The organism is Leptospira andrefontaineae (assembly GCF_004770105.1).
Taxonomy (GTDB): Bacteria; Spirochaetota; Leptospiria; order Leptospirales; family Leptospiraceae; genus Leptospira_B; species Leptospira_B andrefontaineae.
Map to the genome: position 1 here is coordinate 344963 of NZ_RQEY01000018.1, position 183205 is coordinate 528167.

The window sequence follows — 183205 nt, forward strand, 5'->3', positions numbered from 1 at the left end:
ACACTTCCCGGCGATGTTTCTAAATATTCTTTTTCTAAAAATATCCATGATCCTAGAAAAGTTCCTCCATTTAGAAGGTTGGAGCTCCTACAAACTGCGGACACGGTCGCTAGAAAAGTTTCCTCCAAGATCATACAAGTAGGAGTAAGCGCTTCCGATATAGTTACGAATGTTCTGATCGCAAACTCGGAAGGACTTTGGGTAGAAGATCTTAGGGTCAGAAGTAGATTTTTCCTTTCTGTGACTGCGGAAAATAAGGGAGAAAGATTCGTAGCGAGTGAATCACCAGGTGCTTTAAAAGGATTCGAATTTTTTGAAGGTTTAGCCGTAGAAGATATAGCGCAAAAGGCTGGAGAGAGAGCTCTTTTCATGTTGGATGCTGGTTATATAGAAGGTAAAAAAATGCCTGTGGTCATGGGTAATGGTTTTGGTGGAGTAATTTTCCACGAAGCATGTGGCCATCCTTTGGAAACTGAGGCAATCCGCAAAAAATCTTCTCCTTTTGTAGGAAAACTGGGAGAGTCAATCGCTCAGTCCTGTCTTACCGCTTACGACGACGGGACGATCGAAGAACAATACGGTTCCTTGAAAGTGGATGATGAGGGTATGCCTACACAAAAAACACTTCTGATAGAAAACGGAATTTTAAAAGCATATCTTGCTGATAGGATCGGATCTATGGAAACAGGATCCGCTAGAACTGGAAGTGGAAGAAGAGAATCTTACCAATACGCGCCGGTTTCCAGAATGAGGAACACATATATAGAAGCTGGGAAAGATTCTTTGGATGAGATGTTTGCTTCCGTAGATTTTGGACTGTATGCAAAAAGAATGGGTGGTGGTTCAGTAAATCCAGCTACTGGAGAATTCAATTTTGCGGTAGAAGAAGGTTACGTGATCCGAAATGGAAAAATTTCCGAGCCGGTGAGGGGAGCTACTCTGATCGGCAAAGGTCATGAAATTCTCCCTAAAATTTCCATGGTTGGAAAAGACTTGGAACTGGCTGCTGGAACCTGCGGGGCTTCTTCCGGTTCTATCCCTGTAACTGTAGGACAACCTTCACTTAAAGTGGATGAGATCCTAGTAGGGGGAAGATAATGGATTTGGAACAAGCCGCCGGATTCGTATTAGAAGAAGGAAAACGATATGGGATCGATTCTTTCGATCTGATCGCTACTGACTCAGAAGATATTGGAATAGAAGTATTTAAAGGCAGGATTGTTTCTACGGAAACGTCTCGCTCCAGAGGAGTTGGTATCCGCGTTCTGAATAATTCTCGCCCAGGATATTCTTATAGCGAACGTTTTAGTAAAGAAGCTCTTTCCCAAATGGTTAGAGATGCAATGGACCAAACAGAGATCACTGATCCTTTGGACATGGAACTTCCCGGACCAAAACCTTTGGCAGAAGTGGATCTAAAACATTATAACCCTGCATTAGAAAAATTGGATTTTGCATGGATGAGAGAGCAGGGATTAGCATTAGACCATGCCTCTTGGGAATCGGATAAAAGAGTAGAGAATGTTCCCCATGTAGGCGTAGGAAAAAGTTCCACCCAAAGTTTGGTCGCAAACTCAAAAGGTGTATTTGTTAAAAAAGAATCCAATGTTGCTTATCTTGGAACAGGACTTGTGGTCGCCGAAGGTGATATCAAGAAGATGGGAAGTTATTACCGCTCAGGGAGAGATATTTCCCAATTCGATCCATCTTATATAGCAAAAGAAGCAGCTTATAGAGGAACAGAACTTTTAGGAGCAAAACCTCTTCCAAGCGGTGTGTATACAATCGTTTTAGGAAATCGTATTAGCCCTCAGATTTTCGGAATGTTCTCTTCTCCTTATTTCGCCGATGCTGTCCAAAAAGGATCTTCTCGTTTAGTTGGAAAATTAGGGAACGAGGTCGCATCTCCTATATTAAGTATTTATTGTGAAGCTCATACTCCGGATTATCCAGGTTCACGACTAGTGGATGCGGAAGGAATTCCTACATCTGCACGCACCAAAGTTTTGGAGAATGGGATCCTTAAATCATATCTGTATAATTTAGAATCCGCCAAAAAGGATAATGTATTGCCGACCGGTCATGGAGTTCGTTCTTATTCAGGAAGAGCAGGTACTTCTTTTGCCAATATGATCGTTCCTTTGGGTGATAAGACCAGAGATGAACTATTGGCAACGGATTCTCATTGTATTCTCGTGACTAAGCTTGAAGGTGGGGCAGGTTGTAGCGCGGTTTCCGGAGAAATTTCAATAGGTATCCAAGGGATCTATTATAAAAACGGAAAACCGGAACATGCAGTGGATCGTATTACAATGAACACGAATTATTTCGACCTACTTCATAAGATAAAAGGGATCTCCAACGAATATTCAGACAGTTATTCTTCCATCAAGGTCCCCGATATTTTGATCTCAGAAATTCACGTAGCAGGTTGATAATGTCGGAAGAAAGAAACAAGCCCGAAACATACTTACTTTCCAAAGAACTAGAAGAAGCAGTGCAAGTTGCAGAGATTACCGCAAGACCTTTACTTCTAAAGGGAGAACCTGGAACCGGAAAATCACTTTTAGCGGATTATCTTTCCTTCAAGACAAAGAAAACACTTTATTCATGGCATGTTAAATCCACCTCTCTTGCAAAAGAAGGTTTATACTTTTATGATGCGGTTTCCAGACTAAACGATTCTAGATTTACTGAAGATAAGGAGAAGGTCCGCAATATCGAGAATTATATCCGCCTGGGTGCTCTTGGGGAAGCGTTCTCTGCGACTGAACCTTCCGTAGTATTAATAGATGAGATAGATAAAGCGGATATAGAATTTCCTAACGATCTACTTTTAGAATTGGATAGAATGGAATTTGTGATCCAGGAAACCGGGCGCAAGATCAAGGCTATTAATAGGCCATTAACTTTAATCACTTCTAATAATGAAAAAGAACTTCCGGCTGCATTTTTAAGAAGATGTATCTTTCATTACATAGATTTTCCGGAACCAGCGTTTATGGCGGATATAGTATCTTCTCATTTTCCAAAAATTGAATCTTCACTTTTGAAAAGAGCACTCGAGTCCTTCTACGTGATCCGAACCATGGATGATATGAAAAAAAAGCCGGGCACTAGTGAACTATTAGATTGGATCCAAATTCTAATCCATATGGGTGCAAAACTTCCGGAAGACGGAAGGACTCCGTATATAGGCGCTCTTGTTAAGAATGAAGAGGATCTGAAATTGTTCAGATAAAGAACTTGTTTTTCCCTTTTTTCTACAGGCTAAAATCATCAGGAGTTCCAATCTCCACTGTGGAACTCTTGGATTTCCTAAAAGCAACGGATGCTCTTACCAGGGATAAAACGTTTCTTTCTATAAATGAATTCTACAGAGTTTCCAGGCTTTGTCTCGTAAAAGATGTAAAATATTACGATGCATTCGATCTTGTATTCACTGAACTATTCGGAGAAAGAGGAGTGCTGAAAGAATCTTTCCGTAAGGAAATGATGGATTGGCTTTCTAATATATTCGAAAATCCGAATAAACTACCACCTAGTATGATCCCTCCTGAAGAACTTTGGAAAGAGTTTCTGGATAGGCTCCAAAATCAAAAAGGGGAACATCATGGTGGGAACAAATGGATCGGCACTGGAGGTAGCTCTCCTTTCGGACATTCCGGAGTAAATCCTGGAGGAGTCCGCATCGGCGGAGAAGGTGGTGGAAAGTCCGCTATTTTCCAAGCCATGGAAAGAAAGTATAAGGACTACAGAACGGATGAGCAGTTGGATGTTCGGCAGATCAAGATTGCGCTTAAAAAACTCAGGAATTTAAGAAAGGAAGGGATCCCTGAATTCCATCTTCCTAAAACTGTGGATGCCACCTGTAGAAATGCAGGAGATCCCGAACTTATATTTGATCGAACTAGAAAAAACGGGATCAAAGTATTACTTTTAATGGATACCGGCGGGAGTATGACTCCCTATGCAGAAAGGGTAAGTAAACTTTTTTCGGCTGCCCACCAGATGAACCATTTTAAGGAATTCGGGCATTATTATTTTCATAACTCTGTTTATGATTCTGTATATCCTAAGGGAGATTTGAGATACCCGATTCCTTTAAAGAATCTTTTTCGAAAGCATAAGGACGATACAAAGTTGATCATAGTAGGAGACGCATATATGGCTCCTTATGAACTTTTAGATCCTGCTTATGGATTCTATCATTCCAGGTTTAGACAGGAATCTAAACTCCCGGAACATCCTGAATCAGGACTAGACAGTTTTAAAAGGATCAAGTCCCATTTTGGGGACACGATCTGGATGAATCCGGAACCAAAAAGATATTGGGATGCTCCCACCATCTACGAACTTAAAAAAGTATTTCCGATGTTTTTTTTAAGTGTAGATGGATTAGAAGACGGGATACGAGAGCTTTTAGGAAAAAGATAATTAAGGTTTTAGAAGAAATTTATATTCTATACTAACTTCGTCTTTTGCAGTCGCAAATAACAGACTCGGTCTTTCCACATCAAAATCACTCATTAGAACCTGGAATTTTCCGGAAAGAATTGTTTCTTGTCCTTCTTTCTGAATAGTAGCAACCGATTTAACTAATTTAGTTTTGCCCTTAATCGTTAAGTTTCCGGTGATTGTCCATTCATTATCTTTTGCGATAATGGATATGCTAGAAAAGCTGATATTGGTTATTGTAGGATATCCTAAAGATTCTATAATATGTTCGTCCCTATTCTCATCCCCGGATTTGATCTCCGAAATCGGGATCTCAATTTTTACGAGTTTAGGGATTTGTAAACCACTCGCAGCTTGGCTTAATACTGTAGGGGTCACAGTAACTACGGAACATTTTCCATAGACCGTTTTGAAAGGATGGGTGGCTATAAAATTGACCTGGGCTTCCTGTAATTTTAATTCTTCCGAAAAAGCCGAAGAAACACTTAATAAAAACAAGATCAAAAAACGTAAAAGATAAGACACGTTACATACTCCTTAAAAATAAAAAACTGCTATTGAAACGCTAAATGCTCCGAAACCTGCCCAGCCGACTGCTCTCATTTCATTTGCCGCACTTGGACCTTCTTTAGAGATCCTTTCTCCTATAAATGGAAGTGCTAGCATCGCAGGTAGATGAATCCAGATCATTGCCTTATGAGTGAATATTGTGTTAAGTCCAGGTTCTCTTTCTAAACTTTTAGAAGGAGAGAAGAAGGCTAGGCCTGCAGTTACCGCATATAAAGTAAAAGTAGTTCCTGCTAATGCAGAATGTATACTCCCGGAAGATTCCGAATCCCATGGAGAAGATCCTATGAGTGCAGTATATAGAAATAGATTTTTTTGAGGATCAGAGATGAGTAAATAATTTGCGTACGGTTCATATTCTCTTTTAAGACTGGAGAGTGCTTGTTCCCCTACCAAATTAGTAGCAAGCCAGAATCCCCAGGTCAAAAGACCGAGACCCTGGTGCCAATCTAACATAGAACGACGTAATTCCACACGTTCCTTTTCTTTTTGCAAATCCTTTGGCTCAAGTGTATTTAAAGTAGAATTTTCCTGGTTATAAAATCTGGGAGAATACCTGGAATAATCTGGAGTTAAAGGATGAACCTCCGTCCATCCTGAAAAATCGTTATAAACGTATGGAGAAGAATACAAAATCGTATTTGAGCAAAAAAGAAAAATAGAAATTAGAAGTACTTTCTTTGCGAAAGACATATCCGATCTATAAAACAAATTTCAAAAAAGAAAATCATTATTTGGACAAAATGACAAAAAGCAATGAGCAGCAGAAAATTCGGAATAAACGAAAGACTGGAAACTGAAGCGAGTTGATCCAGGATTTTGAGACTGCGGATCTGTATTATCTTTTGTTTTGTATTTTTCTTAATACTTCTGTAACAGCCTGTGTATATCCGTCATAGACTCCCTTATCGTAATCGGATAAGTTCTTGTAGTTCAAACCGGAGAATTCTTTTAGAAGTTTGGAAAGTTCTTCTTCTATTATATTTTTGCGAATATATACTGTTTCGAAATGGTTCGGATGCATAAAGTTTATCCGTAAAATTCTGATCTAAGCCTATGGCCGATTTCTCTTTGGTGTTTCATTAGAAACTTAGGATATTCCATTTTCAACCAATTTATGGCCTCTCTGTATCTAACGTATTCTTTTTCCTTACGTTTAAATTCAGGACTATGGATTGAGTTATGGCCGTTTTTCACACTGCTCGGAAGAATATGATGTAAAATTTCGTGATGTACCACATGTTCCAGAACGTAAAGAGGAACCTCTTTATGGTCCAGGATGGGGCTGATACGTATATTCATATTCCGTTTTTCGTAACTACCCAATCTTCTTTTTCCGAGGCGATCTGCCCAGCCTATGGAAAGAAGTTTTGCATCCATTTTAGGAAAATAGAAAGTAGAAATTTTTTCCAGAATCGACTTAAGATCGTAAGCGGCTCCATTTTCTTTCAATTTTTTGAAATTAGTAGATCCGAACTCGGGGAGTGAATTTAGGAATTCGGCAACTTCTTCTTTCCAGGCCTGTTTCGGTTTGAGCCCCAACAATTTAGAAATGAGTAATGAAACAAACGAGAATATGATCTCTTCTCTTGCCTCCATTAAAGAAGTGTGAAATTTTGCTGATAGGGTCCCGTTATGAAAGGATATAGAATGGTTTCCGTTTCTATAAGGATAAAATTTGAGTTCAACGGAACGGACCTGGCTTTCTTTAAAACGCCTTGATCTGATCTTCAAAGAATCCCAAATAGAGATCAGATATTCCTCCCAATCTCTGGCTGGAATTGGATCAGGAACCGAAAAACTCTCTAATTCTCTTTCTGGCATCTGAATCGTTTTGATTTTGAGTTGTTTGGGAAGATGATTGGGTCGAGGATTCTTCCTTTTTATTGATAAAACTTTTATCTAATACTTTTTCAGGTTCTCTGATCTCTTCTATAAATCTGGAAACTCGATTGAAGTATTGTGAATTTTTTTGTTGGGAGATTTGAGGGTAGGTGAGGACCAATTTTTTTTTGGCTCTTGTGATCCCCACATAGAATAATCTTCTTTCTTCCTCTAAATTTTTTTCTCCTCTTCCGGAAGGAAAAGAACCCTCTGATACATTTAATAGAACAACAGTATCAAATTCTAATCCTTTGGAAGAATGAACAGTGGATAAAACTAGTCTTTCATCCTCTTCCTCTGGAGAAATTTTGTCCAGACTGCGGCTAGGACCTTCTAAACTCATATCTACTAAAAACTCATGTAATGTTTCGTATTTTTGAGAAAGAGTCAAAAATGCATTCAGATCTTCTAATCTTCTTTTGAAATCATCATATTTCTTTTCAAGCAGGGGAGAATAATAGTCTATAAAGTTTCCTAAAAGTTTTCTTAAGTCTTTTTCAGAATCGTTGATTAGATGATTTAATTCTTTTAAATGAGAAGCTGTAGATCCTTTGGATTCGGAAACGATCCTTTCCAAATTTCCTCCCGACCTTTCTAAGTCGGTCAAAATGGATCTTGCTTTTGCGGCTCCAATTCCTGGAAGAAGTAGTAAAACTCTTAACCAGGAAACTGAGTCTGTCTTATTCTCTTTGATTTTTAGTAGGGAAAGATAGTCCTTTGCATGTGCACTTTCTACGAACTTTTTTCCGCCAAATTTTAAGAATGGGATATTTCTCTGAGAAAGAACCAATTCTAATTGGTTAGAATTCCATCCGGATCGAAATAGAACGGCAATATCTTTTAGAGGAACACCATCCTCTCTTCTTTCTAAGATAAGGTCTGCAATTCCTTCTGCTTCTTCTAGTTCGTCCGCATAACCGACGAGTGCGGGTTTTTGGAAGTCTTCATTTTTAGTATATAGATACTTCTCGTATTTTTCCCTAAAATTAGCCAGGACCACATTCGCCAAATTCAGGATCGATGGAGTACTTCTGTAATTTCTTTCCAGATAGATTGTTTTTGTCTTAGGGAATAGTTTCGGAAAATTGAATATTCCATTAACGTCTGCTCCACGGAAAGAATAAACACTTTGTGCATCATCTCCTACCACCAGAATATTTTCATGATCTAATGCGAGTAGGCAAGCGATATGAGCTTGGATCTGATTTGTATCCTGGAATTCATCCACCATGATGTATTTGTATTGTTCTGAAACCTTTTTGCGAACGGTTTCATTCTTATTCAAAAGGTCTCTTGTATAAGTCAGTAGATCATCATAATCCAATAAAGATCTTTGTTTTTTATAATCCGTATACTCCTGGAAGATTTTACGAATAGCTGACTCTTGGTCTAAAAATTTAGGATATTCTGCTTCTAATAATTCTTCTAGAGATTTTCCACGATTGATAATAGAGGAGTGCAAAGAGATCAATGTATCGTTAGAAGGAAACCTAGACTTCTGCTTTGCATATTCTCCTTCTGTTCTTAAAAGTTGGAATATATCGGAAGTATCCGATTCATCCAGAACGGAAAACTGAGAGGAGAATCCAAGAACTGGTGCATATTTTCTAAGTATATGACTTCCGAAAGAATGGAATGTTCCCCCATGAACTCGAGCACAACGTTTGTCTAAGAGAGAAACTGCTCTAGAAAGCATCTCTTTCGAAGCTTTTCGAGTGAATGTGAGAAGTAAGATATTTTCGGCAGGGATGCCGGACTCGACTAATTTAGAAAGTCTGTGGACGATTGTTTTTGTTTTTCCAGTTCCGGCACCGGCGATCACTAAAACCGGGCCGTTTAGGGTCTCGATAGCTTCCTTTTGTTTTTCGTTAAGTGACTCTAAGGAGGCTGTCATTTGAGATCAATGGTGGTGATGTCCCCCCTCACCGTGAACATGTCCATGACTCACTTCCTCGTCGGTTGCTGTTCTGATATTTACTATCTGAACATCGAAAATCAGATCCACCCCAGCTAGAGGATGGTTTCCGTCCACGATGACAGATTCTCCCTTGATATCAGTAATCGTATAAACAGTATCCGGCTCGTCAGTTTGGAACATCATTCCAATACTCAATTCTTCCCCTTCTGGGAATTGGCTTTTAGGCACATCGAAGACTAATTCGGGATTTTTTTGGCCATAAGCCTTATCAGCATTAACGGAGATTACTTTTTTATCTCCAGCAGTCATACTTTTGATTTCGTCTTCAAGACCGGCAATGATCTGTCCGGTCCCTTCCAGATAAGAAAGAGGGTGGCTTCCTTGAGAAGAATCGATTTCGTTTCCTTCTTTATCTGTTAATTTATAGTGAAAAGTCACTACTCTTGGGTTCATTTATTGCTCCAACCGGGTAGGCCCTTGATGGGCAAGGGAGGGAAGTTCCGGCACGTGATTTAAGTTAGTATATTCTTGGAAGATCCTAGGACAATCAGATTTTTGAGGCTAAGTCAAAAGTCGTAGGAAATTTCGACTCCGAAATTCTCTACATCCTTAATAAACTGTTCAACTCGATTGGCCAGAAAGAACCAAGAATCACGATGAACAATATCATTTAGAAAATTCAGGAATCGATTTGTATTCCTAAGAGCGAATTCTCTGTCTTGGGTATAGTTTAGAAGAACTGTATATGCCAAAGACTTTAGAATTTTATCATTTTCTGCTAATTCGAAATACCCAGGGAGATCAGGCTCGAATAAACTAAGTCTGGTTTTGGCGCTCCCTTCGGTTACGTATAAATTATAATCTGCTGAGTTCGGCACTCTGTCTGCTGAGTATACTTTCATTATGGATAAACTCCTCTAGAAACCAGAGGAAAATGTGGTTTCCATTAAGAAACATACCCGCAAAAAGTCAACGGGAAAGAATAGTTTTGGCATTTCTGAGTCACAAAACGGACCTTAGTTTAGAGAATGTTTTAGGAAACCTTTCTCAAATAATCTGTTGGACGGAACAATCTTTGCACGTCCAATCCGCTGCCCTCCAGTAAGCCTATAAGTATAACATCCGATATCCCTAATTGAAAATAAATTTTTGCTAATAGTATGAGATTTTGGTGATTTTTAAGATCTCGATACAACAGTTTTTCGGAATATGTTTTAGCCTTTTCCCATTCTCCCGTTTTCCAATGGGCCCAGGCAGTAATATACGCCAAATCCTTGTCAGTCGGATATTCATTGCATAATTTTGAGAAAAAGGAGCACGCAATTTTTTTATCTCCCTTCTTCCATAGATGAATACCTTTTTGTAGGTTTTTTCTTTTAGAAGTTTCTCTCCAGATCTCCCTGGATTTACTTTGAGGATTTATATTTCTAAAAATACGTACTAAACTTAGATCATCTATATAATCCCCGTATTCATACATTCTGTTTTTTAGAAGGATAAGATCCGCATTTGTATTCGAAACTTCTAATAAGAATGGTTCGGAGAAGGAATTTACTTCTCTGGTTATAGTTCTCGATCTAAGATCTTCTCTTCCGTCCGAACCGAAAATAAGTGAATCATTCTCCTTTAGAGAAATACAATATACTTTAGGAATTTCCTTTAAAAGAGGAATTCCCATTTTGTAAGATATTTCATTTTCTATAAACCCTGAGATATTCTTTCGAAGGAAAATAGAGGGTGGATGCCCGGCATTCAAAAAGAAGACAGAAGAATTTTCCGGATCTAAAACTGCCAATACCCCGGTCGCAAATAGATTTCCGTCAAAACTTTCGAATAGTCCATGGATTTTTCGATATAAGGAAACAATCCAAGTCTCGGGCGTGTATAATCCGGAGGAAGAAGAATCGATATGAGACTTAAACATGGAGGAGGCGAGTAATGCCCCTGTGGCTCCTTGGATAGATTTTCCCATCGCATCCGCATTTAGGATTGCCAGGAGCTTTCTAGCTCCAATCCGGATTTCTTCTACACAAACTAAGTCTCCTCCGATCTCTCCTGGTTTGGATTTGAATTCGAACGTCTTATATTGGGAAACCAAGGTTTCAATTTTGAAATCTCTGAAAGCCCTGATCTTATTTTGAAAACAGGATTGAAGGACACTCATTAAGAAATAGTCCCCATCTTGTTTTTCCTTTAAGTTACTTACATTTACCAAACTTTCTGAAAGTTCTTTTGTTTTTAGAGTAACTTCCTCCTGTAGTTTTTCATTCCAAAGGTTTAGTCGATTTTTCATTTCTACAAATCTGCCTGAAATCCTAAAAGAGCAGAATAGTATAAATCCCAAGATAGAATATTCAGAAGATCTTGGAAATATGATCCACGCTCTAGCAGAACCAATATCTAAAAGTATAGAAAACACTAAAAAACAGATGGAACCTAAAAATCCGGACCCATCTTTCTCCGGTAACCTGGTTTTAAGACATTTAAAAAGGATCCAGAGATATACAATCCAAGAAGGTTGTAGAAGGGTTCGATTTAGTTTATCCAGTTCTAATGGACTGGAGGAGTGGATATATAAAAAGGATACAAATCCTGCCCATAAGAAGAGAGGAAATTCAAAAGGATCATGTTTATCTCTGCAAAATTTAGAAAAGAAGAATGTAAAAAATGGGAATAGAAAACTGAGCGAAATATACTCTGCTTTTTTGCAAAATAGAAAGTCCCAGTCCAATTCGTATTTCCATTCAGAACCAAAAAGTGAAAATAGAAAGAATAGGATTAGGAATACCCCAAAATGAAAATGGGATTCTATCTTTCCTTCCTGTAGGGAAAGGAATACCAAGTAGATCCCTAATAATAGAAATGTAGAAATTAGGATTAGATAATAGATCTGGAATTTATAATGTTTATGCAGAATTTCTTTAGAATCTCCGAGGCTGACAATCCCTTCTAAAATCCCTAGTTCATTCTCAAAATATTCGGAAACTAGAATTTCGATCCTGTTCTCCGTTAGGATAGGTATCGAATCGTAAACCTTCCTCTTATCATAACTGAAATTGTCGCGTGTGTAGAATTCCGATCTTTCGGAAAGAAGTATTCCATTCCAAAATACTTTTGTACCTTCTGAGGTTTTTCCAATATGAAGTGAGAGTTCACAATCCGGGAGTTCTGAAAAATGAATGGAGTTAGAAATTAGAAGATTAGAATGACCTAAATTAGAAAAATTTTTAGGTAAAGAAAAAATTCCAACCTTCTTACCGGAAAGTTCGGAAACTTCCCACCCGTGTTCCAGTAAGACTAAAGATTTACACGGATCGTTTTGATCTGCTGTTGGAAATAATTTTGAATAAATCCATTCTCGATATTCTAAAGAATGGAAGAATGTATTCGTTCCGATACTTAGTAGAACGGAAAATATGCAGATCCCTAATTTTGATTTCATACCTGCCTCCGAAAAAACGGGTATGAAATCGATTCAATTGGTTGTACTTTTTTAGTTTTGTTCTGTTCCTATCTTGGAAGCAGCCAAATAACCTTCTAACATAGCGCGTTTAGCATCTATTCCAGAAGCATCTTTTGCTCCACCGATCAGATAAGAAGGAATATTACTTCTTTCTTTACTAAAAGTCTCATATAAAGAAGCATCACTTGTTTGCCCCGCGCAAAGGATGATGGAATCACATTCTAAAGTTTTTGCGCCTTCTTTTTTGGTCTCAATCACAAGACCCTCATCTGTTACTTCTTTATAAGTGAGAGAAGAAAGGAAATCCACCCCTTTGGATTGTAATTCTTGTAGAAGTGCCCAAGAGGTTGTAGCGCCGAGGCCTGCTCCTACTTTTCCATTTCTTCTTAGGATAGAAACTTTTCTATGAGCAGTTTCCGGTTGGATCACAGCTTGTGTATAAGAGTTCACATTATACTTTTCGAAGTAGGTAGGGATATCCGGGTCCTTTTCTTCGGTAAGTTTGTGAGCCACGTCCACACCAATTCCACCACCTCCGATAATGGCAACATTGGAACCCGGTTTGAATGTTCCATTTAGGAACTCAACATAACTTGCATGTGGTTTTTTGTCTAAGCCAGGAAGATTTAAGTTTCTAGGAAGAACCCCGGTTGCGAAGATCACTGCATCCGGTTTTAGATCATCCAACATTTTCAGGTCCGCTTTTGTATTCAGACGAATATCCACTTTTAAACGAGGAAGTTCGTTTTTGAAATAACGAATCGTTTCAAAAAATTCGAATTTGCCAGGAATAGCAGCAGCCAAATTTAATTGGCCTCCTAGTTTTCCAGAAGTTTCTAAAAGAATTACTTCGTGCCCACGTAAAGCGGCTACTCTTGCGGATTCCATTCCTCCTGGACCGGAACCAACTACTACAACTCTTTGTTTTTTGGCCTGAGGAAGAGATTTCCAATCTAGCTCTCTGTTTGCAGAAGGGTTTACTAAACAAGAAACCATTTCTTCTTTGAAAGTATGATCTAGGCAAGCTTGGTTACAAGCCACACAGGTATTCACTCTTTCCGTTTGGTTTTCTTTGATCTTATTTACGATCTCTGCATCTGCTAAGAATGGCCTTGCCATACTTACTATATCAGCTTCTCCAGCATTCAATACTTGGATGATTGTTTCCGGCATATTGATCCTGTTAGAAGCGATGATTGGAATTCCTGGAACTGCAGACTTTATTTTTCCTGCAATCTTCGCCCAAGCTCCTCTTGGAACCAACTGGGATATCGTAGGGATTCTAGATTCATGCCAACCAATCCCTATATTAAGTGCATCTGCTCCTGCTTCTTTTAGTTCAGTTGCAAGTGCGATTACTTCTTCGAAGGTAGGGTTGCCCGGGATCAAATCGATTCCCGACATTCTTACGATGACAGGGAAACCCGGTCCGACTTGTTTACGGACTTCTTTCATTGTTTCGATCGCAAATCTTCTACGGTTTTCTGGAGAACCGCCAAATTCGTCGGACCTTTTGTTGGTTACTTCTGAGAAGAATTGATTTACTAAATATCCTTCGGAAGCCATAACTTCTACTGCTCTAAAACCTACTTGTTTAGCACGTAATGCAGAAGATCCAAAATCACGGATGGTTCTCCATGCATCTTCCGTTGAGAGTTCTTTCGGTATAAATCTATTGATAGGTGCGCGTAGCGCAGAAGGTCCTACAAGTTCTCTGTGATAGGCGTATCTTCCCGCATGGAATAATTGAGCGCAAAAAATTCCCATTGGTTTGAGAACGGAAGCGACTTTCTCAAGTTCTTGGCAGTCTTCTTCCTTTTGGAAATCGAAAAATATATTGGAGCCTTTTCCTTCTGCGTTGACCGAAATCCCTCCGGTAGTAATGAGTCCGACTCCTCCTTCGAATCTTTTACCATAGAATGCGGCCATTCTATCCGCAGTTTTGGGCATTCCTTCCAAACCTAAGTGCATGGATCCCATGATAATACGATTCGAAATAGTTTCGGCTCCGATATCTATCGGGCGGAAGATTGGGGAAATATCTAAAGAAGACACACAATTCACCTTTCTTTTTATTTGAGTAGAACAGTCGTTCTACTGAGAAAGGATTTTACCTGAATTTGGAAAAGGCAACGGTTTTTCTAGGAATTTTAAAAATAGATGCCGAACATGATTCGGCAAAACCATTTCAATTCATAGAAAAACGATTTAATGCGGAGATATATGCTTGAGAACAAGCCTCAATAATATCAGTAGAGCTTGCTTTTCCTACGACTCTTTCACCATGTTTTTCTAAAGTAACGGATGCTTCTGCCAAAGCGTCTTGTCCTTCTGTTACTGGAGAGATTACTAACTTGATGAGTTCTACATCACCACTTATCGTCGCTTTTTGGATTGCCTTAAAGATAGAATCTACTGGGCCGTCTCCGGTTGCTGATTCTTCTTTCAGATTCCCTTCTATGGAAAGTCGGATACTTGCAGTTGGAGTACTTTTAGTTCCGGTAGTTACATGAAAACTTTCTAATACATATTTATCGTTGGAAGATTTTCTGGACTCATCTGCAAATAGTGCACGAATGTCCTCATCGAAAATTTCTTTTTTACGATCAGCGATCTCTAAAAATCTTTGGTAAGCCGCTTCTAATTCTTCCGGATGAGGGCTGAATCCTAAACGAACAATTCTATCTTTGAATCCGGCTCTTCCGCTATGTCTTCCTAGTACCATTCGGTTGGATTGGATCCCAACACTTTCTGGAGTCATGATCTCATAGGTTTCCCTATTTTTCAGAACACCGTCTTGGTGAATTCCTGATTCATGTGCGAATGCGTTTGCACCGACAACCGCCTTATTCGGTTGCACCACCATTCCAGTGATTGTTTTAACTAAATAGGAAGCCTTTGCGATCTCTTCTGTTTGGATCCTGGTTTGTATCCCGAATTTATCCTTACGTGTGCGAAGGGCCATTACCACTTCTTCCATCGCAGTATTTCCGGCTCTTTCCCCGATTCCATTTACGGTACATTCTACCTGTCTTGCTCCGTTTAGAATGGCAGCCAAACTATTAGAAGTAGCAAGTCCTAGATCATTATGGCAATGTGCGGAGAAGATTGCCTTCTCGCTTCCTTTCACATTCTGGATGAGAAACTTAAATAATTCTCCATACTCGTATGGTGTTGTATATCCAACGGTGTCCGGGATATTGATTGTAGTTGCACCGGCTTCAATCACTGCTTCACAAAGTTCTCTTAAGAACTCTGGTTCGGAACGAGTCGCGTCTTCCGGAGAAAATTCCACATCGTCTACATGGTCCCTACAGATCTTGACTGCTTCCACAGCCATTTTCAAAACTTCGGCAGGGTCCTTGCCTAGTTTGAATTTCATATGAATGGGAGAAGATGCGATAAAAGTATGAATTCTTCTTTTTTTAGCGGGAATGATTGCTTTTGCTGCTGCTTCTAAATCTGGACGAACTGCTCTTGCGAGGGCTGCAATGATCGGACCTTCTATCTCTCTGGAAATCCTTTGGACTGCTTGGAATTGGACTGGAGAAGAAACCGGGAAACCTGCTTCGATCACATCCACGTTCATTTTGGCGAGTTGGAGTGCTATCTCTATCTTCTCATTCTCACTCATTGCCGCACCTGGGCATTGTTCTCCATCACGGAGAGTGGTATCGAAAATCCGAACAAAATCCAAATTTGAGTTCATATGCTTGGAAAACTTCCCTAACTCCAAAATTATAGTCTGAATCGGGCCGTAAACCTAATAAATACCGGGTTTAGAGCTTTCGGAGATTAGACCAGATTATGGATAGGGACACTCTCAGTTTCTTTGGCGCTAGTTTAAAATCAGAAGATTGTTCTCTGTCAGCAAAACTTTACTCGAACCTTTTTGGTGGAGAAGTCCAGGTCTCCAGCCTAGGTCATGCCGAAATTCTTTTTTCAGAAAACCAAAGAGTGATCTTTAGTAAGGAAGCGGAAGAATGTCCCGTAACTCCAGGCACCCTAGTCTGGAAGATAGCAAAAGCCCAGGCCGCATCTTTCGAAACCAAACTGTTAGGTTCCGGATTCCAAAAAGAATCCACATCCGAGAAATACGCATCGTACTTAGATCCATGGAAAAACCGGATCTGGTTGTACTGGTAATAAAACTCTTAGCGGCCTTAGCGCCTTTGCGTGAACCCAAATCTTTTACCATTTTCACGCGAAGCCGCAAAGAGGAGAAGGTCTCTATTGATTTTTGATCTTAAATTCTCCGTGCCTCGGTGATCTCCGTGAGAACCCTTAGCCAGGATAAGGCTGGACTTCTTCTTTTCCTTCTTTGAGAGCTGCTTCTGCCATTTTATGAGCATCTTCCCCTAGATATTTTTCGATCCAGTAATGGGCTAGATAGATCAAAGGAGTGATCCCGATCGCAATAAAGATCTTATAGAAGAAGTTCGTGTAAGAGATGGAATTCAGTGTTTGGAAATCGTAAGTTCCCCAGTAAGCCACAAAGATAACGACATAAGAATCCAAAAGTTGAGAGAATATGGTGGAACCGGTCGCTCTCAGCCATAGAAGTTTGTTTTTGGTCTTTTTACGGATCAAATGAAAGACTTGGATGTCCACAAGCTGCCCGATCAGGTAAGCCACAATAGAGCCTGTGATCACTTGCCCAGTATTAAAGAATACAACCTGAAAGGAATGATCGTCTACAGGTGAATTTCCGGCGGCTGGAATAGCCATATCCAATTGAAGAAGGAAGAATGCTAATACGATCATTACCATTCCGACTAGGGTTAGGTATCGAACTCCTCTTCTTCCATAATACTCGTTCAAAAGGTCCGTTACGATAAATGTGATCGGGAAGGGAATCACTCCCAAGGTCATGGTTAAGGCCTTATTTCCGATCACAACTTGGAACCACTTAGAGCCAGTCACCTCTGCCATCAAAAGGAAAGTTATGAAGATGGAACCTAAAACGAAAAATAGTTTGAAAGGCCGGTGAAACTGCATCTGAGGAAAAATCTTGCGAATTAAGTCTCTGTCAATCAAAGAACAGATGGGAATCCCACAAACGTTTGACAGGCAGGCCAACTATAAATCACTGGAAGACAGTCGGTGCTTTACTTTTGGCCCCCGCGATTCGATAAATATATAGAGCTCAAATGAATCCAAACGATGAACCTTACACCCCAGAGGACTTGATCCGCCCAGTCCCATACCAAGCTAAAAAGCAGCCTCTCTGGCAAACAAGCCTAGTGAGCCTGACTTGGTTTTTACTTTCCGGAATTTCTTTTTACCTAGGACTCCAAGCCTTAAAGGCAGATCCTAAAACTGCTTCTATCCAAACTGGAACAGAGCAGGTAACATTCCAAAATACTACTCTTAAATCTGACCTTGCTCCTACAGAGGGAGCCTGGGAATCTTGGAAGAAATGGTGGAATTCCAATACTACTTCTTCCGAGTCTGATGGAACTCCGGGTTCTGTAAGTTCTTCCGAGTCTGAAATAGAAGACGATCCTGCTTTTAGAGCTTCTACTTGGTTCTCCGACTATGAGGCGATGAAACGTACTGTTCATCTATACAATGAGATCCATCCATTTATCTACGGATTCAAAGGTAGAGAGACGAATAACGGAGATCTTTATTCTCTTTGGGGATCTGCTCAAAAGCATGCGCGTGTTGCCGAACTTAGATCTTTAAATCCGAAAGTTAAGATCATTCCTACAATTTTTCGTTGGGAAAATAAGAATGAGAAGATTTCTGAGAATATCGGTCTGAATGGACGTAACGATGTCAGAGACAAACATATCCAGAACATTCTATACGAAGTAGATACTTACGGTTTCGATGGAATTGATATTGATTACGAAGGAATGAGCTGTGAGAAAAAGGAGAAGTTTGAAGAATTCATCGTTATTCTTTCCAAAGAGATCCATAAACGTGGCAAACTTCTTTCTGTAGCTGTTCACCCAAAAACTGCAGCTAAAAAATCCGGCCTAAAAGCATGTAAGGGTTTAAAAGAAAAAATTAATATGGATTTTGCTGAGAATTGGAGAGGTCCAATGACCCACGATTACGCTTTCTTAGCAAAACATGCGGACCGTGTAAAGGTGATGGCTTATGAACTTCATCCTCGTAAGTATAGAAATCCAGGACCTGGACCTCAGGCTCCAAACGTTTGGATCAGAAATATCATCACTTACGCAAAAGAAAGAGTTCCTGCTAAAAAATTATATATGGCAATCCCAACTTACGGATATGATTGGGCTCTAAATTGTAATGCGAAGATCAAGGCTGTATATTGGTCAGATGCATTAAAACGCCAACAATTAGGTGTGACTAAACAACCTACAAATATCACCCAAGTTTTAGCGGATAATAAGAACTCGGATTCATGGACAAATCTTTCTAAGTTTAGCTGGGTTCACCAAGGTAAAACTTACGAAGATCCAAGTATCTGGTATAAATCAGAAGGTTGTGACAGAGTTGCATTTTTCATGAACAGAAAAGCTTTCGAAGAGAAAATGACTCTATTAAGATCTTATGATATTGGTGGATTCTCTTTCTGGCAGTTATTATCTGATAATGATCCAGGTATCAATGATTATTTGGAGTTGCTTGTGACCAATAAACTGCCTCCTGTTCCTAAGGCTAAAAAACTTCCTGAAACCCCGAATCCTGACGTAAAACAGGCTCCTCCGGAAGAAGGTCAGGAAGAAGCCAAGAACACACAGGATCTTGTCAAAAAATAAAGTCACAATCATCACAGAAGATCCTTCTCTCGCAGCAAAAGTTCTGAAAGAGGGAGGGATCGTTCTATTTCCCACTGAGACTGTTTACGGTATAGGTGCGGATTCCAGAAATCTTTCCTCTTGTTTAGAAATTTATAAAATTAAAAACCGCCCTGCGGATAATCCTCTTATTGTTCATATTGGAAATCCTGCTCTCATTCCAGATATTGGAGAGGTTCCGGAAAGCGCAAAGATCCTCATTAGACAATTTATGCCGGGTCCTTTGAGTTTAGTTTTGAAGAAGATAGATAAGTCAGTTTTTTCTACAGGATTGACTACAATTGCGGTAAGAGTTCCTTCTCATCCGAAAACTTTAGAAATGCTTTCTTATTTCGGAGGACCGGTTTCGGCTCCTTCTGCAAATCTTTCCGGCCAACCTTCTATTACAAGATTGGACGATGCAATCTCTGAGTTTGATGGACTCGTGGATCTGATCTTGAAAGGATCAGAACCTGAGATAGGTTTAGAATCTACTGTAGTGGATTTTTCAATTTCTCCGCCTAAACTACTTCGGCCTGGATATTTTGGATGGGAAGAATTACAAAAACATGTTCCCGATCTAGAAGATTATAGTGATTTGAAGGATGGGGAAACTCCATCAAGTCCAGGAGTGAAATATAAACATTATGCTCCTAAGGCAAAGGTGATCTTTACAGAAAACCAAACTCCAGATAGAGAGTCGGCTGCCATCGGTATAAGTCTGACCAGAGGCTGGAAATTTGCTTTGGACCTTCGTAATAACTCCGAGTATATGAAAAATTTATACTCCTTCTTTAGAGATTGTGATCGATTGGGGATCTCTAAAATTTATTGTTTTCCTCCTGCAAACGCTTCCGGTAAAGAAGCGCTCTTAAATCGTATTTTAAAGGCGCAAGAGTAGGGCGGGTTCGCACGAAGGGCACAAAGTTCACGGAGAGATTATCCGAATTTTTAACTCTGTGATCTCCGTGTTCTCTGTGCGAAACAAATCAAATATTCGAAAGTTCGTTTGCAATCTCGGAAAGATGTAGGACTTCTAACGGATTTTGTTTCTTCTCTGCGTTTAATTTAGAAAAGAAAGAAAATTTAGAAAACTGCACTCCAGGTTTTAAGTCCTGGACTAGATCCTTCCAACTATAGGTTCCCGGAAGATAGCGCACATCTATCTTCTTAGATTTGAGTTCTGTTTTTAGATTTTGTAATATATCTAGGAAGGAATCACATGAATCTAAAAATCCGGATTTGCGGAAAGTTTCTCCTGAAAAGATACGACCTTCTCCATAATTTTTTTCTAATTCTTGGAAACTTGTTTTTCTGGATTCGATTACACGATTATAGAATAAATCCCTGGATCTAAGGACTTCTTTTCTTAGGAACTGCTCCGACTTAGGGGAAAGTTTTCCATATTCGGATAAAATATCTCTATGAGGATAAAATCCGATCCTTTCTTTTTGGACACCGAATTTGTCGTATAATTTTTTCAATTCGAATCTCATCATCACGGCGCCAATGGAGCCAACGATAGAATATGGTGTTCCATGGATTTTCTGAGTAGCACAAGATAGATAATAACCGCCGGAAGCCGCTACGTTCAATACGTAAGTGATAACTGGTTTTTTCTCCGACAGTTTTTTGATCTCTCTATACAAAAGTTCGGAAACAAGTGCGCTTCCTCCGGGGGAGTTCATTTCTAAAACGACTGCTGCCACCTTAGGATCTTCTTTTAGATCTTTAAAAATTTCTTGGTAGTATCTAAAAGAGACCTGTCTGGATCTGAAATCTTCTTCTCTTCCTAGATCGGGCAGAATATTTCCTTGGATTGGTAAAACTGCAACGATCGGAACGGATTTGGAGATGATGGAAAAATTGGATTTTTTATGATATAGCCGGAAACCTTTAGGGCTTAGTTTTTTATATTTTGGTTTATCCGTTTCCTTCTCTTTTTTATAATTTTCGAATAGATAATTTTCTTCGAATTCATCTTCTTCTACAAATTCAGTGATAAACCCGATCTTCTTTAATTTCTCAGAGCTGAGTATCGGTTCTTCTAAAACTTTCAGATCTAAATTTGAGGAGTTCTTAAAACCTTTAGAAAGTAGTTCTTTATAGTCTGTCAGTAACGCTTCTAAATTTTTTCGAGCGGGACCAGAGAAAGAGGTTCTTTGGAATGTTTCTCCGAATGATTTGAATGCACCGCTTGCGTATGCTTCTACACTCACGCCGAATTTTTTAGCAGTACCTCCGAAAAAATAAGGTTCTGCAGAAGGAAGTATAGGGAAGAATTCGGAAGCAGAAGAAGAGTATCTGTATTTACACTGAGAAAGTAGTAATAATGCTTTCGTTCCTCCTCCTAAACAAAATCCTGATGTCTCAATTCCTTTTTCATTCAGTGTTTGGATCGTTTCACAGATATTCCAAACTTCTCCAAATCCGTATTCAGGATTGGAAATATGGAAAGAAACTTTTTTTAAACCTGGGACCTTAGTTAAGGCCTTTAATCCCAATAAAAAATCTACCAAGAAAGGATCTTCTTCTTTCGGAACCAATAGTCTGACGAAAAAAGATTTTTTATCAAAGGAGAATGAAGAAGGAATTTCCAGATAGAAATGATCTCCCTTGCGAATGATCCAGGACAAGATCCGAAATCCTTGGAACAAAATCCGGATCGGTAAAAATACAAGAGAGAACAGAATTCTAAACATTGGAAATTCCTTTTGGCGACCAAAGTAAAACGGACATTTATTCCGGAAAACGTAAAATTACAGAAGGAAAACCGCTTTTCAGCCTGGCTTTCCAGAATTTATCTGAAACCTAAGAGAGGGTTATTCGTTTGGATCATATCCGCATCCGAGGAGCTCGGGAGCATAATCTAAAAAATATCAATGTGGATATTCCACGGGATAAACTCGTGGTGATTACTGGACTTTCCGGTTCAGGTAAATCTTCTCTTGCCTTTGATACGATCTATGCAGAAGGACAGAGAAGATATGTGGAAAGCCTCTCTGCGTATGCTAGACAATTTTTGGGTCAGATGGAAAAACCTGATCTGGATCTCATCGAAGGACTTTCTCCTGCAATTTCTATAGAACAAAAAACCACACATCGTAACCCTAGATCCACTGTTGGAACTGTGACGGAGATCTATGATTATCTCCGTCTTCTTTATGCGAGAGTGGGAAAACCTCATTGTCCAATTTGTGGAACTCCAATCCAATCTCTTTCAATCGATCAAATTACAGAAAGGATCTTGAATTTTCCGGAAGGAACTAAGATCCAAATTTTAGCTCCTATTGTTTCCGGTAAGAAGGGAGAACATAAGGATGTTCTGGAGAAGATCAGAAAGGACGGATTTAACAGAATTCGCCTGAACGGTGAGATCAAAACTTTAGACGAAGAGATCGTTCTCAAAAAAAGTTTTAAGGCAACGATTGAGATCGTAGTCGATCGTCTTGTGATTAAAGACGGTATCCGTTCTCGTTTGACTGACTCTGTTGAAACCGCTCTTAAACAATCAGAAGGAATCCTTCTTATGGATGATGGAAAGAAGGACCATACATTCTCTCAAAAACTTTCCTGCCCGAATCATCCGGAAGAATCTTTACCGGAACTTTCTCCTAGATTATTTTCATTTAACTCTCCATTTGGTGCTTGTGAAACCTGCGATGGACTTGGAAGTCTTTTAGAATTCGATGAGGATCTTTTAATTACAGATTCGGAACTTTCTTTGGTAGAAGGTTGTATCGAGGCATGGGCAGGAGCTAAGAGTAATAGTTATTGGTTTTTAACAACCGTTCACTCTTTGGCTAAAAAATTAAAATTCGATTATAATATTCCATGGAAGGATCTTCCTAAAAAAGTACGAGATACGATCCTTTACGGAGATAAAAATCTCAAAATAGATTACGATTTCCGAAATGAAAAATCTCACTATGAGTTCAGTAGAGAATTCGAAGGTGTGATCCCTAACTTAAAAAGAAGATATAAAGAAGGTTCGGAAGCAAGACGCCAGCAGTTAGAAGGGTATATGACCAATCATCATTGTCCTGCCTGCGAAGGAAAACGTCTGAAACCGGTCAGCCTTCATGTAGAAGTGAACGGTCTTACTATCGATAAATTCTCTGCGTTTAGTGTGGAGAAGGGCCTAGACTTCGTAAAATCGATGAAACCTAAAGGTAGCGAGGAAATTATCGCAAGACCTATCCTGAAGGAAATCCAACAAAGACTTACATTCTTGAATGATGTTGGTGTTGGTTACTTAAGTTTAGAACGGGCCGCAGGAACTCTTTCCGGTGGGGAAGCTCAAAGGATCAGACTCGCCACTCAAATCGGATCAAGGCTTCAGGGTGTATTATATATTTTAGATGAACCTTCTATCGGTCTTCACCAAAGAGATAATACTAAATTAGTGAATACTCTCAAGGATCTAAGAGATCTAGGAAACACGGTTTTAGTTGTAGAACATGACCAGGAAACTATGGAAGAAGCCGATTGGCTTATTGATATGGGGCCAGGTGCAGGTGTACATGGTGGAACAATCGTATGTTCCGGAACTCCCGAAGAAGTTTCTAAAAACAAAAACTCACTTACAGGTAAGTTTTTATCAGGCAAAGAATTTATTCCAGTTCCTAAAACCGTAAGACCAGGGAATGGGAAAAAGCTCAAGATCGTAAACGCAAAAGAGAATAATCTAAAAAACGTAAGTGTGGAGATCCCACTCGGAAAATTGATCGTGATAACTGGCGTTTCCGGATCCGGAAAATCCACTCTGATCAATGATATCTTATACAATGCGGCTGCTCATAAAGTAATGAAGATGAGAACCGTCTGGGGAAAACATGAGAAGATCACCGGTCTGGAAGAAATAGATAAGATTATCAATATAGACCAATCTCCAATCGGTAGAACTCCTAGATCCAATCCTGCGACTTATACAGGACTTTTCACAGTTGTACGAGATATGTTTGCTCAGTTAGAAGAATCCAAACTCAGAGGATATTCTCCAGGAAGATTTAGTTTTAACGTAAGCGGAGGAAGATGTGAAACCTGCGAGGGTGACGGTATACTAAAAATTGAGATGCACTTCCTTCCGGATGTATATGTCACCTGTGATGTTTGTAAAGGGAAACGATATAATCAGGAAACATTAGAAGTTCGTTATAAAGGTAAGAACATCTACGAAATCCTGGAGATGACCGTAGAAGATTCGGTTCCATTCTTTGAGAATATTCCTGCATTAAAAAGAAAATTGGAAACCTTAGGCGAAGTCGGTCTCGGCTATATTAAATTAGGCCAGCCTGCTACAACATTCTCAGGCGGAGAGGCCCAAAGGATCAAACTCGCCACTGAATTATCCAAAAGACCTACAGGAAAAACATTATATATCCTGGATGAACCTACAACTGGACTCCATTTTGAAGATGTTAGACATTTGATGACTGTTTTACACACACTTGTAGATCGCGGGAATTCTATGATAGTTATAGAGCATAATCTGGATGTGATCAAACAAGCGGATTGGATCATAGATCTCGGACCGGAAGGCGGAGAAGGAGGCGGAAAAATTATCGCTGAAGGAACTCCTACAGAAGTTGCTAAGGTCAAAGAATCTTTTACAGGCCAATACTTGAAAAAAGTTTTAGGAAATCCAGGGAAGAAGGCGGGTTAACATCCTCCAATGATGAAAGAATTAAGAGATAAACTTTCTTCCTTTCCTCCGGGAGAATTCAGATCCGTTTATAAGTCCACATTGCCCGATATCGCAAAGGCAGGATTATTGAACGCCCTAAAAGATGGCGGGTTCAGATCATTTCATGAAAAGTTAATATTGATCCCTTCTTTTCCTCATGGAATAGGAGTGGGTGTCGGGCTAATGGCCCAAACGAATGTGGCAGGAAAGATCCTGAAACTTGTAATCGGTTCAGAAGAAGGTGCTTCTATTAGGGAAGAAGCAAAAAGCCTCGCACTCGAACTTCAAGATCGATTAGTGAATGGATTAGGGATTTTAGGGCTGGGAGTGAGTGAACCAGGATGGATGGGAAAACTCACCAATCTAAAATCTACTGCAAAAGTACTTCCGAGTGGGGAAATAGAATTAAATTTTCATAAAGGATTCGTAACCAATGGAGCAGACGCCGAAGGTTACCTAGTCGTAGCCAAGGAAGAAGAGCTAAATCGTTTTGGAGTATTCTTTATACCCCGAGATTTTCCCGGTTTAAAAATTGAGGAAGTATATCTGGATGTTGCGAGAGAAGCCACTCATTGTAAGATCACGGGTGAAAATTTCAAACTACCTTCTCATTATCATTTTATAGAAGATTATACGAAACTAGGTGCTGATATACATCTTTCCGAAATGTTATCCGCTGCTGTTTTATTCTGCGGAGCGATTCGTAAAATTGTTTCCGACTTAAGCCAAGGAAGTGAATCCAGAGAAAGATTTTCCGTTTTAGGAAAACTCTGGGATCTAAGTGGACTTCTTTACGGAAAATGTTTAGAGATCTCTGATAAAAAAGACAAGGATCCAACTTATAAAATAGAAGAAGATCATCCTTACGGGTACGAGGCAATTTTGGACGAATGTATCTCCATCTTGGAATCTATTCCGAACTTCGACTATAAGAAAGAATATCCGGACCTGAGATTATTCTGCACAATCCATCCTGCAAGAAGTCCCGTTTATATTAAGAACAGACTAAAACAGTCCAAAAGTTGGAGAAAATTCGGAACTCTTTAGTGATGATGATGCGCTGGATGATCGTGAGTATGGTGATGATGTCCCCATTCTTCCGAATCAATATCATGCAGGGTTTTTGCGATAATCCCATCGATTACATGAGTGGTAGAAGGATCTTCTAATTGTAGATAGATCTGTTCAAACTTCCATTCACCCCTTAATAGTTCATAAGCTTCTTTTAAGATTTTTTTAGGATCGGATTCTTTTGTGATCTGGACTCTAAACGCACATGCGTGGATCCCTTTTGTTAAGGTCCATGTATGAGCAGAAAGAAGAGAATCTACACCTTTGATATGCAATAGATCTTTTTTTAAATGATCCCATTCATCAAAAGTAGGAGAAGATTCCAGAAGGATCAAAAGACTTTCCTTCAAGATAACAGCCGCTGCTCTTAAGATAAAGATAGAAAGAATTAAACTGAGTAATGGATCAATCCAGGTCCATGCAAATAGACGAATAAGAATTGCACCGATTAAAACTGCAATTGTCCCAAATAGATCATTCAGAACGTGAAGATAAGCAGTCCTAAGATTGATATTGTCTGCCGAAATCCTTTTTAAAAGCCAAACAGAAATTAGATTTAATCCTATAGTTCCCAAACTGAAAACTAACATGGATTCCGTAACAATCTCTTCCTGATGGCGAAATCTTTGCACAGCTTCGTATATGATAAAAATGGAGATTCCTGAGATCAGGATCGAATTTAAAAACGCTGCAAATACTTCTACCCGGAAGAATCCGAAATTCATTTTAGCATTCGGTTTTTTATCAGAAACTAAAACTGCAAATATACTTAATAAAAATGCAAAGGAGTCAGAGATTACATGTCCCGCATCAGCTAGAAGTGCCAAACTTTTACTTTGGGCAGAACCGAATATTTCCCAGGAGAAGATCCCAATGGAAAGAAAGAATGCAAAAATCAAACTGCGTAATGCATCCTTTCTTTTGGGGCGAAGGATCGCTTGCCTCGCAAAAGGTTCTAAATTAGAAGAGGAGTGAGTATCTTTTTTCAAAGGTGAAAGAAGCCTTAGTGACTCTTGCCGCTTTGTGGTTCTAAAACAATATCCACTCTTCTATTTAAAGAACGATTTTCGGGAGTTTCGTTTGAAACAATAGGTTGGTGTTCTCCATAACCAGCCACGGAGAAGTTCCTCGCGTCTAGGTTTTTACTTTCTAACAAGAAACGAACCACGGAAAGCGCTCTCTCTGTAGAAAGCTGCCAGTTATCATTAAACTTTTTATTGCGTATTGGAATATTATCCGTATGACCTTCTACAATGATCAGGTTGCCCGGATATTTGACCAAAATTTCTTTAATTTTGTCGAGCGCAGGGAAGATCTGTTTTTTCAATTCTGCAGAACCAGAATCAAAAGAGATCTGATCATCTATATTGATTACTAATCTATTATGAAAACGTTTTACACGGATCTGTCCTTTAGCAATCTCACCTGAAAGTTTGGATTCTAATTCGTTTGCTTGTTCAGCTAAACGATTTAATTCTCTTTTTTGGTCCTCGTTCAAATTTTTGAGTTTGGAAAGATTATCTTCTAACTCTTTGATCCTTGCTTCCAGGCTTGCAATTTTGGACTCATATTCTCTTTTGAGCTCGTCCATTTTGCGAATGCAGTTAAGCCTTTCTTTTTCCAGCTCGGATTTTAATTCGGAGATCAGGTCCTGGTATTTTTTGGACTGTTTCTCGTTTTCTTCGATCAGTTCTTTTTCTTTATTGCCACTTTTGGTTTTTAGAAGTGCGATCTGATTTTCTAGGGCGCGGATCAGTTCTGCCGCAAGTTCCCTGTCCTTTTCTCGGAAGGATTTTTCGCCTGCGAGCTGTTCTTCTAGGTTCTGGATCCTTGCATCCAAACTGAGTTTTTCTTTTTTAGCGTTATCGGTCTCGTTTCTGTAACGCAGTCTGAGAGAATCTAACTCAATTCTGAGAGTTGCATTCTCATTATAGAGTTTATTGTATTCCCAAGGGAAATAAAATGCGTCCGAAAATATCGGCAAAGAAAATAGGAATAGAAGAACGGGAGTAAGTCGGAAAAGAAAAGGTTTCATAGTCTGATATTGGAAACTAGGTTCTATTCTAAGGCTGCAAGCCCCCAGTCAAATGAAAAACTCTTGTACCAAAAAGCAGGAAATTCATTGAACCGATAAATTCCATCAGGATTCTGTCATAGGGGGAGGGACGCCAAATGGACGAAACAAATAGCACTAAGGAAACTTCTTCCCTGAAGGCGAATCCGCAATCTGCAGATTGGATGGATTCCTTCCTTGAAAAGATAGAAAATAAGGACAATAAGTTCCTACTCAGTTTCACTTCTTCCAATCACCCAGCGGATATCGCAGAGGTCCTGGAAAAGCTGGATATTGACGATGCATTCTACGTATTTAAACTCTGCGATTCTGAACAGCAGTCCGAAATCTTAGTAGAGTTCGACGAGGATCTGCAGGCGGACCTGATCTCCCGTCTGAATATGAAGGAGATCTCTCCTATCGTCGAAAATCTGGAACCAGACGACGTTACAAATCTAATCTCAGAGATCCCGAAGGCAAAGGCTGAGGAAATTCTGAATTCCTTAGATCGGGAAGATTCTTCTCAGATCCGAAAACAGCTGAATTTCAGGGAATACACCGCTGGTCGTTTGATGACGACTGAGTTCGCCTCCGCTTATGAGACTGACACTGTCAGAAAAGCGATCATCAAATTGAGAAGGGTCGCAAAAGAGACGGATGATATTTACCTTCTTTATGTAACGGACGCTGAGAATCATCTAAAAGGATTTATCAAACTCAAGGATCTGTTTCTTGCACCTCTCAACCAGAAGGCGAGTAGACTCGTTAAGGAAGAAGTATTTTCCATTCATTATGATACGGACCAGGAAGAAGTAGCACGGATTTTCAGAAAATACGACTTAGTTTCCGCCGCGGTAGTAGATGATCTGGATCGGATCATTGGCAGGATCACGGTAGATGATATCTTGGATATCGTTCAGGAAGAAGCATCCGAAGATATCTTGAGAATGGGGGGAGTTTCAGAAGAGGAAAGATTAAACACCTCTATTTGGGACTCGATTCGAAGAAGATTGACCTGGCTTGTGATCAACCTGGGAACTGCGGTGGTAGCTGCCTCTACGGTTGCACTTTTCCAAGATACGATCCAGTCTTTTGTATTACTTGCTAGCCTTATGCCAATAGTCGCCGGTATGGGGGGAAATGCAGGAACCCAATCCATCACTGTGGTGGTCCGTAATATTGCCACGGGAGATTTGAGCCAATCAAACTGGACAGTCGGTTTTAGGAAAGAAGGGATCATCGGCCTAATCAACGGACTTACAATCGGTGCAATCACAGGCCTCGCCGTATTTTTTTATACGGGAAAACTTGCACTGGCGATTGTTATATTTTTTGCGATGCTTGCAAACCTAATCGTAGCAGCCATCGTAGGGGCTTGTATTCCTATGCTATTAAAAGTAGTTGGGATCGATCCTGCAATTGCGTCTTCCATATTTGTAACAACTACCACAGACGTGTTCGGTTTCTTTTGCTTTTTAGGGCTTGCCACACTGTTCTTGCAATATTTGGTATAGTTGGAATATTTCGCATATATTTATAAATTTCCTTGGATAGGAGAGGCCAATGTTTCGCGTTTCGGTTTTCCGAACTATTTTAGCCGGTTTTGCGGTTCTATATTGTTTATCATTTATTTCTTGCGTTAGCTCCGGTGGACCAACCCAGACTCCGGAAACTCCTAAAGGTGAGATTCTTCCAAATCCCGCAGGAGACAATGAAACCATCGTAGATGAAGAAGGCAGGGAAGTGAAGATCAGCACAACTGATCCGATTTCTTTCCAAAGTCAGTCCAAAGATACTTCCGAATATTTCAGGGTCCACATTACAAGTGAGTCCTACCAAGTCCGTCAGATCAGAGGATCCAAATACATTCGCAGAAAAGTAGATAAGGGTGGAGACGCACTCATCAGCGAAGAATTAGTAAAGTATAATAGAATTAATTTTAACGACGATGGAATCATTTTAGTGATCCTAAACGGAAATACCGGCGCTGTGGAAACAATTCGTTTTAATACTAGAGTTCCGCGAATCAATAACTTGGCTAAGATCATCCAGAATGATGTAACTCGCTGGTCTATGGAACATTCTGAAGAAAAGCCCGTAGTTACTAAATATCAAATTCACTATACTATCAAATTGGAAAATAAATCCAATACGACTAGAGATACAGTTAAAGAAGAGCTAAAGGGTGAAGTGAAGAAGAGATAATTTATTCTTTACAATCCCCGCATATGAAGAGAAAAACGAAATTGGTTGCTTCGATGTAATGATGTTATCAATTTCGTATTTCAAATCAGATTATTTCACTTTCTTCATAAACCTTAACTTCAACAATTTCAATCTCCCCACGTCATTGAAGTAATCTGCTATCAAGTCCAAAATACTTTTAGATTCTCTGGTCGTTTCGAGCGTTCCAATTTTAGGGGAATGTTTAGATAACGTGCTTGGAATAATGGCGTATGCAGCCCTATGGTTAATTACGAATATTACAGGTGTGGGCCCTGCAAAAGGAACATAATGGATCGTCTTTTAATAATATTTATATTTTTGTCGTTATTACGCTGTTCTGGCGGAAGAGATGGTGTTTTTAGTAATAGATATTTCTCCAAAAGAAATATTTCGCATAGTGACAATACATTCGTAAAATTTACTTATAAGGATGATATTTCAAATAAGGAAAAAACGAAAAGGGAATATTCCTTATATGTTTTTTTCAGCGACGAATTATCTCTTCTCGGATTCCCATCCAGTATTAATCCTGATAAGGATTATTGGTTAGCCTACTACGCAAATTATCAAACTATTCCCAGTAATTTAGATAATATCCGCTTTGATTTCTTGGAAAATTGCGAGTATAGAATGCCAGTAAATGCAGGTAAATATTCCTACAGTTTTTCTTTTCAAAACCATAGCACAGAAAAGTCAGGGGTATTAACGAAATCCTTCGACCTTCCGCCAAATCATTCAATACGCTTAAGCTTCAAAGAAAAAGGAATTCCTTATCCAGATGCAAAGACGGTAGGCGAAAGGTTAGCAAACGAAACAAGTCGACATTCTTGGTATGAAATAATAGTTACTATTGAACCAAATCCTAACGTTGATTCTTTAAAACCTTGCGAAATTAAATAATGAGAGATGAACAAATGAAAATTCCATTAACACTTTTCTTCTAACTCTAAATTGTTATGGGAATGTGCTATATTGGCGACATTTGCCATATTATCCAATTCGAAATTCTGAGAGAAACTATTTGAAATTATATTTGCCGTCGGAGATAGCAAGTTCGAAAGACAGGATTCAAATAGAAAGTTATTTGATCTCAGTTTTCCAAGAAGAGAAGGATACATTTTTAAAAAGACAATTGCTCATCAATTATGACAGGAAACTAGGATTCTATACCCTGCAGAGTGGCTTGAGGCAATTTCATTTTAGATCTGGTTGTCAGTTGGTTATGCCAATTTCAAAAGGAGAATATACATATGAAATCAAAGTAAATAAATACCCAGATGGATTTTTTTCAAATACACTAATAACCGAAAACTTATTGGATAACTATTCAATCGTTTTGGCTATTGAAATGATTGAACCACCATATTCTTCTCCGACCAGCTTCTCACAAGAGCTTGCTAATCGTGTTAACAATAGGATAAAGTTAAAATATCGCATTGAGCCGACTTTAAAAGATGATCAATTTCATGATTGTCCCGTTGAAGTTGATTAGACTATCAACAAGATTTTAGAGAAATCAAAATCATTATTCATGCAAACTTATCTTGCTTTTAGTCTCGGGAAGAAACCATATTCAGCTTGCGGAGGATTATTGTGAAGAAGCAAATAAAGCTCAATAAGCTGATTCTATTACTGAATTGTACATACCTAATGAATTGTCTTCATTGGGGTCCAATTGGCCCAAATTATAATTACCAAGAAGTTGGGAATTTTTCAAATACTTATATAATTTTTAAATTACCAAGTTTGGAAAACGGATTAAAAAATGGAGATGATTTCTTCGGCTCGGCGACAGATAAGAAAACATATTTCGTTTCAGTTTTTATAGACAATGAAGAATTGCTTCCCTCTGCCTGTGTTAATCCGGAATACGGGTATTGGCGAAATTTTTATAAAGATTTTAATTCTTTGCCACAAATTATTAGAAATGAACCGAGATTTAACTTTTTACCGGATTGCGAATATTTTTTACCTATTCCAAAAGGGAAGAATCACTTTAAAGTAAAAGTTTACAACAGGAATAAATCACCTGTCGGCGGCGGTGAAATTTCTCGATCCATTGACGTACCTGCAAATTTTTCCATTAGGATTAATTTAAAGGATCCTCGCGGTAATAAGATAGAAGGTATGGAAAATCGTTTTGCACTTGACGCAGGAATTTCTCTAGATTTGGAACCAAGCATAAACCATGCAAGTTTTCCTCTTTGTCGCTAAGTTTATTCTCAGAAACCTTTGATAAAATACTATAGGATAAATAGATGAAAAAGATTAAGATATTTATACTTACGTTATTATATGGTTTTTTATTAAATTGCATAATCGTTGACAATTTAGGTCTTACTGACACTTACAAAGGTGACGTTGCTAAGAAAAGACTCTTAGATGCGGCGATGATCGGGGATTCTCTTACAGCTCGGGCTGCTTTTACGGCACAAGGCTATACCGGACCTGAATTAGAATCATATATAATTCTAGATGTGATATACGTATCTTTAATCGACGAAACGGTTTTCAAAATTGATAAGTCGAAATATTATAAAAAAGATGATATTGATGATTGTGCTAAAGCACTTCAAATTATTGGAGTTATTGCAGACTTTGATTCATTTACAACTTACATGAGCAATTTTAATTGTAATTTAAGTGCCAACGATTTGTTAATCGATAAAAATATGGGTAAAAGTTCTAATAATCCTTCGAAGAACAATAAGTAAATACTGAACTCTATAAGTTGTTTTTCTTAGTATTGTTCTCACTATCTATTCCATCGAACAAGCAATTCACTATGCTATAGAGGGTGATCAATTTCATGCTGCTGTTTCCACTATCAATATTTTCTTTCCGGTTTCAACTGCAGTTAAATATGGCGAAGCAACTACAAGAACTTGTGAGGCGAATTTTTAAATGAAAATGGTTTTTAGTTTAAATTTGTTCTCTCTATTAGTCCTTATCGGTATAGTAAATTGCTCACCTATCCAAGAGCTGTATTGGAGAAGACTTCCGCATAAAATAGAAGGTTTAAAAGGAACCTTTCTGAAATTGGCTCTCCCAAAAGAAATTTCCGATGGAATTGAAAAGATAGAAATTAGCGAATTTTACGTTTCAATTTTAAAAGAAGATAAGGAATCTTTGATAAAGAAAAGGATCTTAATTAATCCTAATCGAAATTTAAGCTTTTGGAATCTTTGGTTTTCTAATTTGCACTATATATTTCCTGCAGGTTGCGAATTGGATATTCCAATTCCAGAAGGAGAAAATTTATATGAGATTCATTTAGGAGCTTATAGGGTGCCTGGCGGATATTATACTTATTTGGAAACTAGTGTTAATTTGAAACCAAATGAATCTCTTCGGTTGACACTTTATGTCAAAGGGCGATCTCTAAATCCAACTGCTGACGGAATACGAGGAAGTGAAAATTTATTAAAGAATAGGATTGGACTGAAAGTTACCATTGAGCAAAATCCTTCTACTGAAGAGCTGAATGTTTGCAAATTTGAATAGTTATACTTATTTCTAAGTATTCTGTATTTCAGAAGCATGTGGAACATAAATCTAAAAACGAATGAATTTTGACTTTGGTTCCACTAAGTATTTTACAAAGAAGTTATTCCAGAATAGGCCCATCTGGAGAAAGTTTACAAGACGTCGCTACCGTAATTGTTGATCCTAATAGAAATCCTTTAAACCCACGACTGTCATTTATACAATCATCTAGTTCTGATTTTTTATAATACTTTTTGACATCAATTCCAGCAATTACTGAAGAAAAGATTGCGGTTATTGATATTTGGGGTTGGCCGATGAGAATCGTTGAATTCACCAAATCGGTCGTTAAAGCCGCATCTGCCATTTTAGCTGCAACTTCGTCGCCTTTAATCCTATCGTAAGATAAACCTAACGTGTCCAAAGCGATACAATTTGATACTACCAAAAAAGGGAGAATAGCAAATCTTAGAAATTTATACTTAGGCATGCGTAAAAATTTCTACCCACCATAAAGATGACAAGCTATATTGCAATTTTTTCATATAATTATTTATCAGTGCCAGGATTTAGTGGACCTTGAAGAGCATTTCCAATAAAAAATTCGAAAAGACATCGCAAAGGGAAGCAAATCCTATCTGCTCAAAATCTAAAAAACGATGAAAGAAAAAGTGATAGATTCCCTCAGTAATTTATTTCCTGATGAATGTCTGAGTCTTTAGATATATGGTATAGAAGTACAAATGAAAGCAATTGTATATGAGAACTACGGATCAACCGACGTTCTTAAGTTGAAAGAAATACAAAAGCCTGTTCCAAAGGATAATGAGGTCCTTATAAAGGTTCAGGCTTCTTCAGTAAATGCTGCCGATTGGCGAATGATGAAGGCGGATCCATTTCTTGTCCGTTTTTACGCAGGTCTTTTTAAACCTAAAAAATTTTCGATCTTAGGTGCAGATGTTGCCGGAACCGTAGAAGCTATTGGACCCACTGTAACTAAATTCCGCCCTGGTGATGAAGTATTCGGCGATGTATTTGCAAGTGGCTTTGGTGGATTTGCAGAATATAAATGCGGGAAAGAAGATGAATTCGTTTTAAAACCTTCTAATATCTCTTTCGAGGACGCAGCTGCTTTACCATTGGCCGGAATGACTGCTCTACATTCCTTAAGAGATTTCGGTAAAATAGAAGCAGGACAAAAAGTCCTCATCAACGGAGCTTCCGGAGGAGTAGGCACATTTGCTTTACAACTTGCAAAATATTTTGGAGCCGAAGTAACCGCAGTTTGTAGCACTTCCAAAAAGGAAATATCAAGGTCGCTCGGAGCCGACCACATTATCGATTATACGAAGGAAGATTTCACTAAGAGCGGAATAAAATACGATCTCATAGTCGGTGTAAATGGATATCGTTCTCTCTCCGAATACAAAAATGCATTAAATCCGAAAGGAAGATATGTTATGGCAGGAGGTGGAACAGCCCAGTTGTTCCAGGCTTTACTTTTAGGACCGTTCATTTCGTTAACAGATAGTCGAAAGATTATCGCAGCATCTTCAGAGCCGAATCAAAAGGACCTTCTTTTTTTATCAGAGCTAATACAATCAGGAAAGATTAAGTCTGTAATTGATAGAAAATACAAATTGGAAGAAGTGCCGCAAGCGGTTCATTATGTTGAACAAGGCCATGCAAGCGGTAAGGTAATAATAACAGTAAACACCCCGACCAAATAATTTTATGGCCGGGGTAGATTTTTACTCGGAAAAATGTCTCAATATTGATCAGTGAAATCTTACAAACAAGTTACTTCTTCTTCAAAAACTCTCAAGTAAAAAATCGGATCTTTCTTATATCCCAAATAAGACCTGAAATAAGTCCTAACAAAATAGAGAAAAGTACCAAATCTATCGGAATTCTTTGAAAACCAAATAACCTAAGGCTGAATTCAAATTGGAAACTTGCGATCAATGCAGAGGCCGCTAAAGAAAAAATCCAGAAAACGCTGTAATGCAAAGATCTTAATATAGAAACAAATCCGCCTTTATGAGTTAAATTAGTAAGCATCAAACTGAAATTGGATACAACAAGAAAGATAAAACCGAAAGATCTGATCTGATTTTCCTGAATCCCTTTTTCTTTCATCCAAAAATACATAACTAATAATAGAACCAGGACACTTGCACCTTGGAAAAACGATAGAGTAAATCGAGAAAATGTAATTAGGCTGGAATTCTTTCTTCTTGGACTGGAATAACGATCTCCTTTTTCTAAATCCAAAGATTCAAAAACGATGGAGCAGGTTGGATCTATTATTAACTCTAATACTAAAATATGTGCAGGGAAGAAGAAGATTGGATCTCCTGTAAAAGCGGGGAGCAAAGACATTCCTATAATCGGTATATGAACTGCTATAATATAAGAAATACTCTTTTGGATATTCTCATAGATCCTTCTTCCTAAAAACACGGACTTTACTATAGAGGAAAAATTATCGTCGAGTAATACAAGATCGGAAGCTTCTCTTGCAACATCTGTTCCTCTTTTTCCCATGGAGATCCCGATATGAGCGGCTTGTAAAGCGAGAGCATCGTTCACTCCATCTCCAGTCATTGCGACTATTTCTCCTTTTTTCTGGAATGCTCTGACTATCTTTAATTTCTGTGCAGGTTTGATCCTGGAAAAAATTCCGACCGTATTTAATTTTGAATCCAATTCTTCTTCGCTGAGCTTTTCCAGTTCATCTCCGGTGATACTCTCTTTATGATCTTGTAAGCCTATTTTAGAAGCTACAGCTTTTGCTGTTCCTGCATGGTCTCCAGTGATGATTATAACTCTGATCCCTGCTTGTATACATTCCGAAACGGATGAGGGTACTGTTTCTCTAATAGGATCTTCTAATAAGATCAAACCTAAAAATTCGAATGTAAGATCATGTTGGTTTTCAGGAAGATAAGAATTTACGATCCTGGATCTTGCGACTCCTATCGCTCTATATCCTTGTAAAGAATAGGTTTCGGTAATTTTCTCCCAATATGTGGTTCTTTCTTCTGAAAAATGACAAAGATCGAATATTGCTTCTGGAGCACCTTTCGTACCGATTACAAATGTTCCGGGTTCTTCAGAATTCCAGGCGTAACTAAGTGCAAGTAGTTTAGGAGAAAGTGGATATTCTTTTTCTAAAGTCCAGTCCGCATGAAGATGTTCCGTATCGTATAAAAGATTTATCCCTAATTCTCGGATGGCTTTTTCCATCGGATCAAAAGGATCTTTCTTAGAGGCAAGAATTGAGAATTCTAATAGTAAGTGGAATTCTTCCTCAACCTCCGGAGTTTTAAATTCGAATAAACTATTCTCCGAAGAAGAAACTAAACCTCTAACTTTCATTTGGTTTTCGGTTAAGGTTCCTGTTTTATCGACGCATAATACCGTTGCAGCTCCTAATGACTCGATGGAGTTTAGTTTTCTTGTCAAAACTCCACTTTTAGAAATTCTCCAAGCTCCTAAGGAAAAGAAGATACTTAGAACTACTGGTATTTCTTCCGGCAATACTGCCATTAGGAATGTAAGTGCAGCGAGGACCGCGTTCATCCAATTGCCGTTTCGAATTCCAAGACCATAGATTAAAAAAACAGAAATTACTAAAGCGCCTAAAAAGAAGAATGTAGTGAATCTTTTGGCCTCTTTCTGGAGAGGGCTTTCCGATTCCGAAATTTCTCCCATCTCTTTTCCGATTGAACCTATAGAAGTGGAATCTCCGGTGAATAATACTTTAAAGATACCTTCTCCGGAAACGATCTTTGTTCCGGAAAATACTTTTTGCGTCTCAGAATAGGGCCCTTGGTTGTTTAGATCTGTTTCTTCTTTTAAAACGGGGATGGATTCTCCAGTTAAAAGAGATTCATCCGAATGCAAATTTAATCCATCAACCAAGTATCCGTCAGCGGGGACTTTATCCCCTTCAGATAAGAATACCAGATCTCCAGGCACAATGAACGCGGAATCTATCTCAATTTTTTTTCCCGCTCTGATTACCTTGGCCCGTAAAGGAGAAAGTTTTCTAAGGGATTCTAATGCTTTTTCAGATTTGTTCTTTTGGTAGATAGTTAGGGAAATGACAGCAATCACTGCGATAGAAAGTGTGATCGCTTCTTCTAAATCTCCTAGTAATGCGTAGATAAAACCGCAGGCCAATAATAATGCGAGCATTGGCTCTGCGAGAATGGAAAGACTGATCCTCCAAAAGGATGTTTTCTTAAGTTTGGATTCGTTTGGTCCAAACTTTTGAAGAAGTTCGGATGCTTCTGAAAAACTTAAACCTTGCAATGAAGAATAACGGGTACCTTATGATTTTTTAGAATGAGTGCGAGTGTTCCAACCAAACAATGTATAAATTGGACACCAACCTATAATTCCAGTAGCAAGTATCACAAAGCCTACAGCAAAAATTGCAAGCTTATAAAGATCTTCTATATAAAATGCCCAAGTAATTAATGAGGTTCCCAATATCACTCTAAATGCTCTGTCCCAAAAATTTGAATTTATGAATTTCATAATAACACCTACCCATTTAAACTTTCTTAGAAATATCTTCCAACTTAAGTCTTTGTCAATAATTGGACGAAAAGGTAGTCTATCCGAGAGTGATGATAAATATCAGGTCCAAATTCCCTTTTACAATTTCGATCCTTCTGAAATACATGTAAAAGCTTTATGAAAAAAATCCTGATCACCGGTGGAGCCGGATATATTGGCTCCCATATGAATAAATATCTCCACAAATTGGGTGTGGAAACTGTAGTATTCGATAATCTTTCCAACGGTCATGAGAAAGCAGTTAAGTGGGGAAAGTTTTTCAAAGGAGATCTATTAAATAAGGCAGACCTAGATCGTGTATTTTCAGAGCACGAATTCGAAGCAGTCATTCATTTTGCAGCATTAGCATATGTAGGAGAATCGGTTACTGATCCCCAAAAATATTATATTAATAATGTGATGGGCACTCTCCAACTTTTGGAAGCAATGAAAAATCACGGGGTTAAATATTTCATCTTTTCTTCTACCTGCGCTACTTACGGTGCTGTTACTGAAGTTCCAATTTTGGAAACCACTCCTCAAGATCCGATCAATCCGTATGGACAATCCAAATTGATGATCGAAAAAATTTTGACGGACTATTCACATGCATACGATCTAAAGTTTGTGGCACTTCGTTATTTTAATGCTTCCGGTTCCGATTTAGATATTGGAGAAGAGCATGATCCGGAGACACATCTTCTTCCTATTGTGATCGAAAAAGCATTGGGAAAAAGAGATTCACTTACAGTAAACGGAAACGACTACGATACCCAGGACGGGACCGCTGTAAGAGATTATATCCATGTAATGGATCTTGCTCAGGCTCATCATCTAGGATTGGAATATCTGAAAAAAGGCGGTAGATCCGACTTTTTCAATTTAGGAACAGGACAAGGGTTTTCTATTTTAGAAATTATCAAAACAGTGGAGAAGGTCTCGGGGGTCCAGATCCCTTACAAAATCGGTCCCAGAAGAGAAGGGGATCCTGCTAAATTGATCGCTGACAATACGAAAGCCAAAAAGGTCTTAGGTTGGGATCCTAAATTTGCAAAGATAGAGGATATAGTTTCCAGCGCCTGGGAATTTCATAAAAACCATTCTCATTAAAAAGAAAAGGCTTCTTCCCTGAGTAGAGAAGAAGCCTGAAAGATCGGTAATAGTGATTACATTTCTGCCGTTTCGTTTTCTTCTATAATGGACCAAGCACCGGTAATCTTATTCAATTTATATTTATAAGTTAACTGCTTTCCGCAGGTGCTTATACTTCTGTTTAGATTACGTGTTCTTAATACGGTTCCATTTAACTTCAGTTCTAGATCCAAAGCAGTTCCGAAACAATTCGAGTTATACATTTCCACAGTGAATTCATGTTCTGAGCCAACACTCATCGCATTATTCAGATTGATCTCAGGTCCTGTATAAACATCCGCCTCAGGATTTGTGGAGAAGAACTCTTGTCCGTCCATTAGGAAACGAACCCTATCGTCCACCTTTCCAAGTTTCGCAGTGAATACCTGAGGATTTTCAGAATAAGTAGCCTCACAATCTCTTTGGTCATACACAGTGGTATAGCTCATCTTAGCAACAGATCTGTCTTTCAGATAGTTTAATGTATAAGCGATAGGGACTCCAGGATTTCCGGCGGAGTAGTTTGCAGCTTCCGGATTTGCTAAGAAATTGCGGATAGCTTGGTACATACTTCCCGGAGTAGCGGAATCAGCTGCGCTAATTGGAGCAAGAGCCAGGCCTGCATTTCCACCTCTTACGAAATAAGTAATTCTAGTTCTGTCCAATACTTGCTCATGAGTAACGGAAACTTCTCCTCCGATCGGAGGAACTGGAGAAACTGCGGAAAGAATTCCCGGATCCCAGGCAACTTCTAATGCTGTTTTAACTTGTAGAGCTGTATATTCGGACTCCAAAAGGAAATAAACCACTCTTCCATAGGAAACTTTAGAAACATATAATGGAGGGTTATTCGCCGCTATTTGGCCTTCCGGATCTTGGAAGTTAGCCCCATCTCTAAATACAGAGGTAGAAAGAGTAGGATCTTCGAAGTTTACATCATAGAACTTTTGGGTGAACTTCATCAGAATATAGTTCTTTTTGCCAAGATTGTCTATTCCCGAGCTGACTTTTAGCCCAACGTCTGAGAAACGAGCATCTAATCCAAGATTGAATAAAAGATGATTTTCGTTATAAATTTGCTCTACGCTGAAGGAAGCATCCGCTGCAGTTCCTACAACATCTGTGGATAGAATATCCTGAATACCTTGCTGGATATTAGAAGCGCTGACCTGAGGCAATTCCTTAGAGTAGATCGCGTTCGGAGAAAGTTTCAAACCGGTAAGGAAAATTTTACCACCGGATCTTGGAATAGTAACTGGAGTATAACCTCCCGCTTCCAAAAACTTACCTTGTAGTAAAGCACCTGGATAAAGCACTTCAGGCCCTTGGTTCAGAATTGCACGATCCACAAGGCTTCTTATTTCAGAAGCGCCCCATTTAGTAGTGGTGCAAGAGTAATGACCGGTCTTAGAATCCGGAACCGGGATACCCGCAGGAAAAGGAGTAATCGCTTCCTTGCTGGAAGAGGAAAGAGCCTGCCCGTAAGAAGGTTCCGTATATAATGAGCCTGCATCTGCGATTTTAACCGCACCTGGGCCTGTTTCTTCCACATGTTTAGAAGAGCCTGAGCCTCCTAAAAGACCGAGTAAGCCGCTTAAGTTGGATTTATTTGGGGAACAACTCATTAAGTATCCTGCGGTTAAAGCCACAGCAACTGAAGGTTTGATCCAATTTTTCACTATCTTCATTTCTTTCAAAATACCTTGTTTCTATTTCAGTGCCCACAGAATTATCTGCCCAAATTTTTGTAGCAAGCGCTAAAATAAAATCATGAGATTTTTATTTATTATTAAAACATAATATATAAGAAGAATGCAAAATGATATGTAAGTCTTCTTGGTGTGAAGTAAGAGAAGGGTTTAAATATAAGTAGGATTTAAGTGCTTATTTTTCGGGTCGTTTTTAGAGGAAATCTGGAGAAAAAGAGAAGTGAGATAAGAAGAAGGTTAACTGGCAGCGGATCTTCTTTCTGCGGGACAGATAAAAAGATCCGCGAATGTATATTATTTTTTTATAAAGGTGAGAAAATGTTCCACTTCATTTTTGGAACCGACTACGAATGTTGTTCTTTCGTGCAGCTCTTCTGGCTCTAGATCAAGGATCCTTTTGCCTTCTACAGTTACTGCCATCCCACCTGCTTGTTCGGCAATAAGCGCCATAGGAGCAACTTCGTATAAAAGTCTTAGTTTACCTTTTGGATATTTAGAAGATTTAGTATCGTTCGGATATAAGAAGATCCCACCTTTTAATAGGTTTCTGTGGAAGTCTGCAACAAGAGATCCTATATATCGAAGAGATTGAGGTTTGCGTCCTCCTTCGATAGACTTGATGTTTCGGATATAGTTTTTCACTTCATCCGACCAATAATCGTAGTTACCTTCGTTGATGGAATAGATCCCGCCAGATTCAGGCATTTTCATTTCCGGATGAGAAAGTATAAATTCTCCGCAAGATGGATCTAATGTAAATCCGGAGACTCCTTTTCCAACACAAAGGACAAGCATCGTAGAAGATCCGTAGACGATATATCCTGCTGCTCTTTGTTTAGATCCTTTTTGTAAAAGATCCTCTTTGGTTCCGGGAGTTCCTTGGGGAGAAGTCCTTAAATGGACTGAAAAAATAGTACCGATAGAAACGTTTGCATCAATATTAGAAGAACCATCCAAAGGATCTATAGCGATCGTATATTTTCCTACCTTATAACCTGTAGGAATCGTGATAATATCTTCTTGTTCTTCACTTCCCATTACACATAGGTGTCCGCAGCGGGTGAGGGTATGAGTAAAAATTTTATCCGCATACTCATCCAGTTTCATGACTGTTTCGCCCTGGACGTTGGTTTGCTCTGTTGCTCCTAAGATATTTTCTAAAAGGCCTGCTTTTCTTACTTCTCTGGAAACAACTTTTGCGGCGTATACAAGATGGCTCATGAGTGCCGTAAAATCCCCGGTTGCTTGCGGAAGTTTGAGTTGTTCCTCGATCAAATATTGGGAAAGACTCATTAATTGGGTAGGGTGGGCGCTCACGACTTGTTCTCCTTTTAGCTTTTAAGCTATACCGGATATAAAATCGCTCCTGGGCAGGTTGACAAGTCTGATTTCTCGGATCTTTCGGACCATATTTTGTAACGATTTATATAAAGAGAAGGTTTCCTACTTTCGAAAAAGTTAGACTTTTGCCGGCTTTCTATGTCGATATTGCTAAAAGAGATGGAAACAACGAATCAGAAGCAGCCTATCCCGGATGTATTCGAAGAATTTACGAATCAATTCTTACGTGACGTTAAAAATTCACTCAGTACTGAAATGGTTCTGACCCATTTTTATTTCCAGGACCTTTCCCAGTATTTCAAATTACTCGGTGAGCAAAAGTCGGGTGAAATTTTAGAAGAATTAAAATCAGTTATCCAGGCCCATCTTCGCCCATATGATAAACTATATGTTTTGAATTCCAGATCCTTCTTAACTTTTTGCCCTGATTGCAGATTAGATATAGTAAAAAGCAGATTCGATGAAGTTATCTTCCAAGTGAACCATCTCATTATAGACTACGAGATTAAATTTCTCGAATTCACAGAACCTTTAGATTCCTTCCAACCTGTTTACGAAAAACTTCTAAAAGCTCATTTCTAAAAAAAAAACTCTATCGAGAAAATGAACGGTTGTACCGTAAATTAAAACGTATTGGGGGAGAAGATGAAAGATAGAGCGAAACAATTTAAGGCGACCTTGGAACGTTATATCAACTATCGTGGAATTGATATCATTTTAACCCTAAAAGACGGAACCGTGATAGAGCTGGATAAAAATAGAAAAATGAACGGTGACGTGGTTATTAAAAACGGTGACTTCGGAATCGAAGCAGAAATCGAGATTTCCTCCATCCAAAAAGCGGATTTTTTTGCAGCATAAGCCATTCTTTAGTTCTTGTCCGACCTAAATTTCTAGACTACAATTCTTCCCCGCGAGCGGAGGAATTATGGAAGCAATAGGATTGATCTTCGTGGCCGGTTTTGTCGGAACCATTTGTATGTCCCTTTCCATGTGGTCCATTCATTACGCAGGATCTGTAAATGCAGATATGATCCGAGCAGTAGGAAGTTTTTTCACAAAGGATATGAGTAAAGCGCTAGTTCCTGGTATACTAACTCATATTATCGTTGGGCTCATCTTTGCATTTCCATATGCATTTCTGATCGGTCTAGCGCCTCATATTTTGATCGCTTCTATTGTAACGGGCGGAGCGGTGGGATTCTTCCATGGATATTTGGTAGGATTCCTTTTAGTAGTACTCGTAGCCAGAAATCACCCCTTAGAACAGTTTAGAGAAGCGGGGATCAGTGTTGCTGCAGCTCACGTATTCGGACATTTGATTTACGGAGTTGGAATTGGAGTCATACTTGGCTTATACGGGTATAACTGGACCTCTATTTTGGCCATATAAGGTCATTTTGGGGTTTTATAGGTTCCGGGCCAGAAAATCGGCCAAATGACCTTGACTTCCAACCCAGTCAACAGAAATTAGTAAATACGGGGTACTTTGTCCCCAGACTCCGGACCTCTGTTTATTTCAGTGGTCGGTATCGTTTTTTTGCGATATTGTTTATCCGGTCCTAAAACAATCCAAACAGGAGAACTCCACCGAATGGTAGGAATCATTGTAAAGGAAGGCGAGTCCATCGAATCCGCTCTCAAACGTTTTAAGAGAGATTGCGCTAACGCCGGAATCATGAGCGAGATCAAAAGACGTGAATTCTACGAAAAGCCTAGCATCAAAAAGAAAAAGGCTTTAGAATCCGCAAAACGCAAATTAGAAAAGAAAAAACGTCTCTTCTCCCGTAAAGACCGCGGTTAATCCCCGGTCTTAGGTTCCTAAAGAGATAGGGGAACGGGCATGTCCCTGCAATTAAAAATTAATACCGACCTGAAAGAGGCCATGAAAGCAAAACAGGAGCCTCTTCTCTCCACCTTACGCCTACTCAAGGCGGATATCCAATACGAGCTTACGAAAAACGGAGCCCAAGAATTAAGCGATGAACAAGTCATCGTTTTGATCAAACGTGGCTATGTAAAACGTACTGATGCAATCCAGATGTACGAAAAAGCAAATCGTAATGATCTCGCGGAAAAAGAAAAGGGTGAAGCCGAAGTCTTAAAATCATATCTTCCACCTGATGTGCCTGAAGATCAAATCATCGCAGCTGTAGAAAAATTCGTCATAGAACTCGGAGCTTCCGGGCCCAAAGACATAGGAAAGGTTATGGGAAAAGTTATGGCTGAATTTAAAGGCGCGAACATAGACGGATCGAAGGTTTCTGCGATCGTAAAATCTAAACTTTCCTAAGCTGGTATACCTTGCAGTTCCAAAGGGAATTTATCGACCGTATTCGTAGGGAAGTTCCCATCGAAAGTTTTATCAGTCGATTTGTACCCTTGCAAAAAAGAGGGAGAAACATGGTGGGCCTATGTCCATTCCACCAAGAAAAATCTCCTTCATTTAATGTTTCCATAGATAAACAATTCTATCATTGTTTCGGATGTAAGGCATCCGGAGATCTATTCCAATTCGTAATGAGTTACGAAAGAGTGGATTTCCAAAGAGCGAAAGAAATTCTTTCCGAATATTCCGGAATCCCAATCCAAGAAAAAGCAAAAGAAGAAGTAGAAAGAACTGAACTTCTTTATAAAGTAAATAAGAAGGTTTTACTTTACTTCCAGGAAAATTTACGCGGTCCGCAAGGACTCGCAGCAAGAGAATATTTGAATTCTCGAGGTCTTGGAGAAGAGATCCAAAGATCCTTCCAACTTGGGTATGCTCCAGGTGGATTTAATCATTTAGCCGGAAAAGTTTTTAATACTAAAGAAGAAATTAAGGCCGCTCTAGAAGTGGGCCTAATCCGTGAATCCGAAAAGGGAAAAGAACCTTATGATTTTTTCAGGGATCGGATCATGTTCCCAGTTTTTGATCTTTCTGGGAGAGTAATCGCATTTTCAGGGAGAATTTTAGGCCCGGGAAAAGAGTCTAAATATGTGAATAGTCCTGCTTCTTCCATATTTGATAAGGGAAGAACATTTTATCATCTTCATCAGGCAAAAGAATCCATCCAAAAGTCCAGAACCTCAATTTTAGTGGAGGGATATTTGGATGTGATCGGTCTCGTAGATAAGGGTCTGGAAAATACAGTTGCTTGTATGGGAACGGCTGTGACTGAAAATCATATACGGACCATGAAGAAATTCTCGGATAAATTCCTTCTGGTTTTGGACGGGGACTCCGCAGGTAGAAAGGGCGCTTTACATGCAGCGGAACTTTGCCTGAAAGAGGGCCTGGATTGTTTTGTTATATTATTACCTGAAGGAAAGGATCCTTTCGATCTTTCTAAGGAATTGAACCGCCAAGAATTGCATAAACTTTTGGAAAACCAAATCCCGGCTTCTTCTTTTGTGGTTGAGGAACTTTTGGATAAGGCGGATTCTCGCGCTCTTCCTGAAAAGAAAAGAAGGGCCCTGGATAATTTATACCAATTTCTGAAAGGGTTCAATCGGGACTCTGACCGGGAGTTTTTCTTAAGTCTCGGAGCAAGAAGGCTCGGGATCAGTATGGATGCAGTTTTACGAGATTATAAGGGTGGAGGAGCCAAGTTTGCCTCTCCAGGGTCCGATAATAATAAGGATAAATCCGCCAAACGTGTATCAGGCCCGAATCCTGCCGAAAAATGCGAAAGAGAGATCATTGCCTTACTCGTGAAGGCTAATCATTTATTCCGTTTTTCCGAAGAATTATCCGGGTTGGAATTCTTGGATTCTAAAAGTGCGTTTTTATGGGACTTTATATATACGAGATACGCAAGCGAAGAAGAAGTTTCTCCCGCTTCCGTTATTTCTTCAGAGATCCCAAACGAATTTAAGGAATCCATAGCTCCTTTTCTGATCTCAGAAGCGGATATGAGTCCTGAAGATTCCGTGAAGGTGTTTAAAGGACTATTAAATCAACAGAAACTTTTCGTGATCGATAAGAGAATGGAAGAGTTGGATTCAGGTTCACCTATGGATGATCCTGAACATTTTACAAAACTGGCATATTATAAGACCGAGAAAGCAAAATTATTGGAATTTATCCGTAATGAAAACTCGGGCGTAAGATAGATAGGGGACCGCAGAATGGAAAATCTACAAAGCATGCCGGAAGTGCAGAAGATCATTGCGATAGGAAAAGCAAATAGCGAAATTTCCTACGATGAGATCAATGAGATACTTCCGGATAAGATCTTAAACTCCGAGAAGATTGACGATGTATTCACTCTTCTTCATGAAATGGGAATAGAGATCGTAGAAGAATATACTAGAAAATCTTTGGAGCCGGCTACTTCTATCCTGCCTAAAGACGATCCGGCTCTTCCGGTAAAACCTGCACGCAAAAAGAAAGAGACTGCTTCTTCTGCCGGTGGTTCCGAAGATCCGATCCGTTTGTATTTGAAAGAGATCGGAAAAGTAAATTTGATCTCCGGTGAAACGGAAGTATTCCTCGCTAAAAAAATAGAAAAAGGCGAGAAGATCATAGAAGAAACAATCTTAGGTTCTTCTATCCTTAGAGCGAACTTCATCAAACTTCTTCCTAAGATCCGCAGTAAAAAGACTAAGGTGTATGATCTTGTTCGAGTAGACAAGATGTACGCGATGAACGCGGAAGAAGCGAAGAAGTTAGAAGAACTTTTCTTCAAGAACATCTCCGTTATCCAAGAACAGGAAAAAGTTTTACAAGAAGCTCAATCCAGGATCCGCAAATATTCGGAGAACTCTAAAAAGTTCAAAGAGTTCAAAGAGAAAATAGATATCTCCAAAGGTATCATAGATACAGCCGTAAGGGAATTAGGAGTCTCTCAAAAAGAGATCCAGAAAATTTCCCAAAAGATCAAATCAATGGTCTTTAGGATCAAGGAGATAGATCGTCATTTCTTAAAGATCAAAGCTCAGTACGGTTATGATGTTAAGGATATCAAAGCATTCAACCGTTTCATCGAAAAGAATGAGAAGTTAGAAGATATCGAAAAGATGATGGGAGTCTCTATAGACGAGGTTCGCGAGGTCATCAAAGATATCCGTAATAATGAGCGTAAACTTCGCCGCATGGAACAGGAAGCCGGTTCTTCTGTCCAAGAGATCAAAGACTGGGGCGAAAAGATCATCAAAGGTGAAAGAGAGATCGCTCAAGCCAAAAAGGAACTTGTAAAAGCAAACCTAAGACTTGTGGTTTCCATCGCAAAACGTTATGCAAACCGAGGAATGCATTTCTTCGATTTGATCCAAGAAGGAAACATCGGTCTAATCAAGGCAGTAGACAAATTCGAGTATAAGAAGGGATATAAATTCTCCACTTATGCTACTTGGTGGATCCGTCAAGCTATCACCCGTGCGATTTCCGACCAAGCAAGAACCATCCGTGTTCCGGTTCACATGATCGAACAAGTGAACAAGGTCATTCGTGAAACTCGTTTATTCGTTCAAGAATTCGGTCGTGATCCTTCCAATGAAGAAATTGCAGAACGTTTAGGCTGGCCTGTTCAAAAAGTAAAAGCAGTTAAGAACGTTGCAAGAGAGCCGATCTCTCTCGAGATCCCAGTTGGTTCAGAAGAAGATTCGGAATTGGGAGACTTTATCGAGGACAAGGATGTGGAATCTCCAGTGAATTCTGCAGCTTCCAGTATCTTAGCGGAACAGATCAGACAAGTGCTTCATACTCTTCCTGCAAGGGAACAGAAAGTAATCCGTATGCGTTTCGGTCTGGATGATGGTTATCCTCAAACCTTGGAAGAGGTTGGTTATCAGTTCAAGGTAACCAGGGAAAGGATCCGTCAGATCGAAGCAAAAGCACTTCGAAGACTACGTCACCCATCTCGTTCTAAAAAACTGAGAGATTATATCGATTAAGATCGGTTCCTCTTTCAAGAATTTCGGAGTTTTGCACGCAAAGGCGCAAAGAAAAGAAGGTACTGTTTCAAGTTTTCTGAAATACACTTCTAAACTTAGCGGCTTCGCGTGAAAAACCTCGGCGTTTCTTGAAAGTCTCTGCCTTATTTACCGTCGTAGGTGCTTCTGAGTGACTCAATAAGCTCGAGTGCTTCTGATTCTTTTTCCTTTCTTTGTGCTTCTTTCCAGCCTAATTGTTTAGCTAAGATTTGTGAAACCGGTGTTGCTAGTTTTGCTGAAAGTTTCAGATCTAAGAATTGGATCCTGAATCTTCTTGCAAGAACGTCCGTGACAGTGAGTGCGAATTCTTCTTTTGCGAACCATTCCACTTCTTCTTGGAAATATTCTACACCTTTTAAGAGAGGGGTTGGTTTTTTGCCAAGGATGATGAAAACTTCTCCGCCGTAAAAGTTTTGGAGGCGTTTTGCGGAGGTTTCGCTGACCTTATACATTTTCTGGATCTCTTTGTATAAGTTTTCTGAATATCCTACTTTTCCTGGGAAAGCGTATTTCGCAGTTCTGCTTGGACCGAATTCTTCTAAGGAAGCTTCCTTCAAGACTCGGTCGATCAGGTCCTCTGACATTTTTCTGTAAGTGGACCATTTTCCTCCTCCCATAGTGATCAGCCCGGAAGAAGAAACTAAGATCACTTCTTCTCTTGAAATACTTTTCGTGTCTTGGTTTCCTTCCGGTGAGATGAGAGGTCTGATCCCTGAGAAGACTGAAATGATATCTTTTCTTTGCAGTGGTGAGGCTAAATACTCGGAACCTGTTTGTAGCAGGAATTCCACCTCCGATTCCAAAGGAAGTGGATCTTGGCTGACTTCATGTATAGGTGTGTCAGTGGTCCCTAAGATGACATGATCTTCCCAAGGAATAATGAATACTACTCGTCCGTCTTTTGTTTTAGGAATGATGAGTGCAGTATTACAAGGGATGGTTTCTTTTTTGAAAACCAAATGGATACCCTGGCTTGGAGAAAGCACACGATATGTTCTTGGATCGTCCTTTAAACGGATATCGTCCACCCAAGGTCCAGTTGCGTTCACTACAACTTTCGCTTTTACATTATAAGTTTCTCCGCTGAGTAGATCTTTTACTTTTCCACCTATAATTTTGCCGTCCTTCTTCTGGAAGGATAGAAGTTCTGTTTGGTTCAGTACAAGAGCACCTTCTTTGGATGCTGCACGTGCCAGGTTTACATTCAGTCTGGCATCATTGAATTGAGAATCGTAATATAAGATACCGCCTGTTAGGCCTTTGGTTTGGAGAGCCGGAAAATCTTTTTCTACTTCTTCCTTAGAAACTCTTTTGTGAGAAGGTAGATTTCCTTTCCAAGCGAGGATATCGTACATAGTCATTCCGATACTATAATACGGTTTTTCGTATAGTTTGTATGTGGGAAGAATGAATGGAAGCGGTTTGACCAGGTGAGGTGCGTTTTCCAAAAGTCTTTGTCTTTCGGTGAGAGCCTCATGTATTAGTTTGAAATGGAATTGGGCGAGGTAACGGACGCCTCCGTGTATTAGTTTTGTGGAACGAGAAGAAGTTCCGGAAGCAAAATCCGATTTTTCCAAAAGTGCAACTTTGAGTCCGCGAAGGCTCGCGTCCAGGGCTGCCCCAGCTCCAGTGGCTCCGCCCCCCAAAATCAGGAGGTCGAATTGTTCTTCTTTTAATTTTTCAAACCGGCTTTTGCGATCGTGTTTTTGCATGTACAAGGTCTTCCTGCTTTACAGGCTGATTTCGCCGGGTGAAATTGCAATAAAAGAGCCAAATGGAACCTAAAAAACAAATCGAATTGATACGACGTGGGACAGTCGACCTGATCAGCGAAGAGGAACTTACCTCTAAACTTACTAAAAAAAAGTCCTTAAAAATCAAAGCCGGTTTCGACCCGACAGCTCCCGACCTTCATCTGGGGCATTTCGTTTTACTTAGAAAATTAAGGCATTTCCAAGATTTGGGTCATGAGGTGAATTTCCTACTGGGGGATTTTACCGCGATGATCGGAGATCCTACAGGAAAATCCGAAACCAGAAAAAGACTTTCTAAAGAAGAAGTTTTGAAAAACTCAGAAACCTACCAAAACCAAGTTTTCAAGGTTTTGGATAAGGAGAAAACTAAGATCGTCTATAATTCCCGTTGGTGTTCCGGGATGAATTTCGAAGACGTTCTGGTGCTGACCTCAAAATATAGTGTGGCCCAAATTTTAGAAAGGGACGATTTCAGTAAGCGTTATAAGGGCGGACAACCCATCTCTCTCATAGAATTTTTATACCCTCTCGTCCAAGGTTACGACTCCGTAGAAATGGAGGCCGACGTGGAATTGGGAGGAACGGACCAAAAATTCAACCTTCTTGTCGGTAGAGAATTACAGAGAGAATACGGAAAAGAGGCTCAATGTGTGATCACTCTGCCACTTCTCGTTGGTTTGGACGGGGTCAAAAAAATGTCCAAGTCCCTCGGAAATTACGTAGGGATTACGGAAGAACCGATAGATATGTTCGGAAAACTAATGTCCATTTCAGACGAACTGATGTGGAATTATTTCGAATTGCTTACAGATCTTCCTATGGAATCCGTTTCTGAGCGCAAAAAGGGTATCGAATCCGGAGGACTTCACCCTAAAGAGGTCAAAACAGAACTTGCGAAATTAATAATGGACCAATTCTCTTCTTCCGATGCAAATTTGGAAGCGATTGAAGAATGGAATAAGGTTCATAATCCGAAAGCAAGGGCCATTCCTGGGAATATTCCGGAAACAAAATTAGGGCCCGAATTTTTCCAAGAATCCGAAACCCCACAGCTGATCTGGGTCCTCGCCAAACTGGGATTTGTTCCTTCTACCTCAGAGGCAAGAAGGCTCATCAAGTCCGGGGGGATTTATGTCGACGAAGAGAAACTTTCGGATGAAAAATTTACTGTAAGTAAAAACGCAGAATACTTGATTCGCCAAGGCAAAAAAGGAAAATTCATCCGTCTGGTCAGTTGACCAAAATCAGAACATGCTCAGCGAAGAAGAATCCACAGTACTTTCCAAGACGATTAAGGAAATCCAGGACAACGAAGTAGAATCCGAGGTCCTGGAAAAAAAATTTCGTCAGATCCGTATCGGTTCTTCCGTATTCTTTTTCCTGATCTTAAGTATCACCACTGTTTTTGCTTTAGCAAGAAGATTGGATTCTCTCCAAAACACTGTCCAAAAACAAAACGAAGTTATCTCTGTTCTTTCGGAAGATATCACAAGTTTAAGATTAGAAGAACAACAAAGGGAAGAAGAAGTACTTCGTTTCAAGTCTTCTATCTTGGATGATGTGCCTGATGGAGATTTAAGTGAAGAAGTTAATAAAAACTTAGGTTCTTTACAAGCAGTTATTCCTAAACCGGGAACCGGTAAAAATATCAGTAGGGGAAATCCAAATTTTAAGGAAATCTCTCTTACATTCGATTTAGGTACCGGAGAAGATCTACAAATACTTTATGAATTTATGATGAGGTTCCCGATCAAGGTGACCTTATTTGTTTCAAACGAGAATCCTGCTAAAAAAGGAGGATCTTTATTCTCCAAAACAAATCTGGTCTATCTCAAAAAATTAGCTGCTTTGGATGGAAGGGTAGTTTTCGGGAACCATACCTGGAGTCATTTCAATTTACCTAGAAGTTTGAAAGAACCTTCTCTCAGAAAAAGAGCACTTCTAAGTTATGTGGCGGATGAGATCCCGGATTTTAATATTCTTTTAGAAGAATTAACTTCCGTAGAGGATAAATTTAAAACAATTACCGGGCTTACTCTTACCAAGTATTATAGATTACCTTACGGTGCGGTGGACCAGATCATTTTGGATGTATATGCAACACAAGGTTATGAAAACCATATCTTCTGGAGTAATAATACTGTAGGTTCTCTAGATGTTCCCGACTTCGTTTATAAGAAATATATAACCAAAAAGGATCCTGGGACCGGAAAAACAAAACTAGTACAGAACCCTCATTATAAAACCAAAGAAGAGATGTTGGACTTTTTATATCGTTGGGAAGCGGCAGACAAAAATGGGATGAACGGTGCTATTATTTTAATGCACCTTGGTTCACCTAGACAATCCGAAAAGCTGATCTATATTCTTCCTGATTTTATCCAAGCAATGTTAAACAAAGGTTATAAATTTACTACCGTTCCGGAAGTGTTGAACGAAAAGCAGGACTGATCCTGCTTTTCGTTTTAACTTATCTACTTCTTCTTTTTACCTTTATTATTAGATGAAACCTGTTCAGGCTCACTTGAAAATTCAGAGCTTGGAAAATATACAGTTCCTCTATGCGATCTTTTTTTATTGTTAAAAACTCGATCTAACCATGCTTGAAATTGTTCTATTTTCAATGAGAACCAATTCTGGAAATTGTATAGATGAAGATAAAACACAGGCACCATAAGAAGTGTGATGATACTTGCAAATGCAAGTCCCCAACCGAATGCTAATGCCATTGGAACTAGGAACGGATCATATCCTCCGATACCATATGCAGTAGGTAAAAGTCCCAATACTGTAGTTACAGTTGTCAAGGTCACAGCCCTGAGCCTTAAATTTCCTGTATCTATTAGGATTTCCTTAATGTTCTTATTCGGATTTTCTCTACGTAAGGTATTTGCAAAATCTACAAGTACAATTGAGTCGTTTACTACAACTCCTGCGAGGCCCACAATCCCAAGCATTGCTAAGAATCCGAAAGATTCGCCGTGACTCACAAATGCTAAGATCACACCAATAAAAGAGAAGGGGATAGCACTTCCAATCACGAGTGGTTGCATCAAAGATCCAAATTGAGAAGCGATGATGATATACATAATGAGTAAGGCCATTAAGAATAAAAATCCTAAGGAACCCATGGATTCTTCCGTATCTTTATTCTCACCACCGAAACGGACAATATAGCCAGGATACTTATCTATGATCTTTTCTTCGTCCGCTATTCTTTTTGCAAAAGCATTTGCTTGGCTTGAGTTTGCTTGTTTTCCACCTGCAAGATTCGCAGAGACAGTTATGAGACGTTTTCCATCCAAGTGATTGATATTGGAAACACCCGGAAGTCTTTGCATTGTCACAAGCCTAGATACTGGGATCATCTTGCCGATGGAATTGGAAACATATACATGGTTCAAACTATCTACTGACTTTCTGTAAGATTCAGGAAAGCGGACCTTTACTTCTACTTCTTCGTCCGTTCTTTTGATCTTAGTTGCTACAGTTCCTTGGAATGCAGTGTTGATCGCTTGAGCAACTCTAAATACTGAGACTCCGGCGGTTGAAGCTAATGATTCGCTGACCCTAATTCTGACCTCATCTTTACCTTCGTTGAAGTCGTCAGCGATATCAGTAACTCCGTATACTCTTTGTAATACACCTTTGTATTCTGACGCTATTTTTAGAAGAGTATCATAATTATCTCCTCTGATCTCTATCGCAACAGGTTTTCCTACAGGAGGGCCTCCAGAAACTTTTTCATATTCTAAAGTGGTAAGTTTCCCTCTAAGAGATTCAAATTCTTCTGGGATCACAACAGGTTCGGGAATATCACAAGGATTTTTGGTTTCCGCTGCTTCTTTTTGGATTTTCTCTTCTTCTATTTTGCGAGAAGTTTCGTTGAGTAACCAAAGAGTTTTTCTTCTGAGTTTTTGGATGATATCGTCTGTCTTATGACATTTTTTACGGTTCTCTTCCGCAGTTAAATAAGCCATTACCATTCCGTAATGTTTTCCCCTTTTGGTAAAAGGATCATTCGGATTAGCTTGGATAATCCCCACTCGAGTCGCATAATTTTCCAAATCTTCCTGAGGGACTTTTGCGATCTCTTTTTCGATTACTTCTAAATATCGATAAGTTTCATTCAAACTTGCTCCCGTTTTTGCAGTAACCTTTACGTAGAACTGGTCCACGGAACCTGGGAATAGTTTAAATTTGGAAAATAATACCTGAATGATAAAACTTGCGATCAGTAAGGAAACGATCCCGATCGTCATCTTCCATGGATTGTTCAATGCGAATCTAAGTGCAGGAACATATTTAGTATTCCTGAATTTAGAGAACCATCCGGATTCTTCTTTGATCTCTCCAGCTTTTACTCCACCCTTATTGATATCATATAAGTGGTTTGGAAGTATGAAGAATGCTTCCGCAAGAGAAGCACAAAGCGCAATGATCACCACAAGAGGAATACTAAATACGAACTTGCCGAAAATTCCAGGCATGAATAGAAGAGGAGCAAATGCGGCAATCGTAGTAGTAACAGTTGCAGTCACTGGAGAAACGACTTCTAAAGTTCCCTTTAAAGTGGCCTCATAAGGAGGAAGCCCTTCTTCAATATATCGATAAACGTTCTCACAGATAATGATCGCATCATCTACAAGGATACCGACCACCAAAACTAGACCGAACATAGAGATCAGATTTAAGGTCAGTCCAAACTGATCCATGATGAAAAATGTTGCACCGAATGACACAGGAATACCGAGAGCGGTCATAAGAGCCACTCTCCAACCTAAGAAGAAGAAAAGAGATCCTGTGACTAAGATCATCCCGAAAGCAGCATTAGAAATTAGAACATTTAATCTGCGTCGGATATACTTAGAAAGATCGTTTACGAATGCATATTGGAACTCAGGAGAATTTTGACGGAATTTTTCTACAGCGGATTTTACGTTGTCCACCACCTTGATCGCATCCGCACTCCGCCTTTTTAGAACCGTAAGCGCGACAGTTTTGGTCCCGTTTACATTCTCAATATAGTCCGCTTCTCTTAAACCTTCAGTAACTCTTGCTACATCTTGGATTCGGATCGCATTTCCTATCTCGTTTCCTCTGACATGAACTTTAGAAATTTCTTCGGGAGTGTCAAACTCCCCGATTGTCCTAAGAATGATTTCCTTATCCAGACCTGTGATATTTCCACCCGGAACGTTTACGTTACGATTTCTTAATGCGCCTATCACATCCTGACCGGTTAGATAGAAACCGAATAGACGATTTGGAAGGATATCCACTTGCATTTCTGTCTCTCTCCATCCTCTGCGAGAAACCTTTGCAACACCTGAAATATCTAAAAGTGCTTGTTCAACTATCTTTGCTTGGGCCCTAAGTTTTTTCTCTGCTTCTACCGATCCATCATCTTCTTTTAATGTGATAGAAACTTCGATAACAGGGGTTCTTGCAGTTGTAATCTCCGTTACGATCGGATCTTCAACTTCTTCTGGAAGATCTTCTACCCGGTCTATGGCAGATTTAATATCATCCACCACCTTTTGGGTATCCTTTGTATCTGGATCCAATGTGATCACTATACCGGATCTACCTTCGATAGAAGCAGATCTATATTCTTTGATCCCATCCACTTCCTTAATTGCTTTTTCGAGAGGATTCGTGACTAATTTTTCCACCTCTTGCGGAGAAGCGCCCAGATACAAAGTGGAGATAGAAACTATATCAAAGTTGATATTTGGGAAGGCTTCTCTGTTCATCTTAACGGCAAGAAAACTTCCGGCAAGAATGATCAGGACTGTGAGTAGGTTTACGAAGATACTTTTCGAGAGGAAATATTCGATGATACTTTTCATAAGTGTATTCCGCTTAAGAGTTTAGGGGAGAAGTTTTTTTAGTCCAGTATAGGACCGCTTAGTTCCATGGAATCGTTGAACCCGAACATTTTTGTACTCTTTAATCTATCTACGTACAAAACTCCGTTTAGGTGATCGCATTCATGCTGGTATACGATTGCAGAATATCCCTCGATTGTTTCCTCGTGAGTGTTTCCTTTTTCATCCATCCATTTCATTTGGATCTTATTGGGTCTTTCTACATAACCCCTCATACCCGGAACGGAAAGACAACCTTCCCAGTTACCGTCTACTGAATCAGTGATCGGTTTGATCTCTGGATTGATTAGGATCCTTTCTGGAACTCTTGATGGACTGTCATCCTCTGGGTCGGAACCGACTACCACAATCTTCTTCATGATACCGATCTGAGGAGCGGCAAGTCCAACTCCATCTGCATGTCTCATTGTATCGAACATGTCACGGATCAATTTTTTGAACTCTTTGGTTCCCAGCTCGTCCGGATGTACAGTTTCACTGGTCTTTCTTAGAAGTGGATCGCCGATTTTGAGAATTTTACGTACTGACATTTTTTCAGAACCTTGTCCTAGAGCTATCCTTCACCGGTTTTTGCCCACCAGATTTTAGGAATGGTTCTAGGATTTTAGACAGCATTCCAGCGGTCGGTTCTAAAAATCTTGGATTTTGAGCTTCCCATCTAAACACCGAAGTTCCGACAGAAATGTTCTGTAATATTTCGGCTTGGCTTTCCAATGGTCCAACAGTTCTAGGAAGAAGTATACCAACAGGACATTCTGCCTTTTGGGAATATAGATCCTCCTTCTCCAATCCATTCCAAAGCTTTTCTAAACCGAATGGATCGAAAAAGAACTTAGGGATCTGGGTCAAATTCCGCAAAAACCAATCCGTTTTTTCTAAAATGGAACTATAGTATCCGGATACCGGCAGAGGATTTGGGAAAATCAGAAATACGGAAAGTATTTTAGGGTTAGGTTGAGTGAGAAGTGGCCAGATCAGTCTCGCTGAAAATCCTTCCGCAATTAGAATTTGTTTCTTCTTTCTTTTCTCAAGAAATTCCAAAATATCTTCATTTGAAAATCCTGAGAATTTTTCAGGACCTTCCGCTACCGTGAGATAATATTCGGAAGAAAGTTCCGGGCTAAAAGATCGGTCAAAAGAATGTAAGGGGTCCCGAAGCCAAAGCACTTCGTCTTTTTTGGGATTTCCCCGGCTCGTAAAAGTCCAATGATTCTCTCGCATTAGTCTTGACAGTGATTAGGAAAGGAAACTATCTATTAGGTTCGGCGTTGGTGTGTGGAGACGAGGGGAATCGAACCCCCGACCTTTTGAATGCCATTCAAATGCTCTCCCAACTGAGCTACATCCCCTCTGATTCCAATATGGTCTCCTTGGGTGCACTGTCAATATATATTATTTTAGGAGCAATCGGATGAGCGATTCCGTCGAGGAACTACAGAAAAAAATAAAAATCCAAAACGATATCATCAAAGGTTATGAGAAAGTTTTGAGATTGAACGAGCAGGAATTGGAAAATGCGGATGAGATCATTCGTATGTACGAAACGATCATCCAATACTCCGGACAAGAATTAAAAGATGTTAAAGAAGCTTTTGATGCCACTTCAATCGTGACTAACTTATCCAGAGACGAATTGATTTCTGCAATGAATCGTATCAAAGAACTTGAACACGCTAATAAAAGATTAAGGGAAGAATCCCTAAAATTCCAATCCTAATTTCCGACCTTGACCCAGATAAAAAAACAGGAGACCCTACTCAGAAGTCGAAGTGACGGTTCCTTCTTTTTAGAAGAAGGTTTAGGGGTCTCCTCTATCTTCGATAGTTTTTTGAGAGAGGCGATTGGACTCACTCATGCAGATCTAGGCGGAATATTTTCCACAACGGAATCCGCTAATATACGACAGATATCCGGGCGTAATGAAAGAGAACTCATAGAAGCTGCACACTGGGCATTCTCACAATCCGGAAAAGATCTACTTTTAGAAAGGGGTAAAACTCCTCCCTGGGCAAAATCTCCGAGTAGTTATCCACTTTTAGTTGTCCGATTGAAAGTAGACGATCTGGATTCCAGCCTAAAAGCAAATCGAGCAAGTTATGCAGTTTTAGTTTTACAGGGAAAAACAACTGCGGATCGTTTTTCTAAAACCGATTTTGAACTTCTTCGTACTACATGCAAGACAGTTGGAAGATTATTAAAAGAATCTCATGTATCCGGAGATGCTTCCTTAGTTACACTTTCCTTACTGGCAACAACTCAGCTTGTATTGGAGGCCGCACAAGCTAAAAGACAATCAGAACGTTTCGACTTCTTACTTACGGAAGTAATTCGTGTTTCCGGATTAATTAATTCCTCCTTAGATCTTTCTCAACTTTTGGAAGCGATCATGCTTTCTTCTAAGACTGTATTCAGAACGGAAGCGTGTAGTGTTCTTCTTTTAGATGAATCAAAGGAATATTTATATTTCCATACGGTTCTTGGTGAAAAAAGTGAAGCAGTCACAAAGATGCAGGTCCCTGTTGGAAAAGGTGTGGCGGGACTTGTAGTTCGAGAGCGTAAGCCAATGATCATCAACGACGCCCAGAATGATGATCGGGTTTATAAAGAGGTGGATAAGGCTTCTCAATTCACTACTCGAAATATTATGGCGGCTCCTTTAGTTGCAAACGACGAAGTAATCGGCGTAATTGAAGCAATCAACACAGTTGATAGAGAGAAGTTTACTGGAGAAGATCTTGAACTTTTCTTAAGCTTTTCAGGAACTTCTGCGTTAGCTATACAGAAAACCGGACTTCTTCAAAACTTAGAGAATGCAAACAAGGATCTCCGCAAAAAAGTCTCCGAGTTAGAATCCTTATTCGATCTATCCCAAGCGGTTAGTCTTTCTACAAATAGACTGGGACTTGTCCGAAAATCCATCCGATTGATCATCAGAGAGTTGGACGCAAGTGTTGCCGGGATCTTCTTATACAGCCTTTCTAAAGAGAATTTTATTAACTGCGCTTATTTTGACGGAAAATCAGAAAAGATCGATAGGTTTTTAGAAGAAGAAATCATCGGAACCCAAGTTTTATCCAGTGTAAAGGAAGGTCTCCCTGTATTAAAAAGGGATATTTTGGACCAGCCATTCCCTCATGAGCTAGATAGAAGATATTTAAAAGGTTCTTATATTATTGTTCCATTATTCTTATCCAGTGGAGAACCTTACGGGGCCTTGACTGTTGCGGATAGAAAGGATAAACTTTCTTATCAGGATTCGGATTTCCGATTATTGCAAACAATGGCTTCCCAGTTCACAAAGGGATTTGAAGCTTTCCGTTTAAGAAATGAGATGTTGGAAAAAAAAGCGATCCAACAGGAGATGGAAATTACTCGGAAGATCCAACAGAATATTCTTCCGTCTGAAAAAGTATTTCATTCCAATTTTGATCTGGGAATTCTTTCGGTTCCTGCTAAGGATGTGTCCGGAGATTTTTACGATTATTACCAATACAGTGACGGTCAGTATTCATTTTTGATCGCGGATGTTTCCGGAAAAAGTTTGCCTGCAGCTCTTTTTATGGCTATGAGTTCTTCTATCATTCGGACTCTTGCCAGAAATCATGACTTGAGTCCGGAAGAAATTTTAAAACAAGGAAATGAGTTAATTTTCGAAGATTCTCATTTCGGAATGTTCGTAACTGCATTCTTCATTCATTATAATCCTTCTTTGTTTACGATAGAATATGCGTCTGCGGGTCATAATGATCAGGTCTGGATCAAAGAAGATGGTTCTTACGAATTATTAAAAGGGCAGGGACCTCCACTTGGTGTGATCCCGACTGCAAAATACAAGGGTGGAAATTTTACGGTTAAGCCGGGAGATATTTTTGTTCTATATACCGACGGAGCTGTAGAAGAAAAAGATGCCCAAGGAAATGAATTCGGTCTGGAAAGAATGATCGAGGAAATCAAATCCAGAAGACATCTTCCTGCGCAAAAAATTGTGGAAGAATTATACGCTACCATTCGTTCCTTCTCCTCCGGAAAAGAACCTTTCGACGATTTCACTGTACTCCTATTGAAGTACAATAATGATTTCCAATTTTTCAGGACTTTCGATGCGAATACCGGTCAAATTCCGATCTTCCGAGAATTTATTTATGATGCTATCAAAGTCAGAAATCTGCCTGACTTCTTAAGAGATGATATTCTTTTGGCGGGAGACGAGGCAGCTACGAATATCGTAATGCACGGTTATAAAGATACTCTGCTCAGAAATCCGAAATTCGATTGTAAAATTCGGTTCACTGAAGATTCTATCACGATCGTGCTGACTGATTCCGGAAAAGGATTCGACAGAACGAATGTGAAAGACCCGTCCATAGAGGAAAACCTCACCGGAAAAAGAAAAGGCGGATTCGGTGTGTATCTGATAGAGACATTGATGGACGTGGTGGATTATAAAATGGAAGAGGGAAGAAACATACTCACTCTCCAAAAATTTTTCCGCTGACGATGGGGGCAAAATGGAACTGACGGTAGAAATAAAAGGGAACTCTAGAGTGATCCATCTGATTGGGAATATGGACGTTCATAATACCCATAGGATAGAACAGGCGTTCATGGATCATATCCGAAAGGCAACAGAGTCCAATATCGTCTTGGATATGTCCAACGTAGAGTTCGTTTCTTCCGCAGGTTTAAGAGTAATCGTAGGTTCTTTAAGAGTTTGTAAGGAAAGAGAGATCCAACTCAAACTTGCGGCTTTACGTCCAGCAGTTCGTAAGGTTTTCGAGATCATAGATATGGATTCCCTTTTTAAGATCTATGATACGGTAGATTCTAGCCTCCAATAATTCCTTTTACCAAACCACGGTTTTTGGCTTTCCTCCCTGGCCTTTCTTTAAAAACTGTGTACCGTATGTCGGAACAAGCGTACTCTATAAATAATCCGTTTCAATCTTCTGGTCCATCGGAATCTCAACCCGTTTCCAGTATTTACGACGATGCCAATGCAATGGGCAAAGAGTTATTGGAGAAACCTCTACAAGGTGGAGGAACGGATAGGATCCTAGTACAACATTCTAAAGGAAGAATGACTGTTTGGGAAAGAATCAAAGTCCTTACCAATTCAGAACCCAATATTCTCTACCAAAACTGGGGAAAAAATTTAGATGGGGCTTCCTTAATTACAGGTATTTTAAATATTAACGGAAGGGACGTAGCGATTTACGGACATGACTTCACTCTCAGAGCGGGGTCCATGGATGCTACGAACGGAAACAAACTCGCAAGACTTATCTATATGGCTGGCGAGCACGGTATTCCTCTGATCGGAATGAATGACTCTGCAGGTGCATATGTTCCTGCTGGAGTGGGTGGTCTCGACGGATATTCCGAAGCATTTACAGCACTCAGAAAGATCAGCGGCGTGGTCCCAAGCTTAATGCTTATGTTTGGATTTAACGCGGGTGGTGGAGCATATCTTCCAAGACAAGGTTCCTTCATGATCCAACCGGAGAATACATTCTTCGGTCTGACGGGACCCGGAGTTGTTAAATCGGTTTTAGGTGAAGATATAAGCGCTGACGATCTGGGAGGACCAAAAGTCCACGGACAGAGCGGGGTAGTTGACTTAGTCACTAATGATGAGTTGGGAGCCTTAAGAACGGCACTCAGACTTCTATCTTATCTTCCTGATAATAGTTCAAGTGCTGCACCTTTCCATCCAACTTCTGATCCTACAGATAGATTCATCTACGAAGAAGAGATCTTATTCAAAAAGACATTCAATTCTCCTACAGGGATGAATACACCTTTCGATATCACATTATATATCCAGAATATTTGTGATCATGGGCAATACTTCGAGATCCAGCCTCAAAGATCCAGAAACTTAGTCACCGCTTTCGGTAGATTGGGCGGACATGTGGTAGGATTTGTTGCGAATAACTCTGCAGTTTCTTCCGGTCAGATCGATATCGGTGCCGCAAGAAAAGGAACAAGATTTATTCGTTTCTGTAACGTTTATAATATTCCTTTAATCTTCTTAGAAGATACCACTGGATTCTTGCCTGGAAAAGAGCAGGAACAAAACGGTATCGTTTTAGAAGGAAGAAAACTTCTGGATTCGATCATCGATATTCGCACTCCAAGATTAACACTCATTATCAGAAACGCATTCGGTGGAGCTTACGCAAGTTTCAACTCCTACCATACAGGTGCGGACATGGTATTTGCACTTCCTACAGCAAGGATTGCAGTAATGGGACCTGCAGGTAAGGATTACGTTTACAAAGACGAGATCACCGCCATCCAAAAAGAATATAAGGAAAATCTGAAGAATGGTGTGTCTGAAAAGGACGCCGCTGCGACCAGGGACAAAAAACTGCAACTTCTATCTCAGAAATATGAGAAAGATCTAATGAACCCTAAGGAAGCGTTATCTTTAGGATCCGTTTCCAGGATCGTTCTTCCGGGAACTACCAGAAACATCCTATTCAAAAATTTAGATTATTTAATCCGACACTACAAACCTGGACCGATGTCCGGACCTCAAAGGGAATTCGAGTAAACACAGATGATCGACTACCAAAATCGGCGCATTACATTTCGCGAATCTACTTCTCCTTGGATCCATTCTTTTTCCTTAGAGACGATCAAATGTTTGATCGTTTGCCGAGGACCAGTTCGAAAAGAGGCAATGGAAATTTTCGACCAGATCGGGATCAGAGAATACGGTATTTTACTTTCTGAAAAAGATTCAGTAGTTTATTCAATGGCACTGGCTCCGGAACTAAGAGATTTTAGATTTCCTTCTAATATCCACCGAGTTCCTGATTATATGGGAGCAGGTGCAGAAGAAAAAGCATCAAGAATTAAACAAATCATCCAAATCGCAAAAGATAACGGATACACTCATATCTTTGCCGGTTACGGATTTATGGCAGAAGATTCCGAGTTCATCGAGGCAATCGAAGAGAGCGGAATTACATTCATGGGACCTTCTTCCCATGTGGCTCACCAAGCAGGTTCTAAAGACGAGGCAAAAAAACTCGCTCGAAAACTGAATGTTTCCGTGACCCCGGGTGTGGATACAATCTCCGCAACTTGTCTTCTCAAAAAAGCAAAAGATGAAAAGGCGTTAACTGCTCTTGCAAAAGAAAAAGGTCTAAACTACACTTATAATTCTTCCATCTCTTTGGAAGAAAACGCAGAAGCATTATTATATGCCGGTTACGAAAAGATCGTAGAATTAGTAACTATTCCTGAATTACAGGCTCAGGCAGAGATTGAAACTGCAGAGATCTGGAAAAAATACCCAAGTAATCGTATTCGTTTCAAATACGTTGGCGGTGGCGGTGGAAAAGGCCAAAGGGTAGTTTCCAAACCGGAAGAAGTCAAAACCGCAGTACAGGAAATATTATCAGAATCTAAAGTAACTGCTCCAGGTTCTAATAGAAACTTTTTGATAGAATTAAATATCGAAAAGACCAGACACAATGAGATCCAGTTGATCGGAAACGGAGAATGGTGTTTGGCTTTAGGTGGAAGGGACTGTTCCGTTCAGATGCACGAGCAGAAACTTCTGGAAATCTCCCTTACTCAGGAACTTCTACAAAACGAGATCGCAGTTTTGGAAAAAACCTCTCCTAAAAAAGCGGAGATCATGAAGGCAGACCTTCAAGTTCTGAAAGAAATGGAAGAACAATCCGAAAGATTCGGACAAGCAGTCGCTCTAAATAGTGTTTCCACTTTCGAGTTGATTGTAGAAGGAACCAACCACTTCTTCATGGAGATGAACACCAGGATCCAGGTAGAGCATAGAGTTACCGAGATGGTTTACTCCTTGAAGTTCACCAATCCTGAAAACAAATCCGAATTTTTTATCGTAGATAGTTTAATCGAGGCAATGGCACTTATTGCTCTTCACGGTAAAAGACTTCCTAAGCCGGAACGTATCGTTAGAAATATTTCCGGGGCAGAAGTTCGTATCAACGCTACTAATAAAGCCATCCAACCACATGCAGGTGGGATTATTTTAAGTTGGTCCAAACCTTTACCTGAAGAGATTAGAGACGACCAAGGAATTTCAGTTAGAAATCCGGATACTGATCTATTCGTACATTATAAAGTAGCTGGTGCTTATGATTCAAACATAGCACTTTTGATCACTTATGGAACCAGCAGAGAAGATAATCTTCGTAAACTTGGAAATATCCTAAGAAAGACAGAGCTTAGAGGTCAGGATCTACAAACGAACTTACTTGTTCATTACGGTCTGATCCATTGGATCTTAGGAAAAGATCCTTTATTTAAACCTTCTACAGCATTTATGATCTCCTATCTTGCCGCAGTGGGTGCTCTCGAAAGCCTAGGCAAGGATATAGATCTCGAAGTTGCTTGGACAAAAGTTCTTTCTAATGCTCCGGCAGAGGGGAAGAAGGTTCTTTCTCGCAAACTTACATTGATCACAAGACCTTTGGGAGAATTACTTGCAGACGCTCACGTTCTAGCAGGATTCTTAGGTTATCATGAAAATGTTTCCTGGAAGATCGAAAAAGACCAAGTAGTTTGGGTCCGAAACCCGATCCATATTCTTTCAGACCTTTATTATTATCTGCATATGGAGGGCGAATTACATCAATCTCCTTCCGAACAGATCTGGGACCATGACCAACAAGTTTTACAATCTGCATTAGCATTTTATAAAGAACTAGAAAAACTGACCGGCAAAAAAGCCGATTCAGCGGATTGGGATTCTGTATTTGCTGGAAAAGCTCCTGCGGGTGTGGATGCTGCTGTTTGGACAAACGCTATTTCTTCTCATAAAGGATTCCAAATCGGATTAGAATTGCTTAAAATTATTCCTAACCTTGGAAACAAATCCGGTTTTTATAAACTGGGCGTAGATGAGAACTTAGAGCCGGTAATCCCTGAAGAATTTAAGAAAGCCGACACAAGAGACGCATTCATTAAATTTTTAGCACCTGCTCCTAAGGCAAGTTCTGACGAGATCGTTTCTCCAATGGGTGGAATGTTCTATTCCAAGGAAGCTCCTGATCTTCCTCCTATGGTAAAAGAAGGTGAACATTTCAAAGCGGGCCAACCTTTATTCATCGTGGAAGTAATGAAGATGTTCAATAAGATCACTGCTCCATTCTCAGGAACCATCAAAGATGTGATCCTGACAGACAGTGATGGAAAGATCATCCAAAAAGGACAAACTATCTTCAAGATCGTTCCGGACGAGGTCGTTAAGATCGAAACTCCAGAAGAGATCCAAGATAGAAAGAATAAGGTAACTTTCTCTCTTCTTTAACACAAACCTCTGAGATTCTCGTCTGAATTAGCTGGCGAGAATCTCGGCAGGAACATCTTCTAAGGAAAGAATTTTTTCCGCAGCTCCTCTCTCTATCGCCTCTCTTGGCATTCCAAATACAACAGAGCTTGCCTCATCTTGAGCTATTGTCCTTCCGCCTGCTTGTCTGATCTCTAAAAGTCCTGCTGCCCCATCTGCTCCCATACCGGTTAGCAAAAACGCTTTTGCATTACGTCCCACATGTTTTGCAACCGAGTGAAATAATACATCAACCGAAGGTCTATGACGATTTACGAGTGGTCCATCCGTGATCCTTACAATAAATTGAGCTCCACTTCCTACTACTTCCATATGTTTATTTCCTGGAGCAATGAGCGCTATCCCTTCTTGTATTCGATCTCCGTCTTTTGCTTCCCTTACGGTAATTTTGCAGATCTTATCTAGACGATTTGCAAATGCTTCCGTAAATTTTTCAGGCATATGTTGCACGATCACTATACCAGGACTATTTGCAGGAAGGGAAGTAAGAATATCCTCGAGCGCTATCGTTCCACCGGTAGAAGTCCCGATCGCCACGATCCTATCAGTAGTTGCAATTTTTGTAAAATCAAGTCCGTTCGTTTTGGGAGAAGGAGCTAAAATTTGATGTTTCAGTTTTGAAATGGATGCCGAGCGAATACATTCTCCTAAATAAATTGCTGAATCTTCTAAAAAATCCTTTAAACCGATTTTAGGCTTAGTTACAATTCCTACCGCACCTTCTTTCAAAGCAACCCAAGCTGTTTCTGATGATTCTTCCGCGAGAGAGGAACAGATTAAAACTGGAGTAGGGTGGGTATGCATGATCTTTTTTAAAAAGCTAATCCCATCCATTCTAGGCATTTCAATATCCAGAACAATTACGTCGGGCCATCTTTCAGATTTTCCCAGTTTTTCCAAAGCGAATACCGGGTCGGGAGAGGAACCGATCACTTTAATATCCGTATTCATTTCCAGGACTTGTTTGAGTACGGATCGGACTACTGCGGAATCGTCTATAATATATACGTATATCATGTTTTACTGATTTTTAGGATTTTCCATATACACTTCTCCGTCCCAAAGGGAGAAATATATTTTTCGATGGAATTTACCTCCGGTATTGGAAGCGGTTAAATCAATATTCGCTTTACGGACCAAATCTAGGACCGACTCGACATTCTTTTCGCCGATTTCTATAATCTTTTTCACTTCTTCCAATTTATCTTCTTCCGGAGAAAACATAGAAGCTCCGCCAAAAATTTTGCATACGAATCTTCCCGGTCTTTCTCCCAATTTCTGAAATTGTTTTAGGAAAGATTCCAAGGCATCGTCAGCATACTTTGGATGAGGATCTTGGACATTGGAAGGTCTTTTAGGAAGCATGATATGAGCCATTCCTCCCACCTTTGAATTAGGATGCCAAAAACATAATGCAACGCAGGAGCCTAAGAGAGTGCGGATCCTCGTTCCATTCTCCCCCCAATAAAAACCTCCCGGCTGTAGAAAAATGTCCCGAACAATATCCGGTTCCATCTTCAACCCGCAGGAACTACGTTAGCCGCTTCTTCCTTGGTTTCCTCCAATGCGGTCAATTCTTCTACAGTCAATAAGCGGAGAAGGTTGAGTAAAAGAATAAACCCACTGGCTTGTCTTGCCATACCTGCTAGAAAATCCACGCGTATCCTGGAGCCAAATGTAGGAGGAGGTTCAATTTCAGAAGAAGGAATACTCAATACTTCATATACTGCTTCTACGATAAGACCTATGTCCATCCTGGCTCCATTTATTGATTCAGGAACTTCTACGATCACTATACAGGTTCTTTTGTCCGGAGAATGTTTCTTTCTGAAAAACTTATCGCATACATCCAAAACTGGGACCACATTTCCTCTTAGATTGATTACCCCTGGAATAAAAGTGGGCATCATGGGAACTGTAGTCACATGAGTGTATTCCAAAATTTCTTTTACGTTCAGAAGTCCTATTCCGAACGTTTCCTCTCCGATCTTGAAAGTTAAATACTGATTGTCCTCGAAAGTGCTCACGATCACACCTCAGTATTTTTCAAATTTAGGTTTATCTGGAATACTTACGGTTCTAACAGCTGCTAAACTTTTGGCTCCGTTCCCTGTTGTTTCCCTTCCCTGAGATTCCTTGCTTAATCGGAAGAATAAGACGGATTCTCTTAAGGATTCCGCTTGGCTATTCATCTCTTCCGCAATCGCAGCTAACTCCTCGGAAGCAGAAGCATTCTGCTGAGAAACCTGATCCAACTGTCCCATAGCTTTATTGATCTCAACTACACCCGAAGCCTGTTCTTCACTAGAAGCTGTGATCTCCTGCACTAAATCTGCAGTTTTTCTAATATTCGGAACAATCTCGTTAATGAGTTTGCCTGCTTTTTCTGCGATCGCCACTGAAGACACAGCAAGTCCTGAAATCTCATTTGCTGATTTTTGGCTTCTTTCTGCTAACTTCCTAACCTCGGATGCTACTACAGCAAATCCTCTTCCATGTTCTCCCGCTCTTGCGGCTTCAATTGCTGCGTTCAGAGCGAGTAGGTTCGTTTGATAAGCAATATCCTCGATGATTGAAATTTTTTCTGCAATCTGTTTCATTGCAGCTACAGTTTCAGTTACCGATTTACCCCCATCTTCTGCATCTTTAGAAGACTGGCTTGCGATCTGTTCTGTCTGTTTGGAATTGCTTGCGTTTTGATCGATAGAGGCTGTCATTTCTTCCAAAGAAGAAGTAGTCTGTTCCACGGAAGCAGCTTGTTCGGACGCACCTTGGCTAAGTGAATTTGCGGTAGAAGAAACTTCTCCGGCTGACCCAACCAAACTTCCTGCTTTCATGACGATATCTCCCATGATCTCATTCAGTTTATCTACTGTAGTATTTCCATACTCTTTCAATTTTCCGAATGTTCCGAAGTATTCATTCTCTATCTTAGAAGTAAGATCTCCATTCGCTAATCTTTCAAGAGCATCTACGACCTCTGTAAGTCCGGTTTCACTAACCTGTAAGAAAGAATTGATACCTTCTCCCAAACTTCTAAAGAAACCTTCTTTTCCTTCTAATCTTACCCTAGTTTTGAAATCACCTTTTGCCGCGGCACCTACTATCTCTTCGATTTCTTTTTGAACAGCAAGTTCAGTTGTGATATCAGACCATTCTACTACTGCTCCTAATCTTTGTCCTTCTGAACTTAAGATAGGATTTGCGATTAGATTAAATGTTCTGCCACTGATCACGATCGAAGATTCATAGGTGGTATTCAAATTACCTACAAGGTTTCTTTGATGGGCAGGGTTTTTATGGAAAGTATCGATATTAGTTCCAAGTAAACTTTGCAAATTGAAAGATGCTAATTGTTTTCTAATATCTCCTTCGCTGTTTTGGAACATCTTGTATACTGCCTTATTCATATACTTGATATTAAAATCGTTATCAGCGATCATCACGTTGGTAGATGCATTATCTAACGCAACCTTGATACGTGTTAATTCGTCATTTTCCAATTTGCGAGCTGCTGCGACTTTTTTCTGCTCGGTCACATCAGACCATTCTACTACTGCTCCTAATCTATCTCCATTGTCAGTGAGAATCGGATTCGCAATTAGGTCGAAACTTCTTCCTCCGATTTCTATACTTGATTTGAAAGTATTCGTAAAGGAAGCGAGTATTCCTCTTTGGTGAGCAGGATTTTTATGATAAGAATCTATATTCGATCCAAGCAGTTTGTTTAAATGGAAGTTGGTAAGTTGTTTTCTAATATCAGTTTCACCAATCTCAAACATCTTCACGATTGCTTTGTTCATATATTTGATATTCAGATGGGTATCAGCAATCATGATGTTTGTGCTCGTATTATCCAAGGCAACTTTGATACGAGTTAGCTCCTCATTCTCTTGGCGTCGGACCTCCAATAATTTCTTTTGTTCGGTAACATCTGCCCATTCTACCACCGCGCCTAGTCTATCTCCGGATTCTGTTAGGATTGGATTCGCAATCAGATCGAAACTTCTTCCACCAATATCAATATTAGAACGGAATGTTTGGTTCAGATCTTTTAGGATATTCCGTTGGTGGGCAGGGTTCTTATGATAGCTATCAATATTAGAACCCATTAAAGACTCCATTCTGAATTGGCTAAGTTGTTTTTTAATATCTTCTTCAGCATTTCCGAACATCTTGCGGATGGACTTGTTCATGTAAGTGACCTTTAAATTTTGGTCCGCCATCATGATATTTGTAGTCACATTGTCCAAAGCAGTCTTGATCCGAATGAATTCCTCAGAATCAAAACTTCCAGTACTAACAATACTTCCGGAAGAGAAAGGTTTTAGGTAAATCACAAGAGCAGGCAAGAGAAGGGTCCCAAATATAGCGAACAGGAAATGATAATATACAGGGGCTTCTTTCTGGACAGGAACAGAAAGAGAAGACTTATTCTTTTCCCAATCGGATTTTAATTTTTCTAATTTAGGAAGTGAATTTTCAGAAACCAGATTTAGGAAATTTTCTCTAGCATCTTTTGCTTGAATCCCCAAAATACCTTTTGCAGCCAGAATACTTTCTTGTAATGCTTCCAAATCCTTTTGTAATTGTTGCAAATCATTCGGATCCTTCAATTCGGATGAAAATCCTTTTAGATCAGTTGAAAGAGAACTTTGGATTGTTTTTAGATTTTCCAATCGAGAAGAAATAGATTCTTTGCTTAAACCGGGAATAAATAATGAATACAGTCCGGATTCATAATCCTTTAGTTCTGAATGTATCGTTTCAGAGGAGACCGAATTTTTACCTGAGGATCCAGATTCGAATCCATGATCATACAAATAACTCCAACCTGCTGATCCGAATGTAAGAACTATTCCTAACAATAAAGACCAAACAAGTACGCTTAATTTTAATTTACCCTGTCCCATAAAATTTACCTTTATAAATTAATTATTTCCTTTGTTATTATAATATTCGCTCAACGTGCGAATGTTCTATCTCTCAGATTGGTTCTTTGGATTTTCAGTAGGGAATGAAGTCCAGGCACGTCCAAAATGAACGCAATCTTTCCTGTCCCTAAAACGGAGGTACCACTAATACATTGGATCCCCTTGAATATTTCATTCAAAGGTTTGATTACAGATTGGATCTCGCCTAATAGATCATTTACTAGGATCCCAAAATTTCTACCGTCATGTTCTAAAACGAGAACGTTCTTTCTTCCTTCATCCGGATCTGGCAGACCTAAAAATCTTCCTAAATGAAGAATTGGGAGGACTTCTCCCCTTAAATTGATGGAACCTGCAATTTCTTCAGGAAGAAGTTGCAATTCAGACTCCATTGTTTCTCTTACCCAGTCCATTGGTACTACGAAGTAAGAATCGCAAGACCTAACCAAGAATCCGTCTATGATAGCGAGCGTAAGAGGAAGTCGGATGGAGAACACAGAACCTTTTCCGAATTCGGATTGTACATTCACTGATCCCCTAAGAGATTCTATATTGCGAAGTACTACATCCATTCCAACACCTCTGCCGGAAAGGCTAGTAACGGATTCTGCAGTGGAAAATCCCGGCTGGAAAATAAGATTAAATATTTCTTGTTCGTTTAATACTTGGGCAGGATCGATCAGGCCTTTTTCGATTGCCTTCTGTCTGATTTTTTCATGGTTGATCCCTTTGCCATCGTCCGAGATCTCAATCGAAATACTTCCTGTGGAATGAGAGGCTTGGATCTTTAATTTTCCTCTTTGCGATTTTCCAAGATTTGCTCTTTCTTGGCTGGGTTCTATTCCATGATCTAAAGCATTTCTTAATATATGAACGATTGGATCATTTATTTTTTCGATTACTGAACGATCTAGTTCCGTTTCTCCGCCTAAAATTTCGAAATCCACTTCCTTTCCAAGTTCCAAGGAAATATCTCTCACTGTTCTTCTATACTTTTCAAACAGTTCTCCGATAGGCACCATTCTAAGTGCCATTGCAGTTTCTCTGATCTCTCCAACGAGTCTGGATAATATTTCAGCGGATTCGTTTAAGTCTGAATCTTCCTTATCTGCAAGTAAACGTCCTAAACTTGCCTCAGAGATAATCAATTCTCCTACAAGATTTACGAGTTGATCTACTTTCGCAGAGTCGATACGTATCAGTTTAGGAACAATTTGAGTTGTTTGTGTTTTTTCTAATTCCGACTTTTTGGAAGGTGTTTGTTCTTTAGAGGTTTCTGAAGAAGGGATCGAATTTGACGTTTGAAAACGTAAGCCCTGTAATTCCAAAACCTTGAAATATTCTTCTCTTTTACAAGGGATCTCGTTTGCAATTGTATGAAATAATTCTTCGGAAGAATTTGGAGGAATAATTCTTAAAAACGAAGAATCCTTTACAAAAGAGAAAACGGATTCCAAGTCCTTTTTTTCCGAACTTGACTTGAGTTGGACCTCATAACCTAAATAACAATTTTCTGAGTCCCAATTATTCCAATCCGGTAGTTTTGTCTTATATACATATAAGTATTGGATCTCTCCGACTGTTCTAAGATATTTCAAAAATGAAAATGGATCCATTCCATCTTTAAATATATTTTCTCCCGGAAAGAATGTGATTTGCCAGTAAGAGTTAACTGACCCCGGTTTTTCGGACTTATCAGTAGCCACATCACTTGCCGGATTTTTAATTTCTTTTTTTTCAGAAGTTTTGCCTGTAAATGCTTGGGCCTCCCTTATGATCTTTACATGTTCAGCTTCCAGTGCTGCGCTTAATTCTTTTCCTGGGATTGGATCTTCTACAATTCGTTTTAAATGATCTATCGCTCTCAGCAGAAAATCTATCTTGGCTGGATCTAATTCCGTTTTTCCGGATCTAGCCAAATCAAGTAATGTTTCTAACTCGTGAGAACATTCTTCTATGGATTCATAGCCGAACATTCCTGCGGTTCCTTTTACAGTATGGACAGAGCGGAACATGGAGTGAATTGCTTCTCCATCAATTTCTCCTTTTTCCATCCGAAGAAGATACAATTCTGCTCCGGATAATAATTCCAGGGATTCTTGTATGAATGCTTCTTTGATCTCTGAAAGATCCATCACACCTTCTCCAATCCGTAAGCAAATTTAAAGGAAGAAGAATCTTTTTTGGAAATTCGGATACGGTCCTGAAAAAATCCGACCAACCCATATAAATCAAAATATTCTAATAAACAGTTTGGATGATTTAAAATAGCAAGGTCCCAGGATGTATGTAAGGAATTTTTTTTGAGTAAAATTAAGGACTGAACAAAACTTGAATCAACTTTTTCCAAAGCAGAGGTATCTATCTCGATTCGGATCGGATTTTTATCCAAAAGAGATTGAAGTTTTAACTTCCAATCAGAAGCATAATAAATAGAAGCTTCTCCAGAAAGATCCAAATGAAAGATCGGTCTGGAATTCTTTTGTCCGAGTTCAGATACTTTAATTTCCAAAGACATAAAATTTCCCGACTATACGAGTAAAACCTGGATCGTTTTCAAAAGTTCTTCCGGAGAAAAAGGTTTAGTAAGCCAAGCTTTTGCCCCTGCTTTTAAACCTTCGTTTTTCAATTCGTCTTGGGATTCAGTTGTAAGCATGATGATCGGAACAAATTTATGATTCGAATCTTCTTTGATCGCCTTTACAAAAGATATACCGTTCATGTTCGGCATATTCATGTCGCTTACCACTAGATCCACTTTTCCTTCCTTCAATTTCTCCAGACCTTGTAGTCCGTCTTCTGCTTCTATAACGGAAAAAGAAGCCTGAGAAAGATGGAGGGTAAGTATCTTTCGGAACACGGCTGAATCATCCACGATTAAGATTTTTTTCATATTCTCCTTCTTGTCATTCTCATTGAATTGGTAATAATAATTCGCTCATTACACAGAGTCGCACCTGTTCGCCGGTATGATCCTTTGCATTATGAATAAAGAATAAACCGTTATGCTTTCTGAGTATCTGGTCTACTGCAGTGAGCCCTAGACCAAGACCGAATTTTTCTAAATGGGATACACTTTCTACCGGTGGATGTATACGGAAGAATGGTTGCAAAACAAGGCTCTCATGTTTTTCGTCCACACCTCCATAGGGTCTTTCATCTACTATATTCTTTACGACTACGCAGAAATAACCTTGGTTAATACTGGTAAATACTTCTAAGGAAGTTTTGGAGGCGCAGTATTTGTATGCATTTAAGATCACTTCCTCCAAAGCGAGAAGGAAGAGATCTACTTCAATATCCAACTCCACTTCTTTTTTCAGAACAGGCAAAGCAAGTCTCAGACCTTTCTTCTCCAGATAAGGGATGATGAATTCAGCGGAGTGTTTGATTTTCTCCACTAATTCGGATGCTTTGATCTTCTTCTTTTCCAGATTTTGATTAATGATCTCTAGTAACTGAGTAAGACCTTTGAGCAGATTTTTGGTAATTTCTTGGTTTTCGATAACCAAGTTCATCATACTTTTATTAATTAGATAATTATCACCATCTTCTTTCATTTCAGTCTTGATCATGTCCAAAAGACTGATGATCGCACCTATCCCCGATCCTTGGGAAAGCGAAGTCTGCAAAGAATGTATGGAAGATTTTTCCCAGGATTCGTCTCCCGCTTTTCTTCTTGTTTCCTTATAAGTCAGCCATTCTAGTTGGTTTCTGAGTTTTAGACTTTCCGCTTCTAAAATTGCCGCTTCGCTTGCCTTTAGAAAACGGTAATCCACAGCCTTACTCAAAGCTTTATGAAATTGGTCTGGAAGGATAGGCTTGATGATATAATCGAATACACCCAACTTCATCACTTCAATCACGGTCTCAGTGGAATCGATTGCGGTTTGGACAAGTATGGTGGCGTCCGGTTGGAATTCCTTCAATCTTTGGATGAAAGTAGGGCCATCCATAACAGGCATCATAAGATCGACTATATAAAAAGAATATTTATTTGCTTTCGCCATCTCCAATGCTTCTTCTCCATTAGAAGCGGATTGGTATTGTATCCCGAACTCATCGCAAAGCGCCTCGAGCATCAGCGTATTCTCTAACTTATCCTCGACTATAAGTATTGGATCGCGGACTATACTTTTTCTCTCCAGTTTACTTTTGGATAATGAACTCGTAGAGTTAGTCATGGATTTGGTCCGCCAATTCTTCTAATACTAATTTTAATTCGTCCAAGGAGATTGGTTGGGATAAAACGAAGTCAAAATTCTCCTTGGAATATTTTTTTTCAAAATCTTGAGTTTCTTCCGGAAGAATAAGAATTGTTTTCCAAATTTCCGATATTCTTTCCTGTAGAGGTAAATTAGAATCTTGGAATAGAACGATCTTCTTATCTTTTCGAAGTTCTTTAAACAGTAATGGTTGATTTTGTTTTTTAAAAAAATGGGTGAGAAGTTCTGCGTTTTTCTGATTGGATAATTCCAATTGAATAAAACAGAAATTTTTTAATTTGTCAGGATAAGCTCCTGCAAAGTTTTTCCTCGGTTTAAATTGTTTGGGAGTTTGCTCTAGTATGGGAAGATTCAAATAGAAAGTCGTTCCGATACCTTGTTGGCTTTTGACGGAAATACTTCCCCCATGTGCCTCCACTAACTTTAGAACGATAGAAAGTCCAAGTCCGGTTCCTTCTGTATCTCTGGATTTTGAATTTCTGACCTGATAGAATGCATCGAAAATCTTTTTCTGGTCCGCTTCCGGTATACCAATACCAGTGTCTGTGATCTCTATTAACCAATCTTTTCCATCTCTCTTGATTGAAAGATAGATGGAACCTTGTTCTGTTGTGAATTTAACTGCGTTTCCAACCAAATTCAAAAAGATCTGTCGAATTCGTTTTGGGTCTCCCCAGATCATAGAAACAAGTTCTTCAGTATCATTCCAAACTAAATGGATATGTTTTCTTATAAGTTCAGGCTCTAAGAACTCTACTACCTGTTCCAATTCCTTTCTAAGATCCATTTCAGAAAAGTAGAAGGAGGATTTTCCGGCATTCAGTTTTGAAAGTTCTAGAATATCATTAATTAAACCTAATAGATGTAATCCTGATTTATGGATCAGATCCAAATATCTTCTATCGTTAGAACTTTCATCTTCGATTTTGATTAATTTTGAAAGTCCGATGATCGCATTTAGGGGAGTACGAAGTTCATGGCTCATATTGGCGAGAAAATCACTTTTAGCTGTACTTGCAGCTTCCGCCTTTTCTTTTTGAACAGAAAGTTCTTTGGTCCTCTTGATTACTGTTTCTTCTAGATTTTCTTTATGGATCTTTAGCTCTTCTAAGATGGACATTCTTTCCAGATAGAAACCTAGAAGGTCTACGAATGTGCGAAAGGTAAATTTTTCCTCTGGACCTAATTCATGTTGGAAGAATTCCATTCCCAGAAATCCGAACCAATCTCCGGACATCCTGATAGGAAATAGAAAGAAAGTATCAGTCCTTCTTCCTTGGTAGAAGGATTTTTCAGAATCAAGAAGATCGGCAGCACGAAATTCTATTATATCATTTCTGAGAAGGTATGGTTTCCATCTGGCAAACTTTGTAGAGAGTGAAATTTCAGGATAAGTTTCAGCAAGAGTTGCGCTTGAATACGGACTTTTGATCTCCGCTTGTAAAGCAAGTACATCCGGGTTTGCTGTTTTCTTATATAAGTAGATCCTTTCAGCCTCTACCAATACTAAAAAATGTTCGATAGCCCTTTCTATAGTAAAACTTTCATGGGTTGTGTTCAATAAGATCTGAGAAGCCGCGGTAAGGCCCATTTCGGACCTGAGCCTTTTCGCGGTTAATTCTTCTCTTCTGATTTTCTCGCTAATATCTCTCTGGATAGATAATAAATTCGTAATATTTCCATCTTGGTCCTTTACCGGAGAAACTTTCCATTCTGAATGATATTTGGTACCGTCTTTTTTATAATTAATCGTGGAAGAAGAGTAGGAGTCTCCACGCAATAAGCAATTTTTAAGATTTTGTAATATTCTTCTGTCGGTTTCTTTGCCAAATAAAATTTTAGGAGAACCTCCTATCAACTCCTCGGCTCTATAACCAGTTAGCTCGCAGAATGCTGGATTTACGAAGACAATAGATGGTCCGGTCTCATCTAGAACAGCGTCTGTAACGAGAATTGCGTCCGAAGTTTGGGAAACGATAATTTGAAAAAGTCCGATTTCTGTGTCGAACCGTAGATCTTCCCCGACCATATAGGCCAGAGAATTTAAGCGAAAATAAACTTAATTCAACCATTTTAGCGGAAAATTCCACAAAAATGACTTATTATGGCGCAAATTATTCAAATTCGTGAGATCTGAGACATAATCAACTTGTCGAAGTGACTACATCAAAAGATTCGCAGGTAATTTGAAGCTCATAGAATCCTCTCTTGAGCCAGGGAAAAGATCCAAAATTGCCTGCGGGTAAAATTGTATAAGTTTAGAAATTATCTCATCCACCAATATCTGAGGCGTGGAAGCTCCAGCAGTGATACCCAGGATCTTGATCCCTGAATTTGCTATATAATCTTTATTTAATTCTTCGAGAGAACTGACTTTGAAAGAGGAAGGTTTGGACTTTTGGGCTAATTGTAAAAGCCTAAGCGAATTGGAACTATTATCTGCTCCGATCACCATCATTGCATCAATCGCTTCCATCATGGAAGAAACTGCTTCTTGTCTTTCTGTGGTTGCGTAGCAGATATCGTCTTTGGCTGGGTGTTCTACGCTTGGGAATAATTCTGCAATCTTCTCCACCACTAGTTTGGTGTCTGCCACTGATAAGGTGGTCTGCATAAGATAGGTGATTGGTTTATTAACGTCCAATCTTCCGACCAATTTTTGGACATCTTCAGGGGATTCTACTAAGAACATCCGGGCTTCTCCCATAGTTCCTATCGCTTCGTCATGTCCTTGGTGACCAATATAGATGATTTGGTGAGAGTCTTTATATCTGCGCGCTTTTCTGTGAACTCTGGTGACCAAAGGGCAGGTCGCATCCCCGATCTTCATACCTCTACGTTTTGCTTCTTCTACCACTTCCGGAGAAACTCCATGAGCTGAGAAAACGACTGTAGAACCGTCCGGTGCTTCGCCTAATTCGTTAATAAATTTGATGCCTCTTTTTTTCATATCTTCCACGACTCTTCGGTTATGAACGATCTCTTTGCGGACATAGATCTGTTCCTCGGAATTCGACTGGACCTGTTCCACGTAGGAAATTGCGTATTTGACCCCCGCACAGAAACCGCGGGGATTCGCTAGATAGATTTTTTCAAGCATCTGCTTTCAGACTCTGGTGCCTCCCGAAAGAGGCAAGCATTTTCGTGCGAAAACCTTCTCCAATAGGGCAAAAGCGACATATACACTATCAGGAGGAAGGGATCTTTTATCTATTCGGGGAAGAAAAAAGTATCTCTTCCAATTTCAGGATCTTCCCGATTTTCAAGGGGAAGAGGTCAAGGAAGACCTCTAGGAAAATCAAATTCTCTCTTAGGAGAGATTCGGATTCAAGGAGGAACCGAATGATTATTAACCACAATATCAGTGCCATCTTCGCTCACAGAACTTTGAAGTTCAATAGCGAAAGCATGAACAAAGACATCGAAAAGTTGTCTTCCGGTATGAGAATCAACCGTGCAGGTGATGATGCATCCGGTTTGGCCGTGTCTGAAAAAATGAGGACACAGGTTGGAGGTTTGCGCAGGGCGGAACAAAACACTGAAGACGGTATGTCTTTGATCCAAACAGCAGAAGGGTATCTGCAAGAAACCCATGAAGTTGTTCAAAGGATCCGTGTGCTTGCTGTGCAAGCTGCGAACGGTATTTATACCGAAGAAGACCGTCAACAAATACAAGTAGAAGTATCTCAGTTGGTCGACGAGATCGACAGGATTGCTTCTCAGGCCGAGTTCAACAAAATGAAACTCCTTACTGGAGCTTTTGCTCGTTTGAACCCGACCGCAAGTATGTGGTTCCACATGGGTGCTAACATGCACCAAAGAGAAAGAGTGTATATCGAAACGATGAACACTGCGGCTCTGGGCTTAAGAAACCCGACCGTTCTGACTTTCATCTCTCTTTCTACGGCGGGAAAAGCGAACTCCGTAATCGGACTTGCTGACGATGCTCTTAGATTAATTTCTAAACAAAGAGCTGACTTGGGAGCTTATTACAACCGTCTGGAACATGCTGCTAAGGGACTCATGAACGCTTATGAGAACATCCAAGCGGCTGAATCGAGAATTCGTGACACTGATATGGCTGAGCAAATGACCAGCTTTACCAGATATCAAATTCTGACTCAAGCTGCTACTGCGATGCTCGCTCAGGCGAACATGAAACCGCAAACCGTGCTCCAGCTATTGAAGTAATTCAATAGCTAACCTGCCGGTTTGACTAGGTAGTATTCCGGCAGGGGAGCTGGCTTTAAGCTAATGTTGGTTCTTTCGACGGGACCACGGATTTATATTTATTATAAATCGCCGTACGACTCTGAAGCCTAACTTCTCGTAAGCGAAAGTTAGGCTTTTTTTTATCCTCATTGTATAAGCTGTAATATAACCCGCAAGATCCAAACCAAGCCTGAATTTTTATCCGATTTGTAACTGAACGCGAATCCTGATTTTTAGTTTTAGAATGCAGAGGTGCTTTCGTTTCTTTTTCTGGAATAGGGAAGTTACCACTTCCAAGGAAGATTCGTTTGTTAATGCGAAATTGGTTTTTACCTCTTACAATTCTTGTTTATCTGAGTTTGTTACTATTTGGCTTAGGAAGTTTTTCTCTTATCGATTGGGATGAGAATATTTACGGTGCAGCGTCGAAATCTATGCTGGAGACGGGAGAATATTTTAAGATCCAAGTAAACGGGCAAACGTTCAGTGAAAAACCTCCATTCTTCTTTTGGCTAACGAATCTATTTTATAAAATTTTTGGACTTTCGGAATTTTCAACAAGACTTCCTTCCGTTTTTAGCGGAATACTTTCCTTTTTAATCTTAGTCCGGTTTGGAACTCTTTTACATTCAAAAAAGTTCGGATATGTTTGGGCATTATTATATTCAGCTTCTCTTTTGCCTCTTTTACTTTCCAGAACTGCCTATATAGATCATCTATTCAATACATTCATTTTAGCTTCTGTCCTTTCTTTGTATATATATGAAACAAAGGAGAAGGGGGATTTTCGTTCAAGAGCGATCTGGATCATCTCGGCAGCATTCTTTGGCGGAGTCGCTGTTTTGACAAAAGGTCCTTTAGGTTTAGCCATTCCACTTTTTATATTTGGTGTAAATAGGCTCTTAGATAGAAACTTTAAGATCAGGGTCTTCGATTTTGTTTTGTTCGGCTTAGTTTCTATAGCTGTATTAAGTTTTTATTATCTCACAAACTATATATTATACGGAAATGAATTCCTGGTCCAATTTTTCGATTTCCAAAAGAAACTACTGACCAAGTCTTTAGAATCGCATACCGGGCCTTGGTTTTATCATTTTATCGTAATGTTTATTGGATTTTTCCCATGGACAGTGCTGCTCTTCCCGGCAGCAAAGAACTGGAGAATGTTTGCTGATCCTAAAATTTCCAGAATTTCCCGGTATTTTGTAGTTTGGTTGGGAGTTGTTCTACTTATCTTTTCGATTGTACAGACCAAATTACCTCATTATTCTTCTTCCATTTATTTTCCTTTATCCTTCTTTTCTGCATCCCTGATCTTAGAAAAACCTGGGATCTTGAGATCGAGTACATTCTCATTTTCCTTTTTGGGAATTGGTTTGGTTGTAGGTGTTATCTTTCTACTTCTACCTCAGATTTCGGAATATTCTAGTTCATCCATGGGGATCGGAAAAGAGCTAATACCATCTTTCAATTTATGGGATTCGTCTGCTGGATTCGTTCTACTATTAGGAATTCTGGCCGGATTTGTTGGCCTACAATTATTCAGAAAAGGAAAGGAAGAAGGAAAAAATCTTTTCCTTGTTTCTTCCTGGGTTTCCATGTTGCTCTTTATTGGAGCTTTATCATCTACGATCACTCCTAAGATCATTTCATTTCTGCAAGATGGAAATCTCCGTCTTTATGATAAAGCGGAGAAGTCGGGAAATCCAATCGTATATTATAAATATCTTTCCTTCTATCCTATGTTCTATAGGGAAAAGAAAATCCATATGATGGGAAGTTATAAATTCAAAGACGAAACATTACTATTGGATTCCAAGGAAAAACTTTCTATTATATGCAATCGAAATAGTATATTTGAGTTAGTGTTAACATATCCAGAGAGAAGTTTCCGGGAAATTTCTGCTGAAAGTGGAATTGTGCTTTTGGACTCTTCTCCCAAGTAACGAATGAATGTCTGCATGAAATGGACAGAGGAATACGGAATCTACGTTCCAAATTTTTAAGTGTAAGATTTAGATTGCGAAAGAGGCCATTATGTGATATATAGGATGGCGGTTCTCCCACTGGCCACTCCCCACCACCCAAGATTCAGGGTGGGGGCGATCCATCCCCCGTTGGAGTTCCTACAGAAATTTAAATCTTCCCGCTCGCAATCGTCTTCTTATTTTCATCATTTCTCGGTAGAACACTAGGAATGATCATCTGTTTTCGAGATGAGGCTTCCATTTCGAAACGGATCAATCTCAATTCAAAATTCGTTCTTTGGATTTTAGATACCGTATGTAAAACGAGTCCGATCGCTATTTGTATCCAAGAAAATAACATCAAGCCTGTTGCGAGCACAGCCAGAGGAACATGATACACATATTTGTATTCAATATAATCTATAACCGGAGGAGTTCCTGCAATTAGGGATAAAATCCCCGAAATCACTGAAAAAAACCCAAAAAAATGCATCGGTTTATAATCTTTAAAGATCCATAATATATTCTTCACTACCTTATATCCATCTCGAATGGTATTCAATTTGGAAAAACTTCCAGCAGGTCTATCTTTATAAGGAATGGAAATTTCTTCGAATCTAAACCTTTTATCCAAAGCATGTAAGGTCATTTCGATTTCAATTTCGAAACCGGATGTTAAGATTGGATAATTTTTTACAAATCTTCGAGAGAATACTCTGTAACCGCTCATCGGATCTTTAAGTTTTGTTCCGAATAAAAAGTTGATCAATGTAAGAACGAGTTTGTTTCCAGTAGAATGAAATCTTCTCTTATTCTCCCTTCCGTAATCTCCTTCACTCAAACGATCTCCCACGAGCATGTCCAAATCTTTTTCCTTTAAAGTTTGTAACATAGAATGAATTTTGGAAGCAGGGTATGTCAGGTCCGCATCGCACATGATATAAATTTCCGCATCAACCTTTGTGAATGCAGTTCTAATAGCATTTGCTTTTCCTTGCCTTCTTTCGAAGATTACTTCCCCCGAGATCGAATGTTCCGCTAAAACGTTCTTAGAAATCTCAGAGGTCCGATCCTTGGAGTTATTATCTACGATAACAAAATATGCATTTGGAATCTCCTTATAAAATTCCAAAATGGTTTTTTCTATTGTAAGTTCTTCATTATATGCGGGAAGGACCAGTACGAGACGAAAAAGTTTCATTCTAAAAGAGAGTTCGTATATGTTTACTTGTAGAAGCATCCAGAATTTGCTTCCTCTCTGTTACAGATCGATGAATCCAAAACAATCCGTATTTGAAATCGTATACAAGTTGTAACATTCTAAATGCAGAATTCTAGTTTTCGCTGGGAGCCTAATTTATGTACTAGCGATAGAATGAAAAGAAGTAGGATAATCTTCTTAGTTTCTATCTTTCTCGGGGTTTTATTACTCGGAAATTTGCTCACCTGGGCGATTTTCAGAAGTGAGACTTTTAGGTCGTCTGTCAATTGGGAGAAATATTCCAATCCATACAAAAGAAATACCAATCTTAAATTTCAAAAGACTGGGATACATTTACATACCAATCGTACTTGGTTCACTCCTGGCAGAAATTCTCCGGAAGAGATCGAAACAGTCTACGCAGCAAATGGTTATAAAATTTTAGGCTTCACCGATTATGAAAGGGTTACCAGTCCAGATTCTCCAAAACTTGCTCAGATCAAAGGATTTGAGTGGGGAACTAATCTTAGAAAAAGACATTTCAGTGTGTTAGGGTTAGAAGACGCAAGTTACGATCTATTTCCTCTTTACGCAGATCCGGAAAACCTACAATGGGTGATCGATAAACTCGAATCTAAAAACGGTTTCGTAGTGATCAATCATCCACTCTTGAATGAATCATTTCCTTTAAAACTTTTAACTCAATTAAAAGAATACGATGCGTTAGAAGTGATGAGCCCTTTTGGTGATATTCCTAAATTTTGGGATAAATTATTAAGTGAAAAACATCCTTCTTTCTGCATGGCTTCCGACGATTTACATTATCTTCCGAGAGAAGAATACTTAAGAGTTAAAACTTCCGGAATTCCAAACTGGAGAGACCTAAGTTCTGAAATTTATAAACAGGAAGGGGAATCTTTAATGAGATACCTTCTTGTAAATACGGATAGCCTGGACGAAAAAGAAATTCTTCGTTCCCTGAAAGAAGGAAATTATCTCTGTGTTCGCAAGATGGAAAGAAGTTTAGCGGAACCTAAACTAGGTCCTTTAGGACTTAATTCGGAAAATGAGATCCATTTTGATTTCGAGGATACTCCTATCAGCGTTGACTTCATTGGACAAAATTCAGAAATCCTTTCTCATACTTCTTATCAAAATAAGGGTTCTTATAGACTGAAACCTACGGATCTATATGTGAGAGTGCAGGTGATCTATCCAACTGCAATCATTCTGAGTAATCCGTTTTTTCAGAAACATTAGAATTTCCTTGACTTTTTCAGAAATTATACAGTCAGATAGAGAAAGGCCATGCGTTTAGTATCTAAAAAGGCAATCGGGTCAATATTAGCGATTGGGTTTCTTCTCCAAATCGCTTGTATATCCGTTTATAGCCTGACTGGAAATTGTCCGGTCAGTATGTCCTATCTCGGAAAACAAAAGGAAACTTCTAAAGTTCCTCCCTGCCATAAATCCGAAAAATCAGAACAAAAGAGTGAATCCTCTTCCAAGGAATGTTGTCCTAAAGAGAATACTATTGCTTCTTTGGATCTTTCTAAACTTTTGAATTGGGAAAAATTAGGATTAAATAAAGTCCTAATCTTTTTGTTTATTTCGGAACTGAATTCTCCGCAGATCGTATTAGAAAACGTCATCCTGGACGATTCTTATATTCCAATCCCGTCTTCTCATTCTTTTAGCTTAAGCACTCTTCAAGTTTTCCTTATTTAATCCATATTTTCTCCCTTTAATCTTTAGGAGGAAATATGAACGCAAGACTTATTGTCTTAATATCAATTTATACATTATTTTCATCCGCTATAAATGCGGAAAAAAAGAGTCTGGAAGAAATATTGGATGTATTAGTAAAAGAACATCCTGAATCCAAATCATTAGCTGGACTTACCCAGGCTCATAAATCCCATTCCGATGCAACCGGTATATTACCGGATCCTAAAATAGGAGTCGCATTCAGGAATTATCCTACTCGAGGAGGTTATTCTACTTCAGACCGAGCTTTGGATACACCTACAATGACTGGGATAGAATTATCCGTATCCCAAGAGTTTCCTTTCCCGGGAAAATTGAGTACCGAAAAAAGAATCTCAAAACTTATGCAAACTGAGTCAAACTTTGCTTATCAAGCAGGAGTGAATCGGATCTTGGGAGATTTTTTTAGTCGATTGAACAAATATAAATATTCTGAAAAGAAGAAGGCAATCAACGAGAGAATATTGACCCTACTTGGTGCCCAAAAGTCCATTAGTGAAAACTCATATTCGTATGGGGAAAACACTTTATCGGGAGTATTAAAGGCTACTGTTGCCAAAACGGAAGCAATTGAAAAAGAAACAGAATATACGACCCAATTGAAAGACCTGAAGTCTCAGCTCGAATACTATCAGATTTCTGATAAAATTACCTTCTCCGATCTATATTCTATAGATTTGGATTCATTTTTAGAAAATAAAAATGACGAATTAGAAGCGCTGATTGTTGCTCAAACTTCGTTGATCGAAGATTCACCAGAATATAAGATCCAAGCAGAAGAAGAAAAACGTTTAAAGGAACAGGCAAAACTTACTAAGTATTCTCTTGCCCCCCAAACAGAAGTTTTTTTCTCCTACATGAAACGTAGATCCCAAACCTTCGCATTGGACCAAGGGCCTTTAAATTACGGGCTTATGGATACAACCGAATATAGAGGAGATCTTTTTAGTTTTGGAATGAATATGAAAGTTCCGGTTTGGTCCGCTCTCAAGTGGAACTCGATCACTGGGGAAACGGAACATCTTGCAGAAGTAGGTAAAGACTCCGTAGAAAAAACAAGAGTGCAAATGCTTTCCGAATTGAACAGAAATCTGGCTTTTATCAAAGGAGTTTCTAACCAAATTCGTTTGGTAGAAAAAAGACTGATCCCGGAACTGGAAAAATCTGCGAGAGCAGGTTCATTTCAATATGCCTCAGGAAAGGTAAACGTTCAGGATACACTTCTTGCTCAAACAGAGATCCTAAACACGAAAATACGTTTAGAAGATCTAAAAGAACGTAAGAACGAATCTATTTTGAATACATTGAAACTTCTAAGTTTTATCTATAAAGATAACAAAACTCCGGAACATGATAAACATAACTAAGGTTAAACAAATGAAGAAACTACATTATCTATTTTTAATTCTCATCCTGACCACAGGAGATCTATTTTCTCATGAAGGAAAGGAAACGTTCGTTCTGAGAGAAGTTGCCAAGATCCATTCTTCAATCTATTCCGAAACTGCAGGGAATATAGATGTACAAAAACTGGTACAATTTTTGAAAGAAGATGCGGATCATAAGAAGGATACTGAAAAATTTAGGAAAGCTTTACCGATTGCAGAAGAATTGGGTAAAACTACGGAACTTTCTAAAAAGAGGGAATTATTCGAACGATTATCTAAAGAATTGGAATCGATTGTTGGCCATCACGATAAATCCGGAGTTTCCGTTTTTTATTGTCCAATGCTTAAAAAGAAATGGCTGGCTTCCGGTAAAGAGATCAAAAATCCATACGATTCTAAAATGAAAAATTGCGGAGAGATCGTCAATGAAGCCAAATGATCTTTCTACTTATTTTTCTGCAGGATTACTCGGAAAACTTTTAGCCGTTTTGATAGTCGCGGCTTTTATAGCAGACTGTTCTTCTAAAAAGGACATCTACTATTGTCCGATGCATCCCCATTACACTTCTGATCGTCCCGGGAACTGTCCGATCTGCAATATGGATTTGGTTAAAAAACAAGATCCTTCCGAACATAAGGACCACACAAATGTAAACAATTCTTTGCAGCTATCGGAATCTAAATCTGCCGAAGAGGATCATTCTTCTCATCAGTCTGAAACTTCTTCCGAAAACAATTCCAAAGAGTTAATTCTTTCTTTCGAAAAACAACAGTCAATTGGTATTAAAACGGAATTAGTGGGCAGAAGGAACCTGGTCAAAAAGATCAGCGCCTATTCTAGCGTTGCATATGATCCAGAATTATATTCCGCATTAAGCGAATATAAAGAAGCGGTTCGTTCTTCTGAATTTCTTTCTCCTGAGATCATTCGAAATCTGCAACTAAGGCTAAGGCAATTAGGTTTAAGTCAGGATCAGATCCGAGTCTGGACTTCCGGCGCAAGAGATCCGTCCGAGCTGATCTTAGGAGGAAAATCGGGTAGAGCACATATTTATTCTCAGATATATGAATCTGATTTTACTACGGCTAAAGTAGGGCTTCCTATTAAATTCAAAACGGATGTATATCCTGAGAAAGAATTCAGCGGAAAGATCAAAAGTATAGATGTGATTTTGGATAAGAATAACCGCACACTTAGGCTTCGTAGCGAAGTTTCAGATCCAGGCCAACTTCTAAAACCTCAAATGTTCGGGGATGCAATGATAGAAGTTTCACTTCCGAAAGTATTGTCTGTTCCAACTTCTGCGATTTTGGATACTGGAAAACAAAAGATCGCTTATGTGCAAACTGCACCCGATAGATTTCAAGCGGTTTCCGTCCAAACGGGTAAGAATATAGAACCTTGGGTAGAAATTTTATCCGGGCTAAAAGAAGAACAAAGAGTTGTGACTGAGTCCACCTTTCTGATCGATTCGGAAGCAAAGATCAGATTCAGCTCCGATTCTCATGCTCATTAAGGAAAACTGAATATGATACAATCCATTATTCGCTTTTCTGCAGAAAACAAGTTTTTGGTTCTTCTGGTCACTTTAGCAATACTTGTCGCATCTTATGTGTCCATGAAAACGATTCCTTTGGATGCAATCCCGGATCTTTCAGATACTCAGGTAATTGTATATTCTCGTTGGGATAGAAGTCCAGATATCATGGAAGACCAGGTAACGTATCCGATCATTACTTCTCTTTTAGGTGCGCCTAAGATCAAGGTAGTTCGTGGGTTTTCAGATTTCGGTTTTTCTTATGTATATGTCATTTTCCAAGATGGAACTGATATCTATTGGGCCCGATCTAGGGTCTTAGAGTATCTTTCTAGGATACAACCTTTACTGCCCGCAGGAGTAAAGACAGAATTGGGTCCGGATGCGAGTGCTGTCGGATGGGTATACCAGTATGCATTGATCGACCAAACAGGGAATAATTCACTCGTAGATCTAAGGACCTACCAGGATTTCCATCTACGTTACCTGTTAAATTCTGTTCCGGGAGTTTCGGAAGTAGCCGGGATCGGTGGGTTTAAAAAACAATACCAAATAACTATTCATCCAAATGCATTAAGATCTTATAATGTGGATTTCGAAACTGTGATCCAGAAGGTTCGAGAAAGTAATCAAGAAACCGGAGGTCGACTATTAGAAATCTCCGGTGCCGAATATATGGTCAGAGGAAGAGGATATCTTTCTTCCTTAACTGATATAGAGAATATCCCACTCTCTACGGATGCAAATGGAACTCCTGTACTTTTGAAAAACGTGGCTTCAGTCCAATTCGGTCCGGATATTCGAAGAGGGATCGCTGATTTAGATGGAGAAGGGGATGTGGTCGCCGGCACCATAGTCATGCGTCATGGGGAAAATGCACTTTCTGTAATCGAAAGGGTGAAAACCAAATTGGAAGAAATTAAAAAGAATCTTCCAAAAGGAGCAGAATTAATCACCACTTACGATAGATCTGAATTGATAGAACATGCGATCAGCAATCTGAAATTCAAATTAATAGAAGAGATGATCATTGTTTCGATCGTGATACTCATCTTTTTATGGCATTTTCCTTCTGCCATTATCCCAATTCTTACGATCCCGATTTCGGTGATCATTGCATTCATTCCAATGAACCTGTTGGATATCAATGCGAATATCATGTCTTTAGCTGGAATGGCTATCTCAATCGGTGTACTCGTGGATGGAGCAATTGTAGAAGTAGAGAATGCTTATAAAAAATTAGAAGAATGGGAAGCAGGGGGGAGGATTGGAGATTACCATGCAGTCCGTCTAGAAGCCCTGCTCGAAGTAGGACCTTCCGTTTTCTTCTCTTTGCTTGTGATCGCTGTGGCCTTCTTTCCTATATTCACACTTGTCGACCAAGAGGGAAGATTATTTCGACCGCTAGCTTATTCTAAAAATATCGCGATGGCGGTTGCCGCATTCTTGGCCATCACTTTAGATCCGGCTGTTAGAATGTTATTCACAAGAATGGAGCCTTTCCAATTCAAGAATGCTCTTTTCTCCAAAATAGCTACTACAATGTTCGTAGGAAAATATTATCCGGAAGAGAAACATCCGGTCAGTAAGATATTATTCAGATTTTATGAACCCGCTTGTCGCTATGTTCTTCATAGACCGAAAACGATTATAGCTTCTGCATTTACCTTAGTAATTCTGACTGTTCCCGTGTATTTCAGTTTAGGTTCTGAGTTCATGCCTCAACTTTATGAAGAATCTTTTCTCTACATGCCAACTACCTTACCCGGTATCTCTGTAGCGGAAGCTGAAAAACTAATGATCGCGATGGATAAAAAACTGAAAAGTTTTCCCGAAGTGAAACGTGTTTTTGGAAAAGCAGGACGTTCGGATACTGCTACGGATCCGGCGCCATTCTCTATGATGGAAACTGTGATACTTCTCAAACCTCAGGATGAATGGAGGAAGGCGGATAGGTTCTATTCAAATTTACCAAGGATCTTCCAATACCCGTTTCTTCCATTTATATCGGAAAGACTAACCAAAGACGAATTAGTGGAGAAGATGAACAAGGAAATGCAATTTCCTGGAGCCACAAACGCCTGGACCATGCCGATTAAAACTCGTATCGATATGCTTAGCACCGGTATGAGGACTCCTATCGGAATTAAGATCTTAGGCTCTTCTTTAGAAGAAATAGAATCTATTGGGATCAAAATAGAAGCACTTCTTAAAACGGACAAAAATGTTCGAAGCGTATTTGCGGAAAGAACAGCCGGCGGTTATTTTTTAGATCTGAATTTAAGAAGGGAAAAATTAGCAAGATATAATATATCAGTGGAGACCGCTCAGCAAATCATTGTGGCAGCCATCGGAGGAGAACCGATCACTCAAACCATAGAAGGTAGAGAACGTTTTTCAGTAAATGTGCGCTATCCTCGTGAGCTACGTGATTCCTTGGAAAAGATCAAAACGATTTTGGTTCCTACAAAAGAATTCGGACATATTCCAATCTCAGAAATTGCAAGTATAGGAGCAAAAACCGGTCCCTCTATGATCCGTGATGAGAATGGATTTTTGGCAGGTTATGTGTATGTGGATCCTTCTACCTCGGATATTGGAGGTTTTGTAGATAAGGCAAAAAAGAAGGTCTCAGAATCGATCCTTCTTCCTCCTGGATATTCGATAGTTTGGAGCGGTCAATATGAGAATATGATACGTGTCCGGGAAAGAATGATGTACATTCTACCTTTGACAATCTTCATCATATTTTTATTATTATACTTCAATACAAAATCGTATATTAAAACTTCGATCGTACTTCTGGCGGTTCCATTCTCACTGATTGGAGCGGTTGGACTTCTTTATATTCTGGACTACCAAATCTCAGTAGCAGTATGGGTTGGAATGATCGCTCTCATGGGATTGGATGCAGAAACGGGAGTGTTTATGCTTTTATATCTGGACCTTTCCTATGAAGACGCAAAGAAAAAAGGAAGATTAAGAACCAAGGAAGAGTTAATAGAAGCGATCATACACGGTGCTGTGCATAGGATACGACCTAAGATCATGACTGTTCTTGCTGCAATGATGGGACTTCTACCAATCATGTGGTCTGCAAGCACAGGTTCGGATGTGATGAAAAGGATCGCCGCTCCTATGGTAGGGGGACTAGTAACCAGTTTTATCCTGGAACTTCTAGTATATCCTCCAATATACATGCTTTGGAAAGAGGGAAAGCTGGGAGATATTTTACCTGTCCTTCCTTTAACCAAGAAAAGAAGAGCGAAATCAATTTAAAATTTGAGGGAACAAATAATGAACAATACTACAAAAAAACTGATCATTGGAGCTGCACTCTCCGGACTATTTTTATCCGGAGAAGTATATTCGGAAAAACAGGACACCGGTTCAGATAACACAAAAGGAGAATGTCATGGGGTCAATTCCTGCAAGGGAAAAAGTGACTGTCATACAAACGGAAACTCTTGCTCTGGACAAAACTCTTGCAAAGGGAAGGGCTGGATCTCCTTAACGAAAAAAGAATGCGATGCAAAAAAAGGAACTTTCAAAAAGTCTTAAATTTTACGACATATATCAATTCGCATTTCACTTAATGTTAATATAAATTCTATCAATTTAATATTGACGATCAAACAAGAAACCCGTAAAATTAGCGGGCATATATTTAGGAGTTTTTATGAAAAAAACCTTAGCAACCATTCTGTTTTCCCTGATCTTGGCAGGTAATATTTCTGCATTTACCGATCTGGACAATCTTCTCATCGCGGAAGCAACCACTCCGGATCTAAAAAAGATCGCAAAAGATTATTTTAACAAAAAAGCTAAAGACCATAAGGAATTGGCAGAAAAGTATAAATCTTTAGCTGGTCAATCCCACGGTGGGAAAGCTACCGCTGATGCAGCAGAGAAGGATAAATATAAAAAACTAGCCGATCATTGTGACAAAGAAGCAGCAGCTTACAAAGCACAAGCGGATAAATTCTAAATTAACGAATTTACACTCTTGTAATAAAAAACCCGTCCTTCTCGGACGGGTCTCTTCGAATTTTCAGAAAATCTATTCTAAATTATCCGAATCTTTCACTCAGAAGTTTTACCACTTGTTCAGGTCTCATGTTTGCTTGCGCAAGCATTGCAACCCCACTTTTGGTTAAAATCTGATTCTTGGTATAGTCCACGATATGTTCCGCCATATCCGCGTCCCTTACTCGGCTTTCAGCGGAAACCATATTGATATAGTTTGACTGCAGGCCTTCTGCTGTAATTTCCAAACGGTTATAATAAGCTCCTAAATCGGATCTTTGTTTATTCACCTTTTGGATCGCGTTATCCAGAATACCGATCATCGCATTGGAAGAAGCGGGAGTAGACAAAGTCTGCTTTTTACCGTTTGTCTCCAATTGAAGAGCACCTGCATTCATAGCATCCACGAAAATTTCCAGCTTCTCGTTTTGATTCGGTCCAACATGCAACTGGATCGGATTTTTAGAATCCTTAGAGTAGGCTCCACTCAATGGGCGAATTTTATTGAACTCGGCAGATTTACCCAGCCTGTCCACTTCTTCGATGAGTTGGTCTACTTCCAGTTGAACGAGTTTACGATCATCATCCGAGTAAATCCCGTTGGAAGTTTGGATGGATAATTCTCTCAATCTTTGGAGAATATTATTCACTTGTTCCAGATTACCTTCGGTAACCTGAATGAATGAAACTCCATCCATTACGTTTCTTTCTGCCTGGGCAAGACCACGAATTTGGGTGCGCATCCTTTCGGAAACTGCAAATCCCAATGCATCATCACCGGCACGATTGATCCTCATACCGGTTGATAATTTTTCTGTGGTTTTGTCCAGGTCGTGATTAACTGTCTTCAGTACATTATTTGCACGAAGAGCGCTGATGTTGTGATTGATAATCATCAACAACCTCCCTGTAGCTAGAGTTTGGATCCGTCCAAACCATGAGCCGGGCTTTTAGGAGGAGAGAGCCTCCCGGGCAACCCGGATATCCACTGCGAATTTCACTCCCTTATTTTTGTGGGGAGATTTTTTTTACGATTTTTCCTAAAGACTAAAGTCGCAATCGACGATAATCCAAAAGAGGAAAAATCTGCTCTCATTCTACCATTCACTTTAGCTATTTCGCAACTTTTTTTCCGTTAAAACTGCTTTTCTTGCGGGAATTTTCAGAAGTTTTTCGGATTCTGTCCCCTAAATTCAGGCCAAATCATGAAAATTTATACCAAAAAGGGAGACTCTGGAACCACATCCTTAGCTTCCGGAACCAGGGTCTCTAAATCGGATCCCAGGGTAGAATTATACGGAACCGCAGACGAATTGAACTCTGCTATAGGAGTCGCAATTTCTTTCCTAACAAAAGATTCCAAATTAAAAGATTCATTGGAGAGGATCCAAAATTTACTATTTGAATTGGGATCAGAACTTGCGGGATATAAGAAGAAGGATGATTCTTCCTGTATCCTAGAAGAGGATATTTCCGAATTAGAGAAGGAGATAGATCTTTGGCAAGATTCGCTTCTTCCTTTGAAAAATTTTATCCTTCCTGGCGGATCGTCTGCCTCTTCTTTTTTGCATGTTTCCAGGACCTTGGCTAGACGATTAGAAAGAGACCTAGTACATTATAAAGAAGAAGGTCACGAGGTCTTTGCAGAAAATCTTAGATTCCTGAACAGACTTTCTGATCATCTATTCGTAGCCGCACGATATGCAAATTTTGAATCTAAAATCCCGGAACCAGAATGGAAATCCAGAGCCAAAGGCAAATAACTCATCCCAAAGGTTTATATGTTCTCTTCTTCGTGGAAATGTGGGAGAGATTTTCTTTTTACGGAATGAGAGCACTTCTCGTTCTATTTTTGACCAAAGAACTTTTAATGCAAGACGCCCAAGCGGGTAGAATATACGGATTTTATAATGGATTCGTATATCTTACCCCGATTTTAGGAGGTTTACTTGCGGACCGATTTTTAGGATATAAACGTTCCATCTTCCTGGGCGGAGTCCTCATGATGTTCGGTCATCTTTCCTTGGCATTCAATGGCCTTTGGACTTTTTATCTGGGTTTAGGACTTTTAATCGCAGGAAACGGTTTTTTCAAACCTTGTATCTCCACTGTTGTAGGAAGAATTTACGAATTAGAAGGTAAGCCTGAACTGAAAGATTCTGGATTTACTATATTCTATTTTGGGATCAACCTAGGAGCTATCTTAGGAACCTGGGCCTGTGCAAATCTTGCAGAATACAAAGGTTGGCATTATGGATTCGGGATTGCAGCAGTCGGAATGCTCATCGGTCTTATTATTTTTGGGTTTTTAGGAAGAAGAGTGAATCCTGACGCATTCTTGACAAATGGAAATCAAGGGCCATCGGATTCGAAAGAAGAAGATCCTAAACAAAACAGAGAAAGGATTTTTGCGATCCTGGTTTTCTCCGCAGTTACCATAACATTCTGGGCTTCTTACGAACAGATCGGTTCTTCTTTGAGCCTGATCATCGATAGATACGTGGACAGAAATATTCTAGGCTGGGAAATCCCTGCGGCAAATTACCAATCTTTGAATCCACTTTTTGTAGTGAGTTTGGCATTGGTAGTTTCATGGATCTGGAAAAAATTCGAAGAATCAGGAAGGCATATTTCCACAGTGACTAAGTTCTGCTTAGGACTGATAATCTTAGGATTAGGGTATCTTCTTCTTTCCTTGGTAACTTTTGGATCTACTGAAAAGTTTTCCTCTATTTGGATCATTCTTTCCATTTTACTTTTAACAATCGGAGAATTGTTTTTATCTCCGGTTGGTCTATCCTTAGTTACAAAATTGGCTCCAGTAAAAGTCGCCTCTATGATGATGGGATTTTGGTTTTTAGCAAACTTCTTCGCTCATGTGCTTGCTGGAGAACTGACTAGGTTCATGGGAGGAAGAGAATCTTTGTCGGGATTTTTCTTGATCTTCTTCTTTCTTCCTATAATCACCGCGATCGGTCTATTTTCGTTCCGTAAAAAATTAGAATCTTGGATGCATGGCGTAAAATGAAAGCTCGGATCTTAGTAGTTTCACTTCTTTTTTTATTCTCCGTTTCAATATTTGCAGATCCTTTTGAGGATTTGCTTAAAAGCGATTGGGACAAATCTCAAACACTTCTGATCAAAAACTCTGTTTTCCAAAAATTAGGACAAAGAGCTGGAAGTAAGGAAGTCCTAAAGATCACTAAAAATGTAATCCCTTGGGCAATCTTAGAAGGTGTGACCCCGGAAAAAACGGCAGAACTCATTGTAAATCTGGATTTCGCAGTCAAAGAGGGACTCACTTTCGAAGAGGCAGAAGACGCAATCCCAGTTGTTTCTAAAAGAGAAATATCGAAAGAAGATTTTAGCTATATAGGTTTGTACTTTAAAGAAACCAAAAAAGCAGGAATTAGAGAAGAAGTCCGAAATCGTTTTGTAGAAGCCGCCATGGAAAAAAAATGGGACGGATTTTCAGTACTCGCAGGTGGAAGAGCGCTCATCGCAGGTAAATTAGTAGATTTCCCTGAAAACCGTTTAGCTTCTAAGATCCTGAATCAATTCCCTGCAAAGGGTAGAAGTATTCCTTTTGCAAAAACGGAAACTACTTTCAAAGCAGTGCTTGATTCAAAGTTGGATGGAGCTTCCACTATTCTCCTTTCTAATTTAAAAAAATTGCATGAAGGAGAGAAGGTCACCTCTTCGCAAAAATTTGCTTCTGCTCGCGCAGTAGAAACTTCTTTAGAAGAAGTTGGCGGGATCGTAATAGGTGACAGACCAAGAATTGAACCGTTGCCTGATCCTCCTTTAGTTCCAAATTTACCTGAACCAGGAGAACCGACAGAACCGGAAAAACCTGCAAAAGAAACTTGGGAAACTTTATCTGCACCAATCCTACAAAAGGTTGCGAAAGAATGGGTAGGAACTCCTTACAAATGGGCGAATGCTGCAAAAACCGGAACTGATTGTTCAGGTTTCACTTTTAGAGTTTTGACGGATGGTCGTATCGGTGTTCCTGAAAGAATGGTTTCTCGTGCTTCCAGTGCTCAAACTAAAATGGGAACCGGAGTTTCTCATAATGAGATGAGATCCGGAGATTTAATCTTTTTTTCTGCTTCTCCCAACCAATCCAAAGTGACTCATGTGGGAATGGTCCTAAATGGAGAAGAATTTGCGCATGCTTCTTCCACCCGCGGAGTGGTGATCGATAAGATCAGAATGAAATGGTGGTTGGATCGTTTCGTTCTTTCGCGCAGAGTATTTAAGAAAGTTGTGAATTAAGGCACGGAGTTTAGGAGAGACACAGCGCTTTCGCACAGAGCCCACGGAGATCACAGAGGCGGGTTTCACGCGAAGCCACGAAGTTTAGAAGAGATTTTTAGGGATTTCAAAACCTATACCTTCTTTTCTTAGCGCCTTGGCGTGCAGAAAACTCCGAGTCCTCTGTGAACTCGGTGCGAAACTATTCTCCGAGGTTCATTTCTTCTACAATGTCTACAAGTAGTTGTGCTTTAAGAATCTGATCTGTACTGGAAAGGATTTCCTGTTTCTTTTTAAAATTGAAATTTAGGATCGAAGAAATAAAATCAACGGGGAAAGGATGAGACCAGAGGTCGTTCATTCGGAGGATCAATTCTTCTTTGGCACCTTCTGAAAGCAAAATTCGTTTAGTGAGATATAAGATCCTATCAAAGATCTCTACAAATATTTTATCTTCTATATATTTGGAATCAGGTTCTAATTTTTCTACAATTCCGATACGGAAGGGTTCCATCGTGTCGTACGATTCTAATTTTGCGATACCTTTGCCTTCGAGTAGAATATTAGATCTTCCATCAGGAAGCGGATCTCTTCGAACGATTGTACCCCAACCAAAAATAGTTTCGATTTCGGGCTGAGGATTTTTTAAATTACCTGGCTCCATTTTAATAGGAGCGATAGCCATTTCTTCGCCGGACTCGGAACAATAATCCAACATCATCCTGTATCTAGGCTCGAAAATATGAAGAGGAAGAAATGTGCCTGGAAATAAGATGACTTCAGGAAGAGGAAAGATCGGAATTGTAGTTCTTGACACCTAGGATTTATCCTAACCTGTTGAAGTGAAAACGCAAATCAAATTGTAAGACCGGTTTAAAATTGTACTACTTAGATAAAAAGCGATATTTGGAAGCGGCTTCTAAATTAAAAACCACTAAAATTGTAGTCATCGGAGATCTCATCTTAGATGAGTATCTGATCGGAGAAGTGAATCGAATTTCTCCGGAGGCACCCGTTCCTGTGGTCTGGGTGAGGAATGAAAAAACAACTTTGGGTGGAGCGGGGAACGTAGTAAAAAATCTTTCCCGTCTAGGAGTTCAATCTTTTGTGCTTGGTAGAGCGGGAAACGATTCTGCTGCTAAAACTCTGGATGATCTTCTTTCCACAGAAAATACAATCTCTTCTAAAAACACAATTATACGTTCTGAAAAAGTTCCTACGATCCTAAAAACAAGGGTCATCGCCGGTCACCAACAAGTTTGTCGTATAGATAGAGAAGAGACATTTCCTCTGACTGACTCGGAAGAAAAACATTTATTAGAAAGTTTTTCTAAGATCATTCAAGAAGCAGATGCGGTTGTTCTTTCCGATTATGATAAAGGAACTTTGACAGCAAGTCTCATCCGCAAATCAATCGATATCGCTGTTCAACATAAAAAGATCGTAACCGTGGATCCACAAGTTTCCCATTTTTTCCAATACGAAAAAGCAACAGTGATGACCCCAAATCATCATGAGGCAGGAAAGGCTCTCGGTAAAAAATTAGAAACAAATGCGGAAGTAGAAGAAGCTGCTAAAAAGATCGCAGAAAATCTAAATTCTCCTTCTATGATGATCACTCGTGGAGAAAAAGGAATGAGCCTTTATATTTCTTCTGAATCCAAAACCTATCATATCCCTACAGTTGCTAAAGAAGTTTTCGATGTGACTGGAGCAGGGGATACTGTGATCTCAGTCTATACTTCTTTCTTGGCAGCAGGTTTAGGAGAATTGGAAGCAGCAATTGTTTCCAATGCGGCAGCAGGAGTAGTCGTAGGTAAGCTTGGTGCAGAAACTGTTTCTTTAGAGGAACTTTTAGAAGCTCTTGAGAAAAGAGGAAGTTTTCAGTGAAATCTTCTTTCTCTTCTTGTATAGAGAAAATTATTCCTTTTCACGAAGCTAAGAATGTATCGGAGAAGGTTCGTTCTAATCAAAAGATCGTTTTTACTAACGGAGTATTCGATCTAGTTCATAAAGGACATCTTACTTACCTTTCCCAAGCAAGAGATTTGGGTGATGTTCTTTGGGTAGGGATCAATTCAGATTCTTCTGTCAAAAGACTAAAAGGTCCGGAACGTCCCGTAAATCCAGAAGAGGATCGAGCACTTCTTCTTTCCTGTCTTTCCTTTATAGATTACATTAGCGTGTTTTCGGAAGATACTCCTTTGGAACTTATCTCCCAAATAGCACCTCATATTCACGTAAAAGGGGGAGATTATGATCTGGAAGCACTTCCTGAGACTCCTCTTGTTCGCAAATTAGGCGGAGAAGTTAGAATTCTACCCTTTGTTCCTGGATTTTCCAGCACGGATCTGATCCGACGTATTCGCCAAAAACCCTAGATTTACTTCCCAATTCTTCGAAATTCCGAGTTGGATTTTCCGAGACTGAAGAAAACTCTGTTCAGCAGGTAGGAGTTCGGTTTGTCCAAAACTAAATTTATTTTCGTGACCGGAGGTGTTTGTTCCTCCCTTGGAAAGGGTGTATCCGCTGCAGCCCTTGGATGCCTTTTGGAAAGTAGGGGATATTCCGTTTCTCTTCAAAAAATGGATCCTTACATCAATATTGATCCTGGAACTATGAGCCCTTACCAACACGGGGAAGTTTATGTGACCGAAGACGGCGCAGAAACTGATTTGGATCTAGGTTATTATGAAAGATTTACCAAATCCAAGTTCACTCGTAAGAACTCTGTTTCTACAGGACAAATTTATAATACTGTAATCCAAAGAGAAAGAAAAGGGGATTATCTGGGAAGAACAGTCCAGGTTGTTCCTCATATCACAAACGAGATCCGAAATAGGATCTATACTCTCGCAAGAGAAAATGCAACTGATTTCGTGATCGTAGAGATCGGTGGAACAGTGGGAGACATCGAGTCCATTCCATTCTTAGAAGCGATTCGTCAGATGCGATATGAGCATGGGCCTACTCAAGTTTTGTTCATTCATGTTACTTTAGTTCCTACCATCACAGTAGCAGGTGAAGCAAAAACAAAACCTACCCAACACTCAGTGAAAGAACTTTTGGCACTCGGGATCCAACCGGATATTTTGATCTGCCGCGTGAACCAACCTATGCCTAAAGAAATGAAAGGCAAAATCTCCTCCTTCTGTAACGTGAAAGAAGAGAATGTGATTTCCGCCTCCGACATTAGCACTTCCATTTACGAAATTCCTAAAATGTATAAGGAAGAAAAATTGGATCAAGTGGTTCTAAAAACATTAGGACTCGAACTTGGAAAATCCAATTTTACGGAATGGGAGAAGATCATAAAAAGTCTTCACTCCGCAAAACAAACCGTACAAATAGCAGTGGTTGGAAAGTATATTTCTCTTCATGATGCATATCGTTCCGTTTACGAAAGTTTATCTCATGGCGGAATTGCAAACGAAGCAAACGTAGAATTTATCAAAGTAGATCCTGAGAAGCTGGATAAAACAAATGTGAAGGATGTTTTAAAATCCGCACATGGTGTTTTAGTTCCAGGTGGATTCGGAGATAGAGGAATAGAAGGTAAGATCGCAGCGATCCAATACGCAAGAACTAAAGGAATTCCATTCTTCGGGATTTGTTTAGGTATGCAATGTGCTGTAATTGAATACGCAAGAAATGTATTGGGTCTAAAAGATGCGAACTCCACTGAGTTCAGACCGGATTCTCCAGATCCGGTAATATCTCTGATTGAAGAGCAGATGGATATTGATCAAATGGGTGGAACGATGCGTTTAGGATCTTATCCTTGTAAGATCAAAAAGAATACGTTAGCATTCAATGAATATAAACAAGAGCTGATCTATGAGAGACATAGACATAGATTCGAGTTTACCAACAAATACAAACAACGATTTGAAGAGAAAGGAATGATCCTTTCAGGCATTTCTCCAGATGAAAACCTGATTGAAATCGTAGAAATTCCGGAACACCCTTGGTTTATAGGAGTTCAGTTCCATCCTGAATTTACCGGAAAACCTACAAAACCGCATCCGTTATTTGCCGGATTCATCCGTGCCGCGGTCAAATTTGCAAGGAAGGCATAATGAGCGATAAAACAGCCCAAGAAAGGGATTTTTTAAGCGGTAAAAAGATAGGAGGAAAGAATCCATTCTTCCTCATCGCCGGTCCTTGCGTGATGGAAAACAGGGACTTACTCGAAAAAGTCTGTGCGGAAATGTTAGAGATCACTACGGAACTTGGGATCCCTTACGTTTTTAAAAGTAGTTTCGACAAAGCAAATCGTTCTTCTGTTACTTCTTATAGAGGTCCGGGACTTACGGAAGGGATCAAACACTTAGAGCATATTAAGAAAAAATTTAATGTTCCAGTGTTAACCGATATCCATGAGACAACTCAAGTGGGGCCTCTTGCGGATGTAATCGATATGTACCAGATCCCTGCTTTCCTCAGTAGACAAACAGACCTGATTGCAGAATCCGCTAAAACAGGAAAATGGGTGAATGTCAAAAAAGGACAATTCTTAGCTCCTTCTGACTGTAGACATATCAAAACGAAAATCCAAGAATCCGGTTCCGAAAAATATATGGTCACCGAAAGGGGGACCACGTTTGGATATGGGAACTTAGTCTTCGACGGAAGAACCGTTCCTATATTACATAGTTATGATATTCCTGTGGTATTCGATGCAACTCACTCCGCACAATTGCCTGGAGCTGCCGGAAATATCACAGGAGGACAAAGAGAATATATCCCTAGTATGACAAGAAGTGCCGTGGCACTTGGGATAGAAGGTATCTTTATGGAAGTGCACCCTGATCCTGCAAAGGCACTTTCGGATGCGACCACACAGTATCCTCTTTCTGAAATTAAATCCTTATTAAAGGAATTGGTCGGTTTAGATCGTTACGTTAAACAGGAAATCCTAAACCGCTAATCGATATATCCTTGTATTCCCGCATACTCACTCTACTCAAAATAGACCCGGAAACCGCTAGGAAATACGGTCCGGGCTTAGGAGTAGGACTCGGAATTTTTTTCCTAGTTCTTTTCTTCTATTCCGGTGGAAAATCGGACGCTAAGTATACCCGCGTAGAAGAAGAAAAAGAAAAAGGCTCCACTGTTTCTTTCAAAAATTTCGCAAAAGACCAGTATGATGGGAACGGAACCATATTATGGAAATTGAAAGCGGAAGAAGCATATCTTTACGCAGACGAAAAAAGATATGTTCTATATGGGATCAATTTCGACCAATATGAGAATGGAAAGTTTAAGTCCAGACTCACAGGTGAAAAGGGAGAGATCAATCAGACCACAAAGCTGATGAAACTGACAGGGAATATTCTTCTTAAAACGGAAGAACATAGGACCCTGAGGGCAAAATCATTGGATTATAATGATGAGACCAAAGAACTCAGTTCTAACGAAGAAGTTGTAATAGATGCAAACGGAACTCATATTAGAGGAGTGGGCTTAAGGGCAGACAAGGATCTGAACAAGTTTACAATTTTAAGACCGAGCGCGATTACACAAGGTGGCTCTAATCCGCTCAACTCTTCTTCCCCTAAAGAAAAATGAAACGTATCATAGTATTATTTTTTTTATTATTTTTGCTTCCCGGGCATTTGGGATCTCACTCTAGGCCTCCGCTTCTATTTTCTGCAGAAACATTAGATCCAAAAAGTTTCCAAGGAATTGGAGAAGCAGATCCGAAACGTAAAGAAAGTTTTCCTACTTTCTGGGGAGCAAATGCACTTACCCAAGAAGACAGAGAAGTTCAGGGACTCAAAGTAACGATCTTCAGTTTAGAAGGCGGAGCCTGGATCCAACATAAAAAAGTAAAATTGGGCGCAAACAGGATCGAGGTTTTCGGAAAAGAAGCATATAAAGCTTTTTTAAAGAACGGAGTACATATAGAAGACCAGGAAAACGGAACTGTGATGAGAGCAGGCGTTGGAGAATATGATAAATACTCCGAAATGGTCTATATCAAAGAAAGGCCTAGGCTTAGTTTCCGGGACAAAACTGGCAAAACTACGGTCATTTCTGCAAAACAGATAGATAGGGAATTAAACACTAAGATCACAAAATTACATGGTGGAGTGATCGTAAATCATCCGGAAGTTACCATCTTTTGTGCAGAAGCGGTTTTTAAAGAATCAGAACATCTGATCACTACTGATCCAGATCCTATCCTAATCTCTAAGAACAGATATTTGAGCGGTAAAAAGTTATCCTTCTACACAAATGAAAGCAGGATTCTTTTAGAAGAAAACACAGTATTATTCCAATCCTCCGAAGAAACTAAAAAGGATCCGGAAGGAAATGAGAAAAAACAAAACATTCTCACCATCCTAAAAGGGGATAAGATAGAAAGTCGCCCAAATGAGGAAAATGATCGAACGGTTCTTATCAGCGGAAATGCAACCGTTCTTAGAAAGGATCTGAAAATTACTTCGGATACTATTGAGTCCGTTGGAAAAGATTCCCATACAATCAAGGCTAGAAAGAATATCAAAGTTCATGATAGAGAGAATAATCTTATTCTTTCGGGTAACGTATTCGATTATTTTAGAAATGAAAACTATCTTCACCTGACAGACGAAGGTAAAATGGAATTTTTAGAAAAAAATTCGGATCAGGTAACGAGCACGATCACGGCTCAAGAATTCGAACGTTTCTTGGATCAAAAAGAAACAGTGATCAGAGGAAATATTTGGATCAAATCCAAGTCCACAGAGGCGCAAGGAGAGTACGCCACATATTTTGAAAACGAGGAATCCGTAATTTTAGAGGGAAATCCTAGGATTAATCGAAGTGGTAAGATCCTAAGAGCGGGAAAAATCGTCTTTTATCCAAGAGAAGGAAGATCAATTCTGACAGAAGGAGTCCATTTAGGAAATTAGGCTTGCATAATGGGACAAAGGATCCGGTGCCAAAACTTAATCAAAATTTATAATAAGCGCAAGGTTGTAGACGGAGTTAGCTTCGATGTTCGCAAAGGAGAAGTAGTAGGTCTACTAGGTCCGAATGGTGCCGGAAAAACTACTTCTTTCTACATGTCCGTTGGTTTCGTAAAACCAGATTCGGGTCATGTATTCATAGACGACCAAGACGTAACAGAAGCTCCCATGCATACTAGAGCAAAACTAGGAGTAGGTTATCTTGCACAAGAAGCTTCCATTTTTAGAAAACTGACTGTAGCAGAAAACCTAGAAGCTATCTTAGAAACTCTAAACATTCCTAGATCAGAAATCATTCGCAGAAGAGACGAATTACTGTTAGAATTACAAATTATGCGAGTCGCTAACCAAAAAGGTTTTACTCTTTCGGGCGGGGAAAGAAGAAGATGCGAAATTGCTAGAGCCTTAGTCACAAATCCGGATTTTATCCTTCTTGACGAGCCTTTCGCAGGGGTTGACCCTATAGCTGTTAAAGATATTCAAACTGTTATAAATAGTTTAAAGAAGAAGGGACTGGGCATCTTAATCACCGACCATAATGTTCGAGAAACATTAAAGATCACGGATAGGGCATATATCATGCATAGCGGTCGGATCTTAATTGCGGGAACTCCTAAAGAACTCGTGAACGATAAAGAAGCAAAGAGAATGTATCTAGGAGAGGACTTCAAGCTGTGAATCTGAACCATCAGTTAGTACAGAAGCAGACACAGAAGCTTGTCATGACGCAGGATTTGCGTCAATCGATAGAGCTTTTGCCTTTGTCTACTCTGGAACTCGCTGATAGGATTAGCGCCGAACTGATCGAAAATCCGATGCTCGAGGAAGAGCCAGGCTCGGAAAGAAGCAAAAGCCCCGAACTATACTCCGTAGATGATCTAAAAAGAAAAGAGAAGAATGATTTTCTAAAAAACTCGGATCAGGGTTGGCAGGATTCTTTCAGTTTAGACAAACCTCAGTATAGAGGCACAGACGCTTCTGACAGAAACCAAAAATATATTGAATCATCGCCTAACGCACAATCCCTTTCAGAACATTTACTTTGGCAACTTAGGATCTCTTCCTTAAAAGGAAAAGAAATGGAGATCGCAGAAATTTTGATCTCTATGCTGGACGATAGAGGATTTATTTCTCAGACCCAAGCAGAACTTGCAACTGAAATAGGGGTTTCCGCCAAAACGATCAAAAAAGTTCTAGAGCAGATCCATCAATTAGACCCCCTTGGAATCGGCGCCGGAAGCATTCAAGAAACATTATATATCCAAGCAAAAATCCTAAAACCGGAAGATAAAAACTTACACGATCTTATCCAAAAATACTTAAAAGACCTGGAAAAGCTGGATTATAAGGGAATTTCCAAGAAGATGGGGCTCCCGGTAGAGGCCATAGAAGCAATGGCAGCCGAAATCAAGAAGCTTGAGCCATTTCCCGCAACATTATACACTCCCCAAAAGCCGGATTATATCGTCCCGGATGTGATCATTCGAGAAATAGAAGGTGAGTTCAGCATACTATTGAACGACGAATGGCTTCCTAAATTAAAAATAAATAAAGAATACAAAGGAATGCTCAAAAAAGGAGCCGGTGCTAAGGATTCTGATAAGGAATATATTTCCACAAAACTAAACTCCGCAGAATGGCTGATCCGATCCGTAAACCAAAGAAGACAAACCTTGTATAGAGTTGTTTCTGCAATCATCGAACTACAAACTGAATTTTTCCGCAAGGGAGTGAGATTTTTAAAACCTCTTACTTTAAAAGATATCGCAGAAAGATTGGACCTTCACGAATCCACAGTTTCTCGAATCACTTCCAATAAGTATGTTCAAACTTCTTGGGGAATTTTAGAATTAAAATGGTTCTTCTCTTCCGGATTAAAATCCAAAAGTTCCGAAGGTGGAATGGAATCCTCTAAAACCATTCATGATATTATACGTAATCTAGTAAAAGAAGAAGATCCCGAAAGTCCACTCTCAGATCAGGACATAGTGGAAAAAATAGAAAGTAAAGGGATAGAGATCGCCAGAAGGACTGTGGCGAAATATCGTAAAATCCTGAAAATTTTACCATCTAACCAAAGAAAAAAAGTAAAATCTCTGGAAGCAAGGTAACTCATGTCCGTTCCTGGAATCAATGTATCTAATATTCTAAAAGACCATCCTGAGTTAGGTTTAAAACTAATCGCAGGAGAGGATGGACTCCAAAATCGGATCCATAGTTCCGAGATCAATAGACCAGGTCTCTCACTCACAGGGTTTTACGAAAGTTTTGCTCATGATCGTATCCAAATTTTTGGAAAAGGAGAATGGGCATATATCACCTCTAAGGAAGGTGAGGACTTAGAAAAACTCGCTGCGGATTTTTTCCATTTTCATTTGAATTGTATTATATTCACTCACGGGAATGTTCCTCCTCCTATCTTCGTAGAATATTGTGATCGTCTGAATATTCCTCTTTTGGGTTCGGATGTTTCTACTCATAAATTTATCACTCTAATTTCTCAAATTTTGGACAGAAGTCTTGCACCTAGAACTATGCGACATGGGGTTCTAATCGAAGTATTCGGGATTGGGATACTTCTGTCCGGTAAAAGTGGTGTGGGTAAAAGTGAAACCGCACTCGAACTCATAGAAAGAGGTCACCGTTTAGTCGCGGACGATATGGTTGAGATCAGAAGACTTTCCGAAAGTTATTTGATCGGGACTTGTTCCGATCTTCTTCGCCACCATATGGAGATCAGAGGATTAGGAATTCTGAATATAAAGGATATATTCGGAATTGGATCGGTGCGAGATCATAAACTCATAGAATTAATCATCCATTTGGAAGAATGGACAGAAGAAAAAGAATTCGATCGAACTGGACTCGAAAACAGAACGGAAGAAGTTCTCGGAGTGAATATTCCTTTGATAAAACTTCCGGTTCGACCTGGACGAAATATTCCAATCATAGTAGAAACTGCTGCAATGAACCAAAGATTAAAAAAACTAGGGAAGAATGCGGCGGCGGAATTCAGCCAAAAATTAAATATCTATCTACAGCAAGGAAAAGTTGAAAGAAATCCACCTCAAAATTAACGAAAACGGCGCAGGGATGCATGCTCGTCCCGCCTCTGTCTTTGTGAATTGCGCGGCAAAATACTCCTGCGAAGTTCTGGTCTCTAAAGACGGAGTAGAAGTGAACGGCAAAAGTATCATGGGACTCATGATGTTAGCCTTAGCACCCGGTGCAGAATTTTCCATAAAAACAGAAGGCGTAGGGGAAGAAGAAGCGGCAGATGCATTGGCCAAACTAGTGGAAGGCGATTTTGCGCTATGAAATGGCTTCCATTCCGAATAGAAGAGGAGAATCGATACTATCTTCGAGATCTTCTGATTTTATCTGGGGTGATCTCTTTATCAGTTCTCGCAGCTGAGCTTATCCATTTTAGAAATTCAGAAAATATAGATATAGTAGATCGGATACTGATCTATGTATATTATACGGTTCCATTAGTCGTACTATTCCTGGTCGTTTCTTATTTTTATAGAAATCGTAGGAATTTAGAAACAGGAAGGCTGAAAAGTTCCATTCGTTATAGACTTTCTCTTTCATTTTTGTTCATCGCAATGCTTCCTTCTTTTCCAGTATTTTTACTCACTTCTAATGTGATAGGAAGAGTATTCGAAGGATTTTACGGCTTGGACATCGCTCAGGCCCTGGAGGCAGGCGATCATTTTGTCAGAAAGGAACTGGATCTTGAAAAGAATAATCTATTAGAAAAAGCTAAACTATTCAGAAACCTCGTCCAAAGACAAAATCCAAACCCGAATCTACTTACCAATCGAGCCAACGAATTAGATTTAATCTCTAATCCAAATTATTATGTGGGATGGTATGAAAATAATCTTCCGATCCTTGAAAATAGAGCCTTAAAGTTAGCAATTTTTTCAGAAGAATTTATAAATCTTGGAACGGAAGAAGGAATTTCCGAAAAACTAGCTTTAAGTCAAAATTTAGGATTTTACCTACTCAAAATAGATTCTCCAAGTCCTACAAAATTTCTCATATTAGGAAAGCGTGTTTTTCAGGGGGAAGAATCCAAAGCCTATTCTTTTATCAATACCAGAAAGAATTATATCACTGCTGACTTAGCAAAAGAAAAACTTCCTTATGAAGTCAGACTTACGATTACTCTGCTGACCGTATTCGCATTTTTACTTTCTATCTTCTTCTCTCTTGTATTCGCTCGGAAAATTTCAAGGCCTATCATAGATCTTGCTAACGCCACACAAAAGGTTTCCTTAGGAGATACTGATATCAATCTTCCACTTACAGAAGGAGGTGAGATCGGCGCATTAGTAGAATCTTTTAACCAAATGGTGAAAGACCTAAAATCCAAAAATGAAGAACTGATGCATACCCAAAGGATTGCAGCCTGGAAAGAAGTGGCGCAGAGAATGGCTCACGAAATTAAAAATCCACTGACTCCGATCCAACTTTCCGCTGAAAGAATTCGCAGAAAACTAAACTCAGAAGTCCCCGAAGAATTCCAAGAGATCGTAACCAAAGGAAGTGAAACCATAGTCGGTCAGGTAAAAATTTTAGAACATCTAGTAAACGAATTCTCTGAGTTTGCTAGAATGCCTGCTCCTAGGCTTATCAACCAACATCTGGAGCCGGTAGTTTTAGAAAGTGCGAAACTTTTCGAACATACACCTGGGATCCAAATTGAACTCAACTTCGCCAAAAATTTGCCTGAAATCTTTTTGGACAAAAAATTGTTTTTAGGAATTATGAACAATCTTTTCAAAAATGCAGTGGAAGCGATAGAAAAGAGAAGGCAAAAAGGGGACTTAAGTGTCGCTCAAGGAAAAGTTCGTATTTCTACCGTATTAGAAAAAAGGATCATGAGACGTTCAGTGGTTTTATTTGTAGAAGATAATGGGATCGGAGTTTCGCCAGAATATAGATCTAAGGTTTTCGAACCTTATTATTCCACCAAGGACGAACATGTTTCCGGGATAGGACTTGCAATCGTTCAAAAAACAGTGATCGATCATAACGGTCATATTTCTGTGGATTCTTCCGAATTAGGCGGCTGTAAATTTAGGATAGAACTTCCGGTAGCTTAAGATGAGAATATTCATAGTTGATGACGAACCGGAAATCCGTAAATCTCTCCAAGATATTTTGGAGGATGAGAACTACGAAGCGGAACAATTTTCATCCGGCAAAAACTTCTTAAAACATCTAAAGATAGAAAGACCTAGCCTTGTTTTACTGGATGTATGGCTCGGAAAGGAAGACGGACTCAGCATCTTAGATGAAATCAAAAAAATCTATCCAACCGTTCCGGTAGTAATGATCTCAGGGCATGGAACAATTGAACTTGCAGTACAAGCTACAAAAAAGGGCGCTCTAAACTTTTTAGAAAAACCTTTGTCCATAGCAAAAGTTCTAGAAGCGGTAGAAGAAGCATTAGTATATTCAGAAAGATCCGAATCTCCTGAAATCAAACTGGAATCGGATGAAATTTTGGGGAATTCTCCTGCAATCCAAAAGGTAAAATTCTCGATTGCTCAAGCAGCAGCCACAAACGCCAGAGTTTTTATTTACGGAGAGAATGGGACAGGAAAGGAATTAGTCGCTAAAACTATATTCAAAAATTCTAAAAGAAAAGACCAACCATTCGTAGAAGTAAACTGCGCCGCTCTTCCAGAAGAATTGATAGAATCTGAATTATTCGGTTATGTAAAAGGAGCATTTACAGGAGCCACAGACACAAGGATCGGAAAATTCGAAGCTGCCAATGGAGGCACATTATTCCTGGACGAGATCTGTGACATGTCCTTATCCACTCAGGCAAAAGTACTTCGTATTCTACAAGAACAAAGATTCGAAAAGTTGGGAAGCACGGAACAAGTCTCAGTAGATGTTAGAATTATCGCTGCTACGAATATCCCTGTGGAAGAAGCGATCAAAGAAGGAAAGTTCAGAGAAGATCTATATTATAGATTAAACGTGATCCCGATCACCATTCCTCCGTTAAGAGATCGCAAATCCGACATTCCACTTTTAGTGGACCATTATGTCAGACAAACAATCGCAGAAAATAATCTTACTCCTAAAATTATAGAGAAAGAAGCGGTTTCTATCCTAGAAAGCCATTTCTGGCCAGGGAATATAAGAGAATTAAAGAATGTGATCGAAAGACTTTGTATCATGACAGTAAGCGATATTATCCGCGCCCAAGATGTGAAAGACTCCATGACCGGTTTCGTAAAAGCGAATGATCTGGTGGAAAAAGGGGATTTCAAAAAGGCTAAGGAAGAATTCGAAAAGCAGTATATTCTTAAAACATTACAGACGAACGAAGGAAACGTTTCCAAAACTTCCAAGGCTCTCGGAATAGAAAGATCTCACTTATATAGAAAAATGAAATCCTTAGGAATACAGGCGGAGGATATCCATGACTAAGCCTGGAATTTTTCAGGAATTGAAAGGAATACTTCAGGACTTCAAATTTTTGGTCCAAAACGGGGAATTCCCAATCGTCCGAAGACAGGGAGAAAAAGATCCTGGGGATCTGGACCTGGAATGGAAAGATTCTTGGGATTGGTCTTCTATTGGATCAAAAAAAGAAAAGGAAACTTCTGTGCCTGGGATTCAAATGAGGATCCCTCCTAAAAAAGAGGACAGAAACTTCTCATGTAAACTTTGCTCGGATAGATTGAGCGCAGTGCGTCATTTTATCATCAGAGGAAGGAAGAAAATATTAGTTCTTCATTATACTGGTGAAACAATTTCCGGAAAAGAATCGTACGTAAAAACTTCTCCTTTGAAAATTTTCAGAACGAGCGAAGCGGAGAATCTATTCGATAGAATGATCCAAAAAGTATTCGGATTCACTATGAAGGAGTTCTATTTCCAAGAATTCCCAGGATGTTTATTTTCCCAAGACAGATCTAACGAAGAAGATTGGAAAAGAAGAACTCAAAACTGCAAGGTCCAAGTGCAAGAAACCATCCAAGAAGAAGGTATCCAGGGAATTATACTCTTAGGCGCCGCTGCTACTTTATATTTCGGAAAAGATGAAGCGCTTAAACAAATGGGTAAAACTTTAGAATTCCAACCTGGGACTCCTATGGTAGTACTTCGTTCTCCGGAGGCGATCTTGGCAGCGGAACAAAAAAGAAAATCCAGCAAGCCTGATTCTCCGGAATTCCAAGAAGCCAAGAAGAAGGAAATAGAAGTCAAAGAAAGTATCCTATCTCAATTAGGGATCTTTCATCAGGAGATTAAAGAAAAAATTTGATCCAATACGCGGAATTAGCCTTCGATCTTCCTATCTTAGAAGATACATTCACCTACGAGGTTCCTCCAGGCGCACAAGTCGGAATGAGGGTAGAAGCCAAACTTAGAGGAAGAAAAGAAGAAGGGATCATATTATCCTTACATCATAATGAACCCAGCTACGAGGTTTTACAAGTAGATCGGGTCATAGATAAAACTCCGGTTATCAATGAAGAACAGATCCAACTTGCATATTGGGTAAAAGAACAGTATCTGGCATCTCTTGGGGAATGTATCCACAAGATGATCCCTTCCGGAAGAAGACATTCTAAAGTAAAACTTACAGAAGATATCATCGCTTCCGAACCATTAAAACTAAACGAAGAACAAGAAAGGGCTTACCAAAATATAAAAGCGGATTTCGGAAAAGATTCTATCCATCTTCTATTCGGGATCACTGGAAGCGGAAAAACAGAAGTTTATCTGCATTTGATCCGTGATATCCTGCAAAACTCAAACAAAGGAGTTTTACTTTTAGTTCCAGAGATCGGTTTGACCTATCATATTATACGCAAATTAGAAGCAGTGTTTCCGGGAGAGATCGCATTATTACATTCCGCTTTAAAAGTTTCGGAAAGATTCAAAGCATATACGGACCTTCTACAAGGTAAAAAAAGAATAGCAGTAGGCACAAGATCCGCAGTATTCGCGCCCGTCTCAAATTTGGGCCTTGTCATCATAGACGAAGAGCATGACGGTTCTTTTAAAGAACATTCTACACCAAGATACCATGCAAGGCAGGTTGCATTACAAAGATGCAGACAAAATAAAGCAGTATTAGTCTTAGGATCAGCAACTCCTTCTTTAGAAGTATACCATCTTGCTAAAACAGGTAAAATTGGTCTGCAAATCCTTACAAAAAGACCGGGAACTGCAAAACCACCTACAGTTCGGATCGAAGAAAATAAAAAAGATGCAAGGCTAATCGGTTCGGAGCTTACATTTGCGATCAAACAAAGGTTGGATAAAAAAGAACAGGTCATTCTACTTCTAAACAGAAGAGGTTACAGTCCTCTTATCTATTCAGAAAAGGAAAAAACATATATCCCTTGTCCGAATTGTACATCTCATCTATGTTATCACAAAAAAGGTACCGTTATCTGTCACCTCTGCGGTTTTTCTGATTCTCTCCAAAGATTAGAATCCAAACTGGGAGAAAAACTGGTCATGATGGGAACAGGCACCCAAAAACTAGAAGAATTCCTTTTAGAAACTTTTCCAGGTGCAAAAGTAGAACGTCTAGATCAGGATTCTATCCAAGACAAAAGTGTTCTTACGGATGTGATCGGAAGACTCGTAGACGGAGAGATAGATATTCTAACCGGAACACAAATGATCTCCAAAGGTTTAGATGCCGCTCGAGTCACTCTAGTAGGTGTTTTGAATGCAGGAATCGGTCTAGGACTTCCCGATTTCAGAGCAGGAGAAAGAGTATTTTCTCTTTTAACACAAGTAGCAGGAAGAGCGGGGCGATCAGATCTTGCAGGAGAAGTTTTGATCGAAACTAATACGGTAGATCATCCGATTATTCGAATGGCATTAGACCAAGATTATATTCGATTTTATGATTCAGAGATAAAAACAAGAGAAGAACTTTTTTATCCTCCATTCTCTCGTTTAGTACGTATCTTATCCAGATCCAAAGACGAAAGTCTTTCTCTCAAAACAATTGAAGAAGTTCATCAAGTCCTTAAAAAATATCTGCCCGAACCAAACACAGTTGTTTTAGGTCCTGCTCCTTGTCCTTTTTATAAAATAGATGCAAATTTCAGAAATCATATACTGATCAAAACAACTGTGCAGAGTAAATGGAGAGAGATCCTAAAAAAAGAGATCAGACCTCTTAAAATTTCTAAAAACGTTTACCTGGAATTGGATTTTGATCCATTGGATCTTGTCTGATGAAAATTGCATTTTTTGGAACCCCGGAACCTTCTGCCAAACTTTTGCAGGCGCTATTACAAGAGCCTGATATCCAAGTACAATTTGTAGTTACAAACCCGGATCGTCCTAAAGGAAGAAGTAAAACGCTCGTCCCAAGTCCTGTGAAAGAAGTCGCACTTGCTGCAAATCTTCCTGTATTCCAATACGAGTCCATAAAGAAGGAAAAGGAAGAAGCACTACAAAATTTTTCCAAGTTCGATGCGGAACTGTACGTAGTGTTTGCTTACGGTTCTATTCTTCCTATAGAAATTTTTTCTTATCCTAAATTCGGTTCTATCAATCTTCATGGTTCCATTCTTCCGGATCTGAGAGGCGCTTCCCCCGTCCAAACTTCTCTTTGGAAAGGTTATACTAAATCTGGCATCAGCATCCAGTATTTGGGAGAAAAAATGGATGAGGGGGATATTATCTCCATCCAAGAAGTGGATATAGATTTAGAAGATGATACCGGATCCCTTATGGAAAAAATTACCCAAGCAGGGATCCAAAGTCTCATCCCACTTTTAAAAGGGCCTATAACTTCATCTTTTGAGGCGAGTCCGCAGGACCATTCCAAGGCAACTTATTGTACTAAAATTCAGGCAGAAGATAGAGTCCTAGATCTAAAACTTTCCGCTATGGAAATCCATAATCGTATTCGTGCCTTAAGCCCTGATCTGGGCGGGTATTGCCGTTTTAGAGATAAACGGTTGGTTTTATGGAAAACAAGACCTGCCGATTTTTCTGAAACGTCTATCCAGCCTGGCAAATTGAAACGAATGGACAAAAAGGCCCTTCTTTTACAGTGTGGAGATGGCCGTTTCTTAGAGATCCTTTCCCTTCAACCGGAAAATAAAAACAGAATGACTGTTGCAGATTTCATGAACGGTTTCCGTATTTCGGACGAGGATCGTTTCGAGTGACCAAGGAAGAACTCCGCTCTAAATATCTCCCTATCGGGGGTTACTTTTTTTTCATCGCATTCGGCTTAGTAGTCTTTTTCATAGCCGCCTTCTTAGTTGTATTCGTTCGTACTAAAAGCTCCACAATGGTAGTAATGCCTGATGTGGTAGGCAAACCATACAACGAAGTTCATAACGAGTTAATGCGTCTCCAATTGAAAGTCAGATTGGAGTCCAAACGTTATCCGGACAAAACAGATGGAATTATCATCTACCAATCCATTCGCCCAGGAAGAGAAGTGGAAGCAGGTTCCAAAGTTTCTCTTACTGTTAATATTGGTTTAGATCGAATCGATATGCCTAACTTAAAAGGGCAAAGTTTGGTCTCCGCTAAAAACTCCATGGAAAAAGTTCTCTCCGGAGAAACTTACGTTTCTTTAACTCTTGGTGGGATCACCTATGTGGAAGTGAAAGAAGGAGAACAACCCGACACTGTAGTGGACCAAATCCCGGAAGCCGGTAAAAATATCACCGCAGGTGAAAAAGTATTCTTACTGGTTACCAAACCTTCTACCAAGAAAAAAGAAGGGGAGCCTCAAGCAGGATTAGATTTTAAGCCGGGAGATTCTTTTGCATTCGCTCAAAGAGCATTGGTAAGAGCAAAAATTTCTTCCAAAGCAGAAGTGGTTATTACTAAATTTCGTCCCGACAACGGAAAGATTGAATCCGTACAAAAATTAGGGAATGAATACAAGTTTAAGGTATTTTATTTCGAGCCGGAAGATAGGGTAGAAAGCGGATACGAAAGTTTCGTATATGAAGCTCCTGAAAACGGGACTTATTCTTTGATCGTAAAAGACCAAAACGACGAAACCAAACAAATGGAAATTAGCGCTCCTACTACTTACCAAGAGGGAGAAAAAATCCAGACCGTCTTTTACAGAACGGGAGACGTGACACTGGTTCTTTTGGACGAAAAAGGTTCGAAAGTAAAATCCAAAGATTACGAGAACGAATTTTGAAAATCTCCGCTTCTATTTTAGCCACCCAACTTACCGCACTTGCTAATACAGTTCCTAATTTTAAAAAAGAAGGAATCGACCTAGTCCATATGGACGTGATGGACGGAAACTTTGTGCCTCAGATCAGCTTCGGAGAAGCGGTCAATAAAGAGATCAAAGCCATGACCCAAATCCCTCTGGACGTTCACCTAATGGTGGAGAAGCCGGAAAATCATGTTCCGAAATACTATGAACTAAATCCTTACTGCATTACTTTCCATGCGGAAACTACTCGTTTTCCAATTCGTTTGGCCCAGGAAATAAAGAAGAATGGACCAAAAGTGGGAGTTTCTCTTAACCCAGGAACTCCGGTTTCTGCATTAGAAACACTTCTACCTTATATTGATCTAGTACTCATAATGACTGTGGAGCCAGGATTCTACGGACAGAAATTCGTGGATGGGGGAATGGATAAGATCAGAAAGGTCAAGTCCCTGATCTCTAATTATCCGATCGAACTCGAAGTAGACGGTGGAGTCAATGATACAAATATCAAAGAACTCTCTCAAGCTGGTGTGGATATCTGTGTAGTTGGAGCTGGATTATTCAAATCCGGTGACCCAAGCGAGAACGGTATTCGCTTAAAAGGCCTAACAAAGTAAGTCTTTTATTAAATATTGACAGCCGGGCTTTCCGGGAAATTATGGCGTATTAGAGCAAACCGTACGGTGAGCCATCCTTATTTATTCGAAGGAATTTTACTTTGGTTAAGATCAGACTACAAAGAACCGGAGCCAAAAACAACCCTCACTATCGGGTAGTGGCTGCAGATGCCCGTTCCCCTAGAGACGGTAAATTTATTGATATTCTCGGACACTATCACCCAGCAGAGGTGAAAGGCCAAACAACCCTGAATAAAGAGAAAATTTTAGGCTGGCTCACAAAAGGTGCTCAACCTACCGGAACCGTTCTGAACCTCATTAAACACGAGGGGATCTGGGCGGAATATAAACAATCCCTGAAGAAGTAATGGAAGAGCTGATCCGCTATATCGTTACTTCTTTGGTAGATCATCCGGAGGAGATTTCAGTACGTGAAATCGAGGGCGACGAACAAACCGTCCTAGAACTCCGGGTTTCCCCGAAGGATGTGGGGAAAGTGATCGGCAAGAATGGTAGGATCGCAAAGTCCTTAAGAGCGATCTTAACCGCAGCATCCATTAAAGCCGGAAAAAATTTCTCCTTAGAAATTATTGACTGAGACTCGAATCCTAACCGGACATTTAGGAAAACCCTTCGGACTGAAGGGTTTTGTCCGACTGGTTGCAGAAGACAGTTCTGTTCCGGAACTCAAATTTCCCCTCCAAGCCACTCTAGAATTTTCCTCTAGAGAACCGGTTCCCATCACGATCCTTAAATCCACTATACAATCAGGAAAGATACTCTTACAATTAGAAGGTATCAATTCCCCGGAAGAAGTTTCTTCCTTAACTGGTGGAAAACTTTATATAGATCGTTCTCATTTTCCAAAATCCAAAAACGAAGAATATTATCTATTCGAACTCAAAGGTCTTAAAGCTATCTCAGAAGATGGAAAAGAACTTGGTTGGGAATTGGTAGACATTCTTGAAAATCCGGCACATTCTATCCTAGTCTTTCAAACAGAAGATTCAGAGATCTTAGTCCCATACGTGGAAAAACATGTAGGGAAAGTAATCTTAGAAGAAGGCAAGATCGTTTTGAAAAGTCCTGAGGATTGGAATGAAATTTAATTTTATTACCTTATTCCCCGCGAAAGTCCAGGCTTACTTTTCAGAAGGGCTCCAGGAGAAGGCGATCCAAAAGGGAGTATTCTCCGTTAATATTGTACATCTTAGAGACTTCTCCAATAATAAACATCTAAAGGTAGATGACACTCCCTATGGGGGAGGTCCAGGAATGCTCTTAAAAGTAGAACCAATTGATCTGGCATTAAAGTCATTGGGAGAGGATAGAGGACTCGTAATTCTTACAACTCCGTCTGGAATTCCATTCGATCAGAACGTTGCAGAGAAATTAGCAAAGCTTGAAAAACCGATCACTCTTATATCAGGATATTATGAAGGAGTGGATCATAGGGTAACAGAGCATCTTGTTGACATAGAACTGTCCCTTGGAAATTATGTAATTTCAGCCGGAGATTTGGCTAGCCTCTGTATTACAGATGCTGTGTCCAGGCTTTTGCCCGGCTTTTTAGGCGACCGAGAGAGCCTGGAAGAAGAATCTCATAACGAAAGGGATGTTTTAGAATATCCACAATATACGAAACCTTCCGATTACAATGGCTGGAAGGTTCCTGAAATTCTCTTGGGCGGAAACCACGCGGCGATCGAATCTTGGCGCAATGCCAATCGAAAGAAAGTCGACCCTGATATTACGAGGAATTTATGAAAGAACTTTTAAAAGGCGGACTTCCTACAGAAGCAAATCGTACCCTGAATTTCAATGTTGGGGATACTGTTAAGGTCCATTATAAAATCCAAGAATCCGGTAAGGAAAGGGTCCAGGTTTACGAAGGAGTTGTGATCTCTATCTCCAACGGCGGAAACGGAAAATCATTCACTGTTCGCAGGATTTCCTACGATGTAGGTGTTGAAAGAGTGTTCCCACTTTATTCTCCTCGTATCGCTAAAATTGAACTAGTACGTAAAGGTAAGGTTCGTCGTTCTAAACTATTCTTCTTAAGAGAACGTTCCGGAAAATCTGCTCGTATTCGCGAGTTGAAAGGCGGAAAAATTCTGGTGGCAGAAGACAGAAAGCGCCAAACTGCAGAAGAAGCAAAAGCTGCTTCTCCTGCTGAAACCGCTGCTGCAGAATAAGAATCTTCTTTAGTTGCGGCAGAATTCTCTGCCGCGATGTTCTTCCTTCTTCTCCTTTTTACTTCTCCCTAAAACCAATGCCTCTCGCAAATTTCGAACCGGAAGAATTGAAATTTTTTCCAGATCATCTCCCTTGCGGGATAGACGAAGCAGGCCGAGGTCCGTACGCGGGCCCTCTATCTGTGGCAATGGTTTCTTTTACACCTGAGGTTTTGGAACAAATCTATTCGGGACAGATCTTAAAAGGACTGAACGATTCTAAAAAACTCACAGAGTCCAAACGTGAATCTTTGTTTCAAGAGATCCAAGAAACTGCCCATAAAACCGCCCACGCATTCTTATCCCATACCTATATAGATCATTACGGGATCAATAGAGCAGTATTAGAAGGTATACTGAAATGTTATAGAAAGGGGTCCCAAGGTCCGATAGAAAGTACCGGAAGAAAACTTCTGCTCTTAATCGACGGAAACTATAATTTTTCCAAATACAAGGAATCGGAAGAGGTAAAACGCCAGTCTTACTATTATAAAAAAGGGGATTCCAGGATCGCGAGTATCGCGGCCGCATCCATAATTGCAAAAGTAAAACGTGATCGTTTTATGAAAGCAATCGCTTCTAAGTTTCCGGGTTATGGATTCGAGGCGCATAAAGGATACGGAAGCGCAGGACATGAACAAGCAATTCGGGATCTTGGACTAGCAAGAATCCACAGAAGGTCATTCACTAAAAAATTCCATGTTTCCGATCCCGCCTCCCAATCCGATTGATAAAAACCAAAGTCCTCAAGTTCGAAAAACGGACAGAGTGCCGGAATCTCATCAGATCTCATTCATTGTCGGATCTTCTACCAAACTCCAAAATCCTGAATTATTCGAAGGCGAATCCAAAGAGGCTCCATTTTTCAGAGTGTGGGTGAAAGAGGGCACCAAGGATGGAAAGGCAAAACTTCTCTGGAAAGGAGAAACATTAGAAGCCGAAACTAAAACAAGTCTTCTGACTGGAGAACAATTACTTTTATCTCGAACCATATCAGGTAATAGTTCAGAATGGAAAATACAGGAAAGGAAACTAACGTTAGAAACGGATGATTCCAAAATATTTTCTCCTTTAGAAAAAGGACTCACCGGAGTTTTGGAGAAGGTACTACATAAGGAAGAAGGTCCCATCTCCGAAGACAGCATTTTGGCCTTCCTCAAAAGCTATTTTCCTCATTTCGAATGGAAATCGGAGACTCCCTATTTCGAGTGGGAATGGGAAGGCGGAAATGCAGAAGGATATTTAGGTGGAACCGATCCAGGTCGTATATTTGTTCTCTTTATGGAGACCAAAGAGGATGGCCCAAGTCTCTACAGATTCCATTGGAAAAAAGAAGATGCATCGGACCTGGTTCTAACCGCTATTTATACTAGTTCTAAATTGTACTTGCATATAGGTCGGAATCGTAAAAAATTTATGCAGTTCTTGGAAGAATCGGGAGTTAGATTCCAGGAACTCAGGATACAATATAAGCCCTCTTTACAGAGAAGGGAATGGACTGCGTGAAATTCGGAATCGCCCTAAAGTTTACACCGGACGAAAATAAAGGCCCCAAAATCCTAGCCAAGGGAGAAGGTCTATTAGGTGAAAAGATCAAGGGTGTGGCTAAGAGACACGGAGTTCCTATAGTGGAGGATGCTCCTTTGGCCGAGGCACTTTCTCCGATACCGGTTGGGCAAGAAATTCCGGAAAATTTATACAGAGCGGTTGCGGGTGTTTTTGCTTTCGTACTCAGCCAAAAAGCGGAAGCAAATTAAGGGAATTTGAAAAAATGAAAAAATTGAACGTGTCCGAATTGAAGCCGGGTATGAGATTTACAAAGCCCGTATATCTGGACAAAGAAAATCTGTTCATCACCTCCAATACTCCGATCACTGATTCGGATCTGGAACGTTTGAAAAGATTCGGGATCACAGAGGTTTTAACCCACGGTGATATCCTAGTGATAGATGTGGATCCTGAAAGATTGGAGACCCAATTAGAGGATTTTATCATCAGCACGATCGTAGACGAGGACCTTCTTCCTTTGAAGGGAATCTACGATAACCTGAACCGCATTAAGGTACAATTTTCCAATCTATATAAAAACACTTTCGCATTAGTACAAGATGTTTATAGAAAAGTTGCAGACGATAAGGTATTTGATTTTGGCCCAGTGAGAGAACAAGGGGAAGCATTAACTGATTTTGTAAGAACCCATAATAATCTTTCCTATCTGATCCTTGGGATGAATAATCCAGGGTATTATTTATATAACCAGATCACTACTTCTTCGTTCTATGCTCTCATCATAGGGAAACTTTTGGACTTCTCTCGCCCTAAGATGGTGGATCTTGCAATTTCTTGCTTGGTGGCAGATGTGGGAATGACAAAGGTCCCCGCGACCATTTCCGAAAAGACGGACCAACTCACTGACGAAGAATACAAATCCATCCTAAAGCATACGATCATAGGTTATCAGGTACTCACCCAAAAGATCAAAATAAAGAATAGTTTGGCAGTCGTGGCTCTACAACACCATGAACGTTTTGATGGAAAAGGTTATCCTCAAAAGATCGCAGCCACTGCAATCGAAGAGAATGCAAGGATCTACGCAATTGCAGATAATTTTTCCGCACTTATCACAAATAGGCCTCATAGACAGAGAGTACTTCCTCATGAGGCAATCAAGTCCATGATCAGTATGGATGTCGGTAAGTTTGATCTAAAAATCGTGCGCACATTCTTGAACCAAGTCTCCTTATATCCTGTGGGTTCTTGCGTGGAACTTTCAGACAAAAGAGTGGGGATCGTTCTGGCGGCAAATGCAGATAAACCTTTAAGACCTTCTATTCGTATTATAAAAGACGAATATGGGACTTTCGTTAGAAATCTGGTTTTGGTGGATCTGGTGAAAGAAAATCATCTCTTCATCGTCAAGGCCCTCGACCTTCAGGAAGCAACAGCAAACTCTTAAAATTTTTTCGGATTTCTTATATTAGGTCCGAAATATTCTCTCCATTTTCCTTTTCCGGGACAGGTCTTTATATGGGACCTGGCTCTAAACGAAAAACACTGAAAGGAAAAGAAGGAGAGAATATTGCAGCAGAACTTCTTAGAGAGCAAGGTCATAGAATTTTAGAAAGGAATTTTAGGATCCAAAAGGGAGAAATCGACATAATCAGCGAGAAAGAAAACGGCAGCTCAGTATTATTTGAGCAGAAACGTTTCCTTTAGAGATCATTTTGTCTCCTTCTCTCTGGCCCTAATTACTGAAAAAAGGGAACTGAAATATTATCTTCATCTATTCTAAAACAATCGTTAAGCGATTTGAAAAACGAGTCGATTTTCGAATTGTCTGCGGGTTCTCAAGGATGAGGACCTTAAATCGTTACAAGGAAGTAACTATGAAAAGCATCCAAATTCTCGGCAACTTGGCCGGGTCCGACCCGTTCGGACCGGACCCAGTGATTCTGAGAAAACGAGGAGTTCCAATCAAGAAGCGGAAATTCGAGGACTATAAGAAGAAGATCGAGGACGAAAACTACATTGATTTCGCAATCGATAAGATCGCTATGGAACTCTCGCATTTCCTGTCAAAGTAACCACAAAAATAAAACCGTCGAAAGAACAAGCTAGGTTACGGCCCTGTTTTCCGGAGACCATCCGGAATTCAGGAAAACAAGGGCCTCCTCCAAATTCCTCAAAAGAACATCCTCCGAACCTTCCAGATCTGCAATCGTTCTCGCTACCTTTCTAAAATGAGCCACTTTACGAATGCTGAACTTTTGATCATGAATTGCTTTCCAAAAGTATATTTCACACTCCTTGGAGAGAGGGATCATTCTTTCTACTTCTTCTCCTCTTAATCTTCCGTTATAGAGTTTTCCAGTTTCTCTAAATAATCTTCTTCGCTGAATATCTGCCGCAGATTGGATGGAGTCTCGGATGGATTTTAGATTTATAGAGACTTTCTCTCCATCCGCATTTCTATAAAAACCTATATGATAGAATATCTCGATCCGATCCAAAAAAGGGCCGTTAAAAGTAGATTGATAGTTTCTAATACTTGCCACGCTGCAGTTACATTCTTTGATTAAGGTTTGGTAATATCCACAGGGACAAGGATTAGTCGCTCCTATAAACAAAAAAGAGGCAGGGTAGGTAATAGAACCCCTGATCCTTGAGATCGTAATTCTACCTTCTTCCATCGGTTCCCGTAATGCTTGTAAATTCCTAGAATGGAATTCTGCAAGTTCATCTAAGAATAATATTCCATTTCCAGCCAGGGAAACTTCTCCCATTTTTAAACTACTAGAACCTCCCACCAGTGAAATATCGGATATAGTGTGATGGGGACTTCTAAATGGTCTGTCTACTTCTGTGTCGGATAGAATCTCTTGTAAGGAACGAATGCCCAATAATTCTATTCCTTCTTTCTCATGGATCTTTGGAAGAAATCCATGAGCCAGTTTTGCAAGCATTGTCTTTCCAGCCCCCGGCGGACCTGACAATAAACAATGATGATATCCCGCACTTGCGATCTGAACCGCTCTTATTGCAGGCAATTGGCTTTTATAGGATTCAAATTTCCAAGGAAGAATTTCGGATCTGATCTTTATCTCACATTTCGGCTCTGGACTCATCTGTCCTTTGGCCAAAGAGACTAAATCTTTTAGATGAGAGATTGTATAGATCGGAAACTTTCCGAGGACAGAAGCCTCCTTTCTATTTTCAAAGGGAACGACAGCAGCTGTAAAACCGGCACTATCCAACCCGGAAAGTATAGGCAGAATTCCCTTCAGTGGTTTTACGGAACCATCCAGTCCGAGCTCACCAAGAAAAAGAAATCGTTCTAGTTTTTCAGAATTAGGTAATTGCTCAGTTAAGTATAAAATCCCGGCAGCGATTGGAAGATCTAAGTATGTCCCTTCTTTTTTTCTTCCTGCAGGAGCAAGATGGACCAGAATATTCTGGAGAGAGTATTCGAATCCGCTGTTCTCAATTGCGATCCTGATCCTATCGGCAGATTCTTTGATGGAAGGGCTGGGAAGTCCCGTTATCATGAACCTGGGAATCCCTCTTTTGATATTGATCTCTACAGATACCGGAAAGGGAAGTATTCCCTCCAAGGACGCTCCCAGAAATTTGGTCAGTTTACATGTCTCCATAACCGGGACAGGTGCGGAAAAATTCAGGCCTCGCGCTTTTTTTCTAAAAACTAGTTTATCACTTCCGGACCTTCAGTAAGTTATGCATGAAATGGTGCGATTCTTCGCTTTTTTACTGGCTCTATTTACCATACAGTGCGGGGCCAGGCTGATCAAAAAAGAGAAGTTATTCGAGATCAACGAGCATTACCAAGATAAGATATATAGTCTCAAAAAAGACACAAAAGTCTCCATGACCGAAACTTTTAAGAAGGGGATGTTGGTCCGAATCTACATCGAATCGACTCCTTCCCTGATTAAAGTGAAATGTTTCCCTGCGGACCAAAAAAGGGAACATGCTATCGGCAGGCTGATTGCTTATCAGGTGAACGATGATTTAGAGAAAAAGACCATCAGTATAGAGGATTTGGATAAGATCGTTGCAAATGAGCTCACGGAATATAAAAAGAAAAAGTAGCCGTCGTTCCCCCCTAGGTTCAAGAAGGCATCCCGGTGCGGCCGATATTAAATATGTGAAACGGACGATTCTTTGCCTTCCCATTATATCCGCCATGATGGCTTCGGCTTTATCGGCCGATCCTCTCAAAAATTACGAAAACGCGATCAACGATTACGCGAATAAGGATTCTTCCTTCTTTACAGATAAGGAAGAACGCAAGATCAAACAATTATTCTCCCAATCCCCGGAAGAATGGGAAGAAGACAAATATTCTTCTCTTAGCTATCATAAAGATAAGTCCAATTTGGAACTTCCTTCTTTCATTAGCATCAATCCTATTGTTTCTTCCAAGATAGTTAGCCAAAGCGGCTTTATTATAAAATCCTATATTGTAAAACCTAAGGATACTTTATTCAGGATCGCTAAATCCTTAAAAACCACTGCTGCTAAAATTTCAGAAGCAAACGGTTTAAACAAAGGTTCGGTTCTAAAAGTAGGGCAAAGTTTAAGTGTTCCTGTAAAAGTAGGAAATGCTTCCCGTCAAAAGATAGAATACAAAAGAGTTTTCATCACACCGGTTTTAGGAGCTAGGTTTTCTTCCAGATACGGAAAGAGAAAGGATCCATTCCACACAGGTGGAGGAGGCTACCATACGGGAATAGATATGGCTGGCCCTCAAGGAGCACCAATCTTAGCTTCCGCAGATGGAGTAGTAAGTTTTGCCGGAGTGAACGGCGGTTACGGAAACTCAGTCATCATAGATCATCCAAACGGCTATAGAACCATGTATGCGCATTGCGCTAAAATTACAGTGGAAGAGGGAACGAAAGTGAAAGCTGGCACGGTCATAGGTGCCGTAGGTCGCACAGGCTCCGCCACAGGTTCCCATCTCCATTTCGAGGTGTTCTATAACGGAAAAAGGATCAATCCTGAGGTGGCACTTAGGAAGACCTTAAAAATTGTTACCAACCTGGACCCAGGCAAGGTAGCGAAACTTTAACCGATCATCTTTCCAAAAGCCGGGACCATTATTTGGATCCGGCTTTTTTAGAATGATTCCGTGAGACTATCCGAAGGGCGCAATGAACGCAATTTTTATCGAATTCAGAAAACATACATTCTATGTTCTGATCCCTGTCGTGATATTTTTTTCCTTCTCTCTGGCATATCTATGTAGAGGGATACTTCTACTTTTTCTGACCCCGAATGTGCAAACAGGTTCCTCCACTTCAGCACCCAGAAGACCGGTCGCAGAGAATTCTATCACCATCGAGATGTCCAAAGAGATGGTAACCGGTTCTTTATTTAGGGGAAGTTTAGCTCCTCCTCCTGGGGAAACTCCTGCTGGTGTAGATGGCAGTCCGGGAGCACCTCCAGATACCGGAGAAGGTGAGGAGATGAGAATTACAGGAACCTTAAGCGGGCACTGGAGTTTTGCACGAGTCACTATTTTAGAAAAAGGGAAACAAAACGCGGAAGAATTCGCGATGGGAGAAGCTGTGGGCGGCTACAAAGTAAAGTCCATTCTTCTGAACCATGTTGTTTTAGAAAAAGGAGGCCAATCTCTCAAAGTCGAGATAGGCCAAACACCGGGAGAAGCAAGGGCTAAACTAGGAGCCCAGGCGGATGTCCCTGGAGGACCACCTGCGGCTGATACAGTTCGTAAAATTCTGTCCAGACAGGACGTGAATAGGAAATTAGCTAACGTGGCTGAACTTTATAAGGGAAAGTTCGGTCCTTATTTGGAAAATAACACGATCGCGGGTTACAAAATATACAGCATAGGCAGCGATCATATTTTTTATTCTTTGGGAGCTAGGACCGGAGACGTGGTGCGACGGGTAAACGGAATGCCCTTAAACGATACGGTGAAAATGATGGAAATATGGAATTCCTTGAAAACGGCCGATAAAGTATCCGTAGACGTAGAGAGAATGGGCAAGATATTGTCCTATGAATTCATCATCCGGAATTAAAGATTAAATGCGCAAAACAGATTTACGATCCAGATATTTGAGAAACGCAACATTTGCGTTTTTACTTCTTCTTTCGGTGAACGAGGGTTTACTCTCCCAAGCCTCCAAAAAAGGTACTAAGAGAAATACGACCCCGTCTGCAGAAGATACAAAGGAAAAAACCTTTTATGCTAACTGGAGAGATACTGAACTTAATGATTTTCTAAAAGGGATGAGCGCAATCCTAAAGAAAAACATTCTCTTGGATGAGAGTTTAAAAGGTAAAAAGATCACAATCATCTCCCAAAGAGAGATCCCTATCAAAAACGCATTTCCTTTCATGAAGGCAGTTTTGGAATCCATGGGATTCGCGATCGTAGAAGAAGTGGACCTGATCACTATCGTAAAATTGAAGGATGCACTTGCCAGATCTCCTTATGTAAGAGTAGGTAAAGAACCTATTCCCGAAACGGAAGCGTTAGATAATCGTATTATTACACAGATCATTCCCGTTGAAAACGTTAAACCGGAAGAATTGGAACCTATCTTAAAAAGATTAACTTCTCCTAATACAGATATTATCGTTTATAGAAATACGAATACGATCGTACTTTCAGGTTCTACCGCTGACATCAATAAACTTCTAACTTTAGTAAATGAGTTGGATGTAAGGCCTGATGAAACCACTCCTGGGGCAGTTGCTTCTGCTGGTGATGTCCATATTTATACGTTAGAATTTAGCGAAGCGGAGAAGATTGCAGCTACTCTGATCAAATTAGATAATCCTATGGTAGGAGATCTTCCTGTTGCAAGCGGTGCACCTGGTGCACCACCTCCTCCTGCGCCTAAAGTAGAAAAGATCAAAGCAGTTGCTCATAAAGAATCCAACTCAGTGATCGTAACCGCGACTGAAGCGGAATGGAATGAGATCCGTAAAATTATCCGAGTTTTAGATTCTGCAAGAAAGCAGGTTCTATTAGAAGTATTGATCGTGGAACTTTCTTCCACTGATACAAATGACTTCGGCATTGACTGGAGATTCCAAGGACAAGGTCCTTATAGCCAGTTCAACTCGGGTCTTGCTAAAGAAGGAAATATCATCAATTCTAGTGGTAGGATCAACCCGAACCTAAACACTTTATCCGGATTCTCTCTCGGTTTCGTCCAAGCAGGTGCACAACAGATCTTAGGTATCTTAAGTGCAAACCAAGGAAACGAGAATTTTAACGTATTATCAGCTCCTCAAGTTCTTACCTTGGACAACCAAGAAGCAGAGATCAACGTTGGACAAGACGTTCCAGTTAGAACCCAAAGCCGTAACGCAGGTTTGGGTGGTGCAAACGCTGTGACAGTGGACAACTATGAATATCGTCCAACAGGTATTAAGTTAAAATTCACTCCTCACGTGAATAAGAACAACCGGATCACTTTAGATCTTTTACAAGAGATCAAAAATATTGCCTCCATCGCTCTTGCCGGAGGAAACCCAACATTCAACAGAAGGGAAGTAAAAACTACGATCACTATCGATAATAGACAAACGATCGTGATCGGGGGTTTGATCTCCAACGATAAACAAAAACGTCTGATCAAGATCCCGTTACTTGGCGATATCCCTTATCTGGGTTGGATCTTCCGTAGAACTACTGAACAGTTAAAAAAGACCAATTTGATGGTTTTTATCACTCCACATATCTTGGATAATCGTGAACTTGCTGATAAGATGACTGTTAAGAAGAAACTACAGCAAGAAAGATATGAAATTGAAAGGGAAAGGGTTCTAAACAAGGAAGCCACCATCAAGGAACGCGGAGAATAATACAGTGAAAACTCTAGGTGATATTCTCGTAGAAGACGGGGTCATATCCGCCAAGGATCTAGAAGACTCTCTCAAACTACAAAAAAAGAATCATTTACCATTAGGGCATATTCTTCAGAAAAAGGGCATCGCAGGAGAAGTAGACGTTCTCAAGGCGATGGCCCGCCTGTACAAAATGGAATTCCGGGAAAAACTGGATTTCAAGGGAATGGAAGAAGTTTACGACCGTATCCCCCTAAAGCTTATCCAAAAAAGTAAAATAGTTCCTTTCGAACTAAATAAGAAGAATGTTAAAATTGCGGTGTCCGATCCTACGGATCTTCACCCGATGGACGATGTACGTTCTGCATTAAAAGAATTTAAAATAGAATTCATACTCGCACCTGAACCGGAAGTGATGAGGCTTATCCACTCCCAGTTCGATACTACATCCGCAGCTGCAAAAGATATGCTGAATGAAATGGAAGGTAGTTTCTCTGAACTCGCAGAAGGTTTTGATAACGAAACAATCGACCTTTCAGACGACGCTCCTATCATCAAGATGGTGAACGTGATCCTTTCTCAAGCGGTAAATGAGAGGGCTTCCGATATTCACGTAGAACCTTACGAAAAAAGCCTAGTGGTTCGTTATAGGATAGATGGTATTCTGCATAATGTTTTGACTCCCCCTAAGTCTTATCATGCAGGGATCACTTCTCGTATTAAGATCATGTCCAACCTGAACATTGCAGAGAATAGATTACCTCAAGACGGTAGGATCAAACTCAGACTTGCAGGAAAGGATGTGGATATCCGGGTTTCTACAATTCCTTGTCAGTTCGGAGAACGTATCGTTATGCGTCTCTTGAATAAAACCGATCAGAAATATTCCTTGGAAACAATGGGATTCTATCCGGATCTTGTAAAAACACTTCGTACTCTAATTTACGAACCACACGGTATTATCTTAGTAACCGGTCCTACTGGATCCGGTAAATCCACCACGTTATATTCCGCTCTAACTGAGCTGAATACTGAAGAAAGAAATATCATCACCTGCGAAGATCCAGTGGAATATCAGATAGATGGTGTTTCTCAAATGCAGATGCAGGAGAAGATCGGACTCACATTTGCGACCGGGTTACGCGCTATTTTACGTCAGGACCCGGACGTTATCATGGTGGGGGAGATCCGGGATGAGGAAACTGCTAGGATCGCGATCCAAGCTTCCTTAACCGGTCACTTGGTATTTTCCACTTTGCACACCAACGATGCGGCTTCTGCTGCCACAAGACTTGTGGATATGGGAATTGAACCTTATCTTATTACTTCTACAGTATTGGGATTTATGGCCCAACGACTTGTAAGAACTATATGCAAAGAATGTAAAACTTCTTATAAGCCTACACCTCAGGAATTGGAATCCATCGGAATTTCCAAGAAGGATCTAAAAGGTGGAGTTTTATACAAAGGCAAAGGTTGTTCACATTGTATGAACACCGGGTTTAAGGGAAGAACAGGGGTTTATGAACTTCTGATCATAGACAGTAAGATCAAAAATGCAATACTTGCCGGATCGGATACGAACAAGATCAATGATGTCGCTTTAGAAAACGGATTTGCTACCATGAGAGATTATGGTATCCGAAAAGTATTGGATGGAGTTACCACCCCGGATGAAGTTCTAAGGGTGACTTAAGTTTTCCTTCCATGGCACTTTTTACTTATACTGCGTTTAACAAAAAAGGAAAGGAAGAGAAGGGGATTATAGATGCCCCCAATATCCAATCCGCAAGAGCAAAACTTAAAGGAAAAGGTCTATACGTTCGCCAAATTTCAGAAGATGCGGAAAGAAAGGACAGAGAACTTTTTCCATTCTTAGCAAAACTTCTTTATAGAGTTCCTAAAAAGATCATAGGTCTTTTTTCCAGACAGCTCGGAACTCTTTTGGGTGCAGGTATTCCTTTAGATAAATCTCTTTCCAGTATTATTGAACAAACTGACCACGAAGTATTTCGTAAAGTAGTGATCGCGATGCAGGCGGATATTACCGAAGGAAGTTCTTTATCCGATTCGATGAGAAAACATCCGGATGTATTTCCGAACCAGTATCCTTCTCTTGTTTCCGTAGGAGAAAGAACAGGTGATTATGAAACTGCACTCATGCGTCTTGCTGAGATGGAAGAAAAAAACCTACAGTTAAAAGGTAAGGTCACAACAGCGCTTGTTTATCCGGGAATTATTTTCTGTCTTTTACAGATCGTTATCATATTCCTACTTACCACAGTAGTTCCTCAGATCGAACATCTATTCGTAGAGTTTAATGCAACACTTCCTATGATTACTCAGATCGTAATCGGAAGTTCCAAACTTCTGACGGGGTATTGGTTTCTTATCTTTCCTGCAATCGGTGCAATGGTTATAGGCTTCTTCTTTTATAAATCCACGCCGGAAGGTAAGGAAAAATGGGAGAAGTTCGTTCTTAGGATACCGATCATCCGAACTCTCAATAAAAAAGTACTCATATCCAATTTTGCTAGGAACCTAGGAATCCTTCTTACAAACAGGGTTCCTCTCATTATTTCTCTCCAAATCGTAGAACAGATCGTTAACCATTCCGTTTTCGGACAAGAAATCAGAAATGCATGCGATAGAATTCGAGAAGGAGAGAAACTTTCTGCTGCATTCACTGGGTCAGAGATATTGCCACAACTAGTTATAGGTATGATGTCTGCCGGAGAAGTTTCGGACCGAGTTCCTGAGATGTTAAATAAACTCGCGGAAATCTATGACCAAGAAGTGGATTCCGCTTTAAAAAATGCAACCCAGGCAATCGAACCTTTGATGCTTGTTTTTATGGGTTTTGCGATTGGTATCATTATGGCGGCGATCATCGTTCCGATGTTCAGCTTGACCCAAAACTTGCAAGGTATATAACAATAGAAATAGGAGAACCGACTTTGAAAACGGGAAACAAACGGAGAAAAGGATTCACTCTTATCGAATTAGCGATCGTTGTCGCCATTTTAGGTGCTTTGATGACTATCATTCTTGTCAGCGTGGATTTCGGTGGAGTAAGCCTCGAGACTGCAAAGATGAAGATCAAAAAAGACAAACAGGAACTTAGATTACATTTGGAAAGATACGCTTCCAAATTCGGAAGTTATCCTAGCGAAGAGCAAGGTTTAGACGCATTAGTTGAAAGACCAACTAACGGAGAAATTCCTGAGACCTGGATCCCAATGGTAAGCAGCAAGGATTCTATCAAAGATCCATGGAAAAACCCATATAAGCTCAGATATGATGGAGCGGGTGAGATCCAGATCATTACTTTTGGTCAAGACAAAGCAGAAGGCGGAGAAGGTTTGAACTCGGACTTTGATATCACTAAAGAAGAACAATATCCTCCTCAATTCGCTTCTGCATCCGGCGCTAAAAAATAAATCAAATGGGCCCAAGAGCGAAAGGCCGGATCCGTTCCGGCTTCACATTGATCGAATTGGGAGTCGCAGTGTTCCTGATTGGAGTGATGTTCGCTCTTGTGCTTCCTTCCTTAGTTAATTTACTCACGCCTGGTGCCCAAGAAGAAGCGATGTTATTGCATGACGTTGTGAACTTCTGTTTTCGTAGGGCAAAGATCAACCAGAGAACAGTCTATCTTCAGTTGAACGTAGATACTGAAACTTATACCATCATAGATATGGAAAGGGACGATACCGGCCTGAAAGAAGTTCCAGTATTCAAAGACAGAGAACTTCCTAGCTCTTCTGCAATCGTAGATGTGATGGATGGAAGAGGTTATAGATATAATACAGGAAAGATCAGAATTCCATTCTCTCCTATGGCAGTAGCGGAAGATTTTTATATCCATTTAGGTCCGGATCCGGAGATCAAGAGAACCCTTATCATTAAACGTTACGGCGGTAAATCGGAAATAGAAGACGGGGAAGTTGTAGTTTCCAAGGAACAATTGGAAGAATACAAACGTAGCGAGCAATATGGTACGAGTAAGTTTTAAAAGAAAAAACCCTCTTAAAAAAAGACAAGGTTTTACTATTTTAGAAATGACCCTGGCGTTTGCACTCGCTGCAGGTTGGCTCCTCTATGTACTCATGGTAGTTTCCGAAGGAATACGACTTAAAAAAGTTGCGGCACTTCAGATAGAAGCAACTCATTTAGCAAAAATTAAAATGGCCCAGATAGATTCTGCTACCATTCTACAAGCGGATACAAGTTCCGGGGAAATTCCAGGATACAAAGACTGGAGATTTACCACGATCATCAAAGAAGAGAACTTGGATCTTCTAAAAATGGCTGGAAAAGATAGCGGCAAAAAGCCGGAGGACCTTCTAGGAGGTGCAAACTCCAGCATGAATCAACTTATTGCAAAAAGGACCGGGAATAATCAAGGTTCTGCAACAGGTGGACTTATCGCAGTATTTCATATTTATGTAACAATAGAATACCCCACAGGTGGCAGAGATAACCAAGGGATTCCAGTAAAAGAACAGTACACGATCGAGACCTATAAGGCGAGGATGAATTGATATGGGAATAGCTTCTCAACATTCAATATTTCTTAAGTCTATTCGTAAAAGAAGAAGGTCTGGATTTACGCTGATAGAATTAACGATTGTTGCCGCGTTACTCGGGGTTCTACTCGGAATGGTATTCGGAACTTATGCTACTATCTTAAAAGTTACTCGTCCAACTTCCGGCTCGGAAGGTGTGGATAGAGAAAAAGCGATCTCCGTTATCGAAAATATTCGAAGTACATTGACCATGGCATATTATTTCCAAACGGAAAAAAATCTGGTCTTCGTAAGTAGAAAAGGACGCAAATCGGAAGATGGACCAAGGCATCCTGGAGAAAGTACTAAAGATCATTTTATAGTATTCGCAGCAGTCCATCCAAACTCGGAAGAAGTCGCTCTTCCTGAAGTAAGAGAAGTAGAATATTATCTAAAACAAAAAGACGGCACTGATTATTATAAATTAATGAGAAGAGAAGATGAGATAGTAGATCGTTATCCATTCGTAGGCGGACAAGAATACGAGTTATTGGATAATGTAAAATCCCTCTCTTTTAAATTTTCCAAAACAGGAAAAGAATGGGAAGAAGAATGGGATTCCTTCCAAAGAAAAAGTATCCCTCGTCTTATTCGAATAGAGATCATCGCGAATATGGGAAACAAAGAAAGACGTTTTGAAACTCTTGCTTTCCCTGGGATGCTTCTGAAATGAATTCAGGTCTTGGTCTAAAAGGCAGAAGATTTTCGAGAAGAAGAGGAGCAATCGTCATGCTTCTGGTTGGAGGTATAGGTGTAGCTGCACTAACAACCACCTTGGATTTTGCGGAAAGATCAATGGCAGAATATAAAATTTCCCAAGGAGAAATGTCCGGATTCAAAGCTTCTCTTTTAGCAAAAGCTGGATTCCAAGGTGCATTAGCAGCACTCAGAAAAATCCCGGAAGAACAATTATACCAATCCGGGATAGGTCTAAATCCACCGCCGGTCCCAATGGGAGGAGGATGGATTTATTATAAGATCCAGGGAGAAGATGGAAAAATTAATCTGAATTCTATCTTCAATGCAGACACAAAAGAACTGAATTTAAGAAACCAAGAAATGGCCCAAAGACTTCTGGAACGTTTGGGCATGAAGAGAGACCTATTCAACCCGGTGGTGGATTGGCTGGATGACGATAGCCAAGGTAATTTCGAAATTTCATATTATGAAAAACTGACCCCGCCGAGAAAGATCAAAAACGCATACATGTATTCTCTTTCTGAGCTTACCTCTGTGAAAGGTTTCGATCCTAAAATAGTGTACGGTTCCCAAAAACCCCCGGACTATGAACAAAAGTATTCCAAGGATTTTATGTCCGACGAGGAAAAAAGCCTGATCGGAGAGTCTGATTTCGTTCTGGCAAATAATTTGACCGCATTTGTTCCCTTCCAGAGAAACTACGACGATAGAATCAACTTGAACGCCGCACCGTACTTCGTTTTAATGTCTCTATCCGATTTTATGAACCGTCAAACCGTTCTTCAGATCATGAAAATGAAGATCAAAAAGGGCGGTTACCTGAAAGAAATTAAGGATCTGGAAACTATCCCAGAATTCCAGGTACCTTCGGTGGGTGGACTTTCTCTCTATAAAGAATTAGCAGGAGAAGGAACCGATGTCTCCGGTGGAAGGATCAAAACAAAGGGTGAAATATTCCGGATCAGTGCAGTCGGGGAAGTAGAAAGAAACTATAATAGTAAAAAAAGTTCCGATGTTATGAAAGGACCTAAGATTGTTCGTAGGATCACCGGAATTTTTGACCTGACCAATAACCTGATGCTATATTATAGAGAAGATTAATGTTCTTATACGAAAAGTTTTTAACCGTAGATTACGGTACAAATTCTGTAAAAGGTGTTCTGTTTCAAAGAGTTGCAGGGAATCTGACTCTACTTAGAGCAGAGACCATGCCTATCTCCAGAATGGAAGAAAAGGAATATGAAACAAATGTACTTCGTTTCATAAACACATATTTTGCAGAAGAACATGCAATCGTACTTTCACTTTCTTTAGACAGACTTTTTGTAAGAGAGATTTCCATTCCTTTAACTACAGAAAAAGCGGTGAGAGAAGTAATCCCTTTCGAAATAGAAAGTAGGGTTCCTTTCCCAATGGAAACAGTAGAAGTCCTCGGTTCCGTTTGGAGGATAGACCAAGAAAAATCGGACGTAATCACTTATACTTCTCATCATTCAGAGTTTGATACATTAGCTTCTCCATTTCTGGAATCCAGCCTTGTGTTTCGTGGGATCTTCGTGGATTCAGTATGTCTAGGTTCCGTTATCTCCAAACATTTACATAAAGAGATACAATTCGCAAATGTTGCTCAGTTGGATATTGGCGGCAAAAAATCCATCCTGAATGTTACCAAAGATGGAAAGATCGCTCACACTCGTTTTCTTTCCGTTGGAGGGGATACTCTTACGGAAGAAATTTCTAAAGCATTAAAGATCCCTAAAGATAAGGCAGAAGCTTTAAAGACCAGTATCCAATTCGAACCATTTCATTCTCCTGAGGATGGTTTGAATTTATTTGCAAAAGAATACAAACTCAAAGTTGCAGATATCAAAAAGGCATTTGCAATCGCTCAGGAATTTTTCACATCCTTAAGCGAAGAAGTCCGCAGAAGTTTTCTTTCTTTAGAAGAAACAGAAAGACCTGAGGTAGTATACCTTTCAGGAGAAGGAAGTAAGGTCAGGGATTTGGAATCCTATATAGGAGAAAACCTTGGGATCCAAGCCAGAAGATATGATTTCTTAAGCGCGGATCCGGATAGGTTCGCTACCTGCTATGGGATGGCGTATCATCTGATCCAATCTAAAAAAGCTAAAATAGATTTTTTAGAAACTCCTTATGTAAAAAGACTTAATAAGAACTTATTCGATATAAGTATATTTAAACCTCATATTATCTTGAGTTCTGTTTCTTTCGTACTCTTGATCGGAGTATTTTTCTTAGGGATTATTTCCGATAAAAGAAAGTTAGCAGCTGCCAATAAGATCCTAGCTGAAAAAGTAAAATCCAGTACCGGTTCCAGCGTTCCTTCTAATAGAGATCCTATTGAATTTGCCAAAAGCCTAAGAGATGGTGCAGAAAGAAAAACCGAACTCTATAGAAAGTATCTCTCCAAACCGAGTGTATTGGACGTACTACATGAAATTTCCTTAAAGTTTCCAGATCCGGGAATGCAACCTTTCTTATTCCAAAGTATTACTTATGATAATGGTTCCGTATCCATCCAAGGTGCCGTAAACGAGATCTCTGAAATCGGAAAAGTACAGGATTCCTTGGCCCGTTCTCCAATGTTCAAAAACGTAAAATTAGATAGTAACCGTCCGAACTTCGGACTCAAAACATTTAAAGTCTCCTTTGTGATCAAGATGGAGGTGACCTCTAAAATCGAAGAAAACGATTAAGGGGAATCGTCTATGTGGCAAAAATTACAACCTAGGGAAAAACTTTTATTAGTTATTGCTGCCGGACTGATCGTGGTCCTGCTATTATTCTTAGTAGTCCGTAAAATTTACAGGCTTAGGACCGATCTTTCTGAAACAGTAAACAATACTCCCGGACTAGTCGCGCAGTTGGATAAAACAATCTCTGATTATCTATTTTTCAGATCACTGGAAAATGTGAACACAGGAGAGAATGATCAAAGTGCGTTTGCCGCAAAGTTAGAAAGGATCTTTTCCGATAATGGAGTTAAGGATAGAATTTCTACAATGAGACCTATCCCTGCAAAAGCAATCGACAAAGGAAAATACCAAGTAATCGTTTTCGAAGTGAATTTAAGAGGTGTGCCTCTGGAAAACGTCATGTCTGTGTTGTATGATATAGACAAAGGTAATAAGGTAAACGCGAGGGTTGAATATTTCCAAACCAATAAGCCTTACCAAGACAAAAATACCTACGACGTGAACATGAAAATTGCGGCCTATAGTGTCGCTCCCGGAAAATAAGATGGCTCGCGCAAAAAAGATAGAAATAGAAGATGAGGAAGAATTAATCTCCAACGAGGAAGAAGAGTTCCTCACGATGGAATTGGAGGAATTACCTCCGGATGGATTAGAGGAAGAAGATACTCCCAGATTTTCACTAAAACAAAAACTTATATTGATCGGAAGTGGGCTTAGTTCCTTTCTTCTTTTTTTGATCCTATTATTTCCCTATGAAAACATAGTCCGGCAGTTAATGAGTTCATCCTCCGGACAACCAAGCAGTATATTTTTTAACGAGTTATCGGTTTCGGTCCTACTCGGAAAAGTTTCCGTAAAATCCATGGAGATCATGGGCCAAACATTCAAGATCAGATCTAAAGATGCTCAGATCAAGGCAGGACTTTTTTCTTTATTGAGAAAAAAGGTAAACGGTGATTTTGAAATTGAAGAGTTAGAAGTAGATTACGATGGCCAAACTCTCGGAAACATAGGAGAGTTAGAAGGTCATTTGCAGTTGGATTCTTTATCTGTCCCTGCAAGTAGATTCGGCGGTGCATTCTCTCTTAAAATGCCGGAAGGAAAATTCGGATCTTTCCCTAATCTTCCTGAAATTCCTTTTATAGGAAAAATAGAAAACTTTTTCATAAATAAAATACTTATCACTTCCAGAATTGACCAAGGAATGGTAGAGTTCGAAGAATTTATTATAGATACGTCCGTCGCAAGATTGGATCTTCATGGGAATCTAAGACTTTCGGATTCACTACCTAATTCCCAATTAAATTTAAGAGTTTGTTTCGAGTTAGAAAGAAATTTTGCCTCTGCGGCAGAGAATCAGATCATTGTAGGTGCATTGGATCTTTTAGAAAAAGGCGGAAGTGGAAAATGTATCCCAATCACTGGGACCTTCCAAAGACCTGAATTCAAGATCCCTGGCTTGAACGCTCCCGCCGGTTTACCTGGCGCAGGCCCTGTTCCTTAATTAAACAAATTTTTAAACTTCTCTCAAACGAAATAGAGCAGGAGAGAATATTCATTTTTTCTAAAGATACAAAAAAGCCTCAAGTGATTGCGCCACCTGAGGCTTTTCTTTTTATCCGGACTGGACTCTTAGATCAAGAGCACCCAGTGGTCGCCCCGCAAGACATACATTTCAAGCAGGAACCGTTTCTTACCATTTCGAAAGATCCACATTCTGTGCAGGAATCTCCGGTATATCCTTTGATCCTTGCCATTTTGATCTCTTCCATCAAAGCAATCCCTGAACTCGGTTTTTCCGTCCTCATCATTTGAGAGTAGGAAATTGTTTCCGGCTCAGAAGCAGGAGCAGTCTCCACCACTGTAGCCGCAGGTTGAGAAACAGGCGCCTTAGGCTGGATGGACTCAGAAGATTTTCTGGATCCAATCTCATCTCCTCTTAGATCTTCCGGAGCTACTTGGCCAAGATCGTATCTTCCCAAGTAAGTGATCGCAAGTTCTCTAAAGATGAAATCGATTACGGAAGTGCTCATTTTGATATGTTTATTTCCGGTCACGATACCATTTGGCTCGAATTTGAAGAATGTGAATGCATCCACAAACTCTTCTAATGGCACTCCATGTTGTAGACCTAAGGAAACGGAAATCGCGAATGCGTTCATCAAACTTCTGAACGCCGCACCTTCTTTGTGCATATCCACGAAGATCTCTCCGAGTTGTCCGTCCTCGTATTCACCAGTTCTTAAATAAACTTTGTGACCACCGACTACTGCTTTTTGAGTATAACCCGCTCTTCTATTAGGAAGTTTACGTCTGTGGGATATATACTTATAAACGATCTTTTCCGCAAATTGAGAAGGATCTTTAGCGACCGCAGCTTCTACGATCTCTTCTTGTTCTTCTAATTCGATTCCGTTTAGAAGTTCCAATACTGAGTTCAAAGGTTGAGAAAGTTTGGATCCGTCACGATAAAGAGCATTCGCTTTTACCATCATCTTCCAAGAGATATAGTATGCGTTTTTGATATCTTCGATAGTTGCATCTTCCGGAAGGTTGATGGTTTTAGAGATCGCACCGCTGATAAACGGCTGAGCAGCAGCCATTGTACGGATATGGGACTCATAGGAAAGATAACGTTTTCCGTATTTGCCACATTTGTTTGCACAATCGAATACCGGATAATCTTTCTCTTTTAAGTAAGGAGCGTTCTCGATGGTCATTGTTCCACAAACATAGTCGTTTGCTTTATTGATCTCATCTTTAGAGTAACCTAAATGCTCAAGAAGATTGAATGTGAAAGAATCATAAGTTTCTTTTGCGATTCCCAAATTCTTTTGTAGGAAGTTCTCACCTAAATTGAACTTATTGAATGCGAAATTGATATCGAACGCATAAGGAAGAGAAGCTTCTACTTTTTCCAAGATCTCGTTCGTGAAACCTTTTTCTTTCAGGCTTTGGGTATTGATTACTGGAGCTCCGTTTAAGGTAGCATGTCCCTTACAATAATTAACGATAGATTCGATCTCAGAAGGGGAGTATCCCAATTTGCGAAGAGCCAAAGGAACGGATTGGTTGATAATTTTGAAATAACCACCACCCGCTAATTTTTTGAATTTCACAAGAGCGAAATCAGGCTCGATACCAGTAGTATCACAATCCATTACAAGACCGATAGTTCCTGTAGGTGCAATCACTGTAACTTGTGCGTTTCTGTATCCGTGAGCTTCTCCCAAAGAAACTGCATTATCGGAATCTTCCTGAGCAGCTTTTAAAAGGTAAGAAGGGCAGTAGGCAGGATCAATTCCAACAGGAGTGATAGTCAGACCTTCATAATCTTCGGAAGGAACATTATAAGCCGCTCTCTTGTGGTTTCTTAGAACTCTAAGCATATGCTTTTTGTTCTTCTCATAACCAGGGAACGGCCCCAATTCTTTTGCCATTTCCGCAGAAGTAGCATAAGCGGTCATATGCATGATAGAAGTGATGGCACCAGTGATTGCCATCGCTTCTTTAGAATCATAAGGAATTCCCATGATCATCAATGCAGAACCAAGGTTTGCATATCCTAGTCCAAGAGTTCTGAACTTATAAGAAAGTTCTGCGATCTCTCTGGAAGGGAACTGAGCCATGGTCACGGAAATCTCTAAGATAATTGTCCAAAGACGGCAAAGATAACGGAAACTTTCTACATCAAAAACAAGAGTTTCCGGATCTACAAATTTCTGTAAGTTAGCAGAAGCCAGGTTACATGCAGTATTGTCCAAGAACATGTATTCTGAACATGGATTGGAAGCATTGATGTTTCCATCTTCAGGACAAGTATGCCATTCGTTGATGGTAGTATGATATTGTGTTCCTGGGTCTGCAGAAGACCAAGCTGCAAAAGAAATTCTATCCCAAAGATCTCTTGCTCTGATCGTTTTTGCAGGTTTAGCAGCTCTTTTTTCTTTGAGAGCTTTTTCCTTTTCAGTTCTGTTATATAAATGCCAAGGAAGATCTTGTTCAACGGCAGTCATAAACTCATTTGGAAGACGAACTGAGTTATTACTATTCTGTCCAGAAACAGTATTATATGCTTCTGATTGCCAATCGGTTGTTAATTCTTCGAATATTAATTCTTTATAACCTTGTCTAGCAAGATCGATCACTCTTTTGATATAATTATCAGGAATTAAAACTTTCTTAGCTTCTACGATGGTTTTCTTAAGAGCGGCATTCTTTTTAGGTTCGAAACGATCCTCTCCCTCCATCTCGTAACAAGCTTTCATGATCGCATTCAAATGTCTGTTGTTCAGAATGGATCCGGTTACAAGAGAAGCTACTTTTTTCTCTTCTTCTACTTTCCAATCTACGAAACGATCGATATCCGGATGATCTACATCCAAACATACCATCTTAGCTGCACGACGAGTGGTTCCTCCGGATTTGATCGCACCAGCGGCACGGTCTCCGATCTTTAAGAAACTCATTAAACCGGAACTTTTTCCTCCGCCAGAAAGGGATTCATTTTCCGCTCTCAGGTTAGAGAAGTTAGTTCCTGTTCCGGAACCGTATTTGAATAAGCGAGCCTCACGGACCCAAAGATCCATGATACCACCTTCATTTACTAAATCATCATCTACACTTTGGATAAAACATGCATGAGGTTGTGGATGTTCGTATGCGGAAGAAGATTTTACCAATTTTCCACTGGTAGGATCCACATAGAAATGTCCTTGGGATTTACCGTCGATCCCATACGCCCAATGTAATCCAGTATTGAACCATTGAGGGGAGTTGGGAGCGGACATCTGAGAAGCCAACATGAAAGAAACTTCTTCATAGAAGATTCTAGCGCTTTCTTCGTCGGAAAAATAACCGTATTTATATCCCCAATAAGTCCAACAGCCCGCTAAACGGTGAAATACTTCCTGTGCGGATGCCTCTCCACCGAAACGATCTTCTGCTTTTAAAGAAGAAAGTTTTTCAGTGTCTGGTTCAGAGCGCTGTAACCATTCTGGAATGCCTTTTTCATCTACTTTTTTTAAGTATTTTGGCACTCCTTTGCGTCTGAAATACTTCTGGGCAAGAATATCTACTGCAACTTGAGACCATTGGTCCGGAACAAGAATATCCTTAGCTTCGAAAACAACGGATCCGTCAGGGTTAGAGATCTTAGAATTCCTCTTAACCCAGTTTAAGTCCTTAGAAAATCCCTTCTCAGGTGAAGTGAAATGTTTATTTAGCTTCATAGCATGCTCCTCAATGAAACTCCGGCAAAATATAGTGCGTTTTTGGATTATGTCACGCTACTATAGCTTTCAAATTTTCCCATAGTACTTTTTCCAAAAGCTGTTCGGTTTTCGCCGGAAAATTGTATGTAGATCCGATCAGAAAATACCTATGTCTCGAAGATTTTTCATTGCCAGCCTGCCTCATTTCTAAAAACTGGATTCTGCTACCAGACACTCCCCTTTAGCTCAGTCGGTAGAGCAAGTGACTGTTAATCACTGGGTCGCAGGTTCGAGCCCTGCAGGGGGAGCCAATCTTTTCCTTTCCTTCCAATCTTACCAAATTTCGGTATATTTACGATCTTCTTAATAGACCCCGTAGATCCACATTTGTTTAGTCTTTTTATTATAATTTCCGTTATTTTATCCAAAATTTTAATATGAAAATCCCTGAAAAAGCTATGGTTACCAGGAAGGTTAGGGCGACTCTTCGCTAACGCTCAGACCGCGCTTCTACGGGTTCGCGCTCCGCGCTCATCCGGGCAAGCCCGGACTTAAAAAGCCCTTCGAATCGCTGTCGCGGCCTTTTATTTCGAAATTCCTTAGCGATCTTTGCGCCTTTGCGTGATCCAAAATTTGGCAGATTTGTTTTCACGCGAAGCCACTAAGAATAGAAGACTCCACTGGAAAAAGGACGATATTTCCCTCAAAACGACCTTTTTCCCCCCCTGATTTCGCATAACAAACCCGTTGTTAATCGAAATCAGGCAATTCGACTAAAAGCCCTATATATAACAATCGATAGAATATAAACATTTCCCTTATATAAGGCACTCATAAGTTTTTTCCCATTCATCATACCTAGATACACTTTCATCCCAAACTCATTGCGCAGGTGCTCAAATACTTGTATCTTCCTTAGTATGTCGCGTAAAATAGCACTGGCTGCCGTATCCATCCTTATCTTAGGTTTATTTGTTCTTTTGATACTTCCTTCCTCCTCGAAGGATACCGAGGCCGCTCATTCTCATTCACCAAAAAGCGGTTTTTCCGAAAGATTCTCTTCTTTATCCAATTTTTTAGGCATCGGCTCCAATTCTTCTTCAAACGACGAAGAAGGACTTATACCTGCTTCTCTTTTGAGAAATGAAACACCTGACAATTTATATTGGGTAGCTGTAGCAACTCCAAGAGATGCCGCAGAAATGAAAGCCCAGAATGAACTCCGAGAAGATTGGGCGGCTCTTTACGGAAAGATTTACTCCAATAAAGCAACTCGCAAAGAGATAGATGAGTATTTTACAGCTCAAATCAAACTACATGAAGATCAATTAGAACTATTGAAGATCATGGAGGATAGATATCCGGAACGTTTGAACGACGATTCGAGAAGAATGATCCTGGCCGGCAAAGAACTATATGCTAAAAAGTTAAAAAACGTAAAAGATGAATATGAAAAACACATAAACCAAAAATAGATTCGGAGAGAATTATGAATTATCGGTCAGTACGAAGGTCTGTATTCAGCTTCGTAGTATGTACGATGTTTTTCGCAGGAAGCGCATCCTTGTTTGCGGATCCTTATTGGGGAACATTCAAGAAGGATAGCTGTACGTCAATTTTCCCTGGCAAACGCCAGTATTCAGCAATCCTTTACGGGATCCCTTCGGGGCAAAGCTGGGAAACCACCTGCGCGAATATGGGAGCAACCATTAACGGCCAAGTATTTACTAAGCCTAGTCGTTGTAAGAACACTGGTTTGAATATGTGGGGAGAATTCGATGTACTCGACGACTCCTGCGAGGCAAACTGGTCCGCTACAGATGACGGTGGAGCTTATAACTGGACTCATAAGAATGATGGTTGCCAAACCTCTGGAACGTATGCGGGTAAAAGAAAATATTCTTCCCGTATTTGGAACGTTGTAGGCATCACCTGGGAAGCTGCTTGTGCGCAATTGCCGATCACCATCGCAGGTAAAACTTATACAACTCCAACTAAATGTGTAAACACCGGAACCACAGGAATGTGGGGAGAATGGTATGTTGCAGATTCAAGTTGTGAGTCCGCTCCAAAAGCGTATGCAAGAGGTGCTCAAGATTCTCTCAAAAGAACAGGAACTCTTTCAGGTTATGTGGATCTTCATACTCACCCAATGGCTCACCTAGGTTTCGGAGGAGTAATCTTCCATGGTGCTCCATATGGAGAACCGGCAACTGCACTCGCAGACTGCCCGAGTATGTCTAACGAAGGCCACTCTGCAGGACACTCCAGAGTAGAAGCAATCGTTCAAGACGATATTATTGGAGCTCTACTTTCTACGGCAAAACATGATAATAGAGGATACGCAAGTTTCCCTTATTGGCCTGCAAACAATAGTTACACTCACCAGACAATGTATTATGAGTGGGTTAAGCGTGCCTATGAAGGCGGCTTAAGAACTATGGTAGTTCTTGCTGTAAATGGTGATTATATGTTCGGAGCGACAGACAATGGTCTTCCGGATATTATCAAAGGGATCGCAATCGCAACTGATCCGATCTATGATCTAAACGACATGAACACTTTACGTCGTCAGACCCAAGCTGTATATGATATGCAAACTTGGATCGATCAGAAAAGTGGTGGAGCAGGGCTCGGTTGGTTCCGAATCGTAAAAACTCCTGCAGAAGCACAAAGTGTAATCGCTGCCGGTAAACTCGCAGTGGTATTAGGTGCAGAGGTAGATTACCTAGTAGATTGTACAACTACAACTTGTACTGATTCGATGATCACCCAAGGTGTTCAGGAAATGTATGACGCAGGTTTGCGTTATATCTTCCCAATTCACTTGAAAACCAACGGATTTGGCGGAGCAGGTCTCTATAATATCCTTGGAAGTGGAACCAAGTATGATTGTAAACATTACGGACAAGATTGTAATACCGCAGGTTTAACTTCTTACGGACCTAAGATCATGAAGGCCTTAATGAAAAAAGGTATGATCATAGATGTGGGCCATATGTCCGCAAGATCCTTGGAAGGAGCTTTAACTTATGCAGAACAACAAGCTTATCCAGGTATTGTTACAGGTCACACCGGCGTATATGATATGGCGAACAAAGGAAATCGTCATGAGGCAAACCCAACTGGTGCAGCACTCAAACGTATCATCGCTTTAGGTGGAATGATCGGACTAATCCCAGGACAAGGAAATCTGGATGAAGTAGGAGAGTGGAGACAAAATTCTGATGGTTCTTATATCTCTCACGCTTGTGGAGGAACCACCCAGACATTTGCACAATCCTATCAGTATCTTCGAAATCTGATCGGAGACCAAGCTTACGATGGAAGAATTTCTGTCGGGACCGACTTCAACGGATTCGCTCATATGCCTGGACCTCGGTACGGAACTCGTGCATGTCCTGGAGGAGTGTCTACGATCGCTCAACCTGATTCTGCTAAAGTAGGCTATCCTTTTGCTCCGGATGCTTCCATTAGAAAAGCTGCAACTCTTTCAGCTTTACCTTCTCTTGGAAAATATACATTCGGGAACAGGACATTCGACTTCAATACGGAAGGAGCTTCTCATATCGGGCTTATGCCGGACTTCTTTGAAGATTTAAGACAGCAAGGACTCAAACGTTCCGATCTGGAACCGGTTTATCGTTCCGCTGACTTCTTCAATACAATGTGGCAGAATGCGGTCACAAGAGGTGCAAGCATCCAATAAAGAAATCTAACGAAATAGATTTTTCTTAAGCCCGCCGAACCCTGCGGGCTTTTTTTTGTTTAAATAGAAATTTGAGAATCAGCCGGGTCCGTGAATACGTCTTAAGTTTTTCAACCCAACATATCTTTTAGAGTATTATAATTTGACCTGGATAAGGCAACTTCTGCGGAATCGCCAAGAAGGACTTTGAAATGATTTCCTTTTCCATGTAAGATCTTTTTTACTTCGGATAAATTGATAATAAATGATCTATGAGAACGAAAAAAATCCGAATTCAGTTCGGCGAGAACGGACTCCATTGTTTTGCGGATCAATTCTTTTCGCCCGGATTTGAGATGGATTTCCGTAAAATTACCGGAAGCCTCTAAATATAGAATATCCTGGAAACGGATCACTTCTATCATTCCGTCTTTTTTCAAGGAGATACTATTCTTACGCATAGAATCCGCCTTAGAAGCGGAAGCAGATTTCATACGATCTATTGCTGCAATAAATCTTTCTCTAGTGAATGGTTTTGCTACAAAATCCAAAACACCAAAATCAAATGCACTTACTGCATTTTGTTTATCGGAAGAGATCACAATTGTATAGAATGAATCTTTTTCAGGGAGTTTTAGTATCTCATAACCTGATTGCCCCTTTAGATTAATATCTAAAAGAAGAAGGTCGATTGGATTTTCCTTAATACTATAAAGAGCAGGAGTCAATTCATCGAATGTTTTGAGAGAGACTAGGCTTTTTCCAAATGCTTCTCTACAATAATGCTGGATGGTCCTTGCCATCAGCTTATCATCCTCAACTAGAACAGCTCTCACCATGCTTAGCGAGTTCTATAAGAAATTCTTAAATGGTCAATCTGAAATTTTCGTTCGAGGAAATAGAAGTGTGAATGTCGCACCTTGTCCAGGTTTACTTTCCAAACTGATCTTTGCATTCAATAGTTCTACTAATCTATGAACCGCATAAAGCCCAACTCCTGTAGAAGGTTCATTGCCAGTGGGCTTAGCTGAAAGTCGGGTGAATCTAGAGAACAAAAGTTTTTTATCCTCATCTGTGAATCCTTTTCCTTCATCACTGATCTGAATCTGTATGAAGTCACCATTATCTTTGATCAGTTTAGAATGTATGAATATAGAACCTCCAGGAGGAGAATATTTTACCGCATTTGAAACTAAATTGTCTAAAATACTTGCCACGGCTTTTCTATCAGAACGTATTTTAAGATCCTCCTTATCAAATTGGGTATGGAATTGAATACGTTTTAGAGAAGCTTGGTAATCAAAGTTTTGGATAGTAGATCTTATATAAGAATTAATATTAAAAATATCATAATCTATTTTAATATTCTCAAAGCCGGAAGCGGCAATTCCAACAAGATCGTCAATATGCCCTAAAATTTTTCTGGAAGAACTTTCTATATCAGTAAGGATCTCCTTCTTCTCCTTATCCGAAAATGATTTTAAGTTTTTGCGAAGGATCGTACTAATACTCATGATCCCAGAAAGTGGGCTTTTCAGATCATGAACTGCAATACTGATCATATCACTTTTATTTGTATCTTCTTCCCTTAGTCTTTCATTTAAACGAATGATCCTTTGGGTTTTAAGATAAGTATTTGCCAAAGTTAAGAAAGACACACGATCGAAAATTAAGATCAAAAACAAGGTAACAAGGGGGTTTTGCAAAAGTACAGGTTCTCGATTCCCGCTATAATAGATAAAACCGTATAAAATCGCATAATTGATCGTGTAGATAAAATATTTAGTATGATCCGGGAATCTAAACATGATTGCAACACTGAACATTGCGGTGGAAAAGAGAGAAATTTCGGGAAGTCTAGGAAATACCACAACTGTGATACAGGTCCCGGTTAAGGACAGGAGAAGTACCCCGATCCTACAAAGTAATTTGATCCGATCCAGATCCGCTCTATGCAAACGACCTGAATTCAAAAGAACATTCATTGTCAGAAAAACTGCATAAAAGACGAGATCAAATAAAACGAACGAATTGTCCTTAGCATCCGAAAACGCATCCACTAGATCATAGAATGCAAATGGTAGAATGATAATAGGAAGGATCAGGTAAACATATCTGAGTACGATCAGAATTTCGAGATAAGCGTTCCTTGTGAATACCGGAGCAAAATTCACGGAAGAAAGTATCTTTGCCTTTCTATACTGTCTGAGTGCAAAACGATAATTGAGCCCAAAAAGAAACCTAAGTAACGCCTGCATATTTCCAAATTTATCCCTTTCCCTTTTAAAAAACTCCCTTTTTTGTCCGATCATTCGATTTAGGAAAACTAGTGAAAAAACTTTGTCAAAAAGATGAATTAGAAAAGCCATAAATTCCAGAAAAAAGAATGTACTCATCTCCAAGAATACAAGCAATTATCATAGTACTACCTGTTCTAGTTTATAATTTTATGACTTAAGTACCGATTTTAATTCTTCTTTTGCTTTGCAAAAAGTACTAGAGCATGTTTTCAAATATTTATAACATTTTTCTAATAAATAGTTACAAAGAATTTGCATAACGGAGCATAATGTAATATACTGTTCGGCCGATGCTCACTAAGAAAAACGCATTACTGATTTCTTCTGCTTTTGTTCTAGTTATTCTCATTTTTATTTTCACGAGAAGTCAGGCCGGAGCCTCTCAATCCTCTTCCAAAAATATTTTTTCAGAAGGGTTCTCTCTCTTCTCCGGATTTATCGGTTCAGGAACTTCTTCTTCCTCCTATAACGAAGATAATGCAGTTGTATCTGCTTCTCTATTAAAGAGTGAAACACCGGATAATCTATATTGGGTGGCAGTTGCCACTCCTCAAGATGCAGGCGAAAAAAAAGCACAAGAAGAACTCTTAGAATCTTGGGCGACATTGTACGGAAAAATTTACTCCGGAAAAGCAACCCGGAAGGAAATTGATCAATATTATAAAGCACAGATAAAACTCCAGGAAGACCAACTGGAGTTATTGCGCTTAATGGAAGAAAGATATCCAGAGCGCCTTGATGACGAAAAACGCAGAATGATCCTAGCCGGCAAAGAACTGTACGGCCAAAAGCTGAAAAACGTAACCGAAGAATACAAAAAACATATAAACTAGTAAGTAGGGAGAGAAACGTATGAAAGCTCGGTTTTTACGAGGTCGTGCGTTAGGTGTCGTACTATTAGCTATCTTTGCTACGAGTACGTCCGTTTTCGGCGATCCATATTGGGGAACATTTAAGAAGGATAGTTGCACTGCAATTTTTCCAGGGAAACGTCAATATTCAGCGATCCTTTATGGGATCCCATCAGGACAGAGTTGGGAAACTACCTGTGCTAATATGGGAGCAACCATTAATGGCCAAGTATTTACTAAGCCAAGTCGTTGCAAAAATACCGGATTCAATATGTGGGGAGAATTCGATCTGATCGATGATTCTTGCGAAGCGAACTGGTCTGCACCGGACGAAGGCGGTATCTATAACTACACTCATAAGAATGACGGTTGTCAGTCTTCCGGCACTTATGCAGGTAAAAGAAAGTATTCTTCACGTTTATGGAATATAGTCGGCCTGACTTGGGAAGAAGCCTGTGCGAAGATGCCGATTACAATCGCAGGTAAAACCTATACTACACCTCATAGATGTGTGAATACAGGTGGAGCCACAGGAATGTGGGGAGAATGGTATGTTGCAGATTCAAGTTGTGAATCCGCTCCACAAGCATATAATAGAGGAGCTAACGATTCTCTTAAGAGAAGTGGAACTCTTCCAGGTTATGTAGATCTTCATACTCACCCAATGGCAAATTTAGGTTTTGGTGGAGTGATCTTCCATGGATCTCCATTCGGACCGGCTACAACTGCATTAGCAGATTGTCCTAGCACTTCAGATGAAGGTCATTCTGCTGGACACTCAAGAGTAGAAGCAATCGTTCAAGATGATATTATCGGGGCCTTATTAGGAACGGCTCGTCACGATAATAGAGGATATGCTGGCTTCCCTTATTGGCCTGCGAATAATAGCTACACTCACCAAACCATGTACTATGAATGGATCAAACGTGCCTATGAAGGCGGTATGAGAGCCATGGTAGTACTCGCGGTCAATGGTGACTATATGTTCGGAGCTACTGATAACGGACTTCCAGACATTATCAAAGGAATTGCGATCGCTACCGATCCGGTTTATGACCTGAACGACATGAACACTTTACGTAGACAAACCCAAGCAGTGTATGATATGCAAGCCTGGATCGATTCTCAAAGTGGCGGTCCTGGTCAGGGCTGGTTCCGTATCGTAAAAACTCCAGCAGAGGCGCAAAGTGTGATCTCTGGTGGTAAACTTGCAGTGGTCTTAGGAGCGGAAGTAGACTATCTAGTAGATTGTACAGGAAGTAACTGTAACGATTCAATGATCACCCAAGGTGTTCAAGAGTTGTATGATCTTGGATTACGTTATGTGTTCCCGATCCACTTGAAAACCAACGGATTCGGTGGAGCAGGTCTCTATAATATCCTAGGAAGTGGAACCAAGTATGATTGTAAACACTATGGACAGGATTGTAACACCGCTGGTTTAACTACTTATGGACAGAAGGTGCTAAGAGAGTTGATGAAGAAAGGAATGATCATCGACGTGGGCCATATGTCCGCCAAATCTTTGGACGGAGCGATCACTTTTGCTGAGCAACAATCATATCCGGGTATCGTAACTGGTCACACCGGCGTGTATGATATGGCAAATAAGGGAAATCGTCATGAGGCAAACCCTACAGGTGCTATACTCAAACGTATCAGTACCTTAGGTGGAATGATCGGGCTTATTACCGGACAAGGAAATCTGGAAGAAGTAAGTGAGTGGAGACAAAACAGTGACGGCTCTTATATCGCACACGCTTGCGGTGGAACTAGCCAAACATTCGCTCAGTCTTACCAATATCTCAAAAATCTAATAGGTGATCCTGCTTATGATGGAAGGATTGCTATCGGAACAGATTTTAACGGATTTGCTCATATGCCTGGACCTCGTTTCGGAACTCGTGCATGTCCTGGAGGAACTTCAGTCGTTGCACAACCTGAAACTTCTAAAGTAGGATATCCATTCACTCCGGATTCTTCCATTCGATTAGCGGCAACTCTTGCGGCTTCTCCTTCTCTTGGAAAATACTCCTTCGGGAATAGGACATTCGATTTTAATACGGAAGGTGCCTCCCATATAGGGCTTATGCCTGACTTCTTCGAAGACTTGAGACAGCAGGGACTTAAACGTTCCGACCTGGAACCAGTTTATAGATCCGCAGACTTCTTCACTACAATGTGGCAGAACGCGGTAAATAGGAGCGGAAGCATCCAGTAATTGAACAAGGGCCCGCTTCCGAGCGGGCCTTTTTGTATCTACAGCTCAAAAAGAAAAAGTTTGGCCTTTGGAACGAATAGAGAAGAATAGGTTCTAAGATAAAAAGAGCTTATTCTCCATGAGGCTTTTATTGAACCCCAAGACTCTAATATCCTTATTCCTCCTATTAACCGTAGCATGTTCCAACGGAGACACAGACTCCACCGATGATACAGCCGCTAGTTTACTTTACTCTGCTTACGGCTCTAGTTTTACCCCAGTACCAATTGGAGGCTGTGCTGATTCAGCAGTTCCGACTATAGTGACTGGAGGTTCCAATACATTCTCCGGAGCCAGCTATTATTATTATTTCTATTCTTTTACCGGAAATGGCGCAACAAATACCTTTAACGTTAGTTTTACAAGTGGGGAAGCCGACTTGTGGATCGGGACAGAAAATTCTGTGCTGATCCCAACGGATTTTAGTCAGGTAGAAGTTAGAAGTGAGAATATAGGGACCGAATCCTATTCCGGAGTAAGTACTACAAACGGTTCCACCCGTTGTCTGGTCATCCCGGTGACGGATGCAGGAACAATTACTTTGTCGGTTCAGTGATCCCGGTTAAACCATTCGATCTATTTAGGAAATTAAAAATTTCGCAAATTTTCTTCTTGCTTTCCTGAAATTAAAAATATACTTCCTCAGATTCTATTTTTGGAGCAAAACGAATGGAAGAAAGTTCAGGTTCAGGAATCGGTTTAGTTATAACCGCGATCGTCTATATTGCGATCCTCGGGGTATTCCTATTTTCCTTCTGGAAAATTTTCGAAAAAGCAGGCAGACCCGGTTGGGCAGGGATCATTCCAATTTATAACCTTTATGTGTTAATGGAAATCGTTGGAAGACCTGGTTGGTGGTTTATCCTATTTTTCGTTCCTTGCGTTGGTCTCGTTATCAGCATTCTTGTTGCTATCGATTTGGCTAAATCATTCGGTAAAACTGCAGGTTATGCGGTACTTTTCATTTTTGGAATTGGATATCCAATACTAGCATTCTCTGATTCAAAATATGTGGGACCAGCTGCGAAATCAGCTTAAGGGTTTTTTAATATTAGAAGCCGGACCCACAGGCGGTCCGGTTTCTAATCCCATATTTCGATTACTTTTTACTATTTCATTATCTTTAATCGTATTTCTTGTCCTAGCCATTTTAATTTCTTTTCAACTTCCATTAGAGACCGAATCGGAACATTGGTTCACGATCTGTTGGTGGAAACAGTTAACAGGTTGGGATTGTCCAGGCTGTGGGCTGACTAGATCCGTGATTTGTTTTTTTAGAGGGGATTTTTCCGGGTCCTGGAACTATCATCCATTCGGAATTCCAATCGCCATTTTAGGGACTTCCGGTTTTATCATCCGATGGAATCTAGGCAAACAAGTATGGAGAAAAATTTTAGAAAATCGTTTTACTGAAGTTTTTGCCTATTTAGGAGTTATTTCAATTTTTGTTTGGTACTATATCAAACATTTCTATTAAAATAACTCATCATCGTCCGCAGGTGGAGTCGCCGCTCTAGAAGAAGTTTCAGACTTAGGATTCGCAGTTTTCTTTTGGGTTTCTCCACTTCCTGATTTAGAAAGATATTCTATTTTTCCTTCTGCTTCCGCAAGGATAGATTGGCAAAGTGTTCTAAGCTCCATTCCTCTTTCATAAGATTTGATGGATTCTTCTAAGGTCAATTGTCCTCTTTCCAAATTTTCGGCGATCTGCTCCAATTCGGTTAAGGCCTGTTCAAAACTGATTTCTGTTTTTTTGCTCATTATATTTCACCTTGGTAAGAAACCCGAATCCTACCTTCCGCCAAAATGACCTCTAGTTCTTCCTCTTTCTCCAATTGTGCCGGAGATGTAACGACTTTTTTTCCTTTCTTACGGACCACAGAATATCCTCTTTTTAAGGTGCCTAAAGGAGAAAAACCTTCCAATTTTCCCGAGAGAAGTTGGAACTCCTTCTTCTTTCTTTCCAACTGGGTTTTAAAAGAAGTAATAAGCCCGGTAGATACCGGATTAAATTTGTTCTGGGCGCTCATTAGATAATTTTTGCCCAATAGATGTATTCTGGAATTGATCTCATCCAATTGCAAAATACGATCATTCAACATGGATTTAGGATCTAAGAATGTTTTGTTATTCGTCAGTATTCTAAGCTTTTCTTTCAGATTGTTTGCCTGATTTTTTAAAGCAGTTTTTAGCCTAACTTCGAATTCTGAAAGCCCCGATTCTACAAGTTCCATTTCAGGTACTGCCATTTCCGCTGCAGCCGTAGGAGTAGGTGCAAAATGGTCCGCCGCCAAATCGGAAAGAACTGAATCAATCTGGTGGCCAACCGCAGATATAATCGGAACACGGCTTTGTGCAAATGCGAGTACCACTTTTTCGTCATTAAAAGCCATTAGGTCTTCCGTACTTCCGCCACCTCGACCTGCAATGATCAGATCCACGTCCCACTTAGGATCATTCAACTGTTTAATTGCAGAAATAATGGATTCAGGTGCTCCGTCTCCTTGTACAAGGCATGGAGAGATCAAAATATCTATATTAGGAAATCTTTGTTTAGAGATACGGATAATATCTTCGATTGCTGCTCCTGTAGGGGAAGTGGCAACACCAATCCTCCACGGAAACGCTGGGAGTTTCCTTTTTCTTTCCGGATCGAATACTCCCTGAGCAGCAAGTTTTCTTTTTAATTCTTCTATCTGAAGCAGAAGGTCTCCTTGTCCCAACTCTTCTACTTTAGAAATATTTAAATTATATTGTCCCCTAGGTTCGTAAACGGAGATTGCACCGAATGCCTTTATCTCCATTCCATTTTCCAAAGGTTTCCCCTTATATCTTCCATTGCTATAAGAGAAAAAAGTGCAAGCGATCAGGGATTTTGGATCTTTTAGGTTAAAATAAATATGGCCCTGATGAGATTTGGAATAATTAGAGATCTCTCCTTGGATCCAGATATTTCTAAGAATATCCGGACCAGTTAGAAGTTGTTTAACGATTGAATTGATTTCCGAAACGGAATATGTTTTTGTTTCTTCCATCCGAAATTAACTAGCGAAAAAATCTTTTCTGTATAATTTCCAGAAGTCCCAAAGGATCACAACCATTGTGACAGCAACCGGTCCTAAAACCAGACCCATAATCCCGAATTCTTGGATCCCCCCGATCAAAGATAAGAAGATCAACAAAGGGTGTATCCTAAGTTTTTTATCCAACATCTTAGGTTTTACAACATTCTCTAGAACTATATACAAGGTGAGCCCCATTACCATAAATAAGCTCGCACCTATGATATTATTCTCAATAAACATCAAATAAAGACCGATCGGCAACCAAACCACCGAGGTTCCAATCACCGGAATCAAAGAGAAGAATGCTGCAAGACTCGCATATAAGAAAGGGTTGGAAATTTTTGCGAACAAAAGAAGAATATAAACTCCAGCCCCTTGCATAATGGAAACAATCAGATTTCCTTTAAATACAGTCTGTACAGCAGAGGCTATCTTTCTACCTACTTGCTCTTCTACCTCAGTGGAGAAGGGTAGATTGTCCAAGATGAATCTTTCTATCTTTCTTCCGTCTTGGTAGAAGAAGAACAAAAGTAAAAGTGAGAAGAATAGATTCATGATAATTCCGGCAGGAAGATCGATGGAACCTAAAATAAAAGAAGAAGCATTGCTCAAAACAGCATACAAGCTGTCCAAGTTCAAAATATCTATATAGTTCTTAGCAAAATCCCCGTAGATTTCAGGAAGTTTTACCCAGAAGAAAGGATTATCGGTAAAAAGATCAGTGAGTATATTCAAACTCATGATCGTATCTATGATCTTATCTTCCGAAAGAGAGATCCTGATCTTAAATAAAATAGAAAGAGATTCTTCAATCAGAGTACGGATCATAAAATAAGAAGGTAAAATTACGATCATACAAACGGAGCCGATCATAATGTAAGGGGCCAATGGATCGAACTTGGGGCCAACCAATCTTCTCAACTGTTTGTATTGTTTGCGAGTGGCTAGGTATAGGATCAAAGCAACGAGTGCGGAATAAAAATATGGTCGTAAAACTACGAAGAGTAAGAGTCCTGTCCCGATACAGAATATACCTAAGATCAGGTTGAAAAGTTTTCGGTTGGTTTCCTGTCCTTCTTTGGGGGACATCAAAATCCTCCGTTCGTAGTTTTCTGGAATAATTTTACGATACTTCCTTTTTCTTCGGGATGGATAGTGATAGCGAGAACCTTATGTCGAAGAATATCCACCAAATATAAACTTTTCTCCTCAGATTTTTGGCTTTGTAAAATTTTATGACCAAAACTGGAGATCAGATATTCATAATATCTCTCCATAGTGGTTTTTGGAAGAGAAGTTTTAAAAACTACAACCGCTTCTTTATTCTCCAGAAGGCGATCCGCTTTTAATTCGGTAAAAAACAATACCTCTGAATCATCCGGAACAAAATTACTAGGAATGGAAGAAGGCGCCTTATACGGTTTTTCCACTATAGTAAGTTGGTTATGCCTGAAAATTTTAGGTCTATCCTTGACCTTTTTGGTTTTTACAGGATCAGGACTCATCAAATCGGGCAATTTGGTATCCTGAGCAAAAAGAGAAAGATTCCCGATCAGTAAAAATACTAGAACCGAACCGAGGACTTGCGAGAAACTGCGGCCTTCCACGAAATTTAGTTGAATCTAACGCTTCCCCCTTGACAATCCTTTTCTAGATGCAATTCGCCGGATTCGATTTTTATATCCAAACTCTATTGGATTGGGTATCCGGTCTGCCTAGCGCCCTGGTCTGGTTTTTTTTCGCATTTTCCAATTTTACTGAAAACGTTTTTCCTCCTTGGCCAGGAGATACTGTTACTGCATTCGGAGGATTTTTACTCGCAAGAGGTGCCTTAAGTTTTTGGGAACTGGTCTCTAGCACCTTAGTTGGAAATCTTGCAGGTGCCTGGGTAATGTATGCATTCGGCCATAAGCTTCTCGAGTGGCTGAAGAATAAAAACTTTCCATTCAAATCAGAACTTTATAACGAAGAATCGATTCAAAAAACCTTGGATTGGTTTTCCAGAAATGGAGTGGTTGTAGTAATCTTCTCTAGATTCTCCGCAGGAATACGATTCTTTGTTTCTATCGTCGCTGGAATGGTGGATATGAGGCCTGTTTTGTTTTTCTCCGCATTCACATTAGCAGTCACTATTTGGTGTGGGATACTGATCTATGGTGGATTTTACCTAGGATCTCATTGGGAGAAGGTCCTGGAATTTTTAGCTTTGTATAATAAAATTTTTACAGGCTTCTTTGTGACCGCAGTTCTTGGATTTATAATCTACAAAAAGTTTTTCGAAAGAAGAAAGGAAGCCTAGGCTTCCAAAACTTCTTTTAAAGTTTTTACAAACTTTTTATGAATTGATTCTGTTTCTTTAGGAAGTTCTAATTTTTTAGCAAGCTCCAATAAAACATTCGGTTCTATCACTTTTCCTTCGAACCATTGTCCTGCCATATCTCCTGAAATTTTTAAAACAGAAGAAAGATCTAAAATTTCTCTTTCTACCATCACAAGTGCAAAACCTAAAGCGCCATCTGTAGGAATATACGGCGCTATTCCTTCCGTCTTCCAAGGATCTAAACCGGTTGGAAGTGCACTTCTTACATTCCATTTCATTTCGTCGGAAGGAGGCCCTAGTTCCGTTTTATTAATTAGAACCAATTGAACAGGATTGATATTTCCATGGATCCTATGATTTTCTTCCGCAAGTTCTCGGATTAACTTAGCATTATCCCGTGTAATAGCATCTCTTCCTAAAAAGTTCAGCTTATAAAGATAATCTTCTAATTCTTTCCCTTGTAATGCTCCAGTCAGGATAAACTGATACAAAATAAAAATCAGATAATCACTTTCAGTATTGTCCCCAAGCAAAATCTCTTTTGAGTTTGTAGGAAGATAGATCCTATCCCTAAGAAGGATCGTAAGTTTATACGCCAATTGATCGAATAAACTTTGGAAAGAAGATCCTGCAAATTTACGAACCCTCTCCACAGCCCCCCAAAGACCTTCTGTTAGAAATCTAGTAGGATGGGAAAGAGTGTCCCAAAACTTATCCACCATTCCTTTTAAAGTACCTTCTAAATACTTTAAATGAAGTGATTCGGTTTTTACACCTTGGGTCCTGAATGTAGAAAGTAGGGTCCTTCGGAAAAAATGAGGACTTGCAGAAATAAAACAAAGAGGAGAATCTGTCGTAGCTTCTCTCAATTCCTTAAATAAGGTAGGCATTCCAGGCAAAGGTAATTTCTGCTCAGGCGTTTCGAATAATGTGGAAATTTTTCCCTTATTGGAATGGATATCCGTAGCAAGATAAGTCTGGTCGATATCGGAAGTAGTTACGATCCCCGTATATTCTTCAGATAAAATACGTAATGCACCCATTCCAATCAAACTTTGGGAGACTAACTCATGTTTGCCGGGGGTGTTTAAGTAAGCCAGATCTTTTCCGAACTGTCTATAAGAATCAGGTTTTAAGAAATGAATATGAAATGTATAATTTCCCGGAGCCAAAGGAAAGGTAAACTCATGAAAGAAAAATCCACTTTCGTCTCCTCTGATCTCAGGAGAACGATGTAATACCTTACCGGATTGGTCCACAATCTCCGCGAGAAGGATAGGCTTACGCACTGACTCGAGTCCATAGTCTAAAAATGGAGTGATCTCTTTTTCTTGTCCTTGGAATAATCCCGTAAGAAGGTCCCATTTTTTAGGATCCGTCATTTCTTCGCTGACGGAGATATCCACTACTTGGCCTCTGATATAATAACGGTTTTCTCTGCCGAGAGTTCCTCCGCAAATTGCGGCCCTACGTTTCTCGGTATTCTTGGAAATTTTGCGTTCTGTTTCTTCCGTCACAAGCTTACAGGATTCCTTTTTAACATTTTGGGAAAGGAAAACTCTAACATGGGGCTTCTAAAGGGAAAGCAAAAATCCAATTTCTTTGTTTTCGAGAGAAAAGGTCCGCCTAGGATGGTCTTAGAATGGCGAGAGGGAAACATTCGGACGGGAACCGAAAAGGCCCCAAGTCGATTTATATCCGTAAAATGAGATATGAAGAGGCATATCGGCTCCTGGATCGGGAAATCCAAGCCGCATTCATGAAAGGGGAAACCCTGGTAGAAGTTGTACACGGAATAGGCGAGGGAGTTTTGAAAAAAATGACCGACGATTATATCCGAGAACATTCCTTTCTGAAAATTTTAGAAGATGGTGGACTTCACCTGGCAAATAACCCTGGTTCCACACTTGTGGAGATCATGGGTCCTTCCTCGGAAGATCTAAAAAAGTATTTAAAATAAATGGGAAACGCAAGACCTAAAGTCCAAATTCTGGATGTAACTCTCAGAGATGGAGAGCAAACCAGAGGTGTAAGTTTCTCTGCTTCCGAAAAACTAAATATCGCAAAATTTCTATTACAAAATCTGAAAGTAGATAGAGTGGAGATCGCATCTGCTCGAGTATCCCAGGGAGAATTGGAAAGTGTCCGAGGTATCATGTCCTGGGCAGCTTCCGAAGGTCTCGAAAAAAGGATCGAGATCCTAGGATTCGTAGATTCTCACAAAAGTGTGGATTGGATCCTTGCTTCCGGAGCTAAAACCTTAAATCTACTTACAAAAGGCTCCCTCAAACATCTCCAAGGGCAGCTCAAAAAAACTCCAAAAGAACATTTTGAAGAAGTATCCGAAACCATTCAATACGCTAAAAAGAATGGCCTGGAAGTGAATATCTATTTGGAAGATTGGTCCAACGGATATCTAAATAGTAAAGAATATGTTCTAGATTTTGTTTCTCATCTTTCCAAAGAACCATTAGGCAAAATTTTTCTCCCGGATACATTGGGAGTTCTTTCTCCCGACGAAACATTCTCAGGAATTTCACTTCTTACTGGAAAACATCCGGAACTACATTTTGAATTTCATGGACATAACGATTACGATCTTTCCGTAGCAAATTGTTTATTCGCGGTCAAAGCGGGAGCAAAAGGTTTACACGTTAGTGTAAATGGACTCGGAGAAAGGGCTGGAAATTCTCCACTCGAAGCAGTGATCACCGCACTTCATGATAAAGTGGGTGTATGCACAGATGTGGACGAAAAATCAATCTCCGAAGCAAGCCGTTTGGTAGAAGTATTCAGTGGGAAAAGGATCTCCGCAAACCGTCCAGTAGTGGGAGAAGATGTATTCACCCAAACTGCAGGAGTCCACGCAGATGGGGATAAAAAAGGGAATTTATATGCGAACCCGATTTTGCCGGAACGTTTTGGCAGAAAAAGAAGTTATGCACTTGGTAAACTTGCAGGAAAAGCAAGCATCTCCGAAAATCTAAAACAACTTGGTCTTGTACTTTCTCCAGAGATAGAAAAAAAGGTATTGGAAAAAGTAATAGAACTAGGTGACCAAAACAAAACGATCACACCGGAAGATCTTCCATTTATCATCGCGGACGTTTCAGGAAATTCTAGCGTACAAGCAATCAAGATCACCGGATGTAAGATCAATTCCGGTATAGGGATCCGCCCAAAGGCATTCGTAGAATTAGAATATCATGATAAAAAATTTTCCGAGGAAGGAGAAGGAGACGGTGGCTACGACGCTTTCATGTCAGCACTGACTAGTATCGCTTCCAAAGCAGGTCTTTCTATTCCTAGACTCGTAGACTATGAGGTTCGGATCCCTCCTGGCGGAAAAACGGATGCACTCGTGGAAACAATGATCACCTGGAATAAAGCACTAGAAAATCATGAAGAAGAAAATTTCAAAACCATGGGAATCCACTGCGACCAAACAGTAGCTGCAGTTTTAGCTACAGAAAAAATGCTGAACTTAATTCTTCCCGCATGGCAAACTTAAAACTGATGATAGTTGGTCTGGGAAATCCTGGCCAAAAATACGAAAGAAACCGTCATAATATAGGCTTTCTGGTATTGGACGATATTACCAAAGATTGGGGAGTGGATTTGAACCATTCTTCCAAAGAAGCAAAGGGAAAACTAGACAAGGACGGAGTTTCCTATTATTTTCTAAAACCTTTAGAATATATGAATCTTTCCGGAAAAGCAGTCTCGGAGCTTTCCCGTAAAAATGGGATCCCTCCTGAAAATATTTTAGTCATTCATGACGAAGTGGATTTCCCATTTTCCAAACTCAAATTTAAACAAAGTGGCGGCAACGGCGGCCATAATGGGATCAAAGATATTTCCGAAAAACTTGGTTCACCTGATTTTTTCAGACTCAGATTCGGAGTGGGAAAACCTGGGGACAGTGCACTCACAGCAGGACATGTTCTATCCAATTTTAACCAGGAAGAAATGAGTAAATTGCCCGAATTATTCGACCAGGCAAAACAAAAAATCAAGGATTGGGTCCGGGAAAGACAGATCATTTTTTCAAAAGCCTCCGATAAATAAACTATCCCGGACGGCTTAATTCTCCGGGGATTTTTATCCGGAGAAACCTGTGAGCGAATACGCGGTCAAACTTCCCCAATTTCCTTCTGAAATCCTGAATTCTGCCGCTTCTCGTTTTTATGAATATCTGAGGGTCGAAAAAAATTATTCCCAAAACACTCTCAACGCGTACCTCCTAGACCTGAAATCATTCTTCGAATTCTGCCTACAAGAACAGATAGAAATCTACCAATTAGAATCAGTGGATGTTCGTTCTTATTTTGCATTCCTTTCTAAAAACCAAGGTTTGGATAGAAGGACCCAAAGCCGAAAACTATCCAGTCTTAGGACATTCTACAAAGTATTATTAAAAGATAATTTGGTACCCGGAAATCCGATCCTCTCCGTTAGTTTTCCTAAAACAAGAAAACAAGTCCCTAAAAATTTCAGGATAGAAGAAACAGAAAGTATTTTAGAATACGAATACGAGAATGAAAACGCTTCTGAAATATTAAACATCAGGGATAAAGCGATCTTAGAAGTGTTGTATTCTTCAGGACTCAGGGTTTTCGAGTTAGTCGATGCGACTCTAGTACAATTATCAGCGGATCATACTATCTTAAAAGTCCTTGGTAAAAGAAGAAAAGAAAGATACGTATATTTGGGAAAAGAAGCCATCAAAAGTCTAAATGAATACTTAGATGTGCGCCCTAGATTTCGCCCAAGATCTGATGAAATTTTTCTGAACCAAAAGGGAAATAAACTGACGACCAGAGGGGTTCGTTATATTTTGAACGAGAGAAGGAAAAGAATGGGATGGGACAAACCCATTACCCCCCACAAATTCCGTCACACGTTCGCAACGGACTTGCTTGATGCCGGCGCGGATATCCGCGCAGTCCAAGAGCTTTTGGGGCATTCCTCTCTATCCACCACCCAGGTTTACCTGAGCGTGAGTAAGGAAAAGATCAAAGAGGTTTACCGAAAGGCTCACCCACATGCAAGACTCGATAAATCCAAATAAAATACATGCAACCACGATACTCTGCGTTCGCAAAGGCGGAAAAGTAGCGATCGCAGGTGACGGACAGGTTTCTTTCGGAAACACCGTCATGAAGAATACCGCTAGAAAAGTTCGTAAACTTTACTCTGATAAAATTGTATCCGGCTTTGCCGGTTCCGCTGCGGACGCATTCACCTTATTCGAATTATTTGAAAAAAAAGTACAAGAATACGGGGGAAGTCTTTCCAGATCCGCAGTCGAACTTGCCAGAGAATGGAGATCAGACAGAGCGCTTCGCAGACTAGAAGCAATGCTTATCGTAGCGGATAAGGACGAATCCTTTTTAGTTTCCGGAACAGGGGATGTGATCTCACCGGATGATGGGATTTTAGCAATCGGTTCCGGCGGAAATTATGCACTCTCCGCTGCAAGAGCTCTCTATAATCATACAAACTTAGAACCTTCTCAAATAGTAAAAGAAGCCATGAACATAGCCGCTGATATTTGTATATACACAAATCATAATATAATTGTAGAGGAAATCGGACAATGAGCGAATTCCTTCCTCCAAGCAGTGAAACCAAATTAGGAGATGATGAACTCACTCCTAGACAAATTGTTTCCAAACTAGACGAACATATCATAGGACAGAAGAACGCCAAAAAAGCAGTGGCAATTGCTCTTAGAAACAGAACTAGACGAAGAAAACTTGATCCAGAACTAAGAGAAGAAATTTATCCTAAAAACATAATCATGATCGGCCCAACAGGAGTAGGAAAGACGGAAATCGCAAGAAGACTTTCCAAACTATGTGGCGCACCTTTTCTAAAAGTAGAAAGTACAAAATTTACAGAAGTAGGTTATGTAGGTCGGGACGTAGAAAGTATCATCAGAGATCTTGCAATGGTTTCTTTAAACCTAGTGAAACAAGAATTCAGAAAGGAAGTAGAGGCGAAAGCCAAAGAAAGAGCGGAAGAAGCGTTGTTGGATATCCTACTTCCTTTCCCGGCCAAAACATCCATCGCGGATCCTCATCCTCCTTCCATCGGCTTCTCCACAAATGAAGCGGAAGAAGAAAGAGAAAGAAGATTTTCAGAAACCCGCGAGACAATGAGAAAGAAGCTCAAATCCGGAAAACTAAACGAACAAATAATAGAGATAGATATTCCTCAAGCGGGTCCGCAAGGACTTCCTATGTTGCAGGTATTCGGTGCAGGGAATATGGAAGATCTGGATAATCATATCCAAAATGTTTTGGGCGATCTAATGCCTAAAAAACAGAAAAAAAGAAAATTACCGATCCCGGAAGCTCTCAAAGTTTTAGAAGAAGCGGAAGCTGAGAAACTTTTAGATCCAGACAAGTTGCAAAGGGAAGCCCAAAAACGGGTAGAAGAAATGGGCATCGTTTTTTTAGACGAGATTGATAAGATCGCAAGCAGAGAAGGAAGAGCCGGAGCTGATGTATCCAGAGAAGGAGTACAAAGAGATTTACTTCCGATCGTAGAAGGTGCAACAGTAAACACTAAGATCGGCCCGATTGTAACGGATCATATTCTGTTTATCGCGGCAGGCGCATTCCATATGTCTAAACCTTCCGATCTTATCCCAGAATTGCAGGGACGTTTTCCTATCAGAGTTGAACTGGAAAAATTATCCATGGAAGATTTCGAAAAGATCCTGACTGCTCCTAGATCTTCTCTAGTAAAACAATACCAAGCATTATTAGAGACTGATGGGATCAAAATAGAATTTGCCCCGGACGGGATCAAAGAAATCGCGAAGATGGCCTATGACATGAACGAAAAACATGAAAACATAGGCGCTCGTAGATTAAATACTATTATGGAAAGACTTTTAGAAGATCTAAGCTTCGAAGGTCCGGACTTACCGGAAAACCAAAGAAGCTTAACAATAGATCAAAAAGCAGTCGAGTCCAAACTCAAAGGAATCGTAGAAGATAAAGACCTAAGTCGTTATATTTTGTAAGATTTTTTCGCGCTAAGACCGCTAAGAGATTTTGGAGTTCTTAATTTAAAAACCTTCTTATCTTAGCGGCTTCGCGTGAGACTTTTATTCTAGAACGCCATTTCGCGGAGTGCAGTTAAAGGATATCTCATATACACAGTGGTAGTTCTGCTACCAGATGTAATGGTCAGAAGATCCAATGGATTCAGACCCATAGTATAATAACCTTCGTCGATCATAGCGATACCAAAACCTGCACTTTCTTTTTCGTCCAAAAACTCAGGACGGAAAAAGTCGGCGGAATTTCCTTGGTCGAATAATTCCTTATGACGAATACGTGATTCTTCTATTCTTCCGAAATCCATATTATGGATCGGAGAATCGTTACGGATCCTGAAATTCAGCTCATCTTTGGTAATCTTGATCTTAACAGAAATTCGCATTCTGTTTTTCTTAAGTTTAAAACGGATATCAGTGAGGAATTCTTTCTCCTCATCTTTTAAGATCTGTTTTTTAGCACGGATCCTATCTTCTAATTGAAGAATACTCTGTACCTGTTTTTTGATCTTATCCGGAACTACGTATCTATGCATTGCATCACGTAAAGGAGAAGTATCCATGATGATCTCAAGCAGTTCTTCTGCTTCTTCCTGAGTCTCACCAAGCTTTTCTATTTTTTTCAGAAGTTCATCTCTGAAAATAATATGGCGGATATTTCCTTTGATCGCGTTTAATAATGCTTCCATGAGACCGCTGAAAAGATGAAATGCAGCGAGAGGGTTGGCACCGATCTCTTCTAAAAGACCGTTAACGAGTTCGGAAAGAATATCTCTGGTAGGTTTAGTTAGACCTTTCAGTTCTAAATGGAAGAATCGTCTCTGTTTGAGTTCTTCTATATTTTGGAGGATTTGAGCCCCTTTGAGGACAGATTTCTGGTTTGCCATAGGAGGGAACTTAGAAAATTTAGTACACGTTGGCTTGTGGACTCTATACGGCAAGCTGGTTTTAGAGAGATGGCATCAAAAACCGAAGATTTCGAACTAATCGCTCCCGACCTGGGAGACACCGACAAAATCGAACTAGTTCGATGGAATTTTCAGTTGGGGGATCAAATCAATGAAGGATCAGAAGTCTGTGAACTAGTTACAGACAAAGCGTCCTTTCCGATGGAATCTCCAATTAACGGAATACTTGCAAGAATCGACAAAGAGAAAGGTTCCATCATCAAAAAAGGAGAAATTTTGGGAATGATCCGGAGGAAAGTTTCCGAGTGAAATTGGTCCATTTATCGGACCTGCATTTTCCCGTAGTACTTCCTTTCATGACTTTGAAAGGTAAGATGATCCCGGGATATATGAACTATACCTTTCGGCGTATGAGAAAATATCCGATTTCTCTTTGGGACGCTATCGTTCGAAAAATACAATCCTTAGATCCGGATGCGATCATCATCTCCGGGGATATCACAAATATTTCTCACTTGAGAGAATATGAAGAGGCCTTAAAGATCCTGAAGCCTGTACTCGGAGACAAAACATTCATGGTTCCTGGAAATCATGATCGTTACACAAAAGTCGCTGCGGGAAAAGAAGGATCGGATATTCCTTATTACGAAAAATTTTTCTCTCCTTGGATGGGGGAAAGTATCCCTCTTGAAAACGAATATCTTCGGATCAAAAAAATTGGAAAACTAGCACTCGTAGGCTGGGACTCTAATATGCCACTCTCCTTACTAAACGCTTACGGATATGTGAAAGAAGATATAGTACATTCTACATTAGAATACTTGGAAAAAGAAAAATTGGATCAGTATATTCTAATCTGTCATCATCCTATCTGGAATCCTCCGGAGCGCCAGGAAAGTTCCGGTCATAAAATGAAGAACAGGGAAGAAATCGCGGAACTTCTGAAAAAAAGGCCACCTTTAGCCTATTTGCACGGTCATGTACATACGAACTGGGTCAAATATCCGGATCCACAAAAACCTTATTATGTGATCAATTCCGCATCCAGTACCAGGATCTCTGACCAAAGACACCAAAGCGGTTTCCATCTGATGGAATGGAACGAAACTCAATTTAATATCAAAAGATTCTCTTTTTCTAATGAAGAAGGGGAATTCACAGAAACAAAAACGATCTCATACCAAGAAAAGGAAACAAATGGCCGGTAAACTCCAACCAATCGATATCCAAAGAGAACTCACAAAGATCAAACATCCGGAGCTAAAAAAAGACATCGTATCTCTCGGAATGATCGGTTCTTTAGAAATCGGAGAAGAAGAAACAAATATCCTAGTTAAAACTCCTAGCCAAGACAGAAGGATACAGATCGGACTAGAAGCGCAGATACGTCAGACACTTTCTAAAAAAGAAGGAGTCGGAAAAGTAAAGATCAAGTTCGAAGTAGATCCTAAGATGAGCTTGGATGATTCCAATAAGATCCTTGGGGTCAAAAAGGTAATCGCGATCGGTTCCGGAAAAGGTGGGGTCGGAAAATCTACAGTCACAGTAAATCTTGCATCTGCTGCAGCTGCAATGGGATATAAAGTGGGAGTAATGGATGCCGATATCTACGGACCTTCTATCGGAAAAATGTTCGGAGTAAATGGCAAAGTAGCACTCAAGGCAGAAGAAGATAAAATTTATCCGTTAGAGAAAGATGGACTTAAGATCATCTCCTTCTCTTTTTTAATAGAGGAGAAACAACCAGTAGTCTGGCGGGGTCCAATGTTAGGAAAGGCGGTAGAACAGTTTCTGTACGATATCGTCTGGGGAGAACTAGACTTCTTATTTATAGATCTTCCACCAGGAACAGGAGATGTACAATTATCTCTTGCTCAGCTCATAGATTTAGACGGAGCAATTTTGGTAACCACACCACAAACAGTAGCACTTTTAGATGCAAATAGAGCTGCATCTATGTTTCAACAAGTCAAAGTACCGATACTAGGTGTAGTGGAAAATATGAGTGAATTTGTGTGTCCAAATTGTGGACATTCTTCCGCGATTTTTTCCAAGGGTGGAGGTCAAAAATTAGCTGATTCTGCCGATACAAAATTCCTGGGAGGGGTCCCACTTACTATGGATGTAATGAGCGCTGGAGAAGCGGGAAAACCTCTGGTTTTTCAAGAACCTGACGGAATTATCGCAAAATCTTATAAAAACATACTCCAAAACCTGGCTGAAGAGATAAAAAAGTGGGAATAATACTCTGGGGCCAGTCAGTTAGTACAGAGGGAGGCAAACCGTGAAGTTCGAAAAAGGCACAGAGAAGAATCCATCCGGAAACCTCATAGTATATTGCAACGTTGTTGGAGAAAATCCGCTATTTCCGGGCGGCAAAATTATCGCTTCCAACGTAGTGGTTAGTTTCCTCCGAATTGGAGAAAACTTTCCTGTTGTAACATTCCCTCCTGTCTCCCTAGACAGTTATGAAGATCTAAAAAGGATCATCACAGATCATTACGACAAGTATGATGTAGTGAAGATCAAAGATTTCGAAATGCCGGCAGGACAAGAAGATTCCAATTCTTATATCAAAGAAAGAATGGATCATTTTGAAAATGTTGTAATTCGATACGTAGAACTATGTAAAAATAGAGAAGGTGGATCTTTTCCCGTTCAAGAAAAAGAACCTGAAGGTGTTAGAGACTATCTGGACGCCTTAGCGAATCTTTCTTTAAAAGTAAGACGCTCAAGCGGAATCGCGCGAGAAGCTTCTCTACTTCATATGGAAAGACTAGTAGAAACTTTTTCAGGAAAACACCCTGAATTCGATCTTCATAATTTCCGTAAAGCCTTGGAAGTACCAGGCCAAACCGGAGAAGAGTTAGTAGGATTGTATCTCCAAAAATTCAACGCTATCTCTTACGAAAGATACGAAGACGCTTCCGATCTGAATAAAAAGATCCAAGCAATCGAATCAGTTTAATCCTTCAAAATTCGGGGCCAGCTCGGTCCCGAGTGTTAATATTTGTTACTTGCCATTCGGCTCCTTCTGCCTTTTATAAACCCCCATGGGAAAAGAATTCTATATCTGGCCGGATCTAGCTTTATACTGTGGAGAATCTTTTTCCACAGTTAGACATAGTCATTTTTTCTCCCAGATCTGTTGTACTTTAAATGAGGGAACTGTTCGTCTCCAAGGAAGTAACGGAGAATGGAGAGAATACGAGACAGTATTCGTACCCTCCAGAGTATCCCACAGAACAGAACAAACTTCTGAAAAATTCATAATTATACTGATCGATCCTTTAGGACCAGGAGAAGGTATATTCCAAAATCCGAAAATACCGAAGGGAGAACCTGGACTTGATATTGGAGATAAAATTTCAGTCCAAGAGATCAGAAATTCATTTAAAGAAAGAAATCCAGCACTGATCCGAAAACGTATTTTGGAACTTTTAGATTCAATGAAATCTACTAAAAGTAAAAAGGGGATGGATCCGAGGATCCAAAACTCTTTTTCGAAAATATCGGAAGAGGATTCCTCACTTACTGAAATTGCAAAAGGTTTGCGATTATCCCAAAGTAGATTCAGACATTTATTCAGAGAAGAAACAGGAATTACTTTTTCAGAATATAGGATCTGGACAAAGATCAGAAAGGCGATCTTATATTTATCCACCCATCCCCAATTGGTGCAAGCGGCTCTCGAGGGTGGGTTCTCGGACCAGGCACATTTCACTCGTATCTTTAAAAATTCATTTGGACTTCGACCTTCCGACTTTTTCCAAAAAGAAGAAAATTTTGCTCCAAGATTTTTTCCGGACTAGCCTCAAAATTCAAGACCTTCTACCCAAGATATTTTATCCTTCTTCCTAGTTATTGGAGAATTAGATGAATTGGATCATGCCTAAAGATTGGAAAATCAGATATAAAAATGAATTAGATCTTTCTACAAAATACAAAGAAGAAGGAAATCTAAAAGAAGCCTGGAAATATTTAGAAAGGGCACACTTGATCGGGCAATATTATCCAATTCCTCATACTGAAATTCATTTCAGAATGTTATTATTCGCAATCGAACAAAAAAATAAAAAAGAAATTTTGGGACAGCTAGTTAGAGTTTCATTCGGCTGGCTCGGTTCCTGGTTGAATAGAATTCCAGTAGGGAATACGGGAGGAGCAAATGTCCCAATCTTCCAACCCATGCCTATACCAGGAGATTTATTGGATATACTTTCGGATGCGGATCAAACTTCCAAAAGTTTATCCGGATTAAAAAAGAAATGATTCATTCGAAAATTCTTATGGACTCCAGCGAGGATAAAGATCTATCTCTCTTCCTAAAAGTCTGAAAATTCTAGTAGCCATAAAATCTCCCAGATCCTCTAAACTTTTAGGCATTTGATAAAAACCAGGAGATGCAGGAGCAATGATCGCACCTGCATCGTGAAGAGCTAACATATTCTCCAAATGGATACGATTATAAGGAGTTTCTCGAGGAACTAAGATGAGCTTTCTTCTTTCCTTCAAAGTTACATCAACCGCTCTTTCAATTAAGTTTTCAGTGATCCCAGTTCTGATTGCTGCTACAGTTTTCATGGAACAAGGGAGCACCACCATCCCATCCCAAATATTAGAACCGGAAGCTATATCAGCACCTATATCTTCGAATTTTCTAAGATGAAATTTATGAATTTGTTTTGGATTCCATTTTTTTCGTACAAACTCTAGGACATCTTCGCCTGTTTGTACGTTTGTCTCATATTCTTCTTTAAAAACTCGGATAGAAGCAGGGCTTGGAACAAACCAAGTCTCTCCGGGTATTTCCATAAGTGCTTTTATAAATCTGGCAGCGTAGATAGAGCCACTGGCTCCAGCCATTGCAAATACCAATCTTAATGGTTTTTCCTCACTCATCTTAAATCCTGGAAAATAGAGAAACTAAACTAAGGCCCGTTTCTGCCAAAATACCTAAAAAGATCACAAGGGAGATCCAAGAATGGATCTGATAAAAACTAGGTGGAAAATTTCCGTCTTTGTTTTCGGAAGCGATCTTTTGTTCTCTAAACAATAAATATGCTACAAATGCTAAAAATACCCAGAAAGCTCCATTAAAACCTGCGTACCAGGCAGCAATCGTTAAAAAGGATATAGAAAGAATATGAGAAATTCTTGATATTATGAAAGAATTCTTTTCGCCAAAACGAGCAGGAACCGAATGTAACCCTTCTTTTTTATCGAATTCTCTATCTTGCAGAGCATAAAGAATATCGAACCCTGCCAGATTGAATGCAAGTCCTAAAGTCCAAAATCCTGCGATCCAAGAAAACTCCTCTCTAATTGCGATCCAAGTTGCAAGAGGTGCCAAACCGATCGTCAAACCAAGATAAAAATGGCATAAAAAAGTAAAACGTTTTGTATAAGAATAAGTTAATAGAAGAAATAGGGTAGGAAAAGAAAGATAAAAGGAAAGTGGATTTAAAAACCAACTCCCTATAAAAAATATTAGAGATGTTCCTATGATAAAAATCACTGCCATAAGATCCGAAATCTGACCGCTTGGGATCTCCCTGTTTGCTGTTCTCGGATTTTTAGCATCTATCTTACGATCCGCCCATCTATTAAATCCCATGGCGGCACTTCTTGCTCCCACCATACAGACCAAGATCCAAAACAATTTTTGCCCAATTACAAGAAGTGAAAGACTTGGCTCTTGCAAGATCGCGAGTACGAATGCGATCCCTGCAAATGGAAGAGCGAATAAAGTATGGGAGAATTTTATAAAACGACCGTATTTGCCTACGGCGGCAAGAGTGTTGGAAGCCATCAGAGGAAGTCTTATAGAATACTGTTAGTTAGAAAGCAGATTTTTTAGAACCAAAACGAAAATGGATGATTTTTTGACCTCCAGAAGAAATCCTCGTATCTATGATCCAAAACACGGATACCAAGCCAAATCCAAACGTTTCTTCTGAGGAAATTGATTCTCTATTAACAGAGATAGTATCTTCTAATGAACTACATTTCAAATGGTTAAATACTCTTTCTCTTTTGGAGCATATCGGCTCTCGTAAAATTCATACTAGCCAAACCGGGGCCTTGCTCTCCGAAATGGTTTTAAGGCATGCTTCGGAAGAAGCAAGACATGCCGCTTATTTTAAAAAATTGGCATTAAAAGTAAAACCTGAAGGCACTCAAACTTTCGAAAAGGATTCTTTACTTTGCGGATTTTCTGCAGTTTCCTATTTCCAAAAATTAGATTTTTCAGTAGAGAGATCTTTTGGTGGGGAAAACCTTCCAAAGCACACTAAATCATTTTTATGCTATTTATATGTTACAAAATTAATAGAAGAAAGAGCAGGTTTGGTGTATGAAACCTATGACCAAATCTTGGACCAAAAGAATATAGGAATTTCCGTAAAAGGTATCATCAAGGAAGAAGAATCACATCTTTCCGAAATGGATTCTCAGCTCTCCAAAATGGATCCTAAATTCGAGTCCAGAACATTGGAATTTAGAGAAAAAGAACAAAAACTTTTCCAAAAGTACTTTCAAAATTTAAGAAAAGAAGTTTTTCAATACTCTTTATCCAAATGAATTTTTTTCCAAAATTCGAGATCAAAAAACTAGGCGCTCTGATTTTTTTAGCCGGCCTAGTTCTTTTTGGACCTTCTCTTCAAACCCAATCTTCCTCCTCGGAACGAAAAGATTCTCCTATCGGACTCGTGGTTTATTGTCCTGTACAATCAGAGAAGGAAACTCCATTTGATTTCGAAAGAACCTTGGGCCTATGGTACAAAAGATATAAACAACAAAAGATCCAAGAAGGAGGAGGGGCTATCCTACTTGTATCCGCTCCCTATTTGCCTAAAACTTCAGACGAAATTGAAAGACTGAAAAAAAGTTTGGGTGCCGAGATCATATTCACTGGTCATCATTCCGTTATTCCTAAAACGGAAACTGTCCAGACTTCTAATAAAAAAATAAAAAAGAAGAAGGTTATAAAACGTAAAAAGAAATCTACCACAGCCGTAGAAACTAAAACGACTCCGGAACAACCTGAAAAATTAACTCCAAAACCGGATGATTCCAAACCAACAGAAACTGATCCTAAACAAGAAGTGAAGTCTCCGGTTTCTAAAAAGAAAATTTCTTCCAAGAAAAAATTAAAGAAGAAGGCACCAAAACTTGCCGCCAAAAAGCAACCAGTGATCCCTCCCGGAATTCTAACAGTGAAAGAAGAAGCTGGAATGAATTTCGTATTCTATTCTCCTTCTATAGAATCATTACAAGAAGATGAAAAAAAACAATCTACATGGATTGGCGACTTCAAGGCACAGTTTTCTAAAACATTCGAATCTCAGATATTCCACTTTTTGCTCGCGCAAGATCCGAGTGAAAAACCAAAAGAAGATATGAATCCGATCGCAGAAGGATTGTCTAATTTCAAAAAAGAACTTTCTGATACTTTACCTTCTATTGTTCTACTATCTTCTCCGCGGGCTTTGCGTTTCTTTAATGGAGAATATAGCTTTGGCTGTGGAGCAACCCCGGGTTCCTTAAAGATCAACGTTTTAGACTTATTTTTTAGGAATGGAAGACTGATCAGGATCAACGAAGAAGTCCAAACCTTAAATTCTCAAGAATCAAACAAGTCTTGGATCTTAGAATAAAACTTTCTTATTCTCTATTGTAAATCTAAACGAATTTACAGATTCTCTTTCTTCCAAAAATTGACTGTATGAGCTTGAATTGCGGGATCGTAGGACTTCCAAACGTAGGAAAATCAACCATATTTAACGCATTGACCAAGGCCGGTGCTGAAATGCAAAACTATCCGTTTTGTACAATCGAACCGAATAAGGGTATCGTAGAAGTTCCGGACGCAAGGCTGGACAGGCTCGTAGAACTTTATAAACCGCAGAAGAAAGTCCCAGCTATCATGGAATTCGTGGATATTGCCGGACTCGTAAAAGGTGCAAGCCAAGGGGAAGGCCTTGGAAATAAATTTCTTTCTCATATCAGAGAAGTGGATGCGATTTGCCATGTGGTCCGTGCATTCGAAGATGAGAATATTACTCATGTTCATGGGAAAATTAATCCAGTCGAAGACGCGCAAGTCGTCACAATGGAGCTTATCTTTGCGGATCTGGAATCCGTAGAAAAACAGCACCAGAAAGTTGCGAAAAATGCAAAGGCTGGAAATAAGGAAGCCCAGGAAACCGTTCAAGTTTTAGAGAAAATCCTAAATGTTCTTAAAGAAGGAAAACCGGCAAGGCTTGCAGATATCAAACCGGAAGAACAAAAACTGGTAAAAACATTCAATCTGATCACGTCCAAACCGGTACTTTACGTTGCAAATATCACAGATAAAGCAGCGATTGCGAAAGAAAACGCACTTGTAGATGCCGTTAAAAAAATGGCAGAGAGCGAAGGAGCGGAAGTTGTCACTCTTTGTGGGAAATTCGAAGAGGAAATTTCCGGCTTAAGTAAAGAAGAACAGTTAGAATTTCTAAGTGAGATCGGAGAGAAAAGTAGTGGTCTCGATAGAATGATCCAAGCTGCTTATAAACTTCTGGGACTTGTTACTTTTTTTACAGCTGGGGAAGTAGAGGCAAGAGCCTGGACCACTGGTGTAGGAAGCACCGGCCCGATTGCTGCGTCAGTAATCCATTCCGATTTTGAAAAAGGTTATGTCCGTGCAGAAGTAATGAAGTTCGAAGACTTGGATAGAACAGGTAGCCCAAACAAAGTAAAAGAAGAAGGTAGACTAAGGATCGAAGGAAAAGAATATATCGTCCAAGACGGAGATGTTATTTTCTTTAGAGTAAACGCTTAAGCGCCTTTGCCGCTACTTTCTTTACGATAAGAGTTTGGGTTAGTTCCAGTCAACTTTTTGAATTCCAGATAGAATGCTGATCTGGAACTAAATCCCGCCTTTGCACCTATCTCCGTCGTATTCTCATCCGGGAACTCATTTAACAATACTTTAGCTTCTTCGACCCTGTATTGATTGATCAAAGAAGGGAAATTTGTCTTAAACTCAGTATTGATCAGCTCGGAAAGTTGATGGATCGTGATCCCAAGTTCTTTGGCCATATGCTCTTCTTTTAAAGACTTGGTTAGATAAATTTTTTCTTTTTCCAATAAGGATTCAATCTTTATTACAAAGTCTTTCACATCCAAGGAAGAAAGATGGGTTTTACGATTGGAACCTTCTTCCTCTTTCCTTCTCAATATCTCTCTGGATAATAATGAAACGAATACAGTCAAAGGAGGGAGGTAATACAATACACCAAACACTGCCATTCTATTATAAGGGTAGAAGTCGAAATGGAAAATTGTCTTATACAGATCCAGAAGTAGGAAAATCCCCCAAACCGAAATAAAGAACATTTCGTAGACAGTATTATTCCTTATGGAAGAAATATGGGTCTTCCCAAAATAGAATAACATACATCCGTAATTGAGTACTAAAACTAGGATCCTATGATCGTACCAGAATTGATAAAGTGGTATGAGAGGATATAAGATACCTGCAAAACATACTAGCCAGAAGAATGGAGATCTGTAGACTAAACCTGAATTTTCCTTATTCCATGCGGCCAAATAGAAGAAAAAGGCAATATGAGTGATCCCCAGAAATAAGAAGTAATTATGACGAAATAGGTTATTCTCATTTCCAACGATGGACGCAAATTCTTTCCCATGCAAAAAATATAATGTGGCTCCCACAGAAATTAAATGAATAGGTAAGGCCAAAAACAAAGCCTTTCTGGATTTATAGTATAAATATAGATTATATCCGAAAGCTAAGAACAGCACGAACCCTACGCTTAAAAATAGAACGGATCTCAATCTAACGATCACCATATAATCATCTTCAGATAATAATCGAACAGGGTAATTGATATCTTCGTTGGATAATACGTAGAGGTAGAAGGTCCTTTCTTCTTTAGGTTCCAAACGTATATTAAAATGGGGAAGTGGGGAAATAAAGTCATTCCAGATAGGATCAAGGTCGTATCCGGCAAATCCTGCCTCGAAATTTCCCTTGGAATCCACTGAACAAAGTTCTGCGTCCGGAACATTCAGCCAAAGCAAAACCAAAGTCCTATGAAGTTGTTCAGTTCCGTCATTTGCGAGCCTGAACCTAAGCCAATTTCCGGAGTGGCTTCTTTTTAGACGTAAAACGTTTCCAGCATTATGGTGCCATTCCAATTGATGGAGAGAAGAAATTGTTTCCGGTTTACAATGCCGGAATTGGTATCCTCTATACCTATATTCCATCTTAGAACTGATATTTTCCACAGGGGAAGAGGGATTTAATCGAATGATTTCCGCGTTAGGAAGAGTAGGAGCTGCGCTTAAAAAATTTACTCCAAGAATACCCAGGAAGAATAAGATCAAAAATCGAAAATAGATATTAGTTAAGAAAGTATTTCGGATTCTTAAGCTGGATTGTTTCATTTACGCCTAATACCAGTGAATCCTTTTCCAGGTAGGATACCAGGTATTTTTCCAACGTCATCCTATTTTTTGGCAAAATTAATACCCAGGTCGAATATCGTTCAAAATTATAAGAAATTCCAAAAACCTAAACTCATTAATCTAAATTTATAATCTTGGAATTCTAAATTCTAAAGGTCTAGGCAAATAAACGAGGGCAACTGTTGACCTGGAATGGGAGAGGATTTGCCTTCTTTTCTCGATGGTTCCTTAGAAAAAACTAATTCCATTTACATTTACTAATTAGCCTTAAAGTATGATGCCAGGCTGTCATTAACTCTACAAATTCCAATTGTTCTGCTTATTAATTCAGCAAGAAAAGTCCAAAGGTTTAAATCTTAGAAAATTTTTCCTAAATCAGAATTTTTTAGTGTCCAATTTTATAAGTTTGGAAGGTCTTGTATTATATAAGTTCGTCCCTTCTTATGAAGGGAACTAAAAAAGTCGGGAAACCTGGACAACAAAACCCGAGGAGAAAAAACCAAATGGCAGATTCGGCGATTATACAGAACATACTTAACCCACCGGTACTGTTCTTCTTTTTAGGAATGGGAGTCATCATCTTCAAATCAGATTTGGTGATCCCTGAGGCACTTTCGAAATTCTTTTCGATGTATCTACTTTTCGCTATCGGGTTCAAGGGAGGTCACGAGCTATTTAAGACTCCTTTTAGTTCCGAGCATGCGCTGACCCTATTAGCATGTAGTGTTATGGCTACTTTGGTGCCGATCTACGCGTATTATATTCTTAAGATCAAATTAGAAAAGCATAACGCTGCTGCTTTGGCCGGATCATTCGGGTCCATCAGTGCGGTGACCTTCGTAACTGCTGGTGCTTACCTTCATAATTTGAATATCGAATACGGTGGTTTCATCGTTGCAGGTATGGCTCTTATGGAATCTCCAGCAATCGTGATCGCGGTTATTTTGGATAGACTTTCCAAAAACAAAGCGAACGGCGGCGGATCCATTAACTGGAAAGCGCTTCTTCATGAAGCATTATTTGGATCTTCCATCTATCTTTTAGTAGGTGCATTGATCGTAGGTTATTTAACCGGAGACAGCGGCTGGAATGCTGAGAAACCGTTCACTGAGGACTTATTTAAAGGAATCCTAACATTCTTCCTTTTGGATATGGGGATCTCCGCAGCAAAAAGATTCAAAGAACTTACTCACGTAGGCTTCTTTTTGATCGCTGCAGCAATCATATTAATGGTGATCAACGCGAGCGTAGGCTTACTTCTCACTAAGGCGATTCATATGCCGGAAGGGGATGCATTAATGTTCGTAGTTCTTTGCGCTTCCGCTTCTTATATCGCGGTTCCTGCGGCAATGAAGGATATGATCCCGGAAGCGAATCCGAGTATTTATCTTACGGTGGCTCTCTCAATCGTATTCCCGATCAATATCATCCTTGGTATTCCATTGTATCACTACTTAGTAAAAGCTATCATGTAGGGTATTTTTCCCCTCCGGGAGTTTATCTCGGAGGGTTTATTTTTATTTAATATAAAAAAAACGTAAAATTCTTTGGACAATCCTCAAAACCTGGGGATTTTGTATCCGGTTTTAAATTTTAGAAGGAATTTCTAATATTTGGGACAAATAAAACACGGAGAACCATATGAAAATGTTTCAATTTCTTATAAAGAATCCGCAAGTTCAAAAATTTGCAGGAAGTTCAAGTTTAGTATTAATATTCCTTGTGTTCGGTTCTCAAGGTATTTTCGCTCAAACAGCGAACAAAGGTACCGTTACAGCCGAACCTAATCCTACTGCAACTCCAGCCGTTCCTCAGAAAACCGCTGCCGAAGAAGAGGATAGCTATGTATCTCCTATGAAATCAGGCGGTTTAACTCCTGACTACACAAGGAGTATGTTTTTCGAACCAGAACTCGGGAAAAAAGTCGCCAACCATAAAAAAGCATGGCTGAACGATTGGATCCGTATCGGAGCCTATGTTCGCCCTAGATACGAGGACAGATACAATCTAGCATTCGATAAGTCGAATAAAGGTTATACATCCAGGGCGATGCAAACCTCTCAGGTCTTCTTCATTATAGATCCGAGCCCTTATTTTTCCGCAAAAGTCACTCTTCAAGATGCAAGAGTTTGGGGAGGGGAAACTGCTGCTAGTGTAGGAGATGTTCGTGCAAACGTATTCGATGCAGCAGGTACAACTACCACTAGCAATCCGGCTGCTGCAGGCGGGACCACTATCCCAAGCCAAACCACGGTTCGAGAAGCCTTCGTAATGTTAAAAAAACTACCTTTGGACGCAAAAGTCCAGTTCGGTAGACAGATTTTAGCATACGGAGACCAGAGATTATTAGGTGGAGCAAACTGGACGATAAACGGTCTGTCGTATGACGGAGCTCGTATCATGTTTGATCAAGACAATTATAAGATCCATTTCTTTGGAACTAAAATTGCCGCCAATCAAAACGGTGTAAACGGAGTAGTTTCGGCTAACGCTCCGGTCACTATCACAGATCCTGTTACTAAAAAAGCAACAGTTGTGAATCCTGGACAACCGGACCAGTACATAGTAGGTACTTATAACTCTGTAACTGCGAAAGATTGGTTTACTCTGGATGTTTATTCCATCGGACTTTTGACCAAAAAAACCGCGATAGCTGGAGCTAAATCGGACTTAGATCTATATAATAACTCTTGGGCAAAACAGCAAAGCGACCTGATTACCACCGGTTTCAGGATCACTAATAGAACTGCAAATAACAATCTTCCTAAGGACGGATTCTGGGGAGCTTGGGATTGGGCAATCGAAAGCGCCTGGCAGAGTGGAGCTACAGGACAAAGAAACGTAAAAGATCCACTTTTAGATTCTTACGTTCAGCAAAATATCGCAGGAATGGCCGGACAAAGTTACGGCACTCAAGCTCAAAAATATTCCGGATCAATGCATGTTCTCCAAACAGGTTATACTTTCTTTGAAAAATTAAGAGCAGGTTTTCAATATACCTACGCATCCGGGGATAATAATCGCACTGATGGAAGTAACGGAACATTCCAAACTCTTACAAACCCACGATTCGGAGTATTTCCTTATTGGAATAACGTAGCAGGTCTTTCAGAGAATATCGATGTTAAAAACTTAAGTTCTTATAATATCAATTTTTCGTATAAGACCGACCATTACGGAACATTCTACGCTGCATATATCATCAATAATAAGGTGCAAACCCAGGATGCTTGGTATGCGATCAATGGTACTGCAAATACAGGAGCTTCTACGGAAAGTAATGGTGTAGGGCAGACTACGATCTCAGTTGGCGGAACTGGCAAAAATATTTATAACGAGTTCGACTTAACTTGGATGTACGTTGTAAATGATTATGTTTCGATCTGGATCGGTGGTGGTATCTTGACTGCAGGTAATGCTGTTAAGAATCAGAGAAACGCTCTCTATCATTACAATCTTCAACCTGTTGGAACTGAATCAGCAGGTCTTCATTTAAATACAGGAGTTGCGACAGGAGCGAACGGAACAGCCTCAATGGCTCATATGTTCTTCTTCCAAGTAAACGCAGGCTTCTAAAAAGGAACACGTATGACAGTATTGGCTTATCTATCCGTCATAACTTCTCTTCTCGCACCTTTTCTAATAGGGAATGTGCTTGGAGTGGATTTTTTCGGGAAAGATAGTTCGATCGGTCTTGGGTTATCTCTCCAAGCGATACTAGGTGGCTTTATAGCCGTATATGTTTACGGTTATGAAAAAGAAAGAAAGGCGTTGGTCATTTTTGGCTACGCCGTTTTTTTTCTAAGCACAGGGATTTGTTACCTGGTAGGAAAAAGTTTGTGGTTAGTCCTTTTCTGGGAATTATCCACGATAAGCGCCTTTCTTCTGTATATTGGAGGCAAATGGAATGACGCCTCCATCCGAAGTTTCGTAGCCTTAGTTGCTGCGGGAGGGATCGGGGCCTTCTTCTTTACATTCTGGATCTTTTCAAATGATCCAAGATCCGGTTTATTTTTCCTGATCTTGGGACTTTTGATCAAGTCCGCTTTTTTTGGAGTTCATTTCTGGTTGCCGGAAGCTCACGCAGGAGCACCTGCACATGCTTCCGCGGCTTATTCTGGCTTATTAGTAAATTTGCCTCTTGTATTATTTTCCAAATTTGCTCTTCCACTTTTGCCTGGAACCCATTATGCAACAATCCTAATACCGTTAGCCGGAATCGGAGTATTATGGGCCGGTATCACCGCATTATTTAGTAGAGAAGTCAAAAAATCCATCGCATATAGCACAGTGGAGAATATGAACTTCTTATGGTTGAGCCTACTTATTTCCGCTTATTGGCAATCCAGTGAGCAAGAAAGTTTAAGAATGCTAAGTAAGGCATTCGGAGTTCTCTTCCTGATCTCCCTGGTACATCATAGTATCAGTAAAACATTCCAGTTCTTATTCTTCGGATACCTTACTAAATTATCAGGGAAATCCGAATCGGATGAAAACACAGGTATTGGAAGGATCAGTGGAATTCCTACATTCTTAGCTGCAATCGGAACCATGAGTTTTCTCGCGATTCCCGGAACTACGGGCTTCTTATCCGAGTCCACATTTATCAAATTATTATCTGCAGTTTTAGAAGTTACCGATACAAGTGCAGCACTTGTTCTTCCACTTCTAATCTTAGTCTGCACCGGTTTAGCGGTGGGAGCAGCGGCTCACTTAAAACTTTTCCTTGGACTTGTTCTTTCCAGGCCTCGTACAAATTTCGAAGATCATGGGAAGAATACTACCATCAATGTTTCCTTATTTTTGACCGGTGCCTTGGTACTAGTCTCACCCTTGATCATCTTAAGTCTCACAAACTATTATGCAGTGAGAGTGGAATGGTTGGATTCCTCTTGGTTTAGAGGGATTGGGATCTTAAACGTAATCGGTTTAGTTATACTGTTAAGCGTAGGGTTGTTAGGACTCAGACATAAGATCAAAGAGAGAAAACTGTGGGATTGTGGCGGCTTATTCGGCGGATCGGAGGTAGCGATCACGAGTTCGGCTCTTTCCGATCCGCTAGCCGCTCCTTTAGGCAGATATTTTGCCGATGAGGCTGGAAATTCCAGATTAGACAAAGGATTCATTAAGATTTTATTAAGAATTCTTTCCTCTTTGAAAGCTAAGATCAGAGGAGCGGATGATGAATCCATTTCCGTAGACTTAACTTATTCTTCTTTCACTGTATTAACAATTTTGATCGTAATCATCATCGTTCGTCTTGCGGAGGGAGACATATGGTCACAGCTACTTTCTTATTGGGCATTCTGATCCAGATCTTAGCCTTTATATCCCTTCCTTTCTTATGCGGAGGAATTCTCCAAAAGATCAGAGCTTATGCTCAAGGTAGAAGAGGTGCACCTGTTCTGCAGATACTTTATGATACCGTTCGAATGATCAAAAAAAGTCCTATAGACGGTCCTTTCTCCGGATTTTTCTCTGAAAGTTCTGCAATATTCGCTTTTGCTTTCGGATTAGTTTTATGGTCTCTGGTTTCTTTCGAATGGGCTTCCTTATTACTGATCCCATTTTTAATAGGAATGATCCGATTTGCAACTGTGGCTTACGCAGTTGAGAACGGAACTTCTTTCGGTGGGATGGGAGCAGCAAGAGAAACTCTTCTTTTCATTTTCGGAGAACCAATTCTGATCTTAGTACTTGTAGTATTAGAATCTAACGTAGTATTTCACGAAAACTTCGCACATATTTCTTTTGCGATCTTGTTTTTCTTAGGAGCTACATTGATCGTTCTTTCCGAACTCGCCAAACCACCATTTGATGATCCAAGAACTCACTTAGAACTTACAATGGTTCACGAAGCGATGTTACTCGAAGCATCCGGAAGAACTAGAGCATTCTTTGAACTGGCTCACCAATTCAAAACAGCTTCTTTGTTCTTACTCCTCACCAAACTGGGACTGGAACATATGGAAGTATTCTTAGGAGTTTCTTCTGTTCCGATATGGAAAGAGTTAGCTTCCTTCGGAGGAGCAATTCTCCTTTCCGCGTTAATCGGTTATTGGGAAGCAAATAGCACAAGAAGAAAATGGATCTGGATCCCGGAATTACTCGGACTGAATTTTATCTTCATGCTAATCTTGGGAATTCTTCTAAAACTAGGTAAATAAATATGAGCGCAGACCTTAGTTATCTTATCATTCTACTGACCGGTGTGGTCATTCTTTTAGAGAACAGGCTCAAGAGGGTAGTTATCCTTTTGGGAATCCAAGGTTTTCTTTTACTCCTTCCTTTATACCAAGAAGAAAGTGGAGACGGTTTCCATTCTATCTTTTTAGCGGCAATGGTGATCGTATTCAAAGGGTTCCTAACTCCTATCATTCTTTTTTGGACAGCGAGAAGAATACATTCACCTGAATCAACTTTTCCTAAAGTAGGATATCTTCCTACACTCGCACTTTTATTCGCGGGTGCAGCGGCATGTTACTTCTTTATGGATATGGTTTCCGCATTTTTCGGAAAATCACATCAATACGGCTTATTGTATGTGCTTCTTCTAATATACATCGGTGTGATCGGTTTTATTGTAAGAAGGAACTGGATTGGTGTGATCGCATGTTTTAGTATCTTTGAGAACGGAACATTTTTACTCACTCTACTCCTAAAATCGGGAGTCCCCATAGGGAGTGAGTTTGGTTCCTTCTTAGACGCGGTCCTAATTATCGGTGCAGGCGCCGCACTCAGGATCAATAGCGAACAATATAAGGGAGAAGTGTCCAGATGAACTTCGATATTCTTTTAGGGATCGGAGCTGGAGTCTTCGTCCTAATTTTTCTAACTTATGTTTTAGCTCCTACAAAGAACCAGACCAATTTACTTTTTTGGTCGATCTTACTTATTATTTGCGCTGCAATCAATTTTGCAGTTTGGATCATAAGAGATTGGAATGAAGAAGGCACCACATTACAATGGGTCTTGATAGAAGCGACCACATTCGTGGGAGCATTGCTCATCTCTTCCAGTAGAACCGTAAAATCATTTCCGATCGCTTGGAAATTTTTGCTTATCAATTCTTTCGGATTAGGTATCGCATTCTTAGGAATTATATTGATCCGTTCTTCTTTGCATGTGATCAATCAACCGATCGAATTTTTGGCGGCCAACTCTTCTTCTCATCCTGAGATCATCTGGGTGGAAATTGGTCTCTGGCTAGCAATCTTTGGGTATACTGCAAAGCTTGGGCTTTTCCCTAACCATGTTTGGATTGAAGATACGTATGGAGAAAGCCCTACTCAAGTTTCTTCCTTACTTTCCTCCTTCATTCCCGTTTCGGTTTGTTTTGCGCTTAGACCTTTCGTTCATTTAGATCATCAACTTTTTCCTCATACATTCAGTGGAGCAGACGGTCTGCTAGTCTTAGGGATATTAACGATCCTATTAAGTATTTTTGCAGTCTATGATCGCGACGATATCAGAAGGATTTCGGCAAAAGTTGCTCTTTTCCATACCGGAGCCTTGGCTGTTTTTCTTTGGATGGACCTAAGCGATACTGCCTTCTTATTCATGATGGCGACTAACTTAGTGGTGAAATCCCTTTTATTCATCAGTATGGGAATTGTTAGAATGGATGCCGGAAAAAGAGAACTTCATAAGATCATACAAGCGGACTCCATCAACAAACCAGCTTTGTCTCTATTTATTTTAGCTCTCTTTTTAGCATTCGTGATGCCTGGATCACCTATATTTGTGACGGATATCATTCTGATCAAGGCCGGGCAGATTGGTGGAAAAGCATTCGTGATCTTGGTTCCGATCTTAGGAATCGTATTCTTCGGAGTGATGTTATATAAACTAGCGCCACTATTGAATATTAAAGGAAGACCATTTTCAAAAGATCTCTCTACCATTCTTAGGATCAGAATGACCAACGGATTTTTCCTACTTCTACTTCTTCTCAGCACAGGTTGTTGGGGATTTTACCTTTTATTACAAGGTGTATTATGAGAAACGTTACCGGAATTTTTCACACTTCGGAAACGAAACAAACCCATCGTTTCTGGCTGACTCGGGAAGGAATAGAGAAAGAAACTCTTTCCAAAACCGCGGAAAAAAATTTATACGAGGATCATTCCAATCCGATTTGGGTCCTTAGACATAGCTTGGGTATCGACCAAGGTTCTGAAGATTATTCTTCTATGGATTATGAAAGATATCTGTCCCAAGATAGAAAACATCTTCTCGAAAAATTCCTGACTAAATCCGGGATCAAAGATTTGGTTTATAGAGGGATTAATGTCCCTGTTCCAAATTCTTTTTATTCACATGCAGTTGGACCGATCCATGCCGGTGTGATCGAACCGGGACATTTTCGTTTTATCGTAGAAGGAGAAGAGATCCGAAATCTGGATATTCGTCTAGGCTTTCAGAAGAGAGGTCTTCTGGAAAAAATGAAAGGCCTAAACAAGGACTCTATCTCTCCGTATGCGGAAGCAATCTCGGGTGATTCTACAATCGCTTATGCAATTGCATTCAGTAAAGCATTCGAAGAGGCTCACGGTATCCAAGTTCCGGAAGAAGTCAACTTTGCAAGAACAGTTTTATTAGAGATCGAAAGGATCGCGATCCATATCGGAGATATGGGAGCAATTGCGGGTGACGTAGGATATTATCCTCTCCAAGGTGTCTGCGCCATGCAGAGAGGAGTTCCTTTAGGAGTGATGGAAGCTCTAACAGGTTCCCGTTTTGGAAGAGGAGCCTTAAGTCCTGGAAAAGTAAGGCTTAAAAAAGAACTTACTGAATCCTTCTTAAACGACCTAACAAAAAGAATCCAAGATGTTACTTCGGACGTAGCAGGACATTTTGAAAGAGCTGCAAACAAATCTACAAACAGAGAAAGATTGCAGCTTTGCGGAGTTCTTACTCATAAACAACTCAAGGACCTTGGATTTGTGGGAATGGTAGAAAAGTGTACAGGCCATTCCAGAGATCTTCGTTATCATGATCCTAGTTATTCTCTCGCAGGAGAATCCATCAATTTGGATCTGGATGCAGGCCAAATGAAAGGAGATGCTTGGGCACGATTCTATCTTCGTTACGAAGAATTGAAGAATAGTGGTCGTTGGTTAGCCAAGGCAATCCCAGTATTAAAGAATTTTCATAAAGTATACGAAAGTTTTGAAAAAGCGAAAGTTTCCAAGGCAAAATCCGGGGTTTATTTCGGTTCTGCAGAAGGATGGAGAGGGCCAGTTTTAGTTTCCTTCTCTCTAAGTTCTTCCGGAGATATTTCGGAAGCCTATGTAAGAGATCCTTCCGTTTTGAACTGGCATGCTTTAGAACTTGCCGTTAGGGGAGAGAATATAGGGGACTTTCCTCTGAATAATAAATCTTTCAACCTCAGTTATGTTGGAGTGGATCTATGAAACAAATCCAGGAAATCATCAATATATTCCGTCCGGCAAAAAATCTAAATTTTGAGAAGATGGGACCGACCAATCCGAATGCGAGAGGTATCCCGGTTCCTACTTCTAAAAAAGGATTTCATTTAGACAAATCGATCGAGAAGGTTTGTCCAACAGGAGGATTAAAAGTATCTTCTTCTAAGGATATTACATTCGATTATGGCGCATGTTTGCAATGCGGTCATTGTGTAGAAGCCTCTGCCGGACAATTAGAAAACTCAGGATTTGTTCACGTATACTCGGTGGACAGAGAAGCATTAAAAGTACGTTATATTGATGGAATTCCATCTTCATACGAGGAAGAAGTTTCCGAAAACGTAAAACAATTCCGTAAGATCACTAAAAACACTGGCTTCCAATATAGAGAAGTTGCAGCAAGTGGGAATAACGCAACAGAAGCAGAGATCAATGCAAGTTTCAATGCCGTTTTCGACAGTGAAGCAAGTATGGTAAGGGTAGTAGCTTCTCCCAAACATTCTGATGCAGTCGTATTCGCAGGCCCGGTTGGGCCGAATATGGAAATCCCTTTGCAAGTAGCTTGGGACACAACTCCAGGACCGAAGGCATTGATCGCATGCGGAACCGAAGCCGTTTCCGGTGGATTATTCCAGAGAGGAAAATTACCAAAAGAACCGGACTTGTTTATCGGAGGAGATCCTCCAAGACCGGATGTAATCGTAAGTGCGTTTCGCTATTTGATGGGCAAAAAGAAGTTCTCCTTTAGAGGAGAACTCTCCAAATTCATTTCGGAACGACGTTCTAAATCTTAAATCTCATCAGGAAGCTTTTACGTAGATATGATCATTTCACCTGCGTAAAACGCTTCCTTCGTTTTTAAACCGATTCCCGAAAATTTATCTTCCCCGTTTATATCGGAGATCACATCGGTAGGATAAGAAATCCTTGGATCTAATTTTGTATGGATTGGATAAAATCTTTTTTGATCCAGATAAGAATAAGTGGTCAATATCACTACTTCCTGGCTTTGAAAAACAGCCTCTAAATTACGGACCATTGTATTTACGCGAGAAGAAACGTTTTCATTAAAATCTTCCCAGGTCCTAAGTTCTCCAGAAATTTCCACATTCAAATGAATGATAGAAGGGTAGGGTTTAGGATCATTTTGCCTATTCTTATCCAAAACTTTTTTGGCAACGAGAAGTGCATCCGTATCATCCCCTCTTCCCGTTTTCACCAAAACGGCTTTATTTCTTTGTAATAGTTCGAAACCTTCTCCATAACAGATCAGTTCTTCTGCATGATCCAAATGTTTCCAGCGTTCTTCCGCAGCTAATTTAGAAAGTTTACGTTTTTGATTTAATGTATAAGCCACGTTCCAAATAATTTGGTACAACAAACTAGGAAGAAGTGTAGAGGGTAGCCCCTTAATCTCGGAAAGTTTTTGATAGACTGCATGAAATAGATCCGGTTGAATCAATTTTTGGATTTCTATCTCTCCGGCTGAAATGATCGCAGAAATTTCACGGATCAAAAAAGACTTAAGGGAAAGAGAAGTCTGAAAATCTGCATAAAAATCAGGAACTTTTCCTGAAAATAGTTCTTCTGGAGTCTTGAATCCGACATTTTTAGAAATTGCAGGATCCTTAATTTGGTATTTTAAAAAAGCAGAATGGAATATTTCAGAAGGTTCGTTAAATCCGAAATTTGTAACTATCTCTTGGGAATCTATAATAGTTCCATCATCGAATATTAAAGTTTCAGACATCAGATCTGTATTTGTGATACCTTCTATCACATATAGTTGTTCTTTAGGAAAAATTTTTCGAACTGCTTCCGTCTGATCTTTGATGGCAGCACGGGCAGCTTCTTCATTTCCACCGTGAGCTGCGCAACCTAGGCCCGGAATATCTGATCTGTGCATGTATGCAATAAATAGGGCAGGCATCCCTGGGGTGTTGCATAACGCATCGTTCACAACTCTATCGATACGATTCCAGAACCAAAAATTATTCAAGCTAGTAGAAACAATATTACCATCTGTTCTACCGAAACGGATTGTCGTAACAGGATAACCTTTCAATTTACTACCGTGAACTCGTCCGTCTATACATTTAGTGACTAGTACTTTAGGAGTTCTTAAACTAAATTCACGGATCACATGTTTCATTCTGTGGATCGTTTCCGATTGCAGAACATTTTCTTTTAAATATTGATCTATGTATTCTTTTGCCGGTCCCAATTGAATTCTCCTATCTTTAAGTCCGTAGAATACTTTCCCAATCCAGCAAACTTCTATTTATAATTCTAGATTAATTAAATACTCATCTCTTGGAAATCCATTTATGCGACAGAAGAATGGTTATAAGTTGAATAAAAACGAAACTCTACTTTAGCGTTTTTCACCTTATGTTCAGCCTATTTACATACGAAATCGGAACCCTAAAAGGTTAAAAAAAAGAGAAAAACTCAGAGAAATAAATACAAAAGTGATTTGACCGGTTGGGCGACGTAATTAATATGGTCTTTACGCCTGAAGGATATCGCCCGGGAGGGA

169 protein-coding genes and 2 tRNA genes (1 of these 171 only partly in view) are annotated in these 183205 nt (G+C 39.9%); 120 read left to right on the forward strand and 51 right to left on the reverse strand.

Annotation, left to right across the window (positions count from 1 at the left end):
- The 4 genes in view from EHO65_RS13290 to EHO65_RS13305 are tightly spaced (at most 5 nt apart) and all read left to right on the forward strand, a layout consistent with a single transcriptional unit that may run on beyond the window.
- Positions 1-1098, forward strand: the 3' portion of a protein-coding gene (locus tag EHO65_RS13290) for a TldD/PmbA family protein (protein ID WP_135775046.1). The gene continues 285 nt to the left of window position 1, outside the view; the window shows 1098 of its 1383 coding nt (coding positions 286-1383); its start codon lies off the left edge, out of view; its stop codon occupies positions 1096-1098.
- A complete protein-coding gene (locus EHO65_RS13295; protein ID WP_135775048.1) occupies positions 1098-2435 on the forward strand; it encodes a TldD/PmbA family protein in 1338 nt (445 codons plus the stop codon). The genes EHO65_RS13290 and EHO65_RS13295 overlap by 1 nt, the downstream gene beginning before the upstream one ends.
- Before the next feature lie 2 nt (positions 2436-2437).
- Positions 2438-3241, forward strand: a complete 804-nt coding sequence (locus EHO65_RS13300) for an AAA family ATPase (RefSeq protein ID WP_135775050.1) — start codon at positions 2438-2440, stop codon at positions 3239-3241.
- 5 nt (positions 3242-3246) lie between these two features.
- Complete coding sequence (locus tag EHO65_RS13305) at positions 3247-4437, forward strand: VWA containing CoxE family protein (RefSeq protein ID WP_135775052.1); 1191 nt, start codon at positions 3247-3249, stop codon at positions 4435-4437.
- Here EHO65_RS13305 and EHO65_RS13310 read toward each other — a convergent pair whose 3' ends face one another.
- From EHO65_RS13310 to EHO65_RS13355, 10 genes are all read right to left on the reverse strand, one after another.
- Complete coding sequence (locus EHO65_RS13310) at positions 4438-4983, reverse strand: YceI family protein (RefSeq protein WP_135775054.1); 546 nt, start codon at positions 4981-4983, stop codon at positions 4438-4440.
- A 12-nt stretch (positions 4984-4995) separates the two neighbouring features.
- Positions 4996-5718 (reverse strand): hypothetical protein, encoded by a 723-nt coding sequence (locus tag EHO65_RS13315; protein ID WP_135775066.1) that lies wholly within the window; start codon positions 5716-5718, stop codon positions 4996-4998.
- A 145-nt stretch (positions 5719-5863) separates the two neighbouring features.
- Complete coding sequence (locus EHO65_RS13320; RefSeq protein WP_135775068.1) at positions 5864-6049, reverse strand: hypothetical protein; 186 nt, start codon at positions 6047-6049, stop codon at positions 5864-5866.
- A 5-nt stretch (positions 6050-6054) separates the two neighbouring features.
- On the reverse strand, positions 6055-6849 hold the full coding sequence (locus EHO65_RS13325) for a SprT-like domain-containing protein (RefSeq protein WP_135775070.1): 795 nt from the start codon (positions 6847-6849) through the stop codon (positions 6055-6057).
- Positions 6812-8803: an ATP-dependent helicase gene (locus EHO65_RS13330; RefSeq protein ID WP_135775072.1), complete on the reverse strand. Its 1992-nt coding sequence runs from the start codon at positions 8801-8803 to the stop codon at positions 6812-6814. The genes EHO65_RS13325 and EHO65_RS13330 overlap by 38 nt, the downstream gene beginning before the upstream one ends.
- Positions 8804-8809: 6 nt before the next feature.
- On the reverse strand, positions 8810-9280 hold the full coding sequence (locus EHO65_RS13335) for an FKBP-type peptidyl-prolyl cis-trans isomerase (protein WP_135775074.1): 471 nt from the start codon (positions 9278-9280) through the stop codon (positions 8810-8812).
- A 113-nt stretch (positions 9281-9393) separates the two neighbouring features.
- Positions 9394-9729, reverse strand: coding sequence for an LIC14007 family protein (locus EHO65_RS13340; RefSeq protein ID WP_135775075.1), 336 nt, complete (start codon positions 9727-9729; stop codon positions 9394-9396).
- Between the two features lie 131 nt (positions 9730-9860).
- Positions 9861-12269 carry a PP2C family protein-serine/threonine phosphatase gene (locus tag EHO65_RS13345; protein WP_135775077.1) on the reverse strand — a complete coding sequence of 803 codons (2409 nt, stop codon included), beginning with the start codon at positions 12267-12269 and terminating at the stop codon, positions 9861-9863.
- A 51-nt stretch (positions 12270-12320) separates the two neighbouring features.
- Positions 12321-14345 carry an oxidoreductase gene (locus EHO65_RS13350; RefSeq protein WP_135775079.1) on the reverse strand — a complete coding sequence of 675 codons (2025 nt, stop codon included), beginning with the start codon at positions 14343-14345 and terminating at the stop codon, positions 12321-12323.
- A gap of 133 nt (positions 14346-14478) precedes the next feature.
- Complete coding sequence (locus tag EHO65_RS13355; RefSeq protein WP_135775081.1) at positions 14479-15999, reverse strand: 2-isopropylmalate synthase; 1521 nt, start codon at positions 15997-15999, stop codon at positions 14479-14481.
- A 98-nt stretch (positions 16000-16097) separates the two neighbouring features.
- Between EHO65_RS13355 and EHO65_RS13360 the strand changes: the two genes are divergently transcribed.
- Positions 16098-16436, forward strand: coding sequence for a hypothetical protein (locus EHO65_RS13360; RefSeq protein ID WP_135775083.1), 339 nt, complete (start codon positions 16098-16100; stop codon positions 16434-16436).
- 138 nt (positions 16437-16574) lie between these two features.
- On the opposite strand, the gene EHO65_RS13365 is transcribed toward EHO65_RS13360, so the two are convergent.
- On the reverse strand, positions 16575-17288 hold the full coding sequence (locus tag EHO65_RS13365) for a queuosine precursor transporter (RefSeq protein WP_135775085.1): 714 nt from the start codon (positions 17286-17288) through the stop codon (positions 16575-16577).
- Between the two features lie 152 nt (positions 17289-17440).
- Here EHO65_RS13365 and EHO65_RS13370 point away from each other — a divergent pair, with 152 nt between their 5' ends.
- Positions 17441-19030, forward strand: coding sequence for a glycosyl hydrolase family 18 protein (locus tag EHO65_RS13370; protein WP_135775087.1), 1590 nt, complete (start codon positions 17441-17443; stop codon positions 19028-19030).
- The gene (locus EHO65_RS13375) at positions 19017-19949 is read left to right on the forward strand and encodes an L-threonylcarbamoyladenylate synthase (protein WP_135775089.1); all 933 of its coding nucleotides are present in this window, start codon (positions 19017-19019) and stop codon (positions 19947-19949) included. Before EHO65_RS13370 ends, EHO65_RS13375 begins: the two co-directional genes overlap by 14 nt.
- A gap of 88 nt (positions 19950-20037) precedes the next feature.
- On the opposite strand, the gene EHO65_RS13380 is transcribed toward EHO65_RS13375, so the two are convergent.
- Positions 20038-21750, reverse strand: coding sequence for a S49 family peptidase (locus EHO65_RS13380; RefSeq protein ID WP_135775090.1), 1713 nt, complete (start codon positions 21748-21750; stop codon positions 20038-20040).
- Positions 21751-21878: 128 nt separating this feature from the next.
- On the opposite strand from EHO65_RS13380, the gene uvrA reads away from it, so the two are divergent.
- Entirely contained in the window at positions 21879-24713 is a 2835-nt protein-coding gene (gene uvrA / locus EHO65_RS13385) for an excinuclease ABC subunit UvrA (protein ID WP_135775092.1), read from the forward strand.
- A 9-nt stretch (positions 24714-24722) separates the two neighbouring features.
- Positions 24723-25781: an acyl-CoA dehydrogenase family protein gene (locus EHO65_RS13390; RefSeq protein ID WP_135775094.1), complete on the forward strand. Its 1059-nt coding sequence runs from the start codon at positions 24723-24725 to the stop codon at positions 25779-25781.
- Here EHO65_RS13390 and EHO65_RS13395 read toward each other — a convergent pair.
- The gene (locus EHO65_RS13395) at positions 25778-26794 is read right to left on the reverse strand and encodes a cation diffusion facilitator family transporter (RefSeq protein WP_135775096.1); all 1017 of its coding nucleotides are present in this window, start codon (positions 26792-26794) and stop codon (positions 25778-25780) included. The genes EHO65_RS13390 and EHO65_RS13395 overlap by 4 nt on opposite strands.
- Before the next feature lie 14 nt (positions 26795-26808).
- Positions 26809-27840, reverse strand: a complete 1032-nt coding sequence (locus EHO65_RS13400; protein ID WP_135775098.1) for an OmpA/MotB family protein — start codon at positions 27838-27840, stop codon at positions 26809-26811.
- A 137-nt stretch (positions 27841-27977) separates the two neighbouring features.
- Here EHO65_RS13400 and mgtE point away from each other — a divergent pair, with 137 nt between their 5' ends.
- From mgtE to EHO65_RS13435, 7 genes are all read left to right on the forward strand, one after another.
- On the forward strand, positions 27978-29372 hold the full coding sequence (mgtE, locus tag EHO65_RS13405; protein WP_135775100.1) for a magnesium transporter: 1395 nt from the start codon (positions 27978-27980) through the stop codon (positions 29370-29372).
- A 49-nt stretch (positions 29373-29421) separates the two neighbouring features.
- Complete coding sequence (locus EHO65_RS13410) at positions 29422-30063, forward strand: LA_2219 family laminin/E-cadherin/plasminogen-binding protein (RefSeq protein ID WP_135775102.1); 642 nt, start codon at positions 29422-29424, stop codon at positions 30061-30063.
- 309 nt (positions 30064-30372) lie between these two features.
- Positions 30373-30984 carry a hypothetical protein gene (locus EHO65_RS13415; protein WP_135775104.1) on the forward strand — a complete coding sequence of 204 codons (612 nt, stop codon included), beginning with the start codon at positions 30373-30375 and terminating at the stop codon, positions 30982-30984.
- 184 nt (positions 30985-31168) lie between these two features.
- Positions 31169-31576: a hypothetical protein gene (locus tag EHO65_RS13420; RefSeq protein WP_135775105.1), complete on the forward strand. Its 408-nt coding sequence runs from the start codon at positions 31169-31171 to the stop codon at positions 31574-31576.
- Between the two features lie 101 nt (positions 31577-31677).
- Complete coding sequence (locus EHO65_RS13425) at positions 31678-32298, forward strand: hypothetical protein (protein WP_135775106.1); 621 nt, start codon at positions 31678-31680, stop codon at positions 32296-32298.
- 44 nt (positions 32299-32342) lie between these two features.
- Positions 32343-32798, forward strand: coding sequence for a TIGR04452 family lipoprotein (locus EHO65_RS13430; protein ID WP_135775107.1), 456 nt, complete (start codon positions 32343-32345; stop codon positions 32796-32798).
- Positions 32799-32988: 190 nt separating this feature from the next.
- Positions 32989-33588 carry a hypothetical protein gene (locus tag EHO65_RS13435; protein ID WP_135775109.1) on the forward strand — a complete coding sequence of 200 codons (600 nt, stop codon included), beginning with the start codon at positions 32989-32991 and terminating at the stop codon, positions 33586-33588.
- A 103-nt stretch (positions 33589-33691) separates the two neighbouring features.
- Here the strand turns inward: EHO65_RS13435 and EHO65_RS13440 are convergent, their stop codons facing one another.
- Positions 33692-34060: a TIGR04452 family lipoprotein gene (locus EHO65_RS13440; RefSeq protein WP_135775111.1), complete on the reverse strand. Its 369-nt coding sequence runs from the start codon at positions 34058-34060 to the stop codon at positions 33692-33694.
- 253 nt (positions 34061-34313) lie between these two features.
- Here EHO65_RS13440 and EHO65_RS13445 point away from each other — a divergent pair, with 253 nt between their 5' ends.
- A complete protein-coding gene (locus tag EHO65_RS13445) occupies positions 34314-35300 on the forward strand; it encodes an NAD(P)-dependent alcohol dehydrogenase (RefSeq protein WP_135775112.1) in 987 nt (328 codons plus the stop codon).
- 91 nt (positions 35301-35391) lie between these two features.
- Here the strand turns inward: EHO65_RS13445 and EHO65_RS13450 are convergent, their stop codons facing one another.
- On the reverse strand, positions 35392-37890 hold the full coding sequence (locus tag EHO65_RS13450) for a cation-translocating P-type ATPase (protein WP_135775113.1): 2499 nt from the start codon (positions 37888-37890) through the stop codon (positions 35392-35394).
- 18 nt (positions 37891-37908) lie between these two features.
- Complete coding sequence (locus EHO65_RS13455; RefSeq protein ID WP_135757389.1) at positions 37909-38118, reverse strand: YgaP family membrane protein; 210 nt, start codon at positions 38116-38118, stop codon at positions 37909-37911.
- A gap of 159 nt (positions 38119-38277) precedes the next feature.
- Between EHO65_RS13455 and galE the strand changes: the two genes are divergently transcribed.
- Positions 38278-39249, forward strand: coding sequence for a UDP-glucose 4-epimerase GalE (galE, locus tag EHO65_RS13460; RefSeq protein ID WP_135775114.1), 972 nt, complete (start codon positions 38278-38280; stop codon positions 39247-39249).
- Between the two features lie 56 nt (positions 39250-39305).
- Here the strand turns inward: galE and EHO65_RS13465 are convergent, their stop codons facing one another.
- Together EHO65_RS13465 and fbp are read right to left on the reverse strand one after the other, a co-directional pair.
- Positions 39306-40958 carry a thiol-activated cytolysin family protein gene (locus EHO65_RS13465; protein ID WP_135775115.1) on the reverse strand — a complete coding sequence of 551 codons (1653 nt, stop codon included), beginning with the start codon at positions 40956-40958 and terminating at the stop codon, positions 39306-39308.
- Between the two features lie 315 nt (positions 40959-41273).
- Positions 41274-42296 carry a class 1 fructose-bisphosphatase gene (gene fbp / locus EHO65_RS13470; protein WP_135775116.1) on the reverse strand — a complete coding sequence of 341 codons (1023 nt, stop codon included), beginning with the start codon at positions 42294-42296 and terminating at the stop codon, positions 41274-41276.
- Between the two features lie 183 nt (positions 42297-42479).
- Here fbp and EHO65_RS13475 point away from each other — a divergent pair, with 183 nt between their 5' ends.
- The 7 genes from EHO65_RS13475 (at position 42480) to rpoD (ending at position 48197) form a co-directional block, all read left to right on the forward strand.
- Positions 42480-42902 (forward strand): hypothetical protein, encoded by a 423-nt coding sequence (locus EHO65_RS13475; RefSeq protein ID WP_135775231.1) that lies wholly within the window; start codon positions 42480-42482, stop codon positions 42900-42902.
- Positions 42903-42965: 63 nt separating this feature from the next.
- Positions 42966-43181: a hypothetical protein gene (locus tag EHO65_RS13480; protein ID WP_086449339.1), complete on the forward strand. Its 216-nt coding sequence runs from the start codon at positions 42966-42968 to the stop codon at positions 43179-43181.
- A 67-nt stretch (positions 43182-43248) separates the two neighbouring features.
- The gene (locus EHO65_RS13485; RefSeq protein WP_135775117.1) at positions 43249-43713 is read left to right on the forward strand and encodes a hypothetical protein; all 465 of its coding nucleotides are present in this window, start codon (positions 43249-43251) and stop codon (positions 43711-43713) included.
- A gap of 201 nt (positions 43714-43914) precedes the next feature.
- Positions 43915-44124 carry a 30S ribosomal protein S21 gene (gene rpsU, locus EHO65_RS13490; protein WP_008591132.1) on the forward strand — a complete coding sequence of 70 codons (210 nt, stop codon included), beginning with the start codon at positions 43915-43917 and terminating at the stop codon, positions 44122-44124.
- Positions 44125-44163: 39 nt separating this feature from the next.
- A complete protein-coding gene (locus EHO65_RS13495; protein ID WP_100723936.1) occupies positions 44164-44613 on the forward strand; it encodes a GatB/YqeY domain-containing protein in 450 nt (149 codons plus the stop codon).
- An 11-nt stretch (positions 44614-44624) separates the two neighbouring features.
- The gene (gene dnaG, locus EHO65_RS13500; protein WP_135775118.1) at positions 44625-46415 is read left to right on the forward strand and encodes a DNA primase; all 1791 of its coding nucleotides are present in this window, start codon (positions 44625-44627) and stop codon (positions 46413-46415) included.
- 15 nt (positions 46416-46430) lie between these two features.
- Positions 46431-48197: an RNA polymerase sigma factor RpoD gene (rpoD, locus tag EHO65_RS13505; RefSeq protein WP_086448759.1), complete on the forward strand. Its 1767-nt coding sequence runs from the start codon at positions 46431-46433 to the stop codon at positions 48195-48197.
- Positions 48198-48340: 143 nt separating this feature from the next.
- Here rpoD and EHO65_RS13510 read toward each other — a convergent pair whose 3' ends face one another.
- Positions 48341-49948: a glycerol-3-phosphate dehydrogenase/oxidase gene (locus tag EHO65_RS13510; RefSeq protein ID WP_135775119.1), complete on the reverse strand. Its 1608-nt coding sequence runs from the start codon at positions 49946-49948 to the stop codon at positions 48341-48343.
- A gap of 62 nt (positions 49949-50010) precedes the next feature.
- Here EHO65_RS13510 and tyrS point away from each other — a divergent pair, with 62 nt between their 5' ends.
- The gene (gene tyrS / locus EHO65_RS13515) at positions 50011-51228 is read left to right on the forward strand and encodes a tyrosine--tRNA ligase (RefSeq protein ID WP_135775120.1); all 1218 of its coding nucleotides are present in this window, start codon (positions 50011-50013) and stop codon (positions 51226-51228) included.
- 13 nt (positions 51229-51241) lie between these two features.
- The gene (locus EHO65_RS13520) at positions 51242-52441 is read left to right on the forward strand and encodes a polysaccharide deacetylase family protein (RefSeq protein WP_135775121.1); all 1200 of its coding nucleotides are present in this window, start codon (positions 51242-51244) and stop codon (positions 52439-52441) included.
- 23 nt (positions 52442-52464) lie between these two features.
- Here the strand turns inward: EHO65_RS13520 and EHO65_RS13525 are convergent, their stop codons facing one another.
- The 4 genes from EHO65_RS13525 to EHO65_RS13540 all read right to left on the reverse strand — a co-directional run bounded on the left by EHO65_RS13525 (position 52465) and on the right by EHO65_RS13540 (position 57230).
- The gene (locus tag EHO65_RS13525) at positions 52465-55842 is read right to left on the reverse strand and encodes an efflux RND transporter permease subunit (RefSeq protein WP_135775122.1); all 3378 of its coding nucleotides are present in this window, start codon (positions 55840-55842) and stop codon (positions 52465-52467) included.
- Between the two features lie 38 nt (positions 55843-55880).
- Positions 55881-56411 carry a peptide deformylase gene (gene def, locus EHO65_RS13530; RefSeq protein WP_135775123.1) on the reverse strand — a complete coding sequence of 177 codons (531 nt, stop codon included), beginning with the start codon at positions 56409-56411 and terminating at the stop codon, positions 55881-55883.
- A gap of 4 nt (positions 56412-56415) precedes the next feature.
- Positions 56416-57048, reverse strand: coding sequence for a hypothetical protein (locus EHO65_RS13535; protein WP_244243529.1), 633 nt, complete (start codon positions 57046-57048; stop codon positions 56416-56418).
- Positions 57049-57157: 109 nt separating this feature from the next.
- Positions 57158-57230 (reverse strand) — tRNA-Ala (locus EHO65_RS13540).
- 62 nt (positions 57231-57292) lie between these two features.
- Here EHO65_RS13540 and EHO65_RS13545 point away from each other — a divergent pair.
- The 5 genes from EHO65_RS13545 (at position 57293) to EHO65_RS13565 (ending at position 65185) form a co-directional block, all read left to right on the forward strand.
- Positions 57293-57598 carry a hypothetical protein gene (locus EHO65_RS13545; RefSeq protein ID WP_086448752.1) on the forward strand — a complete coding sequence of 102 codons (306 nt, stop codon included), beginning with the start codon at positions 57293-57295 and terminating at the stop codon, positions 57596-57598.
- A gap of 96 nt (positions 57599-57694) precedes the next feature.
- Positions 57695-60376, forward strand: coding sequence for a SpoIIE family protein phosphatase (locus EHO65_RS13550; RefSeq protein WP_425269349.1), 2682 nt, complete (start codon positions 57695-57697; stop codon positions 60374-60376).
- Between the two features lie 13 nt (positions 60377-60389).
- Positions 60390-60719 (forward strand): STAS domain-containing protein, encoded by a 330-nt coding sequence (locus EHO65_RS13555; protein WP_100766667.1) that lies wholly within the window; start codon positions 60390-60392, stop codon positions 60717-60719.
- Positions 60720-60784: 65 nt separating this feature from the next.
- Positions 60785-62437, forward strand: a complete 1653-nt coding sequence (locus EHO65_RS13560) for an acyl-CoA carboxylase subunit beta (protein ID WP_135775126.1) — start codon at positions 60785-60787, stop codon at positions 62435-62437.
- 6 nt (positions 62438-62443) lie between these two features.
- Positions 62444-65185 (forward strand): ATP-binding protein, encoded by a 2742-nt coding sequence (locus EHO65_RS13565; protein WP_135775127.1) that lies wholly within the window; start codon positions 62444-62446, stop codon positions 65183-65185.
- A gap of 27 nt (positions 65186-65212) precedes the next feature.
- Here the strand turns inward: EHO65_RS13565 and EHO65_RS13570 are convergent, their stop codons facing one another.
- The 10 genes from EHO65_RS13570 to ispH all read right to left on the reverse strand — a co-directional run bounded on the left by EHO65_RS13570 (position 65213) and on the right by ispH (position 77484).
- Positions 65213-66241 (reverse strand): protein-glutamate methylesterase/protein-glutamine glutaminase, encoded by a 1029-nt coding sequence (locus tag EHO65_RS13570; RefSeq protein WP_135775128.1) that lies wholly within the window; start codon positions 66239-66241, stop codon positions 65213-65215.
- A 3-nt stretch (positions 66242-66244) separates the two neighbouring features.
- Positions 66245-66745 carry a chemotaxis protein CheD gene (locus EHO65_RS13575; RefSeq protein WP_208744084.1) on the reverse strand — a complete coding sequence of 167 codons (501 nt, stop codon included), beginning with the start codon at positions 66743-66745 and terminating at the stop codon, positions 66245-66247.
- Entirely contained in the window at positions 66742-67251 is a 510-nt protein-coding gene (locus tag EHO65_RS13580) for a chemotaxis protein CheW (protein ID WP_135775130.1), read from the reverse strand. Before EHO65_RS13580 ends, EHO65_RS13575 begins: the two co-directional genes overlap by 4 nt.
- A gap of 9 nt (positions 67252-67260) precedes the next feature.
- Entirely contained in the window at positions 67261-70137 is a 2877-nt protein-coding gene (locus EHO65_RS13585) for a methyl-accepting chemotaxis protein (RefSeq protein ID WP_244243530.1), read from the reverse strand.
- Between the two features lie 50 nt (positions 70138-70187).
- Positions 70188-72293, reverse strand: coding sequence for a chemotaxis protein CheA (locus EHO65_RS13590; RefSeq protein ID WP_135775233.1), 2106 nt, complete (start codon positions 72291-72293; stop codon positions 70188-70190).
- Positions 72293-72676, reverse strand: coding sequence for an STAS domain-containing protein (locus EHO65_RS13595; protein WP_135775131.1), 384 nt, complete (start codon positions 72674-72676; stop codon positions 72293-72295). The genes EHO65_RS13590 and EHO65_RS13595 overlap by 1 nt, the downstream gene beginning before the upstream one ends.
- Before the next feature lie 12 nt (positions 72677-72688).
- Entirely contained in the window at positions 72689-73051 is a 363-nt protein-coding gene (locus tag EHO65_RS13600) for a response regulator (RefSeq protein ID WP_008591692.1), read from the reverse strand.
- A gap of 19 nt (positions 73052-73070) precedes the next feature.
- The gene (locus EHO65_RS13605; RefSeq protein ID WP_135775132.1) at positions 73071-74342 is read right to left on the reverse strand and encodes an ATP-binding response regulator; all 1272 of its coding nucleotides are present in this window, start codon (positions 74340-74342) and stop codon (positions 73071-73073) included.
- A complete protein-coding gene (locus EHO65_RS13610) occupies positions 74335-76413 on the reverse strand; it encodes a PAS domain-containing sensor histidine kinase (RefSeq protein ID WP_135775133.1) in 2079 nt (692 codons plus the stop codon). Before EHO65_RS13610 ends, EHO65_RS13605 begins: the two co-directional genes overlap by 8 nt.
- 132 nt (positions 76414-76545) lie before the next feature.
- Positions 76546-77484 (reverse strand): 4-hydroxy-3-methylbut-2-enyl diphosphate reductase, encoded by a 939-nt coding sequence (gene ispH / locus EHO65_RS13615; RefSeq protein WP_135775134.1) that lies wholly within the window; start codon positions 77482-77484, stop codon positions 76546-76548.
- Between the two features lie 242 nt (positions 77485-77726).
- Here ispH and EHO65_RS13620 point away from each other — a divergent pair, with 242 nt between their 5' ends.
- Together EHO65_RS13620 and EHO65_RS13625 are read left to right on the forward strand one after the other, a co-directional pair.
- Entirely contained in the window at positions 77727-78575 is an 849-nt protein-coding gene (locus tag EHO65_RS13620) for a flagellin N-terminal helical domain-containing protein (RefSeq protein WP_010515586.1), read from the forward strand.
- Positions 78576-78910: 335 nt separating this feature from the next.
- Entirely contained in the window at positions 78911-80542 is a 1632-nt protein-coding gene (locus EHO65_RS13625) for an ArnT family glycosyltransferase (RefSeq protein WP_135775135.1), read from the forward strand.
- 190 nt (positions 80543-80732) lie between these two features.
- Here the strand turns inward: EHO65_RS13625 and EHO65_RS13630 are convergent, their stop codons facing one another.
- Positions 80733-81764 carry a glycosyltransferase family 2 protein gene (locus EHO65_RS13630; RefSeq protein WP_244243531.1) on the reverse strand — a complete coding sequence of 344 codons (1032 nt, stop codon included), beginning with the start codon at positions 81762-81764 and terminating at the stop codon, positions 80733-80735.
- Between the two features lie 174 nt (positions 81765-81938).
- On the opposite strand from EHO65_RS13630, the gene EHO65_RS13635 reads away from it, so the two are divergent.
- The 8 genes from EHO65_RS13635 (at position 81939) to EHO65_RS13670 (ending at position 90445) form a co-directional block, all read left to right on the forward strand.
- Positions 81939-83024 (forward strand): PHP domain-containing protein, encoded by a 1086-nt coding sequence (locus EHO65_RS13635; protein WP_135775136.1) that lies wholly within the window; start codon positions 81939-81941, stop codon positions 83022-83024.
- Between the two features lie 48 nt (positions 83025-83072).
- A complete protein-coding gene (locus tag EHO65_RS13640) occupies positions 83073-83492 on the forward strand; it encodes a hypothetical protein (RefSeq protein WP_135775137.1) in 420 nt (139 codons plus the stop codon).
- Positions 83493-83527: 35 nt separating this feature from the next.
- Positions 83528-84898, forward strand: a complete 1371-nt coding sequence (locus EHO65_RS13645) for a TolC family protein (RefSeq protein ID WP_135775138.1) — start codon at positions 83528-83530, stop codon at positions 84896-84898.
- A 10-nt stretch (positions 84899-84908) separates the two neighbouring features.
- Positions 84909-85358, forward strand: a complete 450-nt coding sequence (locus EHO65_RS13650; protein WP_135775139.1) for an LIC13259/LIC11441 family protein — start codon at positions 84909-84911, stop codon at positions 85356-85358.
- Positions 85345-86436: a heavy metal-binding domain-containing protein gene (locus EHO65_RS13655; RefSeq protein WP_135775140.1), complete on the forward strand. Its 1092-nt coding sequence runs from the start codon at positions 85345-85347 to the stop codon at positions 86434-86436. The genes EHO65_RS13650 and EHO65_RS13655 overlap by 14 nt, the downstream gene beginning before the upstream one ends.
- A gap of 12 nt (positions 86437-86448) precedes the next feature.
- Entirely contained in the window at positions 86449-89736 is a 3288-nt protein-coding gene (locus EHO65_RS13660; RefSeq protein WP_135775141.1) for an efflux RND transporter permease subunit, read from the forward strand.
- A gap of 18 nt (positions 89737-89754) precedes the next feature.
- Complete coding sequence (gene bufA2, locus EHO65_RS13665; protein ID WP_135775142.1) at positions 89755-90018, forward strand: BufA2 family periplasmic bufferin-type metallophore; 264 nt, start codon at positions 89755-89757, stop codon at positions 90016-90018.
- 118 nt (positions 90019-90136) lie between these two features.
- Entirely contained in the window at positions 90137-90445 is a 309-nt protein-coding gene (locus EHO65_RS13670; protein WP_135775143.1) for an LIC_10421 family protein, read from the forward strand.
- Positions 90446-90527: 82 nt separating this feature from the next.
- On the opposite strand, the gene EHO65_RS13675 is transcribed toward EHO65_RS13670, so the two are convergent.
- Complete coding sequence (locus tag EHO65_RS13675; protein ID WP_135775144.1) at positions 90528-91379, reverse strand: flagellin N-terminal helical domain-containing protein; 852 nt, start codon at positions 91377-91379, stop codon at positions 90528-90530.
- 309 nt (positions 91380-91688) lie between these two features.
- On the opposite strand from EHO65_RS13675, the gene EHO65_RS13680 reads away from it, so the two are divergent.
- Genes EHO65_RS13680 through EHO65_RS13690 form a run of 3 tightly spaced genes read left to right on the forward strand, consistent with a single transcriptional unit; the run spans position 91689 to position 94761 of the window.
- Positions 91689-92246 (forward strand): cob(I)yrinic acid a,c-diamide adenosyltransferase, encoded by a 558-nt coding sequence (locus EHO65_RS13680; RefSeq protein WP_135775145.1) that lies wholly within the window; start codon positions 91689-91691, stop codon positions 92244-92246.
- Positions 92219-93511 (forward strand): peptide MFS transporter, encoded by a 1293-nt coding sequence (locus EHO65_RS13685; RefSeq protein ID WP_135775146.1) that lies wholly within the window; start codon positions 92219-92221, stop codon positions 93509-93511. The genes EHO65_RS13680 and EHO65_RS13685 overlap by 28 nt, the downstream gene beginning before the upstream one ends.
- Positions 93508-94761 (forward strand): C40 family peptidase, encoded by a 1254-nt coding sequence (locus tag EHO65_RS13690; RefSeq protein WP_135775147.1) that lies wholly within the window; start codon positions 93508-93510, stop codon positions 94759-94761. Before EHO65_RS13685 ends, EHO65_RS13690 begins: the two co-directional genes overlap by 4 nt.
- Positions 94762-94942: 181 nt before the next feature.
- Here EHO65_RS13690 and EHO65_RS13695 read toward each other — a convergent pair whose 3' ends face one another.
- On the reverse strand, positions 94943-95557 hold the full coding sequence (locus EHO65_RS13695) for an LON peptidase substrate-binding domain-containing protein (protein WP_135775148.1): 615 nt from the start codon (positions 95555-95557) through the stop codon (positions 94943-94945).
- A gap of 62 nt (positions 95558-95619) precedes the next feature.
- Here EHO65_RS13695 and rfaE1 point away from each other — a divergent pair, with 62 nt between their 5' ends.
- From rfaE1 to EHO65_RS13835, 28 genes are all read left to right on the forward strand, one after another.
- Positions 95620-96630 (forward strand): D-glycero-beta-D-manno-heptose-7-phosphate kinase, encoded by a 1011-nt coding sequence (gene rfaE1 / locus EHO65_RS13700; RefSeq protein ID WP_167482033.1) that lies wholly within the window; start codon positions 95620-95622, stop codon positions 96628-96630.
- A complete protein-coding gene (gene rfaE2, locus EHO65_RS13705) occupies positions 96627-97121 on the forward strand; it encodes a D-glycero-beta-D-manno-heptose 1-phosphate adenylyltransferase (RefSeq protein WP_135775149.1) in 495 nt (164 codons plus the stop codon). The genes rfaE1 and rfaE2 overlap by 4 nt, the downstream gene beginning before the upstream one ends.
- Before the next feature lie 81 nt (positions 97122-97202).
- Entirely contained in the window at positions 97203-98819 is a 1617-nt protein-coding gene (locus EHO65_RS13710; protein ID WP_135775150.1) for a CTP synthase, read from the forward strand.
- Entirely contained in the window at positions 98819-99670 is an 852-nt protein-coding gene (gene kdsA, locus EHO65_RS13715) for a 3-deoxy-8-phosphooctulonate synthase (protein WP_135626673.1), read from the forward strand. Before EHO65_RS13710 ends, kdsA begins: the two co-directional genes overlap by 1 nt.
- A 41-nt stretch (positions 99671-99711) precedes the next feature.
- Positions 99712-100311, forward strand: coding sequence for an LPS export ABC transporter periplasmic protein LptC (gene lptC, locus EHO65_RS13720; protein WP_425269351.1), 600 nt, complete (start codon positions 99712-99714; stop codon positions 100309-100311).
- Positions 100308-101639 (forward strand): LptA/OstA family protein, encoded by a 1332-nt coding sequence (locus EHO65_RS13725; RefSeq protein ID WP_135775152.1) that lies wholly within the window; start codon positions 100308-100310, stop codon positions 101637-101639. The genes lptC and EHO65_RS13725 overlap by 4 nt, the downstream gene beginning before the upstream one ends.
- A gap of 9 nt (positions 101640-101648) precedes the next feature.
- Complete coding sequence (gene lptB, locus EHO65_RS13730; protein ID WP_100723976.1) at positions 101649-102374, forward strand: LPS export ABC transporter ATP-binding protein; 726 nt, start codon at positions 101649-101651, stop codon at positions 102372-102374.
- Entirely contained in the window at positions 102371-103807 is a 1437-nt protein-coding gene (gene rpoN, locus EHO65_RS13735) for an RNA polymerase factor sigma-54 (RefSeq protein WP_135775153.1), read from the forward strand. Before lptB ends, rpoN begins: the two co-directional genes overlap by 4 nt.
- A gap of 3 nt (positions 103808-103810) precedes the next feature.
- Positions 103811-104773: an HPr(Ser) kinase/phosphatase gene (gene hprK / locus EHO65_RS13740; RefSeq protein ID WP_135775154.1), complete on the forward strand. Its 963-nt coding sequence runs from the start codon at positions 103811-103813 to the stop codon at positions 104771-104773.
- Positions 104748-105014 carry an HPr family phosphocarrier protein gene (locus tag EHO65_RS13745; RefSeq protein ID WP_208744085.1) on the forward strand — a complete coding sequence of 89 codons (267 nt, stop codon included), beginning with the start codon at positions 104748-104750 and terminating at the stop codon, positions 105012-105014. Before hprK ends, EHO65_RS13745 begins: the two co-directional genes overlap by 26 nt.
- Before the next feature lie 17 nt (positions 105015-105031).
- Complete coding sequence (locus tag EHO65_RS13750; RefSeq protein ID WP_208744093.1) at positions 105032-106810, forward strand: LIC_11548 family sensor histidine kinase; 1779 nt, start codon at positions 105032-105034, stop codon at positions 106808-106810.
- A 1-nt stretch (position 106811) separates the two neighbouring features.
- Complete coding sequence (locus EHO65_RS13755) at positions 106812-108155, forward strand: sigma-54-dependent transcriptional regulator (RefSeq protein ID WP_135775156.1); 1344 nt, start codon at positions 106812-106814, stop codon at positions 108153-108155.
- Complete coding sequence (locus tag EHO65_RS13760) at positions 108148-108993, forward strand: hypothetical protein (RefSeq protein WP_135775157.1); 846 nt, start codon at positions 108148-108150, stop codon at positions 108991-108993. The genes EHO65_RS13755 and EHO65_RS13760 overlap by 8 nt, the downstream gene beginning before the upstream one ends.
- On the forward strand, positions 108990-110933 hold the full coding sequence (gene priA, locus EHO65_RS13765; protein WP_135775158.1) for a replication restart helicase PriA: 1944 nt from the start codon (positions 108990-108992) through the stop codon (positions 110931-110933). Before EHO65_RS13760 ends, priA begins: the two co-directional genes overlap by 4 nt.
- Positions 110933-111877: a methionyl-tRNA formyltransferase gene (fmt, locus tag EHO65_RS13770; RefSeq protein WP_135775159.1), complete on the forward strand. Its 945-nt coding sequence runs from the start codon at positions 110933-110935 to the stop codon at positions 111875-111877. Before priA ends, fmt begins: the two co-directional genes overlap by 1 nt.
- Positions 111874-112878, forward strand: coding sequence for a PASTA domain-containing protein (locus EHO65_RS13775; protein ID WP_135775160.1), 1005 nt, complete (start codon positions 111874-111876; stop codon positions 112876-112878). The genes fmt and EHO65_RS13775 overlap by 4 nt, the downstream gene beginning before the upstream one ends.
- Entirely contained in the window at positions 112875-113519 is a 645-nt protein-coding gene (gene rpe / locus EHO65_RS13780; RefSeq protein WP_135613304.1) for a ribulose-phosphate 3-epimerase, read from the forward strand. Before EHO65_RS13775 ends, rpe begins: the two co-directional genes overlap by 4 nt.
- Before the next feature lie 101 nt (positions 113520-113620).
- Positions 113621-113887 carry a 30S ribosomal protein S16 gene (rpsP, locus tag EHO65_RS13785; protein ID WP_135775161.1) on the forward strand — a complete coding sequence of 89 codons (267 nt, stop codon included), beginning with the start codon at positions 113621-113623 and terminating at the stop codon, positions 113885-113887.
- A complete protein-coding gene (locus EHO65_RS13790; RefSeq protein ID WP_100705842.1) occupies positions 113887-114117 on the forward strand; it encodes a KH domain-containing protein in 231 nt (76 codons plus the stop codon). The genes rpsP and EHO65_RS13790 overlap by 1 nt, the downstream gene beginning before the upstream one ends.
- Positions 114110-114628, forward strand: coding sequence for a ribosome maturation factor RimM (gene rimM / locus EHO65_RS13795; protein WP_135775162.1), 519 nt, complete (start codon positions 114110-114112; stop codon positions 114626-114628). Before EHO65_RS13790 ends, rimM begins: the two co-directional genes overlap by 8 nt.
- Positions 114618-115286: a tRNA (guanosine(37)-N1)-methyltransferase TrmD gene (gene trmD / locus EHO65_RS13800; RefSeq protein WP_135775163.1), complete on the forward strand. Its 669-nt coding sequence runs from the start codon at positions 114618-114620 to the stop codon at positions 115284-115286. Before rimM ends, trmD begins: the two co-directional genes overlap by 11 nt.
- Positions 115283-115714 (forward strand): 50S ribosomal protein L19, encoded by a 432-nt coding sequence (gene rplS / locus EHO65_RS13805; protein ID WP_135775164.1) that lies wholly within the window; start codon positions 115283-115285, stop codon positions 115712-115714. Before trmD ends, rplS begins: the two co-directional genes overlap by 4 nt.
- A gap of 77 nt (positions 115715-115791) precedes the next feature.
- Entirely contained in the window at positions 115792-116484 is a 693-nt protein-coding gene (locus tag EHO65_RS13810) for a ribonuclease HII (RefSeq protein ID WP_135775165.1), read from the forward strand.
- The gene (locus EHO65_RS13815) at positions 116453-117259 is read left to right on the forward strand and encodes a hypothetical protein (RefSeq protein ID WP_135775166.1); all 807 of its coding nucleotides are present in this window, start codon (positions 116453-116455) and stop codon (positions 117257-117259) included. Before EHO65_RS13810 ends, EHO65_RS13815 begins: the two co-directional genes overlap by 32 nt.
- A complete protein-coding gene (locus EHO65_RS13820) occupies positions 117247-117510 on the forward strand; it encodes an EscU/YscU/HrcU family type III secretion system export apparatus switch protein (protein ID WP_174704417.1) in 264 nt (87 codons plus the stop codon). Before EHO65_RS13815 ends, EHO65_RS13820 begins: the two co-directional genes overlap by 13 nt.
- Before the next feature lie 14 nt (positions 117511-117524).
- Entirely contained in the window at positions 117525-118709 is a 1185-nt protein-coding gene (locus EHO65_RS13825; RefSeq protein WP_135775167.1) for an HD-GYP domain-containing protein, read from the forward strand.
- Positions 118710-118780: 71 nt separating this feature from the next.
- Positions 118781-118969: a YraN family protein gene (locus tag EHO65_RS13830; protein WP_425269347.1), complete on the forward strand. Its 189-nt coding sequence runs from the start codon at positions 118781-118783 to the stop codon at positions 118967-118969.
- 170 nt (positions 118970-119139) lie between these two features.
- Positions 119140-119337 (forward strand): hypothetical protein, encoded by a 198-nt coding sequence (locus EHO65_RS13835; RefSeq protein WP_008590301.1) that lies wholly within the window; start codon positions 119140-119142, stop codon positions 119335-119337.
- Between the two features lie 30 nt (positions 119338-119367).
- Here the strand turns inward: EHO65_RS13835 and EHO65_RS13840 are convergent, their stop codons facing one another.
- Positions 119368-120864 (reverse strand): YifB family Mg chelatase-like AAA ATPase, encoded by a 1497-nt coding sequence (locus tag EHO65_RS13840; protein ID WP_244243532.1) that lies wholly within the window; start codon positions 120862-120864, stop codon positions 119368-119370.
- Here EHO65_RS13840 and EHO65_RS20060 point away from each other — a divergent pair.
- The 15 genes from EHO65_RS20060 to gspN all read left to right on the forward strand — a co-directional run bounded on the left by EHO65_RS20060 (position 120797) and on the right by gspN (position 134586).
- Positions 120797-120982 (forward strand): hypothetical protein, encoded by a 186-nt coding sequence (locus tag EHO65_RS20060; protein ID WP_244243539.1) that lies wholly within the window; start codon positions 120797-120799, stop codon positions 120980-120982. The genes EHO65_RS13840 and EHO65_RS20060 overlap by 68 nt on opposite strands.
- 3 nt (positions 120983-120985) lie before the next feature.
- Positions 120986-121360: a type II secretion system-associated lipoprotein gene (locus EHO65_RS13845; protein WP_135775169.1), complete on the forward strand. Its 375-nt coding sequence runs from the start codon at positions 120986-120988 to the stop codon at positions 121358-121360.
- Entirely contained in the window at positions 121329-122342 is a 1014-nt protein-coding gene (locus EHO65_RS13850) for a M23 family metallopeptidase (protein WP_425269348.1), read from the forward strand. The genes EHO65_RS13845 and EHO65_RS13850 overlap by 32 nt, the downstream gene beginning before the upstream one ends.
- 82 nt (positions 122343-122424) lie before the next feature.
- Positions 122425-123318 carry a general secretion pathway protein GspC gene (locus tag EHO65_RS13855; protein ID WP_135775171.1) on the forward strand — a complete coding sequence of 298 codons (894 nt, stop codon included), beginning with the start codon at positions 122425-122427 and terminating at the stop codon, positions 123316-123318.
- Positions 123319-123325: 7 nt separating this feature from the next.
- Complete coding sequence (gene gspD / locus EHO65_RS13860; RefSeq protein ID WP_135775172.1) at positions 123326-125116, forward strand: type II secretion system secretin GspD; 1791 nt, start codon at positions 123326-123328, stop codon at positions 125114-125116.
- A gap of 4 nt (positions 125117-125120) precedes the next feature.
- Entirely contained in the window at positions 125121-126794 is a 1674-nt protein-coding gene (gene gspE / locus EHO65_RS13865; RefSeq protein ID WP_135775173.1) for a type II secretion system ATPase GspE, read from the forward strand.
- Positions 126795-126805: 11 nt separating this feature from the next.
- Positions 126806-128032 (forward strand): type II secretion system F family protein, encoded by a 1227-nt coding sequence (locus EHO65_RS13870; protein WP_135775174.1) that lies wholly within the window; start codon positions 126806-126808, stop codon positions 128030-128032.
- Between the two features lie 23 nt (positions 128033-128055).
- The gene (locus tag EHO65_RS13875; RefSeq protein ID WP_135775175.1) at positions 128056-128538 is read left to right on the forward strand and encodes a type II secretion system protein GspG; all 483 of its coding nucleotides are present in this window, start codon (positions 128056-128058) and stop codon (positions 128536-128538) included.
- A 5-nt stretch (positions 128539-128543) separates the two neighbouring features.
- Positions 128544-129113 carry a type II secretion system protein gene (locus tag EHO65_RS13880; protein WP_135775176.1) on the forward strand — a complete coding sequence of 190 codons (570 nt, stop codon included), beginning with the start codon at positions 128544-128546 and terminating at the stop codon, positions 129111-129113.
- Complete coding sequence (locus EHO65_RS13885) at positions 129094-129642, forward strand: prepilin-type cleavage/methylation domain-containing protein (RefSeq protein WP_135775177.1); 549 nt, start codon at positions 129094-129096, stop codon at positions 129640-129642. The genes EHO65_RS13880 and EHO65_RS13885 overlap by 20 nt, the downstream gene beginning before the upstream one ends.
- Position 129643: 1 nt before the next feature.
- A complete protein-coding gene (locus EHO65_RS13890) occupies positions 129644-130339 on the forward strand; it encodes a type II secretion system protein GspJ (protein WP_135775178.1) in 696 nt (231 codons plus the stop codon).
- A complete protein-coding gene (locus EHO65_RS13895) occupies positions 130336-131466 on the forward strand; it encodes a type II secretion system minor pseudopilin (protein ID WP_135775179.1) in 1131 nt (376 codons plus the stop codon). Before EHO65_RS13890 ends, EHO65_RS13895 begins: the two co-directional genes overlap by 4 nt.
- Positions 131466-133082: a cell division FtsA domain-containing protein gene (locus EHO65_RS13900; protein WP_135775180.1), complete on the forward strand. Its 1617-nt coding sequence runs from the start codon at positions 131466-131468 to the stop codon at positions 133080-133082. Before EHO65_RS13895 ends, EHO65_RS13900 begins: the two co-directional genes overlap by 1 nt.
- A 12-nt stretch (positions 133083-133094) precedes the next feature.
- A complete protein-coding gene (locus EHO65_RS13905; RefSeq protein ID WP_135775181.1) occupies positions 133095-133625 on the forward strand; it encodes a hypothetical protein in 531 nt (176 codons plus the stop codon).
- Position 133626: 1 nt separating this feature from the next.
- Complete coding sequence (gene gspN, locus EHO65_RS13910; RefSeq protein WP_135775182.1) at positions 133627-134586, forward strand: type II secretion system protein GspN; 960 nt, start codon at positions 133627-133629, stop codon at positions 134584-134586.
- 133 nt (positions 134587-134719) lie between these two features.
- Here the strand turns inward: gspN and EHO65_RS13915 are convergent, their stop codons facing one another.
- Positions 134720-138313, reverse strand: coding sequence for a vitamin B12-dependent ribonucleotide reductase (locus EHO65_RS13915; RefSeq protein ID WP_135775183.1), 3594 nt, complete (start codon positions 138311-138313; stop codon positions 134720-134722).
- Positions 138314-138530: 217 nt separating this feature from the next.
- On the opposite strand from EHO65_RS13915, the gene EHO65_RS13920 reads away from it, so the two are divergent.
- The 3 genes from EHO65_RS13920 to EHO65_RS13930 all read left to right on the forward strand — a co-directional run bounded on the left by EHO65_RS13920 (position 138531) and on the right by EHO65_RS13930 (position 142004).
- Positions 138531-138606, forward strand: a tRNA-Asn gene (locus tag EHO65_RS13920).
- Between the two features lie 609 nt (positions 138607-139215).
- Positions 139216-139770, forward strand: a complete 555-nt coding sequence (locus tag EHO65_RS13925) for a hypothetical protein (RefSeq protein ID WP_135775184.1) — start codon at positions 139216-139218, stop codon at positions 139768-139770.
- Between the two features lie 14 nt (positions 139771-139784).
- The gene (locus tag EHO65_RS13930) at positions 139785-142004 is read left to right on the forward strand and encodes a membrane dipeptidase (RefSeq protein WP_135775185.1); all 2220 of its coding nucleotides are present in this window, start codon (positions 139785-139787) and stop codon (positions 142002-142004) included.
- Between the two features lie 110 nt (positions 142005-142114).
- Here EHO65_RS13930 and EHO65_RS13935 read toward each other — a convergent pair whose 3' ends face one another.
- A complete protein-coding gene (locus EHO65_RS13935) occupies positions 142115-142822 on the reverse strand; it encodes a LytR/AlgR family response regulator transcription factor (protein WP_100711685.1) in 708 nt (235 codons plus the stop codon).
- A gap of 33 nt (positions 142823-142855) precedes the next feature.
- Positions 142856-144241: a sensor histidine kinase gene (locus EHO65_RS13940; protein ID WP_244243533.1), complete on the reverse strand. Its 1386-nt coding sequence runs from the start codon at positions 144239-144241 to the stop codon at positions 142856-142858.
- A gap of 332 nt (positions 144242-144573) precedes the next feature.
- Here EHO65_RS13940 and EHO65_RS13945 point away from each other — a divergent pair, with 332 nt between their 5' ends.
- From EHO65_RS13945 to EHO65_RS13965, 5 genes are all read left to right on the forward strand, one after another.
- On the forward strand, positions 144574-145116 hold the full coding sequence (locus EHO65_RS13945) for a hypothetical protein (RefSeq protein ID WP_135775187.1): 543 nt from the start codon (positions 144574-144576) through the stop codon (positions 145114-145116).
- A 19-nt stretch (positions 145117-145135) separates the two neighbouring features.
- Positions 145136-147355 carry a membrane dipeptidase gene (locus tag EHO65_RS13950; RefSeq protein WP_135775188.1) on the forward strand — a complete coding sequence of 740 codons (2220 nt, stop codon included), beginning with the start codon at positions 145136-145138 and terminating at the stop codon, positions 147353-147355.
- Between the two features lie 118 nt (positions 147356-147473).
- Positions 147474-147950: a hypothetical protein gene (locus EHO65_RS13955; protein WP_135775189.1), complete on the forward strand. Its 477-nt coding sequence runs from the start codon at positions 147474-147476 to the stop codon at positions 147948-147950.
- Between the two features lie 113 nt (positions 147951-148063).
- Entirely contained in the window at positions 148064-148432 is a 369-nt protein-coding gene (locus EHO65_RS13960) for a DUF5684 domain-containing protein (RefSeq protein WP_135775190.1), read from the forward strand.
- A complete protein-coding gene (locus tag EHO65_RS13965) occupies positions 148404-148871 on the forward strand; it encodes a DUF2752 domain-containing protein (RefSeq protein WP_135775191.1) in 468 nt (155 codons plus the stop codon). Before EHO65_RS13960 ends, EHO65_RS13965 begins: the two co-directional genes overlap by 29 nt.
- On the opposite strand, the gene EHO65_RS13970 is transcribed toward EHO65_RS13965, so the two are convergent.
- The 4 genes from EHO65_RS13970 to EHO65_RS13985 are packed head-to-tail and all read right to left on the reverse strand — an operon-like array spanning position 148868 to position 151976.
- Positions 148868-149155 carry an exodeoxyribonuclease VII small subunit gene (locus tag EHO65_RS13970; RefSeq protein ID WP_135775192.1) on the reverse strand — a complete coding sequence of 96 codons (288 nt, stop codon included), beginning with the start codon at positions 149153-149155 and terminating at the stop codon, positions 148868-148870. The two genes, EHO65_RS13965 and EHO65_RS13970, sit on opposite strands and share 4 nt — an antisense overlap.
- Positions 149155-150429 (reverse strand): exodeoxyribonuclease VII large subunit, encoded by a 1275-nt coding sequence (gene xseA, locus EHO65_RS13975; RefSeq protein WP_135775193.1) that lies wholly within the window; start codon positions 150427-150429, stop codon positions 149155-149157. Before xseA ends, EHO65_RS13970 begins: the two co-directional genes overlap by 1 nt.
- Before the next feature lie 6 nt (positions 150430-150435).
- Complete coding sequence (locus tag EHO65_RS13980) at positions 150436-151548, reverse strand: AI-2E family transporter (RefSeq protein WP_135775194.1); 1113 nt, start codon at positions 151546-151548, stop codon at positions 150436-150438.
- Positions 151548-151976 carry a hypothetical protein gene (locus EHO65_RS13985; protein WP_244243534.1) on the reverse strand — a complete coding sequence of 143 codons (429 nt, stop codon included), beginning with the start codon at positions 151974-151976 and terminating at the stop codon, positions 151548-151550. Before EHO65_RS13985 ends, EHO65_RS13980 begins: the two co-directional genes overlap by 1 nt.
- Before the next feature lie 137 nt (positions 151977-152113).
- On the opposite strand from EHO65_RS13985, the gene EHO65_RS13990 reads away from it, so the two are divergent.
- Positions 152114-152758, forward strand: a complete 645-nt coding sequence (locus tag EHO65_RS13990; protein ID WP_135775196.1) for a DedA family protein — start codon at positions 152114-152116, stop codon at positions 152756-152758.
- Here EHO65_RS13990 and EHO65_RS13995 read toward each other — a convergent pair.
- Entirely contained in the window at positions 152755-154296 is a 1542-nt protein-coding gene (locus tag EHO65_RS13995; RefSeq protein WP_135775197.1) for a phosphatase domain-containing protein, read from the reverse strand. The genes EHO65_RS13990 and EHO65_RS13995 overlap by 4 nt on opposite strands.
- Before the next feature lie 125 nt (positions 154297-154421).
- Here EHO65_RS13995 and EHO65_RS14000 point away from each other — a divergent pair, with 125 nt between their 5' ends.
- From EHO65_RS14000 to hslU, 6 genes are read left to right on the forward strand one after another with little or no spacing between them, the layout of a single operon-like run.
- Entirely contained in the window at positions 154422-154739 is a 318-nt protein-coding gene (locus tag EHO65_RS14000; RefSeq protein WP_135775198.1) for a Smr/MutS family protein, read from the forward strand.
- Positions 154740-156290 carry a (R)-citramalate synthase CimA gene (gene cimA, locus EHO65_RS14005; RefSeq protein ID WP_135775199.1) on the forward strand — a complete coding sequence of 517 codons (1551 nt, stop codon included), beginning with the start codon at positions 154740-154742 and terminating at the stop codon, positions 156288-156290.
- A complete protein-coding gene (gene pth / locus EHO65_RS14010; protein ID WP_135775200.1) occupies positions 156278-156847 on the forward strand; it encodes an aminoacyl-tRNA hydrolase in 570 nt (189 codons plus the stop codon). The genes cimA and pth overlap by 13 nt, the downstream gene beginning before the upstream one ends.
- A gap of 49 nt (positions 156848-156896) precedes the next feature.
- Entirely contained in the window at positions 156897-157850 is a 954-nt protein-coding gene (locus tag EHO65_RS14015) for a tyrosine recombinase XerC (RefSeq protein WP_135775201.1), read from the forward strand.
- Complete coding sequence (gene hslV / locus EHO65_RS14020; protein ID WP_423789952.1) at positions 157825-158382, forward strand: ATP-dependent protease subunit HslV; 558 nt, start codon at positions 157825-157827, stop codon at positions 158380-158382. The genes EHO65_RS14015 and hslV overlap by 26 nt, the downstream gene beginning before the upstream one ends.
- Positions 158379-159815 carry an ATP-dependent protease ATPase subunit HslU gene (gene hslU / locus EHO65_RS14025; RefSeq protein ID WP_135775202.1) on the forward strand — a complete coding sequence of 479 codons (1437 nt, stop codon included), beginning with the start codon at positions 158379-158381 and terminating at the stop codon, positions 159813-159815. The genes hslV and hslU overlap by 4 nt, the downstream gene beginning before the upstream one ends.
- 89 nt (positions 159816-159904) lie before the next feature.
- Here the strand turns inward: hslU and EHO65_RS14030 are convergent, their stop codons facing one another.
- Positions 159905-160738, reverse strand: a complete 834-nt coding sequence (locus EHO65_RS14030) for a hypothetical protein (protein ID WP_135613229.1) — start codon at positions 160736-160738, stop codon at positions 159905-159907.
- A gap of 69 nt (positions 160739-160807) precedes the next feature.
- On the opposite strand from EHO65_RS14030, the gene EHO65_RS14035 reads away from it, so the two are divergent.
- The 6 genes from EHO65_RS14035 (at position 160808) to EHO65_RS14060 (ending at position 165031) form a co-directional block, all read left to right on the forward strand.
- Positions 160808-161068 carry a lipoyl domain-containing protein gene (locus EHO65_RS14035; RefSeq protein ID WP_135775203.1) on the forward strand — a complete coding sequence of 87 codons (261 nt, stop codon included), beginning with the start codon at positions 160808-160810 and terminating at the stop codon, positions 161066-161068.
- Positions 161065-161967 (forward strand): metallophosphoesterase family protein, encoded by a 903-nt coding sequence (locus EHO65_RS14040; protein WP_135775204.1) that lies wholly within the window; start codon positions 161065-161067, stop codon positions 161965-161967. Before EHO65_RS14035 ends, EHO65_RS14040 begins: the two co-directional genes overlap by 4 nt.
- Positions 161957-163003, forward strand: a complete 1047-nt coding sequence (locus EHO65_RS14045; RefSeq protein WP_135775205.1) for an Mrp/NBP35 family ATP-binding protein — start codon at positions 161957-161959, stop codon at positions 163001-163003. The genes EHO65_RS14040 and EHO65_RS14045 overlap by 11 nt, the downstream gene beginning before the upstream one ends.
- A gap of 40 nt (positions 163004-163043) precedes the next feature.
- Positions 163044-163727, forward strand: coding sequence for a hypothetical protein (locus EHO65_RS14050; protein ID WP_086448661.1), 684 nt, complete (start codon positions 163044-163046; stop codon positions 163725-163727).
- An 85-nt stretch (positions 163728-163812) separates the two neighbouring features.
- Entirely contained in the window at positions 163813-164571 is a 759-nt protein-coding gene (locus EHO65_RS14055) for a helix-turn-helix transcriptional regulator (protein WP_135775206.1), read from the forward strand.
- Positions 164572-164635: 64 nt separating this feature from the next.
- Entirely contained in the window at positions 164636-165031 is a 396-nt protein-coding gene (locus EHO65_RS14060; protein WP_135775207.1) for a DUF3703 domain-containing protein, read from the forward strand.
- A gap of 15 nt (positions 165032-165046) precedes the next feature.
- Here the strand turns inward: EHO65_RS14060 and EHO65_RS14065 are convergent, their stop codons facing one another.
- On the reverse strand, positions 165047-165661 hold the full coding sequence (locus tag EHO65_RS14065) for a UbiX family flavin prenyltransferase (protein WP_135775208.1): 615 nt from the start codon (positions 165659-165661) through the stop codon (positions 165047-165049).
- A 1-nt stretch (position 165662) separates the two neighbouring features.
- A complete protein-coding gene (locus EHO65_RS14070) occupies positions 165663-166571 on the reverse strand; it encodes a UbiA-like polyprenyltransferase (RefSeq protein ID WP_135775209.1) in 909 nt (302 codons plus the stop codon).
- Between the two features lie 101 nt (positions 166572-166672).
- Between EHO65_RS14070 and EHO65_RS14075 the strand changes: the two genes are divergently transcribed.
- From EHO65_RS14075 to ychF, 3 genes are all read left to right on the forward strand, one after another.
- A complete protein-coding gene (locus tag EHO65_RS14075; protein ID WP_135775210.1) occupies positions 166673-167341 on the forward strand; it encodes a hypothetical protein in 669 nt (222 codons plus the stop codon).
- Positions 167338-168417: an LIC11612 family fibronectin-binding protein gene (locus tag EHO65_RS14080; RefSeq protein ID WP_135775211.1), complete on the forward strand. Its 1080-nt coding sequence runs from the start codon at positions 167338-167340 to the stop codon at positions 168415-168417. The genes EHO65_RS14075 and EHO65_RS14080 overlap by 4 nt, the downstream gene beginning before the upstream one ends.
- A 68-nt stretch (positions 168418-168485) precedes the next feature.
- The gene (ychF, locus tag EHO65_RS14085) at positions 168486-169583 is read left to right on the forward strand and encodes a redox-regulated ATPase YchF (protein WP_135775212.1); all 1098 of its coding nucleotides are present in this window, start codon (positions 168486-168488) and stop codon (positions 169581-169583) included.
- On the opposite strand, the gene EHO65_RS14090 is transcribed toward ychF, so the two are convergent.
- On the reverse strand, positions 169580-171214 hold the full coding sequence (locus EHO65_RS14090) for a helix-turn-helix domain-containing protein (protein ID WP_135775213.1): 1635 nt from the start codon (positions 171212-171214) through the stop codon (positions 169580-169582). The two genes, ychF and EHO65_RS14090, sit on opposite strands and share 4 nt — an antisense overlap.
- Before the next feature lie 524 nt (positions 171215-171738).
- On the opposite strand from EHO65_RS14090, the gene EHO65_RS14095 reads away from it, so the two are divergent.
- The 8 genes from EHO65_RS14095 to EHO65_RS14130 all read left to right on the forward strand — a co-directional run bounded on the left by EHO65_RS14095 (position 171739) and on the right by EHO65_RS14130 (position 181460).
- Complete coding sequence (locus tag EHO65_RS14095; protein ID WP_135775214.1) at positions 171739-172710, forward strand: sodium-dependent bicarbonate transport family permease; 972 nt, start codon at positions 171739-171741, stop codon at positions 172708-172710.
- Positions 172711-172882: 172 nt separating this feature from the next.
- The gene (locus tag EHO65_RS14100; protein ID WP_135775215.1) at positions 172883-174811 is read left to right on the forward strand and encodes an alginate export family protein; all 1929 of its coding nucleotides are present in this window, start codon (positions 172883-172885) and stop codon (positions 174809-174811) included.
- A gap of 12 nt (positions 174812-174823) precedes the next feature.
- Positions 174824-176545, forward strand: a complete 1722-nt coding sequence (locus EHO65_RS14105) for a proton-conducting transporter transmembrane domain-containing protein (protein ID WP_135775216.1) — start codon at positions 174824-174826, stop codon at positions 176543-176545.
- On the forward strand, positions 176512-177402 hold the full coding sequence (locus EHO65_RS14110; RefSeq protein WP_135775217.1) for an NADH-quinone oxidoreductase subunit H: 891 nt from the start codon (positions 176512-176514) through the stop codon (positions 177400-177402). Before EHO65_RS14105 ends, EHO65_RS14110 begins: the two co-directional genes overlap by 34 nt.
- A gap of 2 nt (positions 177403-177404) precedes the next feature.
- Positions 177405-178016, forward strand: a complete 612-nt coding sequence (locus EHO65_RS14115) for a formate hydrogenase (RefSeq protein WP_135775218.1) — start codon at positions 177405-177407, stop codon at positions 178014-178016.
- Positions 178013-179236, forward strand: coding sequence for a proton-conducting transporter transmembrane domain-containing protein (locus tag EHO65_RS14120; RefSeq protein ID WP_135775219.1), 1224 nt, complete (start codon positions 178013-178015; stop codon positions 179234-179236). The genes EHO65_RS14115 and EHO65_RS14120 overlap by 4 nt, the downstream gene beginning before the upstream one ends.
- Entirely contained in the window at positions 179233-180651 is a 1419-nt protein-coding gene (locus EHO65_RS14125) for a hydrogenase large subunit (RefSeq protein WP_135775220.1), read from the forward strand. Before EHO65_RS14120 ends, EHO65_RS14125 begins: the two co-directional genes overlap by 4 nt.
- A complete protein-coding gene (locus EHO65_RS14130) occupies positions 180648-181460 on the forward strand; it encodes an NADH-quinone oxidoreductase subunit B family protein (RefSeq protein ID WP_135775221.1) in 813 nt (270 codons plus the stop codon). The genes EHO65_RS14125 and EHO65_RS14130 overlap by 4 nt, the downstream gene beginning before the upstream one ends.
- A gap of 17 nt (positions 181461-181477) precedes the next feature.
- Here EHO65_RS14130 and EHO65_RS14135 read toward each other — a convergent pair whose 3' ends face one another.
- A complete protein-coding gene (locus EHO65_RS14135) occupies positions 181478-182890 on the reverse strand; it encodes a hypothetical protein (protein WP_135775222.1) in 1413 nt (470 codons plus the stop codon).
- Between the last annotated feature and the right edge of the window lie 315 nt (positions 182891-183205).

Excerpts from the sequence above, each read along its gene's own strand:
- EHO65_RS13295 (WP_135775048.1), top strand. The coding sequence starts at position 1,098 with ATGGATTTGGAACAAGCCGCCGGATTCGTATTAGAAGAAGGAAAACGA.
- EHO65_RS13300 (WP_135775050.1), top strand. The coding sequence starts at position 2,438 with ATGTCGGAAGAAAGAAACAAGCCCGAAACATACTTACTTTCCAAAGAA.
- EHO65_RS13315 (WP_135775066.1), bottom strand. The coding sequence starts at position 5,718 with ATGTCTTTCGCAAAGAAAGTACTTCTAATTTCTATTTTTCTTTTTTGC.
- EHO65_RS13320 (WP_135775068.1), bottom strand. The coding sequence starts at position 6,049 with ATGCATCCGAACCATTTCGAAACAGTATATATTCGCAAAAATATAATA.
- EHO65_RS13325 (WP_135775070.1), bottom strand. The coding sequence starts at position 6,849 with ATGCCAGAAAGAGAATTAGAGAGTTTTTCGGTTCCTGATCCAATTCCA.
- EHO65_RS13330 (WP_135775072.1), bottom strand. The coding sequence starts at position 8,803 with ATGACAGCCTCCTTAGAGTCACTTAACGAAAAACAAAAGGAAGCTATC.
- EHO65_RS13335 (WP_135775074.1), bottom strand. The coding sequence starts at position 9,280 with ATGAACCCAAGAGTAGTGACTTTTCACTATAAATTAACAGATAAAGAA.
- EHO65_RS13340 (WP_135775075.1), bottom strand. The coding sequence starts at position 9,729 with ATGAAAGTATACTCAGCAGACAGAGTGCCGAACTCAGCAGATTATAAT.
- EHO65_RS13345 (WP_135775077.1), bottom strand. The coding sequence starts at position 12,269 with ATGAAATCAAAATTAGGGATCTGCATATTTTCCGTTCTACTAAGTATC.
- EHO65_RS13355 (WP_135775081.1), bottom strand. The coding sequence starts at position 15,999 with ATGAACTCAAATTTGGATTTTGTTCGGATTTTCGATACCACTCTCCGT.
- EHO65_RS13360 (WP_135775083.1), top strand. The coding sequence starts at position 16,098 with ATGGATAGGGACACTCTCAGTTTCTTTGGCGCTAGTTTAAAATCAGAA.
- EHO65_RS13365 (WP_135775085.1), bottom strand. The coding sequence starts at position 17,288 with ATGCAGTTTCACCGGCCTTTCAAACTATTTTTCGTTTTAGGTTCCATC.
- EHO65_RS13370 (WP_135775087.1), top strand. The coding sequence starts at position 17,441 with ATGAATCCAAACGATGAACCTTACACCCCAGAGGACTTGATCCGCCCA.
- EHO65_RS13380 (WP_135775090.1), bottom strand. The coding sequence starts at position 21,750 with ATGTTTAGAATTCTGTTCTCTCTTGTATTTTTACCGATCCGGATTTTG.
- EHO65_RS13390 (WP_135775094.1), top strand. The coding sequence starts at position 24,723 with ATGATGAAAGAATTAAGAGATAAACTTTCTTCCTTTCCTCCGGGAGAA.
- EHO65_RS13400 (WP_135775098.1), bottom strand. The coding sequence starts at position 27,840 with ATGAAACCTTTTCTTTTCCGACTTACTCCCGTTCTTCTATTCCTATTT.
- mgtE (WP_135775100.1), top strand. The coding sequence starts at position 27,978 with ATGGACGAAACAAATAGCACTAAGGAAACTTCTTCCCTGAAGGCGAAT.
- EHO65_RS13410 (WP_135775102.1), top strand. The coding sequence starts at position 29,422 with ATGTTTCGCGTTTCGGTTTTCCGAACTATTTTAGCCGGTTTTGCGGTT.
- EHO65_RS13415 (WP_135775104.1), top strand. The coding sequence starts at position 30,373 with ATGGATCGTCTTTTAATAATATTTATATTTTTGTCGTTATTACGCTGT.
- EHO65_RS13430 (WP_135775107.1), top strand. The coding sequence starts at position 32,343 with ATGAAAAAGATTAAGATATTTATACTTACGTTATTATATGGTTTTTTA.
- EHO65_RS13435 (WP_135775109.1), top strand. The coding sequence starts at position 32,989 with ATGAAAATGGTTTTTAGTTTAAATTTGTTCTCTCTATTAGTCCTTATC.
- EHO65_RS13440 (WP_135775111.1), bottom strand. The coding sequence starts at position 34,060 with ATGCCTAAGTATAAATTTCTAAGATTTGCTATTCTCCCTTTTTTGGTA.
- EHO65_RS13445 (WP_135775112.1), top strand. The coding sequence starts at position 34,314 with ATGAAAGCAATTGTATATGAGAACTACGGATCAACCGACGTTCTTAAG.
- EHO65_RS13455 (WP_135757389.1), bottom strand. The coding sequence starts at position 38,118 with ATGAAATTCATAAATTCAAATTTTTGGGACAGAGCATTTAGAGTGATA.
- galE (WP_135775114.1), top strand. The coding sequence starts at position 38,278 with ATGAAAAAAATCCTGATCACCGGTGGAGCCGGATATATTGGCTCCCAT.
- EHO65_RS13465 (WP_135775115.1), bottom strand. The coding sequence starts at position 40,958 with ATGAAGATAGTGAAAAATTGGATCAAACCTTCAGTTGCTGTGGCTTTA.
- EHO65_RS13475 (WP_135775231.1), top strand. The coding sequence starts at position 42,480 with ATGGAAACAACGAATCAGAAGCAGCCTATCCCGGATGTATTCGAAGAA.
- EHO65_RS13480 (WP_086449339.1), top strand. The coding sequence starts at position 42,966 with ATGAAAGATAGAGCGAAACAATTTAAGGCGACCTTGGAACGTTATATC.
- EHO65_RS13485 (WP_135775117.1), top strand. The coding sequence starts at position 43,249 with ATGGAAGCAATAGGATTGATCTTCGTGGCCGGTTTTGTCGGAACCATT.
- rpsU (WP_008591132.1), top strand. The coding sequence starts at position 43,915 with ATGGTAGGAATCATTGTAAAGGAAGGCGAGTCCATCGAATCCGCTCTC.
- EHO65_RS13495 (WP_100723936.1), top strand. The coding sequence starts at position 44,164 with ATGTCCCTGCAATTAAAAATTAATACCGACCTGAAAGAGGCCATGAAA.
- rpoD (WP_086448759.1), top strand. The coding sequence starts at position 46,431 with ATGGAAAATCTACAAAGCATGCCGGAAGTGCAGAAGATCATTGCGATA.
- EHO65_RS13510 (WP_135775119.1), bottom strand. The coding sequence starts at position 49,948 with ATGCAAAAACACGATCGCAAAAGCCGGTTTGAAAAATTAAAAGAAGAA.
- tyrS (WP_135775120.1), top strand. The coding sequence starts at position 50,011 with ATGGAACCTAAAAAACAAATCGAATTGATACGACGTGGGACAGTCGAC.
- EHO65_RS13520 (WP_135775121.1), top strand. The coding sequence starts at position 51,242 with ATGCTCAGCGAAGAAGAATCCACAGTACTTTCCAAGACGATTAAGGAA.
- EHO65_RS13525 (WP_135775122.1), bottom strand. The coding sequence starts at position 55,842 with ATGAAAAGTATCATCGAATATTTCCTCTCGAAAAGTATCTTCGTAAAC.
- def (WP_135775123.1), bottom strand. The coding sequence starts at position 56,411 with ATGTCAGTACGTAAAATTCTCAAAATCGGCGATCCACTTCTAAGAAAG.
- EHO65_RS13545 (WP_086448752.1), top strand. The coding sequence starts at position 57,293 with ATGAGCGATTCCGTCGAGGAACTACAGAAAAAAATAAAAATCCAAAAC.
- EHO65_RS13555 (WP_100766667.1), top strand. The coding sequence starts at position 60,390 with ATGGAACTGACGGTAGAAATAAAAGGGAACTCTAGAGTGATCCATCTG.
- EHO65_RS13560 (WP_135775126.1), top strand. The coding sequence starts at position 60,785 with ATGTCGGAACAAGCGTACTCTATAAATAATCCGTTTCAATCTTCTGGT.
- EHO65_RS13565 (WP_135775127.1), top strand. The coding sequence starts at position 62,444 with ATGATCGACTACCAAAATCGGCGCATTACATTTCGCGAATCTACTTCT.
- EHO65_RS13570 (WP_135775128.1), bottom strand. The coding sequence starts at position 66,241 with ATGATATACGTATATATTATAGACGATTCCGCAGTAGTCCGATCCGTA.
- EHO65_RS13585 (WP_244243530.1), bottom strand. The coding sequence starts at position 70,137 with ATGGGACAGGGTAAATTAAAATTAAGCGTACTTGTTTGGTCTTTATTG.
- EHO65_RS13590 (WP_135775233.1), bottom strand. The coding sequence starts at position 72,293 with ATGGATCTTTCAGAGATCAAAGAAGCATTCATACAAGAATCCCTGGAA.
- EHO65_RS13595 (WP_135775131.1), bottom strand. The coding sequence starts at position 72,676 with ATGTCTTTGGAAATTAAAGTATCTGAACTCGGACAAAAGAATTCCAGA.
- EHO65_RS13600 (WP_008591692.1), bottom strand. The coding sequence starts at position 73,051 with ATGAAAAAAATCTTAATCGTGGATGATTCAGCCGTGTTCCGAAAGATA.
- EHO65_RS13605 (WP_135775132.1), bottom strand. The coding sequence starts at position 74,342 with ATGACTAACTCTACGAGTTCATTATCCAAAAGTAAACTGGAGAGAAAA.
- EHO65_RS13610 (WP_135775133.1), bottom strand. The coding sequence starts at position 76,413 with ATGGTCGGGGAAGATCTACGGTTCGACACAGAAATCGGACTTTTTCAA.
- ispH (WP_135775134.1), bottom strand. The coding sequence starts at position 77,484 with ATGCTTGAAAAAATCTATCTAGCGAATCCCCGCGGTTTCTGTGCGGGG.
- EHO65_RS13620 (WP_010515586.1), top strand. The coding sequence starts at position 77,727 with ATGATTATTAACCACAATATCAGTGCCATCTTCGCTCACAGAACTTTG.
- EHO65_RS13625 (WP_135775135.1), top strand. The coding sequence starts at position 78,911 with ATGCGAAATTGGTTTTTACCTCTTACAATTCTTGTTTATCTGAGTTTG.
- EHO65_RS13630 (WP_244243531.1), bottom strand. The coding sequence starts at position 81,764 with ATGAAACTTTTTCGTCTCGTACTGGTCCTTCCCGCATATAATGAAGAA.
- EHO65_RS13635 (WP_135775136.1), top strand. The coding sequence starts at position 81,939 with ATGAAAAGAAGTAGGATAATCTTCTTAGTTTCTATCTTTCTCGGGGTT.
- EHO65_RS13640 (WP_135775137.1), top strand. The coding sequence starts at position 83,073 with ATGCGTTTAGTATCTAAAAAGGCAATCGGGTCAATATTAGCGATTGGG.
- EHO65_RS13645 (WP_135775138.1), top strand. The coding sequence starts at position 83,528 with ATGAACGCAAGACTTATTGTCTTAATATCAATTTATACATTATTTTCA.
- EHO65_RS13650 (WP_135775139.1), top strand. The coding sequence starts at position 84,909 with ATGAAGAAACTACATTATCTATTTTTAATTCTCATCCTGACCACAGGA.
- EHO65_RS13655 (WP_135775140.1), top strand. The coding sequence starts at position 85,345 with ATGAAGCCAAATGATCTTTCTACTTATTTTTCTGCAGGATTACTCGGA.
- EHO65_RS13660 (WP_135775141.1), top strand. The coding sequence starts at position 86,449 with ATGATACAATCCATTATTCGCTTTTCTGCAGAAAACAAGTTTTTGGTT.
- bufA2 (WP_135775142.1), top strand. The coding sequence starts at position 89,755 with ATGAACAATACTACAAAAAAACTGATCATTGGAGCTGCACTCTCCGGA.
- EHO65_RS13670 (WP_135775143.1), top strand. The coding sequence starts at position 90,137 with ATGAAAAAAACCTTAGCAACCATTCTGTTTTCCCTGATCTTGGCAGGT.
- EHO65_RS13675 (WP_135775144.1), bottom strand. The coding sequence starts at position 91,379 with ATGATTATCAATCACAACATCAGCGCTCTTCGTGCAAATAATGTACTG.
- EHO65_RS13680 (WP_135775145.1), top strand. The coding sequence starts at position 91,689 with ATGAAAATTTATACCAAAAAGGGAGACTCTGGAACCACATCCTTAGCT.
- EHO65_RS13685 (WP_135775146.1), top strand. The coding sequence starts at position 92,219 with ATGGAAATCCAGAGCCAAAGGCAAATAACTCATCCCAAAGGTTTATAT.
- EHO65_RS13690 (WP_135775147.1), top strand. The coding sequence starts at position 93,508 with ATGAAAGCTCGGATCTTAGTAGTTTCACTTCTTTTTTTATTCTCCGTT.
- kdsA (WP_135626673.1), top strand. The coding sequence starts at position 98,819 with ATGAGCGATAAAACAGCCCAAGAAAGGGATTTTTTAAGCGGTAAAAAG.
- EHO65_RS13725 (WP_135775152.1), top strand. The coding sequence starts at position 100,308 with ATGAAACGTATCATAGTATTATTTTTTTTATTATTTTTGCTTCCCGGG.
- lptB (WP_100723976.1), top strand. The coding sequence starts at position 101,649 with ATGGGACAAAGGATCCGGTGCCAAAACTTAATCAAAATTTATAATAAG.
- hprK (WP_135775154.1), top strand. The coding sequence starts at position 103,811 with ATGTCCGTTCCTGGAATCAATGTATCTAATATTCTAAAAGACCATCCT.
- EHO65_RS13755 (WP_135775156.1), top strand. The coding sequence starts at position 106,812 with ATGAGAATATTCATAGTTGATGACGAACCGGAAATCCGTAAATCTCTC.
- EHO65_RS13760 (WP_135775157.1), top strand. The coding sequence starts at position 108,148 with ATGACTAAGCCTGGAATTTTTCAGGAATTGAAAGGAATACTTCAGGAC.
- fmt (WP_135775159.1), top strand. The coding sequence starts at position 110,933 with ATGAAAATTGCATTTTTTGGAACCCCGGAACCTTCTGCCAAACTTTTG.
- EHO65_RS13790 (WP_100705842.1), top strand. The coding sequence starts at position 113,887 with ATGGAAGAGCTGATCCGCTATATCGTTACTTCTTTGGTAGATCATCCG.
- trmD (WP_135775163.1), top strand. The coding sequence starts at position 114,618 with ATGAAATTTAATTTTATTACCTTATTCCCCGCGAAAGTCCAGGCTTAC.
- rplS (WP_135775164.1), top strand. The coding sequence starts at position 115,283 with ATGAAAGAACTTTTAAAAGGCGGACTTCCTACAGAAGCAAATCGTACC.
- EHO65_RS13810 (WP_135775165.1), top strand. The coding sequence starts at position 115,792 with ATGCCTCTCGCAAATTTCGAACCGGAAGAATTGAAATTTTTTCCAGAT.
- EHO65_RS13815 (WP_135775166.1), top strand. The coding sequence starts at position 116,453 with ATGTTTCCGATCCCGCCTCCCAATCCGATTGATAAAAACCAAAGTCCT.
- EHO65_RS13820 (WP_174704417.1), top strand. The coding sequence starts at position 117,247 with ATGGACTGCGTGAAATTCGGAATCGCCCTAAAGTTTACACCGGACGAA.
- EHO65_RS13825 (WP_135775167.1), top strand. The coding sequence starts at position 117,525 with ATGAAAAAATTGAACGTGTCCGAATTGAAGCCGGGTATGAGATTTACA.
- EHO65_RS13830 (WP_425269347.1), top strand. The coding sequence starts at position 118,781 with ATGGGACCTGGCTCTAAACGAAAAACACTGAAAGGAAAAGAAGGAGAG.
- EHO65_RS13835 (WP_008590301.1), top strand. The coding sequence starts at position 119,140 with ATGAAAAGCATCCAAATTCTCGGCAACTTGGCCGGGTCCGACCCGTTC.
- EHO65_RS20060 (WP_244243539.1), top strand. The coding sequence starts at position 120,797 with ATGAACCTGGGAATCCCTCTTTTGATATTGATCTCTACAGATACCGGA.
- EHO65_RS13845 (WP_135775169.1), top strand. The coding sequence starts at position 120,986 with ATGCATGAAATGGTGCGATTCTTCGCTTTTTTACTGGCTCTATTTACC.
- EHO65_RS13850 (WP_425269348.1), top strand. The coding sequence starts at position 121,329 with ATGAGCTCACGGAATATAAAAAGAAAAAGTAGCCGTCGTTCCCCCCTA.
- EHO65_RS13855 (WP_135775171.1), top strand. The coding sequence starts at position 122,425 with ATGAACGCAATTTTTATCGAATTCAGAAAACATACATTCTATGTTCTG.
- gspD (WP_135775172.1), top strand. The coding sequence starts at position 123,326 with ATGCGCAAAACAGATTTACGATCCAGATATTTGAGAAACGCAACATTT.
- EHO65_RS13870 (WP_135775174.1), top strand. The coding sequence starts at position 126,806 with ATGGCACTTTTTACTTATACTGCGTTTAACAAAAAAGGAAAGGAAGAG.
- EHO65_RS13880 (WP_135775176.1), top strand. The coding sequence starts at position 128,544 with ATGGGCCCAAGAGCGAAAGGCCGGATCCGTTCCGGCTTCACATTGATC.
- EHO65_RS13885 (WP_135775177.1), top strand. The coding sequence starts at position 129,094 with ATGGTACGAGTAAGTTTTAAAAGAAAAAACCCTCTTAAAAAAAGACAA.
- EHO65_RS13890 (WP_135775178.1), top strand. The coding sequence starts at position 129,644 with ATGGGAATAGCTTCTCAACATTCAATATTTCTTAAGTCTATTCGTAAA.
- EHO65_RS13895 (WP_135775179.1), top strand. The coding sequence starts at position 130,336 with ATGAATTCAGGTCTTGGTCTAAAAGGCAGAAGATTTTCGAGAAGAAGA.
- EHO65_RS13900 (WP_135775180.1), top strand. The coding sequence starts at position 131,466 with ATGTTCTTATACGAAAAGTTTTTAACCGTAGATTACGGTACAAATTCT.
- EHO65_RS13905 (WP_135775181.1), top strand. The coding sequence starts at position 133,095 with ATGTGGCAAAAATTACAACCTAGGGAAAAACTTTTATTAGTTATTGCT.
- gspN (WP_135775182.1), top strand. The coding sequence starts at position 133,627 with ATGGCTCGCGCAAAAAAGATAGAAATAGAAGATGAGGAAGAATTAATC.
- EHO65_RS13915 (WP_135775183.1), bottom strand. The coding sequence starts at position 138,313 with ATGAAGCTAAATAAACATTTCACTTCACCTGAGAAGGGATTTTCTAAG.
- EHO65_RS13925 (WP_135775184.1), top strand. The coding sequence starts at position 139,216 with ATGTCGCGTAAAATAGCACTGGCTGCCGTATCCATCCTTATCTTAGGT.
- EHO65_RS13930 (WP_135775185.1), top strand. The coding sequence starts at position 139,785 with ATGAATTATCGGTCAGTACGAAGGTCTGTATTCAGCTTCGTAGTATGT.
- EHO65_RS13935 (WP_100711685.1), bottom strand. The coding sequence starts at position 142,822 with ATGGTGAGAGCTGTTCTAGTTGAGGATGATAAGCTGATGGCAAGGACC.
- EHO65_RS13940 (WP_244243533.1), bottom strand. The coding sequence starts at position 144,241 with ATGCAGGCGTTACTTAGGTTTCTTTTTGGGCTCAATTATCGTTTTGCA.
- EHO65_RS13945 (WP_135775187.1), top strand. The coding sequence starts at position 144,574 with ATGCTCACTAAGAAAAACGCATTACTGATTTCTTCTGCTTTTGTTCTA.
- EHO65_RS13950 (WP_135775188.1), top strand. The coding sequence starts at position 145,136 with ATGAAAGCTCGGTTTTTACGAGGTCGTGCGTTAGGTGTCGTACTATTA.
- EHO65_RS13955 (WP_135775189.1), top strand. The coding sequence starts at position 147,474 with ATGAGGCTTTTATTGAACCCCAAGACTCTAATATCCTTATTCCTCCTA.
- EHO65_RS13960 (WP_135775190.1), top strand. The coding sequence starts at position 148,064 with ATGGAAGAAAGTTCAGGTTCAGGAATCGGTTTAGTTATAACCGCGATC.
- EHO65_RS13965 (WP_135775191.1), top strand. The coding sequence starts at position 148,404 with ATGTGGGACCAGCTGCGAAATCAGCTTAAGGGTTTTTTAATATTAGAA.
- EHO65_RS13970 (WP_135775192.1), bottom strand. The coding sequence starts at position 149,155 with ATGAGCAAAAAAACAGAAATCAGTTTTGAACAGGCCTTAACCGAATTG.
- xseA (WP_135775193.1), bottom strand. The coding sequence starts at position 150,429 with ATGGAAGAAACAAAAACATATTCCGTTTCGGAAATCAATTCAATCGTT.
- EHO65_RS13980 (WP_135775194.1), bottom strand. The coding sequence starts at position 151,548 with ATGTCCCCCAAAGAAGGACAGGAAACCAACCGAAAACTTTTCAACCTG.
- EHO65_RS13990 (WP_135775196.1), top strand. The coding sequence starts at position 152,114 with ATGCAATTCGCCGGATTCGATTTTTATATCCAAACTCTATTGGATTGG.
- EHO65_RS14000 (WP_135775198.1), top strand. The coding sequence starts at position 154,422 with ATGGCGAGAGGGAAACATTCGGACGGGAACCGAAAAGGCCCCAAGTCG.
- cimA (WP_135775199.1), top strand. The coding sequence starts at position 154,740 with ATGGGAAACGCAAGACCTAAAGTCCAAATTCTGGATGTAACTCTCAGA.
- pth (WP_135775200.1), top strand. The coding sequence starts at position 156,278 with ATGGCAAACTTAAAACTGATGATAGTTGGTCTGGGAAATCCTGGCCAA.
- hslV (WP_423789952.1), top strand. The coding sequence starts at position 157,825 with ATGCAAGACTCGATAAATCCAAATAAAATACATGCAACCACGATACTC.
- hslU (WP_135775202.1), top strand. The coding sequence starts at position 158,379 with ATGAGCGAATTCCTTCCTCCAAGCAGTGAAACCAAATTAGGAGATGAT.
- EHO65_RS14030 (WP_135613229.1), bottom strand. The coding sequence starts at position 160,738 with ATGGCAAACCAGAAATCTGTCCTCAAAGGGGCTCAAATCCTCCAAAAT.
- EHO65_RS14035 (WP_135775203.1), top strand. The coding sequence starts at position 160,808 with ATGGCATCAAAAACCGAAGATTTCGAACTAATCGCTCCCGACCTGGGA.
- EHO65_RS14045 (WP_135775205.1), top strand. The coding sequence starts at position 161,957 with ATGGCCGGTAAACTCCAACCAATCGATATCCAAAGAGAACTCACAAAG.
- EHO65_RS14055 (WP_135775206.1), top strand. The coding sequence starts at position 163,813 with ATGGGAAAAGAATTCTATATCTGGCCGGATCTAGCTTTATACTGTGGA.
- EHO65_RS14060 (WP_135775207.1), top strand. The coding sequence starts at position 164,636 with ATGAATTGGATCATGCCTAAAGATTGGAAAATCAGATATAAAAATGAA.
- EHO65_RS14065 (WP_135775208.1), bottom strand. The coding sequence starts at position 165,661 with ATGAGTGAGGAAAAACCATTAAGATTGGTATTTGCAATGGCTGGAGCC.
- EHO65_RS14070 (WP_135775209.1), bottom strand. The coding sequence starts at position 166,571 with ATGGCTTCCAACACTCTTGCCGCCGTAGGCAAATACGGTCGTTTTATA.
- EHO65_RS14075 (WP_135775210.1), top strand. The coding sequence starts at position 166,673 with ATGATCCAAAACACGGATACCAAGCCAAATCCAAACGTTTCTTCTGAG.
- EHO65_RS14080 (WP_135775211.1), top strand. The coding sequence starts at position 167,338 with ATGAATTTTTTTCCAAAATTCGAGATCAAAAAACTAGGCGCTCTGATT.
- ychF (WP_135775212.1), top strand. The coding sequence starts at position 168,486 with ATGAGCTTGAATTGCGGGATCGTAGGACTTCCAAACGTAGGAAAATCA.
- EHO65_RS14090 (WP_135775213.1), bottom strand. The coding sequence starts at position 171,214 with ATGAAACAATCCAGCTTAAGAATCCGAAATACTTTCTTAACTAATATC.
- EHO65_RS14095 (WP_135775214.1), top strand. The coding sequence starts at position 171,739 with ATGGCAGATTCGGCGATTATACAGAACATACTTAACCCACCGGTACTG.
- EHO65_RS14100 (WP_135775215.1), top strand. The coding sequence starts at position 172,883 with ATGTTTCAATTTCTTATAAAGAATCCGCAAGTTCAAAAATTTGCAGGA.
- EHO65_RS14105 (WP_135775216.1), top strand. The coding sequence starts at position 174,824 with ATGACAGTATTGGCTTATCTATCCGTCATAACTTCTCTTCTCGCACCT.
- EHO65_RS14110 (WP_135775217.1), top strand. The coding sequence starts at position 176,512 with ATGGTCACAGCTACTTTCTTATTGGGCATTCTGATCCAGATCTTAGCC.
- EHO65_RS14115 (WP_135775218.1), top strand. The coding sequence starts at position 177,405 with ATGAGCGCAGACCTTAGTTATCTTATCATTCTACTGACCGGTGTGGTC.
- EHO65_RS14120 (WP_135775219.1), top strand. The coding sequence starts at position 178,013 with ATGAACTTCGATATTCTTTTAGGGATCGGAGCTGGAGTCTTCGTCCTA.
- EHO65_RS14125 (WP_135775220.1), top strand. The coding sequence starts at position 179,233 with ATGAGAAACGTTACCGGAATTTTTCACACTTCGGAAACGAAACAAACC.
- EHO65_RS14130 (WP_135775221.1), top strand. The coding sequence starts at position 180,648 with ATGAAACAAATCCAGGAAATCATCAATATATTCCGTCCGGCAAAAAAT.